Origin of the sequence: Variovorax paradoxus NBRC 15149, from assembly GCF_001591365.1 — a bacterium.
Lineage (GTDB): Bacteria > Pseudomonadota > Gammaproteobacteria > Burkholderiales > Burkholderiaceae_C > Variovorax > Variovorax paradoxus.
In genome coordinates this window covers 55,217-282,107 of sequence record NZ_BCUT01000002.1, presented here as the reverse complement: position 1 = coordinate 282,107, position 226,891 = coordinate 55,217, and the positions used below count along the sequence as shown (strand labels likewise).

Below are 226,891 nucleotides of genomic sequence, written 5' to 3'. Positions count from 1 at the left end.
AGCGCGGCCGGAAGCCGAAGCTCCAGGTTCAGGTTGCCGTCGTCGGAGCGCGCCACGCCCGAGGCCCGTCCGTGCTCCGCTTCGCCGCCGCTCACCGTGACGACGGTCGAATAGATCGGCTCGAATTCCTGCCCCTTGTACCTGTCGAGCAGCGTGACGGGAGGCGGTTGCAGCGGGCTGGATTGCGCGGCTTGTGCTGCAGAAACTGGGGTTGTATCTCTCGGCGTGGGCATTCCGGGCTTCTGTTCAATGGTGTTGCGCAAGAGCACGCTCAGGCGGCAGGGGCTTCGAGTTCGAAAGCCGCACTGATGATGAGACCCAGCTCGTCGCCGATCATCGGGAGCGCGGCGGTCACGCCGTAGTCGCTGCGGCGGATGCGGCCCCGGATGTCGAAGCCGACCGTGTAGACCTGCTTTGCCGGATTCATGCCGGCGCCGACGAAGCTCACGTCGAATGTGGCGTTGCGCGTCACGCCGTGCAGGGCGAGGGCGCCGGCCACCTGGAATGAATTCGCAGCCAGGGAAAGCGGCGCGGCAAAGTCGAAGGAGACCAACGGAAACCGCTCGGCGTCCAGCCAGTCTCGGCTTTTGAGTTCGCCATCCAGGATGGGGCTCGTGGTCCTCACGTTGGCGACGGGCACGGACACCGCGAGCCGCGTGTCGCTGCCGTGTGCCGACAGCGGAATGTCGAGCGTGCCGCAAGGGCCCGTGAATTCGCCGAAATAGGTCGAGATGCCGAAGTGCGACACCCTGAACAGCACCTGCGAATGTGCGGGATCGACGACGTAGCGTCCGCGGCTGATGTCGGCCAGGTTCGTCGAGGCGAGTGTGGAGAGTACGGAGCTGTCGGGCATGGCGTCATCAGGATGGGAGAGGAGGGCCGTGGGGCAGGAACCCCCGGCCGCATCCCGATGTGGCCGAAGGTGGTCTTTGTGTCAGCGTGCCGGCTTGGGCAGCGCGAACCAGGCTTCGAAGCCGAGCGCGCCGATGCGCGGGTTGGGGCCCGGCACTAGCGTTTCGTCCTTCAGCTCCGCACCGAAGTAGCGCGCGTGCACGTCCTGGACGACCTTGCGCGGATCGCTGGTCTTGGCGAGAAAGCGCTGCACCAGGTCGGACAGGCGAACGCGCTCGGGGCCGGCAATCTCGACCACGCCATTCACCGGCTTGCCCAGGGTGTAGTCGGCCACGGCAGTTGCGACGTCGTCCGATGCGATCGGCTGCACGAAGGCCGGCGAGAGGCGCACGGTGTCGCCGTCGGTGCCCGACTGCGCAATGCCGCCGAGGAATTCGAAGAACTGCGTCGAATGGACGATGGTGTAGGGAATCTTCGATTCGCGGATCAGCTTTTCCTGCGCGATCTTGCCGCGGAAGTAGCCGCTTTCGGAGAGGCGGTCGGTGCCGACCACCGACAGCGCGACGTGGTGCTTCACGCCGGCCACGGCTTCCGCGGCCAGGAGGTTGCGCCCCGAGGTCTCGAAGAATTCGAGCACGGCCTTGTCCTCGAACGAAGGCGAGTTGGCCACGTCCAGCACCACCTGCGCGCCCTTGAGGGCCTCGGCCAGGCCTTCGCCGGTGATGGTGTTGACGCCCGATGCGGGCGATGCGGCAACGACCTCATGGCCGGCTTCGCGCAGCTTGCTGACGACCTTGGAGCCGATGAGGCCCGAGCCGCCGATGACGACGATCTTCATGGTGATTTCCTTTGGCCCGCAAGGGGCTGGTTGGTTGGCGAAGGTGGTTCCCGGCGGCGCGGATCAGGCGAGCTTTGCCTTGTCCAGGCCGAAGACCTTGTCCGAGGCGCCGGGCACGCTCTTGAAGCCGATGTTCAGGCGGCTCCATGCGTTGGTGGACATGATGAGGAAAGTGAGGTCGGAGATTTCCTTCTCCGACAGCTGCGTGCGCACGCGCTCGTAGATGTCGTCGGGCACGCCTTGCTCGGGCAGCCTGGTCAGCACCTCGGTCCAGGCCAGCGCCGCACGTTCGCGCGGAATGAACAGCGTCGATTCGCGCCATGCGGCCAGGTGGTACAGGCGCAGCTCGCGCTCGCCCTGGATCCTGGCCTGCTTGACGTGCATGTCCAGGCAGAACGCGCAGCCGTTGAGTTGCGAGGTGCGGATCGACACCAGGTTGCGGATCGGCTCTTCGATGGCGCCTTCCTTGATCGCGTTGAGGAACTCGACGAACTTCTTGAAGAGTTCGGGCGATTGCTCGACATAGTTGACACGTTGGGTCACGACTAACTCCTGGAATGGGTGGCGGATGCCTGGACTCGGAACGGCTGAGTCATCCGTCTTGCGAAGACCGCGCAGACAGGAGGTAGCGTAGGTTGGAGAAGGTGCCGCCGGTAGCCATGTGCGGGGCTTCACGGTGTTGCCCAACGCGCAACAATCCGGCCAGGGACTCGGCATGTTTCCGAAATGGCACCAGCCGAAGGCGAAATCCGGCGCGGCTGCGTCCTAGAATTTTTTGGACGCTTGCGGCAATGCGGCGTCCTCCATTCACTTTCGGAAAGTCCATCAAATGATCAAGCACATCACCGTCATGACGGCCGCCTTCCTGGCCGCGGCGAGCGTCTTCGCGCAATCGGCGGAGAACCAGGCCGTCACCGACAGCAAGCCCCAGGTGCGGGCCCAGGCCAGGGTGGCGGCCAAGGCGCCAGGCAGGGCCGCCGTGGCCTCGGGCGACACGGTCAAGACCGCCGAAGGCGGCGCAATCGGAACCGACACGGCCGCCATTGCCGGCGAGAAGCGCCACCAGACGCGCGATACGCGCAAGCCGAATCGCCGCAAGCCCGTTCCCGGCGGCACGCCCGAGTGAAGCTGCGAATCGCCTGAGGCCCATCGCAGGAAGCCCGCCAGTCACTCACTGGCGGGCTTCGTCGCATGGGACCTTCAGGGGGCACTGGCTGCCGCAAGGGCGCGGCCGCGGACCATGTCTTCGATTGCGCGCAGCACATCGGCCGGCTCTGCGCGCTTCCGGATGTCCTCCTCGATGTGGGCGAAACGGATGCGGCCATCCTCATCGATCACATAGGTCGCCGGAACCGGCAACACCCACAGGCCGTTGCCGTTCAGGACGGGAATGTCGGTGCCCACCGAGCCGTAGAAGCTGACGAGCTCGGGCGGGAGCGTGAAGGCCAGCTCGAAGCCGCTGGCGGCTTCGAGGTTGGAATCGCTGAGCACGGTGAACGTGAACTGGTTGTCCTCGGCCGTACGCATCGAATGGTCGGGCGTCTGCGGCGAGATCGCCAGGAGCGTGGCGCCGAGCCGCGCCAGGTCGTCCGCCCGCTGGTGCCAGGCCCGCAGCTGGAGGCTGCAGTAGCCGCACCAGCCGCCGCGGTAGAACACCAGCACGAGCGGGCCCTTGCGCCATTCGTCCGACAGTCGGACCAGGCGGCCGGCACCGTCCGGCAGGGTCGCGTCGGGCGCAAGGTCGCCGGCGCGCTTGGCACGGGCGGCGATGCCCGTGGCGTCGAACACCGCATCGGCGGCGCTGTCAGACGAGCTTGTGGTCGACATAGCACCATCTCCAGGATTCGCCGGGCTCCGCGGACTGAATGACCGCATGGCCGGTTTCGTGGAAGTGGCCGGTCGCGTGCTTTCCCTGCGAGGAGTCGCAACATCCGACGTGGCCGCAACTGAGGCACATGCGCAGGTGGACCCAGCGGCCGCCGGAACGCAGGCATTCCTCGCAACCTGTGGTGGTTGGCGTGACCGGGCGGACCTGCTCCAGGTGGGGGCAGCCGGCGGTCATGCGCACACCTTTGCATGCAAGGGGGTGAGGGGGGCGGAATTTTTCATGGCGTTTGCAGGTTGTGTATCTACAGATCGAGCCGGATCGCGCCATTGCTGACATAGCGCGAGAAATTCTGGAAGGGAATGGCCGCCTGGCCGCGGTAGTTTTCGTCCTGCCAGCTGAAGACCGTGTCCATCCGCGAGACCTCGATCTCCACGAGGCCCCGGCGCACTTCGAGCTCGGCGCCGTCGCCTTCGCTGTACTCCACCAGCCCGACCACTTCGGCGTTCAGCGTGGTGGCCAGGTTGTCGCGGATCCGTTCGTTCAGGCGCATCAATTGATCGGGCGCGCTGTGCGCGCGCTCGGTGCGTGGCGCCAGGCCTTCCTCCATCACGAGGGCCGCATGCACGCCCTCGTCGGCATGCATCCGGCGAACGAAGGCCGTCAGGTTTTCGAAGCCGTGCAGCCCGACCTTCGTGCCGATGGCCCAGCGCAGCATCACGAAGTGGTACGCGTCGGCAATGGAGCGCCGGCCCGTGAGCCATTCGCGGCCTTCGAGCTGCGCGTCGAGCCGCCCAAGGTACTCGCGCACGTGGCCGCGCGCCGTGGCGGCCAGCTGCGCCGCCAGGCCGTCGTCCGGCAGATAGCGCTCGGGAAAGAAGATCGGCCTGAACGCCTTGTGCACATCGGAGTTCAGGAAGCCGAGCCAGCGCATGACCTCCGCCCGCGCGCGCGGCGAACCGTCGCCCGCCAGCTGCAGCTGCGGATGCAGGTCCGCGAGGTAGCCGAGGATGGCGACGTTCTCGCTCAGCGTGAAGTCGCCGTGCACGAGCAGCGGCACCACGCCGGCCGGGTTGAGCGCCAGGTACTCCGGCATCTTGATGCTGCGGCGGTCCATGCGCACCGCCTCGTAGGGCTGGCCGGACCACTCGAGCACGATGTGGTCGGCCAGTGCGCTGGCTCCGGGCATGTAGAAGAGTTTCATGGCAGAGGTCCTGTGTACTTGTGCCGGCCCCCTGTTGCAGGAAGCAAGGGATGCCTTCCACCCGCCGCGTCGCTGTGTTGCTGGTCGGATTTACGCGGGGACACCGCGCCGACGTGAGTCTGTCCCGTGCACGAACGGGTGGAAAGTGCACGCCTCATTACAGCCGCCTCGGCGATCTGACACCCGTCATCTTCGTTGCGGCGGGTGGAATGCAACCGGTGGGTTATTTCACTGGAATGAAGAACTCGGCACCCTTGTTCTTCACGAGCATGACGACGAACTTCGCAGGCTTGGTCTTGCTCGCGTTGCGGCCGACGGTGTGGATGTCGTCGGGGCCTTCGTAGAAGGTGTCGCCGGCCTTCAGCGTCACTTCCGTGCCGCCCTTCACGCCCATCACGATCGAGCCTTCGAGCACGTAGACGTAGCTGTGGGCGTCGTGGCGATGCACCGGATCGACGGCGCCCGGCGGATAGTCCACCGTGATCATCAGCACTTCCTTGCCGGGGATGTCCTTCATCTCCTGGGTCATCAGCGGCGTCACCTTGGCGTCCTTGGGCGTGCCGTGCGAAGCGGCGTTCTGGGCCGTTGCTGCGCCCGCGGCGAACAGCAGTGTCAGTCCGATGCTTCTTGCAATCTTGATCATGGTCTTGCCTTCTTTGATGCGATGGATGAATCGTAGGATCGGGTGGCACGGCGCGGTAGGCCTGTGCGATGGATCACGGTGTTGTCCGCAAGGCACCAATCGCGCCTTGGCTGTGCAGCCCGCGTTCAGGCCGGTGGCTCGCCTTCCACGGGCTCGAAGCGCGCTCCGCCTTCGAGGGTGCGGTGAACGGGGCATCGCTGCGCCATGTCGAGCAGCTGTGTGCGTTGCGCCTCGGTGATGGCGCCGTCGATCGACACCCGCCGGCTGAAGACGTCGGGCGGGGAGATTGCCTTGTCCTTGCAGTGGTTGACCGCGGTGCGGATGCGCGTGACCGGCCAGCCCTTGCTGTCGGCGTAGTGGCGCAGCGTCATGGTCGTGCAGGCGGCGAGCGCGGACGACAGCAGGTTGTAGGGCGTCGGGCCCGAACCGAGCCCGCCCACCGTCTCGGGTTCGTCCGCGAGCCAGCGCGAGCCGCCCGAGCGCAGCGCGAGCTGGAATTTTCCGAGGCCCGTTTCTTCTGCCTCAGCGTCCGCCGCAACCGGGCGGCCGGCGGGCGGTTCGGGCAGGTAGCGGTCCGCCCAGGTTGCGATGAGGCGCGCGACCTGCTCGGCGTCCTCGCGCTTCGACAGCAGGTGGTCCGCATCGTCGAGCGAGACGAAGCTCTTGGGATGCCTCGCTGCCAGAAAGATGCGCGTGGCGTTCTCGATGTCGACCGTGTGGTCCTGCGGCGCATGGAGCAGCAGCAGCGGCCGGTGCAGGGCCGCGATGCGCGCCCCCGGGTCATGCGTGCGCAGGTCGTCCACGAAGGCCTTGCCGACCGCCATCGGCCGTCCGATCACCTGGACCAGCGCCTGTCCCTCGGTCTGGAGGCGCGCAAGACCCGCGGGGTCCAGCAGGTGCAGCACCTGCGCCACATCGAACGGCGCGGCAATGGTCGCGATGGCGTGCGCGCCCGCAATGCGGTCCGCCGCAGCGAGCATGGCGGAGCCGCCGAGGCTGTGGCCGATGAGCAGGCGGGGCGGCATGCCGGCGGCCTCCATGGCGCTGGCGGCCGACACCAGGTCCTGCACGTTCAGCGAGAAGCTCGCGTCGGCGAAATTCCCCTCGCTGCCGCCCAGCCCGGTGAAGTCGAAGCGCAGCACCCCGATCCCCACGCTGGCCAGCGTCCGCGCGATGCGCACGGCCGCGAGGTTGTTCTTGCCGCAGGTGAAGCAGTGCGCGAACAGCGCCCAACCCCGCGGGATGCCCTCCGGCATTTCGAGGCTGCCCGACAGGCGGTGTCCGTTCCGGTTGAGGAATTCGAAGGGGCGGGTAGGCACGGAGCGTGTTCCTGGCGCTCAGGCTTCGAGCGCGGTCGAGTCGCGCCAGCACAGCGCCGAGAGCACGGCGCCTTCGCCGTCGATCTCGAACTCTTCGGGCAGCGGCCCGTCGATGCGTTCCAGTTGCACGGCGTCCGCCAGCCGCTCGCGCAGGTCGCGCGCCCACCGGCTGCCATGGGCCATCCAGGCGGGGCTGATCTCGTCGCCGTCTGGCGAGGGTTCCAGCAGCACGATGACGCGCAGCATGGGCTCGTCCGCCGCGCGGATCGCCCACAGGCGCCGCACGGCGGGCTGTTCTGCGTACCAGCGGGCAAGTGCGCTCGACGTGGCGCAGCCCGGTGGGGTGGCTTCGAGGGAAGAGGCCAGCGAGAGTCTCATGGCGTACCCCGGCTTACTGCGGCATGCTGCGCTCGGCGTCCAGCGCGGCTTGCACGCCGGCGTCGGCGTCCATCATCCGGGCGAAGCGCGCGAGGTTGTCCAGGCCCTGCATGTCGACCTTCTTGGCCGCCGACCAGCGCGAGAGCACGAACAGGTACGGGTCCGCGATGGACCGTTCGCCAGTCAGCCAGTCGCGCCCCTCGAGCTGGCCGTCCAGCCGCGCGAGGTATTCGCGCACATGGCCGCGCGCGTTGTCCGCAAGGAGGGGCGCCATCGCCGCGTCTTTGAGGAAGCGCTGCGGCGTGAAGATCGGCTTGAACGCCTTGTGCACGTCCGAGTTGAGAAAGCCCAGCCAGCGCATGACCTCGGCGCGCGCTCGCGGCGAGCCGTCGCCCAGCAGGCGCGCCTCGGGGTACAGGTCGGCCAGGTAGCCGAGGATGGCGACGTTCTCGGTGAGCGAGAGATCGCCGTGCGCCAGCAGCGGCACCGTGCCGCCCGGATTGATGGCAAGGTAGTCGGGCGACTTGATGCTGTCCAGGCTCATGCGAACCGGCTCGTGGTCGGCGCCGATCCACTGGAGAACGATCAGGTCGGCGAGGGAGCAGGCGCCGGGCATGTGATAGAGCTTCATGAGAGATTCCGTTAGATCGATGCGACGATGCTAGGCAGGCGTGCGCAGCAGCGGTAGGCATGCGCCGGGGCGCACCGTGTTGCCGCGGGCGCACCAATCGCGGGGCGGCGCGCCGATGCATTGGTGCGCGCAGGGCAACACCGCGGTCACGCCCCGGCACCTGGCGCCGCCGGCAGGGCGCTCCTACGATCCCCGGTGAACCCGACACCTGGAGCACGCATGCCATCGACCGAACACGGCGAGTCCGACGGCGACGCCGGCCTCCTGCGCCATTCACTGGCCGATGTGCACGGCCCGGCCCACCGACAGCCCCAGCACGCACATCGCCAGGCACAGCACCAGGCAGGCCGCGAGCGGCATCGTCCAGTTGCCCGCGGCTTCGTGCAGGAAGCCGACCAAGGTCGGGCCGACAGCCGCCAGCAGGTAGCCGATGCATTGCGACATGCCCGAGAGCGACGCGGCGAGCTGCTGGCTGCCCGCGCGCAGTCCGACGAAGGCCAGGCTCAGGATCAATGCCGATCCCATGCCCATGCCGAAGGCGAAGATCCACAGCGGCGTCAAGGCGGGCAGGGCCAGCAGGCCCGCCAGGCCGCAGGCACTGAGTGCGGGCGACGCGAAGGCGATCCAGCGCTGGTCGGGCATCCGGTGCAGCAGCGGCATCAGCAGCAGCGCAGGCACGGCCCCCGCCAGCTGCATCCACCCATGCAGCGTGCCGGCGCGGGCGCTCGAGAAGCCGACCTCCTGGAGGATCGAAGGCAGCCAGGCAATCGCCGCGAAGTAGATGAAGCAGGTGAGGCCCAGGTACCCCGCCACCTGCCAGGCCAGCGAGGCCTTCCACACCGACGGCCCCCGCGCACCCGTGGCAAGGCCGGGCGCCGACACCGTGCGAAAGCGCAGTTGCGGCAACCACAGCAACGCAGCGACGAGCGGCAGCACGGCCACGGTGCCCAGCGAGGCGGGCCACCCGGCACCCAGCGCATGGTCCAGCGGCACGGCCACGGCCGATGCGATGCCGGCGGCGGCGATCATTGCCAGTGCATAGCAGGCCGTGAGCTTCGCCACATGGCGAGGAAAGTCCCTTTTGAGCAAGCTGGGCAGCAGCACGTTGGCGACGGCAATCGCCCCCCCGATCACGCAGGTGCCCGCGAAAAGTGCCGACACCGTGCCGGCCGAGCGCACGCCGATGCCGGCGACCAGCAGGGCCAGCGACGCGAAGAGCACGCGCTCCAGGCCGAACCGGTGCGCCAGTGGCGCCGCCAGCGGCGACACCAGGGCGAACGCGAGCAGCGGCAGGGTGGTCAGCAGGCCGGCTTGCGAGGCGTTGAGCGCAAAGCTTTCGCGCACGGGTTCGAGCAGGGGCCCGAGCGTGGTGATCGGTGCCCTGAGGCTGGCTGCGATGAGCAGGATGCCGGCGATGAGGAGCGCGGCGCGGGGTGAGGAATCTGCCGTTTGTGAGGAATGCATGGAGGTCCGAAGTAATGCGCAATGCCACCGATGAATCTAGTGTCGATGCGCGGATTCGAATGCCTGCAGGCCGACTGAATATGCGCAAATCCGGTCAAGATGAACGCCTGAGCACGCATCGCCAAGGCGCCTGGACCTTCGAATTCGACAAGATGGAGGCGCGCGTTGCCGCCGTGCGGATTCGCACCGAGGCGCTCGCGGAGGGATTGCCGGCGCACCAGCATCCGCAGGGGCAGCTGGCGATGGTGTTGCGCGGCACCGTGGCCTGCGAAGTGCCGGGTGCGCTGTGGATGGCACCGCTGCACGGTGGCTTGTGGATCCCCGGGGGCGTGCCCCACAGCCTGCGCGTTTCGGCGGAGGGGAATGTCTGCTTTCTGTTCGTGGAAGATGCCGCCGCGGCCATGCCGAAGACCTGCTGCTCGTTGAGCGTCAGCCCCTTGCTGCGCGAGCTCATTCTTTACCTGGCCGCCTTGCCCGAGGGCGCGCAGCGCGAGCCGCAGGCGCTGCGGCTGCATGCCGTGCTGCTGGACCAGCTGGCGCGCATGCCGACCGAAGCCATGCACCTGCCGGTGTCGGAGGAGCCGCGCCTGCGCCGCCTGATCGATGCGCTCATGCGCGACCCGGCGGACCGCACCACCGCAGCGCAGTGGGCCTCGCGCCTGGCCATGAGCGAGCGGACCCTGACCCGCCTCGTGCAGCTTGAAACGGGCATGTCCTTCGGCCGCTGGAGCCAGCGCCTGCGGCTGATCGTGGCGCTGCAGTGGCTCACGTCGGGCCTTTCGGTGCAGCAGGTGGCCCATGGCCTGGGCTACGACTCGGTGAGCGCCTTCATCGCCATGTTCAGGAAGGCCATGGGCCAGCCGCCCGCGCGCTATCTTGCGCGGCGCCGCTAGAACCTGCGCGCGTACCGCAGCTGAATGAAGTTCTCGCCGGGGTTCGGGTGCTTGATGCCGGCGTTCGAGAAATGCTCGAGGCGCAACGCGATCTCGTGCTGCCGTTGCGCGCCGAAGCTGCGGCCGACCGCCAGGTGGGTGCTGAAGTTGAAGCTCGTCGAAAAGCTCTTCTGCCGGGTCCTGTAGACCGACGAGGTGGCGGTCACCCCCACCCCGGTTTCGAAGAACCACGGCGAAGCGCCATCCGCGGGGCGATAGCGCAGCACGGGAATCAACGCGAACTGCGACAGGTGCGAAAGCCCTGCCCGGTCCGTCGACTGGATCTGCCAGTACGCGTAGGAGGCTTCCAGATAGCTGCGGAGCTCGCCCGGGCCCAGCTGCCATCGGTAGGGGAGGTCCCAGGTCAGCCCCGCGGTCAGCGTGCGGGTCCCGTGCGCCGAGCCGAACTGGGTGAAGAGAGAGGAGGGTGGGTGCAACGGCGTGTCGGCGCGCGCCACCTGCGAAATGCAGGCGCCGATGCCGAGAAGGACCAGGGCCGCGCCATGTCGCTTGCGGCGCAGTTGCGGCAGCCGGAGGTTGAGGCGGAAAGTTCGATCGGACATTTGATTTGCGGATGCATCGAGCGGCAAGGGCCTCGCGGCGGCGTCGAATGCATGAAAGGCTCAGAGGTTCAGGGGCGATGCATGCCGGCCGATGGCGAGGCCCGGCCCACGGTGAATGCAAGCGCGGCATCGACAGGCGCAGCCGCCGGCGCATCTGCGGGCGTTTCGAAGCGCCCGCCAAGGCGATTGCCCGCCGGGTCTTCGAGGGTGCCGCGCGCGATGAGCCGGTATTCGCCTGCGCGCCATGGGGCATGCGGCGTGAACGTCCAGGTGCGCTCGCCGTCTTTCAGCCGGGCTTGGCCACTCACGCGCCGGCCCTGCGGGTCCGCGATTGCGATGTAGTCGGCGTCCCGGCCATCGATGGCGCCATCCAGCGTCACGACGAGCGCCTGCCTCGATGCGGCGCGCACGGACGACAGGCGCCATGCCGACACCGCCGGACCGCTCGTGTCCGCGGGCCCGACGCGCCAGTGCTGGATGGGACGGCCGTCCAGCGTCAAGCTCACATCGTCCCCGTCGACCAGGATCGGCCCCAGGACCTCACGCGCGTTCAGGCCCGTCTTGACGCGGCCTGGATGCATCAGCACGGTCAGGATCCGGCCGTCGGGCGACCAGAGTTCCTGCTCGAGAAACGGTTGCACGAGCGGCTTTCCGTCGGGGCGCAGCAGCGCGAGCCTTGGCAGCACCGGGCCTTCGATCCGCGCCGCGAACTCGATGGACAGGCGCAGCAGGTTCGCCGGCACCTGGCCGGCGGACGGCTGGACGCGCACCCTTTGCGCAGCCGCGGTGGATGGCGTGGGTGGCGCGGCGTGCGAGGCGCCCAGCGCCACGGCGAGCGCCGCGGCGCCGCACAGTCGGCAAAGACGCACGGCTTACTCCGACGCCTTGATCAGGTCCGGGAAGCCTTCGTCCTTCAGCAGCATGTCCTGCCGCGGCTTGATGTTCTGCAGCTGGAAGTTGTCGCCCTTGAAGCTGTACTCCGCGAAGGCGTATTCCGAGACATGGTCGGTCAGCCGGAAGCTCAGTTCCTTGCCGATGGACACGAGCTGCAGCGCGTCCTTCTCGAGCCGGCGGCGCACGACCACGAACGATTTGTCGTCCAGGTTGTCCAGCCGCAGCGTGCCGGCCAGCGGCGCCTGCATCACCTCGACGCCCGCGAGCTGCCCGAAGGGCACCTGCTTGTCCATGCCGGGCCGCGAACCCGTGGCCTCCAGCTGCGACACGGGAATGACGTTGGACACGCGGTCGAAATTGGCCAGCAGCAGGAAGTCTTCGGTCTTGCCCTGCTCGGTGCGCGAGTAGGAGACCATGTCGGCCGGCGTGTTGCCGTAGCCGAGTTCGGCGACGGTCTTGCCGCGGATATGCGCACCGTCCTTCAGGTCGTCCAGCGGGATCGTCACGAGCGGCGTGCAGGTGTAGGCGGCCACCAGGTAGCTCTTGCCGCCCCAGCTCGCGAAGCTCATCGCACGGATCGGGGCGCGGGTCTCGATCAGGTTGTGGCCCGCGTGGTAAATCTCCACCGAGGTGATCGACTGCTTCGCGTCGAAGGGGTACTTCACGCGGCGCAGCGTCGAGGCGAAGTCCTGGTTGGAGAGGCCGGCCACGAAGAGTTCGCCTTCGCGCCACTTCATGTCGGTGACGGTGAAGCTGCGCTCGGGCGTCTCTTTCCAGAAGCTGTAGTCCGAGGTGGGCGCGTCGCGCAGCGCGACCGACGTCGAGGCCGCCGCCTTCAGGTCGACGCGGCGCGCCTTCTTGTCGCTGGTGACCAGGATGAGCGCCGGCGTCTTCGCGGCGCCGTAGCTCACAGCCACGTACACCTGCGCGGTGCCGGGCCGCACGACCATGTCCTCGACCCTGACCTTGGCGCCGCCCACCTGGGCCGAGAGCAGGCTCTCCAGGTCGAGGATGTTGAACGCCGTGCCCGCCGGCTGCTGCTGCGCCGCCGGCAGCGAGATCGCGTGGACGCGGGCGGCTTTCCAGTCGGCAACGAACAATACGTTGCCGGGGCCCGCGGCAAGGCGCGAGATGGACTTCACATCCGCCGCGGCGGCGTTGAGGGAAGCGCCGAGGCCGCAGGCCAGGGCGATGGTGATGGTGCGCAGACGCATGGGGGTTCCTTGAAGGGTGGGATGGACCCCATCGATCCTAGGAACGGCCGGCCCTCGGCGGTAGGCATGCGCGAGGGATCACGGCGTTGTCTGCAAGGCACCAATGCGTTCTCGGCCAGGCGCTCTTCAAAGGCTCGGCAGGGGCTTACCAGAGGCTCTCGAGCAGCGCGTCGAGCTTGAGGCTCGCGTTGTTGCCCAGGTCGGCCACTTCGTTGGGATAGTTCTTCTTCAGCAGCCGGGCCACCTCCGGCAGCTTTGCCTTGTCGAGGTCGAAGGCGCCGATGCGGTCCGGCAGGCCGAGCGCGCTGACCACGCCCGCGATCCGGTCGGCCAGCTGCGTGGCGGCATCCGCCTGCGCCGTGCGTGCACCGAAGATCTCGAGCTTGTCGCCGTAAAAATCTGCACAGGCGCGGATGACGGGCGCCAGGGTGATGCAGGAGGTCGCGCTGTGCGGCAGGCCGAAGGTGCCGCCCAGGATGTGGCCGATGCGGTGGCTGAGGCCGTAGATGACCGAGGCCGGCGAGAAGTAGCACTGCCAGGCCGCCAGCTGCAGCTGCAGCAGGTCGTCGGGCGTCACCAGCGCCTTGTCCAGCGCCTCGCGCGTCGCCATGGCGGGCGGCCACTTCTGCAGCACCTTCAGGAATCGCTCCAGGCCGCTGGCCGCCATGATCGCGTGCGGGTGCTCCTTCGTCACCTTGCGCATGCCCTCCACCGCATGGTCCATGCCCTTGATGGCGGAGGACAGCAGCAGCGCGCGCGGCGTGCCGGACACGAGCACGGGGTCGATCACCACCACCTTGGGCACCGTCTCGCGCACCGCGTAGCTGCGCTTGAATTTCTCCGGACCGTCCGTCTCGGTGATGCCGAAGTAGTGGGAGAACTCGGAGCCCGACAGCGTTGTCGGCAAGGCCGCGATGGGCAGGTAGCGCCCGGTCTTCTCATGGTGCAGGTGCGACACCGCCTTGGCCGCGTCGAGCACCGATCCGCCCCCCAGCGCCACGATCGACTCGGCCCCTGCGTGAAGGCAGGCGTCCAGGCCGCCTTGCACCGCCACGTCGGGCACGTGCGCCGGCAATTCCATGAAGCTGCCCACCGACTGCTTCAGGTTGGGCCGCACGCAATCCTGGTAGAGCTTTGTCAGCGGCTCGACGGTGAACGTCATCGGCCGATGGATGCCGTGGTCGCCGAGCCGTGCCACGGCGCCTTGCAGGATGTGCTGGCCCCAGAAAATGCCGTCTTGCGGCAAGCAATTCAAGTGATTCATCTCGATCGGCCTTGTGGAAGTCAGGGCCGACAAGATAGGTCCTCCACCCGCCGCTCACAAGCCGCTCTTTGCCAGACACAGCGTCCATGTCCGTGGACGACGCCGCTGCGCCCGGCGCACGCTTCACTCGAAGCTGCGGGGATGGTCGAATGCCGTGACCACCGGCATTTCCACAGCGAGAAAATCGACCAGCGAACGCACCGCGGGCAGCAGGCCGGTGCGAAACGGAATCAGCGCCGAGATGCGCGCATCGGCCGCCGACCAGTCGGGCAGCAGTTGCTGCAGGGTCCCGTCCCGGAGCTCCGACCTGCAGATGTAGCCCGGAAGCGCAGCGATGCCCAGGCTGGCGCAGGCCGCCTCCTTCAGCGCGACCATGTTGTTGCTCTGGAAGCGCGGGTCGATGGGCATGGCGAGCTCTTCGCCGTGCGGCCCTTTCAGCTGCCACTGCAACGGACCATTGCGCACCATCGCAACGCTCGCGTGCTGGCCAAGGTCCGCGGGGCTCTCGGGCACACCGCTTTGCGCGAGGTACCCCGGGCTTGCGAACAGGTACCAGGGAACATCGGCCAGCGCGCGCTGCACCAGCGTGGAGTTCTGGAGCGATCCCGTGTGCCCGCGTATCGCCAGATCGAAGCCTTCGCCCACCATGTCCACGTAGCGGTCGGTCGCGATCTCGACGATGCGCACCTTGGGATACCGGTTCAGGAAGACGGGAAGAATCTCGCGCAGCGCGAACTGCGCAATCTCCACGGCCGTGGTCAGCCGAATCACGCCGCTGGGTTCGGCCAGGCGCTGGCGCACCGCCTCCTCGGCCACGTCGGAGCTGTGCAGCATCGCGACCGCATACTGGTAGAACTCCTTGCCGATGTCGGTCATGCCGAACTGGCGGGACGTTCGGTTGAGCAGGCGCACGCCCAGGTAACTCTCGAGCTCCTGGACGCGATGGCTCAGCGTCGACTTCGGCAGGCGAAGCGCCGACCCGGCGGCCGTGAAGCCTCCGCGGTCGACGACTTGGACGAAATAGAAGACATCCTTCAGGTCCAGCATCGCAATCCTGGTGAGAGAGCAGGGAGGCCGCCCGGCATACGCAGCGACAGCGCTGCCGCCGAGGATAGCGCTGCGGCTCCCCGTTCGCTATCCCGGTCTCAGGCGGCTTCCGGCACCGGCTGCGCCACGCGCAGCGACCGCGCCACCGTGGCGACGCGCCGGCCCTGGTAGGTCGCGACGGCCAGGTCCTCGGCGCCGGGCATCACCGAATCGCGGTTGGAGACGTGGGTCGCACCGTAGGGCGTGCCCGCCGCGAACATGGCCGGATCGGCATAGCCGAGCGGCACGATGATCAGGCCCAGGTGCGCCATCGGGCCGTAGAGCGACAGCAGCGTCGCCTCGTTGCCGCCGTGCCTGGAAGAGGTCGAGCCGAACACCGAGCCGGCCTTGCCGTTGAGCTTGCCCTGGAACCAGAGGCCGCCGAGCGAATCGATGTAGGCCTTGAGCTCGGCGGCAATGGAGCCGAAGCGCGTCGGCGTGCCGAAGACGATGGCGTCGGCCCAATCGGCGTCCGCCTCGGTCGGGGCTTCGTACTTGGCGTTCATCTCGCTGGCCCGCTCGGACCACTCGGGCACCTGGCGCATGACCTCGGGTGCGACGAACTCCCGCGCGCGGCGAAGGCGCACTTCCGCGCCTTCGGCCATGGCGCCTTGGGCGACGGCCTTGGCAAGAAGCTCGGTGGAGCTGTTGCGGGAATAGAAAGCGATGAGGACCTTGGGTTTGGACATGGGTTGGCCTGTGTTGGAGAAAAAAAGGTGGAAGGTGTCTTGCGTGCCGTCAGACGGCAATGGGCTCCAGGCGCGCAAGCAGTTCGTCCTTGCGCTCGCGCAGCCATGGCGGCAGCTGGAACTCGGCGCCGAAGTGGCCGGGTTCTTCGTCGATGGCAAAGCCGATGTCGGTGGTGGCCGCCTCGAACATCACGCCGCCCGGCATCTTGAAATACATCGAGCGGAAGTAGTTGCGGTTGACCGATTCGGAGGTGTCGATGTGGCCCATCGACATCAGCTTCTCCTTGATCTGCATCTGCTGCTCGACGTTGTCCACCGCGAAGGCCACATGGTGGATCGTGCCCTCACCGTAGATCGACGAGCCCTGCAGGCGGTCCGGCTCGTGCACGAACTCGACGATGGTGCCGGGCTTGCCGTCGGCGGCTTCGAAGCGGTGGTGCGGGCCGGACTGGCCGGCATAGTGGAAGTCCAGCGCCTCCTTCATGAAGATGATGGATTCATCGACCTCGCGCAGCGACAGCGTGATGCTGTGCACGCCCCGGATCGCGAACTCCGCCGGAATGTCGTGCGCAATGCAGGGCGGACGCGTGTCGTTGCCGGAGGCCACCAGATCGAATTCGATGCCGCAGGGGTGCTGGAAGCGTTGGCGCTGCTCGCCGAAGCGCTCGACCACGGCCTTGTCGAAGACCACGCCGCGGGCGCCGAAGCGTTCGCGCCAGAAATCCAGCGACCCCGTGGGAACCGAGTAGTTGATGACCTTGATCTGGCCCGAGCCGCGGCGCCCCTTCACGCCTTTCTGCTTGAAGGGGAACGAGGTGACCAGCGTGCCGGCATCGCCCTGCGCATTGCCGTAGTAGAGGTGGTAGACCGGCTCGTCGCCGTCCAGCAGAACGGTTTTCTTGACCAGGCTCTGGCCCAGCAGCTTCACGTAGAAATCCACGTCTTCCTGTGCGCCGCTGACGCACGCGGTCAGGTGGTGAAAGCCTTTGATGATCGACATGTGAGTACCCTTGTATGGATGTGGTTGGTGGTTATTGGGCGAACGACGCGAATTGCTCGACCGGCGTTTTCTCCAGGGCCATGCGGTTCTCCGGCATGCCGTTGTTGGCCCAGCCCATCGACATGCCGGCAATCACCATCTCGTCCTGGGGAATGCCGAGTTCCGCGCGCAGCAAGTGGTGCTGCAGCGACCAGATCTGCTGCGGGCAGGTGTCCAGGCCCCGGCCCTTGGCGGCCAGCATGACGTTCTGCAGGAAGCAGCCGTAGCAGAGAAAGCTGGCCCATTCGAGGCGGCGGTCCATCGTGAAGATGATCCCGACCGGCGCATCGAAGAACAGGAACTGGCGCTCCACGTCGCGCAGGCGGCCGGCCTTGTCGCTGCGGTGCACGCCTTGCGCATCGCCGAGCTGGCCGCGGAAGGTGTTGAAGCGCGTGCCGTACGGTTCGTGCAGCGGCTGGGGAAAGAAGGGGTATTCCGGCGCCAGCGTGGCATGGTTGGCGCGGAACTCCGCCACGGCAGCCCGGGTGACGCGGTCGCGCGTTTCGCCGGTCACCACATAGCAGCGCCAGGGCTGCGTGTTGCTCGAGCTGGGCGCATGGCTCGCGGTCGACAGGATGTCTTTCACCGTGTCGATGGGAACGGGGCGATCGAGAAAGCCGCGCTTGCTGCGTCGATCCCGGATGAGGTTATCGATGAAAGGTGCCGCATTCATTTCCAGAATCTCCATCAGTAGGTTGGCTGACACGGTTGTCTCTTGAAGTCTTGTTATTGGGTTCACGCGATCTCGTGAACGCTGGGGAAATCGTAGGGAGGCGGCTGGCGCCTGAGAAGCCGTTGCTTCTTGCACGCACGGTCCGGAAATCGCGAACGATCGGGTGTTTCATTTCCCCTGCCGGGCCATGTGCGGGCACGCGGGCGGCGGGTCACCGATGAAGGTGCGCGCCGACCAGAGCTCGGGAAAAGGAATCTCGTCCATCGTGGGCACGAGCCACGCAACGCCTTCGGTGCCGAAGTAGGCCGGCCGCGCACCGAAGGTTCGCCGCGTCGCCATCAGGTGGCGGAATTTCCAGTTGCAGAAGCCCTCGGCGATGTCGGCCAGGGTCTCGCCGAGCTGCTGGAGCTCGATGTTCGCGTTGGGGTCGGCGTAGATCTGGCGCCAGACCTCTTCGACCTCCTTGCGGGGCGTGTAGGGCGCGGCCAGGTCGCGCGCCAGCAATTCGGCCGGCACGCCCAGCCCCCGGCGCCGGAGGAAGGCGAGCACGTCGTCGTACAGGCTGGGTTCGGCCAGCGCCTTGTTGAGCTGTTCCCAGCGATGGGGCTGGGGCTCGAAATGCTGCAGGTGCTCGGCCTGCTTGATGCCCAGCAGATAGACCATCTGCCGGTAGGTCCAGCCTTGCAGCGCCGTGTCCTTGCCGTGCGTGGCGACCGCGCGTGAAAGGATCGCGAGCAGGTCGTTCGGCGTCATCCAGTCGATCGAGCGCCAGATGGCGTCCAGCGGCGCATGGTGCGCAACGACGCGTTGCAACGTGCGCCAGGCCTGCGGGAGGTCGTCGGCCCGCAGGAACGCCTGGGCCGACTGGATCTCCTTGATGATGAGCATCCAGTAGAGCTCGGACACCTGCACATGCACGATCCAGGCGTGCTCGCCCGGGTGGTCGCTGACGGTACGCTGCAGCGAGTGCAAGGTGTCGGTCTGCATCCATGCGCTGTAGGGTGTCTGGCCGGACGCGGGGCGTTCGATGGCCGCAAGGGTGGGGGTGTTGCTCATGGTGTGCTCCTGGTGGTAGGGGGATGCGTCGATGTGCCGGTGTGCATGAGGCCTTCGATCTGCTGTGCGATCTGCAGCAGGGCGCCGTCGCGGCCAGGCTTCGCCACGATCTGCAGCCCGGCGGGCAGGCGGCCGTCGCGGGCGGCAAGGGGAATCGAGATGGCCGGGAACCCCGCGACGTTGAAAGGCGCCGTGTAGGTCATCAGCGCCTCGCGCACGGTGCCCGACCAATGGCCGATATCGATCGATGCCTGATTCACCTGCGGCGCGGTGCAGGGGCAGGTCGGCAGCACGAGGTAGTCGAGCTGCGACATGGCGCGATGCAGCCGGGCGGTGAAGTCGCGCCGCGCCTGCTGCGCGCGCGCGTAGTCGCCCAGCGTGATGCTCTTGGCGCGCTCGAGCCGCTCGATGGTTTCGCGGCCGTAGTGGGTAGCGATGCGATCGGCGGCGTTGCGGCGGAAGTGCTCGACGCCGCCCTCGGTGAGGACGATGTGCGCAAAGGCTTCGAAGACGCCGTCGAACGGTCCGGGCGCATCGACGGTCGTGCACGCAAGGAATTCTCCGAGCTTCGCAACCGCGGTGTCGAACGCGGACGCGACTTCGGCGCTCGGCGGCACGGGCGCGATCTCGCGCACCACCCCGAGGCGCGCAGATGGAGAAGCGGCGTGCTGCGGCATTTCGATGTGGAATGCGCCCGCCAGCAGCGCGACGTCGTCGACCGTCGCGCCAAGAAAGCCCGGGTGGTCCAGCGTCGGTGCCAGTGCAAAGATGCCGCGCGTGGGCAGTGCGCCGAAGCTCGGCTTGAAGCCGACGACCCCGCACAGCGCCGCCGGGATCCGCACCGATCCGCCGGTGTCCGTGCCAAGGCCGGCCGCCACGGCGCCACAGGCAATCGCCGCGGCCGCGCCGCCGCTGGAGCCGCCGGGAATGCGCGTGCGGTCCAGCGGGTTCAAGGTATCGCCGAAGGTGGCGCTGGCCGTGGTCACGCCCCATGCGAACTCATGCGTGGCCGTCTTGCCGACGGGAATGGCGCCGCGCTCGATCAGCGCGCGCACCACGTCGGCGTCGGCGTCCGGAAGGTGCCCCAGGTAGGCGGCCGAGCCGTAGCTGGTTTCGATGCCTTGGGTGTCGATCAGGTCCTTGACGCCGATGGCCAGCCCTTCCAGCGGCCGTTGCCGGCCTTGCGCATAGCGCCTGTCGCTTTCTGCCGCGGCGGCCAGCGCGCCGTCCCGGTCGATCGCGGCGAAGGCGCGCAGGTCGCGCTTGCTGGCCTGTGCGGCCTCGAGTGCCTGCTCGATCAGGGCCACGGCCGTGATGCGCCGGGCGGCCAGGGCGTCGAGCGCGTGGCGCAGGCTGGATGCGGAAGGGACCACGGGAGATGGCGGGCGATCGGCGTTCAAGGTTTTTCTCCGGGCTCGGAAAGCCATGGGGCGGCCGCACCCGCCATCACGGCGTGGCGGGTGAGGAAACGAGAGTGGAAGGCGCAGCGGCTTCGCTGCGCCGCGCGGGACCTCAGGCCGGAACTTCGGACCGGCAGTCCGCCATGGCATCCATGTAGCGGGAATGCGGCATCGAATCGAGCGACGCCTGGATCGCTTCCTTGCACAGGGAAGGCCGCCTGGCCAGCACATCGGCATAGCGCGCGACATGGGGAAGCGCATCCCACATCGACCCCAGGCCGAGATAGTTCAGGCGCACCAGGTTGACGCCCCAGAACGCATCGGCCAGGGAGAAGGCGTTTCCGTTCAGGCAGGCGAACGAACCTGCGGCCAGGTCGCGCTCCAGGCCGATCAGCAGTTGCCTCGTCTGCTCGCGCGCGGCGCGTTGGAAGGCCGGATCGCGGCACACTTTCTTGCCGCCGCTTTCCTTCACGATCTTGGCGCGGTAGGCCGCCACCAGCTCGGGCTCGCCGGCGTTGTCGGCAATCAGGCGCTCCAGCGCCATGACCTTGTAGTCGTAGACCGTCTGCATCGAAGCCTTGAGCGCTTCGGGCCGCAGATCCGCATCCGGATGAAAGCCGTAGAGCAGCGCGCCGTTCGCAATCCTGTCGACGATGCCGACCTGGCGCATCACCTCGGCGCGCGCATCGGGTGCATCGGGAACGAGCTGGACCGGCTCGTGCGATACGCTGTCGAGGTAGATGCAGATGCGCTGCGAATCGGCGAGCACGCGGCCGGTGTCGTAGTCGACGAGCAATGGCACCACGCAGGGATCGAAGCCTTCCGTTTCGACCGATGTCCGTCCGCTGTAGCCGCTGACGTATTCGCTGTGGAGCTCGCGCGCGGCAACCAGGCGCAGGCGGATGTAGGCGGGGCTGTAGTGTTCGGCCGCCACCAATCCGTCGCTTTCCATGGTGCTCAGGATCCGCATGTCGTTGGAGCGGTACGAGAACGCCTTCTCGTGCAGCACCGTGCGCACCTTCTGCGAGCACAGCGAGCTTGCCGCATGGAAGAGCTCGAAGCGGGGTTCCGAACGGCCGCCCACGATGGTGGCGCGGGCGGGGTCCGCCAGGGTGGCACGCGCGGCGGCGGCCATTTGGATCAGGGAGGCACGACTCGTCATCACATTCCTCATCTGCCTGCGCGGCAGGCACACCAGCCAACAATCAATGAGCGGTTTTGCGTTCGATCCGGTTCAGGAAGAACGTAGGCAAATCGTAGGGAGGCGAGGGGTGGTTGAGAAGGCGTCGGACCTTGTACGCACGGTCCCGGAATGCCGAACGATAAAGGGAGCGGCTCAGCGGCGGGCGGCCTGGCCGTCTTCGGGAATCAGCGGCACCCAGCCGCGCTGGCCGTGCACGCGCACCAGCCACTCGCGGATGCCGGCAAAGCGCGCCATGTCGTAGCCGCCCTGGCCGGCCAGCGAAACGTAGGCCGAGAGTGCGAGGTCGGCCACGGTGTAGTGATCGCCGACGAGCCATGCATGGCCGAGCAGCCACTGCTCCAGCTTTTCGAGGCCTGCGTACCCCTCGGCCTGGAGCCGCTCGATGTCCTGCTGCCTTTCATGCGCAAGGCCGTGCAAGTGGAGCACGCGCGGGACGGCAATGGCCTTCTGGAGGTCGGCCTGCTCGAAGAAGAGCCAGCCCGTGACTTCCGCTCGCGGATACGGATCGTCGGGAAGGTAGGGCGTGCCTTGGGCAAGATGCAGCAGGATCGCGCCCGATTCGACGATGGGGCGCCCATCGTCGAGCACGAGCACCGGCACGCGTGAGAAACGGCTGATCTGGCGAAACGCGGATTCGCGCGTCTCGCCTTTCTGCAGGTCGAGCGTGACGCGGTCGTACGCCAGGCCCAGCTGGCTCAGCAGGATGCGGATCTTCCACGAGTTGCCCGACAGGCGGCTGTCATAGAGACGCAGCATGGTTGACTCCGTCAAGTGGTGGCCCGCGAAGGCCGTCCGCGGATTTTCGCTGGAGAAAGCCGTTGCCGCTACCGAGGCGCCGGAAAGTTCAGCGCGGCTGCAGATGAAGGGCCAGGAAGGCTGCGGTCCTGCCGTTGGCCAGGGCCGCCGCTTCGGCGTCGTAGGCGATGCCGCGGTGCCGTGCAAAGGCGTGGCCGCGATCCGGGTAGCTGTAGACCTGCACCTGCGGGCGCCCCTTCAAGGCAGCCGATATCTCCCGTTGTGCGTCGGCCGGGATGTATTCGTCTTTTTCCGCGAGGTGAACGCTCAGCGGGCTGGCGATCTGGTCCGCTTCCCGGAGGTACTTGTCGGCGTTGCCGGGGTAGTAGGCCACCACTGCGTCGGGGCCCACGCGTGCGGCCGTGAGGAAGGCCAGCAGGCCGCCGAGGCAGTAGCCGACCACGCCGACTTTGCTCGTGGCGTCCGGCATGGCACGGGCGACCTGCAGGGCGGCGGCGATGTCGTTCACACCGGCATCGAGATCGAAGGCGTTGTACAGCGCCAGGGCCCGCGCGCGTTCCGCTTCCGTGCGGTCGGTGAGGTCGACGCCCGGCGCGATTCGCCAGAACAGGTCGGGGCAGATGGCCAGATAGCCTTGCGCCGCGAGTTCGTCGCAGGACTGGCGCATGTCGGCATTGACTCCGAAGACTTCGTGAATGACGACGATGGCTGGCGCGGGAAGTTTCTGCGGACGGGCGACGTACGCGGTGAAGCTGCCGCGGGTGGTGGTGATTTGCAGCGGGTCGTGCATTGCTTTTCCTTGGATGCCTGCTCAGGCGCTGAGCCAGAGCGCGACGTTGCGCACGTACTGCTTCGTGGAGCGAAGCGCTTCGGAGAAGCGGATGATTCCATCGCCGGCCGGTTCCGCCACGAAGGAAGGACAACCGGCCGAAGGGTCCCAGTTGTAGTCGGCGAAATGATGAAAGGTCGACTGCGCGATGGCCCGACCACCGTGCTCGGAGCGCTCGAACGCGACCGCGATGTTGTAGCGCCTGCCGGACACCGAGCTCTGCCCTTCCATGACGACGCGGCAACTCGAATCGCCGGGCGGTACGCCGACCGTGCCTTCATGCGGATGCGCGGGCAGGTACTGGATCACACCCGTGGCCGAGCGCCTGTCGCGCATCACCGGGTGAATGCTGCCGACCGATCGGATGCGCTGGTAGTCGCCGTTCGCGCCCGAGTGGTAGTTGGGCCACGAGATGGCTCCCGAGAACGGGTTGTCGACGCATTGGCGATTCGTATCGGGCTCGCAGTTGCGGCTGTGGAAGTGATGCGCGGCGCCGACGCCGCTCAGGTTGCATATCGAACTGCCCAAGTCCATGTGGTCGCGCGTGACCATGAGGCCGCCGCCGCGACGGCGGAATCGGCTGATGCTTGCGCAATCTTCCGGTGTCAGGCCGTCGCCGGTGTCGACGGCAAAGAGCCAGAGCTGGTCGAAGTCCGATTCATCCAGCGTCGACAGCACGGGGTCGGGAGCCGCGCGCGGCGCGCGGTCGCGGGCGGTCACCCGGAAGGCGGGCCGACCGTCGTCGTCCTGCAGCTGCGAGAGAAACGAACTCAGGCGACTGAAGCGCGCAATGTTCCAGTCGTCCGGGTCTCCTTCGATGGTGGTTTGCAGCAATAGATTCAGCATGGTGCAAGTTCGAGGTCGGTCAGTCGTGTGCGTGGTTCAGCTCTTGAGGAAGGTGAGCAGGTCCGCATTGATCTTGTCCTGCATCGTGGCGGTGAGCCCGTGCGGCGCACCGGGGTAGTAGATCGCCCTGGCGCCCTTGATCAGCTGCACGGACTTCTTCGCCGAGTCGTGGATGGGCACGATCTGGTCGTCCTCGCCGTGCATGACCAGGGTGGGCACATCGATCTTCTTCAGGTCTTCGGTGAAGTCGGTTTCGGAGAAGGCCTTGATGCACTCGTAGGAGTTCTTCTGCCCGCATTGCATGCTCCAGAGCCAGAACTGGTCCAGGATGCCCTGCGACACCTTCGCGCCCGGGCGGTTGGCGCCGAAGAACGGGATGGCGAACTCCTTGTAGAACTGCGAGCGGTCGCCGGCGACCCCGGCGCGAAGGCCGTCGAACACTTCGATCGCCAGGCCTTCGGGATTCGCCGCGGACTTGAGCATGACCGGCGGCACTGCGCCGATGAGCACAGCCTTGACCACGCGCTTGCTGCCGTGGCGCCCGATGTAGCGCGCCACCTCGCCGCCGCCGGTGGAGTGGCCGACCATCGTGACCTTCTTCAGGTCGAGCGCCTCAAACAGAACCGCGAGGTCGTCGGCATAGCCGTTCATGTCGTTGCCCGACGAAGACTGGCTCGAGCGGCCGTGCCCGCGTCGGTCGTGCGCGATGACGCGAAAGCCGTTGCGCGCCAGGAAGAGCATCTGTCCGTCCCATGCGTCGGCGTTGAGCGGCCAGCCGTGGGAGAAGGTGACGACGGGACCTTCGCCCCAGTCCTTGTAGTAGATCTGCGTGCCGTCGGGGGTGGTGATGGTGCTGCCAGTCCTCGAGGGGCTCGGAGTTTGGGTCGGCCGGATGCGGGTTGCTGCGCCGGCTGCGTCCTGCATGCCGAAAGCGAGGGTGCCGGTGGCGACGGCAGCGCCAGTCGCAATCAGGTGTCGGCGCGAAGGATTCTGTGTGGTCTTCATGGTTTCCTGCGGTTGAAATTGAAACGTCGGACCACGGTGCGCGAGCGCTGCGTCAGAGCCCGTGGAACGATTGAAATGCTAGGTTCGTCGAAGGCGAGGGGGTAGGCCTGCGCAGGGACTCACGCTGTTGTCGCCTCGGCACCAATCCCGGCGTCGGCGTGCAGCTTCGGGCTGAGGTCGGTGAGGCAGTCCAGGTCGGCGGCCCGGATCTTCGAGGTCATGAAGTCGATGAACACGCGCATGCGCGAAGGCAGGTGCTGCCGGCTCAGGTAGCAGATGTAGTGACCGCTGTCGTCGGGTGCGTACTGTGTCAGGCACGGGACCAGCGCACCCATTCTCAGCGCCTCGCAGGCTAGGTAGCCCGGCAGCTGGGCGATGCCGTGGCCGTCGAGCACGGCCTGCAGCACCAGGTCCGCGTCGTTGTAGGTGAGCTTGGCCTGTGGCACGAGCTTGCGTGGATGGCCCCCGACCTTGAACTCCCACTCGAAGATGCGACCGGATGAAAAGCGGAAGTTGATGCACTCGTGCTGGGCCAGGGCTTCCATGCTGTCGGGCAGTCCGTGGGCCGCTTGGTAGGCGGGGGAGGCGCACAGCAGCAGCTGCATCGGGATGATCTGCTTGGCGATGATCTGGGCGTCTTCCATGCGGCCGTTGCGAAACGCGATGTCGACACGGTCGGAGGTGAAGTCGGTCGGCTTGTCGTTCAGCAACAGGTCGATGGTGACCTCTGGGTAGGTCGCGCGAAATTCGCCCAGCAGGGGTGCGACGACCCGGCGGCCGAACCCGACTGCGGCGTTGATGCGCAGATGCCCGCGGGGCGGGCCTTGCCGCAGGTCACGCATTTCTTCCACGGCCTGGACGATCCGGTCGACCCCGGTGTGGCAATTGGCGTAGAAGAGGTCGCCTTCGCGCGTGAGCGTGGTGCTTCGCGTGGTGCGCAGGAAGAGCCGGACGTTCAGCTGGTCTTCCAGCTTCTGGACGCTGCGGCTCACGGCCGAGCGACCGATGCCCAGCCGGTCGGCGGCCCGTGCGAAGCTGCCTTCCGTGACGACGGCGATGAAGGCGACCACCCCGGCATAGCTGGTGGCGAAGCTGGAGGCCAGCGGATCCGCGCGTGGCGCGAGGGGGATGGAAGAGGGCGAAGGGAGGGCAGAGGTTGTCATGAGTCGGCTTCTCGGTTCGAGGGATCGGGAGTCCCGGATCCCCCATGAAAGCGAAGTGGTCACTCTGCGCGCAAAGCGGTGCCGGGGCCAGTTAAGCCCTGTCAATGTTTGTTATGGCCGGCTATCCGGCGCCGTACGCATGCGACGGATGCGGCCGTGGAGTCTTTCAGTTCCGGGAGAGTGCGCTGCGCAGTGCGCGGGCTTGCGCAAGGCCGGGGTGCTCGCCCCGAGGTGCCGCGCGCGCGCAGACCTCGTCCAGCAGGTCGAGGGCGTCCTTCGCCTTGCCCCGGCGAACCCACAGCTGGGAGGCGCTGATCGCCGCACGAAATTCCCATCCCAGCGCGCCTTGCTGCCTGGCGGTGCCGATGGCACGCAGGTAGAACGCCTCGGCTTCATCGTCGAGGCCGCGCTGCTCGCAACGCCGGCCCGCAGCGCGCCAGGTCTCGGCCGCGCTCCATTGGCCGTGCCCGGCACCGGCGCGCGCGATCGTCTCGTCGTCGATCCAGTCGGCGCAGAAGGTCACCAGCATTTCCTTGCGTGGCGCGTCGAAATCGTCGAGTTGCTGCGCGACTCGGCGAACATGGCGGTCCCGGTCGTCCGCGGTGCGCGCCTGCAGGCCCAGCGCATAGCAGTGTGCCCACTGGTGCCAGTACGCCAGCCCTCTGCGCTGGGCCTCGTCCAGCAGCATGCGAACCCATTTGCGCGCCAGTTCCAGCTCGCCCGACCAGAGGGCGACGGGGCATGTGCCGAACAGCGCGAAGCACAGAGACAGCGCATTGCCCCCGGCCTCGGCGAGAGCCACCGCTCGGGTGGCGGTAGCCATGGCCTTCGCCGCATCGCCCTGGAGCCAGAGCGTGCGGGCCAGCAAGGCATTCGATGCGACGGCGGCATCGACCTGGAACAAGTTGACGGGCGTCTGGCGCACGGTGCTGCCCACAAGGATCGCCGCCTGGGCGCCGGCACTCGCCGCAGAAAAATCCCCGCAGAAGTGACTCGCCAGCGCGGTCATTCGGTGCGCCAGGTTGAGCGCGGCGGGGTCGGGCGTCGATTGCGCGAATTCGAACAGCACCTGCGAGTGGTGCAACGCGGCCGCATACTCGCCGCGGATCGCATGCAGCACGCAGATGCCCCAGCGGGCCTGAAGCTCCAGCACGACCGAGCTGGCCGACATGGCGACAGCAAGCGCCCGATCGTAGGCGGCGCCCATTTCCGGTACCGGTCCCCGTGTGTGCCACAGCGCATTGCCCAGTGCGATCTGCAGCCAGGCCTCTGTCTCCGTGCCCGTGCCCGGCTGTTGCGCGAGGCACGCGAGCGCGGCGATGACCCGGTCACGGTACTCCTCGACCTGCGAGACGTGAAACCACAGGGGCGCCGAAGCGATGGTGAGCGCGGCGCCGGTCTCCCAATCGTCCTGCTGCGCCAGGCAGTCGTCCAACGCACTGCGCACGTCGTCCAGCCGGTGCGCGTAGCGCGCGTTCCAGGCCTGCACGGTGAGTTCGCCCGAATCCGAGGTCGCGGCGCCCATCAGCTCGCGCATGAAGAGCGCATGGCGCCGCCGCATTGCCGGGCCTTCATCGGTTTGCGCGAGAAGCGCGGCGGCGTAGCTTCGCGTCGTGTCGAGCAGCCGGTAGGGCGCGATGGCGTCGCTGTTGTCGAACGACACCAGCGACTTGTTCGCCAGCGAGATCAATGCATCGAACGCCACTTCGGAGTCCATGTCCGCCCGGGTGACGCTCAGCGCCGACTCGACATCGAAGCGCCCCCGGAAGACCGAGAGCCGCCGGAAGAGCCGCAGTTCCGCATCGTCCAGCAGCGCGATGCTCCAGTCCAGCGCCGCCGCGAGCGTGCTGTGCCGGGGCAGGACGGCCCTGCTGCCCGCGGAATAGAGCCGCATGTGGTCATTCAGCCGGAACGCAAGATCGCCGATCGGCTGCACGCCCAGGCGTGCAGCCACCAGTTCGATGGCGAGCGGGATGCCGTCCACCTGCCGGGCGACTGCGGCGAGCAGCCGGCCATCGGAATCCTCGAACGCGCGGGCACCCACGGCCTTCGCACGCTCGACCAGCAGTTCGACCGCCGGCGACGCCATGGCTTCGGCCAGGTCGGCACACTGCGCGTCGGGCACCGCGAGCGGCGACAGCCGCTCGACGTGTTCTCCCTCGATGCGAATGGCCTCCCGGCTGGTTGCGAGGACGCGCAGGTCGGGCAGGGCGCCGAGCAGTTCGGCGATGAGCGGCGCCAGTGCGTCCAGCATGTGCTCGCAGTTGTCGATCAGCAGGAGCACATCGCGGTCCGCCAGCCTCTGGAGGATGGCCCGCGTCGTGTCGGGGGTGTCCGGCGGCGCGCCGAGCGACCGGGCCACCGTGCTCGCCAGATGGGCCTGCGAGACCAGCGGCGAGAGATCGATGAAGGCCAATTGCATGGCCGTGCGTTCAGCATGGCAATCGGCCGCATGGATGGCGACACGGGTCTTCCCGATGCCGCCGGCGCCGACGATGGTGACCAGCCGGCGCGTGGCGAGCGCCGCCAGCACGCGCGCCATGTCGGCGTCGCGGCCCACAAGCCGGGTGAGGCGCTCCGGCAGCTTCGCGAACGCCAGGGCCGCCGCCCCCGGCCGATCCTCGGTCGGCATGCCGACCTGTTCGCGAAAAACCGTTCCATTGAACCGGTAGCCGCGCAGGGGAATGTTCGAAATCCATTCCTTGCAGTTGTCCCCGTCTTGCGGCTCCCCCAAGGCCTTGCGGAGCGCGGAGATGTGGACCCGCACACTGGACTCCTCGACCACCACCCCGGCCCAGACGGTGGCGAGCAGCTCGTCCTTGCCCACGACTTCGCCCACGCGCCTGAGCAGTTGCAGCAGCAGTTCGAACGAGCGGGAGCCCAGGCGCACGCTCTGCCCGAGTCTTTCGAGCCGGCGCTGGGCCTCCCAGACGATGAACGCGCCAAAGCGCCAGCGGACCTCGCTCGGCCCCTGCGACGCGCCGGCATGCGCCTGCGATGACGTGGAGCGCGCCGCGATGCCGTACATGTCACCCACTCGTCAGCCCTCGCAACGCCCGCGCCGCGGGCAGGCCCGTGCGGCGTCGGACGGCGACGACCCGCTTGCTCGCGTTGGGAAATGCCTCGAGCGCAGATTTTTTCATTCGATGATCCAGTCAAGAAGATGAAGGCCGCAGCCATTCGGGCCGCACGAGATACAAGACGGCCGGACGCCGGGTTTTGTGACAGGGGCCGCGATCCGGGCCTTGCATGGGCAGCAATCGCCGCCGTCGGCGATGTCGGGCGATTGCATGCGATGAGGGGTTGTTCAGGAACCCGGTCCGGGTGAACGAAGCGTCCTGAGATCACGAACGATGTGCCGCGGCCGGCCCTGGCCGATTGGTGTTCCGCCGGCAACACGGTGCGCCACCGCAGCGCCCTTCTGCGAGGAGATGCGGCTGCCTACGATCGGTGCCATCGCGAAGAACCAGAGAACAACATCGTTCATCACCGAGGCCCCCTGCCGCGATGAATCCGGGGTGGCCGCATCAAGAAGCACGGATTCCTCGTGGAGCTTTATCACACCAGGGGCGCGCAAGCCGCCCTTCAGACCCCGCACGACGTTCGAGCCGCTACGAGCTTGCGCTGTACGACCCGGGACCGGGCGCTGGCCGTCATCTCGCACGAACTCAGGCAGCCCCTGAATGTCATTCAGATGAACGCCTGCCTGCTGCAGCGCCTGCCCGCATCCGCGGAGCCCTCGCAACTGCAGGGCATCGCCCAGGCGATGCAGCGCGCCATCGAAAGCCAGAAGCGGCTCATCGACGACCTGCTCGATTTCTCGCGCCTGCGAACCGGCAAGCTGGCGCTGCGCCGCGCGGAGGTCGACTTCGGCGCACTCGCGCTGGACCTTGTCGCCGCATTCGGTGCGCGCTGGCCTTCGGGACGCTTGCGCGCCCAGATGCAGGCGGCCGATCCGTTGATCTGCCATGCCGACCCGGTGCGGCTGGAGCAGGTCGTGGGCAACCTGCTGGACAACGCGATGAAGTTCTCGCCCGCCGGCGCAGAGGTTCAGGTGCGCCTGTCCTCCGAGGATGGCTTTGCCCGGCTTGCGGTGGCGGACACCGGCTGCGGCATCGCGCGCGAGTTCCTGCCGCATGTCTTCGGCATGTTCTGCCAGGCCGGCACCGGGGAGGGTGGCTCGCGAGGTGGGCTGGGCATCGGCCTCGCGCTGGTCCACAGCCTTGCAGTCGCTCATGGAGGTTTCGTGAAGGCGACCTCCGCGGGGCTGGGACGCGGCGCCGAGTTCAACGTGTGGCTTCCTCTTCATCGACGCGCCTGACGGCGTGCCGCACATTGATGCCCGGCATGCAACACGGCAGTACCTCTTGCATGCCTACCGCAACCGAGATGCGAAACCTAGCATTCGAACCGTGCCGCGATGTTCGCGAACCGGAGCCCAGCCGTCCTGAGGCCAGGGCCATGGCGCCCTCGAGGAGTCACCATGACGCAGCGCATTCATCCCCTTGCGCAACCGGGCGCATCGCGCCGCACCCTCAAGGCACGCGCGCAGGCCGTGCAGGCAGCCGCGGACGCCGCGCCGCGAGGCGCGATCGACCGGGTCTGGAGCGCCGCATACATGAGCATCTCGCTGCTGGCCATCGTGGCCGCCTGCGCAATTGCGGGCGGTGAGGCGGCGAACGCGGAGCTCCGTTTTGCCACCGTGGCCACGAGTGCGCCGCCGCTCGTGCGATGCATCCCGCATGGCGCGCGAAATTTTCAAATCAGGCCATCCATTCAACAAAGGAAATCAGCATGAAAAATCTCTCCAGTCTTGCACGCGCATTCACAGCCATCGGCATCCTGGCGCTGCACCTGTCGGCACCTGCAGGCGCGGCCACATCGGGCGCGCCGGCAAAGCCCACTGTCGTGCTGGTCCACGGCGCCTTCGCCGAATCGGCCAGCTGGAACGAGGTGGTGCGCGACCTTCGTGCGCGCAGCTTTCCCGTTGTCGCGGCCGCCAATCCGCTGCGCGGCGTGAAGTCCGACGCGGACTATGTGGCTGCCCTCGTGGGGTCGATCCCCGGGCCGGTCGTGCTGGTCGGGCATTCGTACGGCGGCTTGGTGATTTCCGCTGCGGCGATTGGAAAGCCCAATGTCCAGGCCCTGGTCTTCGTGGCTGCGTTCGCCCCCGAAGTGGGCGAATCGGCGGCCGACCTGTCGGGCAAGTTTCCCGGCAGCACGCTCGGCTCGGCGCTGGCGGCGCCGGTGCTCCTGCCGGACGGCGCCAAGGACCTCTACATCCTGCAGGACAAGTTCGGCAAGCAATTCGCCGAAGACGTGCCGCCGGCGCTCGCCCGGTTAATGGCCGTGTCGCAGCGCCCCATCACAGAGGGCGCCCTGGGCGAAGCGTCGCCTGCCGCCGCCTGGAAGAACCTGCCCTCCTGGTTCATCTACGGCGACCGCGACAAGAACATTCCGGCTGCCGCGCAGGCCTTCATGGCCGAGCGTGCCAAGTCGATGAAGACGGTCGTGGTCAAGGGCGCTTCCCACGTGGTCATGATCTCGCGGCCGAAGCTGGTGGCCCGGCTGATCGTCGAAGCCGCTGACGCGGTCGCGGTCGCGACGGCAATGCCCTGAATGACTTCGGCGCGTCGGTCCCCAGGGGTGCCGTGGTGTTGTCCTTGGTGCATCCGGATCCTTAACAAGGCTTGACACGGTTTAACTGGCGACGCGATCGCCAACTGCACAGACTTCCACCCATGACTTCCAGAAGGACTTGAAGCCCATGACCGCGCCGACCCAGGCCAGGCCGATCCATGTGGCGGTCGCGCACCGCGACCCCTACGTGGCCGCCGGCATCGCATCGCTGCTGCGCTCCCGTGCCGGCTTCGTCGTTCAATCAGGCCTCACCGACGTCGATGGCGGCGGTGCCGTCGATGTGCTCGTCACGGACTACGCAACCGGCGTTCACAAGACGGCGAATGTCCCGCCCGGCCCGGGCGGCTCCGCGCCGGGATCCTTCCTCGTGGTCACGGACCAGAGCACCGGGTGGCAGATACGCCGCGCCGTGGATGCGGGCGTGCGCGGCTACCTTCTGCACGATTGTTCGGCCGAGGAACTGTCGGAGGCGGTGCGCTGCGTTGCAGAGGGACGCAGGTACCTGTCTTGTCCCGTGGCCGACCAGTTGCTAGACAACCTCTCGTCTGCCGTGCCAACCGCGCGCGAACTCGAAGTGCTCCGGCTTATGGCGCAGGGCCTGGCGAACAAGGACATCGGCCGGCGACTCGGCATCGGCGAAGGCACCGTCAAGGCCCATGTGAAGGCGATCCTGCGCAAGCTCCGGAAGCCGACGCGGGTTGCCGCGATCGGCGAAGCCTTTCGCTGCGGACTGCTTCTGGAGGCATCGCCATGACCGGTTCCCTCGATCTGTACGTGCGCGTATGCCATGGCGACCCGCTCGCCATGGCCGGTCTCGTCTCGCTCATCGGCGAGGAACCGGGTTTTCAGGTGCAGGCGGAGAACGAGCCCGGCGAGGGCATGGCGGATGTGGTCGTGGCTGACCATGCCTGCGCGCTGAACCTGCTCGCTTCGGCTTCGGCAGTGGATCAGCCGGGGGTGGCAGGCGGCTTTCGCATGCCGCGCGTCATCGTCTTGACGCGGCGGGACAAGGAGGGGGAGGTCATGCGGGCGATCGCCAGCGGGGCGCACGGCTATGTGCGCCAGGACGCGGATCCGGCCGAGCTGATGGATGCCATTCGCCACGTGGCTCGGGGGGGCTCTCTCTATCTATGCAAGGGCACGAAGGCGCTCATCAGGCACGGCAAGCCGTGCGTGGGCTTCACCGCCCGGGAGGAGGACGTGCTGCGCTACCTGGTGAAAGGCGATTGCAACAAGGGAATCGCCCGCGAGCTGGACATTTCCGCCAATACCGTCAAGGCACACGTCGCCCGGATCTGCGAGAAGCTGCACGTGGGCTCGAGGGCGCAAGTCGCCGCCAAGGCGACGCAGCGCGGGCTGGTCCGTGTCTGAGATTCGCCGGTGGCGCTTCGGCGCCTTCGCGCTGTGGGAGGCCGAGCCAAGGCTCGAGCGCGACGGGCAGCCGGTGCGGCTTGGATCGCGCGCCATCGGCCTGCTGGTCGCACTCTTGGAGCGCGCCGGCGAAGTGATCAGCAAGGACGAGCTCCTCGCGGCGGTCTGGCCGGACACGGTGGTCGAAGAGGCGAGCGTTCGAGTCCATATGTCGATCCTGCGCAAGGCCCTGGGTCCACCCGGAGCTCAGGACGGGTGCCTGGAATGGATTGCCAACATCCCACTGCGCGGCTATCGCTTCCTGGGGCGGGTGCACTGCGAGTTCTTGCCGTCCGCCATCGCCGTGCAGGTGGCTCATGCGTCGCTGCGGGATGCTCCCGCAGCGTTGCCCGCTCGCCTCGCCAAGCTCGTGGGGCGCGAGGTGGAGGTCGAGCGCCTGCTCGGCATGCTTGCGGCGAGCAGGCTCGTCACGGTCGCGGGGCCCGGCGGCGTGGGCAAGACCAGCGTTGCCATCTGCGTCGCAGCACGCTACCGGGAACGGCAGCAAGCCCAGCTTGGTTTCGTCGATCTCGCACCCCTGACATCGCAGGACCACGTGCTGACGACGATGGCGCGCGCCATCGGCGTGCGAGGCGGCGTGCCGGACATCGAGGAAGCCATCGTCCAGCGCCTCGAAGGCCAGGCGATGCTGCTGCTCGTGGACAACTGCGAGCATGTCATCGAGAGGCTGTCGCCGCTCCTGGGCAGGTTCCTGGCGGCGTTGCCCGGGCTGCAGGTTCTTGCAACCAGCCGCGAGGTGCTGCGCGTGGGAGGCGAGCATGTCTTTCGCCTGGCGCCCCTGGCGGTCCACCAGTCCCAGCCCGGCTCCCTGGCGCTTGCGTTGCGCTCGCCGGCGGTGCAGTTGCTCGTCGAGAGAGCCCAGGCCGCGGGCGCCCGCGGATTCGACGACGCGAGCAGCGGTCCGCTGACCAGGATCTGCCAACAGGTGGACGGAATCCCGCTGGCGATCGAGCTGGTCGCGGCCCGCCTGGGGGCCCAGCCCGTGAGCGAGCTGGCATTCAGGCTCGACGATCACATGCGCCTGCATTCGACGGCCAGGCGGGCTGCGCTGGCAAGACAACGCACGCTGGCTGCGACGCTGGACTGGAGCATTGGCCTGCTGGGCGCCGCCGAGCTGCTTCTGTTTCGCAGGTTGTCGGTGTTCCGCGCCTACTTCGGCGTCGCAGCGGCGCTGAGCGTGGCAGCCAGTGCGCTGGACCCCGACGTGGCGTCCGACGCGTTGCTGAGCCTGGCCAGCAAGTCGCTCGTCGTGTACGACACCGACCAGGCCGCGGACTCGCCCTACCGCCTGCTCGACACCACCCGCAGCTATGCGCATGCTCTGCTCGTGCGGGCGGGCGAGCGAGACGCGGTATCGAAAAGCCATGCCCTTTTCATGCTGGACCTCATGGGCCTTGCCACCGCGGACCTCGCTTTGCTGGACGCCGATGCCTGGACCCAGCGCTACCGCGGCTGCCTGGACGACGTTCGTGCAGCTCTGGATGCCTGCATCGGCCACCACGACGACATGACGATCGCGGGCGCGCTCACCGTCGCATCGGCGCCGCTCTGGTTCCGCTTGTCCGAGGTCAGCGAATACCGGGATCGCGTTCGCGCGGCGCTGGACCATGTCGATGTGCTGAAGGTACCCGACCGCCTGACGGCCGGACGGCTGGAGATCGCGCTCTACAACGCCTTGTGGCACACCGGCGGCACGGTGCCGGAGATGACACAGGCGTGCGAGCGGGCGCTGGATTGCGCATTGGAACTGAAGGTGAAGACACTCGAATTCCAGGCTCGGTGGGGCCTTTGCGCGCTGAACATCACGCGCGGCGCGTACACACCGGCGTTGCGGCATGCCGAGATCCTGAGAGAGTTTGCGAGCCACTCGACCAACGCCGTGACGCGCAACCTGTCGCACCGGATGCTGGCGCTCGCCAATCACTTCTGCGGCGCGTTCGCCGAGGCCAGGGTGCAGGCCGAAGCAGCGGCGGACGTGGACGACGCGACCCGGCGCAACCATGCCAACGCGTTCCAGCCCGACGCGCGCACCACCGCAATGGCCATTCTTGCCAGGACGCTGTGGATCCAGGGCGAGAGCCGTCTTGCCATGGCCACCGCCATCCGGTGCATGGAGGAGGCTGAGGCGCTGGGACACACGCTGTCGCTATGCGTTGCCCTCTTCTGGATCTGTCCGATGGCCATATGGGCCCTCGAACAACGGGCGGCCCGCGCCTGGATCGACACGATGCTGCAGCAGACCCGGTCCAAGGGCTTCGCCTACTGGCATGACTGGGCGCTTTGCTACGACGACGCCATGAAGATCGGCGAGGTCGACGACGCCGGCGCGCACATCGACGCCGTCGCGGCAAAGGTCCTGGCCATGGACGAGCCCCGCAGGGAGATGATGGTCACGTTCTGCGACCAGTGGGTGGATGATGACCTGGTTGCTCGCGCGACGCGGGGCGAAGGGCAGTGGAGTGCCGCCGAGGTTTGCCGCGCTGCCGGGCGGCGCAAGGAGCTGCGGGGCGACGATGCCGAAGCCGAGGCGCTTTATCTGCAGGCCCACGCCCTTGCGCGCTCGCAAGGCGCACTCGCCTGGGAACTGCGTGCAGCGGGTGCGCTGGAGGAACTGCGCGCCGGGGCAGCTCAGCGATGAACCGGCCGTGCGCCGGGCCGGCGGACCCGTGCCAGTGCGGCGCGCTTTTCCCAGGCGACGGCGCCTTGTTGCCTCGCAGTTTCCGTTGCCCGGAGGTAGAAAGCGTCCGCCTCGTCGGGTGCAGCGTTCTGCTCCGCGCGCCAGCCGGCAGCGCGCCAGACCTCGGCGGCGACCCAAGGACTCTCTCCGCGCGAGACGCGCTCGATCATCTCGTCGTCGACCCAGTCGATGCAGAAGGTCGCGAGCATCTCCCTGTGGGGTGCGTCATAGGTCGCGAGCTGGCCGGCCACTTCACGCACGTAAAGATCCCGGTCCGGCGCGATGCCCAACTGCAGGCCCTGGGAGAACCACTCGGCATAGCGCAGCCAGCCCACCAGGCCCTTGCGCCGCGCTTCGTCCGTCATCAAGTGAATCCATTGGGCGGCAAGCTCGAGTTCGCCGGCCCACAGCGCGACCGGGCAGGCACCATACAGCGCGGAACACAGGGAGACGGATTTTCCGGCCGCTTGCGCTCGGTCCACCGCGTCGCTGGCTTCTTCCAGGGCCCGGGCCGTTTCCCCTTGCACCCAGAGGGTTCGGCTCAGCATGGCTTTCGCCGCAACGATGGCGTTGACCCCCACCATGTTGGCCCGGGCATGGCCGAGGCCGCCACCAACGCGCACGGAAGCTTCGCTGTGCATCCTCGCCACATCGAAGTGGCCGCAAAAGTGGTTGGCCATCGCCATCACGCGGTGCGCGAGATTGAGTGCGGCGGGGTCGGACCAGGATCGCGCTGCCGCCATCAGCGTGTGCGCCTGGTCCAGCGCCGCCGAATACTCGCCGCGGAACATGTCGTGCGTGCACCGCCCCCAACGGGCTTGCAGTTCCAGTACGGGGATCTTGACGGCAAGCGCGCCGGCCAGGGCCTGGTCTGCGGCGGCACCCAACTCGGGTGTGGACCTGCCGGTGTGGAGCAGGGCGCTGACCAGCGCGGTGTTCAGCCAGGTCGCCGTTTCCGTGTCGCGCGTGGGTTGACGATCAACCAGCGCCAGCGCCGCGGAGACCCGGTCGCGATATTCGACGACCTGGGCCAGGTGAAACCACAACGGCGCGGAAGCCGTCACCAGCGAGGCGGCCATCTTCGCGTCGGGCTGCTGCGTCAGGCAGACTTCGAGCGCAAAGCGCACGTCGTCCAGGCGGTGTGCATAACGGCCGGCCCAGGCCTGCTCGGTCAGGTCGGAGAGTTCCGCCGCCGCTGCCTTCATGAGATCGCGCATGAGGACCGCATGGCGCCGCAGCAATGCCGGCCGTTCATCGCTCTGGGCGAGAAGCGCAGCTGCATAGCTTCGCGTCGTGTCCAGAAGCTTGTAGGGCGCGACAGCGTCGTTGCTGTCGAAGAAGACAAGCGACTTGTTGACCAGCGAGATCAGTGCGTCGAATGCCACCTCGGCGTCCATGCCGCCGGCGCTCACGCCTAGCGCGGCTTCCACATCGAAGCGCCCCCGAAACACCGACAACCAGCGAAAGAGCCGCAGCTCTGTATCGCTCAGAAGCGCGATGCTCCAGTCGAGCGCCGCGGCGAGCGTTCGGTGCCGTGCGAGCGCGGCGCGGCTGAAGGCATAGAGGCGCATGTGGTCGTCCAGCCTGCGCGCCAGATCGACGACCGGCTGCACGCCCAGGCGCGCGGCCACCAGTTCGATGGCCAGAGGGATGCCGTCGACCTGCCTGGTGATCTGGGCCAGCAGGGGGCCATGCGATTCATCGAACGCACCCGCACCCGCGGCCTTGGCGCGCTCGACGAGCAATTCCACGGAGGGCCAGTGCAGCGCCTGCGTGAGCGAGATCTGCTCGGCGTCCGGAATTGCGAGCGCCGGCAGCCGAAAGACGTACTCGCCCGTCACGCGCAGCGCCTCGCGGCTCGTCGCCAGGATGCGCAGGCCGGGCAGCACGGAAAGCAAGCCGGCGATCGGCAGCGCCAGGGAGTCCACCACATGCTCGCAGTTGTCGATCAACAGGAGCACAGCGCGCGCCATCAGGCGTTGCGTGATGGCGCCGACGATGTCGGGCAGGTCGGCGGGCACCCCCACGGCGCGCGCCAGGGTGCCGAGCACGTGGTCCTGGGAGATCAGCGACGACAGATCGACAAAGGCGATCTCCGCGCCGTGCCTGTGCTGATGGCTCTCCGCGGCGTGGATCGCGAGACGGGTCTTGCCGATGCCACCCGTGCCCACGATCGTGACCAGCCGGTGGGTATCGAGCGCTTCGAGAACGCTCGCCACATCGGCTTCGCGGCCGACGAGTTCGGTCAGCCGAACCGGCAGTGGGGTGAAACCGGGGTCGGCCAGCGGGGCTGCGGGCCTGGCCGGGATGCCGGGCGCCTCGCGCCGAACACGTCCATTGAAGCGATAGCCGCGCAGCGGAACATTGGAGATCCACTCCTTGCATTCGTCGCTCTCGCCGGGCTCGCCCAGCGCCTTGCGAAGCGTGGACATATGGACGCGCACGCTGGCCTCTTCGACGACGACGCCACCCCAGACCGTCGCGAGCAGGTCATCCTTGCCCACGAATTCGCCGGCCCGCTTGATCAGCTGCAGCAGCAGATCGAAAGAGCGTGGCCCCAGCCGCACGGGCTCGCCGGAGCGCTCGAACCGGCGCTGCGCCTCCCAGACAACGAACACGCCGAAGTACCACCGGACTTCGGCCGACGCCAGGTCAGATGGCTCCTCCGACTGCGCTTGCATGATGAGTCTGCGTACCGGCCGTCTCACGTCGCCGGGAGCTGGGCACGGGCGGCGCAAGGTTGTTGACCGGGCAGGCGGATCGGGTGGACGGTTTCCATGCGTTGAGACTTGAGTTTCTGGCCGAGATCGTAGCTCGGCATTGCGCGGCATCGGGCGCTAGTCCCTGCAGTCCATAAGTCATCGGGGCACGCAGCCGCCCGAAGCCACCAGTGGCGACCCGTTATCGCAGCGTCTTCAGGTACTTGACGAGTTCCGCAACTTCACCAGGATCGGGAACCCCCGCGAAGGGCATCCTGTTGCCCGGCACGGCTTGCTGCGGATCGCTCAGGAAGGCCGCCAGCGATTTGTCGTCCCAGGTGAGCTGTGCGTTCTTCATGGCTCGGCTGTAGCCGAACCCCGGCGACGAGCCGGCCTTTCGGCCCACCACGCCCGCAAGCGGCGGCCCGATGGCGGCTGCGCCTTGCGCCGCGTGGCATGCCGCGCATGTCGTCCAGGTCTTGGGCGGTGGCACGGCCGATTGGCCATGCGCCATGTTCAAGAAAGCCGCGGCGCAAGCGGCAAGAAGGCGTGTTCGCATGTCGGGCCCTCTCAAAGCATGCGCGGTTGCCTGGCGTAGCGCACCAGGTCGTCGCCCAGGCGCAGCGCCAGTGCCGCGAGCGGACCGGTCGGGTTGTAGCCCGCGTTGTGCGCGTACACGGATGCGCCGACCACGAAGAGGTTCTGCGCGTCCCAGTGCTGCAGGTGGGGCGAGACCACGCTCGTCGACGGGTCCGCGCCCATGACGGTGCCGCCGGTGGTGTGCGTCGTCTGGTACTGCCGTGCGTCGAAGTCGCCGCGCCGGGGTTGCGCAGCGCCGACCGTCGTGGCACCCATGGCGCGCGCGATGCCGGCGGCCTTGTTCGTGACGTATTCGCTCATGCGATGGTCGTTCTCGTGGAAGTTGAAGGTCATGCGCAACAGCGGCGAGCCATAGGCGTCGCGGTACGTCGGGTCGAGATCGAGGTAGTTCCGGCTGTGCGGGTAGTTGCTGCCGTGCACCGCGACGTTGAAGGCGTGCGCGTACCAGTCGGCGTTGGCCTGCTTCCAGGCCGATCCCCAGCGCGGCGTTCCGGCCGGATGGAGCCGGGCATTGATGGGGCGCCCGTTCGTCACGTTCGAGTAGATGTAGCCACCGCCGAAGAAGCCGAGCCCGGCATGGTCGAAGTTGTCGCCGTTGAACTCGTCCACCACCATCTGCGAGGCGCCCGAGGCCATGAACGGATTGATGAAGCGGTCCTTGAAGAACACCGGCACCGACGACATCACTTGGTAGCAGAAGTTCTTGCCGACCACGCCCTCGCCCGTCTTCGGGTCGTAGGGGCGCCCGATGCCGCTCGTGAGCAGCAGCTTGGTGTTGGTCATGGTGAAGCCCGACAGCACGACGACATCGGCCGGCTGCTCGTACATTTGCGCGGTCTGCAGATCGATGAACTGCACGGCCGTCACGCGCCTGGCGTGCTTGTCGTAGACGAGGCCGGTCACCTGCGAATGGAGCCGGATCTCGAAATTGCGCTGTTTCCGCAGCAAGGGGTACAGCAACACCGCCGGACTGGCCTTGGCGTTGGCTTCGCAGAAAAAGCGCTCGCAGTGGCCGCAGTACTGGCATGGCGCAAGGCTTGCGCCATCGGGGTTGGTGTAGGCGCGCGGTGAGTTGGCCGCGGGCAGCGGGAACGGCTTGTAGCCAAGGCTTTGCGCGGCGGCCTTGAAGATGCGGCCCGACTCGAGGATCTCGAGCGGCGGCTGCGGAAAGTCGCGTTGCCGGGGCGCCTCGAAAGGGTTGCCGCCGTCGATCAGCCGTCCGCCCACATTGCCGGCCTGCCCCGCGATGCCGAAGAGCTGCTCGAACAGGTCGTGGTAGGGCTCCATCTCGGCGTAGCTGATGCCCCAGTCTTGCACCATCATCTCGCGCGGAATCGCGGCTTTGCCGTAGCGGGACTCGAGGCGGGTGCGCAGGGCCGGGTCGTACTCGGCCCAACGCCAGGTCTGGCCGTTCCAGTGGTTCGCCGCACCGCCCATGCCTTCGCCCGGGAGGAAGGCTTCCATGCGGCGCACGGGCAACGCGCTCTCGCTGGTGGCGTGGCGCAGGGTGTAGGTTTCGTTGGCCCAGTTCTGCACCAGGCCGTTGCGCACGCCCCAACGCAATTCGTCGCGCTGGTTGGGCAGTGTGGCGGCTGCGCTGCCCGCGAGATCGCCGCCGCGCTCGAGCACCAGCACGTCGATGCCGGAGTCCATCATCTGCCGCGCCGCCAGGCCCGCGGTGAGGCCTCCGCCGACGAAGACGACGGCGCGTTTGGGAAGTTTGTGAGTCATGGGTGTGGGGCCTTCAGCTGAAGTCCTCGATCGATTGCGGCTTGGCTGCGCCGGGGAAGGGCAGGCCGCGGAACTGGACCACGTTGCGTCCGTGAAAAGCGGGCAGGCCGGGGAAGCCCACGGCGCGCCAGAAAGTCTTGTCGCGGTTGCCTCCGTACATCGGGTCGGCAAAGCAGGCCTGGACGAACAGCGGATAGAAGAAGTCGTTGAACCATGCGCCGAGCGCAAAGCGCTCGTCGTCCATCTGGCCAGCTGCGACCTCCTGCAGCAGGGCGTCGAGCGGGCCGGCCTCGAGCTGCTCGACGGCCTTGCCCGTGCGTTGCCGGGCCTCGCGACGCAGCACCGCGAGGCCGGCCTTGAAGTGCTGCTCGGGGGTGAGGGGCGACTGGTAGCCGTGCTGCGGTTTGCCGGGGCGCCAGGGGCCCTGCCGATAGAGCTGGTCGCCACGCCCCCAGCCGCCAGCGAGCTGACGATCGATGTAGAGATGCAAGCCGCAGTCGACACCGTTCGGTGTCATCGCATCGGCTGGGCACATCACGTTGACGAGGGCCTCGACGCAGGCGGCTTCCTGTGGGCCCAGCGACAGGTAGCCCGAGGGGTGGGCGTCGTCGGTGGGGCGGGCTGCGCTGCCCTGCTGCGCCGAAGCGAGCGGGCTGGCGAGGCCACCGAGCAGTGCGGGCGCCGCGAGTGCGGCGACGCTGGATGCGCCGCCGATCTGGCGCAGGAAGAGCCGCCGTGCGGGCGGTTCTTGGTCATTCAAGGACATGGGGGTCTTTCTTCGGGGGGCAGGGTTCGTGCAGGCGCGCCGCTCAGAAGGGCTCGTACTTCGCGGCACCCACTGTTTCTGTCGGCGTGATCGGCGTGAGGTCCAGGGGCTCTTGTGGCGCCGGATACGAAATATCGAGTGAGTGGAACGGGCTTGCGACCGGGGCCTCGGTGGTTGCGGCGGGAAGCGCGACAGCAATGGCCGGCTGGATCGCATAGATCGAGATCGAGGTCGCGAGACTGGTCAGCAGTGCCGCAAGAATGATTCTTTTCGTCATCAACTACTCCTGATAATTTGAGGGAGCCATCGAGCGGAAAAACCGTTGAAGGCGGATGAACAGCCAGGGCGTGCGATGAGAAAAGATGGTTCGCGCGTTCTGCATCTGTCGCACTCAAATCTAGGTTCCGGCCGGCCGGTGCGGTAGGCCTGTCGAGAGAAACGCCGCAGTGAGCCAACGGCATCAATGGCGGCGCGGCGTCGCTTCAGTACGAGCGAAAGCGCGGCCTGCAAGCGTATGGCTGCGCCACCGCGGCATGGCGGGAAGCAACTCGAAGTGGGAAGGGAAGGGAGGGGAGGGACTGCGAGGCGCAGCCATCAATGGCGAGGAAAGGCTGAGCTCCCGGCAACCATCACGCAGAAGCAGCAGGCAAGCAAGCAGCCCGCGGCAGCGCCACAGGCGGTGCCGCGGGCTGCAAAGGCTCAGGAGAGGTTCGCCTTGTCCAAGCCGAAGGCCTTGTCGGACGAGCCGGGCACGGTCTGGAACGCGACGTTCACGCGGTTCCATGCGTTGATGGCCATGACGCTGAAGCTCAGGTCCGAAAGCTCCTTTTCCGACAGCTGCGTGCGCACGCGCTCGTAGATGTCGTCGGGCACGCCGTGTTCGGGCAGCCTGGTCAGCACTTCGGTCCAGGCCAGCGCCGCACGCTCGCGCGGAACGAACAGCGTCGATTCGCGCCATGCGGCCAGGTGGTGAATGCGCAGCTCGCGTTCGCCATGGATCCTGGCCTCCTTGATGTGCATGTCCAGGCAGAACGCGCAGCCGTTGATCTGCGACGCGCGGATCGCGACAAGGTCCCGGATCGATTGTTCGATGGTGCCGCTGTCCACGAGCGTGCTGAACTCGATCAGCTTCTTGAAGAGCTCGGGCGATTGCTTGATGTAGTTGAGACGGTTGGTCATGTGTGCTCCGGCCTCAGTGCGGCTGAGGTACCCGTTCGCGGAGGCCGCGAGAGAGGAGAGAGGGGAAAAAAAGATCCTGGGCACCGGCGATGCGGTGCGCGTTCAGAAGTCCCAGATGATCGGAACCCAGCGAAAGATGTCGCCTTCCGCCGCCACCCGGCCGATGGAGGGGAAGGGCAGGTGGGCGGCCACCAGCAGTCCGCGGCTTTGCACCAGTTCGCGGAACAGGGCGAGGCGAACGCGGGTCGCCTCCTCGGGGTCGTGTTCGAAGCCGTTCTGCCAGTCGGGGTGGTCGAATGCGACCGGGAACATGGCATCGCCCGCGAACATCAGGCGCTCGTTGCCCGACACCAGGTCGACCACGCTGTGCCCCGGGGTGTGGCCGCCGGTACGGCGGACCACCACACCCGGCGCCACCTCGCGCCGCTCCTCGAAGATCTGCAGCCGGTCGCGGTATTCCTTGTAGAAGCTCTTGGCGGTCGAACGCAGCACCTCGGGCACCGGATTCGGCATCACCGTGCGGGAGAAGTCGGGCGACATCCAGAAGTCGACTTCGGCCTTGGCCACGTGGATGCGCACATCCGGACGCAGGCGTTCCTTGATGCCGGGAACGAGCAGCCCGCCCACATGGTCCATGTGCATGTGGGTGATGATCACGTCGGTGATGGACTCGAGCTCGATGCCGGCCGCAGCCAGCCGCTGGGGAAACTGCCCGGCCCTCGGAAAGCCCGGGAACTGCCCACCCAGGCCCGCGTCGATGAGGATGGTCTGGTCGCCGCTGCGGGCCACCATCACGTTCAGCGGCCAGTCGTACTTGTCGGGCGGCATGAACATCTGGCCGAGCCAGTTGGCCAGGTCCGCCGGATCGGCGTTGGTGGCCATCGTCGTGGTGGGCAGCGGCAAGGGGCCGTCGCTGACCACCATCGCGTCGATGTCGCCGATGCGCAGCGCGTAACGGGAGGGCACCAGGTCTTTGGGCTTCTCGCTCGTGGGTTGCAAGGTGTCATCAGTGAGGAACATGGCGGAATCTCCAAGAATGCGGCCCGGTTGCGCGGGCCAAACCAGCCGGGCGACTGGCAGCAAGTTGCCGTTCAACACCGAAGGGTTGTCGGGCTCGGATCACGGCTGAGTGCCGTATGCCATTGATCGTAGGGAGGCGGGGCGCGAGCCGGTAGGCCTGCAAAAGGACTCACGGTGGTGCCCGATATGCACCAAACGCGCGGGAGATCGAGGGGCGAGCCTCGCGTCGCAGGTCGCGCCCACACACCTCAACGCGTATCAACCGCGAATGAGGTCGGCCGCCGTGCGATCCCTTCGATCGCGCGCCTGGAGTTTCTTGCGTAGCCGCTTGATTGGCACATCGACCAGGTGCAGGCAGATAGCGGCCAGCGGGAACGACACGAGGATCACCTCACCCAGAAGCACCCACGGGGGCAGCGAGCGTTCGAAGTCGATGATGTCGATGAACAAGAAGTGCCAGAGGTAGATGCCGTAGGACAGGCGGCCGATGTAGATCATCGGCCGCGACGCCAGGAACGGCGTGTCGCGGTGCTCCGCGAGGTGGCAGACGAGCACGAAGGCCGCGAGCTCCGCGAGGGTGATCCGCAAGGTCACCCCCTCCGTGATGCGGACGAAGGGCAAGGACGGAAGAGCGACGGTCAGCGCGAGGCCGATGCAGGCGATGACGACGGTCGGCCGCGACATCTTCAGGCGGGCCAGCGCCGCGATGGCGCCCAGCACAATGCCGGTCACATGCGTGTCGAAGCTGAAGTACGCCTGCTTCCATCCCCAGTTCAAGGCTACGAAGTAACGCCACGCGGTCAGCACGGCGAACGCTGCCAGCAGCCACGCGACCGGACGGCGCGCCCGCAGCAGCAGCGGCAGCAGCAAGGGCCACAGCAGGTAGAACTTCTCCTCGACGCCCAGCGACCAGACGTGCCCGATGGTCGACGGCGGATTCCAGAAGGCGAGCGCGTAGTCCATCAGGTAGGTGCCCGTGAGCCCGGCGACCAACCATCTGTCGTCCTTCGGCCAGAGCCAGGGAGCGAGTGCGAGATAGACCAGCACCAGCAGCAGCAGCGTCGGGTAGAGCCTCAGCGCGCGCCGCGCGTAGAACCTGCCGATGTCGATGCCGCCGTGGCGGTGCTCCGCCAGGAGCAGCGTCGTGATCAGGTAGCCGGAGAGAACGAAGAACACGTCCAGGCCGGCGAACCCGCCGCCGGCGCCGGGGATGAGGCAGTGAAAGCAGACGACCAGGAGGATCGAGACCGCCCGAAGGCCATCGAGCGCGGGGTTGTACGGCATCGGTGCGGCCTCCGCTCAGGGACCGGCCACCGGATCCGGCCGGCACGGCTGCAGCATCACCTTTCCGCATTCTGGATAAGCCGGCGGGCCCTTCACGTCATTCAATACACCGAGGCGAACCAGCGAGTCGTACTTTGCGTTGTGCAATACGTGAACTCGCTGCTTCTGCGTGAAGGTGTCGAACACCAGGCCACCGGTCTGCGACGGCGTGTCGATCCAGATGCGCAGCCGCGAACCCTTGCGGAAGTAGTGGCCCATCTTGTTGATCTCGACGCGGGCGAAGACCAGCTGTCCGGGCAGCAGCGGCATCAGCTGGTCGGCGCGCTCGAGGTGGATCGGCAGCAGCGGTGTCGAGCGCTCGGTGTCGAGGGTGCGGTTCGACAGGCGCAGCCAGCCGCGCTGCACGTAGGTCTCCTGTCCGTCGGGTCGCAGTTCGGTGACGGTGACCTGGATGTCCGCATCCCCGCCGGTGGCGGCGACCCACAGGTCCGCGCTGCCCGGTCCATAGACCATCGTGTCATTTGCCAGCGGCGCCGACGTGTAGGCCAGGCTGGTCGTCTTCCAGTTGTCGGGCAAGGGCCCCCAGAAGGAGTTGGCGACGATGTCATTGACGGCGACGCCGGCACCCGGGTAATCGAAGCCATCGGCCGGGCCGGAACCGGCCTTGTCGGCGAGCACGCCGCCGGTGCCGAGATGGAACTCCTTGAGCAGCAGGTCGCTGGCGCGGATCGATGGCTTCTGCAGCACCCAGCGCGCTTGCGGGGAAGCCAGCCGATCGAGCGGAGCACCGTCTGTGTCGAAGGTTTCCATCCACACGGTCGTGCGCGGCGTGTCGCGCTCGAATCCATTGTCCGTTCCCTTGACGAAACGGTCGAGGAAACGCAAGGCCAGGGTCTGGAAGGCCGAGGCCAGGTACAGGTCGTGCCGGCCGTTCGACTGGACCAGCCACAGCTTGGTGCGATCGAGCTTCGTCTGGTAGTGCCCGCTGCGAGGCGTGATGGCCTGGTCCTGGAAAGCTTCGAGCGACAGCACCGGCACATTGACGCGATCGGCATGGCGGGCCAGGTCGAAGGTGTCGAGGTAGTCGTCGCGCAGCGGATGCGACACGAAGAGGTTCATCACCGAGTTCGTGTCCTCGGCCGCGAGGTTCTTCTGGATCTGCTTCAGGCAGTTCTCGTCGCCTTCTTCCTTTGCGGTCTGCGTGACCAGCTGGCTCCAGTAGGTGCGGAAGATCACGCGGAACGGTGTGAGGAACCCTGGCGCCGGCACGCCGCCGGGGCTCATCGCGTCGCGGTAGTCCGTCAACACCATGCCAGGCACGATGGCGCGCAGATGCGGTGGCCGGTTCTGCGCGGTTGCCAGTTGAGAAGACCCGCTGTAGGACGCACCGACCATGCCTACCTTGCCGTCGGACCAGGCCTGTGCGGCCGCAAACTCGACGGCTTCGGCGCCGTGCCGGCCGAGCTGCGGCCGGGTGTATTCGAGGCGGCCTTCGGAGCAGCCGGTGCCCGCGGTGCTGACGCCCATCACCGCGTAGCCGGCCTCGATGAGCCGCTTGTCGAAGGCCACGGACATCGAGGTCTGGTTCTTCAGGTAGGCCGAGCCGCCGATCGAGCCGGCGTCATAACCGTTGAGGGTCAGGGCCACGGGGAATTTGCCCGTCGCCTTGGGCAGCAGCGCGGTGTAGCGCAGCTTGACGCCGTCGGAGGTGGTGATGTCGCCGCTGATGCGCTTGGCCCAGAAGGGCGCAAGCTGTCCATCCGCGGGGAAGGCGAACCCCGGTGATGCCAGCAGGCCGGTCTCGGGGTCGAATTTGGGCTCTTGACCCTGCGCCGCGGCGCAAGCAACTGCGAACGCGAGTGCCGCTGCGAATGCTTTTTTTCATTGTTCGATGTCCTCAGGCGAGATGACGATTTTTTTCCCTGAGGGTCGCGGCGCATGGCGCGCCGTGCTGTTTCCCACAGGCCATCAACCGGGCGACGGACTCAGCGGATGCCCTGGCCCGCGAGGCTTTCCGGCGTCCAGTTGCCATCGGGCTCCAGTGTAGTTGGGAAGCGGATGCCGGACGCGCCGGGCCAGAGGTTCACGTAGTACGCCCCTTCCGCCAGGTCGTAGTGCCCGGCAGTGATCGAGACCGGAGCGGCCGCGTCATAAGCTTGGGTCAGGTAGGCGAAACCAGCGCGCCAAAGTTGGCCCTTGCCGTCGTACTGGTCGCTGGCCAGGACGTGCCAGCTGTCCTCGTCCACGTAGAAAGTGCGGCGGGAGTACACATGCCTGGCGCCCGGCTTGCGCGTGGCCTCGACCAACCACACGCGGTGCAGCTCCCAACGCACGACTTGCGGGTTGATGAACTTCGGCAGGAACACCTCGTCGGGCTTCGTGTTGTAGATGAAGCGGTAGGCGTTGTATGGAACGTAAAGCTCCTTCTTGCCGACGAGCTTCCAATCGAAGCGATCCATCTTGCCGTTGAAGAGGTAAACGTCGTCCTGGGTCGAGATGCCTCCCGTGCCGCCGTTGGGCGTGTCGTAGGCCATTTCCGGCGCCTGGCGCACGCGGCGCTGGCCGGGCAGATAAAGCCAGTAGCGCCGCTCATCGAACGAATAGTCGGCAGGCTCGTGATGAACGATCGCGTTCCCCACCTGATTCGGCGGAAACGTGAAAGCGAGACGTGAGCGGTAGTAGAGAGGCGATGCGGGCACGCGGGTGTCGTCGTGGTATGGAAAATCCATCAACCACGAGGCCTTCACCAGCGGCTGCACCGTGCCACCCCGGTTGGCGAAGTAGGAACTGAACTCCGGCATCGCGAGCGAGGCACCAAGGTAGCGCAGCAAGTGGTTCAGCATCACCTCGTTGCCATTGGCAGGAATCGGGAAGGGCACGCCGCCGCGCGCGCCGGTCGCACCCAGGCCGTCGTCGGTGAGCTTGGCACGCGTCGCGTTCGCCAACGTGTTGTCGAGCATGGCCTTCGGGAAAGCCACGGTCCGATGGGTCGGATAGACCTCGAGGCGGAAGTCGGGATGCGCCTTGAGCAGTGCCTTCGCACCTTCGCTCAGCCGCTCGGCGTGTCGGTCCATGTTCCCGGCATCGATCGAGAACAGCGGCTTCTCTTCGGCGAAGGGATCGGGCCGCAGGTTGCTGCTCTTGTCAAAGCTGGCCGGCACCGCCGTCAGTCCGCCGGTGTAGGTCGGGATCGTGCCTTCCTTGTTTCCGGCCTTCTGGGCGCCGGTGCCGGTAAGCTCGTTGCCGAGGCGCTTTGCCTCTTCGGGCGATACGGCCGCATGGGCCGAGGCGAAGCACAGGCACAACGCGCCCGCAGTGATCAGGGACTTCAATGGAGAGTTCACGGCTTGTTGTCTTCGCGGCAATGCTTCATAGCGACGTTTTGAAAGTGAAGAAGACGGCACCGCGGTCCTTCAGCAGGGCCGTGCCGCCGTTGGCCACCGAGGCCGCCCCCGTGGCGTCGGTGACGTACCTGCCGAAGTAGCCGACGTACTTCAGCTCAAGGCTGTGCCGGCCGGAAAGGTCGAGCGCGAGGCCTGCCGACCAGCTGCCGGCACCCTGGTTGCCGCCGCCGGTCACCGCCGAGTTGCCCCGCAGGCCGCGCGAGTAGCTGAGCGGCATCGACAGGTTGGCACCGGGCAGCACCTGGTACCAGGTCGGCGTCAGGTTGATCGCAAAGCCGATGGCCGTCTTGTCGACGCGGTCGATCTCGGTGTAGCCGTCGCGGCCCTTGAAGAGGCTTGCACCCTGTGTCACCGATGCCCATCGGTTCCAGGTCAGTTCGGTCGACCAACCGAGGGAGTCGAACAGCGGAGTCGGTCCGGTGGAGCCCATCGCGTTGAGCACCGCATGCCAGGTGTTGCCGCGCGCGCCGGGCACCTGGCCGGGCGCCGGGTAGCCCGCCGACGAGGCAACGGTGGCAACGTCGCTCGACAGCGGCATGTTGCGCCGATAGTTGAGGTCGAAGCCGACGCTTGCGCCCCCTATGTCCTTGGCCAGGCTGAAACCGTACAGCTTGATGTCGCTGGCAAAGGCCAACAGGTATTCGTTCGTGCCCGTATTGAGGATCACCTGCGGCAGGCGATCGGAGAAGTTGCGCACATAGAAGCCCATGGTGCCGTCGAGCCACTGCGGGCTCCAGCGCGTCGCCAAGCCCCAGTCGCCGCGGCCGCGCGGGGTGATGTCGCGGCCGCGCAAGACGCGCGTGTTGCCGAGGATCAGCGATTCCCCGCCGAATTGCATGGCGTCGCTGGCGCCGAGGTAGGTGCCTGCCTCCGCTCCCCGCGACTGTTCCCATTTCAGGAAGTACTGCGCCGCGAACGACAGCTCGGGCGTGGCCTGCACCGACGTCGACAGCTGCGTCAGCGGACGGAAGAGTTCCTTGGCCTCGATGCCCGGGCTCGACAAAGCCTTCGCGCCGTCGAGGGGTGACTGCGCATAACCCACGCCGTGGGTCGCGCCGCCGCCAAGCAGCGCCTCCCCCCAGGTCACCACATGGCGACCGGCGCGCGCGCTGACCGGTACACCCCCGAGATCGAAAGTACCGAACACGAAGGCATCGAGAAATTCGCCCGACGGGCCCGCGTAGTAGCGCTTGGCATAAGGGCTGAGGCCCGTCGCCGGCGTACCGTTCTTGAGATGGTTCGAGGTGCCGACGCTGGTGTTGTCGAAACCACCGCGGTAAGCCTGGTCGTACCAGCCGGATGCGCTCACGCGTGCGCCGAAACGCTTGCGGTAGACGAAGTCCATCTCGGACAGCAGGTCGACGCGGTTGTTGACGGTGCTGTTGCGGCCGAAATTCCGGTCGCCGTCGTCGGCGTTCTGGTTGAGCAGGATCGCCGGGGCCTGGCGTTCGACACGGCGGCCGAGGTTGTAGCGTGTCGTCAGGTCGACACGCAGTTCGATCTCCTCGTTGCCGGTGGCGATGCTGCCGGCCATCACACCGGGTGCGAATCCCGCGAAGAGAGCCGCCAGCGTGGCTGGCCGCTTCGGTCCGCGAAGGGGCGCACGCGCCTTTACATCGGTTCTTGTCATTCTTGCCTTCGATACTGCTGCGGGTCGCTTCAAGAGAATCCAAGCTTCGCTTGCGGCGGGCGCGCGTGCGCCAGCGCGGCATTCTCTTCGTCGGCAGGCGCTTTCGCAACTGTCGCCGAGCAGCCTGGCACGCTCCTGATACCGACCTGGGCGACCTGGTGGCTCGCGCCGCGCGAGGTGAAGGGCAGTGGAGTGTGACGAGCATTGGCGCCGTTCACCCGAAGTGAACGGCTTAACGGCCGGGCGTCTTCTGCAGAGGGCAGGCCGTCCCCAAGATTCCGGGATTCACATCCCGAGAGACAAACAATGAAGCGCCTGTTCACGATCGCGATGGCGGCCCTCGCCGCACTTCCCGCGTTCGCCGAGTGCCCCGACAAGTCGATCACCATCGTGGTGCCACTCGCTGCCGGAGGGCCGACCGACAAGGTGGCGCACGACTTCGCCGAAGCGATCCGCAAGCCGCTGGGCAATGTCGATGCGGCCATGGCCGAGGAGCCTCTATGCCACACTTTGCATTCCACCAAGTGATCAAGCCCGTGACACGTCGAATTGATTCCTACAGCATCAGGTTGTTCGTGGCGGCGGCGCGCGCCGGCTCCATCGTGCGTGCCGCTGCCGCGGAGAACATCGCACCTTCGGCCTTGAGCCGCAGGATCGCGGATCTGGAGCATGCATTCGGGACGCCGCTGCTCGTGCGCTCGCCGCGCGGCATCGCGCTGACCGACGCAGGCCGGCTGGTGCTGGCGCGGGGCGAACGCCTCGACGACGAGCTTCAGGCCTTGTTGCGCGAGGTGCAGAGCGAAGGCGGCGAAGTGCGGGGCAGGGTGCGCCTACATGCCAACATGTCTTCCGTGATCGGGTTCCTGCCCGAGCGCCTGCACCGCTTCATGGAGGCATACCCGGGCGTGGAGGTCGCGCTGCACGAGGAAGACACGCGCGACGTGCTGCGCGCCTGTCTGGACGACCGGGCCGATGTCGGCGTGGGCGTCGATGTCGCGGTGCCGGCGGGCATGGATGCCTGGCGCTTCGCCTCCGACCCCTTGCTCGTGGTGCTTCCCTCGGGGCATGAACTGGCGGACCTGGAGGCCATCACGTTCGCGCGTGCGCTCGAATTTCCTTTGGTGGGCGTTCACCAGGGCGGCGCGATGGACCGGTCCCTGAACGAACGCGCCGCAGCATTGGGCGGGCGCTTCAACCCGAAGGTGACGGTCAGCAGCTTCGACGCCGTCTGCCGCATGGTGGAGGCAGGCCTGGGCATCGCGGTGGTGCCTCGAAGTGCCGTGACGGCGTATGCGGGAGTCGACCGCTTTGCCCGGCGCCCGCTCGCGGAAGAATGGGCCGACCGCGTCCTGAACATCTACGCCCTGCGCAAGACGCCGCAGCCTCGCGCAGTGGCGGCGCTCATCGAGAGCCTGCAAGGGTAATCACCGATCTCGCGGATGGCGAGATCCCCTGTGCCGAGCGAGCGCTTTATGGCGCTGCGATGGCCGGCCAACATCGGGCCATGCCAGCCTCCTCGCCAGCCGCCGCCAGTGCAGAAAGCCTCCGGTTCGACCCGCGCATCCTCTTCCTGAGCTGTTCCCCACGCATGGTCGAGCTGGGTTTGCAGGGAGAACCCCTCGAACTCGCCGACGCGTCGCCGTTGCGTGACGATGTGTCGACCGACGAGATCACGCCGCTGCCGATCCTCACGCACTACGACGACAAGCTGGGGCGCTATCCCTACACCGGCTTCAAGGCGGGCGAGGCATTCCCCATCGGCACCGATGCCATCCGCGCGTCGGGCATCGAGGTCGTGGTCGCGGGCAGGCGCTATGGCAAGGGCTCGTCGCGCGAGCACAGCCCGACCGCCGAGAAGGCGGCCGGCGTGCGGCTGGTCGTCGCCGAAAGCTTCGAGCGCCTGTACCGGCAGAACGCCGACAACATCGGCCTGTTCACCTCGACCGACTTCGGCCTGGTCGCGCGCATCCGGGCGGGCGAGGCGATTCCGGTCGAAGACCTGGTGGCCGGCCGCGACGCGCTGGCCGCGGCGATTCTCAAGAGCGGCGGGCTGCTGCGCTTCGGCCAGCAGTTCATGCGCGACATCACGGTGCCGCCCGATGCGCAAGACGCGCGCCCGCGCACGCTGTTCGAGAAAATCGTGGCGCGCCATGCGCTTGCCACCGAGCTGACGCAGGCGCATCCCGCGCCGGGCGACGGTGCCTTCGTGCGCGCGGACCTGCGCTTCATCCACGAGTACTACACCGGCATGGCCGCGCACATGCTGCACGCCACCTTCGGCCGTTCGCTGGTGCTGCACGACGCCGGTTCCATCGTCGTCTTCGAAGACCACACGTCCTATGTCGCGGAGAGCCCCGCGCACGTACGTGGCGGCCTGGTGCCGAATGTGCATCGCTTGGTCGAGGCGCAGCGCGAGTTCGCTGCCGCCTATGGCTTGCGCTCGCACCGCACGCTGACGGAAGAACAGGCTGCGAAGGACGACGGCACCAACGTGGCCGGCATTTCGCACGCCATGGTGGCGGAACACTATGCGCTGCCGGGCCAACTGGTGGTGGGCACGGATTCACACACGCCGCACAGCGGCGCGCTGGGGTGCGTGGCCTTCGGCGTGGGAACCACGGACATAGCGAACGCCTTCGTGACGGGAGCGGTGCGGCTGACGGTGCCGCAGTCCCTGAAGATCGTGCTCGATGGCTTGCTGGTCCCGGGCGTGACCGCGAAAGACGTCGTGCTGCATCTGCTGGCGCTGCCCTTCGTGCGCGATGGTGGCGGTGTCGGCAAGGTGTTCGAGTTCACGGGCGAGGTGGTGCGGCGCATGACGACTGACGAGCGCGCCACGCTCACCAACATGACGGCGGAACTCGGCGGCTTCACCGGCCTGGTCACTCCCGATGCGGAGACCGTGCGCTTCCTGCGCGAGCGCCGCGGCATCGACTTCGAAGTCGAGCCCTGGATGCGCAGCGACGACGGCGCGGCCTACGCCAGAACGCTCCACGTCGACTGCACGCAGATTCCCCCCATGGTCGCGGCACCGGGCGATCCGGGCAACGGCCTGCCGCTCATGGCGCTCGGCGAGCGGGTGCGCATCGACATCGCCTACGGCGGCTCGTGCACGGCCGGCAAGCGCGAGGATTTCGACCACTACCACGCGGTGCTCCGGTGGGCGGCGGACCGCGGGCTCAAAGTGGCGACCGGCGTGGAGCTGTATCTCCAGTTCGGAACCACCGCGGTGCGCGACCACTGCATTGCAGCGGGGTACATGGATGCGTTCGAACGCGTAGGCGCCCGCATGCTTCAGCCCTCCTGCGGCGCTTGCGGCAACTGCGGACCGGGTGGTTCGGTGCGCGCCGACCAGGTCACCGTGAGTGCCATCAACCGCAACTTCCCCGGCCGGGGCGGCCCCGGAAAGGTCTGGCTCGCCAGCCCGCCCACGGTGGCGGCCAGCGCGATTGCGGGCGAACTCGTTTCGTTCGCCGAGCTTCAGGCGCGCCATCCATGAATTCCAACAAAGCGAGAGAGACAAACCCATGCGTGCACATTCCCTCCGGGAAGCCATTTCCCTTTCTTTAGCGGCGGCGCTGCTTGCCACTTCATTGTTCGCCGCGGCGCAATCCTCGAATGCCGATCGGCCGATACGGATCGTCGTTCCGCTCGCCGCGGGGTCGACGGTCGATGCGGTCGCCCGCGCGGTCGCGCCGGCCTTCGGGCGCGCGACCGGCCATCCGGTCGTGGTGGAGAACGTCGTCGGCGCCGGCGGCATTCAGGGTACGGCCCAGATCGTGAAGGCACCCAAGGACGGGCTCACGCTCGGCATGGTGTCGTCCAACCATGTCATCAATCCAGGCATCTACAAGACGATTCCCTACGACAGCATGAAGGACATCACGCCCATCGCGGTACTGGCCACCGTGCCGGTCGTGCTGGTGGTGAACAACGCGCTTCCGGTGAAGAGCGTGAAGGAACTGCTGGCCTATGCGAAGGGCAATCCCGGCAAGCTCAACTACGGGTCCGCCGGCAACGGGAGCGTGCTCCACCTGGCGGGGGAACTGATGGTGAGCGAGACCGGCATCGACATGAAGCACGTGCCCTACCGCGGCACCGGACCGCTCATCACCGACCTGATGGGCGGCCAGGTGCAGCTCGCATTCGTTTCGATCTCGCAGGTCGCCCCGCAGATCAAGGCCGGGACGCTGCGCGCATTGGCGGTATCGACGCCGGCGCGTTCCGCGGCCTTGCCCGAGGTGCCGACGATGATGGAATCGGGCGTGCCCAGGTACAGCTTCGACGCGTGGATCGCGCTGATCGGTCCAGCCGGACTGCCCAAGCCGGTGGCCGACAGCTATGCCGCAGCGGTGCAAGAGGCCTTGGTGTCGCCCGAAGCAAGAAATGTCATTACCGGTCAAGGCCTCACGGTGCTGAACACCGGGCCTGACCTGGCGCCAGCCTTCTTGCAGTCCGAGTTGGTGAAGCACCAGAAGCTGGTGAAGCAGTCCGGCGCCACTCTGGACTGAGGTCGTGCCCGCATTCAGGATCGCGGCGCTGCCGGGCGAGGGCGTGGGCCAGCGCCTGCCTTGCGGCCGGAACGCGCATTGCTTGGCCTGCCGCAAGCGGCGCGAAGAGCGCGAGTTCTATCTGAAGCTCGTCGAGCAGCAGAAGTGGTCCAGCCGACAGCTCGAACGGCAATTCAAGCTTGCACTGTTCGAGCGGGCGATAGCGACGCCGCCAAAAGTCTCGGCAGCGCTGAGACAAACACACCCCGAAGCGAGCCGGCGGCCGATCTCGAATTCGACGTTGTGATCCTCGCGGGCGGCATCCATTCGCCCGCCAAGCGCGCCATCCAGTGGGCGGTGGAGCGCTTTCCAGGTAAGCCCGTGCTCTATGTGCCCGGCAACCACGAGTACTACGACGGCCGGCTGGACACGACCCTGGCCGAGGCACGCAGCGCGGCCGAAGGCAGCCACGTGTACCTCCTCGATGGCGACGAACGGGTGATCGACGGCGTGCGCTTCCTCGGCGCAACGCTGTGGACCGACTTCGCGCTCGCGATCGAGACACCCGAAGGTCCGGTCAGCGATGTGGCGTGGGCCATGAAGAAGGCGACCAACCTGCTGAACGACTACGCACTGATCCGGACGCTTGACGAGACGGCCGAACCCGGCACCTGGCGGGACAAGCAGGGCCGAAAGCTCCAGGCGGCGACACGCTGCGGATCCACCAGGCGCAGCGGGCATGGCTGCAAGCCAAGCTCGCTGAACCGTTCGCCGGGCCCACGGTGGTGGTGACGCACCATGCGCCGCACCGCGGCTCGCTTTCGCCGCGCTACGCCGACGACTGATGTCGGGCGCATTCGTGAACGAGCTTCCTGACACTTTCTTCGAGGTGGCCATGCTCTGGGTGCATGGCCACACGCATCAGAGCTTCGACTACCGAGTCCATGCGTGCCAAGTGGTCTGCAATCCGCGCGGGTACGTGAACTGGAGCGGCCGGATCGAGAACCAGGCGTTCGAGCCTGGCCTGATCATCGATGTGCCACCTCCTGAGGGCGACCAGCGACCATGAAGCTGCTCGCCCTGTCCACCCTCCATGCTGAGCAGCAGTGTGTCATGTGAGTTACCGTCCGGAGTTGTGCTCTGACGCGTCAGCTGAAACTTGGTAGTGGCCGGACCGTCAAATATATGATGCGGCGGCTCTCTGATTCGCCGGATGAGGTGCGCTGTCGGTGGGGCGCGATGTATTGCTATCCGACAGGTGTCCATGATTCCGGACATTCGAGACAACGCCATGTCCATGGAACTGGACACAGGTGCCGCATTCTTCGTATTCTCCAGACCCTGCTCGGAGGCACCGCTCTTGACTGTGTCATGGGAGTAGGCGTGGCACGGGCTTTGCACTTGGTAGCTTGCCTATTCCAATAACGCAGACAACATCGAACAATCGGCCAGCCCCGCATGCCCGCTGTTGGTCCATCCGCGCAGTGATTCAGCTGCTCTTAGGCAGCGAAGGCATTCTTTCCAAGCACGACAACGGAGACTTGCATGAGACCACTCTGCGCGCGCGAAGCTCGCTCGCCTAACGGCCGAGCTCGCCGCCGGTTTCGGAAGCAGCGATGGACCGACCGGCCATGCCATCGTATTGGGCGAATTGATCGCCAACTCGCTCTTCTGCTGTTGCCAGACCTTGTGAGCCCCGGCGCGGGACGGGTCTTTAACGCGGCACGAGTTCCGGAATGGCCATCAGCAACAGCGTCGTAAGTCGCTACCTCGCGATCTCGCTCGTGGCGGGAATCGTGCCGACGCTCGCAGTGGGCCTGCTGTACGACCGGTATGCGCAGGCGCTGATCGACGAGTTGGTCGGCGAGCGGCTGTCGGTCCAGCTCACGGCAATGTCGAAGCGCCTGGAGTCGTTTCTCGACGCACGTCGCTATCAGGTGGAAACCCTGGCCAGCCACCCCGCCATGACCGCCTTGCTGCGAGCCGAAATCAACAACGCCAGCGAGGAGGCGCATGGGCTGCTGCAGCTGGAGGCAGACCTGCCGGACCTTTACGGCATCCTGCTGCTGGAAGACGGCGGCCGCCTGCGCCATTTCGTGCCCGGGCAGGCTGCCGCCGGTCCGCCCTACTGGAGCGAGCAACCGTTCTCGATTGCCTCGCTGCCGGTCACACGCTTCGGCAGCAATGAGGTGGTCGGGCCGGCCGCCCCGGGCGATGGCCTCGCCGGCTGGTTCCTGGTGCGCCATCCCCTGCCAGCTGCTGAGGGGCGGCACCGGGTCGACATTGCGCTGCACGTACGCTTCTCGTCGCTGACTGAACTGATGGGGGGGCCTTCGGTGGCCGGCATCGTCCAGCCAGTCCTGAAAACGCCGGCCGGCTATTTCAACGCCGTCGGCGTGCGCGTCACCCCCGCCGAGCGCATGATCGCGGGCCCGGAGGTGTTGCCCGGCTGGCAACCGATGTTGCAGATCGAGCCCTCGGCGCTGCTCAGCCGTTTCGAGAATGCGCGGCGTGTGCTGCTGGTGGTTGTGCTCGGCACCGCCAGCGTCCTGGTGTTCCTTTTCTACCAGCTCGCGCGCAACCTGCAGGGCCGCGTGGCACGGCTTGTGAGCGGGGTCGAAGCCATCGCGTCGGGCCAACTGAACCACCGCATCCAGGAGCAGGGGCGCGATGAAATCTCGGCTGTTTCGCGCGCCTTCAACACGATGGCTGAGGGCCTTTCCAACACGTTCGCGCGATTGGCACGCGCGCAGCGGCTCGCTTCGCTTGGCGAATTTGCCACCGGCATTGCGCATGAGGTGCGCAACCCGTTGTCCGCCATCAAGACGACGGTGCAGGCGCTCGCTCGGCGTGAGGCCGATCCGCGTCGGCACCAGCTTCTGCAGGACGTGGAGACCGAGGTCACCCGGCTCACCCGCGTGGTGAGCGACCTCTCGGATTTCGGCAAGCCGCGCCCTCCGGAGCCGGCTGTGACGCCGGTGCGCGAGGTTTTCCGCCGCGTCGATGGTTTGGTGAAGGCCGAACTGAAGGTGCAGCGGCTGTCACTCGCGATCCAGGGCGACTCCGAGTTGCGCCTGTGGGTCGACGCCGACCATCTGATCCAGATCATGCTGAACCTGGTGCTCAACGCGATCCAGGCCACGCCGCCGGGAGGCCTGATCACACTGCGTGCGGCGCGCGCCGGCGACGGGTTCGGCGTGCTCGAGGTCCGCGATACGGGTCGCGGGGTGCCGCCCGAGGCGCTCGCGAAGCTGAGCGACCCGTTCTTCACGACGCGACCGAAGGGCATGGGCCTGGGCCTCAGCATTTCCCGGCAATTGGCGGAGTTGAATAACTGCACTCTCACGATCGAGAGTGAGGTGGGCGCGGGCACGGTGGTTACGCTGCGCGTGCCGATGCCGCAAGAGGAGACATAGGTTTTGAAACAGGTGCTCGTGATCGACGACGAACCCGGCGTGCTGAAGGCACTGGTGTTCGCGCTGGAAGAGGAGGGATTTGGCGTCGCGACCGCGGTGGACGGCGCCGGCGGATTGGATGCTGCCTGCCGAGGCGCGCCCGACATCGTGTTGCTCGACGTGAACCTGCCGGACATGAGCGGGTTGGACGTGCTCGCGCGGCTTGCCACGGATCGACCCGGGCTGCCTGTGATCATGATCTCCGCAACGAGCGACACGCGGCTGGCAGTGAAGGCCGTGAAGGCCGGTGCAGCGGACTATGTGACCAAGCCGTTCGAGCTCGATGAATTGCTGTACACGATCCGCGGCGCGCTGCAAAAGGCGCGCATGGCCAGTGAGATCGATTTCCGTCGGCAGGCATCGACCGCTCACGACGGCGTGATCGGTACCAGTACACAGGTTCGTGCGCTGGCGGCGACCATCAGCCGCATTGCGGCGAGCCAGGCCAAGCGCGTGCTGGTGCTGGGCGAGTCCGGCACCGGCAAGGCGCTGGTAGCGCGCGCCATCCACACGGCGAGCGCGCGCAGTGGAGGGCCCTTCGTCGAAGTGAACTGCGCCTCGCTGCCGGAGCAACTGATCGAGGCGGAGCTGTTCGGTGCGGAGAAGGGTTCCTACACTGGAGCGACGCAGCGGCGCGTGGGACTGGTCGCGCTGGCGGACGGCGGCACGCTGTTCCTGGACGAGATCGGTGAGCTGCCACTGGCGCTGCAGGCCAAGCTGCTGCACTTTCTGGAAGACGGTCAGTATCGCCCAGTGGGTGGCACCCGTGGCATGACCGCCGACGTCCGGGTAGTGGCCGCGACCAACCGCGACCTGGCCTCCGAGGCTTCGCGGGGCTGCTTCCGCGAAGACTTGTACTACCGCTTGAACGTACTGCCGATCGCGGTACCGGCCCTGCGGGAGCGCGACGACGACGTGCTGGTACTGGCAGATCATTTCGCCTCGCGCTATGCCAAGTCCGAACGCTGCGAGCCGATCCGTTTCTCGCCCGACGCGAGAGCCTGCCTGACAGCCTACACATGGCCCGGTAACGTGCGCGAACTGAAGAACCTCATCGAGCGTCTCACCATCCTCCATCCCGGCAGCGTGATCGAGCGCTCGCAACTGCCCACCGACCTGGATAGTGGGGAGGTCCGCTCGGCAGCCATCGAGCAGAAGCTGGCCGTGGAGGAGGAGAAGCTGCTGCGCGATGCCCTGGCCCGCGCGCAGGGCCATCGTGGCAGGACCGCGGAGCTGCTGGGGATTTCACGCCATGCGCTGCTGCGCCGGCTGCAGCGGCTCGGGATCGATGGGGAGGGCCGCCCGTGAGGATTCGCGATCTGCTTCGCTGCGCCGTCACGCTGGTCATGGCCTGCCTGGCTGCAGCCGGCGCCCACGCCCGCGTAGAACTGGGGGCACCTGCGGGGCAGGCCGACATCACCATTGGTTGCCTCTACCCGCTGGCGGGCCGGGCCGCGATCTACGGCCGCGACAGCATCGCGGCGATCAAGCTGGCGCTCGCCGAGCTGGATGCCGAGCCCATGCGCGACTGGCGCCCGCGCCTGCGAGTGATCGTGGAGGACGATCGCTCCAAAGCGGCCTATGGCGTTCGGCTGGCCAGCCAGTTCATCGATCACGACAAGGCGCAGTTCCTCTGCGGGGTGGTGAGCTCCGGTGTGGCGCAGGCGGTGAGCCGGCTGTCGCGGGCGCGCAAGGTGATCTTCGTCGGCACCGACCACGCCTCCTCGCGGCTCACGATCGAAGACTTTCACCGCTACTATTTTCGGGTTTCGAACGACACCTACACTTCGATGGCGGCGGGCGCGAAATACCTGGTCGAGCAGCAGCGCGAGCGTGGCTGGAAGCGGCTGGCATTCCTGGGACCGGATTACGACTATGGCCACGTCATGTGGGCCGACCTGCAACGCAGCCTGTCGGCCAGCGGCGCGAACTATGAGGTCGTTGCACAACTCTGGCCCAAGCTCTACGAGCCCGACTATTCGGCGTACCTGACGGCCCTGATGCGCTCGCGGCCGGACGTGATCGTCACTGGGCTTTGGGGAGGCGACTTCCTCGCTTTCCTTGCGCAGGCCCACTCCAGCGAACTGCTCGGCAAGATGCCCATGGCCAACTTTGATGCGGGCGGCAACTACGACGTGCTGATGGCGCTGGGTGACCAAGCGCCGCCCAATCTCGTGCTCTCGGCGCGCCATCACAACAACTGGCCCGACACGACGCGCAACCGGAAGTTCATGGCCGACTTTTTTGCGGCGGAGGGGCGCTATCCGACTTATGCGGCAGAGGGCGCTTACGCCGGGATCCTGGCCATTGCGCGCGCAGTAGGCAAGGCCGGCAAGCCATTCGATGTCGAGAAGGTGGTGGGAGCGCTGGAGGGGCTCTGCCTGGAATTGCCGGAGGATCCGCCCGGGTTTGCCTCATGCATCGACCGCGAAACGCACCAGATCGCGCAAGCACAGGCGATCGGAGAGGTTGTGGTCGACACCCGGTTTCCGCCGGCCCGGGTGATGTTGGGTCGGTGGCGGGTCTACCCTGCGGAGCAACTGCGGCCATCGCCGGAGTTGGTGCGTGAGCGCAGGCGGGCTGCCGGGGCACCGTAGACAACGCACCATCGCTTCCGCAAAGGCCGCGGGGCCGATCCGCATGTGCGGTTTCCGCGCGACCCGACCGCCGCAATGCGCGGAATCCGCGCAATACATCTCAGCGAATTAGGCCTAAGTCCTTGATCCGCAACGCTTTCGCGGTGTGGCACGCTCTTCGCAATATTCCTCGTGAGCAACACAACTCACAAGGAGACAACGTGACCCTGAAGTTCCCCCTCACGCACCTGGCTCGCAGCTTCGCGCTCGTCACCGCCGGCGCCGCCTTCGCGCTGCCGGCTGCCGCCGCCGACAACCGCAAGTTCCGCATCGGCGTGGCGACCTTCCTGTCGGGCGCCGCCGCGGGCCCTTTCGGAGTGCCCGCGGCCAATGCCGCCAAGCTCGTGGTCGACGCGCTGAACAAGGGGGCCCTGCCAGCGCCCTACAACACCAAAGGCATCAGTGGCGTCGAAGTCGAGATGGTGTTGATCGATGAGAACGGCGGCGCCACCAAGCAGGTGGAGGAATACCGCAACCTTGTGCAGCGCCAGAAGGTCGACGTGGTGATTGGCTACATCTCCTCGGGTGACTGCCTCGCGATTGCTCCGGTGGCCGAGGAGCTCAAGACCCCGACGGTTTTCTTCGACTGCGGGACCTCGCGCCTGTTCAGCGAGACGCTGAAGAACCCGAAATACGTGTTTCGCACCGGCCTTGACGCCGTGGTCGACAACGTGGCCGCTGCCCGTTACATCGTGGAGACGAAGCCGAACGTGAGATCGGTCGGCAGCATTCAGCAGAACTATGCCTGGGGCCAGGATGCCTGGGCTGACTTCAGCCTTGCTTTCAAGCAGCTCAAGCCGGACATCAAGTTCGTTTCCGAGCAGTGGCCGAAACTGGGGCAGGGCCAGTACGGCGCCGAGATTTCCGCGTTGTCCGTCAGCAACCCCGACCTGATCCACTCCAGCTTCTGGGGCGGCGACATGGAGGCGCTGGTGCTGCAAGGCGGCGCGCGGGGTCTGTTCGACAAGCGTGTGACGCTGCTGACGGCGGGCGAGACCGGCTTTGAGCATTTCAAGGACCAGGCGCCCAACGGCACGATCGTCGGCGGCCGCGGCCCGTTTGGCGCTTTCGCGCCGAAGAACGCGCTTTCCGACTGGCTGCGCACGACCTACAGCGCCGCGCACAAAGAGCAGCCGACCTACCCCGCCTTCAAGATGATGCAGGCGATCCTCGGCATGAAGGCGGCCGCGGAGAAGGTGGGCAAGCCCGGCACCATGCCGACGCAGGAGCAGGTGCTCGCGGGTCTCAAGGGCCTCACGTTCGAATCGCCCAGCGGCACGGTGCGTATGAGCCGCGCCGGTGGCCATCAGGCTGTACAGGGGGTGGCTTACGGCGAATACCACTATGACCCCAAGACCCGCAAGGCCAGCATCATCAATGTGAAGGACTATCCGGGCGACTGCCTGATGCCGCCCGATGGCACGAGCCCTGCCGACTGGATCAAGGCCGGCTTCCCCGGTGCCAAGTGCACACCGACACCGCCAAAGGAGCGCACGTCGTGAGCACCTTGCTGGCTATAGTTTTCGACGGCGCCATTTATGCCTCGTGGCTGTTCCTCGTGGCGGCCGGCCTGACGGTGATCTACGGGGTGATGCGCATCCTCAACATGGCACACGGCAGCTTCTACGCGATCGGCGCCTATTGCGCCGCCTCGCTCACGGGGTGGTACTTCTCCGGCGAGTCTGGGGCTAGTCCGTACTGGAGCTACCTGCTGCTGTTCGGATGTGCCATCGTCGGCGGCCTGGCTGTGGGCGTGCTGGTGGAGCAGGCGCTGCTGCGCCACCTGCGTGGCCGCGATGAGATCCTGATGGTGATCGTCACGTATGCGCTGCTGCTGATCCTGGAGGACGTGGTGAAGCTGGTGTGGGGCGTCAACCCATACCTGGCGTACCAGCCCTACCGTCTGCTCGGGCAGAGCTCGATCACGGATTCGCTGCGCTTCGCCAACTACGACCTCGCACTGGTGGCGATCTCGCTCGTGGTCGGCGCCGCTGCATGGTGGGCGCTCAACCGTACCGACAAGGGGCGCATGTTGCGAGCGGTGATCCACGACCGCGAGATCGCCACAGCAATGGGGGTGAACGTCAATCTGATGTTCGCCATCACCTTCGCGATCGGCTCCATGCTCGGTGCGCTTGCCGGGGCCCTCACTGCACCGGCCATTTCCGTCACACCGGGCATCGGTGTCGAGGTGATCGTGCTGGCGTTCGCCGTGGTGGTGGTGGGCGGCCTGGGCAGCATCGGCGGCGCCGCCGTCGGCGCAGTGCTGGTCGGTCTCGCCCGTTCCTTCGCTGTCCATCTGGCGCCGCAGATCGAGTTGTTCGTGATCTACGGCGTGATGTTCCTGGTACTCGCATTCCGGCCGCAGGGCCTCTTCGGCCAACTGCAGCCCCGAAAGATCTAAATGAAATTCAAGTCCGAACTTGGGCTGCCGCTGGCGGCCGGGTCGATTGCCGCCCTCGGCTGGGCGGGGCCCGACTGGTTGAGCTTCCTGCTCACCCTGGCCTTTGCCAAAGGCCTGGTGGTTCTCGGGGTGGTGCTGCAAATGCGCGCCGGCCTCGTCTCCTTCGGCCAGGCGCTGTACTACTGCATCGGCGGCTACGCTGCCGGCTTGGCCGCCAAGCACCTGGGCATCCAGGATGCCATCGTGCTGCTGGCGCTGGGCGTGGTGGCCTCGCTGATGATGGCCGCGCTGTGCGGCATCATGGTGGCGCGCTACCGCGACATCTTCTACGCCATGCTTTCGATGGCGTTGTCGATGATTGTCTACGGCATGCTGGTGAAGTCCAGCGCGCTCGGCTCCACCGACGGCTTCAACGTCGCGAACCCGAGCTACCTTGGCTTCCAGCCGGATCCGTCGCAGGCCAAACGCGTTGCCTTCCTGGTCACGTTGGCGATCGCGCTCGTTGCGGCCCTGGTCTGCCACCGCGTGTTGCGCTCGCGGTTTGGCAGGCTCTCGGAGGCAGTGCGCGAGAACGAGATCCGGGTTGACTTCCTCGGCATCTCGCCGTTCGGACTTGTCTACCTGAACTACTGCGGCGCGGCCGTGCTGTCGGCCCTCGGCGGCGGCCTGATTGCGATCGCCACGGGCCACGTGGATCCGGACATGGCGTTCTGGGCCACCTCTGGCGAGTTCGTCTTCATGGCCTTGCTCGGCGGAACGGCGCATGTGGCGGCGCCGTTCGTGGCAGCCATCGTGTTCTCCGCGGTGCGCACCTTCGCCATTCAGGAGGCGCCGCACCTGTGGCAGCTCACGCTGGGCAGTGTCCTGCTGGCGCTGATCCTTTTCTTGCCCAAAGGCTTGTGGAGCCTGGTGTCCCGTAGGCGTGCCGCAGTGCCTGCGGAGATTCCGTCCGTGACGAAAGAGGTGTCCCCATGAGTGTGCTCGAAACGCGCCAGCTCACCCGCACCTTCGGTGCCGTGGTCGCTGCCAATTCGCTGGATGTGACCATCCAGCGCGGCGAGATCGTCGGAGTCATCGGCTCCAACGGCGCCGGAAAGACCACGTTCATCAACATGGTGACCGGGTACCTGCCGGCCACCTCGGGCGACATCCTGTACGAGGGCCGCTCTGTGCTCGGGATGAAGCCGCGCCAGATCACCCGCCTCGGACTGGCCCGATCGTTCCAAGTCGCGCAGTTGTTCCCCCAGCTCACCGTGCTGGACAACGTGCTGATGGCGCTGGCGGCCGCCCACGAAGCGCAGCCTTCCATGCTGCGGCACTTCGAAACTGCGGAGGCGGTGCGCGAGGCCCGCCGCATCCTGCAGGCCTTCGGCGTGGCGCACTACGCCGACAGCGAGGCCAGTGCCGTGCCGCAGGGCGCGCGCAAGCTGGTCGACATCGCGATGGCCCTGGTCTCGAAGCCGCGCATGCTGCTGCTGGACGAGCCCACCAGTGGCGTGAGCGCCGACGAGAAATTCCCCTTGATGGATGCCGTGATGGCCGCCGTGAGGCAAAGCGGCGTGACGGTGCTGTTCGTAGAGCACGATATGGAAGTGGTGGAGCGCTACGTTTCGCGCATCCTGGCGTTCTACAGCGGCGAGATCATCGCCGACGGGCCGCCGGCTGCGGTACTTGGCAACCCACGCGTGCAGGAGTTGGTGGTAGGCAAGCGGGCTTCGGCACGCGAGGAGGCACTCGCATGACTGAGCTTGCCCTCGACATCCAGGGATTGGACGTGGCCATCGCCGGCACGCCCATCCTGCGCAAGGTCACGCTGCAGTTGCCGCAAGGCAGCATGGCCGGGCTGATCGGCCGCAACGGCGCCGGCAAGACAACGCTGATGCGCGCGGTGATGGGACTGCTGCCCTCACGTTCGGCAACGCTGGCGTGCGCCGGCGAGTCGATGGCGCAGCTGCCAGCGCACACCCGCGCCGAGCACGGCATCAGCTACTTGCCGGAGGACCGGCGGCTGATTCCGTCGCTCACCGTCGAAGAAAACATCTTGCTGCCGGCTTGGGCCAACGGCCTGGGCGACGCAAGACGACGCCTTGCATGGATCTACGAGCTGATTCCCGAACTGCTCGAGCACCGCGAGCGCAAGGCGCTGCAGCTCAGCGGCGGCCAGCAGAAGCTGGTGGCGTTGGCGCGCGCGCTGATGCCGGGACGCAAGCTGCTGCTGCTGGACGAACCCTTCGAGGGCGTCGCGCCGGTGCTATCGCGGCGCCTGACAGAGGTGATCGCGAAGCTGCGCACCGAGGGCCTGACGGTCCTGCTGAGCGAATCGGATGACAAGCACTCGGCCGACTTGGTTGATCGCATCTTCCGTATCGAGCGCGGCGTCGTCCGCGAGAGTTCTGCAACCCACTAGAGGAGACTGTAATGTCGATATCCGCAATGACACGCCTCGCTGCGGCGCTCGCCCTGGCGACGCTCGCTGCCGGTGCATCGGCGCACGAATGGTGCCGTTCGAAATACGGTCCGGCCGATGAGATCGGCGCGGCCAACCTGCTGAATCCTCAACTGGCGCTCGAGGCCGCTAAGCTGGTGAAGACGGGCAAGACCTACCGGCTGGGCGTCGAGACCAACTCCAAGACGCCAGCTTACGGCCCGCGCAGCTGGGCGCTGGCGATCAACCAGCCCGGGCAGGTCGGCGGCGTCGGCTTGGGCCCGACCAAGACCAACTACAACGACGACATCTACATGGGCTACGTCGGCACGGGCTCGCAGATCGATGGCCTCGGTCACATCGGCGTCGACAACGTCTACTACAACTGCCACAAGAACAGCGAGTTCGTACAGGCCAACGGCCTGAGCAAGCTGGGGGTCGAGAAGCTGCCGCCCTTCGTCACGCGCGGTGTCGTGCTGGACATGACGGCGTACTTCGGCCAGAACCCGGTTCCGGAGGGCACGACGTTCAACCGCAAAGAGATCGACGAGCAAGCGCGACGGCAGGGGGTCGAGATCCGAGAGGGCGACGTCGTGCTGTTCCACACCGGCTGGCTGCAGCTGGTGGGCAAGGACGACAAGCGCTTCATCTCCGTCGAACCGGGCCTGGGCAAAGACGGCGCCGAATACCTCGCAAGCAAGCAGGTGGTGGCGGTCGGCGCCGATACCTGGGGCCTGGAGGTGATCCCCGCCGAGAAGGGGGCAGGGGTGTTCGAGGTCCACCAGATCCTGATCCCAAAGCACGGCATCTACATCCTCGAGAACATCGACACCTCCGAACTGGTCAAGGACAAGGGCTGGGAGTTCATGTTCGTGCTCGGCGTGTCGCGCATGACCGGGGGCGTGCAGGGGATCATCAATCCAGTCGCCATCCGTTGAGCAGTCACTGGCACCATGCAACAAAAGTTGAGCGACAGCGGCCTGCTCAAGCAGCAGGCCTTCATCGGTGGCAGTGGATCGCAGCCGACGGCGGCATGCTGGAGGTGCGTAACCCGCCGGATGGCGGCGGGCCTGTATCACCGTTCCGCCCTGTTCGAGCCGCGACCCAGGCCAACGCGCCGACTGACTCAGATGGAGGCTGAACTGTGGCGCGACAGCCTGGCCGTACTGCTCAGCGAATCGGACGACAAGCATTCGCCAGACCTGCTGGGCCAAGTCTGGTGCACTGAACGCGGCGTGGCGCACGCTGCCTGACAAGAGAACCCATATGACCGGATTCAATTTCGAAACCACGCCGCGCATCGTCTGCGAGCAGGGTGGCTCTGGCCGCCTCGGCGAACTCGCCCGCGGGCTCGGCGTGCGCCATTTCTTCATCATCACCGACCAGCCCTTGCTGCAGGCTGGTCTGCTGGCACCCGCGCTGGAAAGCCTGAGGGCTGCGGGAATCGCCGCCACCGTTTATTCCGACGTGCTGCCCGATCCGCCCGAGGAGCGGGTACTCGCCGCCGTGCTGGCCGCCCGCGAAGCGGGCGCCGACGGCGTCGTGGGCTTCGGCGGCGGCAGTTCGATGGACACCGCCAAGCTCGTGGCCTTGCTGGCGCGGACGCCGGCGGCGCTGCATGACATCTACGGCATCGGCCTGGCGCAGGGGCCGCGCCTGCCGCTTGTGCAGGTGCCGACCACCGCCGGGACCGGCTCCGAAGTGACGCCAATCGCGATCGTCACCACCCCGACATCCGAGAAGAAGGGCGTGGTCTCTCCCATGCTCTACCCTGACTTCGCGCTGCTCGACAGCCACCTCACGTTGGGCCTGCCGCCCCGCCTGACGGCAATGACGGGAATCGATGCCATGGTGCACGCGATCGAGGCCTTCACCTCGCGCCACAAGAAGAACCCGGTGTCGGATGCGCTGGCACTCAAGGCTTTGGCGCTGCTGTATGCCAACCAGCGCAAGGTGCTCGAAGACCCGCGCAACGGCACGGCGCGCGAACACATGCTGCTTGGCTCGCTGCTGGCGGGTATGGCGTTCGCGAACGCGCCAGTGGCGGCGGTGCATGCGCTGGCGTATCCGCTGGGCGGCCATTTTCACGTGCCGCATGGCCTGTCGAACGCGCTGGTGCTGCGGCCGGTGCTGCGCTTCAACCTGGAGCATGCGGCGCCGCTCTACGCGCAGCTCGGCGAAGCCATCGGCACGGCGCGGCCCGGCCAAGGTCCCATCGAAGGCGCCCGGGCGTTCGTCGATGCCATGGCGGCGCTGGTGGCTGTGATGCCGTTCGAGCAGAACCTGCGCTCTGTCGGCGTAGACCGCAGCGACCTGCCGATGCTGGCGGAGGACGCACTCAAGGTCCAGCGCCTGCTGGTTAACAACCCGCGCGACGTGGCGCTTGCCGACGCGCTCGCGCTCTACGAAGAGGCTTTCTGATGGTGCAGTTGAAAGATACGGCGTTGCTGAAGCGCCTGGCGTTCATCGGCGGCGAGTGGGTCGCCGCGCGGGACGGGGCATCGCACGAGGTGCGCAACCCGGCGAACGGCGAAACGATCGCGGCCGTTCCCGACATGGACGCCGCTGACACCGAACGCGCGATCGCCGCGGCCCAGGCCGCGCTGCCCGCCTGGCGGGCGCGGCCAGCGAAGGAGCGCAGCGCCTTGCTGCGCCGCTGGCACGATCTCGTGCTTGTGGCGGAACAGGACCTCGCGCTGCTCATGACGCTGGAGCAGGGCAAGTCGCTCGCCGAAGCGCTGGGCGAGGTGCGGTACGGCGCCTCGTTCATCGAATGGTTCGCGGAAGAGGGCAAGCGCGCCTACGGCGACCTGATTCCGGCACCGACCGCTGACCGTCGTCTGATGGTGATGAAGCAGGGTGTGGGTGTCACCGCGGCCATCACACCGTGGAACTTCCCCATCGCGATGATCACGCGCAAGGTTGCGCCTGCACTGGCCGCTGGTTGCACCTCGGTCGTGAAACCGGCAGAGGCGACGCCGTTGTCGGCCCTCGCGCTGGCCGAACTGGCGCAGCGTGCCGGCATTCCGGCCGGCGTGCTCAACGTTGTCACCACCGCGAGGCCGGCGCTTGTCGGAGGAGCGCTCACGGCCAGCCCGGTCGTGCGCAAGCTTTCGTTCACCGGCTCCACGCCCGTCGGCAAGCTGCTGATGGCCAAATGTGCCACCACCGTCAAGCGCGTTTCGATGGAATTGGGCGGCAACGCGCCTTTCATCGTGTTCGACGACGCCGACCTGGACCTCGCCGTGCAGGGCGCGATCGCTTCCAAGTACCGCAACGCGGGCCAGACCTGTGTCTGCGCCAACCGGTTCCTGGTGCATGAGGCCGTGTTCGATGCCTTCGCCGAGCGGCTGGTTCGTGCGGTGGAGCAGTTGAAGGTCGGCGCCGGCGTCGAGCCGGGGGTGCAAATCGGGCCGCTGATCGATGGCCGCGCGCTGGCCAAAGTCAGTCGCCTGGTCGACGAGGCGCGAAGCCAGGGCGCACGCGTGCTCGCGGGCGGTGTTGTGCACGCCTTGGGGGGCAACTTCTACATGCCGACGGTCCTGGCTGACGTAACGAGCGAGATGGCCGTGGTGCGCGAGGAGATCTTCGGGCCGGTCGCACCGTTGATGCGGTTCGCGAGCGACGATGAGGCGGTGCAGCTCGCCAATGACACGCCCTTCGGTCTCGCGGCCTACTTCTACACGCGCGACGTGCGCCGAGCCTGGCGTGTCGCCGAGCGGCTGGAGTACGGCATGGTCGGCGTCAACGAGGGTCTGATCTCCAACGAGGTAGCACCGTTTGGCGGCATCAAGGAGTCGGGAGTCGGGCGCGAGGGTTCGAAGTACGGACTCGACGAGTACCTCGAAACCAAGTACGTCTGCCACGGTGGGGTCTGAGCCGCGGCAGGTTCTCTCGAAAGAGTGCGTCGATCAGTCACAGGCGACACGAATGACCCCCGTCCGGAGACGAGCATTCTGTGCCGCGGCAGCCGCGGCAGCCGCGGCAGCCGCGGCGCCGTGGATCGTGGCTGCACGCGGCAGCGAACCAGGCGTCTATGACAACAAGGTGGTGTTCGGTCAGACCATCGGCTTTGACAGTGTCTGGGGCAGCCTCTACCGAAACTATACCGACGGGCTGCTCGCTTGCTTCGCGCAAGTGAATGCGCAAGGCGGCATGCATGGCCGCCAGCTCTCGGTGGTGCGCCGGGAGGACAACTACGTCATCGACAGGGCACTCGCGAACGTCCGTGCGTTCGGGCAGGGTGCGGATGTATTCGGACTCGCTTGCATCGGCGGCAGCGGCATCACGCTGGCCGCGATGCCGCTGCTCGAGGAGTATCGGCTGCCGGCGGTGGGGGCACTGACTGGCGCCGACGGCGCTCGGGTGTACAACCGCTACCTCTTCCACACCCGCACGGCCTATTCCAATGAGGTCGAGAAGATGGTGGAGCATCTCTCGACGATCGGCATACGCCGCATGGCGGTGGTTTACCAGGACAACGCGTTCGGCATGAGCACTCTGGCCGCTGCACAGAAGGCGGCGCAGCGGTTCCAAGCGCAGTTGGTGGCGGACGTTCCGCACCCCGCGGAGAACTGGGAGGGCCGGGGCATGGCCGCGACGGTCGTGAAGGCTGCGCCCCAAGCCGTGCTGCTGTTCACGTCGCCGAGCACGGTGGCCGACTTGATGAAGCAGTACAGGGCGCAAGCACGGGCGGCGCTGCCTTCACCCTGGGTCCTCTCGGTCACATCGGTGCCCAAACTGTCCGAGCTGCTAGAGACCGACGTCCGCGGCATCGCGATCACGCAGGTGATGCCGCATCCACGCGGCCCGTCGCGCGCCGCGCGCAACTTCCGCTCTGTGATGGCCCGGCATGGCAGCGGGGACGCCCTGTCTTACGAAGCCCTGGAGGGCTTCATGACCGGCCGGGTGATTGTGGAAGGCTTACGGCGCGCCGGCCGCAATCTCACGCGCGAGGGCTACGTGCGTGCACTCGAAGGCTTCGAGCTCCAGAGCCTTGAAGAGCTCGACTACCGGTACACCGCCTCGAGCCACCTGGGCCCATCCTTTGTGGAAGTGACGCTGCTGGGCGCTGGCGGCACCGTGCTGCGCTAAGGGTGGGGCGAGGCGCTGACGAGATTGCGCCCGGCGATGCATTCGGTGCGGACGGGATTGTGCGAGATGCACATGCAGCGCTGCCTGTAGATCAGTCCGGCGGCCGTACAGACTGTGGCGAGTGCGGCGATTCGTTCACCGCTGCTGCCGTCCGCCTCTACCGACCAGATCGCGGGGGGCGGAACGATCAGCAACGTGTGTATGTCAGCAAGAAAACCCGAACCATGCCGGAACCCGGCGGCCGTGCTGGTGCAGGAAGCCACAACAGCGGCATCTTGCGCCCTTGCCGCGCGGCCCGATGGCACCCAGCCCCTTTGGGCTGAGCAGCCTACGGCAATCGCGCATCTCCGGCCAGGAAGCGTTCGACCAACGCAAACTGCTCCGGCGTGTTCAACGCAGGCGCGTGGCCGCATCCCTGGATCTCGACCACCACCGCGAGCGGTCCGCGCGTGCGCATCTGCTCCGCAGCATCCGGCAGCAAAAGGTCCGAGTGCGCGCCACGCAGGCAAAGCACGGGCAGATCGAGGCTGTCCCATGCTGGCCACAGCCCTTCCGGACTGCTTGACTGCAACTGCATCGAGATGGCCGGGTCGTAGTGCGGCGTGACGCGGCCGTCGGGCAACCGGCGCACCGAGGTTTCTGTGAGGCGTCGCCACTGCGCCTCAGAGAGGTGACCGTACGGCGCATAGACAGTGCGGAAGTACGCTTCGAGTTCGCTCACGTTGCCGAACGTCGGCGGTCGGCTGGCATAGGTGAGGATGCGCTGGACGGCCTCAGGAGCCGGACACGGGCCGATGTCGTTGATCACCATCCGGCGCAGCCGGCCTCTGAGCGACGTGGCGGCGGCCAGGATGCCGATCGCACCGCCCATCGAGGTGCCGAGCCAGTGGAAATGCGGCAGCCCAAGCTGGTCGACGAGCGAGGCGGCCAGCCGCACATAGAACGGCAACGTGTATTCATTCGCAGGGTCCGGGCTCCATTGCGACAGGCCGCGTCCGATCGTGTCGGGGCAGATCACACGGTAGCGTTGCGCCAGCTGCGCGGCGATGTCGTCCATGTCGCGGCCCGTACGAGCGAAGCCGTGCCAGGCGATCACCGCGTCGCTCGCAGCGTTCGGCCCGGCCCACTCGGTGTAATGCAGTTCGCGCCCTTCGCAGCGGAGGTAGTGCGATGTCGGCGTCATGGCTCGGATCTCCGCGACATGCGCAGCCGGCCAACGATGCCGCTCGGGAAATGGTACACGGACAGCACGAACAGGATCCCCAGCCACAGCAGCCAGCGGTCCGGTGATACGAACTGGGGCAGGAGCGGCAGCCCGCTCAGCACCGAACCGCCGAGCTTCAGTAAATCCTGCAGGTAGTTCTGCGCCAGCACGAACAGCGCCGCGCCCACCACCGCGCCGTACATCGTTCCCATGCCGCCGATCACGACGATGAGCAGCACGTCGAGCATGATCTCGAAGGACAGCGTGGTGTCCGGCCCGGTGTAGCGCAGCCACAGCGCGAGCAGCGCGCCGGCGAGCGTCGCGAACAACGCCGAGAGCACGTTTGACACGGTGCGGTACGCCACCGTGCGGAAGCCGAGCGCCTCCGCCCGGAAGTCGTTCTCTCGGATGGCCTGCAGCACGCGGCCGAAAGGCGAATTGACGATGCGCAGGAGGGCGAGGAAGCTCGCCGCGACCACGACGAGCAAGAGGTAATAGGTGAGCACGCGCCCGTCGACCGTCACGCCGAGCAGCGGCTGCTCGAAGAGTTCGAACGAGGGAGACAACCATTCGGGGGTGCGGAAGCTGACCCCGTCCTCACCGCCCGTGATGTGGCTCAGCTGCGAGGCCAGCGTCAGGAAGCCCGATGCAACCGCCAGCGTGATCATCGCGAAGAAGATCGCCTTCACCCGCAGGCTGAAGAGGCCAATGGCCAGTGACAGCAGCAGCGAGAGCAACAACGCCGCCCCGAGCCCGACGAGCATCGAACTCGCGCCGGCGCCGAGGCGGCTGCTGGCGATCGCCACGCCGTAGGCGCCAATGCCGAAGAACATGGTGTGCGCGAAACTCACCACACCGGTATAGCCGAGCAGCAAGTCGTAGCTCGCCACCAGCAGAATAAATACGAGCGCCTTGGCGGCGACGCCCAGCGCCTTGTGGCCGGGAAAGAGCAACGGCGCGAAAGTCAGCGCGAGGGCAATGAGCACCAGCGCGAGCGCAAGCAAGCGGCTGCGCGGCATGTCGTGGGAGAGCAGTCGGTTGATCATGGTGCTTGCGCTCAATGCTGCCCGACGGGATAGAGGCCGTTCGGCCGCCACAGCAGCACGGCCACCATCAGCGCGATGGTGGAGAAGAGGGCGAGCTTGGGCATCAGAAAGCCGGTGTAGTTGGCGACCAGGCCCACCATCAGGGCACCCACGAAGCAGCCGAACGTGGATCCGAGTCCACCGATGATGATGACGGTGAAGATCAGCACGTTCACCTGAGTGCCGATCTGCGGCACGACGCTCTGCTGGTACAGCGCCCAAAGCGCCCCACCCAGGCCCGCCAGTGCCGAACCGGCGGCGAATACGCCGATGAAGAGCCGCCGGATCCGGTAGCCCAGCGCCTCGACCATCTCGCGGTCCTGTACGCCGGCACGGACGAGCAGGCCCACCTTGGTGCGGGTCAGCACCCACAACATCGCCGCGAAGACGAGGCTGCCGACAGCGACCGCCAGCAGCCGGTACTTCTCGACCGACGCATCGCCGAACGAGAAAGAACCGCGCAGCGCCTGCGGCAGCGGCACGGCCAGCTGGTCGGGCCCCCAGAATACCTTGATCAGTTCCTCGCCGATGATCAGGCCGCCCATGGTGACCAGAATCTGCCTGAGCGGCATGCCGTAGACGGGGCGCACCAGCAGCCGCTCGAAGACGAGCCCGGAGACCGCCACGATTGCCGCGGCGGCGAGCATTGCGGCGAGCACTGCGGCAGCGTTCAGCCACAGCGATTCGCTGCCGACCCAGGCGCCCAGAGCCAGCATGGTAGTCATGGCGACATAAGCACCCAAGGCGATGAACACGCCGTGACCGAAGTTCAGGACATCCATCAGCCCGAACACCAGCGTGAGGCCGGACGCGACGAGGAAAATGATCATGCCCATCGCCAGGCCGGCGACGGTCAGCGTCACCCAGGTGCCGGGGTGGCCGACCGCAGGGAGCGCCAGGGCCGCCAGTGATGCAAGCAGGGCCAGAGGCCGCAGGTCGAAGCGCGCCTGCGGCACTGCGGCCGAAGGCGTGGGTAAAGTGGCGGTGGTCATTGGTGTACTCCTAAAGAAAGACCGAGCAGCCGCTGCTGCAGCGCTTCGTTGTCGGCCAGGTCGGACATCGCGCCCGTGTGCACGATGCGCCCGTTGTCCATCACGGCGACGTGGTCGCCAATGGCCTTAGCCATTGCGAAGTTCTGCTCCACGAGCAGCACCGTCGTGCGCTGCCGCTTCAGCTCGGCGAATGCAGCAATCAGGTTCTGAACCATCGCAGGCGCAAGCCCCTTGCTGGGCTCGTCGATCAGCAGCAGATCGCGCGGCTCGATGATCGCGCGCGCGATCGCGAGCATCTGCTTCTGGCCACCCGAGAGCTTTCCTGCCGGGTAAAGCCAGAACTTCTTCAGTGCGGCAAAGAGCGAAAGGACCCACTCCAGACGCGCTTTGTCCAACGCGTCGGCGGTGGCTGCCGCTCGCGCCGCGAGCAAGAGGTTCTCCTTGACCGTCAGGTCGGCGAAGATTCCCATGTTTTCCGGCACATAGGCAATGCCGAGCCGCGCGATCTCCGGTGTGGCCAGTGCCCCGATCGGCGCGCCGCGGAAGTGCAACGCGCCGCGCGAGGCACGCCAAAGTCCCAGGATCGTTCGCAGCGTGGTGGTCTTGCCGGCACCATTGCGGCCCAGGAGCATGGTGACTTCGCCCTCTTGCACCTCCAGGTTCACGCCGTGGAGGATGTGATAGGCACCGATGTGCGTGTGGACTTCCTTCAAATGCAGCAAGGCGGTCATGCGAGCTGCTCCTGTGGCACGACGCCGAGATAGGCTTGTTGAACGACGGCCGACGCCATCACGGCACTGGGCTCGCCTTGTGCCGCCAACTGTCCGTTGTGCAGGACGATGACGCGGTCGGCCAACTCGCGCACCACGTCCATCTTGTGTTCCACCAGCAGGACCGCGCAATCGCGTCGCTGCTTGAGCTGCCGCACGAGGTCCAGGATCACCGGTACTTCGTCCACGCTCATCCCCGCCGTCGGCTCGTCGAACATATAGACCTTGGGATCGAGGGCGATCAGGAGCGCGACCTCGAGCTTGCGCTGGTCGCCGTGGGCCAGCGTGCTGGCGAGCACGTTGGCCTTGTCGAGCAGACGCACCGTCTCAAGGAGGGACTGCGCCTCCTCGATCCAGGCACGCCTGTCCAGCCACACGCGCGCGAGGTCGAAGCCGCCGCCGTGGCGGCCCGACTCGCGCGCCTGCACTGCGAGTCGCACGTTCTCCTGCGCGGTGAGATGCGGGAACAGTTGTGTGAGTTGGAAAGCGCGGCCCAGCCCGCGCCGCGCGCGCAGCGGTGCGGGCAAGCGGCTCACGTCCTCGCCGTCCAGCCACACCTCGCCTTCGGTGGCCGGCAACTGGCCGGAGATCAGGTTGAAATAGGTCGTCTTGCCGGCGCCATTGGGGCCGACGATGGCGGTCAGCGTGCCCGGTGCGAAGCTGCAGGACACGGCGTTGACCGCCACGTGTCCGCCGAAGCGAATCGTTAGATTCTTGGTTTCAAGCATGGTTCTTCTATCAGGTCAGATCAAGGACAGGTACCGACCACGTAGTAGCCGGAACCGGTCCGCTTCAGCGTGGTGATGACCGTGCTGCTCCACAGGCCCAGGTTCTGCTGGGAACCGTAAGCAAAGGCATAGCCGTAGCTCGCATAGGCACGGGCGGCCATCGTGTGGGCAAAGTTGGAGGCCGTGTAGCAGCTGGCATCGCTGCGGGTGGTCGTCCCCGAAGCGGGTTCGGAGGCCGCGCCTTCGGCGCCGTTGGCATCGACGGCGCGCACAGTCCAGCTGTAGGTGGTGTCCGCAGACAGACCGCTGTCGTTGTAAGGGCTGGCTGCGACCGGCGAGGCGGTGACCAGGGCGCCGCCGCGGTAGACCCTGTAGCCGCTGGCGCCAGTGACCAGGGCCCAACCGATCGTCATGCTGCTGGCGCTTGCGTTCGAGGTGTTGACACCCACCGGCGCGGGCAGCGTGCCGCCGCCGCTTGCGCCTGCAGACACTTTGTCCACCATCGCCTTGATCGCGGACATCTGCGTGCCCGCCTTCTGCGCAAAGTTCGAACCGTACCAGCCGAGCCAGTCCCAGCAGCCGCCGGTGTTGGCGAGCCAGCCGCTGGCCGCCGTCGTGCGATAGGTGCCGTCGTTCTTGGTCTGCGGAAACAGCACGATGATGCTGTTGGTATCGGCCCAACGGGCATAGCCGGTGCTCTTGAGGTACTTGTCGCCGATAGTGGCGTAGTTCTGCGCGCAGCCATGCAGGACCACATGGAGCTTGCAGACGGCGCCTGCCCTGCAGTTGGCCGGTACATAGAGCCAGCCGTTGGCGGCCATGCCCGGATTGCTGTTGATGAATACGCTCTGGTCGAACTCGATATAGTTGCCCGCCGAGGGCGCATCGTTGCGCGCGTTCAGCGCGCCGTAGAACTTGCTAAGCGCCGCCTTGGCTCCGTCGAAGCCGCAGTTGCTGATGTAGGGTGAGGCCGAGTTGTTGCAAGCGCTGTTGCCCGTCGCATCGAAATCGGTTGGCATCACATGGGCGGTGTTGTCGCGCTTGATGTAGTCGAGGTTGGCCGCCGCCACGCCATTGTTCTGGTACAACGTTTTGACCGCGTTCATCTCGTTAGGGCCGACAGTCGTGTCACTGTTGCCTACCCACAGGAAAACCTTCTGGTTGGTGACATTGATCTTGTCGTCGATGCTCGTGCCGCTCCAGTTGTTGATGTCGGCCTGCATCGTGTTGATCATGCTGGCGCTGACCACGGCGTTGCTCATGCAGTTGCTGGCGGGATAGTGCCCACCGCAGCTGTACGGACCACCGGTGAACACGCCAACGCCCTTGAAGGTGGCCGAGAAGGCATAGCCCAGCTGGCTGGCCATGTAGCCACCCGAGGACATGCCGGAAACCGTGGTCTGGCTGGTGTCTACGTTGAAGGACGGGAGCGCGGCCACAACCGCTTGAGCCGGGGATGATGTAGCCAGGGCCGAGATGGCCATGGCCAAGCCAAGAAGCGCGTGAACTTTCATTGCAAGTCTCCTAACTATTTGTTTTTTGCCGATGCCGCATGCGCCTACGGGCCGGGCCCGTTCCTGCGAATGGGGTGGTTCAGAAGCGCCGGGGGCGCCTCTTGCAAAGCGCTTATCGCTGGTTGCGGATCGGGATGCTCATCTCTTCGGGCTTGATTTCCCGGATCAACTCCGGCACGCCCCAGGCGAACGCGGGGTCGTCCTTGATGCGCGTGTGGTACATCGGCTGCATTGCCTGGTGGTCTTCCTTGCGCAGCGAAATCGTGCCCTTGGGCGAATCGAAACTCATGCCCTCCATCGCGGCGATCAGCTTCCCGGTGCTGGTGTCGCCGTTGGTGCGCTTGAGTGCCTCGACCACCGCGACAGCGGCATTGAACCCGTCGGTCGTGAAGAAGTCCGGCGGAGCCTTGTAGCGGCTGTAGTGGTTGGACACCAACCAATCGTTGACCTTGTTCTTCGGCAGGCCGAAGTAGTAATAGCTTGCGCCTTCCATGCCAGCCAGCGGCTTGTAGGCCACCATTGCCTGGAGTGTGTTGCCGCCCGCCGCGATCTCGATGCCGTAGCGCTTGAGGTCCATGTCCGCGATCTTCAGGGGATTGCCCGCACCGGCCCAGTAGACGTAAATGATCTTGCGGCCGGGCTTGTCCTTGAGTGCCTGGATGATGCGCTGGGCGCCGGCAGTGAAGTCGGTGGTCGTCATCGGCAGGTATTCCTCTTGCACGATACGGGACTTCTTCAGCGCCTCCTTAAAGGCCTTGATGCCGTCGCGGCCGAATGCATAGTCTTGCGCCAGCGTGGCGATGTGGACGTTGTCTTTGTCCAGCGCAACGGCGTTGGCGATCGCGTCCTGCGAGCTGTTGCGCGCGGTGCGGAAGACGTATTTGTTCCAGCGCTCGCCGGTGATGGAGTCGGCAACCGCCGTCTCGACGAGGAAGACCTTCTTGAATTCTTCCGCCACCGGCAGCATGGCCAACGCGACGGCGGACGACGTGGCGCCGACCGCGATGTCGGCTTTGTCGTCGGAGTAGGCGGCGGCCAGCAAGTTCTTGCCCACGTCGGGCTTGCCTTGGTCGTCGCGCTCGATCACTACGAGCTTGCGGCCGGCCACGGCCATGGTGCCGCCAGTGGCGTATTCAAGGCCCAGTTGGAAGCCAGTCTGTGCCTGCTTGCCGTAGGCCTCCAGCGGCCCAGTGAGGCTGTGGATCTGCGCGATCCGGATTTCCTTTGGTGCCTGGGCGGAAGCTGGCGAAAAAAGGCTTGGCAGCAGCGCGGCGATGGCAACCGCGGCCACATGGCGGCGCGTGTTCGATGGCATGGAAGTCTCCTTGAGTTATGGTCAAACCGTTCGATGGATTGCAAGGCCTATGCCACCAGCTGAAAGTGCCGTGGCTGCGAGGGAGTGCATTCCAGCGCGACTCCAAGAGGCCGTCGTGCTGTCCTGAGCGGTTGACATACGGCCATGTCTGGGTGGTCGTGAAACCAGACAACTGTCTTGTTGGGCGGACGGTGGTGCGACTGTGTGGTCAACATGGCAAGCAGACGGCAGCCCGCGCTTACACTTGACGGACGCCATGACGCCCGATCTCGACTCCACTGACGCGCTCGACCCTGGCGGTGTGCTCCAGCTCGCCGCGCAGCGCATGTTTGCCACGTTTGCCGAAGCGGTGATGGGAATGATCGTGCTGGACCGAGAGCACCGCATCGTCTGGTTCAACGAGGGCTACCGACGCTTCATCGCGCTCGGGCCGTTCGCAGACTCCGGCGTCCTCGGCCGACGGATCGAGGAAGTCGTGCCCAACTCGCTCATGGGCAAGGTGATTGACACAGGCACACCTGTGGTCGTCGATCTGTTGACCAACCAGTATGGCGCCTTCCTCGTCAGCCGGCTGCCCCTGCGCAACGAGCAGGGCAACGTGATTGGCGGGGTGTCTCTGGTGCTCGCTGATCAGCCGGATGGGGCAATGCAGCCGCTGATCGGCAAGCTTGTCGATCTGCAGTGCGAACTCGAGGACACTCGGCGCCGACTGGCGGCCGAGCGGCGTCCGAAGTATTCCCTCGCAAGTTTCGTTGGCAGCAGTGCCGCGGTCGCAGAGGTGAAGCGCCAAGTGCGGCGCGTCGCTGTCACCGACACCACGGTGCTGCTTCTTGGCGAGACGGGCACGGGCAAGGAGCTTCTTGCGCATGCCGTGCACGCCGCGAGCCGGCGGTCCGCCGGTCGCTTCGTCAGTGTCAACATCGCCGCCATCCCAGACACGCTGCTAGAGGCCGAGTTCTTCGGCGTGGCGCCGGGGGCCTACACGGGTGCCGATCGCAAAGGGCGCGATGGCAAGTTCAAGTTGGCCGATGGCGGCACGCTGTTCCTCGACGAGATTGGCGACATGCCGATGGCACTGCAGAGCAAGCTGCTCCGGGTCTTGCAGGAGCAGGAGATCGAGCCTCTCGGCAGCAATCGCGTGGAGCGGGTCGATGTGCGCATCGTCTCCGCAACGAGCCGCGATCTCGAGGCGATGGTGGAGGACGGGCGTTTCCGCGCAGATCTCTACTACCGGCTCAACGTGATGCCGATCCGCCTGCCGCCGTTGCGCGAGCGGTTGGAAGACCTGCCGGACTTGGTGGACGCGTTGTCGGAAGACATCGCACGCCGGAGCGCGCTGGCACCGAGGGCGGTCGGACCCGATGCCATGGAGTTGTTGGCAAGCCGGCCGTGGCCGGGGAATGTGCGCGAGTTGCGCAACGTGCTGGAGCAGGCGTCGCTGATGACCGACGACCTCGTGCTCGAGGCAGCGCACTTCGTGCGGCTGCTTCAAGCGGCAGCCAAGCCGGGGCAGCCTGTGCCACGTGGACATGCTGGCGATGTCGTGCCGGGCAACGACTCCGCGCCTCCCGCCGTCTCCAGCGCATGCACTGGAGCAGCGGTCAAGCCGCTTCATCAGGCAATCGCGGAGGCGCAGGCTCAGAGCATTCATGTGGCCCTTGCCGCCACTAAGGGCAACAAGGCTGCCGCCGCGCGGCTGCTCGGCATCTCTCGTGCGGCGTTGTACGAGAAACTCGCGGCAGGGGGCGAGGCAGAAGGCACATGAACATTGCGCTGCAACTTTTCTTGCTCCTCGGTGGCCAATCTCGCCGGGTCTCGGTTGGCTCTTGGCTGGTAATTCGGGGCAGGCCATTGGCATTGGACGCGCCGAACTGATCCAACTCCGTGCTCGGGATTGCCAAGCACGTTTTCCCGTTTTGGACAGCGCCGCTTCCTCTTTCGAATATCGCCTGAGCCGACGCTTTTCCAGTATTTCCCTCAGACATTCGGTAAATGCTTCTGCCGGAGCTTATGCCGAGGTATATGGCCGCATGCATGGGCCAGTCGGAGCGGTGGCGCTGGTTCCGCACATGCTCGCCGCGTTCATTGCGCGGGATCGGGGGTTCAAGGCCTTCCGCAGCAGTGAACGTCGACGCGATACTTCGAGAGAGCGTCAGTTTCCTCCCGTCGAGACCGAAGCAACTTGAGTTTTGAATGCGAAGGACTACAGGTGTGGGAGGCGACCGCAATCTGTTTTGACGTGCCATGGCATGCAGGCCAGTTCCATTCACCCGGCGTGATCGAAAAAAGCCAGACGAAGGAACAGCTCAAAGACAAGGAGTGGGTGGATTGCATGCACGGCAAGATGCTGGCCCGTCGACAAGCCGGAGGAAATTTCCCATGTCGCACTGTTTCTCGCATCCGACGAAAGTTCATTCGTGACCAGCGTCGACATCAAGGTCGATGGTGTGACGTAATTCAGCCCATGATCTTCTGCACGCTGGAGCCCCGCAGCAACTCCGCGTCTCCACAACTCAGCGTGGCTTCCACGAAGACCAGAGTGGACGTCGCGCGTACAACGCGACCCCGTGCTTCAAGAAATTGCCCCTCGCGAGCCGCCGTGAGGAACTGTGTGTTGAGCTGAACCGTCACGCATGCGCGGCGGTCGACCGCTTCCCAGGCAACGGCGCTGACGACATGGTCGAAGAGGGCGCAGAGCACACCTCCATGAACAAATCCTCCTGGATTCAAATGGTCCGGGGTCGCCAGGATGCCGTACGCCCACCCTTCGGCTTCCTTCCGGGTCCACAGGGGCCCCATGCGCTCTGCGAAGCCGCGAAGCGCGCGCTGCCGCCAGCCTGCGTCCTGCAATGCGGCGATCACATCATCGCGATTGCCTGTGGGCTCGGCACCGGTCATGACAATGCCTTTGCCTCTCGCACCAGGTCGACGGTCAGCGACTTGGTGCGCTCGCTTGTCATCTGGTCCGCCACGCCGAGCGCGACCAGTGCGTGCGTCATGCGCTTCTGGGCGTCGAAGATCGGAACGGCAATCACCGTGATGCCGCTCATGTAATTGCCGCGGTCGATCGCGAATCCTTTGCGTTGCGCCGCACGCACTTCCTTCTTCCAGGTTTCAAGATCGGGAGGGTTCTCCCAGGCCAGGGTCTTGAAGCGGCGGGCCAACTCCGCATCCGACAGATCGGCGTAGGCAGAGACGAGCCGTCCCGTCGCGCTGGTGAGTGCGGGAAAGCGGCTGCCCACCTCCACATAGAGCCGAAAAGGACCGCGTGAGCGCGCTAGCGAAAGCACCACGAGGTCCTCGACTCCGGAGACCTTGACGCCGATCGTGGTGACGTTCCACGCCTCGGAGAGCCGATCGAGCGCGGCCTGGATGCGCGCCGGGAACGGATTGTTCTCGGCCACGCTGCGTGCCAGGGAAAGCACGCCGACGTCCAGGCTGTAGCGCTTCGTGCCCGGCTCGACCTTGACCATGCCTTCATCGACCAGGACACGCAGGATGTGCAGACACGTGCTCGTCACCAGGTCGAGGCCTTCCGAAATCGATTTGAGCGTCAACGGCTCGGGGGATCTGGCCAGCAACTGGAGGATGGCCAGGGCGCGAGAAACCGCGGGCACGGGGCGTACGCGAGGCCCTTTGTTGGCAGGGGGAGGGACTGGAACAGCAGCAGGCATACGGTAGGAGGTCACGAGTTTTGCAAAGCATACGACGCTTTGCGGGGTGCACATTCCGCCCGGATCGACATGGCCTTCGCGGGGAGCACTCGATCTGTGATTGTATATAGACAATTCATAGACGCTATTGACAATCAACAGGCAGACGCGCAAAGTCTCTCCATCAGCAAGCAAGACGAGAGACGGCAATGACGAACCTGACGCACTACACCTCCTACGCGGATGCGCAAGCCCACTGCAGCGCGGCGGGACTGTGGGAGCTTTTCGACGGCGATGCGCAGGTCATGAACATTGCGCACGAGTGCATCGATCGCCATGTCGATGCGGGCGAAGCCGTCGTGCTCGTCCGTGCGGCGGGCGACGACGAATCGATCAGCTTCCGGCAGATTTCCGAGGCCTCCTCGCGGTTCGCGCACTTTCTGGTCGAGGAGGGCGTCAAGGCGGGTGACCGCGTCGCCGTGATGCTCGAGCCGTCGCTGGCGTTCTACGTGGCGATCTTCGGCGCGATGAAGATGGGAGCCATTGCCGTCCCGATGTTCACGCTGTTCGGTCCGGATGGAATCCGCCTTCGGGTGCAGGACTGCAAGCCCCGCCTGGTCGTGACCAACGCCGAAAAGTCGGAAGTCGTTCCCGCCGGCGACGAGATGAAGGTGCTCGTGGCGGACGAGGCATTCCTCGATTCACTGGGCCGCTTCTCGCCCACCTTCGAGGTCCATACGCGAGCGGACGACCTCGCCATCTTTCAGTACACCTCCGGGACCACGAGGGAGTTGCCCGATGCGGTCAAGCACACGCACCGCGCGATCGTGACCCTGATGCTCGCGGCGCTGTACGGAACGGGCGTGAGGCCTGGTGACCGGTTCATGTGTCCGTCTTCGCCGGCGTGGGGTCACGGCCTCTGGCATGGGACTCTGGCGCCGCTCGCGATGGGGGTCACGATCGGCGCCTATGCCGGCAAGTTCAGTGGCGAGCGGCTGTTGCAGGCCCTGGAGGCGCATCGCTTCAACACCTTGTCGGCCGCAGCGACCCACTACCGGATGATGCGCAACTCGGGCGCGGCCTCGAAGCATCGCTACTTTCTCGAGAAGGTGTCCTTCACCGGCGAGCCGATCGACAGCGAAACCGCCGCATTCATCGAGGCGACCTTCGGCCACAAGGCCTGCAGCATGTACGGCACGACCGAGATCGGCGTGTGCCTTGTGTCCTACCCCGGCGCACCGGACTTTCCCGTCAAGGCGGGATCGCTCGGAAAGCCGATTCCGGGTCTTCGCGTCCAGGTGCAGGACGCTGACGGAAAGCCTTGCGCGCCCGGCGCGACCGGCGAACTGAAGCTCTGGCGCCGCGGCGAATGGGTGCCCACCAAGGACCTGGGCCGGGTCGACGAGGACGGCTACTTCTGGCACGGCGGCCGGGCCGACGACGTGATCATCTCGGCAGGCTGGACGATCGGCGCGGTCGAGGTCGAGGACGCCATCCTCAAGCACCCCGACGTCAAGGAGGCCGCAGCCATCGGCGTACCGGATGCGCTTCGCGGCTTGGTCGTCAAGGCGTTCGTCGTTTCCGACCGGCCCGCGGGAGAGAAATTCGTCGAGGAGATCCAGGACGCGGTGCGCACCCGCCTGAGCCAGCACGAATACCCGCGCCAGGTGAGCTTCGTCACGGAGCTGCCGAAGACGCCCGCCGGAAAGATCCACCGCAAAAAGCTGCGCGAGCAGGAAGCCGCCAGCGCCGCGACCAGTTCCTGACCCACCCCTTCATTCCTTTCAATCAACAGGAGACGGCATGTCCACCACCACCACCGAAAGAACCTTCCCCAAGATCACCGAGAACGGCCTGGACGAACTGCGCGAGCGCATCGGCCAGAAGATCGGCGCCACCGCCGAGCCGTGGTGCTATGAAGCGACGCGCGACAACATCCGGCACTACGCGCACGGCATCGGCGACGACAACCCGCTCTGGTGCGATCCCGACTACGCGGCCAAGTCGAAGTACGGCGGCATCATCGCGCTGCCGAGCTTCCTCTTCTCGACGAGCCGCATCGTCTCCGGTTATGTCGGCGGACTGCCGGGTGTGCATGCCATGTGGTCGGGCGCGGACTGGGAGTGGCACAAGCCCGTCCATCGCAACGACACGATCCGCACCGAGGCCTATCTCAAGGACCTGGTCGAGCACCAGACCAAGTTCGCCGGCCGCGCGGTCCAGCAGATCTACCACGTCGACTTCTTCAATCAGCATGGCGACAAGGTCGCCGAGGCGGACAGCTGGTGCTTCCGCACCGAGCGGGACCACGCCCGCGAGCAGGGAAGCAAGTACAAGGAGGTGCGTGCGAAAGCGCCGCGCCGCTACACGACTGAAGAAATCCAGGAGGCCTACAAGCTCTACGCCAAGGAGGAGGTGCGGGGCAGCAAGACGCGCTACTGGGAGGACGTGAAGGAGGGCGAGGCGCTGCCGACCATGTTCAAGGGACCGATGACCGTCACGGGCTTCATCGCGTATGCCCAGGGATGGGGCGGGCTGTACATCCGGGCGAACAAGCTCGCGTGGAAGCTGATCGATGCGCACCCGGGCGTGGGCATCACGAATCGCTTCGGCATTCCCGATGTGCCGGAGCGCGTGCACTGGGAAGAGGACTTCGCACTCGAAGTCGGCGCGCCCGGTGCCTACGACTACGGCCCTGAACGCACCTCATGGCTCACGCACCACCTGACCAACTGGGCGGGCGACGAAGGCTTCCTGCGCAAGGCGCACTGCAAGATCCGCCGCCACAACCCTGAAGGCGACATGCTGTTCATCAAGGGGCACGTCAAGCGCAAGTTCGTCGAGAACGGACGCCACCTGGTGGAGATTTCCCAGGAAGCCCACAACCAGGACGACGAGCTTTCCGTGCTCGGCTCCGGCGTGGTCGAGCTGCCCACGCGCGGCTGAGCCATCGCACCCCCGCACGGGGTGCCCATGATTAGCAACCGGGATCGCCCCGGCGGCTGGCTCACGCCAGTTCTCCGCGGCGGTGCCTCTCGAGATCGGCCATGCCAAATTCGTCCAAGCGAAGTGCCCGGGGGCACGGCGCGCTAGCCGGGCTGCGCGTCATCGACCTGTCGAGGGTCCTGGCTGGACCCTTGTGCACCCAGATCCTTTCGGACCACGGCGCCGAGGTGACCAAGATCGAACCGCCCTCGGGCGACGAGACCCGCACGCTCGGCCCGCCGTTCGACGAAGAGGGCGACGCGGCCTACTTCACGGCGGTGAACCGCGGCAAGCGCGGCATGGCCATGAACCTGGCCCATCCCGAAGGCCGCGAGACGCTGCTGCATCTCCTGAAGGATGCTGACGTGCTGGTGGAGAACTTCATCCCCGGCACGATGCAGCGCTGGGGGCTGGACTTCGAGGACGAACTGAAGCCGCGCTTTCCGGGCCTGATCTATTGCTCGATCTCGGGTTTCGGCGCAGACGGTCCGTTGGGCGGCCTGCCGGGCTACGACGCGGTGCTGCAGGCGATGTGCGGCATCATGAGCGTCAACGGCGACCCGTCGTCGGGCCCCACGCGCATGGGCATTCCCATCGTCGATCACCTGACGGGCTACAGCGCCCTCACGGGCATCCTGCTGGCGCTGCACCACCGCGATCGAACGGGCTGCGGCCAACGCGTGGAAGCTACGCTGTTCGACACCGCATTGAGCTTGCTGGTGCCGCACGCGGCGAACTGGATGTATTCCGACCAGGTTCCGGGCTTGCTGGGCAGCGCGCATCCGAACATTGCCCCCTACGACAAGTTCCAGTGCCAGGACGGACTGGTCTTTCTCGGAATTCTCAACGACCGCCAGTTCGCGAAGTTCTGCAGCGTCATGCAGCTGGACGAGCTGATCGACGATCCGCGCTTCGCAAGCAACTCCGCGAGGCTGCAGCACCGCGATGAACTGCGAAGCCGCATCGAGCTTGTACTTTCAGCGTGGCCGCGAGAGTCGGTGTGCAGCACGCTCATGCGAAGCGGCGTGCCGGTGGGGCCGGTGCACACGGTGCTCGAGGCCTTCTCGCAACCGCACGCGGTGCACCGCGGCATGCAGGTGAAGCTCGAGGGCTACCAGGGCATCGGTGTTCCGGTTCGCTTGTCGCAGACACCCGGCCGGCCGATCGGGCCTCCTCCGCGCTTCGGACAACACGCGCGAGAGGTCCTCGATGAAGCCGGATTCGATGAAGGACACATCAACCGCTTGCAGGAAACCGGCGTCTGCCCGTAAGCGGTGCCGCGAGACAGGGCGCACAGCCCGCACAACAATATCTGGAGACAATGTCATGAAGCGCATCACTGGAATCTTGCTGGCCCTGCTGGCGTTCTCGAGCCATTCCGCCATGGCTCAGACCTATCCCACGAAGCCGATACGCATCGTCGTTCCCTACCAGGCAGGGCAGGGCACGGACGTCGCGACGCGCTATCTGGCCGAGCATCTCGGCCGCGCGCTCGGGCAGCCCCTGGTGGTGGAGAACCGTGCGGGCGCGGGAGGCAACATCGGCGCCGCGGAAGCCGCGCGGGCCGCCCCCGATGGCTACACCCTGCTCATGGGGACGAATGGCACGCATGTGCTGAATCAATTCCTCTATCCCTCGATGCCCTTCGATCCGGTCAAGGACTTCGAGCCCGTGGCATTGGTCAGCACGTTTCCCATGGTGATCCTTGCGAACCCGAACGCGCCGTACAAGAACATGGCGGATCTGCTGGCCGACGCGAAGGCACGGCCCGATGCCGTCAACGTCGGACTCCCGAGCACGACGTCGCGCCTGGTGCAGGAACTCATCCAGAAGCAAAGTGGCGCGCTCATGCGGGCCGTGCCGTACAAAGGCTCCGGTACTTCGATGACCGATCTCATGGGCGGACAGGTGCTGGTGGCCATCGATACGGCGAGCGCGGCGCGGCCCTTTGTTGCCAGCGGCAAGCTGAAGGCATTGGCGGTGACCTCCCTCAAGGAGTCGGCGCTTCTGCCGGGTATCCAGCCCGCAACGGCCCAGGGGCTGGAGGGATTCCAGGTGGTCGCTTGGAACGGGCTCTATGCGCCTCGTGGGACGCCTGCCGCCATTGTTCAGAAGCTCAACGCAGAGATTGCAAAGATCCTGGCACTGCCCGAGGCGCGGCAGCGTCTCCTGGAACTCGGTCACGAAGCTGCGGGCGGCGCGCCCGACAGCCTGGACCGCTTCGCCCGCAGCGAGCGCGACAAGTGGGGTCCTCTGATCAAGAGCGCCGGGATGAAGCTCGAGTGAAGCTCGTGTTTGATTGACGAGGCAATGGGCCAGCTGATCACAAGGCACCCAAGCGGTGGATGACGATCGACAGGTATACCTTGCCGGTCGGATCCGGAACTCTGCTTTCAAACCAAAAGAAGCACTCGGGCAGAACTCGAGTCTTCCGGCCCTTTTGGTTGGTAGCGAGCGTCGTTTCTGGGTTGCGATTCGCCCTGCGCGATCCTCTTGCGTCCGGCGCTCTCGACGCCGCGTCCAGGGCTGGAGACAGCGGTGGCTGAGAGAGGTGCAAGCGCTCCGCGGCCGGCCCAGGTGCCGTTCCGCAGCAGCAACGAAGTAGGTCAAACGGCGCAGATCCATAGCGCACCTCGTCGCCGTCAAGAACATCGATATCCGCGCGCAGCAGTCCGATTCTTTGGCTGGCGCTCACGGAGGCCATAGGGCGGCCAACGCAGCCGCTGAAACTCTGTTCTTGAGAGACAAAAAGAAAACCGGTCTGCGCAAGCGGAGCGGCATGCCTCACGGGGGCATCGTTTCTACAGCAGTGCACGTTGGAGACGAGTCTTGCCGCATGATTTTCCCGACTCTCTTCGGCCTGGTAGCCGAGGATGGACTCGGCATCTGGGCAATGACCTTGTCCAAAGCATGGAGCTCGGCGTCGAACTGAATCCCGCGCGCCGCCAGATTCAACCGCTAAACCATCTCGCAGGACCTGTCACTAGCCATGGAAAGAACACCAGCACGAACATCACGATGAATTCCGCGAGCATGAAGGGGAGCACTCCTTTGGTGACTTCGTCCAGCTTCATCCGGCCGACTCCCGCCACCACATTCAGTACCGTACCCACCGGTGGCGTGATCAGGCCAATGGCATTGTTCATGATGAAGAGAACACCGAAGTAGATCGGGTCGATGCCAGCGGCCTTGATGACGGGCATCAGCACGGGCGTGAGAATGAGGACGGTAGGGATCATGTCCATCGCCGTTCCGACCAACATGACCAGCACCATGATGGCGATCAGCAGCATGGTCTGATTGCTCATGAAGGGCTTCAGCAGATCCACCGTCTGCGCCGGGATATCGGCGACGGTGATGAGCCAGGCCGACACCATGGCGGCCGCAGTCAGGAACATGATCACCGCCGTGGTTTTCGCGGCACTTGCGAACACCCCATACAGTTGCTTCAGCGAAAGTTCACGGTACACCAACGTCGACACCAGCAGCGCATATACGGCGGCAACGACAGCCGCCTCCGTCGGCGTGAAGACACCGAACTTCAAACCCACGATGACGATGATCGGCAGCACCAGCGCCCAGGTGGACTCCTTCAGCGCTTGAATGCGCTCTGGCCAGGTTGCCTTAGGCGGCGGAACAATGTCCTCCTTGCTGGCCACCAGATACCACGTGATGGCGATGCCCAGTCCCATCAGCAGTCCCGGCACGATGCCGGCCAGGAACAATTTGGAGATCGATACGTTGGCCGCAACGCCGAAGATCACAAAGCCAATGGATGGCGGAATGATCGGGGCGATGATGCCTGCGGATGCAATGAGCCCGCCTGCGCGGCCCTTGTCATGACCCGCCCGTACCATCATCGGGAGCAGCAGCGCAGCCAGCGCCGCGGTGTCTGCCACGGCCGAGCCCGACAGCGCCGCCATGATGCACGCGGCGACGATGGCCACGTAGCCAAGACCGCCGCGTCGATGACCGACGAGCTGGAGCGCCAGGTTGACGATGCGTCGGGAAAGACCCCCCACATTCATGATCTCGCCCGCAAGCATGAAGAAGGGAACGGCCAGCAGCGGGAACGAATCGGCGCCATTGATGACGTTCTGGGCCAGGATCTGCGCGTCGAAGATGCCCAGGTGCCACATCAGGGCCACGCCAGAGAGCAGCAGGGCGTAGGCGATCGGGACGCCCAGTGCCATCACGCCGAGCAGCGAGCCGATGAAGATGAAAATGGTCATGTCGTAGGTCTCCGCGCGGTCATTGCTTCTTGATGGTCTGATTCGGATCGAGGTGCAACGCTTCAAGCTGGGCCAGCTCTTCGCTTTCCTGGCTCATGCTCAGGTCAGCTTCAGTGGCGGTGCCCGAGACGATCAGCCAGAGCTGCATGAGCAGCAGGAGCGCGCTGCAGCCCGCGAAGACCAGACCGGATCCGTAGAAGAGTGCCATCGAGGCGCCCGACACGGGTGCCAGTACCTCGCGATTGATGACGACCTGGTCCCAACTGCCCGAGAACAACAGCCAGGTGGCATAAAGCATCATCACGTGCGCAACCACCGCGAACACCTTCTTCCCCACCAGCGGCAGGCGCGACACCAGCATGTCGGTTCCCAGATGCCCGTGCTCCTTCAGGGCAACGACAGCACCCAGGAAGACCATCCAGACGAACAGCCACCTCGAGACTTCTTCGCTCACTGCGATGCCCGAGTTCAGCGCGTATCGCAGCACGACATTGCCGAACACCAGGATCACCATCAGTGCAAGCAAGATGACCAACAGTGTTTCGAAGAGACGGCACAAAGTGTCGATGAGTCTGTTCACGATGGGGCTCCCGTCGATCACTTGCGCAGCTTGGCCAGTTCGGTGTGGGCTTCCTTGACCAGCGCTTCGCCCACCACACCGGCATACTTGTCGACGACCGGTTTGGCCTTCTCGCGCAGCTTGGCCCGTTCGGCCGGCGGCACGTCATTCACGACCATGCCGTTCTTGGCGAGCACCGCCAGTGCTTGGGAGGTGTACTCCGGAATCTTTTTTCGCTGGAACTCCTTCGCTTCCGTCGCGGCCTGGGTGATCAGCGCCCTTTCGTCGGCATTGAACCGATCCCAGCTCTTTCCGCTGACGAGCAGAACGATGTAGTTGTACATGTGCGCTGTCAGCGACATGTACTTCTGCACTTCGTACGCTTTCATGCTCGAGGCGATCAGCGCGGTATTGGTCATTCCGTCGATGGCCTTCTGCTCCATCGCGTTGTAAACCTCCGTGAAGGACATGGCCACCGGATTGGCGCCGAGTGCGCCCATCAGGTCGACGTACACAGGGCTTTGGATCACACGCAGCTTCAGCCCTTGGACGTCATCCGCCTTGTTGATGGGCCGTTTGCTGTTGTGGAGATGCCGGAACCCGAAGGCCGAGATCGGCATGCCGACCACGCCCTTGGCAGCGAGCTTGTCGAACATCTGCTTGCCCACGGGCCCATCGATGAGGCTCGACGCTTCCTTGTCGTTGTCGAGCAGGAACGGGAAATCGAGCAGGCCGAATTCCTTAACGACGCCGACGAGCGCATTGGTACCCATCACGCTCATGTCGATGGTGCCGCCCTGCAAGGAGGAGATCAACTGGACGTCACCTCCCAAGGTGCCGTTGGGGAACACCTTGATCTCGATCTTGCCGCCGCTCTTTTGCTTTACCAGTTCGACGAACTTGTCGACGCCGTTGAGGGCGCCCGTGTCGGGGGCCGTGACGAATGCAAGCTTGACCTTGTGCTCCCTGATCTGCGCTTGCGCATGGCTTGCTGCCAGAAGCAGGCCACAGGAAAGTGCGGCTGTGATCCCTCTGAGAATCGACCGCGTTGAACTTGTTTTTTGTGTACGAATGACCATCATTGTCTCCGGTGCGTTGAGTGCTTGGATTGATCTATGGATGCGGTGCGGCCGGCACGCGCGGTGCGCAGGCATGCGCCTGGAAGAAGTCTGTCGTGTGCTTGGCAGCCGACTTGGCGCGCTCAAGCGTTGAGAAACCGGCTTCGGTTGCAACGGGTGTTTCGATGACCAGCTGAAGGCCGGCCGGCAGCAGATCGAGCATTTGTTGCAGCGGTATCGCGCCTTCGCCAAGGTGCAGCCGGGAGCCGCGCGCTTCCGCGGCCAGCTTCTCCGGTGGCGGGGACGCTGCCACGCAATCGGACAACTGCGCGTAGGCGATTCTTTCCGCCGGTATCTGAAGCAGATCGAACGGCGCCGCACCGGCACGGAAGAAGTGCAGAACGTCCAGGATCAGGCCGGCATTCGCGCGTCCCGCCGCCTCGATCATCTGAAGGGCGTCGCGCCAGGTCTGAATGTCGCGGTACATCATGAATTCGACGCCGACGGTGAGTCCAAACTGGGCGGCTTCGTCGCACAGGCGTCCGAACAGGTCGGTGCGCTGTTCTCTCGACAGGAAGGTCGCGTTGCCCGCGAACTCCGTGCCGATTGAAGAGATGTGCGTCGCGCCGAGTTCGGCCCCGAGCTCCAGCGCAGGCCTGAAACGCTCCATATCGGTTTGCGGGGACAGAACGAAGGCCTCCACGTCGAAGACGCCAACACCTGTGTCCTTGGAAGCGGCCTTGATCTCCCGGATCACATCTGGCCGACCGATGACTTCATGCTGCAGCGGCTGTGCGGTCGCGGTCATGAGTAGCAAGCCGACCTTGCCGAAGCCCGCACCGGCTGCCGCGTGAATCAGTTCGACTGGCGGGGTGCGGCCGACCGTGAGATTGGCCAGAGAGATGTCGCTAAATTGGGCTTCTTTGATCATGGCTGATAGGAGCGTTGGGGGGACTGCGCGAGCCTGGCTCGTTCGGAGCGGAACCTGTGTATATCAATAGGTTGCTCGCCCGCCGGTCAGGTCGAAGGTGAAGCCGGTCGTGAAGCTGCAATCCGCGCTCGCGATCCACGCGACCATCGCCGCGAGCTCCTCGATCTCCATGAGCCGCCGCATCGGAATCTTCGCCTTGATCGATGCAATGAACTCGGGCGTCATCTGCTTGAGCAGGTCGGTCTCGGCCATCGTCGGCGCCACGCAGTTGACCAGCACACCGGATAGCGCGAGTTCCTTCGAGATCGATTTCGTATAAGCAATCACGCCGCCCTTGGCGGCGGCATAGGCGCTTCCGTTCGGATTGCCTTCCTTGCCGGCGACCGACGCGACGTTGACGATGCGGCCATAGCCGTTCGCGATCAAGTGCGGTATCGCCGTGCGACAGCAGTTGAAGACCCCGGTCAAGTCGATATCGAGCACGCGCTGCCACTGGTCGACGGGGTACTCCCACGTGGGGGCGATGGGGCCGTTGATGCCCGCGTTGTTGATCAGGATGTCGACGCGCCCGGCCGCCAACAGGGCCTCGTTGAACGCCTTCGCCACGGACGGCAGGTCGGCCACATTGACCTGCTGCATCAACAAAGGTTCGAAGCCGGCCTGGGATGTGGCGAAGTTCTCGAAATCCAGATCCCACAGGATGATCCTGCGTCCTTCCGAGGCCAATCGCTTGGCGATGCCGAGCCCGAGCCCGCGGGCGCCGCCGGTGACGATGGCGGTCTGAATTGGATGATTGGTCGTGCTCACTGGCTGTTCCTGATGCTGTGTTGCGAAGATTCGAAGCCCGCTGCGTGTCGGCCCGCGATGTATCCGAAGGTCATGGCTGGGCCAAGATTGATACCGCCGGACGGGTAGTGGCCGCCCATCACGCTGGCCATGTCCGTCCCGACTGCGTACAGGCCAGCGATCGGCCTGTCGCTTCGGTCGAGAACCTGGGCCGCGCCGTTCGTCTTGAGGCCGGCGAAGGTTCCGAAGCTGCCGGGAAGCACCTTCACCGCATAGAACGGCCCTTGCTCGATCGGTGCCACGCACGGGTTCGGCCCCGCGTGGTGCGGGTCGCCCTGCTTGCGGTTGTACGGCGTGGAGCCGCGGCCGAACTCCGGGTCGTCGCCGCGGCGTGCGTGGTGGTTGTAGCGCCCGACGGTTTCGACTAGGCCTGCGGCGTCGATGCCGCAGCGCTTGGCAAGGTCCTCGAGGGTGTCGGCTCGCTGAAGATAGCCGCTTCGGATGGAAGGACCCACGGGAATCGGAAATGGCCGCGCATGGCCGAGGCCATATCGCCTCTGGAAACGGTGATCGCATATCAGCCACGACACCACCTCCTTGCCTTCGGGCGCTTTCGCGACCATGGCGGCGGTGTAGTCGTAGTAGCCGTCGGCTTCGTTCACGAACCGCTTGCCATCGCACAGCACGCCGATCAGCCCGGGCTTGGCCCGATCAATGATGTGCGGAAAGTGCCCGACGCTGCCATCGCCGTGTCGAACCCGTGAGACCGGCGCCCAGGCCACGGGTGAAGCGAGATCCGTCACCAGGCACCCGCCTGCCGATTCGCCGAGGCTGATGCCGTCACCGGCGCACGCGACTGGCGGCAGCGCGAGATGCTCTTCGCCGGTCGGCGTGCGAGGGAACAGCGCCTTTCGGCGGCTCACGTCATGGGGGAATCCGCCTGTCGCCAGGACCACGCCTTTGGCCGCGCGAATTTCGATATCGCCTCGTGCCGAGGCCACGATGGCACCGCGCACTGCGCGGTTCTCCACGATCAAGCGCTTTGCAGGCACCAACTCGATGAGTGTCACGCCCAGTTTTTCGGCGGACTTCGCCAGCCGGCCGATGAGTGCGACGCCATTGACCAATTGCATCGCACGTCCATACAGCGCCAAGTCCATCAGGTGCCGGATAAAGCGCCTGCTCACGTGAAGCAGCGACTTCAGCGAACGTGTCATGCTCAGGAAGGCCGCGAGGTCGGCGCCCGCCATGATCGGCATGCCCATGAACGAGGTTTCGCGCATTGTCTTGCGCAGGCGCTGCACGAATGGACCGAGTTCGCGGCCGTCGTATGGCGCGGCGATGACTTGGTGGCCTTGTGTGCCGGCGCCTGCCACGTTCCCGTGGATATCGGGAATGGCGTTCCCATCGACGAACTGCAGGTCGGTGTGTTCCTCGAAAAAGGCGACCATGCGCGGGCAGTTGTCGAGGAACGCATCGATCCGCGCAGCGTCATATCGCGCGCCCAGTTCATTCCGGAGATAGGTTCGCGGCTGCTGCGGGTCTTCATGGATACCAGCACGCTGGGCGAGTGGATTGCCAGGAACCCACATCCAACCACCCGACCACGCCGTGGCACCGCCGAAGACGGCTTCCTTTTCCACCACCACCACCTTGAGGCCATGCCATGCGGCCGTCACGGCCGCCGCCAGGCCTGACGCACCGGAACCGACCACGAGCAGGTCGCTCTGCAGCAACGCGGCATCGCCGCGCGTCTCGCTTGCCCTGGGCTCCGACATCCATGTCTCCTGTTCTTGCAACGATCCACCGTCGTCGCGAGAGCAGAATTTAGTGATCCGGCAGCGAAATCTCGCCTATCCGCCACCTGCCGAAAGATAGGTTGGAAGCCCCGTCCCGGGTAAACACCTACAGGAGATTCGACTGGCGCGCCTTGGCGATCGCCTGGGCGCGATTGCGCACGCCGAGCTTCTCGAAGATCTGGCTGACATGCCACTTGGCCGTACCCAACGTGATCACGAGCCGTGTCGCGATCTGCTGATTGGCAAGGCCTTGACTGACCAGGCGCAGCACCTCGAGCTGGGTCCCGGTGAGTCCTGCCGTGTTGGCCTCGACGACGTCTTCGTTCGCCGGCTGGCGGAACTGTTCGAGCAGGCCGCCGACAAACGCTGGTGCCGCGCTGCTCACCTGGCGCAGCAGTCCGGCCAATGCACCATCTCCATCGAGGAAGGGGCGCACATAGCCCCCGGATGCGGCGAGCGAGACGGCCTTCTCGAGATGGCCGAGCGTTGCGCTTCGGCCGCCGTTGGCACGATGCCCCAGCGCCTGCAGCACATGGACCGTGACGAGCAGGCCGGCTTGCCCCTGGCTGCGGCATGACGCCTCGACCGCCGCAAGCATGCGAAGCGCGGCAAGCGCGTGGTTGCTCGCGAGCAGCAAGCGAGCAAGCAGGAGTTGTCCCTCGATAGATGACTCGACCGCGGCACGAATCTCTTCGAAGCTTTGTTTCGCCGCAGCGACGTTGCCCTCGCGCAGCTGCAGGTCCGCGACGGCCATGCGCACCATGCGCTGGCGTCGCGGGTTACGCGAGCGATCCGCCAGATCCTGGGCCGTTGCCAATGCATTCCACGCTTGCTCGCGCGCGCCGCGCGCATGGTGGACCTTGGCGAGGGCGCACTCTCCGGCCAGCGTGTGGTACAGGTTGCCCAACTGCCTGCACAGCGCCACGCCCGCCTCGAGCAGCTCGACCGCTTCATGCAGTTCGTTTCGTTCATATGCCAGCATGCCCATCGGTATCAGGATGAGGCCGCTGATGGGCGCCTGCGCTTCGTCGGAAGGTGAACAGCGCTCCAGCGACGCGCGGCAGAGCAGCTGCGCTTCGCGCAATTGGCCCTGCGCGCTCATCAGCGGTGCGAGATGGGCCAGCGCGTCGAGCGCGGTCATGCGATGCCCGAAGGCCCATCCGAGCTCGAGCGCCTGTCGCAGCATTTCGGTGGCCGGCTTCGGCAGGCCGGTGCGAAGCAGACCCAACCCCTGGTAGAAAAGAGCCCAGACCCGAAAGAACGAGGTGCTGCTTCCCAACTGATCCAGCGCCTGCCGCGACAGCTCGATTGCGCGGGCGGGATTGTCCGACGTGATCGCGAGAAAGGCCTGGAGCGCAAACAGGATGCCTTTGTGTTCCTGGGAGCTTTCCGCCACGTCTGGCGCGCCGGTCAAGGCGTAATACTCTTCGGCTTCCACGGTGCGGCCACTCATGAACAGAAGCCACGCCCGATAGCCCGCAAGGTCCTGATGCCGACGCACAAGGGACGCGGGCAGCATGTCGAGCCATGCCAGCAGCGTGGGAAGTTCGCCACGGGCGAGCATGTCTTCCACGAGGCTGCGAAAGAGCCGCACTGCATCCGCATCGCTGCGGGCCGCGAGTGCGTGCTTGATTGCGTCCTTTCCCATCCCCTCCGATTCGAACCACGCGCTGGCTCGACGATGCAGCTCGATCCTCTCCGGTTCGGCAAGGCCTTCGCGAAGAAAATCCGCCAGTAGCTGGTGATACCGGAACCAGCGGCCCTGGTCATCCAGCCGCCGCAAGAAAAGGTTGGCGCGCTCCACCTGGACCAGCATCTGCCGGCTGTCGGTGCGCTCGGTGACCGCATCGCAAAGATCGGCAGAGAAGCGATCGAGGATGCAGGTCTTCCGCAAGAAGTCCTGCAGCATCTGGGGTTGCTGGCGCATGACTTCGGCTGCCAGGTAGTCGATCAAGTGCCTGTGCTCACCACTGAATGCCGTGGCAACCTGTGCCAGGTTAGTCGCTCCCTCCAACTGCACATGCCGCTGCAAAGAGAGCGCAGCTATCTGGAGCCCCGCCACCCAGCCTTCGGTGCGGGCTGCAAGCGTCCGGGCCGATTCGGCGTCGAGTGCCAGCCCCATGCTCCGGACGAGGAATGCCATGGCCTCGTCCGGCGTGAATCGCAGCTGGTCGGTTCCAAGCTCGGCAACCCATTGCCGAGTACGCCATCGGGAAAGCGGCCACTGCGGATCTTTGCGGGTCGCGACGATCAGGCGCAGATGCTCTGGAAGGTGCTCGACGAGAAACGTCAGCGCCGCATCGAGCTCCGGGTTGTCGATCGCCTGGTAGTCGTCGAGCACCAGCACCACTGGATGGTCCAGTTCGGTAAGGTCGTCCAGCAACGATGCCATCCGGTCCTTCGGGCTGGGTGACCCCGCCCCGGAGAGCGGGGCCGTCGCCGATGATCCAACGCCGACATCGGCACCTTGCAAGGCAGCTCTCAGATAGTCGAAGAAGCGCACCGGGTCGCTGTCGTCCTCGTCCAACCCCAGCCATGCCACGGCAGGTCGATCCACGGCCTCGTTGACCCAGGCTGAGAGCAATGTCGTCTTGCCGAATCCCGCCGGAGCGCAGAGCAGTGTCAATGGCCGCTTCAGCGATCCGGACACCAAGTCCAGCAAGCGCGGACGCGACAAGCTCATCGGCTGGGCAGGCGGGAGTGCAAGCTTTGCCTTCAACAAGAGAGTTTGACCTGGGGTTCGCATTCCGATTCGCAGTCCGAGCTTGCGCAATGGACCCAGGCAACCGCAGCATTTGCACTTGGGCTACGCATTCTGGCTTTCAGCCGTTGTACTTGAGCTTACAGCACGACCGCTCACTGATGTCTTGGAAGGCCTGCAATCGGTCAATCCGAAGTGGGCTTGGTGCGGCTTCCCAAGTTCGCCGTGGTGAAGGAGGGCACGCGGGTGCCGGTGCGCTTGCCGGTGAGGGGGCGAACGCTTCGGGCGAGTGTGCACTGTGACCTCCATCCCTCGGCGCGGATCCGGGCTGTCGCTGAGCACCTGAAGCAGCTGTTCGACTGGAGGCGGAAATGTCCGAACGGCCTTGTGGATGTGGCGCGCCGCGCGGCAAGCGCGGTGAATTTACCGCTCCCGCGGCTGGCCAGGTTCGTCCAGATACGTTGCGATCAATGTCGCCGCTCAGGGTGCGGACGGCAGCACTCCGCACGGCTTTATTGTTCTGTTAGGCGGAATGCTTGCTGTAAATTTAGAACTGTCATAGACTCCGCGCCATCGACGCACGAGAGACATGGCATGAAGCGATACCAGCTGTTCATCAACAACGAATGGATCAACCCGGCCTCCGGTGCCTGGTTCGAATCGACCGAGCCCTACTCTGGAGAAGCCTGGGCCGAGGTCCCGAGGGGAGGGCTGGCGGATGTCGAACTCGCGGTACGCGCTGCGCATGACGCGCTTGAAGCACCCGCTTGGCGCGACCTGACGGCAACGCAGCGGGGCGCATTGCTGCGCAAGCTTGCCGACCTGGTGAGCCAGAACATCAACGTTCTTGCGGAAACCGAGCAGCGCGACAACGGCAAGCTCATCGCAGAGGTCAGCGGGCAGGTCCAGAACGTCGCGCAATGGTTCCACTACTACGCCGGCCTGGCCGACAAGGTCCAAGGCGCGGTGGTGCCGATCAACAAGACCGGCGTCTTCAATTACGTCAAGCACGAACCGCTGGGCGTGGTCGCGGCGATCACGCCGTGGAACTCTCCGCTCGCCCTGACGGTGTGGAAGATCGCACCGGCACTTGCAGCAGGCAACACCATGGTGATCAAGCCTTCGGAATACACGTCGAGCTCGTTGCTGGAACTGGCCGCCTTGGTGAAGTTGGCGGGCTTCCCGCCAGGTGTCTTCAACGTCATTACCGGTTTCGGCGCTGAAGTCGGAGAGCCGCTCGTGAGCCACCCCCTGGTGGCCAAGGTGGCCTTCACTGGCGGCGACGCCGCCGGCCAGAAGATCAATGAGATTGCCGCCAGGGACTTCAAGAAAGTCACGCTTGAACTCGGAGGCAAGTCCGCCAACATCGTGTTTGATGACGCGGACCTGGACCAGGCCGTGATGGGCGCGGTGGCTGGCATCTTCGGGGCGGCCGGGCAGACCTGCATGGCTGGCTCGCGGCTGCTGGTGCAGCGCGGCATTCACGACCGCTTCGTTGCGATGCTCATCGACGTCGCCAGCAAGGCCATCGTGGGCGACCCGGCAAAGATGAAAACCCAGGTCGGGCCCATCGCTACCAAGGCGCAGTTCCAGAAGATCCTGGACTACATCGAGATCGCCAAGGACGGCGGCGCCAAGTGCGTGCTCGGCGGCCATGCGCTCGCCGGCGAAGGCTACGGACAAGGCCAGTTCGTGGCGCCCACCATCTTCACCGGCGTCACCAACGACATGCGCATTGCGCAGGAAGAAGTCTTCGGGCCCGTGCTCTCGGTGATTCCTTTCGACGACGAGGCCGACGCGCTGCGCATCGCCAACGACACCGAGTTCGGCCTCGCGGCCGGCGTATGGACGCAGAGCCTGCATCGGGCGTTCCACATGTCGGACCGGTTGAAGGCCGGCACGGTGTGGGTCAACAACTACCGCGCCACCAGTTTCACCACGCCCTTCGGAGGCTACAAGCGCAGCGGCATCGGACGTGAGGGCGGCGTCGACGCGATCAAGGAATACCTGCAAAGCAAGAGCGTCTGGATCACCACGCAACCGTCGCGCACCAACGCCTTCGTGCTCGGCTGACCCCAACCCGGCGCCTGCGCGCCACCCCCGGAGACAACATGAATTCAACGATGGAAACCGACCTGCTGATCGTCGGCTGCGGCGTCGCGGGCCTCTCGGCCGCGGTCACTGCCCTGGAAGCGGGCCTCAAGGTCATCAACCTCGAGCGCTCGGAGGAAGAGCACTTCGGCGGCAACTCGCGCTGGACCGAAGCCTACATGCGCATGAAGAACGATTCGGAAATCTCCGACGACTTCGAAGAGCATTTCGCCCACAACGCGGGCTGGAACATCGATCCCAACGTGCTCAACGCATTGACGGACGACGCGGCGCTTCAGCCGGCCTTCGCCAAAGCGCATTCGCTGCCCGATCCGGAAGTGATCTCGGCCTTCGCACAGTCGGTGCCATCGACCCTGGCGTGGCTGAAGGAGCTCGGAATGAAGTTCGGCCCCCAGCCAATCTATCTGTTGACGCAGAACACCACGCGCATCGCGGCAATGGGCGGAGGATTGGCGCTGATAGAAACCCTGCGCGCGAAGGCACTCGCGCTGGGTGGCGAGATTCGCTATCGGACCACGGCGATCGACCTGGTGCGCGGGGAGGAGGGCGCAGTGAACGGCGTCGTCGCGATTCGTCCCGACGGCGCGCGCGAGGTGTTGCGCGCCAAGACGGTGCTGCTCGCCAGCGGCGGCTTCCAGGGCAACCCCGAGATGATGACCCGCTACGTAGGAGTTCGCAGCAAGCACATCCGCCCTGTGGCCATCGGCGGCTACTACAACAAGGGCGAAGGCATTCGCATGGCGCTGGATGCCGGCGCGGCGCCCGCCGGCGAGTACGGTTCGTACCACGCGGAGCCGGTGGACCCACGCTCGAAGATGGCCGAAGCGGTGGTCTTCATCTATCCCTACGGCATTCTGGTCGACAAGCATGGGCACCGTTTCACCGACGAGGCCCCTGGCACGGTCGACGCGCACTACGACAACATCTCACGCTGCATTGCCGATCAACCCGACGGCATCAGCTACGTGATTTTCGACGCAAAGGTCGAGGACATCCCGCGCTGGCGAACCAGCATCCGCTCCGACCAGCCCTCCATCAGCGCTCCCACGCTGGAGGCACTGGCCGCCCAGATCGGCATGCCCGCGGACAGCCTCGGGCGCACCGTCAACGAGTTCAACGCGGCCTGTCCGAAAGACCAGGGCGACTTCGATCCGCTGCACGTCGACCACCGCGCCACCACCGGCCTGGCGGTGCGCAAGAGCCACTGGGCACGGCCGATCGACAAGGGCCCGTTTCAGGCCTATCCAATCATTTCCACCAACTGCTTCACCTTCGGTGGCCTCAAGGTCAACAGCGACGCGCAGGTGCTCGACCAGGACGGCCGGGTCATCGCGGGGCTGTATGCCGCAGGCGAAACCATGGGCATCTATCACCAGGTCTACACAGGCTCGACCTCGGTGCTGCGAGGCCTGGTCTTCGGCCGCCGCGCGGGCCAGCATGCGGCGGCTACGCAACCGGCCTGAGCCGCGCAACCGCACGCGCATTCCCTTCAAAAAATACACCGGAGACAAACCATGGACCGTCGTTCCTTCCTCACCGTCGCTGGCAGCGCCGCGACCGGCTCGTTGATGCTGCCGCGCTTTGCCATCGCCCAGACCAGGCCTTTCAACTACTACAGCGTCAACGCCTTCTCAGGCAACTTCGCCACCAGCGGCAAATACAGCGATCTTGGCGTGCGCGCGGCTGTCACGGCCTTCGGCAACGGGCTGGGCCGGCCCATCGACTACCGCAAGATCGACAGCGAAGGCAACCCCGCCATCGCGGTGCGCAAGGTGCAGCAGGCCATCGACCAGGACAAGGCGCGCCACTTCGGCAGCGCCGCGCTGTCGAACGAGGCCCTGGCGATCATGAAGGAAATCGACAAGAACAAGGGCGTCTACATCACCTACGTCGGTGCCGACGAAGTCACCGGCAAGGACTGCAACCGCTCCACGTTCCGCTGGGGCCTGCCGACCTACGGCGCAGTCAACACGGTGATGCGGCCCTTGATCCAGCAGAACCCCAAGTGGAAGAAGGTCTACACCATCACCGGCCAATACGTGTTCGGCGAAGCGCTGCTGCGCAATGCGAAGGCGGTGATGCAGGAAACGAAGCTGGAACATGTGGGCAACAGCTACCACTCGCTGGCGGAGAAGGAGTTCTCGGGCTATCTCGGCAACGCGATGGGGTCTGGCGCCGACGTGCTGGTGGTACTGAACTTCGGTGCCAACACGCTCGACCTGCTGCGCCAGGCCGCGACCTTCGGCCTCAAGCAGCGCATGGCGGTGGTGGTCGTCTGGTTCTCGGGACTCGACACCTTCCAGGCCCTTGGCGCCGACGTGACCGACGGCATGTACTTCGGATTGCAGTACTGGCATACGCTGGACACCCCGGCTAACAAGGATTTTGTTCGCGTCTACAAGGGCGAGTTCAAGGAGAACCCGCGCTTCTACTCGGCCGCCGACTACCAGGTCGCCACGCTGATGTTCGACGCCGCCAAGCGAGCCGGCAGCGACGAGCCCGCCGCGATCGTGAAGGCGCTGGAAGGCTACAGCTACCAGGGTCTGACCGGCGATGAGCAGATCCGCCCCTTCGATCACCAGGTGTCCAAGAACTACCTGCTGGTGCGCGGCAAGAAGAAGGCGGCGATGAAAGACGCGGACGACTACGCTGACATCCTGTCCTCGTCGCGCGCGCTGGTTCCCCAGGCCGAATCGGATTGCAAGCTGGTGTGAGCGAGCCATGAACATCTACCTGTTTCAGGCGCTCAATGGGCTCGGGGTCGGCATGGTTTACTTCCTGCTGTCCGTGGGCCTGAGCATCATCTTCGGGCTGCTCGGCTTCGTGAACTTCGCGCATGGTGCGCTGTTCCTCATCGGGGCGTACACCGCGATGTTCGTCACTGCGCAGACCGGCAGCTTTCTGCTCGGCCTTGCGGCGTCGTTCGCGGCCGTGGCCTTCATCGGGGTGGTGGCGGAGCGCTGGCTGCTGCGGCACACCTATCGCATGCCGCACGAGTCGCAGATCCTCATCACGGTCGGCCTGACATTCATCCTGACCGAAGGCGTGGTGATGATCTTCGGGCCCGAGTCGCAGCAGGTCCCCATGCCCGACATGCTCGCCGGCGTGTTCATGTTCGGCGCCTATCCGGTGCCGGTCTACCGCATCTTCATCTTCGGTGTCTGCGCGGTGGTGGGGCTGGGGCTGTGGTTTCTCTTCGAACGTACGCTGTTCGGCGCGCGGGTGCGTGCGGGCAACGAATCGTCCGAGATGCTCAACCTGCTCGGCATCAAGGTCAGCAGGGTCTATGCCCTGACCTTTGCGCTGGGAACCGGCCTGGCGGGGCTGGCGGGCGGTCTCGCAGCACCGCTGCGCGGCGCCGATCCCTCGATGGGCGCGGAGGCGATCGTGATCGCTTTTGTCGTGGTGGTCCTCGGCGGCATCGGCAGCTTCAGCGGGCCACTGGTGGGTGGGCTGATCATCGGCGTCACGCAAAGCATGATGAGCGCGATCTGGCCCGAGGGCGCGCGTCTGGCCATTTTCATCGTCATGGCGGGCATCCTCCTCGTCATGCCCAAGGGGTTGTTCGGCCGTGCTTGAAAAGATCAAACATTCTTCCGGGCTGTTCTGCCTGGCGCTGGCCGGCTTTGCGCTGGCCATGCCGCTGGTGATGGGCTCGACGGCCACGGCCGGCGTGGTGCTGGTGTTCGCGATTGCGGCGGCCGCCTGCAACCTGTTGCTGGGCTACGCTGGCCTCTTGAGCTTCGCGCAGGGCAGCTTCTTCGGCGTGGGCTCCTATGCGGTCGGCATGGTGCTGAAGGCGGCACCGGGCGCGGGCATGGCGGCGCTGCTCGTGTGCATCGTGGCCGGCATGATCGTTGCCCTGGCGATCGGCATGCTGAGCATTCGCCAGCGTGGCATCTATTTCGTGATGATCACGCTCGCCATGGCGCAGCTCGCCTACTTTGCCGCGCTGTCGTTCCCCCAGCTCACCGGCGGCGAGAACGGATTGCTCGACATTCCGCGCCCCGCCACGGGCCTTGAGGGCATCGTCGGCGAAGGCGCTGGCCAGTACGCGTTGATCGCCGTGGTTTTCGTGCTTGCAATCGCGTTCTTGCGCCTCGTGGTGCGTTCGCCCTTCGGCCGCGCGCTCGACGCGGTGCGCGAAAACGAGGTGCGCGCGCAGACCGCCGGCTACGACGTCCAAAAGCTCAAGCTGCTGGCTTTCTGCCTTTCCGGGGGCATCACCGCGCTGGCCGGAGCGCTCTATGCGCTTCAGCTGCGCTCGGCGCCGCTGTTCAACATCGACCTCATGACGTCCGAGACCATTCTCATCATGGCGATCCTCGGCGGGCGCCGGTCGCTTCTTGGCGCAGCCTTCGGCGCGCTCGCCATGACCTTGATGGCCGAGCAGCTGTCGCAGTGGTGGCCGCGCTGGCAGATGATCGTCGGCTTGGTGCTGATTGCCGTGGTGCTGTTCGCGCCCCGCGGGCTCGGCGCTGCCTGGGCACATTGGCGGGACCGCCGCAGCGCGCCGGCAGGAGATCGCGCGTGACCACAGCAGGCAACCCCTTCCTCAGTGCCCGTGGGCTGGGGCTCGACTACGGCCGCTTCACCGCGGTCGGAAAAATCGATCTTGAGCTGGGCACGACCGGCCTGCACTCGCTGATCGGCCCGAACGGTGCGGGCAAGACCTCTTTCTTCAACATCGTGAGCGGCCGCCTGCCGGCCAGCCGCGGCAGTCTCGTGTTCGAGGGGCGCGACATCACGCGCTCTGGAGCGCATCGGCGAGCCCGGCTCGGTATGGCGCGCAGCTTTCAAGTGACAAGCCTGTTCGGCGAAAGCAGCGTGCTGCACAACCTGCAGATGGCGGCGATGGGCGTCGCCCCGTCGCGGTCCTACAGGTTCTGGAGTAACTGGACGCGTGAGACGCAGAGGCTCGACGTTGCCGCGGAGGTCTTGCGGGAGCTGGAACTGACGCGCCATGCGGCGACACCGGTCGCTTCACTTGCGCATGGCGTGCAGCGCGTGGTGGAGATCGGCATGTGCCTTGCCGCCCGACCGCGGCTGCTGCTGCTGGACGAGCCGTTGGCCGGACTCGGCCTTGCGGACGTGCCCCGCATCGCCGAATTGCTGCAGCGACTCAAGGCCCGCTACGCAGTACTGCTGGTCGAGCACAACATGCGCGTGGTCATGGGAATCAGCGATCGCATCACCGTCATGTTCCAGGGCAACGTGATTGCCGAAGGTGCACCGGCGGCCATCCGCGATAACGCCCAGGTGCGGCGGGTCTATCTGGGGAGCCAGTCATGAGCGAGGCCATCCTGGTGCTGGAGGATGTGAATGCGTCCTACGGCAAGAGCCATGTGCTGCATGGAGTTTCGATGCACGTGAACGCGGGCGAGATCGTGAGCGTTCTCGGGCGCAACGGCATGGGCAAGACGACGACGATGTGCACGATTGTCGGGCTGCTGCGTGCGCATGCCGGCTCGGTGCGGTTCGAAGGCGTCGACCTTGTCGGCATGGCGGTCGACGACATCGCGCGCCGCGGCATCTCGCTGGTGCCCGCACACCGCGGCATCTTCACCTTGCTGTCGGTGCAGGAGAATCTGCAGATCGCACAGAGAAAGCACGCGGCATGGACGTTGGAGCGCGTCTACGACGAGTTTCCGCGTCTGCGCGAGCGTCGTCGCAATCTCGGCGGCGCTCTCTCCGGCGGCGAACAGCAGATGCTTGCCATCGCGCGGGCGTTGGTGCAGGGCCCTAGGTTGCTGCTGCTCGACGAACCGACGGAAGGCCTAGCGCCCGTGATCGTGGACGAGCTCACTGAACTGATTCGCGGCGTGGGTGCATCGGGCATTCCGATCGTGCTGGTGGAACAGAGCTTCGCGGTCTGCCGCACGCTCGCCCGGCGGCACTACATCCTCGAGGAAGGTGTTGTCGTCTACGAAGGCCGCACGGAGGATTTCGATGCCGACGCCTCGGTGCTCGAGCGCTTCCTGGGCCTGAACGTGGAGGCGCATTGACAGTGGCCAAGGGGGGCGTGGTGTCCGGGAGGGCGCGCTAAACTCGATCGATCTTCTTCTGGGTGACATTCGATGGCTGATGATTCCGGGGTGAGCGCGGTGGAACGAGCGTTGAGCCTGCTCGACGCATTCAACGAGCTGGACTATGCGTTGACGCTCGCTGATCTCGCACGGCGCACGGGACTCTACAAGAGCACGATCCTGCGGCTGGCCGAATCCCTACAACGCATGGGCTATCTCAAGCGCCTGGCCGACGGCTCTTTTCAGTTGGGTGCCGCGCCACTGCGGCTCGGCGCGATCTACCAGCGGCAGTGCCGCACCTCGGAACACGTCCCCGAGGTACTGCGCGAAGTGGTCGAGGCCACTTACGAGTGCGCATCGTTCTATATCCGGGACGGTGAACACGCGGTGTGTCTCCATCGGGTCGACTCGGCCCGCATGATCCGGGATGCTATCCGTGAAGGCGACCGCTTGCCAATCGACAAGGGCGCCGCCCCGCAGGTGCTTTTGGCTTTTGGTGAGAAAAAGACCGGAAAGAAATTCGACCGCATCCGCGCCGAGATGTCTTGTGCCTCGTTCGGTGAGTACGACGCGGAGATCGCGGCCTTGTCGGTGCCGGTGCTGAGCGTAAATCGGCAGCTGGTGGGTGCGCTGACGATTTCCGGGCCGCGTTATCGCTTCGAGAACGTCGATCAGGCGCCGATGCTTCAGGCGCTTTTCGCCGGAGCACGCAAGCTGACCGACCTATTCGGTGGCGACGCCAAATGGTTCGATACCGCGTCCTAGCTGCGCCGTGATGCGGGTCTGCACCTGGCTGCGCGGGCTCCCGGCCGTGTCGCCAAGCGGCAGACACATGGGCTGCAAATTGATCTCCGCCAGCATGAAGGCGGATCGGGAATCGCCTTCCGGACGCCCTTTTTTGGGAGGAACTTCGAACAGCGCGGTATCACCCGCGCTCTGACGTGGCTCAAGGCGTCCTGCACGTTGGCAGCCACGTAGTCCGAAAGGTCGGAGCCCGCTCATACTGAAGCATTGACCATGTGGAGAGCAATGCAATGAATTCTCGGACCCGCGTTGCCAGCACGGGACATGTACACGACGCAAAAGGCCTACTCAGGCCGGATTCCCTCAAAGGCGTTCTGCAGCAGTCGCCTGATCTCGCCGCGTTGTGCCGGGCCTGTCGCTCGTGGGTTCCAGTAGGGGTTGTTCACGGCGAGATCCGCAGCGCGGTCGAGGTCAGCCTCCTTCATGCCGACGTCCCGCAGCGCCACCGGCGCTCCGTTGTCTCGTGCCAGGTCGAAAAGGCCGGCTGCCGCGCTGCGCGGCTCTGCCGACCCGAGTGCACGCTCGATGCGGGACATGGCCTCAGGCACCGCCGGCGCGTTGAAGGCGATGGCCTGAGGCAGCACCACCGTGTGCACCTCGGCGTGAGGCAGATTGAAGCTGCCGCCCAGCGTGTGGCACAGCTTGTGGTGCAGCGCCATGCCCACATTGCCAAGCACTGTGCCGCAGAGCCACGCACCATACAGCGCATCTGCGCGCGCATCGATGTCGTCGCTGCGCCGACGGATGGCCGGCAACCCCCTGGCCAGTGCGCGGATGCCTTCCTCGGCCATCAGGTCCATCACGGGATTGCCGTCGCGCGCATACAGACCTTCGGCCGCGTGTGCAATCGCATTCATGCCACTCGTAACACTCATGGCCACGGGCAGCGTTAGCGTCAGCTCCGGATCGTAGATCACGGTGCGAGGCAGCACGCGCGCATCCTTGCCGGTCTTCTTCAAGCCGCCCTCGGTGATGCCGTAGATCGGCGTCATCTCGCTCCCGGCATAAGTCGTGGGGATGGCAAGGATCGGCAGGCCGGATTCCAGCGCAATGGCCTTGCCCAGGCCGGTGGTCGAGCCACCCCCGATCGCGATGGCACAGTCCGCGCCCAGGCGGCGCGCCTCGTCGCGGGCCTCGCGTGCCGTCTCGATGGGCACATGCATGACGGCGCGCGCAAAAATGCCCGCCGCGCGGCCGCCAAGACGCCCGGCCACCAACTGCGCCTGGTCCTGCTGCTCGGGCGTGCACAGCACCAGCGCACGGTGCGCCCCGAGCAGTTCGATCTCGCGCTCCAGATGCACCAATGTCCCGGCGCCGAACACCACCCGGGATGGCTGGCCGATATAGGCGAATTCCTTCATCTGATCCTTAAAGCGTCGTGCTCAGTACCGGCTCATCGGACTGGACTTCGTAATCCACCTGATGCCTGGCGATGCGGACGCCAGCCAGCGCGTCGCGCACCCGCAGGTGTTCCGGATGCACGGCATACGCGGCCAGTGCTTCCCAGGATTCGAACTCGCTATACAACACGACGTCGCAGGCATAGTCGATCTTGCTGACATCCACACCGACCTCCAGGTGGAGCAATCCGGGAACCCGGCCACGCAGGCCGTGGAAGCAACTTCGCAGACGCTCGATGTTTTCCTGTTTCTCCTCGGCCGTGGTGCCGTTCACGTCCCACATGACGATGTGCCGAATCATTGCGCTCCTTTGCAGATTGCGGGTGAGGACGGACGCTCAGGCATCCGCGATGTCTTGCGTGGTGGGATTCAGAATGAAGTCATATTCAACGACGTAGGAGCCATCGGCTTGCTGCTTCCAATCGGCGATCAGCGACTGGCGCACGCCGAACACGGAATCCGAATCCAGGTAGCGATCGTCGCTGCGGAAAACGTGCGTGATCAGCTTCTCGTAGCCATCCGCCTCGATCAGGAAATGCAGGTGCGCGGGACGCCACGGATGCCGGCCGGTGGCCTTCAACAGATCGCCCACCGGGCCATCGTGCGGAATGGCGTAGGGAACGGCGAGGATCGAACGGAAGTGGTAGCGGCCCTCGCTGCCGGCGTGCACGATGCCGCGTGCCTGCGTATGGTCGATCTCCGGATGCTGCACGTCATACAGGCCGTCTTCGTCCGATTGCCACACGTCCATGCGGGCGTTGGCGACCGGCTTTCCGCCGATGCCGCGCACCGTGCCGCGTACCAGGCACGGGATGCCGTGCGCGCCGTTGGAGATGTCCGCACCGAGCTCGTAGTGAGGTGCCCCTTCCACGTGGAACGGGCCGAACACGGTCGCCTCGGTGCAGCCGGCAGGCTTGTCGTTGTTCTGCGCCACCGTCAGCATCGACAGGCCCAGCACGTCCGACAGCAGGATGAACTCCTGGCGCTTGTCGTCCGTGATGTGGCCGCAGCGGGTCAGGAATTCAATGCCCTTGAACCACTCTTCTTCGGTCAGTTCCACCTCGCGTGCAAAGGCATGCAGGTGCTGCACGAGACTGTCCATGATGCGCTTGAGCCGCGGGTCAGCCGCCTGCGCCTGCCGCGCAAGAACGGCGTCGGTGATGGTGTGATGGTCCAGATTGCGCATGATGGCTCTCCTTCAGTCCAGCTGCAGTTGGGTCCGCTGCGCGACCGTACCCCACTTGGCAAAGTCCTCCTGGCTGCGCCGTTGCGCGTCCTGCGTGCTGTAGCCCTCGACACGCAGGTCCATCTCAGCCAGCCTCGCCTTCACGGTCGGGGCCTGGAGCGCGGCACGCACGTCGCGCTGGATTTTCTCGACGGTAGCGACCGGCAGACTCGATGGCGCCATCAGGGTTTCGAAGAAGGTTGCGTCGAATCCGGGATTGCCGCTCTCGGCGATCGTCGGAACCTCGGGCAGCAGGCCCGATCGCTCCTTGCCGGACACGGCGATCGCGCGCAGCCGCCCGCTTTGGACATGCGGCAGGACGATGGAGGAGACGATGAAGCCACAGTCCACGTGGCCCCCCATCACGTCCTGCGCGGCAGGGCCGGGGCCTTTGTAGGGAACATGGATGAGCTTTGTTCCGGTTGTCGCCAGCAGCATCTCCATTGCCATGTGGCTTGGTGTCCCGGCACCCCCGGAGGCATACAGGCGGGTCGAGGGGAGCTGGACGAACTTGGCGAGCGATGTGATTCCGGCGGACGGGTTGCACGCCAGCGTCTGATTGAAGCTGGCGAAGTAGGTGACCGGTTTGAGCGAAGTCCGCAAATTGAAGCTCAGCTTCTTGTACAGGTGAGGATTGATAGTGAGGATCGTGTCGGGTCCCACGAGCAGGGTGTGTTCATCCTTGGTCTGCGCTACTTCTCCGGCGGCCAGGTTGCCTCCTGCACCCGTCTTGTTTTCGATGACGACCGGCTGATTCCATGCGGCCTGCAGCGCGGGCTGTATCAACCTGGCGATCACGTCGCCCGGCGTGCCCGGCGGAAATGCCGCCACCAGACGAACCGGCTTCGTAGGCCAGGCCTGCGCGAAGGCCGAGGGAGCGATTGCCAGGGCCATTGCAATGGCCGAAAGCCGAAGAAGCAGGGTGGTAGTGGGTTTCATGCAGGGGTTCCTCTTGTCAGATCGACGGGAGTTCTTGAAGGTGTTGGAGTGGCACTCGGCGCCGCGGCGGGTGACCTGGCCGTGACGCGGGACAGCACACTTGCTGCATCGTCCGCGGCTGCACCGCGCCACGCGACGATCTGGTCTGGACGAATCAGCGCAAGCGGTGCTTCATAGAGTTCGCGCAGGGACGGCTGCGCCAGCCGCACGACGCGCAGGTCCATTTCCAACTTCCGGGCCGCGGCTTCGAAGGCCTCGGTAGCGGGGGAATCAGGCCCCAGCGCGAGCAGGGTCCATTCGGTGTGGAAAAGGTCGAACAGCGAGCGTCCGTCGTCGAGCCACGCATGCGGCGGCCGGCCGCCAGGACTGGCGGTGGAGGTGTAGGCATTCGGCTCGTCGGGCGGCAGCGCGGCGCCATCACCAACGATGATCGGCGAGGCGTCGTATCGGCCGCCGAAGGTCACTCCCGGAATGTTGAACTCGAGCCGGGCATGCGCATCGAAGTGCAGGCCCGCAAGCTTGCGCTCGGCATCGCCCCGCTGGGAGGCCTCTTCCAGTTCGGGCTTTGCCGCGAAGAGTCCCACCGAGTCGGCGAACTTGCGCGCGTAGCCGGTGTTGCGTTCGGCCAGTGGCCTGCGCTCGGCTTCGTAGCTGTCGAGCAGCGCCAGCGGTGCCTGGCCGCGGATCACGCTCGCGAGCTTCCAGCCCAGGTTGACCGCGTCCTCGACGGCCGTGTTGTAGCCCAGACCGCCAGTGGGCGTGAACAGGTGGGCCGCATCGCCCGCAATGAAGACCCGGCCCTTCTGGAAGCGCTGGGCTACCAGCGCATGCCCGGCAAGCCAGGTGCCCATGGAGAGAATCTCGATCGGCACGTCGGCGCCCAGCGCCTCGGCGAAGACGCGGCGCGCATCGGCCTCGGTCCAGCCCTCGGCGTCTTCGCCGGGGCGCAGCGCCGCATGGAAGGCGTACTCGGACACGCCGTCCACCGAGGCCATGAAGGCACGCCTTTCGTGGTTGACGGCCACGTACATCCAGGCTTTGGAGTGGCGCAGCACGTCGAAGAACCGGGGCGCGCGCAGGTAGATGGCAAACATCTTGCCGCCCATGAACTCGCGCTGGATGCCGCTCACGCCGCCCCACTCGATGCCCAGCTGTTGCCGGACCAGACTGCGCGCGCCGTCGGCACCGATCAGGAACTTCGCGACCACGTCCTGCGCAGGACCTCCTTCGCTCGGCCGCACCGTGGCGCTCACCGATTCACCGTCGTCGCTGAAGCGCTCCAGCCGCCAGCCATAGCGCACATCGGCGGAAGGCCAGGCCTGTGCATGGCGACGCAGGGCTTGCTCGACGAATTTCTGCGACACGCGATGCGGCAGTTCGGCGGCGCTCCAGGACCCGGTCATCGTCTTGACCTTGACCGCGGCCTCTGCGGCCGTGGGCAAGCTGATGCGTGCCAGCTCATGGCCGGCGAAGCGCGTGAAGTACGCAATGTCCGTCGGATGATCGGCGGGCAGGCCCAGCGCACGGATCTCGTGCGCGAAGCCGAGCCGGCGGAAATGCTCCATCGTGCGGGCCTGCGTCGCATTGGCCTGCGGGTTGAAGGCCGTGCCCGGCTTGGCGTCGACGAGCAGGCAGCGGATGCCGCGGCGGCCGAGCTCGTTGGCAAGCATCAGGCCGCAAGGGCCGCCGCCGGCGATCAGCACGTCCGTAGCGATAAGGGGAGGGTGGCCGGCTGCAGGCCGGGGAGTGGCGGTCATCGGGTTCTTTCTTCTTCTTGCATCAGTCGGCGCGAATGCCGCGCTCCCGGATCACGGCGCCCAGCCGCTTGAAGTCGGCCGCGCCCTTGTCGCCGAAGGCCGCAGGCGTCAGCGGCTCCGGCACGTTGCCGAGGGTTTCGATGTGCGCCCTGACAGCCGGCAATGCCAGCGCACGGTTGACTTCGGCATTGATCCGCTGGATCACGGCCAGCCGTGTGCCGGCGGGGGCGTAGAGGCCGAACACCGCATCGGCGTCGAAACCCTTGAGGCCGAGTTCATCGAGCGTCGGCACCTCGGGCATCTGGGGCGCCCGCTTGAGGCTTGCCACCGCCAGCATGCGCAGCTTGCCGGTCTTGACGTGCTGGATGCTGATTCCCGGATCGAAGAGAAAGTCGATCTGGCCGCCCAGCAGGTCCGTCAGCGCGGGGGCCGCGCCGCGGTAGGGCACATGGATGGCCGTGGTGCCTGTCCGGCCCGTCATCATCTCCGCCGCGAGGTGAGGCGAGCTTCCGTTGCCGGGCGACCCGAACGACCGCTTGCCGGGGTTCGCCTTGAGATCGGCGACCAGGCTCTTGAAGTCCTTGACCGGGCTGTCGGCACGAACCACCAGGTAGAACGGCACGCGTGCGACGGATGCGACCGGGACGAGATCCTTCGCCGGATCGAAGGGCATCTTTGCGTAGATATGCGGGTTGATCGACACCATGCCGCCGGAACTCATCAGGAAGGTATAGCCATCGGACGGCGACTTGGCGACGAAATCGCCACCGAGGTTGCCACCGGCGCCGCCCCTGTTCTCGACGATCACCGGCTGCCCGAGCGTTTCCTGCAAGGGCGCGCTGATCACGCGGGCCAGTTGATCGGCCGCGCCGCCGGGCGCGAAGTTGGCGACGATCTTGATAGGCTGCCTGGGCCACTCCTGGGCTTGGGCGATGCCGCACGGGCCGAGCCCGAGCGCCAGCGACGCGGTTGCGAGCAGGGATTTCATGGGCTGTCTCCTGCGCTTCATCAGAACGGATAGTGGCGTTCGGTGGTCTGCACCGTGAGCCACCGCAGTTCGGTGAAGGCGTCGATGCCGGCCTTGCCGCCGAAGCGGCCGTAGCCCGAGTCCTTCACGCCGCCGAAGGGCATCTGCGCCTCGTCGTGCACGGTCGGGCCGTTCACATGACAAATGCCGGAGTCGATGCGATTGGCCACCTCCCAGGCACGGGCAATGTCGCGCCCGAACACTGCGGCGGACAGCCCGTAAGGGTTGTCGTTGGCCACACGCACCGCTTCGTCGACGCCGTCGACACGCACCACCGGCTTCACAGGACCGAAGCTCTCTTCATGGTAGATGCGCATCTGCGGCGTCACGTGGTCGAGCAGCGTGGCGGGCATCAGCGTGCTGTCGGCCTTGCCGCCGCACACGAGCTTCGCGCCCTTGGCGAGCGCATCGTCGATCAGCGCATTGCAACGCTCGACGGTGCTCGCATCGACCACCGAACCCAGCACCACCGGCCCCTTGCGCGGATCGCCCAGCGGCAGCTGCGTGGCCTTGGCGGCGAGCTTCGCGACGAAGGCGTCCGCGATCTTGCGGTCCACGATGATGCGCTCGGTGCTCATGCAGATCTGGCCGCTGTTGGCGAAGGCGCCGAAGGCCGCGCCGTTGACCGCGGCATCGAGGTCGGCATCGTCCAGCACGACGAGCGGGGCCTTGCCGCCAAGCTCGAGCACCGCCGGCTTCAAGTACTTCGCGCAGGTCTGCGCGATCAGCCTGCCGACGCGGGTGGAGCCGGTGAAGTTCACGCGGCGCAGCGCCGGATGGGCAATGATCGCTTCGACCACCTCGGCAGCATCGGCTGGCGCGTTGGTCACGAAGTTGACGACGCCCGGCGGGAAACCTGCATCCTTGAATGCTTCGACGATCAGGCCATGCGTGGCCGGGCTGAGTTCCGAGCCCTTGAACACCACCGTGTTGCCGCAAGCGAGCGGCGTGGCGATCGCTCGCACGCCGAGGATCACCGGCGCGTTCCACGGCGCAATGCCGAGCACCACGCCAGCCGGTCGGCGCAGGCCCAGGGCCAGGCTGCCGGGCACGTCGGAGGGAATGACCTCACCGCTGATCTGGGTCGTCATGCCGGCTGCCTCCTGCAGCATGCCGGCGGCCAGGTGCACGTTGAATCCGGCCCACGGGGCGCCGGCACCGGTCTCGGATGCCATGGCATCCGTCAGGGCCTGGGCCTTCGCCTCGATGGCCTGTGCCGCCTTCAGCAGCAGCGCCCTGCGTTCGCCCGGGCCGGTGCGGGACCAGGCCGGAAACGCGGCCGCGGCGGCTTCGACCGCTGCCACGGCGTCGGCCTTCGTAGCGGCCGGCGCGGTGGTCGCCACCGTGCCGTCGAGCGGATTGCGGCGCTCGAAAGTCGCACCGTCCTCGGCCTGGCGGTCCTCGCCATTGATCAACATCGATATCGTGCCCATCGTCTTGTCTCCTTGTAGATTTGGAAAAGCGAAAAACTCTCAGGCCACTTCGATCTCGACCAGCATTGGCGCGGTCGATTGAAGGGCTTGGTGCAAGGCGGGACGCAGCTGCTCCGCCGTTTCGACGCGCAGCCCCTTCATGCCTTGCGCGCCAGCCAGCGCAACAAAATCGAGATCGGGCAAGTCGGTGCCCGGCACATGCGCGTCAGGCCGATAGCCGAAGATGCGGGCGAACTCGTACAGCGCGGCGTAGCGGCGGTTCTTCAGAATCAGCACCGTGACCGGCAGCGCCAGTTGGGCTGCGCTCCACAGCGCCTGGATGGCATACATTGCCGAGCCATCGCCCACCAATGCAATGACCCGTGCGCCAGGCTTGCCCAGCGCCACCCCCACTGCGGCCGGAAGGCCGAAACCCAGGCCGCCGCTGCACATGGTGTAGAAGGTTTCTGTCTCGAAGATCGGCAGGTGGCCGTGCATCACGGGCCGCGCGCTGGGCGCTTCCTCGACCAGGATGCTGTCGCGCGCGCGCACGTCGGCCAGCGTCTGCAAGACCCACGCAACCGGCAGGCGCTCGGCGGGCTCGGGGTCTGCCACGCGCGGCGGCCGCGCGTGGGCAGGTGGTGCCGGACGATCGCGCGGCGTGCTGCACTCGAGCAGATCGAGCAACCCGAGGCGGATGCTGCCGACCACGGAAGTTCCTGTCGGCGCCCAGGCCGCGACCTGGGGATCGTCTGTCAGCTGCACCAGCTCGCATCCTTCGGGCAGGTGCGGCCCGTGGCCCGGCACATGGTAGGTGAACGCCGGCGCACCCAGCGCAAAAACCAGGTCGTGGCCAGCGAGCCGATCGACGATGCGTTCGCGCATTGGCGGCAGGAAGCCTGCCCACAGCGGATGGTCTTCCGGGAAGCTGCATCGGCCCGACATCGGCGCGACGTACACGCGGGCGTTGTGCCGCTCGGCCAATTCAACCGCTTCTTTCCACGCCTCGTCGCGATCGACTGCGGCACCGACTACAAACGCCGGTGAGCGGGCGCCATCGAGGGCCGCGGCAATGCGCGCGAGAAGGTCGGGATCCGCGCGCACGTGGCGGCTGACCTCGCGTGCATCGACCGGCAATGTCTGGACATCCCAGTCGTCCGACGGGATCGAGACCAGCACGGGGCCGCGCGGCGGCGTCATCGCGATGTAGTAGGCCCGCGCAATCGCCAGCGGAACGTCCTCGGCCCGCGCCGGCTCGACGCTCCACTTGACGTAAGGCCTCGGCAGCTCGGGCGCCTGCGTGGAGCCGAGGAAAGGTTCGAAAGGCAGGATCGATCGCGCCTGCTGGCCGGCCGTGATCACCAGCGGCGTGCGGTTGCGAAAGGCCGTGAAGATGTTGCCCATCGCATGGCCGACACCGGCGGCGGAGTGCAGGTTGACGAATGCCGCGTTGTGCGTAGCCTGCGCGTACCCGTCCGCCATGCCGACGACCACGGACTCCTGCAGCCCGAGCACGTAGCGGAAGTCTTCGGGGAAGTCGATGAACATCGGCAGTTCCGTCGAGCCGGGATTGCCGAACACGCTGGTCATGCCGAATGCGCGCAGCAGCCTGAAAACCGCGTCCCGCACGGTCAGGGTGCTGCCGGCCGAGAGGGGCGCTTGCGCGGGAAGTTCGACGTGTCGATCCATGAATGCTCCTAGATGAGGTCCGCAGTTTTGCGCCTGCCGCTCTATTCATCAATACAATGAAATGTCTAAAACAAAATAAGCTAAATGCATACTGAAAAGCTGGACATGAACCTGCTCCGCCTGTTCGAAGCGGTGTACCGCCTGGGCAGCGTCAGCCGCGCTGCAGATGCGCTGGGACTGTCACAGCCGGCCGCCAGCCAAGGTCTGACGCGACTGCGGCTCGCCTTGGGCGATGCGCTGTTCGTGCGCGCCAACGGGCGCATGCGCCCCACGCTGCGCGCGGAGCGGCTGGCAAGCGTCGTGCAGCCGGCCGTGGCTGCCATCGAGGATGTGCTGCGGGACGAAGATGCCTTCGACCCCTCGCGCTCGCAGATGACCGTTCGGCTGCACCTGAACGACATCGGCGAGGCGCGGCTGCTGCCGGAACTGATGGAAGCCTTGCACCGCCAGGCACCCGGCATTCGGGTGCACACGACTCCGCTGCCGCATGGGGAGATCACCGATGCCCTTGAAACCGGAGCCATCCATTTCGCACTCGGATTTCTGCCCTCGGTCAGCGGAACGGAGCGCGTCGAATTGCTGCGCGATCGCTACGCGGTGGTGGTACGGGCCGGGCATCCGATGGCCAAGGCCTCGAAGGCCTCGAATGTCCGCATGACCATCCAGGACCTGCGGCGCCTGGAGTACGTGGCCGTGCGCTCGCACTCAGAGACCTTCCGCATCCTGCAGCAGCTCGGCCTCGATGGACGGCTGGTGCTGAACTCGGCGCACTTCCTTGCGCTGCCGGCCATCATTGCGCGCACGGATTTCGCCGTCGTGATGCCGCAGGCGATCGCGCGCAGGTTCATCGAGCCGAAGCGCTATGTGGTGCTTCCGGCGGAGCTTCCTCGCAGCGCCTTCACCGTGTCGCTGCACTGGAGCCGCCGGTTCGAGTCGGATCCCGCGCACCATTGGATGCGGAATCTCTTCATTGGGCTTTTCAAGGACTAGGGACGCTGACAGCGGAGTGATACGTCCTAGCCTCGGCCAGCCGCAGTGCGTATGCGACTAGTCGATCCGGATGTCGAGTCGCTTGACCAGCGCGCCGTACACCTGGCGCTCTTCGCTCTGCAGCTTGCGCAATCCGTCGGCGGAGGTGGGATCAGGCTTGGCGCCTTGTACACGCAGCACGTCAACGAACGCCTTGTCGTGCATGGCCTTGTGTACGGCACTCGTCAGTTCGTTCACCTTCGCAGCAGATGTGCCGCCCGGCGCATACAGCGCCTGCCAGAGCCCCATCGAAAGGTCGACGCCCAGCTCCTTGAGCGTGGGGATCTGCGGCAGCAGGTCCAGGCGCGCGGCCGTTGCACTCGCCAGAATCCTGGCTCGGCCATCCTTGGATGCGGCGTCGGCGGCGCCCGCAGGGACGAACATCATGTCCACCTGTTTGCTTAGCACGGCTTGCACGGCGGGTGCCTGGCCCGAGAAAGGCACGTGGAGCAGTTCAAGGCCCGAGGCTGTTGCTAGCCGTTCCATGGCGAGATGGACGATGCTGCCCACGCCCCAACTGGCATAGCTGATCGCGCCGGGCCGGCTCTTGGCCAGCCGGGTCAAATCCGCGAGATTACGGGTCTGGTCCAGTGATTGGCCCACCATCAGCACGATGGGAATATGGGAGACCAAACTCACCGGCTGCAAATCGGTTTCGGGGTTGTAAGGCAGTCTGCGGTAGATGAACTGAATAATCGACTGTGTATCAACGATGCCCAACAGCAAGGTGTTGCCGTCAGGTGCCGACCGAGCGACATAACCGGCACCGATGCTGCCGCCCGCACCAGGCCGGTTCTCCACAATTACACTTTGGTGCATCAGGTCGCCCAGCGGTTTAGCCAAGGCTCGTGCCAGTACGTCATTAACCCCGCCCGCGTTAAAAGGCGAAACAATCTTGAGCGCTTGGTTGGCCCGCGCAAAGGTCCAAGGTGTGGCGCTCGTCCAGCCAATAGCCGATGCGCATGCCGTTTTGAGAGTGGTTCTCCGGGAGATGGACATAAAAATTCCTACAGAATAGAGGTTGATATTCACCTCGCTTCATGCGAAAAGCATGCAAGCCGGGACCCGTAAACTTGCACGGTAGCTTGCATAAAAGCCCAGTCCCCGGCGCGCGTCTGAACCAGCAAGAAGCGCTCGGCGGACCGCACCAACTTGGAGGACGCAGCTTCAACGTCACGTCAGGCATACGAGTCGGCGATGCGTCTTCCGCCGGACAGGATGCGGCACTTGACCGGATGCGGCACTTGACCGGATGCGCTAGCTGTTGAGTTGCAATAGGTTATTCCCGCCCAGGCGAGAAGCTGGAGGGCGATAGCTCGATGCCGAGTGCGGCCTCCTGGCGTTGTAGTAGTTCAGGAAGGACGGTAGGCAAGCGGCTCGCTCATGGCTGTTGGCCCAGACGCGGCCATTGGCCCACTCGCGCAGGCAGGGCTGGATGAATCGCTCGGCCTTGCCGTTGGTCTGTGGTCGATAGGGCTTGGTGAATGTGTGTTTGATGCCCAAGGCTTGGCAAGTCTTGGCGAATAGCCGCGAGCGGTAAGCCGGACCGTTGCCGGTGATCAGGCGCTTGGTGGCGCCCAAGGCCGCGTAGTGGGCCACGGCCGCCTGCAGGAACGCCACAGCTGAGCCCTTGCGCTCGTCGTCGTGCATCTGCACGAGCCCCGCACGCGAGTGTTCATCAATGGCCACGTGGGCGAACTCCCCAGCCCGCACCTCGCGTGGCATCGCGGCGATCGCCTGTTACACGGTGACTGGGCTGCACGATGCGGCCGAGCTTCTTGGTGTCGATATGCAGCAATTCCCCGGGTGCTTCTCGTTCGTAGCGGACCACAGGCGCGGTGGGGTCAAGCGCCTTCAGGCTGGACAGTCCGAGGCGTGCGAGCACGCGACTGACCGTCGACACGCTGCGCCCGACGATGGCGGCGATGCGGCGCATGGGCATGCGCGAGCGGCGCAACTGCTCGATGCGCTCGCTCAGTGCAGCATCCAGTGTTGTGCGCGTCTTCGTCGGGCGGGAACTGCGATCGAGCAGACCCTGCACGCCGCCTTCCTCGAAGCGCTTGAGTCACTTGCGCGCGGTTCGCGGGCTGATGCCTGCCGCCGAGGCGGCAGGCATCAGCCCCATTCCTGCGACGCGTTCGACAAGCAACTTGCGACCTTCCAATGTCAATCCGGCATGCTTATGGCTGTTCATCCGGCGGGATTCCCCTGCGATCCTGAAGCGTGGTAACTCCAGTTTCCCAGACCCGTTCGGGTGAACAACCTATTGAGACATCACAGCTAGCCACGCCTCACGGCACTCCTTTGGCGTGCCAAGACTTGCGCCTCAGACTGCCCAACCAGCGCTTGGTAGGCGGCAGGGGCAGTGGCACCCTCGGTACCGATCAGCAACACGCGCGCATCGGGCCCTAGGCCAACCCTGGCGGCTTGGTCCTCATGCTTTCTCAGCTCGACTAGGCCCGCTAGGCCGGCCGCGCCCGATTCGCCAGAGACGACAGGTAGATCCGACTCATTGCCGGTCGCCAGGAGCCGCATCGCAGCAATCGCATCGTCATCGGTGATGGTCATGAAGTAGTCAGCCCCGGACACAAGAAATCTCCATGCAAGTGGAGATGCTTCGCCGCAGGCCAGGCCCGCCATGACCGAGTCGACCGAGCCCGTTGCCTTGGACGCAACGCCGCGCAACGCACTTTGAAAAAGACAGTCAGCCTGTACCGGCTCGACGATTACCCCCGTGGGGCGACGCTCCCCGTAGCACTCCCAAAAGTAACTCAGGATTCCCGCCGCAAGGCCACCAACGCCGCCTTGCAGAAAGACATGGGTGAACGGCACTGCCTCGTCGCGACCGAACGCTTCCACAATTTCGGCAGCGACAGTCCCGTACCCTTGCATGACGTCCCGTGGGACCTCTTCGTAGCCGTCATATGAAGTGTCTGAAACAACATGCCAATCGTTGGCCTTGGCGAGACGAGCGGCTTCCTCGACAGAAGCGTCGTAGTTCCCCTGGACGCGCATCACCCTGGCGCCAAACTTGGCGATCGCCTTCTCTCGTTCTTCGCTGACATTCGCGTGGAGAACGATCACACAATGGCAGCCCATGCTCTGCGCTGCTGCCGCAAGGCCCTTTCCGTGATTGCCATCTGTGGCGCTGATCACCGTAAAGTTTTCTAGCAACGATTTATAGCCGCCGTTGAAAAGCACCTTGGGATCCAGCTTGCGATCAGGCCACAAGCGAAGAATCAGCCGAGCCAAAGCGATCGGCGCCCCAAGCGCCTTGAAACTCCCGAGTTCGGATCGGACGGACTCATCCTTCAGATAAAGCTTTCCGATTCCGAGGCTGCGAGCCAGGCCACTGAGCTCGTACAACGGCGTAGCGCCCGGGTTCAAACTGTCCCAGGACGATATCCAGTCGCGGCTCTCTTGGGCTTTGGCGACGGACATCACCGACTGGAGTTCACTGGGATACACACTGCGCGTGGCGCGCTCATTGGCAATCAGCATGCTTCGATCCGTTGGTTGTTTTCGCTTCGCTGGCTCAAACGCCAGGAGTCCCTGAATCCTACGAGCGCTTCTTGTGTTGCTTGGCGCGATCTGGACTTCAAAAACAGGAGAACGAACCAGAAACACGCGGAACAATGGAAGGCTGTTGCGTACGCGAGCTCCTCGCCTCGACCACCAACGGCGGATAATGGAAGGCATGCACCTCGATAACTACGACGTGAAGATCTTGGGTTTGCTCCAGAGGGACAGCAAGATCTCACAGCGCGAACTGTCGGAGGCCGTCAATCTGTCTCCGTCCGCGGTCAATCGTCGGATAGCAGCTCTCGAATCTGCGGGGGTGATCGCCGGCACCGTGTGTATCGTTGATCCGTCGTCCGTCGGGCATCCCATCACGATCGTTGTTGAAGTCAAGCTCGAGAGCGAGAGGCTTGACTTACTCGATGAGGTGAAGACACGTTTTGCCGACTGTCCGCAGGTACAGCAGGTTTACTACGTCACGGGGGAGTACGACTTCGTGCTCGTGATAGTCGTCAAGGACATGACGGAGTACGAGCAACTCACCCGCGACCTCTTCTTCAGTTCTGGGAACGTCAAGGGGTTCAGGACCTATGTCGCCATGCAGCGTGTCAAGGTCACACTGAACGTTCCCCTCGCCGAAAAGTGATCGGAAGAGGGCACTGAGCCGCTTCTAAATCGGGCATGCCGCTCCGGGGCGGTGCCAAGCACCATCCGTGCAAAAAGCCGTCTCACAACGCGTCGATCCTCCGCAACCACAAGGGGGATCGGTGATTTTCTTCGCCCTGTGCGCACCAGAATTCTCCTCACCGATGGCGGCGATGGGCGCAAAACCTACTTCATCACACCGGGGCCCACAAAGTTCAGCAGACTGACCATTTACAGGAGCAAGCTCATGAGCATCAATCGCCGCCAAGTTCTGAAGGGTGTGGCAGGAGCCGGGGGTGCAGCCATTGCACCGTCATTCCTCGCATTGCCGGCGCTGGCCCAGAGTCTCAAGGGCACCGGCGAGGTCGTCGTGTACGACGGCGGTGGATCTTGGGGAGAGGCCAAGCGAGTGGCGCTTTTCGACCCCTTCGAGAAGGAGACCGGGATCAAGGTCATTGCGCAGCCGCGTACTGACCTTGGCGCTGTTCGCGCAAGCGCATTGGCCGGTTCCCCGCGGTACGACGTAACCATCTTGACGGGCGGCAATACGACGGCCTTCGAGCGCGAGAACCTGCTGGTTCCGATCGACTACGGTTACTTCAACAAGGCCGATCTGGACGCCTTCAACCCCGTTGCTACAGGCAAGTTCACCGTCCCGCACATCATCTATTCCCTGCTGATCGCCTACGATCCCGCGAAGTTCGGCAGCAACTCAATCTCTTCTTGGGCCGATGTCTGGGACACGAAGAAGTTCCCCGGCGGTCGCACACTGTGTACAGGCACACGCGGGCCGGACGGCGCTGTCTTCGAGGCGGCACTCCTGGCAGACGGCGTGGACCCCGCCAAGATCTATCCGATCGATTGGGATCGCGCATTCAAGAGTCTTTCCCGCATCAAGCCCGAGATCGTGAAATGGTGGAACAGCGGTGCAGAAGGTCCACAGCTGCTGATCGACAAACAGGTGACCGCCGGCAGCGGATGGAATGGGCGAATCTACGCTGCAAACGAGAAGAGCCAGAAGATCGGCTTCACCTGGAACCAAGGCGTCCTGCAATACGACAGCTGGGTGGTACTCAAGGGTTCCAAGAACGTCGACAACGCGAACAAGCTGCTCGCTTTCATGTCGCGCGCAGAGGTGCAGGCGAACTTCTCCAAGCACATTCTGTACGCGCCGCCGAACTCGCGCGCCTACGACTTCATTCCTGCGGAACGCGCAAAGATGCTGCCGACGTACGCCGAATTCAAAAAGCAGCAGATCGTTCAGGACTACGCCTTCTGGAACGCGCTGGGCAAGAACGGTCGCCCGAACAACCTCACCGCGGTGGCGGAATGGGAGCGGTGGCTGGTCGGCGCGCGCTGAACGGCCCATCTGGCACATCGAATCGTCGGTTGCACACGGCTCTAGAGCCACTTGGAAGGTCTCATGAAGCTTGGTTGGAAAAGCGCACGTAGTAGCCGTGCGCCAATGATCCTGCTCTTGGTCGTGCCGGCATTGGCGATATTCGCGGCGGGATATCTCTTCCCAGTCGCCCAACTGGTACTCAAGAGCTTTCGCAACGAGAGCACTTGGTCGCTGCTGCACTACCAGGAGATCGCCAGTTCAGGGGTTTTCGCCTGGGTACTGTTTCAGACGCTGCTGCTAGCGGTCGTGGTGACGCTGGCCTGCCTGATCTTGGCCTATCCGCTCGCATATTCGATCTCTCGGTGCCCTCCATGGCTGGCAAGCCTCCTGTTGGTGCTGGTCACTCTCCCGTACCTGACCAGCATCTTGATCCGGACATACGCGTGGACCGTCCTGCTGAGTCCGGCAGGCCTGATCAACCAGCTGCTGCTGTACCTTGGGATCGTTTCGGAACCGCTGCGACTGGTCTTCAACAAGATCGGCGTTTATATCGGAATGATCCAGGTGCAACTGCCACTTATGGTGTTTCCGCTGTATGCCGCACTCGCTCGTTTCGACCGGAAGCTGAGCGTCGCCGCACAAAGCTTGGGAAGTTCGCCGGCAGATGCCTTCCTGCGCATCACGCTCCCCAGTTCCATGCCCGGTATTGTCAGCGGCTGCACCCTCGTGTTTCTCTCCTGCCTGGGCTTTTACATCACGCCCGCACTTCTTGGCGGTCCGAACGATTACATGATTGCGCAGGGCATCACCATCCGAGTCCTGACCCTCGGTGAGTTCGAGGCTGCCGCCGCCCAGGCGACAGTCTTGCTCGCCATGGTTGCAACGGTCTTCGTGATCTTCCGCACGAAGGTTGCGACAGAGCTGGAGGACGAATCCCAGTCCAGCCAATCGGCGAAAAAGGCTCGGGATCTTTCCGCAACTGCGCGTATGCCTGCGCCTCTCGAAAAAGGCCTTCAGCGCGCGCTTGAGGTGATCTCTTCGGTTCGTTCACCGCTGCTCGTACTGCTGTCGGCATTCACGCTCACCCTGCTTGTCCTTCCGTTTGTGGTGGTGATCCCGCTTGCGTTCAGCGACGCCGCCTACTTGAGCTTTCCACCGCCCGGTTACTCGCTGCGATGGTTCACCAAGTTCTTCAGCAACTCGCAATGGCTGAGCGCGCTTTCGTTCAGCGGCCGTACGGCGCTCCTGGCCTCGCTTCTGGCCATCACGATCGGCGTACCCATCGCATTTGCGCTCGTGCGGTTTCGCTTCGTTGGCCGGGTTCCGCTCTATCTTCTGCTGATTTCTCCGATGATCGTTCCTCACGTGGTCATGGCGGTGGCCTTCTTCTTCAGCTTTGCACAGACCCCGCTCATCGGCACAGCGACTGCATTCGTGCTTGCGTACACCATCATCGCAACGCCGTACGTGGTCGTCATCCTGATCGCAGGCCTCAAGAAGTTCGATCGGAGCCTGGAACAGGCAGCAATCAGCCTCGGCGGGCATCCGCTCACCGCGTTGCGTACCGTGACACTCCCGCTGCTGCTTCCCTCGCTGGCCAGTGCGCTCGTATTCGCGTTCATCACGGGATTCGACGACGTGGTCTACGGCCTGTTTGTGAGCGGTCCATCCTCAACGCCCCTGCCGATCCGCATGTGGGATGACATCCGCCTCGAAATCAGTCCGCAGATCGCCGTCGTAGCCGTGCTCTTTCTGGCGAGCCTGGCGGCGCTCGTCGCGGTCAAGACGTTTGTGTCAGCGGCTCTCCACCATCGCTCGCATCGGAAGGACATCTGAACATGAGCAGCATTGGACTCTTTGCTTTCTCCGTCGAGGAGTACCGTCGGCGCCTCTGCATGGTGCAAGACGTGATGCGCGCTCGTCATCTCGACTGGGCGATCCTGGACGAGCCCGAGACCATGGGCTGGCTCTCCGGCTACGCCGTCGGAGAGAACCTGTGGCGCGCGTGCCTCGTTCCGGTGGTCGGTGACCCCTTTCTCCTGATCCGAAAACTCGACAGGGCGCCAGCACGTGCGAAGAGCTGGCTGCAAGACTTCGTCGCTTTCTCTGACTGGGAGGAGCCTGTCTCGGTTTTGGCCGCCGCGCTGAGGTCCCGGGGGGCACACGCGCGAATCGGTGTCGACTTCCAGTCCCACTCCTTCACCCGTCAGCGGCAAGACCTCCTCGCGCACGCCCTTCCAGAGTCTATTTTTTGCGACCTGGAACGGGCAGTGTGGGACGCGCGCCGATGCAAGTCGAACGAAGAGGTCGAACACCTTCGTGTGGCTGCGAACTTGCTGGATCGCGCAGTCTTGAAAGTGGCCGATGCCATTCGGCCAGACGCCTCGCAGCGAGACGTTGCCGCCGTTGCCGCCGCCGAGTATTACCGGCTTGGTTTCGACGATGGTTTCGTTGGCTACGTGACGGCTGGTTCGGACTGGGATTGTCTGCACAGCTCAATGAGTGACGAGCCGATCGGAGACGGGGCGCTGGTTCACGTCGAGCTTCTGCCGAAACTCAAGGGCTACTCGGTGCGGATCATGCGCACCGTGGCCGTGGGGCGGGCTACCGACGACCAGAAGTCAACCTTCGCGGCCCTCTGTGCGCTTCAGGATGAGCAGTTCAGAGCCATGCGCCCTGGCGCAGTAGCAGCCGATGTCGACGCCATCGTGCGGCAGGGCGTCCTGTCGGCGGGCCTGAGACCCGACTATGAAAACATCACGGGCTATACCTTGGGATTTTCGGCACCCTCGTCTCAGCGTGTGAGCGATCTCTACAGGTCTTTCGTGCCGACCGCCACTTGGCTGCTCGAGAATGGCATGGTGTTCCACATGTACACCTCCGCTCGCGGCCTGGCCGTCAGCGAGACGGTCCTGGTGACCGAATCCGGCGCCGAGCGATTGACTCGCACGCCCCGCAAGATTTTTGAAACTGGGGTGAAAGCATGATGACTGGCCGCATGGAATCGGTTCGCGACATTCCCGAGGCCCAAGCGGGGAGGCGAAGCGCGGGGGTCAGCGTTGCGAATGTCTCGAAGTCATATGGAGCGTTCAAGGCGCTCGACGACGTCTCGCTCACTGTCGAACCAGGGGAGTTCGTCGCGCTTCTGGGGCCCAGTGGTTCCGGCAAGTCGACCTTGCTCATGATGATCGCGGGTTTCGAAACACCGAGCTCGGGCGACCTTCTGGTGAAAGGTGTACGCGTCAACGACCAGCCTGCATACAAACGCGGCTTCGGAGTGGTGTTCCAGCGCTATGCACTGTTTCCACACATGACGGTCGCTGAAAATGTGGCGTACCCACTCTTCCGCCGCGGATTGAGGGGCAAGGAGGTTGAGGCAGAGGTGGCCAAGGCACTGGACCTGGTGGCGCTCGGGGCCTTGAGGAGCAGGCTGCCAGCCCAACTGTCCGGCGGACAGCAGCAGCGGGTGGCTCTCGCGCGCGCCCTGGTATTCAAGCCGCCGCTCTTGCTCATGGACGAGCCACTGGGGGCGCTGGATCGCAAGCTGCGCCAGCAATTGCAGCTGGAGATCAAGCAGATCCACCGGCAGATCGGGAGCACGATCATCTTCGTGACCCATGACCAGGAAGAAGCGCTGTCGATGGCAGACCGGGTCGCGGTTCTCGAAGGAGGCCGCTTGCAGCAATTTGGATCTCCCCGCGATCTCTATGAGAGCCCGGCGAGCGCATTCGTGGCGGACTTCATCGGGGAAACCAGCTTCCTGCCCGTGATGTTGTCGCCGGCTGGGACGGACGTCAACGCAGAGATCGCCTCGCTGCGAATTCGCAGGTCGATACCCGTTGAACGGGTCCTCACCCGTTCAACCTCTGGCCGCCTTGCAATTCGCCCAGAGAACGTGCAACTGCGACTGTCGGAGGATGGTCCTGCTCGCGTTGTTGAATCCGCGTACGCCGGGACGACCCAGGTGGTGCTTGTCGAGGTCGGTGACGTTCGGCTTCTTTCTCGCTCGCAGATGACGCCGGACAGGCAGTTGTTTCATGCTGGCCAGCGCGTTGAAGTCGATCTCGACACGGCGCACGCGATGGTCTATCCGATCGAATAGGGGCCGACCTGAAATGCATCATCCCAACCACTCCACTCGAGAATCGGCGATTTCAGCGGCGCTGGAAACGTTCGACTCGGGCCGATTCCTCGCCGACTTGAATCGCCGTGTCTCGTACCGCACCGAAAGCCAGGTCGAAAGCAGCGCCTCGCAACTTCACGCGTATTTGCGGGACGAGATCGCCCCGACCCTGGGTCGCCTTGGCTTCACATCCCGGATCGTCGCCAACCCGGCGGGTGTCGACGCTCCAATTCTTCTTGCAGAACGGATCGAGGGGGAGGGCCTCCCGACAGTCGTCACCTACGCGCACGGAGACGTTGTCCGTGGCTATGACGATCAATGGCGACAGGGTCTCGAGCCATGGAAGGTGGTCGTCGAAGGAGATCGCTGGTATGGACGCGGCACCGCTGACAACAAGGGGCAGCATTCGATCAACATCGCCGCGCTTGAATCGGTGATCGCGGCCCGAAATGGAAGGGTCGGCTTCAACATCAAACTGGTGTTCGAAACCGGCGAGGAGATCGACTCGCCCGGGCTTGGTGACCTTTGCGCAGCCGAGAAGGACTTTCTGGCAGGGGATCTCTTTTTTGCGTCCGACGGGCCCCGCGTTGCCGCGGACAGGCCGACCATTTTTCTCGGCTCGCGCGGCGAGCTCAACTTCCAGCTCGAGGTCGATCTTCGGGACGGCGCCCATCACTCCGGCAACTGGGGAGGCGCGCTACGCAACCCCGCCGTCGTTCTGTCGCATGCGATTGCGACGCTCATCGACAAGGATGGCCGCATTCTTGTGAAAGGGCTCCTTCCTCCGCCTCTCTCTCCCGCTGTACGCGTCGCAATTTCGGATCTCGTGCTCGGAGGCGACGAGCACGCCCCCGCGGTAGACCCATCTTGGGGCGAGCCTGGGTTGACCCCCGCCGAAAGGGTCTGGGCATGGAACGCGCTGGAGGTGATCGCGTTCAAGGCGGGCAACCCTGACGCACCCGTCGGTGCGATCCCACCAACGGCACGGGCGCACTGCCAATTGAGATACGTCGTCGGCACTGACTGGGAAAACGCGCACCGGTACCTCGAAGAGCACTTCGCCGCCAATGGGATCTCGTCCGTGAAGGTAACAGTGCAGCCCGCCGGAACCGCGACTCGCCTGGATCTGAATGATCCCTGGGTCGAATGGACACTTCGCTCCATCGAAGCGACCACGGGGAAGAAGCCTGCACTGCTGCCGAATATTGGCGGCACCGTTCCCAATGCGATCTTCGCTGAAACCCTTGGCCTGCCTACTGTATGGGTTCCCCATTCCTATGCCGCGTGCTCCCAGCACGCGCCGAATGAACACCTATTGGGCTCGGTGGCGCGTGAGGCCTTGGCCGTGATGGCCGGAATTTGGTGGGATCTTGGAGACGATGGGGCCGACGTCGCCGCATCGCGCAAATGCCGATCCGCAGCCTAGGTTCCAGTGTCTGCTGTTTTAGGGCCCGATAGCAGCCGGTTAATCTGGACCGAATGGGCCGTGTTTCGTGTCCCGCTCAATGGCTGAATAGAACCATCGGCGTCACGGGCTCTTGCGACGATGCTCATCGGGCCGGGCGTTCGCGGCAGCGCAAGCGTCGCCGCGAACTGCTGCCATTCGAATTCTCGGCGGGGCCGGACTTCGGCCTCTTGCCACGTTGCCCCGCCATCAGCGCTGAGCGCCACGCCACCGATGCCGTTGTTGCTCCAGGCCCAGCCCTTGACTTCCACATCATCTGTGGAGATGGTGTCGTCGGGGGCCGGATGGGTGATCATCGAATTGGGTTCGACGGCCCACACCGGCTCTTGAATGACTTTGCCTTCGTGCTCGCTGTCGCGGTTGTACCAATCGGTCGTGAAGGGGGAGTTCGCACGCCTGTCTTGGATCGACAGCCGGCAGAGCCATTTCGTCATGTTGGTGCCGAACCAGCCAGGCACCACGAGACGAGCAGGGCCGCCCCGCTCGCGCGTCAGGGGTGCGCCATTCATCTCGTAAGCCACGAGCACCTCGTGAGACAGCGCTTTCGAAATCGGCAGATCCTTGCGATATCGATTCATCCTGCGGCCGCCGAACTCGCCACTGTCCAAGCCGTCCGACCACACATGGGTGGCACCCGCCTCGAGTTGCGCTTGCTCGAGCAGCACAGCCAGCGGCACACCGGTCCAGCGGACGTTGCCTACGCGCCAGAGGTTGCCTTCGGCCGGCACCAAGGGGCTGCCAAAGCACTCGTGGAAGGCGGTGACGGAGATTGAAGGCAGCCGCCTGAGATCATCCAGTCCGATCGAAAAAGGCCTGCGGACGAGCCCGTCCACCTGCAGTCGCCAGCGCTTGGCGTCGACTTCGACGGAACCCATGTGAATGGTTTCGAAGAGCTGCGCATCGGATGTGATGAATTCGCGCAGCCCCGCAGGGGCGGGTGGAGGCTTCAGATGGAATCCCGGAGATCGGCCAATGACGACCGATCGCTCCGCGCCTTCGGGCAGCGGCGGCAGGAACGCGGCGCTATTCATCCAGCACCCCGGCAGTCATCTCATCGTCGAGCAGCCGAGGAAACTGCGGATCGGCCTGCCCCGACCACGCGACCGGCTCGTGGCGGCGGCGTTCGACACCGAGCGAGAAGACGTCGAATCGGTTGTAGTAGCCCACCACATCATGGAACTGCTTCGGCTCGATGCACTTGTTCAGGTCGAACTCGGCATAGGCGATCCCTTCTTCGTTCTGGAGCGTGTCGCCGATCTGCGTGCCGGTGGGGTCCACGAACATCGATGCGGCGCGCGGCGTGCCGTCGACCACTTCTGCCACGGTGGGATCGCGATCCACCAGGAAGTCGCGCATCGCCTTGTCCATGAAGCTCGCGCAGACGATTCCGAACGCCTTGGCTTCGAACGAATGGGCGGACGCCCGAATGCGGTTTGCCGCAACATTGTCGAAGTTCCCACCTCCCGTTGGCTTGCGCGTGGGCCACATCGGCGGCCAGCTGGAGATATGAATCTGCTCCGCCTGCGCCATGAGCGAGAAGCGTGCGAGCGGGTTGGTGTTCTCGCCGCAGATCAAGCCGCCGATGCGCCCGAAGCGGGTCTCGGCGACGCGAAGCCCCTGTCCGTCTCCCGCCGCCCAGACCAGTTTCTCGTAGAAGGTCGGCACCAGCTTGCGATGGTGGTTGAGCAGTTCGCCTGTCTCGCCGATCAGGATGTTCGAGTTCCAGATGCAGCCGGCGCTGACAGTGCTGCGTTCACTGATGCCCATCGACACGCACACCCCAAAGCGCTTGGCGGCCGCGGCAATCAAGGCCACCTCGGGCCCCGGCACGTAGACGCTGTTCTCGACCATCGCCTCGAACAGATCGTGGTTGTAGATGGGCGCCCACAGGGCCGCCCAGACTGGGAACGCCGGGATATACGTTTCCGGGAATGCGATCACCTGCGCGCCATTGAGAGCGGCCTCCTTGATGATCGAAACCGCCTTTTCGGTCGTGGCGGTCTTGTCGAGCAGCACCGGCGCTGCGTGGGCGGCGGCAACCTTCACCCGGGGCAATGAACTCATGTCAGGTACTCGCTGTGCGTTGCTGAGGCCCACAGGATAGTTGCCGGCAAGGCCACATAGATGCTCGAAAAACGCAACCAGAGGTGCGTTTTTACAGGCGCTGCGGATCCTTGCAGGATCTGCGCACAGCCGGTTGTGAATTTACCGGCGGCCATTTGCACGGAACATGCTCACCATTGCCATGTCGCGGACCTGATCCGTTCAACCCACCTGGAGGGCCCATGGACCCATCACATGAGTATGTTCGCCTTTCCCGCACCGGCCTCTGCGCCTGTGGCAGTACCCACGGTGACGATGAGGAGTGCCTCGCGGAGAAGCCTGCGAACGCTGACGATGCGCTGGCCGGCGCCATGGCCCAGGGCATGCTGCACGGCCTCTTTCCCGAGCGCGGACTGCGGCGGGCATTCGTCAAGACGCTGGGGAGGGCAGGGGCGCTGGCCGCTCTCACGGCGCTCACGCCGCTGACCCAGCTTGCCGCCGTCGCGCAGGAGCGCAGCAAGGGCGCTCCAGAGAAGAAGCGACTCGCCGTCGGCTTCCTACCCATCACCTGCGCGACGCCTCTGATCTATGCGGAGCAGCTCGGACTCTTCCCGCGCGAGGGGCTCGAACTGAGCCTGCAGAAGATCGCCGGAATCGCGCTGATCCGCGACAAGATGGTCAACGGCGAACTGGACATCTCCCAGCAGGTGATGCCCGTTGCGCTGGCCATGTCCGCCGGCATCGGCGGCGCTCCCATTCCGACCCGTGTGATGACGGTGCTCAACCAGAATGGCAATTCGCTGGTCCTTGCGATGAAGCACAAGGACAACCGCGACCCGAAGAACTGGAAGGGCTTCAGGTTCGCCGTGCCGTTCGAGCAATCCCACCAGATGCTCCAGCTGCGCCACTACCTGGCATCGGCAGGGCTGGACGCGGAGCGGGACGTGTCCTACCGCGTCGTTCCTCCTTCCGAATATGTCTCCAACCTTCGCGTGGGCAACATCGACGGGTTCTTCGGCGGCGAGCCGGGCGGCCAACGGGCCGTGTACGAAGGTGCGGGTTTCATTCACCTGGTCTCGAGCGAGATCTGGCCGGAACATCCTTGCTGCTCGGTCACAGCGACCGAGGCCTGGATCAAGGCCCATCCGAACAGCTTCATGGCCGCCTACCGCGCGATCATCGCGGCGAGTCTGCATGTGTCCGAGCCTTCCAATCGCGCGGGAATGGCCAAGATCCTTGCCCAGCCGCAGTATTTGAATCAACCTGAAACGGTCGTGGACCAGGTCCTGACCGGCAGGTATGCCGATGGACTCGGCAACGTGAAGACGCTGCCGCGCCGCATCGACTTCCAGCCCTTTCCTCACTACTCGAGCGCGGTCTGGCTGCTGACCCAGATGCGCCGATGGAACATGATCAAGGAGGATCTTGACTACAAGGGACTCGCCCGGCAGGTCATGCTGGCCACCGATGCAAAGCGTCTCATCGAGGAGCGCGGCGGCAGGGCGCCGGAGGTCGGATTCCGCAAGGAAACCATCCTGGGTAAGAGCTTCGACTCCGATCGTCCCGCCGAATACCTGAAGTCGCTGGGCAGGGCCTGACCATGCAGGGCGCGATCTCGACTTCACGTTCCTGGCTGGCCACCTTGGCGATCGGCCTGCTCTTGCTGGCCGTCTGGCAGGCACTCGCCTCCACCGGTGGCGGCAGCGCGCCGGTGGAGCTTTCCGACTACGACAAGCTGATGGGCAAGAGCCCCGGTGCGTCCGTGGAGCGCTCGGCCATCCCTACGCCCGTGGACGTGTTCAAGCGCGCCGGCGAACTGTTTGCGGATCCATTCCGCCGCAACGGCGAGAACGACCTGGGCATTGCCTGGCACTTGCTCGACTCGCTCAGGCGCGTGTTCAGCGGCTACGCCCTGGCCGTGCTGGTCGGCGTTCCCCTGGGCTTCTTGCTGGGGCTGGTTCCATGGCTGGGCCAGGCGCTGAATCCTTTCATCCAGCTGCTGCGGCCCGTCTCGCCCATGGCCTGGATGCCGCTCGCGCTCTACACGCTGAAGGACAGCGGCGCCTCGGCGATCTTCATCATCTTCATCTGTTCGATCTGGCCCATCCTGATCAACACCCTGTACAGCACCGCGAGCGTGCGCCAGGACTGGACCAACGTCGGCCGCGTGATCGGACTCACGCCGCTGGAGCGCGCGCGCAAGATTGTCTTTCCGGCGGCGGTTCCCATGATCCTGACGGGCATGCGCATCTCGATCGGCATCGCCTGGCTGGTGATCGTGGCCGCGGAAATGGTGGTGGGCCAGAGCGGCATCGGTTTCTTCGTCTGGAACGAATGGAACAACCTGCAGATCTCCAGCATCATCGTCGCCATCGTGATGATCGGCATGGTCGGCCTGGTGCTCGACCAGTTGCTCGGCGCTTTGATGAAGCAGCTGAGCTTCCGCGAATGAAAGGGCAGACCATGTTGCGGCCAACTTTTCCGACTGTTTCGACTGTTTCGACTGTTTCGACTGTTTCGACTGTTTCGACTGTTTCGACTGCCTCGACCGCAACGCCCGGGTTCCTGCGCGTGTGCAATGTGCGGCAGACCTTCAGCACGCCCAAGGGCGAATTTCCCGCGCTCAGCGAGATCAACCTGGAAATCCGCAGAGGCGAGTTCGTTGCACTGATCGGCCACTCCGGTTGCGGCAAATCGACGCTGCTCAATCTTCTGGCCGGGCTGGCATCGCCGACCGCGGGAACCGTCTCGTGCGACGGGGAGGTGATCCGTGGGCCTGGACCTCGGCGCGCGATGGTTTTCCAGAATCACTCTCTCTTGCCGTGGCTCAGCTGCTTTGACAACGTGCGCATGGCTGTGCGCAGCGTGTTTCGCGCCGAATCTGCTTCCTCGGTTGATCGCCGTACCCAGGCGGCCCTCGAAATGGTCGGCCTGGCGCATGCCGCGCACAAGAAGCCCAGCGAAATCTCAGGCGGCATGAAGCAGCGCGTCGGCATCGCCAGGGCGCTGTCGATGGAACCTCAGGTCCTGCTGATGGACGAGCCCTTCGGCGCGCTCGACGCGCTCACGCGCGCCAAGTTGCAAGACGAGCTGCTCGGCATCGTCGAGAAAACCGAAAGCACCGTCGTCATGGTCACGCACGACGTGGACGAGGCAGTGCTCCTTGCGGACCGCATCGTCATGATGACAAATGGTCCCGCGGCCCGGATCGGGGAGATCCTGGACGTGCCGATTGGGCGTCCGCGCGATCGCGTCAGCCTGGCGACCGATTCGACCTATGCGGAGTGCAGGCGCGCACTGATGGACTTCCTGTACCGGCGCCAGGCGCATGTCGAGCAGCCCACGGGCTGAGTTCACCTTGGCGATCTTTCACGCCACTCTGCCCGGACTGGGAAGCGGCCATGTTCGGCTGTGCTTTCCCTTGTATTGCGCATCTCGATGTGAAATGCTATCCAAAAACCGTCGGCCGGCCGGGCCGATGGAGCAGGACTGCATACGACAACGCACGAGAAGGCCGCATGACGACCAAGAAGGTACCCCTCGCCAACCTCGATTGGGACGATGTGCGCCTGTTCCTGCATATCAACCGCACCGGAAGTCTTTCCCAGGCGGCCAGGCAGCTTCACATCGATCATTCGACGGTCAGCCGCAGGCTCTCGCAGTTGGAGCTGTGCCTGGGCGGCCCGCTTTTCGAACGTCACCGCACCGGACTCAAACCCACCGAACTGGCGCATGTTCTCGCGCTGCAGGCCGAGAACATGGAGCGGGCCGTGTTGTCGCTGCAGGAGGAGCTCGGCGGAACCGACCGGGAGCCGTCGGGCAGCGTGCGTATTGCCATGATGGAAGGGATCGGCACCACCTTCGTGGCGCGCCATCTCGAGCCGCTGCTGCGCAAGCATCCCAAGCTGCGGGTGGAGCTGGTGACTTCTTCTTCCATCGTCAACGTGAGCCGCAGGGAAGCCGACGTTTTCGTCAGCTTTTTCAAACCGATCGGGCAGGGCCTGGCGTGCGAGACGGCGGGCTCGTTCGCGCTGTATCTGTATGGCGCGCCGAGTTACCTTGAGAACCACGGCGTGCCCGCGAGTCTGGCTGATCTGCCCAAGCACCAGTTCGTGGGATACCTGGACGACCTGATCCAGCTCGACGCGGTCCGCTGGCTCGATGAGCTGGTCGCAAGGCCCTCGATGAGCTTTCAGTCCAACAGCATGCTGGCGCAGATGGCCGCCGCAGCATCCGGGCTCGGCCTGGTGCTGCTTCCCAAGTTCTCCGTGGTGAAGGAGGACACCCTGGTGCCGGTGCTTGCCGACACGGCGAGGGTGGCGCGAACGCTCTGGGTGAGCGTGCACCATGACCTCCAATACTCGGCCCGCATCCGCGCTGTCACCGAATACCTTCATCGGCTCTTCGAGTCGAAGCAGGAATGGCTCAACGGCCCCGCGGATGCGCAGCCGCGCGGCTAGCCGGCATGCATACGTGAGGACGCCTTGCCGCATCGGCGCAACCCGATGTGCGGATTTGCCCAGGGGGGCGGCACAGGCGGCACCTCATGTTCCGATACATTGAAGCTCCTGATCCTGCAGAAGAGCTCTTGCCATGTCTCAAGACATCAGCACCCAACTGATTCACCACGCCTACGTTCCGCCGGCCGGCTACGAGGCGGTTCCCCCGGGGGTGTTCAAGGGGTCGACGGTGTTGTTCCCCAACGCGGCAACGGTGCGCGAACGTGCCAAGGCGTTCGGCCACCGCGACGGGTACAGCTACGGCCTCTACGGCACGCCGACGACGTACACGCTCGAACAGCGCCTGTGTACGCTCGAAGGCGGTCGGCACTGCCTGCTCTGCCCGAGCGGGCAGGCGGCCATCGCCACGGTCAACATCGGATTGCTGTCGAGCGGTGACGAGGTGCTTCTGCCCACCAACGTCTATGGGCCCTCGCTGCGCCACGCACGCACGACGCTCTCGCAACTGGGCATCACCTATCAGTGCTACGACCCCATGGACGTCGCCGATCTGCAGGCCAAGCTCAGCGGGCGTACCAAGCTGGTCTGGGTCGAAGCGCCGGGATCGATCACGATGGAATTTCCGGACCTTCGCACACTGGTGGCAACGGCCAAGAGCGCGGGCGCGATCGTGGCGCTCGACAACACCTGGGGGGCGGGCATTGCATTCGCGCCGTTCGAGATGAGCGTGGACATCAGCGTTCACGCGCTGACAAAGTACCCTTCAGGCGGTGCCGATGTCCTGATGGGCTCGATCATCACCAACGACGACAAGCTGCATGACAAGTTCCGCGTCGCCTACCTGGACCTCGGCATGGGCGTGGGCGCGAATGATGCGGAACTGGTGCTGCGGGGCTTGGCATCCATCAAGGCCCGCTACGACCTGCACGACGCCACGGCCCGAGCGCTCGCCTCTTGGCTGGCCGGACAGGACGGCATCAGCAGGGTCCTGCACCCCGCTCTGGAATCCTGTCCTGGGCACGAGCACTGGGCAACGCACTGCAGCGCCGCCGCCGGACTCTTCTCGGTGCTCATCGACGAATCCCGCACCCACGCGCAGGTCGATGCCTTCTGCGACCGTCTTCAATTGTTCGGAATCGGTCTCTCCTGGGGCGGTCCCATGAGTCTGGTCATGCCCTACGACATGCAAAGCATCCGCGGCGGCAAGCAGAGCTATGGCGGGCATCTGCTGCGGTTCTCGATCGGCTTGGAGAGCGTTGAGGATCTGCGAGAAGATCTGGCACAAGCGTTGTCCGAGGCGTTGGCTGCTGCATAGGCAGATTCCCAAAGCCCAGCGGTGAAAGATCGTGGTTGCCCCATGCACAATGCCTGAGTGCAGAACATCCTGGACCCCAAATGGCAACTGTTCGTGAAAGTTGCGGATGCCGGCAGCGTCTCCGGCGCGGCGCTTGCGCTCGACATGCAGCAGTCGGTGGTAAGCCGGCACATCACGCGCTTGGAGCAGGAGTCCGGGACGCGCCTGTTCCGCCGGACGGGCCGCGGCGTCGTTCTGACTGAATTCGGGCAACAGGTCTACCCGCGGGTGATGGCGTTGATCCGCGATGCGGAGCAGCTGGCCGATGACATGCGTACGAACAGCGGAACGCCGGTGGGCGACGTGCGCTTCGGCCTGCTGCCGTCTACGGTGGCGGTGCTGGCCGGCCCCTTGTTCTCGGCCGTCCGCAAGTCCTGGCCTCAGGTCCGATTGCATCTCACCGAAGGATCGAGCGCTCAACTCGAGGAATGGCTGACCCAGGGCCGCCTCGACCTTGCCTTGCTGCTGCGGGAAGAAGACACCGCCGCGCCGGAGGAAACCGTGCTCACGCGTCTGCCGCTGTATCTGGTGGTGCCGGCCAAGGATGCGTTGGCCGCTCGAAGAACGATCGACTTCGACGATGTCGCGGGCTTGCCGCTGGTGCTGCCGAGCGAGCCGCACCCGCTGCGCGCACGCCTCGCGATGCTCGCGCGGCAGAAGGGGCTGACGCTCACGCAGGTGCTGGAGGCCGATTCGATCCGGCTGCAGCATGAGATCACGGCCAGTGGCGGCGGATACGCGATCACGGCCGGCACGCTGACGGCCAACGAGGCGCGCCGGCTCGCGGCCGTCCGCATCGTCCGTCCAGCGCTGTCGCGCGCGGTCGTGCTCGGTGTCACCCAACACCGTGCCCACACCAAGGCAACCTGGGAAGTCATGCGCCTGCTGAAGTCCATGGCGCCAGCCATGCTCAAGTCGGCAAGGCAGAGCTAGCGAGCTATCCCGAATCGGGAAAGCTGCTTTGGCCTCCGATGGGTCGCCAGGGGGAGGGACGCTGCCTACGATCGTGCCCATTACAGGAGACATCGCCTTGGGCACCCTCAATTCCGCGGCCGCCATAGCGTTGCCGCCGACCCTTTTTCTCACAGACGCGGACGTGGCCCGGCTGACGGACTGGCAGGCCGCCTTCGACGCCCTGCGCAGCGCCTACGCCAGCCCGATCGCCGCCGCCATGGTGCCGCCGCGTTCCATGGCCCGCGGTGACGGCACCTGGCTGCGCGGGCTCACGGCCGTGTCCCCGAGCGGCAGGCACATGGGCTGCAAGCTGATCTCCGCCAGCATGAAAGCGCGCCGTGCCAGCTACCTCGTCTCACTTTTCGAACAGGAGACGATGGGCCTGGCCGCGCTGATCGACGGCAACCGCATCACGGGCATCCGCACCGCAGCCACCGCAGCGGTCGCGGTAGACGCTGCAGCGCCGCGCAAACCGTTGAGCGTGGCCGTGATCGGCTCCGGCTTCGAGGCGAAGGGGCTCCTCGCGGCCCTGGCCGCCGTACGGGACATTGCGCGCGTTCGCATCTTCAGCCCGACGCCGGCGAACCGGGAGAAGTTTGCGTCGACGGTCTGCGAAGAGCACGGCCTCGACATCGAGGCCGCTGCATCGGCGTCCGGAGCGATCGAGGGCACGGATGTCGTGCTCTGCGCCGCGCGCAGCCGCGACGAGTCGCCTGTGATCCGCGGTGAATGGCTGACCCCCGGCATGACCGTGGTGTCGATCGGCTCCACGCTGCCCGAACAGCGCGAGGTCGATGAAGAAACCATCGTCCGTGCGTCCCTGATCGTTGCCGACATGCCCGAAGAGGTCGCCCATGACACGGGTGACATGCTGGCGGCGACCCGAGCCGGTGTCGACTTCGCCGGCAAGCTGGTGTCGCTCGCCGACTTCGTTGGAGACGGGATCGCACGCAAGCCAGAAGACATCGTTCTCTACAAGTCCGTCGGCTCCGCGCTGCAGGACGTCATCACCGCCGAGATGCTGCTGGCCCGCGCCCGGGCCCTGGGGATCGGTACCGAGATGGCCCACAGCATCGTGCCGGTCGCCAAGTAAGCCAACCAATCAACCCAAGGAATACCATGCCTACCTATCAACGCAAGGACGCTCGCGCCTGGGCGCGCGAACACCTCGTCGGCTGCTCCGCCGTCACCATTCCCAGCTACTCCGCGGACCTGAGCAAGCTGAACGAAAAGGGCATCCGCCACGACATCGCGCTCGCCAAGGAATTGGGCTACAGCTACACGCTTCTTTGCGCCGAAGTGGCAATCACGCCCGAAGAGAATGCGCAGTTCACGGCATGGGCGCGCGACACGGCAGGCAGCGACATGGGTCTCTTTTTCCATGCGGCTTTCGGCACCCTCGCGGAAAACATCCAGGCCGTGAAACTCGCGGAGAAGGCCGGCGCGGACATCGTGCTGCTGTCCTATCCCCCGCAGTTCTGGCCCACGACCGAGCAGGAGATCTACGACTACACCAAGCAGTTCTGCGATGCGACGCAGCTGGCCGTGATGCTGTTCCCGATCCCGCTGTGGGGCTTCGAGCGCGTCCATCCGGCGGGCATGTCGGTCGAACTGGTGCGCCGCCTGCTGAAGGACTGTCCCAACATCGTGGCGATCAAGTCGGAGCAGGGATTCCCGCTGCCCGCGGGCCTGTGCGAGATGTACCACCATTTCCGGGAAGACGTGGTGATCAGCTGCCCCATTGAAGGCGATGCCATCCCGCTCATGAGCGTGATGAAGCTGCAGTTCTCCGGCACCAGCAACACGCAATGGATGAGCACCTACTACCCGCGCGCCTTCGATCTGGCGAGAAGCGGCGAGTGGGAGGCCGCGATGGAACTGTACTGGAAGGTCAACCCTGCGCGCAGCGCCAACGGCGCCGCCGCACAGAGCTACGCCGGCGGCACCGGCGTGTTGAACCGGACGATGTGGAAGTACCAGGACTGGCTGGCAGGCTTCAACGGTGGCCCTCTGCGTGCGCCGGCGATGCGTGTGCCGGACCGCCTCATGAAGATGCTGCGCCAGGGGTTGGTGGCATCCGGCCTGCCGGTCACCAAGGACCCGGACAGCGCCTACATGGTCGGCCGCAACCCGTGCTGAAAGAAGGCAGCATGCGACACCTTCTCGAGGACCCGGAACTCTTCCGCAGCGCCGCCCATGTGGGCGGCGAGTGGATCGGCGCCACACCGCACGGCACCTACACGCTGCGCAATCCGGCGGACAACGCAGTCCTGGCCGAGCTTCCCCGCTTCAGGGAGGCGGAGACCGCCAACGCAATCGAAGTTGCCCACGCGGCTTTCCTGTCCTGGCGCAAGACCACGGCCAGGCACCGTTCGGAAGTGCTGCGCCGCTGGTACGAGCTGATGATCCGGCACCGCGACGATCTTGCAACACTGATTACCCTGGAAGAGGGCAAGCCGCTCGCCGAGGCGAAGGTGGAGATCGACTACGCGGCCTCCTTCCTGCAGTGGTTCTCCGAGGAAGCCAAGCGGGTGCGCGGAGATGTGATCCCGGCACCGAAGGACGCCCAGCGCATCGTGGTGCTGAAGGAACCCATCGGGGTCTGCGCGGCCATCACGCCCTGGAATTTCCCTGCGGCGATGATCACGCGCAAGGCCGGCCCGGCGCTGGCCGCGGGCTGCAGCATGGTCGTGAAGCCCGCCAGCCAGACGCCGCTCACGGCGCTGGCGCTCGCCGACCTGGCGCAGCGCGCCGGCGTGCCGCCGGGCGTGTTCAATGTGGTCACGGGCAATGACACGCGTGCCATCGGTCACACGCTCACCAGCCATCCGCTCGTGCGCAAGATCACCTTCACAGGCTCGACGGAAGTCGGCCGCCTGCTGCTCGCGCAGGCCGCGGCAACGGTCAAGAAGTGCTCCATGGAGCTCGGCGGCAATGCGCCGTTCATCGTCTTCGACGACGCGGATCTCGATGCGGCTGCCGACGGCGTCGTGGCCGCAAAATTCCGCAACACCGGCCAGGCCTGCATCAGCGCTAACCGGGTGCTGGTCCAGGCGGGCGTGTACGACGCCTTCGCTGCCAAGCTCGCGGAGCGCGTGGCCAAGCTCCGTGTGGGAAACGGCCTGGAAGCGGGCGTGCAGCTGGGACCGCTGATCGACGACGCGGCCGTGGCCAAGGTCGAGGAGCACATCGCCGACGCGATTGCCAATGGCGCCACCGTCCTGCACGGCGGCAAGCGCCACGCGCTGGGCGGCCGCTTCCATGAGCCGACGATCATCGTGGGAGCGAGGTCAGGGATGGCCGTGGCTCGCGAGGAAACCTTCGGGCCCGTTGCACCGCTGTTCCGCTTCGAGAATGACGAAGAGGCTTTCGACCTCGCGAATGCCACCGAATTCGGCCTGGCCGCCTATTTGTACAGCCGCGACGCGGCCCGCATCTGGCGCGCCTCTTCTGCCATCGAATCGGGAATGATCGGCATCAACTGCGGCCTGATCTCCAACGAGGTGGCCCCCTTCGGCGGCGTGAAGCAGAGCGGCCTCGGCCGCGAAGGCTCGCACCTTGGCATCGAGGAATTCCTCGAGATCAAGTACCTTTGCTGGGACGGGCTGGCGCCCGCCTTCGGTTGACGCCTTCCATAAAAACCAGGAGACAGAAATGAAGCAACAGCGTCGCCCCGCGTGGCTTTCCTTGCTTTTGGCCGCGATCGCCATCGTAGCCACGACCGGGGCGGCCCACGCACAGCCGAACGTGACCAAGATGGTCGTGCCCTTTCCGCCGGGCGGTGTCACGGACCAGGTGGCCCGCATCATGGCGGAGCACATGGGCCGGCAGCTCGGCCAGGTCATCATCATCGACAACAGGCCGGGCGCCGGCAGCCGGCTGGGCGTCGAAGCCGTCATGAAGGCGCCCGCGGACGGCAACACGCTGCTGTTCACGAACTCGAGCTACAGCATCCTCCCGGTGATCGATCCGAAGATTTCCTTCGATCCCGCGAAGGCGCTGGCGCCGGTCAGCATGACAGCCACCTACGGCCTGCAGATCGTCGCGAAGAAGGACATCCCCGCGAGCACGCTGTCCGAATTCATCGCGTATGCGAAAAAGAATCCCGGAAAGCTCAGTTACGGCAGCGCCGGCATGGGCAGCGGCGCGCATTTTGCCGGCGAGTACTTCAAGTCGCTGACCGGAACTTTCCTCGTGCACATCCCCTATCGCTCCACGGCAGGCGCACTGAACGACGTCGCGGGCGGCCAACTGGACGTAGCGTTCGATGCCTCGGCGAAGCCGCTGGTCGATGCGGGGCACGTCAAGCTGCTGGCGGTCACCAGCAGGCAGCGAGATCCGCGCTTCCCCGGCACACAGACGGCCGCAGAGGCTGGCGTGAAGGCCTTCGTACTCGAATCCTGGGTCGGCGTGCTGGCCCCGGCAACGACGCCGCAGCCCTTGCTCGAGAAGCTGAACAAGGCAGCGGGCGCGGCTTTGGCCGACCCTGCGGTGCAAAAACGGTTCGCGGAACTCGGGCTGCGGCCCGAGGGCGGAACCTCCGCCCGCCTTGCCGATGCGATACGCGACGACCTCGTGCTCTATCGCGGCATCGCCAAAGAGTCCAAGCTCCAATTCGAATAGGAGGAACATCATGAACTTTCCAGCCATCCATCGCGTGGTCACCGGCCACGACGCGCAAGGCAATGCCGTGATCACCAGCAATGGACCGCTGCCGGTCGTGGCGGAGCTCAAGGCCATCCCGGGCACCGTCTTCCACGAGGTGTGGGCGACCACGGGCGCGCCGGTGTGCGTCGACAACGGCCCGGACCCGACCACCGGGCCGCTGACGCTGCCACCGCCGTCGCATGGCACGCGCTTCCGGTTCGTGGACATTCCGCCGGACAGCGACGAATTGTTCAACCGGAGCGCCGAGCAGTTGCGCGCGGGTTTCAGCGAGATCGGGGACATGGCAGCTTCCACCGCGGACCGGGGCGCGCCGCACCCGCTGATGCACCGCACGGAGAGCGTCGACTACGGTGTCGTGATGGAGGGCGAGATCACGCTGGTGCTGGACCAGGGCGAGGTGCAACTGCGCGCCGGCAGCGTCGTCGTGCAGCGCGGCACCAACCATGCGTGGGCCAACCGCTCCGGTAAGCCGTGCCGGATGCTCTTCGTCCTGATCGACGGCACGTACGATCCCGCCATCGGCCAGGCGCTGGCCGCGCGGGGCTGAGGCGATGAAACTCGCATCCCTGAAGGGCGGCAAGGACGGCGGCCTCGTCGTGGTGTCGCGCGACCTGCAGCGATCAGTGAGCGCACAGGCGATCGCGCCGACCCTGCTCGACGCACTGGAACGCTGGGCCGAGTGCGAGCCGCGGCTTCAGCAACTCTATGCCCGGCTCGATGCAGGGCAGGTGGAGGGCGCATCCGCATTCGATCCGCGCCAGGCGGCCGCGCCGCTGCCGAGGGCGCCTCAATGGTGCGACGGCTCCGCCTTCCTGAACCACGGCCGCCTGATGGAGACGGCGTTCAACCTCGCGCCGATCCCCGACATGGAGACGATCCCGTTGATCTACCAGGGCGGATCCGACGACTTCCTGGGACCCACCGACGACGTTTCGCTGCCGGACGAGGCGCATGGCATCGATTTCGAGGGCGAGTACGGCGTGATGCTGCGCGAGGTGCCGCTCGGCGCTTCGCCGCAACTAGCACGGGGGTGCATCGCACTGCTGGTGCAGATCAACGACGTGAGCCTGCGTGCCTTCGGCCCCCGCGAGATGAAGACCGGCTTCGGCTTCTTCCAGGCGAAGCCGTCCTCCAGCTTCGCTCCGGTGGCGGTGACGCCGGACGAGATTGGGGAGCACTGGCGGAATGCGCGCGTGCACCTGGACCTCCACGTCGAATGCAACGGCGCGTGGTTCGGCAACCCGAACGGCGGTGCGATGAACTTCGGCTTCGACGAGCTGATCGCGCACGCGGCCGCGACGCGCCGCCTGTCCGCGGGCACGATCATCGGCAGCGGGACGGTCTCCAACGCGGGAGGGCAGAAGGGCTCGGCCTGCATCGCGGAGCGCCGTGCCATCGAGGCCATCGAACACGGCGCGCCCCGGACGCCTTTCATGCACTTCGGCGACCGCGTGCGCATGGAGGCGCGCCAGGACGGCGGACCGGTTTTCGGCGCCATCGACCAGCGCATCGTTCGCGCGCCCACGCCGCCGCAGGCGTGAGCGGAACCATGCGAGTCCTTATCACCGGCGGTGGCGGCTTCATCGGGGCCCACCTCGCCGACCTGCTGCGTGAGCGCGGCGAACTCGGCGGCCGGCGCATCGAAGCACTGGCGCTCGCCGACCAGGCCTTGCCGGAGACGGCAGGGGAGACCGCCATCCGCGGTGATCTCACGCAGCCTGCCGTGATGGCAAAGGTCGCAACGTTCCGGCCCGACGTGATCTTTCACCTCGCGGCAGTCCCTGGAGGTGCGTCCGAAGCCGACTACGCGCTCGGCCGACGGGTCAACCTCGACGCATCGCTTTCGTTGTTCGAGGCCCTGGCTGCGAGCGGCACCCGGCCCACGGTCGTGTATGCGAGCAGCATCGCGGTGTACGGCACCGACCTGCCGGACCTTGTCACGCCGAGGACGCCATTGCGACCTCCGCTCACCTACGGCGCACACAAGCAGGTGTGCGAGATCCTGCTGGCGGACTTCACGCGTCGCGGTCTTCTGGACGGCCGATCGGTCCGGCTCCCCGGCATCGTCGCCCGCGCGAAGACCAGCGCGGGGCTTTCCTCCGCATTCATGAGCGACATCCTGCACGCGCTCAAGGCCGGCGAAACCTTCACCTGCCCCGTAGGCCCCGAGGCCACGGCGTGGTGGATGTCGGCGCAGCGCTGCGCCGAGAACCTGGTCCATGCGGCAGTCATGGATGCCTCGCGCGCCGACCCGGGGGGGGCTTGGCCGCTGCCCGTGCTGCGTCTCTCGATCGGGGACATCATCGATACGTGCTCGGCACGCTACGGCGAATCCCGTCGCGGTTTGGTGTCATTCCAGCCTCGCCCTGAGGTGGAGGCGGTGTTCGGCCGCTATCCGCGCCTCGACGATGCATCGGCCCGCGCACTAGGATTGCGAGACGATGGCTCGGCGGATGACTTGGTGCGCCGCGCACTTGGTGAGATCAACTGATCCGAAGCGCCGCTCCAACGCGGGCCGAAAAGTCCGGCCCGGTTCGGATGACCTATGAGCCCAGCAGATTTCTCCGCACGTGCAATAGGTGATCCCGGACACATGCCGTCGCGCGCACCAGGTCTCGGTCGGTCAGGGCGCCCACGATTTGCCGGTGCTCAATTTGATAGGACAGGCGTCGCTCGGTGGAAAGGCTGTGGCGCTTCAGCGCCCCCCAATCGTCCTGTGCCCGTGCCTGGTTGATCAACTGGAAGATGTTGGTGACGAGGGAGTTGTGTGCGGCGAGGGCGATCGTTGCGTGAAGCTGGCCATCCCAGATCTCGAATTCCTCCATGCTGGCGGCAGCCTCCGCCTTGTCGCAGCACTTCGCCATCTTCGCGAAGTCGTTCTGCGAGGCATTGCGGATGATCATTTCGACAATGCTCGGTTCGATCGCGAGTCTGGCCTCCATGAGTTCCGCCGGGCTGACCGATCCCGAGATGCTTGCCAAGCCCGATGGCATTCCTTCTCCGAGGGTCGCAGGATCGAAGGCTTCGCTCACATAGGTTCCGCTTCCAACGGTTTGCGTGATGACACCTGCGACCTTGAGTTGCGCCAGGACGCGCCGAACCGTCGAGCGACCGATCCCGAAGGACTCGCTGAGTTGGCGCTCGGTGGCGATCCTGTGGCCTTGGCGCCATTCGCCGCTCTTGAGCTTGCCGAGGATTGCGTCCCTCAATACCGCCGCGTGGTCCATCGTCGTTCCTTGAATGCCCGAAATCATAGCAAAGCGTTGTCCGAGTCGGCTCAAGTTCAACCAATCAGGCCCAATCTTGAATTCGCATATCAGCGGCTAATGCCTTGAAAATGACTGGGACAAAGGAGAGTCTTCTCGCATCCAATTGGTTCTAGAATGGGATGATAGGGCCAAATTGGTTTGGCTCTAGAACCAATTGGAGCGATATGAAAATCGGACGTGTTTCTCATCAGGGTCGGGTGCGCATGGTCTTGGTCGACGAGGCGGGCAGCAAGGTCACATTCGTCGGCGGCGTTTTTTCGAATCATCTGAACCCGGTGCAGGCCGTGATCGAGCGCCGGATCACAGCAGCGGAACTCGAGGCACTCAGGGATGGCGAGGCCAACTTCGTCGACGTCACCTTCCTCTCGCCGATTCCCGTTCCTGTGCGGAACATCTTCGCGGTAGGCAAGAACTACATCGAGCACGCCACCGAGTTCGACAAGAGCGGATTCAATGCCACCAGCGGCGCTGCCGCAGTCCCGGCCTTTCCGCAGATCTTCACCAAGGCCACGACCTCGCTCGCCGGTCCCACCGACGACATCCGTTTCGACCCGGCCCACACCTCGTCGGTCGACTACGAAGGCGAAATCGGCGTGGTGATCGGAGCAGAGTGCCGCAACGTCGCCCCGGCCGATGCGCTCGGCAAGGTCTTTGGTTTCATCGCGCTCAACGACGTGACGGCACGTGACCTGCAGAAGAACCACGCGCAATGGTTCCTGGGCAAGTCGCTCGACACCTTTTGTCCCGTGGGTCCATGGATTGCGACATCGGACGAGTCGCCCGCCGCTTCGCTCAAGGTCCAGACATGGGTGAATGGCGAACTGCGCCAGAACGGCGTGCTGACGGACCTCATCTTTGACGTTCCGACCTTGATCGCCACGCTGTCGAAGGCAATGACATTGCTGCCAGGCGACATCATCGCGACCGGCACGCCCGTCGGTGTCGGTATCGGCCATACGCCCCCCAAGTTCCTGCAGGACGGCGACCTCGTTCGCGTCGCGGTGACGGGGCTCGGCGAACTGAACAACCGCGTTCGCACCAGGTGACTGCGGCGCAGCCCTGCGCGTCCGACAAATAGACCAACAACGGAGACAACTCGATGATCGATTCAAAGAACCCTTGGGGCTTGGCAGCCCTGGCCGCAGCTGCACTGCTTGCCGGTGCGCCGGTCGCAGCTCAGGAGGCCTATCCCTCGAAGCCGATCACGATGGTCGTGCCCTTTCCGCCTGGCGGTGTGGCCGACATCGCTGCCCGGCCAGTGGCGGAAGCCATGGGGCGCTACCTGAAACAGCCCATCGTGATCGAGAACAAGGCCGGTGCGGGCGGCGGAGTGGGCATGTCGCAGGTCGCCAAGGCAAAGCCCGATGGGTACACGGTACTGATGGCGCTTGCCTCCATCGTGGTTTTGCCCGAGGCGGACACCGTTCTTCAGCGCAAGCCCATGTTCGAACTCAAACAGCTGAAGCCCGTTGCGCGCTTCACCGCGGATCCCGTTGTTCTCGTCGTCCAGGCCGACAGTCCCTGGAAGGACTTCAAGCAGTTCACGGCAGCGCTGCGGCAGAAGCCGGGTGGCTATACCTTCGGCTCTTCCGGGAACTATGGAACGATGCATGTGCCGCTCGAGCAGCTGAAAGCTGCCACGAACACGTCCATGCTGCACATTCCCTATACCGGTGCAGGCCCGGCGGTGGTAGCACTTCTCGGCGGCCAGGTGGATGCCGTCGCGACGGGACCATCGACCGTTGCAGGGCAGATCCAGGCAGGCAAGTTGCGTGCACTCGCGCAATGGGGCGATGGCCGCATTCCAACGCTTCCCGACGTGCCGAGCCTGAAGGAGCTGGGCGTGCCCGTCACCTATTCGCAATGGACCGGCGTATTCGTCCCCGCATCGACGCCAGACGCCGTCATCAACAAATTGCGCGAAGCCGCAAAGTTCGCTGCGAACGACGCGCGCGCGGTCCAGTCGTTGCAAGCCGCCGGAACCTACGTCCAGTATCTCGATGCGCCCGAGTTCGAGAAATTCGTTGCGAAGGACGCTGAGTCGATGGCGAAGGTGGTCCAGCGGATCGGCAAGGTCGAGTAACTTCGCGGAGCCCGGTATTGCGCGTGGGAGTACCGCAGGAACGGCCTGTCAGGCTGCGGCTCCAGTGCTCGCCTGGAGCCGTAGAGGCAGCCAGCATCAGCGCACAGGTAGTTGCTCTGCTCCCGCGGAATTCCGGTTACTGCCGCCGGCGAAGGTTCGCGTGCGGCTCGCTTGAAGATCGACGGCGAGACGCCGGTGTGCTCTTTGAAGAAGCGCGAGAAGTTTCCCGGGGCGGAGAAGCCGAGGTCCAGCGCGACATCTGTCAATGCGCTGCTGTATGGACCGGGGACCTGGGTAACAGGTGTGCGGGGACATAGGAAACACTTTTGAGGTCGAGACGTCCGAGGAAGTGGCCCATGCCCTGGCAACCGAGAGACCTGATGGACACCAAACGCGAATTCCTGGAACTGGCCTTGCAAGAAGGAGCCAACCGCCGCGAACTGTGCCGGCGCTTTGGCATCAGCCCCAAGACTGGCTACGCGCTGCTGCGCCGCCATGCACTCCAAGGCATGGGCGATGCGTGCACGCCGCGCAGCACCCGCCCGCACCACAGTCCTGCGCGCAGCAGCGCTGTGATCGAGCAAGCCGTTGTCGAACTGCGCCGCCAGCACCCTCGCTGGGGCGGACGCAAGATCGCCCAGCGCCTGAGCGATCTGGGCTTCAGCGGCGTGCCCGCACCCAGCACCATCACCGGCATCCTGCATCGCCACGGACTGATCACCCCTGAAGCCAGCCAGGCGGCCGAGCATTGGCAACGCTTCGAGCACGAGCTCCCCAACGCCCTGTGGCAGATCGACTTCAAGGGCTACTTCGAGACGGGCGCGGGGCGCTGCCATCCGCTGACGGTGATTGACGATCACTCGCGCTTCAACCTGACGATCGCCGCGTGCTCCCAGACGAACACCACTCGCGTACAGGATCATCTGCAGCAGGTGTTCCTGCGCTACGGCTTGCCCGTACGCATCAACGCCGACAACGGCGCGCCCTGGGGCAGTCCCGCCAAGGCCGAACATGGGCTGTCGGCACTCAGCGTGTGGCTCATTCGCTTGGGCGTTCGCATCAGCCACAGCGCGCCCTACCACCCGCAGACCAACGGCTAATTGGAGCGCTTCCACCGTTCGCTCAAGGCCGAGGTGATCAATGGGCGCAGCTTCGTGAACCTGGCCCAGGCCCAGGATGCCTTCGAGCACTGGCGCAGCGTGTACAGCCACGAGCGCCCGCACGAGGCGCTGGGCATGCAAACGCCAGCAACGCGCTATCAGGTGAGCCCTCGGGCCCTGCCTGCCGTGCTGGCACCGATCGAATATGGACCCGATGACCAGGTGCTCACGGTGGGCTGGAACGGCTGGGTGCACTTCGAGGGTCGCAAGCTGCGCCTGTCCAGTGCCTTGCACAGGCTGCCCGTGGCGATGCGGCCGGACCCCAAGGTTGACGGCTGCTTCGACGCCTTCTTCTGCCATCATCGCTTCATGCGGCTGGATCTGCGCAACCCCACCACCACAACCTGAGCATCCAAGGTGTTTCCTATGTCCCCGCACACCTGTTACCCAGGTCCCCGGTCCATACACGCTGCCTTCGGCCACACGTCGCATGGCTTCTTCGACCCGTACGCCACTCCAGAAAACCTGCGGCGTCATGTTGAGCTGCTCGCGAAAACAAGGCGAAGAAGTGGCCGCGAGACAGACCCACCTTCGCTGCTTGCCAGTCGGAGTTCAGGTTTCTTGCCGTGGACTCTGTGGAAGTACGGCAAGGTATTGTTGTTGTCAGATCAACCAGCCCAAGGGCGAGCGGCCTACTCAGGCCGGGTGCGGCGGACGAATTGGTGCGCCGGGCACTGGGCGAAATCCACTGATTCCAGCGAGCGGCGGCTTCAGCTCGCTCCGTTCACTGCAGGCAACTCGACCGTGAACTCCGCACCGCCTTCCGGGTGATTGCGAACGCGCAACGTTCCGCCATGCTGCTCGATGATCCCGTAGCTGATGGACAGCCCGAGCCCGGTGCCCTTGCCGACCGGCTTGGTGGTGAAGAACGGATCGAAGATTCGGGACAGCAATTCCGGTGCGATCCCCGGTCCGTTGTCGCGCACGGACAGCAGGTTGTTCGTGGCGCCGGCACGGGCATGGATCCACAGATGCGGCGCACGCGGAGGCTGGGCCGTGCTGGCCGCATCCACGGCGTTCTGGATCAGGTTCATCACGACCTGCTGCAATTGTCCGAGGCTGCCTTCGACGAGGCATGGCGAAGCCGGCTGCCAATCGACCTTCAGCGGCTGCGACGTGCCTTTGGACACCCAGAGAATGGCACGTTCGGCCACGTCGTTGAGGTCCACGCGTTTCCGTTCTTCCGGATCCATGGCCGAGAACCTCTTCAAGCCGTTCACGATGGCCGCGGTGCGCTGCGCGCCCTCCAGCGTGCCCTCGATGAGCGACGGCAGGTCATCCAGAAGATGCTCGATGCGAAGCCGGGTGCGCAGTTCGAGCAGGGCCTGCGGGTCCTTGTCCTCGTGAACGGCCGCCATGTAGGTGCGCAGCTTGTCGCTGTAGCGACTCAGCGCATGCACGTTGCCGAGCACGAAGCTGATCGGGTTGTTGAGTTCGTGCGCCACGCCCGCCACCAGCCGGCCCAGCGACGCCATCTTTTCCGAATGCAGTAGCTGCTGCTGGGTCTGCTTGAGCGCCTCGTGCGCCGAGCGCAGCTCCTGGTAGGCGCGGCGCAGTTCGGCCGTCGGCCGCGCGACGAACACCGTGCCGACACGGCGGCCCGAAGGCGTGGCGCGCGGGGTGCAGTTGGCGTCGACCGGCACGCTGCTTCCGTCGGCGGCGAACAGGTTCAGCTCGATCGTCTCGCCGCGCCGGGTGGGGCTGGCGTTCATGAGCACCGCATGCGCCCGCGCGATGCTGCCGGCGTCCGCCAGCAGGGCGAGGAGGGAGGTGCCGCGCAGGTCGGCGTCGCTGCGGCCGACCAGTTCGCACAAGGCCGCGTTCGTCTCCTCGATCTCGCCCTTTTCGGTGCAGACCAGCAGCACGTCCGACATGGCGGACAGGATGCTGAAGATGAACTGCTGCGATTGCTCGAGTTCCTCGTTCTTCTTCTCGAGCTCGACCTCGTCCTGAACCAGCTGCGAATAGACCTCGTCCATCTTCTGGATCACGTCCAGCCAGGTGGCGTCATCCACGCCATGCGGCGCTGCCCTCGGGCGTTCGGTGCGGCGCGGCGGCATCAGTGGACGGTGCAGACCATGCACGGATCGAAGGAACGCACGATGTGCTGCACCGAGACGGGCGTCGTCTCGCCCTCGTGCACCGGCGCGCCCTCGAGCGCGCTTTCCAGGGCGCCCGGCGTGCCGGCCGCGTCTCGCGGAGAGAAGTTCCAGGTGGTCGGCGCAACGATCTGGTAGTTCTCGATCTGGCCGCGCCGCACCGAGATCCAGTGCCCCAGGCTGCCGCGTGCCGCTTCGCTCAGGCCGACGCCGGTGCCCTCGTCGGGCAACGCGCCACTGGCGCAGTACGGCTCGCCGGGCTCCAGTGCGAGCATCCATTGCTCCATCAGCGGCACCACCTGCGCAAGCTCCAGCAGGCGTGCCAGCACGCGCGTGAAGACGGTGCCGCCATGGCGCCCCACCATGTTGCGCACGAGCGGATGGCCAGCGGCGAGCTGCCGCGCGATGGCACCGGTTTCGACCACCTCTCCGGCAAGGCGGGGCGCCTTGTTCCAGGTGTAAGCGCCCGGCTTGTCGCCGGCGGGCACCGTCAGGCCTTCGCGTGGATGCCGCGGACCGCCGTCGTCCGCAAGCCATGCGTGTGTCGCGTCTTCGAGGATGCCGCGCTCGTCGAGGGGGCCGAGGCTGTCGCCGTCGGCGCGCCAGACGCCGCGCGGGAACACGAACTCGGCGCCGGGCTGCGGGTAGGCGCCATAGCTCAGGTACCGGCCCGGCCCGTTGCCCAGGTCCATCAGGCCCGCGTCGCGTGCAATGGCCAGGAACATCCTGAAATCTCCTCTGAGGGGCGCGCGGGCATCCCAGTCCCACAGGTCGTCGGCGCTTGCGAGCGAGAGCACCTGCTCCAGCGGCGCGGCAAACAGCTGCTGCTCCAGAAAGCGCCGGAACTCGCGCATGCGTGCCAGCAGGCGCGTGCGCTCGGCGCCGTCCACAGCCCGCGTCGAACCGCCAGGTTCGATGCTCTGGGTGTGCGGCCATTTGCCGGCCAGGAGGCCGAGCATGGTGAACCAGCGCTGCCGCGCCGCGATGGCCTGGCGCGCCTGCTCGCCGGTGGCCGGGTCGAAGCGGCGCAGGGCTTCGGCGTGCCATGGCCGTCCGGCGTAGACGGCCCGCGTGAAGTCGGGCATGAAGAACAGGTAGAAATGCGTCAGGTGGTCGGCCATGTTCTCGGTGGCCAGGATCACATTGGTCACGTGCTGGCCGTTGGGCGGCATGCACAGGCCGCCCATGTCGGCGAGCGCGCGCGCCGAGGCGACCGACTGCGACACCGAGCAGATGCCGCAGATGCGCGGTACGTAGACCAGCGCATCGTGCGGCCGCTTGCCCTGCAGGATCTGCTCGAAGCCCCGGTACATCGGCGAGTTCACGCGGGCGGACGACACGCGTCCATCCTCGATGTCGAGCGTGACTTCCAGGTCGCCCTCGACGCGGTTGAAAGGTCCGACCAGCAGGCGTGTCATGGCGGCAGGCTAGCGCAGGCGGGTCTTGCGCACCGCGGGCGCGACCTTGAGGTGGTCCGCCGTGGCGTTGGCTTTCACGCGCTTGGGCGTGGCCGACTTCGACAGCGACGCCAGCGCGACGAACCAGGCCTTGGGCATGTCGGTCGGCAGGCCGATGGGAATGCCGGCGATCTTGGGCGTCTCGTGGAACGGGTGCCCCGGCTCCTGGAAGCCCGGCTCGGTGCAGGCGATGCAGGCGTAGCCGCCGCGGGTGCAGGAGCCTTCTCCGTTCCACAGCCGCGTGTTGCAGTCGGCATGCACCTGCGTGCCCTTGCAGCCCATGTGCTCCATCATGCAGCCCAGGTCCGAGGGCTTCTCGGCGCTGGCCTTGAACTCGTAATACTCGTTGCGGGTGCAGCCGTGGTGCACCAGCTGGTCGGCATAGAACCGCGGCCGGTTCAACGGGTCCAGGTCGGCGGCGGAGAACTGGCCGGCCGCCAGCGCCATGAGGCTGTCAATCACCCACCCAGGATGCGTTGGGCAGCCCGCCACGTTGATGACCGGCAGGCCGCTGCCGCAGCGGAATTCCGCGCCGAGCAGGCCGCCCGGGCGGTCGTCCTCGTACTGGAGGCCGCAGGCATCGGTCGGGTTGCTCCCTCCCGCGGCGATGCCGCCCCACGCCGCGCAGCTGCCGATCGCCACGACCTGCCGCGCCGTCGCGGCCAGCCGGCGGACCCAGTCGATCATCGGGATGCCTGTGCCGGCCAGGACATGGAAGCGGCCGGTGTTGTTCGGCCCGCGCAGCAGCGAGCCTTCGATGCACAGCGCATCGACGCGCAGGCGGCCATCGGCGGCGCGCTCGAGCAGTTCGATGAGCTCGCAGCCGCTTTCGAGCGATAGCGACGGATGCCACAGCAGGTTGATGCCGGCGTCGCGCAGCTGGCCGTGGAAGTCCGCCGTGTCGGCGCAAAGAAGCGACATGCTGCAGCCGCCGCAGCCGCCCGACTGCAGCCACAGGACGTTGAAGTTCGGCATCGTGGTGTCCATCGATTCAGCCTTCCAGCCCGAAGCGGGCCATCTTGCCGCGCAGGCCGACCCGGGACAGTCCCAGTTCCTTGGCCACGCGGGTCTTGTTCCAGCGGTTGCGCAGCAGCGTCTCGCGCAGCAGCATGGCCTCGATCGCATCGAGGCGCTCGGCCAGCGTGCCGCTGGCCGGCAGCGACGGCGATTGCGCGGTGGCGGTGCGTCCCGCCTGGCCCTGCAGGACGCGCGTCGAGAAGGCGGTGCCGTCGATCAGGTCCTCGGCGCTGAGCGCCACTGCGCGCGAGATCTCGTTGCGCAGCTCGCGTATGTTGCCGGGCCAGGGGTAGGTCATGAGGCAGGCCATCGCCTCGTCCGAGAGCGCCGCGCCCGGCCGCCCCAGCGCCTCGCCCACCTCGCTCACGAGCCGACGCGCGATCGGCCCGATGTCTCCGCCGCGCTCGCGCAGCGGTGGCACCGTGAGCGTCACGCAGGCGATGCGGTAGAACAGATCCTCGCGGAAATGTCCCTCATGCACCCGCTGCTCGAGGTTGCGATGCGTGGCCGCGATGACGCGCACATCGACCGGCACGGTGCGCGGCGAGCCGACGGGCCGCACCTCGCCCTCCTGGAGCACCCGCAGCAGGCGCAGCTGGAACGCGGCCGAGGTTTCGCCGATCTCGTCGAGGAAGACGGTGCCGCCATTGGCGCGCTGGAACAATCCGACATGGTCTTCGAACGCACCGGTGAACGCGCCGCGCTTGTGGCCGAAAAGCTCCGACTCGAGCAGCGTGTCGGGAATGGCGGCGCAGTTCTCGACCACGAAGGGCCCGCTGGCGCGGGGGCTCGCGTAATGCACCGCGCGTGCCAGAAGCTCCTTGCCGGAGCCCGACTCTCCGAGTACCAGCAGGCTGAGGTCGTAGCGCGCGACGCGCGCCGCCAGCTCGCACACCGCGTCGAGCGGGCTGCCGTCGGCGCGCTCGATGCGATCGAAATCGAAGGCAGTGCGCGCCCGCTCCAGCTTGTTGGCGGCTCGGCGCCGCAGCACCGGCGTGCTGGTGCGCAGCTCGAGGTCGAGCCGGTTCATGTCGCGCTGGAGCATCTGGGCTTCGGCCGCATCGCGCACCGTGCGCAGCAGGTGGTCGGGGACCCACGGCTTGAGCAGGTACTGGTAGATGCCGGCGTCGTTGATGCCCGCGATGATGTCCTCGGAGTCGGTGTAGCCCGAGATCACGATGCGCACCGTGTCGGGCCAGCGCTCGCGCACCTCCTTCAGGAAGGTGACGCCGGTCTCGCCGGGCATGCGCTGGTCGCACAGGATCACGCTGACCGGTTGGCGCTCGAGCTGGCGGCGGGCCTCGTCCGCATCGCTGGCCGTCAGCACGGCGAACTCCTCGTCGAGCGTGCGGCGGATCGCGTCCTGCGAGCGCACCTCGTCGTCGATGACGAGGACAGTCGGTACCGGCGCGGCCGGCATCATCGGGCGCTCGCGGCGTTCATGCCGTCGCGGTGCCGGGCCAGGTGACGAGGCGTCCATGCCATGGGCAGCTTGTGGACGAAGTGATACCGCGCGACATGAAAGCTCGGGTCGAAGCCGTAGAAGTTGCGATGCATGCGTGAAAGCTCGTGAAGGCGGTAGTCGGCGAGGGGGCGCGCGGTCTCGTCGGCGCCGCGCCGACTCGCCTTTGCGGCAATTCTTTGCTCGACATTGTGCGCCGCGGCCAGCGCCGTCGCATGGGTGATTGCCAGTGTCTCGAACCCCGCTGCCGCCACATCCATGCACCGGTCGATGAGCCCGATCGACAGCGCCTGCGGCGCGCCCAGCGGAAGGCGGCCCGCCATCAGGGCGGCCGCGCCCTCGTCGCCGAGGCGGCGCGGCAGCAGGTAGGTCCAGTACTCCGAGCCGTACAGGTTCCCCATGTTCTTGTAGTGCGGGTTCAGCACCACGCCTTGGTGCGCCCAGACCTCGTCGGCGGCAAGCGCGAGAAAGGCCCCGCCGGCGCCGGCATTGCCGCGCAGCAGTGCGATGGTCAGCCGGTCGGTGGTGTGGATGACCGCCTCGGCCAGGTCGTCCATCGCCTCGATGTTGCGCATCGACTCGTCGGCGGCGCTGTCGTCCTCGCGGTACGAGGCCGCCTCGATGCAGTTCAGGTGGATGCCGTTGCTGAAGAAGTCGGCGCCGCCGGCGATGAGCAGCACGCGCGTGTCGCGGGCCGTGGCCTCGCGCCACGCGGCCAGAAGGCGTCGGCATTGCGCCGTCGACATCGCGCCGTTGTAGAACTCGAACGACAGGCAGCCGACGCGGGCGCCCGGGGCGCCGAACTCCTGGTAGCGGATCTCCCCCCACTCGCCGCTCGCGCGCTCCAGCGGCACGTTCATCGCGGGGAGCGCCTCGAAGGCCGCGCCGAAGGCAAGATCGCATGGCAGCTTGAAGGCCTTGCCGCCGCAGGGGCCGGCAAGGCTGGCGTGGCCGATCCAGACCGCGCCGTCGACCGTGCGGCGCAGCACGGCCCCGTCGCGGCGGCCGATCAGCGCGCCGGGTGGCGAGGCGTCGGGTGCATCCGGCGTGGCGGCGTGCGCGTCGAACACGCGGCATGGCTGGCCGAAGAGCTCGTCCTGCACGCCGGGATGGCCGTCGGCGCTGCGGATCTTCGCGAGCACGGTGGCCGTCTTGTCCTTCGACCAGTCGATGCAGCGCTCGGCTTGGGGCAGCGGGCCGCGCCAGGTGGAAGCCGCGGGCCGGGCCGGGCTCTCGCCGTCGGGGCCGCCGGCCTCGAAGTTCGCCACGGCACGCAGCACCGCATCGACGGCCGCCTCCGTCACTTCCCGCCGGTACAGGCTGCCTTTGGCGGCCGCCCGCATCGCGAAGCCGGCGTGCGCCCACACCGGGCCCGCATCGAAGGCCTCGTTGGCCTGCAGCACGGTCACGCCCCAGCCGGCCTCGCTTTCGCGCACGGCCCAGTCGAGCGCCGCAGGGCCGCGGTCACCGACCGGCCCGGGGTGCACGATGAGGCACGGCTGACGCTGCCACACAGAAGGCTGGATCAGCCGCTTCAGGAACGGTGCGATCACCAGGGCGGGGCGGAACAGCTCGACCGCCTCTTCGGTGACGCGGTCGGCGATGTCGAGCTCGACCGAGACCTCGTGGCCCCGCGCGCGCAGCTCGCAGAACAGGCGCTGGCTCAGACTGTTGAAGCTGTGACACAGCAGCAGGATGCGCAGCGGGGCGGGCGTCATCTCAGCCCCGCAGTCCGGCCAGCACCTGCGCGGCGCCGGCCTTGCCCAGGTACAGCGCCAGCCGCGCCTCGATCGTGCCGAGCGCGGCGTTGTAGGCCGCAGTTTGGGTGGCGGCCACGAGGGCTGCCGCGATGATCGGCGCATCGGGTCCGAAGTGCGGCCCCAGCCGGGCGATCGCCTCGCGCTTCAGTGGCTCGAGCCGATCGGACTCGTCCAACGGCGGGACGGGCGGCGCCTGTACCGGCCGGGGCGCCGGGGCCTGGATCGCCGGCCGCCGGAGCGCGACCAGGCCGCGCCGGTGCAGCTCCTGGATCAGGACGTCGGCGTCCGGCCCGAGCGTCGCGCGCAGCGCCTGCACGCTGTCCTGGCCGTTGACGAGGATCAGCGCCGTTCGCGCCCGCCCGGCCGAAGAACGTTCGGCCAGTGCCGCACGGCCGGCTTCTGTCTTGGCGAAGATGCGTTTGGAGGCCTGGTCGTCCATCTCGGTCCGCGCCAAGGCGGCCTTTCAGCAGATGCGCGGCAACTGCTCGCCGCTCAGCCAATCGACGACGCGCCGGCCGCCGAAGCTGGTCTCCATCTGCACGAAGCGGTGGGGGTCCTCGGTGACGCTGCCGATGCGCACGGCATTCGCGCCGAGCGGATGCGCGCGCATGGCCGCCAATACCGCTTCCGCGGCGTCGGGCGCGCAGATCGCGACCAGCTTGCCTTCGTTGGCGACATAGAGCGGATCGAGGCCGAGCAGCTCGCACGCCGCCTCGACCTGCGGCAGCACCGGAATGGCCGCCTCCTCGAGCAGCATGCCCACGTTCGACTGGCGCGCGATCTCGTTCAGCGTGGTCGCGAGGCCGCCGCGCGTCGGATCGCGCAGCACACGCACACCGTCCGAGGCCGCGAGCATCGCTGCCACCAGCCCATGCAGCGCCACACTGTCGGAGGCGACGGTGGTTTCGAAATCCAGCGATTCCCGTTTCGACAGCACCGCCACGCCATGCTCGCCGATCGTGCCCGAGAGCAGCACCGCGTCGCCCGGGCGCGCGTTGGCGCCCGAAATGTGGACCCCGGCGGCGACGACGCCGACGCCGGTGGTGCTGATGAACACGCCGTCGCCCTTGCCCTTCTCGACGACCTTCGTGTCGCCGGTGACCACCGGCACGCCGGCCGCGCGCGAGGCCGCGGCCATCGAGTCGACGATGCGTTTCAGGTCGGCGAGCGGAAAGCCTTCCTCGAGGATGAAGCTCGCCGCAAGGTAGAGCGGCACCGCGCCGCACATCGCAACGTCGTTGATCGTGCCGTGCACCGAGAGCGAGCCGACGTCGCCACCGGCAAAGAACAGGGGCGAGACGACGTGGCCGTCGGTGGCCATCACGAGCCTGGCGCCCACCGGGATCGCCAGCGCCGCGCCGTCGTCGCCCTGGCGAAGGTACTCGTTGTCGAACGCGGCAAGGAACAGCTCCTCGATCAGCTGCGCCGCCGCCCGCCCGCCGGCCCCATGGCCCATGTCGACGCGTCCGTGGCGGATGTCGAGCGGGCGGATGTAGTCCTTCTTCATGCGGCCACCTCGACCCTGACCGCAATGTCCTTGAAGCGCCCGTACGAGTAGTGCGCGGCGCATGCGCCCTCCGACGACACCATGCAGGAGCCGACCGGGTTCTCCGGCGTGCAGACCGTACCGAAGATCTTGCAGTCGGTAGGCTTCTTGACCCCGCGCAGGATCGCGCCGCACTCGCAGGCCTTGTTGTCCGGCACCGGCTGGTAGCCCAGGCCGAAGCGGCGCTCGGCGTCGAATTCCGCGAACGCCGAGCGAATCTTCAGCGCGCTGTACGGCACTTCGCCCAGGCCGCGCCACTCGAAGCTGCTGCGCAGTTCGAACACCTGCGAGACCAGCGCCTGCGCATGCAGGTTGCCGTCGCGGTTCACCGCGCGGGTGAATTCGTTCTCGACCTCTGCGCGGCCTTCGTTGACCTGGCGCACCAACATCAGCACGGCCTGCATCACGTCGAGCGGCTCGAAGCCGGCAATCACGACCGGCTTGCGATATTCCTCGGCGAAATGTTCGTAAGGCGCCGAGCCGATCACGATGCTGACGTGGGCCGGCCCGACAAAGCCGTCGATCGGCACGGTGCCGAACTCGCGGACCTCAGGCGATTCGAGAATGTGCGTGATCGCGGAAGGGGTCAGCACATGGCAGCACAGCACGCTGAAGTTCTTCAATCCTTCCTGCTGTGCGGTGCGGATCGTCAGCGCCGTCGGCGGCGTGGTGGTCTCGAAGCCGATGGCGAAGAACACCACTTCGCGGCCGGGCTCGCGGCGCGCGATCTCGAGCGCATCGGCGCCGGAATACACCATGCGGATGTCGCCGCCGCGGGCCTTCGCGCGCACCAGCGAGAGCCCGCCGGAGGCCGGAACGCGCATCGTGTCGCCGTAGGTGCAGACGATGGCCCCGCGCTCGAGCGCGAGCTGGATCGCCAGGTCGATGCGCCCGATCGGCAGCACGCACACCGGGCATCCCGGACCATGGATCATGCGCACGTTGTGCGGCAGCAGCTCGCCGATGCCATAGCGCGAGATCGCGTGCGTGTGGCCGCCGCAGAACTCCATGAAGCTGTACAGCCGGCCGGGCTGCGCCTCCGCGTGCAGACGGGCCTGGATCTTCTTCGCGATGGCTCCGTCGCGGAATTCGTCGATGTACTTCATGGCAGGGCCGCCTCATGGGTTGCGGCGAGCTGCGCCAGCGTGCCGAACATGGCCAGCGTGCGCTGGGCCTCCTCGGGGTCGATCCGCCCGATGGCGTGGCCGACGTGCACGATCACATAGTCGCCGACCACGGCGTCAGGCACCAGTGCGACCGAGATTTCCTTGCGGATGCCGCCGAGTTCGACCAGCCCCAGCGCACCAGGGCGCAGTTCGATCAGTTGGGTGGGAATGGCTAGGCACATGGCATGGCTTCTCGTGAAATGGGGGAGGGTGCGTTGCGCAGGCCATGGGCGGCGACCCAGGCCTGGCCCAGCGCCAGGGCCGCGTCGCCGCAACCGATGGCCTCGGCCGACACGGCGCGAAGGCCATGCGCCTGGAGCGCCTGCGTCACGCGGCTGCGCAGGATCGCGTTGAAAAAGCAGCCGCCGCCGAGGCAGACGATGCGGCAGCCGGTCTGGCGCGCCGCGGCGGCGGCCCAGCCCGCCAGGCCTTGGGCCAGCAGGATGTGGAACCAGGCGGCGGCCTCGTCGCCGTTGCGCTGCGGCTCGGGCCAGGCGAACAGCTGCGCGAGCAGCGGGCGAAGATCGAGATGCCGCAGGTCGTGGGTGTCGGGCCAGATCGCCGTCTCGACGATGGCGTGCCTGGCCAGCCAGCGTGCGGCCGCCGCTTCGAGGGCCACCGCGGCCTCGGCCTCGTGGGCCTGCCGAATGCAGAGGCCCAGCGCACCGGCCGCCGCATCGAACCAGCGGCCGGCGCTGCTTGTGGTCGGGCAATTCAATCCGGTCGCGAGCATGCGCTGCACGCCGGCCGCCAGGCCAGACCCGACGTCCGGCGAAAAGCGCGCGGCAATCCGGTCGCCGGCACCGAGCGCGTGCAGGGCGGAGGCGGCCATGCGCCAAGGCTCGCGTGCCGCGGCATCGCCGCCGGGCAGCCCCAGCGGCCACAGGCTTCCCAGGCGCTCCCAGCCGTGGCCGCTGACGCGCAGCAGTTCGCCGCCCCAGGCGGTGCCGTCGGTGCCGAGTCCGACACCGTCGAGCGCCAGGCCGATGACGGGTTCGTCCAGGCCGTGTTCGGCCATCACGGCCGCGATGTGCGCATGGTGGTGCTGCACCGCGATGGCCGGCACGCCCCATTCGTCCGCGAGCGCGACGGCGATGCGCGTGCTGTAGAAGTCGGGATGCAGGTCATGCGCCACGGCCGCCACCGGCGCCCGCGCCGCGCGTGCGAGTGCGCGCAGCGAAGCCTCCAGCTGGCGGCAGGCCGCGGGGTCCTGCAGGTCCCCATGCAATGCAGACCAGCGCGCCTGCCCATGGTCGAGCAGGCATGCGGTGTTCTTGAGCCAGGCCCCGCTGGCCAGCACGGCGGGAAGCGGCTGTTTCATGGGCTTCAGTGCGCGAGGCGGCGGGTGCCGCCATCCGCATCGGCGAGCCAGTCGAGCCAGGCGGCCATGCCTTCGCCGCTGGTGGCCGACAACTGGATGACCCCGATGGCCGGGTTCACGCGGCGCGCGCCTTCGATGCAGCGTGCGACGTCGAAGCGCAGGTGCGGCAGCAGGTCGGTCTTGGTGAGCACCATCAGCTGGGCGGCCGCGAACATGTCCGGATACTTGAGCGGCTTGTCCTCGCCCTCGGTGACCGACAGCAGCACCACCTTGGCGGCCTCGCCGAGGTCCCAGAGGGCCGGACAGACGAGATTGCCCACGTTCTCGATGAACAGCAGGCTGCGCTCGTCCACATGTGAAGGACCGTGTGCATGGTGGTGCAGCTGCGCGAAGGCCTGTTCGATCATCGGGGCGTCCAGATGGCAGCCCTTGCCGGTGTTCACCTGGATGGCCGGCACGCCGGTCGCTCGGATGCGCTCGGCGTCGAAGCTCGTCTGCTGGTCGCCTTCGATGACCGAGATGGCCAGGGCGGGATGGCGCGCCCGCAGTGCGTCGATGGTGGCGCACAGCAGGGTGGTCTTGCCCGATCCGGGGCTGGACAGCAGGTTGAGCGCATTCACGCCGTGCGCCGCGAAGTGGCCGCGGTTGCGCGCGGCAACGCGGTTGTTCTCTCCGAGAATGTCGGCCTCGAGCCGGATGGTGCGCTCCTGGCTCAGCCCGGGCACCGACACGCGCGCCGCGCCGGTACCGAAGTGCAGGTCGCCTCGAGGAGGATGAACGTGGCCGTGGCCGTGGTCATGGTCATGGTCATGGCTGTGTTCATGCTCATGTTCGATCTCGGCGCATCCGCAAACGACACACATGATGGGTCTCCTTATGAATCTTCGACTTGCAGTTCGAGCACGCGCAGCTCGGTGCCGCCCGTGGCCTGAAGCTGATGGCTGCGGCAGCGCGGGCAGGCGTCGCCGCGCCGCGTGATCTCGACGCTGGCGCCGCAGGGCATGCACCACGCGGTGCCGGGGGGCTCGAGGATGTCGATCGACGCGCCCTCCAGACAGGTGCGGGGTGCGATCGCCTCGAGCGCGAAGCGCAGGGCGCGCGTCTCCACGCCACAGAGCTGCCCCGCCTCCAGCCGCAGGGCGGTCACGCGATGGAATCCCTCGCGGCGTGCCGCGTCTTCGACGAGCTTCAGGATTCCGCCGGCCAGGCTGGCTTCATGCATGGGGCAACTCCGCGGTGGCTGTGCGCGACTCGACCGCGAAGCGCACGCACGGATCGTACGCGGCCATCAGGATGCACAGCAATGGCCCCGCTTCGCGGCCCTCGGCCGGCATGCGCTCGAGCGCATGCACCACGGCGCCGAGGGGATGAAAGTTCCAGTCGGTCGGCGCCACGACGTCGTAGCCGGCCACGCGCCGGTCGGCGGGCGGGCCTTCGATGCGCGCGCGATGAATCAGCAGGCCGCGTGCCGTTTCGACCCATGCCAGGCCTTCACCGGTGCCCGTCTGCAATGCGCCGGTCGCGAGCCATCCGGTGCCGGCGCGTCCGGGCGTGTCGGGCAGCGACAGGCGCGCCAGGTCGGCGATGCGGGCGCCCAGCCGTTCCCATGCGCTCGCCGGCGCATCGGCACGCAGGTCGTGCAGGCGGGTCCAGGTTCCGGTCTCGGCGCATCGGCCGCGCCAGGTGGGCGCGGCGGCATCGAAGGCGGTGCCCAGTCCGTCGGCGAGCGCGCGCAGGTCCGCCGGACTGCCGTGGGGGCGCAGCGGTGCCGCTGGCTGCAAGGGGCGACTCCCGAGTGCCGCAGAGGCGTGCAGCAGCGCAGGGAGCCAACCGCGCCCGCGCTCGCTCCATTGCGCGAGCCATTCCGCGGGCTCGCGTTCCCACAGCGCCAGCCAGTCGGCGGGCGAAGCGCCCAGCAGATCCGCGAGCCAGGCAATGCCTTCCGCGTCACCCTTCGATCGCGCGCCATCGGCCAGCCACGGACATCCCAGCAACGAGGTGCGGCTGCTGTCGGCCCATGCGGGCATGGCCCCCGGCACGTGCAACTCGACCGGCCAGTCCAGGCCGATGCGCAGCGCGTGGTCGCGCGCGGTCTCCCGGCGCAGTGCGCGCCGCTGCGCGGCCGATCCGAAGGCTTCCTGTCCTTGGGCCGCTGCCAGCGCCAACGTGGCGCACAGGAAATGGGCGTGGCCGCACAAGGTGAACAAGTTGGCCAGCAGGTGCGGCGCTTCGGCCGCGGACCGGCCCGCCAGCAGCAGGCCGGCGAGCGCACGGCGGTCGCTCGCCAGGTTGTGCGGGCGGCGCAGGCCCGGCCGCACCCGCAGCGTGCCGGCAAGGGTCTGGAGCGTGGTCACGGGGCCTGCCTCTGCGTGGCGCCGCGGCCGAGCAGGAAGCTGCGCCGCGCCGGCGCCGCGGCCACGGGCTCCCCGCTGGCGATGACGGGCCGGCGCAGCTGCGCCAGCAGCGCCGAGGCGGTGGCGATCGCATCGGCCTGGGTGCCGAACTCGAACATGGGCGAGAACATCGAGCAGGCCTCGAACGATCCGAAGCCGTCTTCGTGCGCGCCGGTGAAGGTGAATTGCTCGTGGCCGACCTGGCGCAACCGGCTCGTGCCGACCCGTGCCGGCATGTCGCGGCGCACGAGCGGGAATCGCACGAGGTTCATGAACCAGGGCGTCACCAGCACGCCGGCCGCATTGCCGGATTCCGAAGCGGCCTGCACCTCGCTGCGCCCGCCCAAGGGCTCGAGGCCGAAGTCGACCGCCTCCACGCGCAATGCGGTGTTCATGAAGGGCAGGCCGGCCATGCGGGAATGCGCGATGCCGTCGAACAGGGCTTCCAGCGCGCGCGTGCGCAGCGTCAGCTCTGCGTGTCCGGCGCCGTGGGTGAGGGTCATGGGCCGCCCGCCTTGTCGAGCACCATGAACTGGTCCGCGTCGCCGTCGCATTGGGGGCAGCGCCAGTAGTCGGGCAGGGCGGTGAAGGCCGTGCCCGGGGCGATCTGCCAGGTCTCGTCGCCCTCCGCCGGGTCGTACACCCACCAGCAGATCTTGCATTCGAGCCGCGTCGACGCGCCCAGCTTCGCGCGGTCGCCGAGATAGCTCCCCTCGAAGCGCATGGGACCGGCCGTGGTCACGCGCTCTCGATCCATTGCAGCACCTCGGCCAGCCGCTCATGGGAATCCTCCAGGTCCTCGCGTGCGGCCTGCGCGACTTCCGGCAGGTCGCCCACCTCGACCGTGTTCAGGATCACCACGTCCTGCGAGTTGTAGTAGACGACCCGCCAGCAGTTCGGCATGCGGGTGTTCGAAATGCGGCAGTTGCCATAGCCGCGCGACAGGATGAGCACGCGGCCGGTGCCCAGGTGGTGGTCGAGAAAGCCGATGTCCTCCACCGACATCGGCAGCAGCGTGAGGTTGATGACCTGCGCCGGGCAGCCCGGCACCCAGGCGCGCCAATGGTCCTCGATCTCGGCCAGCAGGGCGGGCGCGTTCTGCACGTTGGGCGGCAGCGGGCCAGACCACCTCGGCACCTCGGGCGCGACGTCCTCGCGCGCGACGGCCTTGAGTGCATCGGGGATGGCGCCAAGCTCGATGCTGTCGCTCGCGACAACGCCGTCGAGCGACCCGATGACGCGCCAGACGCCCGCGAAGACGGACTCCTGCACCCGCAGCTCGCGCGGCGGCGTGCCCTCGTGCCGCACCAGGGCACTGACTTCGCCCTCGCCGAGCACCTGGTTGACGAGGGCGAGGTCGCCCGCCGCGAGGCCGTCCAGCGCGATGCGGCGGTTGCCGCCTTCACGGCAGACGATCGCCAGCTGCGCGAGCGCATCGCGCAGGGCCGCGCGTGCCGGCTGGTGGGCCGCGAGTTCCTCGGGCTCCGGCAGTGCGGGCGCGCGGAAGGTTTCCATGCCCTGCGGCATGGCCATGTAGGCAAGCTCCTCTTCCTCGGGCTGCGAGCCGGGGCCGATGGTGCGCACGGGAATGGGGAAGTCTTTCATGGATGCGATCCTCAGTGACAGGCATTGGCGGCGCCGGTGGCGCTCACGACCGGGATGCCGATCGTCGGCGCGCGGCCCACCGGGCTCGCCAGGGCGGCTTCGACCCGCTGCAGGAACACGTCCCAGTCGTGCATGCCCGGCACGGTGCCGACGTAGCCGCCGTCGCGCAGGAACAGCAGCGTGGGCCAGCGCTGCGAACCGAAGCGGCGCGCGACCTTGTCCTCCAGGTCGCGCGGCACGACGGCCACGGCAAAGCGGCCTGGGAAGCTGCGCATCAGTTCAGGCAGCACGGCGGCCACGTCCTGGCCTTCGGGAAAGCGCACCGGATCGCCCGCGAACAGCACGACGCGGTCGCCGCCCTGCGCGGACCAGGCGTCGATGCTCTGGTCGTCGACCCAGGTCGCGCCGAAGTCATCGACCAGGCGCGCGATGAGCGCGGAGCCCTCGCGGCGCGTTTCGGGCTGCTGGACCGGGAGGCGCACGAGCGTCTCGGTGCCGGTGGTTTCGAGTGTCATGAAGGGCTTTCGGTGGTTTCGTCGGCAAGGCGCAACGGCGGCTGGCCGCACAGCGCGAGAAGTTCCTGCGTGCTCGCGGCGGAGGGAAGCGCGAACGCAGCCGCGGTGCCTCCTGGGGCGCCGGCCTGCGCCGCCGCGAGCAGGTCGAGCGTGGCGTCGATCTCGGCAGCGCGCCGCGCATCGATGCGCTCGCGGACGCTGTCGAGGAAGACCAGCACCCAGTCGCCAACGGCGGGCTCGGCCACCAGCAAGGTCCGGACGCGGCGCTGCTCGCCCCGCCCGGTGCAGATGGCATGACCCGGCTCGATGGAGAGGATCTGCATGGGAATGCCGATGCACATGATTGGCTCAGGCCGGCTGCCGGGCAGGCGCCGGCAGGAAGCGTTCGTCGCCATGCCGGCAGGCTGCGTCCTCGGCGGGCCGTCCGGCCTCGTAGCGATCGAGGTCGAGCTGTTGGAAGGTCACGGCGTCGGGCCCCGGCAGCGGGTGCCTGCGCGGACGCGGCATGGCGCCCCAGCGGCGCAGTGCGTCGATGCCGAGCGCGAGCGCGTCCTCCATCGCAAGCTTCACGGCCGGGCGCAGGCTGCCGCCGTAGTCGTCGAGTTCTTCCGGCTGGCAACCGACGAGCAGCACGCGCTGCGGATAGCGCTCGGTGAGCTGCGCCAGCATGAGGACCTCCTGGAAGCCGGTCTGGTGCAGGCTCATCTTCTTGGCTCCCATGAAGCGCGGCACCTCGTCGTCCTCGATCAGCTTGAGCGTGCCGGCAGGCAGGCCGTAGTCGATCGCGTCGAAGATCAGCAGCCGGGTGGCCTGCTGCACATGCTGGATCAGGTAAAGCCCCTGCGTGCCGCCATCGATCAGCCCCACATGCGGCGCGAACTCGTAGCGCCGCTGCAGTGCTTCGACGCAGCGCACGCCAAAGCCCTCGTCGGCCCACAGCACGTTGCCGATGCCGAGCACGCAGATCGATTCATCGCGCGGCATGCGTCAATCCTTGAACGTGCGGTGGCCGGAGATCATCGTGCTGACCACGCTGGAGCGGCCCATGATGTCTTCCCGGATGGCGGCATACACATGCACGATCACGAAGACGATCAGCCCCCACATGCCGAGGTGGTGCCAGGTGTGCACGTCCTGCGACTGCCCGAACAGCGGGATGACCCAGCCGAACAGATGGTCTTGCCAGGAGCCGCGCTGGGCGCCTTCCGCGTACAGGGCGAAGCCTGTGACGATCATGAAGACACACAGCAGCAGGAACCCGAAGAACATCGCGAAGCGCGCCAGCGGGTTGTGGCCCACATAGCGCCCGGGACGCGCGCTGACGAAGGCGTACCACTTCGCCATGCCCCAGATCTCCTGCCAGTAGATGCGCTGGAAGATCGGAACCCAGAACAGCTCGCGCGCATGGTGATTGCCGACGACCGCCCAGTAGATGCGGCCGAGCAGGCCGACGGCGAGCACGTAGCCCGCCGCGAAATGCGCGAACCGGATGTAGCCCATCAGGAAATGCGCGCTGGCCTCGCCGGGCTGGGTCGGCAGCGGCGAGCCGATGAAATACCCGGTGAGGGCCAGCACGGTGATCGCGAGCGCATTGATCCAGTGCCAGATCCTGACCGGGGCTTCGTACACATAGACCGATTTGATCGACTGGCCGTGCGCGACGCTGCTGTCGTCGGCACTGCGCGCCGTTACCGGGCGGGATGATGTCGTGTTCATGGCGTGTTCCTGCGGTGCTGCGCTGGCCTCAGACGCGCGCAGCGAGCATGAAAAGCCCGCTGCCGCCAATCAGCGCGGAGGCGGCGCGCCAGGCCCAGCCCGGCAGCCGCTGCAGCGACGCGCCGGCACACAGGCCCACGATGTGCAGCAGCGTCGAGGCGGCCATGAAGCCGGCCGCGTAGGCCATGAACGAGTGGCCCCCGGCCAGCTCGGCGCCATGGGCTTGCCCGTGGAGCACACCAGCCATCGCGACGAGGGCGAAGCCGGTGACCGGTGCGATGCGCCTGGCGTTCAGCATCAAGGCAGCGAGGGCGGTGACGCTGAGCGCGATGCCGGCCTCGACCCACGGCAGGCCGATGCCGCCCGCGGCCAATGCGGCGCCGGGCAGCAGCGCCGCAAGGAAAACCGCCGGGCCGGCGGTGCGCCACGCCTTGGGCAGAGCGACCACCGACCACATCCCTACGGCCACCATGGCAAGCAGGTGGTCGAGGCCGCCGAAGGGGTGGGCGAGGCCGGCCGCGAAGCTTTCGGCGCCGTGGCCCGGATGGGCCTGGGCCGACGAGGCCACCGCGAGCGCAGCCACGGCGGCCAGGCCCTTGGCGACCGACGTTCGAACGCGAGCGGTCGATGTGGTTTGGATCTGCATGTGCTTGTCTCCGTTGTTTTGGGGTCGATTCATCGCACCGTGACGCTGGTGAGTTCCTGGCCGTCCGGGCTCATCACGTGCGTCGAACACGCGAGGCACGGGTCGAACGAATGCAGCGTGCGCAGGATCTCGACGGGCTGCTCCGGATCGGCCATGGGCGTGTTCATCAGGCTGGCCTCGAACGCGCCGATCTGCCCCTTGGTGTCGCGCGGGCTGCCGTTCCAGGTCGTCGGCACCACGCACTGGTAGTTCTCGATGCGGCCATCCTTGATGCGGATCCAGTGGCCGAGCGCGCCGCGCGGCGCGGCGACCGTGCCGACGCCCTTGGCTTCCTTGGGCCAGGTGGCCGGGTCCCACTTCTCGACGTTGGCGGTGCTGGTGTCGCCGGCCTTGATGTTGGCCACCAGTTCCTGGAAATCGTCCAGCATCATCTCGGCGCAGTACTGCGCTTCGAGGGCGCGCGCGAGCGTCCGGCCGATGGTCGTGGGCAGCAGCTGCTTCACCGTGTACTGGGTCTCGGGCATGCCCAGCGCCTTCGGGAACACCTTGTTGATGATCGCGGCGGACAGGTCAACCTGCTCCTTCACGCGCTGGCAGTGCGGATTGCCTTTTGCCGCGTGCGCGTAGCCGAGGATGTAGCGTGACAGCGGCCCCACCTCCATGGCATGGCCGCGCCAGCGCGGGGACTTGATCCACGAGTACTTGGCGCTTTCGTCCAGCCGCTCGATGTTGGTTCGCGTGCCCTTGGTCTTCGCGCCGAGTTCGTAGTTGGGCTCGGTCACGCCGTCCCAGGGATGCAGGCCCTTCGATTCGTCGGCGTACTTGTACCAGCTGTGGTTGACGAACTCCTGCACCTGCTCAGGGTCGCGCGGATCGACCGGCAGGATTTCGTTCCAGTTGCCGCCCAGGATCGCACCGCCGGGCAGCTGCTGGGTCTTGCGGTCGCCCATCACCTTTTCGTAGGTGCCGTAGTCCATCACGTTGGTGGCCGAGAGGCCGCCGCCGTAGAGCCATCCGGCTTGCTTGTAGATGGTGCCGATGGCGAGCACGTCGGGGATGTACACGTTGTTGTTGAACTCGATCATTTCGCGGATGCGCGCCTCGATGAAGTTCAGCCGCTCCATGTTGACCGGTGCGCCCGCCGCGCCGTCCTTGTCGATGTTGATGGCGCAGGGCACGCCGCCCACCAGGTAGTTCGGATGCGGGTTCTTTCCGCCGAAGATGGTGTGGACCTTGACCCACTCCTTCTGCAGGTCGAGTGCCTCGAGGTAGTGCGTCACCGCCATGAGGTTGGCCTCCGGCGGCAGCACGTAGGCCTTGTTGCCCCAGTAGCCGTTCATGAAGGGGCCGAGCTGCCCGCTCTCGACGAACTTCTTGAGCCGATTCTGGATGTCGCGGAAGTAGCCCGGCGACGACATCGGATGCGAAGGCGACACGGTCTGCTGCAGCTCCGACGTCTTCTTCGGGTCGGCCTTGAGCGCGGACACTACGTCGACCCAGTCGAGCGCATGCAGGTGATAGAAGTGCACGGCATGGTCATGCTCCTGCAGCGTCTTGGCCATGATTTCGCGGATCAGGTAGGCGTTCTTCGGGATGGTGATGCCGAGCGCATCCTCCACCGCGCGCACCGAGGCCAGCGCATGGCAGCCCGTGCAAACGCCGCAGATTCGCTCCACAAAGGCCCATGCGTCGCGCGGGTCGCGGCCCTTGAGGATCACTTCGAGGCCGCGCCACATCGTGCCGGTGGACACGGCGTTGCGGATCACGTTGTTGCTGTCGACGTTGACTTCGCAGCGCATGTGGCCCTCGATGCGCGTCACCGGGTCTACCACGATGCGGCGGCCCGTGTCGTCCATCCTGAAGCCTTGTGTCTCGTATGCACTCATTTGTTTTTTTCCTTGCCGTGGGAGCGTGGGGGAGTCAGCGCCCGGTGTCGGCCGGTGCCTGGGTGTCGTTCTTTTTCTGCGCGGCGCGCTTGATCGCGGATGCAGCGGCGTGCGCGACGGCGGCCGCTCCGACCACGCCGGCAGCGGTCGCGCCGACCTGGTCCGCGTTGGCCTCGACACCGAACTGGTGGATGTCGGTCAGGCGGTTGTAGAACGAGCCCTTGTCCCAGAAGCCGTCCTCCGAGCAGCCGATGCAGCCGTGGCCCGCCTTGATCGGAAAGCTGGTGCCTTCGTTCCACTGCACGGTCGAGCAGGCGTTGTAGGTGGTCGGGCCCTTGCAGCCGACCTTGTAGAGGCAGTAGCCCTTGCGCGCGGATTCGTCGTCCCAGGCCTCGACGAACTGCCCGGCGTCGAAGTGCGGCCGTCGGTAGCACTTGTCGTGGATGCGCTGGCTGTAGAACATCTTCGGGCGGCCCTGGCGGTCGAGCTCGGGAATCCGGTCGAAGGTCAGCATGTAGGTGATGACGCCGGTCATGACCTCGGCGATCGGCGGACAGCCCGGTACCTTGATGATCGGCTTGTCGAAGATCACCTTGTGGATGGGGGTGGCCTGCGTCGGGTTCGGCTTGGCGGCCTGCACGCAGCCCCAGGAGGCGCACGAACCCCACGAGATGATCGCCTTCGCGTCTTTCGCGACGTGCTTGAGCTGGTCGATGAAGGGCTTGCCGCCGATGATGCAGCTCATGCCGTCCTGGTTGAGCGGCGGGTTGCCCTCCACGGCCAGGATGTAGTTGCCCTTGTACTTCTTCATGATCTCTTCGAGGATCGCCTCGGCCTGGTGTCCGGCGGCAGCCATCAGCGTGTCGTCGTAGTCGAGCGAGATCATCGACAGCACCACGTCCTTGGCCAGCGGATGCGCCGAGCGGATGAACGACTCCGAGCAGCAGGTGCATTCGAGGCCGTGAAGCCAGAGTACCGGCGTGCGCGGCTTGGTTTCCATCGCGTGGGCGATCTGCGGCACGAAGGCCGGCCCGAGCCCCAGGGATGTGGCGGTCAGCGAGCAGTACTTGAGCAGGCTGCGGCGCGAGATGCCCTGGCGGCGCATCACTTCGTAGAACGTTTCCATCGTGTGCTGTCTCCTTGCCTTTGCGGCGATGTCGTGGACAGCGGGCCTGCGAGGGGCCGGCGGCCCCAGGCGATGCCTGCTGCCCCCTCTTCATCGCAACTTGCGGACCAGTGCGAAAGCCCCCGAGGGAATACCCTGCGGGGGCGCGGCAACTGCTTGATTTGATTGGGCAAATGCGAGCGACACGGCAAGCGCGAGTCAGCGTCCGGGCGGCATGCCGACGCAGCGCTTCCAGTCCGGCCGCCAAAGTGCAAGCACTGCTTCCACCAGCGTCCGCGGTCCGGGTGGCAGCCCGGACAGATGCGGTGTGGCCTAGCTGTCCGCCGACTGGTGCAGATGCCGGCGCAGCCGGCGCATGTTGAGCAGCACGAGCAGCGCGATCGCCGGCACGGCCACCAGCGTCACCGCGGTTTCGGGCCAGCCCATGGCCTTGGCCAAGGGCTTGAGCAGGTAGTTGGCGAGGCCGACGCCGTAGTAGGTCATGGCGATCACCGACAGGCCCTCGACCGTCTCCTGCAGCCGCAGCTGCAGGCCCTGGCGCCGGTCGAGCGAGCTGAGCAGCGCCTGGTTCTGGCGTTCGCGCTCGACCTCGGAGCGCGTCTGCAGCAGCTGCGCGGCCCGCGCGATCCGCTCGGACAATTGCACCTGCCGCCCGGCCGTGGCCGCGCAGCTGTCCATGGCCGGACGAAACCGGCGCTCCATGAATTCGGACAGCGGCTGCAGGCCCGGCACCACCGCCTCGCGCAGATCGACCAGCCGCTGGTTCACGATGCCGCTGTAGGCGCGGGTGGCCGCGAACCGCGCGCTGTTCTCGGCCATCGCGTGCTCGACCTGGGCCGCCAGCGTGACGAGCTCGTGCAGCAGGACCTCGTCGCGGTCCGCCGCATCGTGGAAGCGGGCCATCAGCGAGGCCAGCTGCGTTTCTTCGGCCGCGAGCTGGCCCATGCGGCGGGTGGCCAGGGGCAGGCTGAGCAGGGCCATCATGCGGTAGGTGTCAACCTCGATCAGGCGCTGGACGGTGCGGCCCGCGCGCCGCCGGTTCATGGCATGGTCGAACATCAGGAAGCGCGTCACCCCGGCTTTGGCGCGAAGGTCCGACACCACGGTGGCCGCACCTTCGGCGACCCGGTTGCCCACCAGCAGATCGCTGCCGAAGAGCGGCGCCACCACGCGCGCATGGGGTGGATCGCCGGGACAAGGGAGCACGGCCAGCTGCGTCGCAGAGATCATGCGGCCGGGCAGCGTGGCCAGCCAGTCGTGCGGCAGGGCAGCGAGCCAGCCGGTGTCGAAAGCCCCGTCCATCGCGAGCTCGCCAAGATCGGCGAACACGGTGAAGGTGTGGAACTCCGTGTGGCGCTCCCAGCGCACGCGCAGCGCGCCGCAGCGCACCTGGCACTGCGTCGCGGTGCCCGCTCCGGAGGCGTCGCCGTCCAGCCGCGCCAGATGCGCGATGCAACGCGCATCGTCGTCCGGGCCTTCGCGCAGCGTGGCAATGGCCAACGCGGCACCTGGCGTGGAAAGCGGCTCGAAGGGGCGCGCGTGGATTTCGTCGGCCAGCTGCTGGCGTCCTTCGACTTCTGTCGGCAGTTTCATTTCGGGTTCCGGCAAGTGCAACGCTTATTGGATGCGTCCGAGCTCGCGCCCAGTTGCGCGAGGATCGGGATTGGGCCACATGGACCTGGAATTGCGTGAAGGGCGTGAAGGCAGCTCCGCGCGCGGGGCTGCCAGCTCGGGAAATTGACGCGATTGATCATGAACAAGACCAGAATTTCCATGGCCGATGACTCCAGTCTTTCCTTGCGAGCAAGGAGAGTACCCGCGGCCGCCGTCGCGCCATTGTGGCTCGCGAGACCGACGCGATGACGTTCCAGGCGATCGCCTTCGACCTGGATGGGACGCTGGTCGACAATGCCGGCGGCGTCGCGCTGGCACTCAACACGGCGCTGCACGAAGCCGATCTGCCTTGCTTCGATCTGCAGCGTGTGCGCGGTTGGATCGGCGACGGGCCCGACGCGCTCATCGAGCGTGCCTTGCGGGCAATCGACTTGCAGGACGTCGACACAGCGTGGCTGTCGACGCGCGTTCGCCGGAATTTCGACGCGATGGTGCTGGGCTTGCCATTTGCCGAATGCTCGATCTACGCCGGTATCGAAAAGCTGCTGGAGCAACTCGGGCGCAAGAACGTGCCGCTGGCCGTGATCACCAACACGCCGACCGTGCTCGCCCGGGCGGTGCTGGAGGAAGCCGGGCTGCTCGGCTGTTTCACCACGGTGCGCGGTGCCGACACAGCGGCGCTTCGCATGCCATCGCCGCTCTTGATCGAACAGGCTGCGAGGGCGCTCGGAACTCGCCCGGAGCGCATGCTGATGATCGGGGGCTCGGCCAGTGCTCGCCAGGCGGCTTGTGCTGCCGGATGCCGTGCGGCCTGGGCCGGCTGGGGCTATGGCCTGCTCGGCAGCGAACAGGGCGACACCGTCTGGCGCCTCGACACGCCCGCGGACCTGCTGGTTCGCATGGCGCTGCCGCAGACTCGTCGCCGTGGGCGGCCGGCAGCCTGAACGCGTCGGTGACGAACGAACCGGTGCGGGAGCGACACGCCGCTGCCGCGCCAGCCAGTGGTGCGGTCACACGGCTGGCATCATGCCGCCAGAAGCGGAAGGACGCTGTCCATTCCGGTCCGCGGCAACGGGACTGGATCGCGCGCCGGCTCGTCGCCGGTGTGCGGGTCCGGCTTGCACCGCTTCATGAGAGGCCTGCGCCGAAGCCCCGAAGGGAAATTTGCAGGCATCTTCTCTCTTCAGGAAGTCGTATCCGGCGACTTCGCAGCCACGGGAGTGCCCGTGGCCTCGTTCCATCCGCCCCCCAACGTCTTGTAGAACGTCACCAGGTTGGTCAGGCGCGACAGCCGGGTGCCGATGAGGTTCTGCTGGGCGGTGTAGAGCGAGCGCTGCGAATCGAGCACGCTCAGGTAGCTGTCCACGCCGCGCTGGAAGCGCGCCTGCGACAAACGGTAGCTGTCCGCCGTTGCATTCACCAGCGACTCCTGCGCGTCGAGCTGGCGCCCGAGCGTACCGCGCTGCGCGAGAGCATCCGAGACTTCGCGGAATGCGGTCTGGATCGCTTTCTCGTACTGCGCCACCGAGATGTCGCGGCTTACCGTGGCGATCTTGAGGTTGGCGCGGTTGGCGCCGCCGTCGAAGATCGGCAGCGTGACCTGCGGCGCGAAGCTCCAGCTGCCCGAGCCGCCCTTGAACAGGCCCGAGAGCTCGCTGCTCGACGTGCCGGCCGATGCGGTGAGGCTGATGCGAGGATAGAAGGCCGCACGCGCGGCGCCGATGTAGGCATTGGCCGCCTTGAGGTCGCGCTCGGCCTGCAGGATGTCGGGGCGGCGCTGCAGCAGCTCCGAGGGCAGGCCCGGCGGAATGGTGGCCAGCGGGCTTGCGGCCAACGCCGCCGCGTCGGACAGGGCCTGTGGCAGCAGTGCGTCCGGCACCTCCGCGCCGACGAGCAGCGCCAACGCATTGCGGTCCTGCGCCACCTGCGCGGTGTAGCGCTCGACGTCCACGCGCGCGGCGTCGACGCTGGTCTGCGCCTGGCGGAGCGTGAGCGCCGAGGCTGCGCCCAGCTCGAAGCTGCGCTGGTTGAGGCGGTACGAATCGCCCTGGCTCTGGAGCGTGTCGCGCGCGAGCTTCAGCCGGTCCTGGTCGGCGGCCAGCGTGAGGTAGCTGGTCGCCACCTCGGCCACCAGGCTGATCTGCGTGCTGCGGCGCGCCTCGGCCGTGGAGAGGAACTGCTGCAGCGCCTGTGCGCTCAGGCTGCGCACGCGGCCGAACAGGTCGATCTCGTACGAACTGAATCCGAGCGATGCGCTGTACTGGCGCGCCGTGAGCGCCTCGCCCGTAGACGACAGGTCGGCCGGGGTGCGGCTGCCGCTGCCGCCGGCGCTGGCGTTCACGGTGGGGAAGAGCGCCGCATCCTGCACCCGGTACTGGGCCCGGGCCTTCTCGATGTTCAGCACCGCGACGCGCAGGTCGCGGTTGTTGGCCAGGCTCATCTCGATCACGCGCTGCAGCGAGGGATCGGTGAAGACATCGCGCCAGCCGAGCTCAGCGATTGGCGTGGCGGGCGCCGGGTCGGCGCCCGCGTCGCCGGCGAACCGACCGGGCACCGGTGCCACGGGCTGCTGGTAGGCGGGCATCAGGCTGCAGCCGGCCATCAGGGCGGCGAGCGCAAGCGGGGTGAAGCGAAGGAGTTTCATGGCGAAGACCTCAGGATGCGGCCGCAGCCGGGTGTGAATGTGAGGCCGGCTCGGCGAAATCGCCTTGGTCCTTGCCCTTGAACAGGCCGCGCACCAGCACGAAGAAAAGAGGCACGAAGAAGATCGCGAGGACAGTGCCCGACAGCATGCCGCCGATCACGGCCGTGCCCAGCGCATGCTGCGCGCCGGCCCCGGCGCCGCTTCCCAATACCAGCGGCAGCACGCCGAGGATGAAGGCCAGCGAGGTCATGAGGATGGGGCGCAGGCGAAGCCGCGCGGCTTCCAGCGCCGACTCGACCAGTCCCTTGCCCTGTGCGTGCAGGTCCTTCGCGAACTCGACAATCAGGATGGCGTTCTTCGATGCGAGGCCGATCGTGGTGAGCAGGCCCACCTGAAAGTACACGTCGTTCATCTTCCACGTGAGGATCGCACCGACCAGCGCGCCCAGCACGCCGAGCGGCACCACCATGATCACCGAGAACGGAATGGCCCAGCTCTCGTAGAGCGCCGCCAGGCAGAGGAACACGATCAGGATCGACAGCGCGTACAAGAGGCCGGTCTGGCCGCTCGAGGCCTTCTCCTGGCGCGACAGGCCGGTCCATTCGTAGCCGATGCCCGCGGGCAGCTTGGCCACCGCCTCCTCGACGATGGCCAGCGCCTCGCCGCTGGAAGCGCTGCCCGGCATGGCCATGCCCAGGATCTCGATGGAGGGAACCCCGTTGTAGCGCTCCAGGCGCGGCGAACCCGAGCTCCAACCCGCCTTGGCGAATGAAGTGAAAGGCACCATGGTTCCGGCGCTGTTGCGCACGTACCAGCGGTCGATGTCCTCGGGCAGCATGCGGTACTGCGCATCGGCCTGCAGCATCACCTTCTTCACGCGGCCCTTGTCGATGAAGTCGTTGACGTAGCTGCTGCCCCAGGCGGCCGAGAAGGTGTCGTTGATGTCGGCCATCGAAAGGCCCAGGGCCTGCGCCTTGTGCGGATCGATCTCGAGCCTGAACTCGGGCGTGTCCTCCATCCCGTTGGGACGCACGGCCACCAGGCGCTTGTCGTTGCCGAGCGTGGCGAGCAGCTGGTTGCGCGCCTGCATCAGGGCTTCGTGCCCGAGGTTGGCGCGGTCCTGCAGCATCAGGTCGAAGCCGGTCGCGTTGCCGAGCTCTGCCACGGCCGGTGGTGCGAAGGCAAACACCTTGGCGTCGCGGATGGTGTTGAAGAAAGCGCCGGCCTTCGCTGCCACGCCCGTCACGCTCAACGCTTCGCCCTTGCGCTCGTCCCAGGGCTTGAGCTTGATGAAGGCGAAACCGGTGTTCTGCCCGCTGCCCGCAAAACTGAAGCCCGCCACCGTGAAGATGCCAGAGACCGCATCCTTCTGGTCGACCAGGAAGTGCTGCTCCACCTGGCGGATCACTTCTTCCGTGCGTGCATTGGTCGCGCCCGGCGGCAACTGCACCAGCCCGAACATCGTGCCCTGGTCCTCGTCCGGCAGAAAACCCACCGGCAGCTTCATGAAGCCGAACACCACCGCCGCCAGCAGGACCGCGTACAGCACCATGTAGCGCCAACCCTTGCCCATCATGTGCCGCACGATGCCCTGGTAGCGGCCGTTGCCGCGGTCGAAGCTGCGGTTGAACCAGCCGAAGAAGCCGGTGCTCGCCATCGCATGGCCCTTGGGCACCGGCTTGAGCAGCGTGGCGCACAGCGCCGGCGTGAGCACCAGCGCCACCAGCACCGACAGCGTCATCGCCGAGACGATGGTGATCGAGAACTGCCGGTAGATCACGCCCGTGGAGCCGCCGAAGAAGGCCATCGGCACGAACACCGCCGCCAGCACCAGGGCCACGCCGACCAGCGCGCCGGTGATCTGGCCCATCGACTTGCGCGTGGCCTCCTTCGGCGAGAGGCCTTCCTCGGTCATCACGCGCTCGACGTTCTCCACCACCACGATGGCATCGTCCACCAGCAGGCCGATGGCCAGCACCATCGCGAACATGGTGAGCGTATTGATGGTGAAGCCGAAGGCCGCGAGCACGCCGAAGGTGCCGAGCAGCACCACGGGCACCGCGATGGTCGGGATCAGCGTGGCGCGGAAGTTCTGCAGGAAGAGATACATCACCAGGAACACGAGCACGATCGCCTCGACCAGCGTCTTGACGACTTCCTCGATCGAGATGCGCACGAACGGCGTGGTGTCGTAGGGCTTCTGCACCTTCATGCCCTGCGGAAAGAACTTCTCGAGCTCTGCGACGCGGGCGTCGACCGCCTTGACCGTGTCGAGCGCGTTCGCGCCAGCCGCCAGCTTGATGGCCAGGCCGGCGGCCGGCTTGCCGTTGTAGCGGCCGACCGTGTTGTACGACTCGCTGCCCAGCTCGATGCGCGCCACGTCGCGCAGACGCACCTGCGCGCCGTTGGTCTGCGTGCGCAGCAGGATGTCCTCGAACTCCTGCGCGGTCTTCAGGCGCGTCTGCGAGGTGATGGTCGCGTTGAGCTGCTGGCTGCCCGCGGCCGGCATGCCGCCGAGCTGGCCGGCCGACACCTGCGCGTTCTGCGCCTGGATCGCGCTCTTCACGTCCAGCGGCGTGAGGCTGAAGTTGGCGAGCTTGTTCGGGTCGAGCCATACGCGCATGGCGTACTGCGAACCGAAGAGGGTGGTGTCGCCCACGCCCTCGACGCGGCTGATGGCGTCCTGCACGTTGGCGGCCACGTAGTCCGACAGGTCGGAGCCGTTCATGCTGCCGTCTTCCGAGGTGAAGGCCAGCACGTTCAGGAAGTTGGTGGCCGACTTCGTGACGGTGGCGCCTTGCTGCTGCACTTCCTGCGGCAGCAGCGGCGTGGCCAGCGAGAGCTTGTTCTGCACCTGCACCTGCGCGGTGTCGGGGTCGGTGCCGTTCTCGAAGGTGAGCGTGATGGTGACCGAGCCCGAGGACTCGCTGGTCGAGGCCATGTAGCTCAGCCGGTCCAGCCCCTTCATCTTCTGCTCGATGACCTGGGTGACGGTGTCTTCCAGCGTCTTGGCCGAAGCGCCGGGGTAGTTTGCCGTGATCGCGACGGCAGGCGGCGCGATGCTCGGGTACTGCGCGATCGGCAGCGTGGCGATGGACATGACGCCGCCCAGCATCACCATGATGGCGAGGACCCACGCGAAGATGGGGCGGTCGATGAAGAAACGTGCCATGGCGGTCTCTCGATCAGTTCGCCGCGCCAGCGGATGCCGGCGGGGCGGCCTTGGCCGTTTGGGTGCCCGGCTTGGAGCTGGGGCTCCACTGCACCGTCTTCACCTCGACCCCCGGCGCCGCGCGCTGCTGGCCGTCCACCACCAGCTTGTCGCCGGCCGCGAGGCCGCTCTTCACCAGCCACTGGTCGCCGACGGCGCGCTCGGTCTCGAGCGCGCGCCGCTGCAGCTTGTGCTGGGCGTCCACCACGTAGGCCATCGGCTTGCCGGAGCCGTCGCGCGACACCGCCTGCTGCGGCACCATGAGCGCCTGCTCCTTCACGCCTTCCTGCAGCACCGCGCGCACGTACATGCCGGGCAGCAGGTCGGCATCAGGGTTGGGAAACACCGCGCGCAGCGTGATGGCGCCGGTGTTCTGGTCCACCGTGACATCCGAGAACTCGAGCTTGCCTTCGATGGAATACGCACTGCCGTCTTCCAGCAGCAGCCGCACCCGGGCGGCGTTGGCGCCGCTCTTTTGCAGGTCGCCGCGCGCCATTGCCTGCTTGAGTTGGAGCACTGCGGCGCTGGGCTGCGTCAGGTCCACGTAGATCGGATCGAGCTGCTGGATGGTCGCCAGCGCGGTCGACTGGCTGGCCGTGACCAGCGCGCCGGGCGTGACCGTTGACTTGCCGATGCGTCCCGAGATCGGAGCATCGATGCGCGCATAGGCGAGATTGATGCGGCTCGTCTCCGCGTTGGCCCTGGCCGCGGCAACGTCGGCCTCGCCTTGCTGCAGTGACGCGGCCGCGTCGTCGTAGTCCTGCTGGCTCACGGCCTTGATGGCGACCAGTTCCTTGTAGCGCTCGGCCTTGAGCCGCGTGGTCCTCAGGCTGGCCTCTGCCTTGGCAAGCGCGGCGACGTTGCTGTCGTAGCTCGCCTTGTACGTGGCGGGGTCGATCTGGTAGAGCGCCTCGCCGGCCTTCACGTAGCTGCCCTCGCGGAACTTGCGGGACTTCACGATGCCGCCGACCTGCGGGCGCACGTCGGCGATGAGGAAAGGCACGGTGCGCCCCGGCAGTTCGGTGGAGATGGCCACGCGCTGCGGCTGCACCGTGACGATGCCGACCTCGGGCGTGCCCGGCGCCGGCGGCGGACCGCCGGGCGGCTTGCCGCAGGCGACCAGCAGGAAGGTGGACACGATGGCCGCGGCAAAGGTCAGGCCATAGGTGAGAGGGGGACGCATCGCGATTCTCCTGGGGAAGGGGCCGGGCGGTGGGGCCGGCCATGGGTTAATTAGACAGTGCTGTACTGAAATGTATTTTGACTTCCAGCGAGTTGTCAATCAATAATGAGCACCTGTGTACAGAAATAAAGAGAAACGAGATGCGAGTCAAGACCGAAGCCAAGCGCGATGCCATCGTCCAGGTGGCGTCGGAAGTCTTCAGGGAACTGGGGTTCGAGGGCGCCTCGATGGTGGAAATTGCCGCACGCGTCGGCGGCTCGCGGGCAACGCTCTACGGCTACTTCAAATCCAAGGAGGAACTGTTCGTTGCCGTGATCCACGCCTCGGCGAAGATCCACTTCGAGCCGATCTTCACGGCGCTGGCAGAGGAGGGCGATGAAGATCTCGCGCGCGTGCTGCAGCGGTTCGGCGAGAAGGTCCTGGCCGTGGTGTGTTCGCAAGAGGTCATCCAGGCGCACAGGGCCGTGATCGCCGAATCGGGCCGCAGCGACATCGGGCGGCTTTTCTTCGAGGGAGGGCCCAAGAAGGGCCTCGCCGAGGTGGCGGGTTTCCTGGAGCGGCAGATGCGCAAGGGCCGCCTGCGAAGCGCCGATCCCACCACGGCGGCACACCACCTGATGGCGCTGCTGGACTCGGAAACCGTCAGGCCGAGTCTCCTGGGCATCCAGGGGCCGCTGACCCGCAGGGAACTGCGGGAGGCGACGCGCCGTGCCGTGCAGGTGTTCCTGGGTGGCTACGCCTCGGCCATCCAACCCGCGGGATGACGGCGGCCGGGACGCCTCCATGCACGCGGTCCGATCGGCAAGCCTCTCGCTCTCATGAAATTCGGCATCCGGGCAAAGCTCTTCCTGTTCGTTCTGCTGGCCTGCGCTGCCGTGGTCGTGGTGCAGGCCATTGCCATGCGGCTCGTGATGGAGCGCGGCTTCCTGGGCTATCTCAACCAGCAGAGCCGCACGCGGCTGGAAGAGATCGTTCCACGCCTCGCGCAAGCCTATGCCGTTCGTGGCAGCTGGGACTTCCTGCGCTCCGACTCCCGGGAGTGGGTGAATCTGGTGTTGCCTTTTCTCCAGGAAGCGAAGGGTGATCCTGCGCTCCAGGAGGCGGCTTCCAGCCAGACCGGCGCACTTACGCGCGTGGGCCTGCTGGACGCGCAGATGCGCCGTGTGGTCGGCAATCCGGGCATCGACACCCATTCGATCCGCGTGCCCGTCGTGGTCGAGGGACGGACAGTAGGCTGGATCGCGACGGTGCCGTTCGAGGCGGTGCTTCCGAAGAACGACAAGCGCTTTCTCGAACACCAGTTCACCGCCTTGACGATGGTCGGACTCGGATCGCTTCTCGTGGCGGCCTTGCTCACTCTCATCCTTGCGCGCACGCTGCTGCGGCGGGTTCGGGATATGGCCCGGGCCACGCACCGCCTGGCCGCAGGAGACTTCGCGTCGCGCATTGCCGATGGCGCCCATGACGAACTCGGGGCGCTGGCACGTGACTTCAACCACATGGCCCGGACGCTGGAGCATGCCGATCGCGCGCGGCGGGGCTTCATGGCGGATATCTCCCATGAACTGCGAACGCCGCTCGCGGTGCTGCGCGCGCAACTCGAGGCAATCCAGGATGGCATCCGTTCATCCACGATCCAGTCGACCAACGCCATGCACATGGAGGTCGAGCGGCTCGGCAAGCTGGTCAACGATCTGCATGACTTGTCGCTGAGCGACGTCGGCGCCATGGCGTACCGGCGGGTTCCCGTCGATGTGGGCACGGTGCTCCAGGCGGCGGCCGAGAGCATGCGGCAGCGGCTCGACGCGGCGTCGCTGCAACTGGTACTGCAGATTGCAGAGGTGCCGCTGATCGTCAGTGGCGACGAGGTGCGCCTGCATCAGCTGTTCGGCAACCTGCTCGAGAATTCGCGCCGCTATACGGATGGCGCCGGCATGGTCCGCGTGGGCTGCGCCCGGCACGGCGCCGCCGCGCTCATCCTCATCGAGGACAGCGCGCCCGGCGTGCCCGACGACAAACTGGAGAAGCTGTTCGAGCGCTTCTACCGCGTCGAACAGTCGCGCAATCGCGCGACCGGCGGCAGCGGCCTCGGACTGGCCATCTGCCGCAACATCGTGCAGGCCCATGAAGGGCGCATCACGGCCTCGGCGTCGCAGTGGGGCGGACTTCGCATTGCGATCGAGCTGCCGCTGATCCGGTGATGCGTCTACGTTGCGGGGATCGGAGTTCCGATTCGCGTCAGCAATGCCAAAGAAGAAAGACGGATTTGCGTATGCGGATTCCGTGCTTCGCTTTTCGCACCAATGGCTGAAGAATCGCCTGTCTTGCCTTCGGGGTGAGTGTCTCCTCGTCGTACCCAAAGCGACGTTTCGCGGGCCCCCTGGGTCCGTTTTTTTTGCACGCACATGCGTGCTTCACGACGACAGGCACTGCAAATGAGTTCCTCTTCCTCCTCCAGCAATCCCGACCACGCCGCGCAGGAAGCGCTGCGCCTGCTCGGCCCCGCGCCCGCCAACTGGGTGCCCGCGCATGCCGGCATCGACCACAACGTGGTCGTCGTCGGCGGGGGCCAGACCGGCAGCGCCTTCGCTTTCGCGCTGCAGCGCGCGGGCGTCGGCGGCGTCAGCGTGATCGATGCGGCGGCCGATGCATCGCAGGCCGGCGTATGGCGCGCGCGGGCGCGCATGCACAAGCTGCGCACGCTCAAGAACCTCGTCGGCCCCGAAGGCCCGGTCACCGCCCTGGGGTTCCAGGCCTGGTACGAATCGCGGCACGGGCAGGCGGCCTATGCCGCCATCGACCGCATCGCGCGCACCGCCTGGGCCGACTACCTGGACTGGTTCCGCGGCATCACCGGCACGGCGGTGCGCTACGGCACGCGCCTGATCCGCTTCGAGCCGGCGGAGGGCGGGGCGGTGCCGCACTTGCGGCTGCACCTCGAAGTGAACGGCGAGCCGCGCACCGAGACCGCGCGCAAGCTGATCTTCGCGAACGGCGTGGCCGGCAGCGGCGCGCCTTTCATTCCCGACCTGCTGGCGATGGCGGTGAGTCACGGCCTTGCGGCCCACACCGGCCACGCGATCGATTTCGCGGCGCTCGCCGGCAAGACCGTGGCCGTGATCGGCGCGGCCGCATCAGCCTTCGACGCGGCCGCCGTGGCGCTCGAAAGCGGCGCCGCAGCGGTGCACCTGTTCGCACGCCGCAATCGGCTCGCGGCCACACCGGTCGCGCGCGTGCGCAGTTATCCGGGCTTCTACGACAACTATCTTGCGCTGCCCGATGCCACGCGCTGGCACCATGCGGCACGCTACCGCCGGCTTGGCACCACGCCGCCGCTGGATTCGGTGGAGCGCGTGCTGAAGTTTCCGAACTTCCATCTGCACCTGGCCGCGCCCTGGCAGGGCGCAGAGGTGCAGGGCGGCAAGATCGTCGCCTTGGTGCACGACGAGCGCTTCCACTTCGATTTTGCGATCGCCGCAACCGGCTACACCCACGAACTCTCGCAGCACCCCGAGCTGGCCGGCATTGCCGATCTGGTGCTGCGCTGGCGCGACCGCTTCGAGCAGCCCGCGCACGAGCGCGACGACGAACTCGGCGCCGCACCCTACCTGGGCGCAGGACTTGAGTACCTCGAGAAGACGCCCGGTACCGCGCCCTGGCTGCGCGACATCCACACCTACAACCCCGGCGGATTCGCCAGCACCGGACTGCCGCTGGGCGACGTGCCCAGCATCCGCGGCTACGTGCCCGCGGTGGTGCGCCGCATCAGCGAGGACCTGCTGTTGACCGACCTCGCGCTGCACGAGGAGCGCACGCGCGCCGAGGTGCCACCCGACTTCGACGAATCGCTCTATGCCGGTGCCATCTGGCAGGCCGATGCGCGGCGGCTCGCGGCCTGAACGGGGCCGAGTGGGCACCGGATCGGAAGGTCTGCGGAGCATCGCGGCGCCGCCATGGACCGGCGCACGCAGCACGGGCATCGGCTGGACCCTGGCCGCAACGAGCTTCGGGTTCGTCGTGGTTCAGCTCGACGTGACCATCGTGAACGTCGCGATGCCGCAGATCGGCAAGGACCTCGGCGCCGGCGCAACCGGCCTGCAATGGATCGTCGACGCCTACACGCTGGCCTTCGCCGCGCTCTTGCTCACGGCGGGCTCCTTTGCCGACCGCTTCGGAAGCCGGCGCGTCTTCAGCCTCGGGCTGGTGCTGTTCGGGCTGGCCTCGCTGTCCTGCGCGCTCGCGCCTTCCATCGGCGTGCTGATCGTGGCGCGCGCGGCACAAGGCATCGGCGCCGCGTTGATCCTGCCTACTTCGCTCTCGCTGCTCTCGCATGCCTGTGCCGGCGACGCGGCGGCCAGGACACACGCCATCGGATGGTGGAGCGCCATCGGCGGCGTGGTGAGTGCCGCGGGGCCGGTGGTCGGCGGCGCGCTCACGAGCGGCCTCGGGTGGCGCTCGATCTTCTTCGTGAACCTGCCGATCTGCGCCCTCGGTCTCTGGGCCACGCGCCGCTACGTTGCCGAAACCGTGCGCGTGGCCACGCAGCGGCTGGACATCACCGGGCAGGTGCTGGCCATCCTCGCGCTCTTCTTCCTCACGCATTCGGTGATCGAGGCCGGCGTGCATGGCTGGGCCGCGGCGTCCGTGCTGTCGGGTTTTGCCGTTGCGGCGGTGGTCATCGCGGCGTTCGTGTTCACCGAATCGCGTGTGGCGGAACCGATGATTCCGCTCGGGCTGTTCCGCAACAAGGCCTTCTCGGCCTCGATCATGCTGGGCGTTGTCATGAACCTCACCTTCTACGGGATGATCTTCGTGCTGAGCCTGTACTTCCAGAACGCCAAGGGCTACACGCCGACCCAGACCGGCTTCGCCTTGCTGCCGTTCGTGGTGATCATGCTGGCAAACCTCGCGAGCGGCCACCTGGCGCGGCGCTACTCGCCCCGGGTACCTGTGGTCGCGGGCTTGCTGCTCCTTGCGCTGAGCTCGGGGTTGCTGCACGGCATCGACGAGACCACGCCCTACCTGCGCATCCTGCCCAGCCTGCTGCTGATGGCCATCGGCGCCGGCATTGCCACGCCGGCGCTGATCTCGCGCACGCTCGCGAGCGTGGAGCCCACACGCTCGGCGACCGCCTCCGCCATCCTCGGTGCTGCGCGCCAGGTCGGCAGCGCCATCGGCATCGCGCTGTTCGGCGCACTGGTGTGGGGGCTGCCGGCGCAGCTGGCCGCGGGGGCCTCGGTTTCGTTCGACCTGTCGACGCTGTTCAGGCTCGCGGGCGTGCTGCTCGCTGTGGTGTGCCTGTGAGATCTTTTTTCGGCCAGAGCCTTCAGGCGGCCATGTAGCCAACGAAGCAAACCGCATATCCGTAGAAGAAAAACTTCCTTCGCGGCACGGGCCAGGCCCGCATACGCTGCAAGCCCATCGACCGCTTTTCACCAGGACTGCACCAACTCCCATGAACCTGCGCAGCGCAAGCCGCACGCTGGCACGCACGGCCTGGCAGGCCGTGCCGACCGTCGTCGGCGTGATCCTTCTCAATTTCGTGCTGATGCAGTGGATCCCGGGCGACGCCGCCGACGTGGTGGCCGCCGAATCCGGCTCCGCCACGGCCGAGAGCATGGCGCAGTTGCGCAGCCATTTCGGGCTCGACCTGCCCGTGCTGCACCAGCTTGGCGCCTACCTTGACAACCTCGCGCATTTCAGCCTCGGAACTTCGCCGCGCTACAACATGCCGGTGGCGTCGCTGATCGGCGCGCGGCTGGGCAACACGCTGCTGCTGATGGTCACGGCCCTGGCGTTCGCCCTGGCCATCGGCATTGCGCTGGGCACCATCATGGCCACCCGCGTGGGCCGCTGGCAGGACCGCACGCTCTCGGTGCTGGCGCTGCTGCTGTACTCCACGCCGGGCTTCTGGCTCGGCCTGATGGCCATCGTGCTGTTCTCGGTGCACCTGGGCTGGCTGCCCACCGGCGGCAGCGAGAGCATCGGCGCGGGCTACACCGGCTGGACGCACGTGTTCGACGTGGCGCGCCACCTGGTGCTGCCCGCGCTGGCCATGTCGGGTTTCTACATCGCGATCTTCTCGCGCCTCACGCGCGCCGCGATGCTCGAGGTGGCGCGGCAGGACTTCGTGCGCACCGCCGAAGCCAAGGGGCTGCACCCGTGGACCGTCAACCTGCGCCATGTGCTGCGCAACGCGCTGATTCCCGTCACCACCGTCGCAGGCATGCATTTCGGCACGCTGCTGGGCGGCGCGGTGGTGGTCGAGACGGTGTTCAGTTGGCCCGGCCTGGGGCGGCTGGCCTTCGATTCGGTAGCGGGCCGCGACTACACCGTGCTGTTGGGTGTGCTGTTGATGTCCTCGCTGCTGGTCATCCTGGCCAACATGCTGGTCGACCTGCTGCATGCCTGGCTCGATCCCCGTATTCAGGTGCGCTGAGTTCCCTCTCCAGATTTCTGACTGCGATTTCCAATGTCCACACCATTTACCCTTGATGCAGCCATTGGGCAACCGGCAGCGCCGACTCCGGTCGCCGCACGCCGTGCGCCGGCAGTGGCCGCGAAGTCCGCCGTCGACGCGAAGCCGCTGTCCAGCCGCCACGCTGCGCTGCGCGCCTTCCTGCGCAACCCGGCCGCCGTGGCGGGCATGGTGCTGCTGGCCTTCATGCTCGTGCTGGCGCTCGCCGCGCCACTGCTGTACCCCGGCGACCCCCTCGACATGGTGGCGCCGCCGCTGCTTTGGCCGGGGCAGGACGCCGCCTATCCGCTCGGCAGCGATTCGCTCGGCCGCGACGTGATTGCCGGCATCGCGCACGGCGCACGCATCTCGCTCGCGGTGGGGGTGGTGGCGGCCACGCTGAGCCTGTTGATCGGCGTGCTCGTGGGGGCCTCGGCCGGCTACTTCGGCGGCCGTGTCGACGACGTGCTGGTGCGCATCACCGAGCTGTTCCAGACCATGCCTTCGTTCCTGTTCGTGATCGTGGTGGTCGCGATCGGCCAGCCTTCGGTGCCGGTGATCGTGTTCGCCATCGGGCTCGCGTCGTGGCCGGTGATCGCCCGGCTGGTGCGCGCCGAGTTCCGCACGCTGCGCGAGACCGAGTTCGTGCTGGCCGCGCGCAGCCAGGGCTTCGGCCACGCGCGCATCATCTTCCAGGAGATATTGCCCAATGCGCTGCCCCCCGTGATCGTGACCACCTCGGTGCTGGTGGCGAGCGCCATCCTCATCGAGTCGGCGCTGTCCTTCCTTGGCATGGGCGACCCCAACGCCGTGTCGTGGGGCAGCATGATCGGGCAGGGGCGCGAACTGCTGCGCACCGCCTGGTATCTCACCGCATTGCCGGGCGCGGCCATCGTGCTCACGGTGCTGGCGCTCAACCTCGTGGGGGACGGGCTCAACGACGCGTTCAACCCACGGCTGAGGGGGCGTTGAGATGACGCTCGAACAAGTGCAGGCCACGCCGCCGCTGCTCGATGTGCGCGGCCTCGATGTCTTCTTCCACGGCTCGAACGGCCCGATCCAGGCTGTGCGCGGGCTGGACCTGGCCATGCAGCGCGGCGAAACGCTGGCGCTCGTGGGCGAATCGGGCTGCGGCAAGTCGACCACCGCGCTGGCACTGCTGCGGCTGCTGACGCCCGGCGCGGTGCTGCGCGGCAGCGTCCACTTCGATGGACGCGACATCCTCGCGCTGCCGCAGGCCCAATTGCGCGAAGTGCGCGGCCGCGAGATCGCGATGATCTTCCAGGAGCCGATGACTTCGCTGAACCCGGTGCATACCATCGGCGCGCAGATCGAGGAAACGCTTTGCCGCCACGAAAAGCTCTCCGCCGTCGCCGCGCGCAAGCGGGCCATCGAGCTGCTCGACTTCGTGCGCATTCCCGAGCCGCACCGGCGCATCGACGACCATCCGCACAACCTCTCGGGCGGCCAGCGCCAGCGCGTGATGATCGCAATGGCCGTGGCCTGCAAGCCGCGCCTGCTGGTGGCGGACGAGCCCACCACCGCGCTGGACGTCACCATCCAGGCCCAGATCCTCGCGCTGCTCGACGGCCTGCGCCGCGAACTCGACATGGCCTTGCTGCTGATCACGCACGACCTCGGCCTGGTTGCCCAGTGGGCCGATCGCGTTGCCGTGATGTATGGCGGACAGAAGGTCGAGGAGGCGCCCACCTCCAGACTCTTTGCCGCGCCATCGCACGCCTACACCCAGGGCTTGCTCGGCGCGTCGCTCCATGCCGGCAGTTCGCTGCACTACGCCGATGCGCGGCTGCCCGAAATACAGACCCGGCTGGACCCCGCGACCGGCGTGCGCGACTTCACGCTCCATGTGCCCCGACCCGCGTCGAAAGTGCGGGCCTTGCGTGTGCGCGGCCCGGCCGCCGAGCCGCTGCTGTCGGTGCAGGACCTGCGCACCGACTACCCCCAGCGCGGCGGTGGCGTGCTGCATGCGGTCGACGGCGTGTCGTTCGATATTCGCGCGGGCGAAACCATGGGCCTGGTGGGTGAGTCGGGCTGCGGCAAGTCGACGCTGTCGCGCACGCTGCTGCGGCTGGCGAACCCGGCTTCCGGCCGCATCGTGTTCGACGGCACCGACATCGCGCCGCTGCCGGAAAGAGCGCTGAAGCCCTGGCGGCGGCGCGTGCAGATGGTGTTCCAGGACCCGTACGCGTCGCTGAATCCGCGCCGCAGCGTGTTCGACATCATTGAATCGGTGCTCAAGGTGCATGGCGTGTCGGATCGCGCGGAACGGCGCAACCGGATCGCCGCCATCCTGGAGCGCGTGGGCCTGCCCGCCGATGCGGGGCGGCGCTTTCCCAACGAGTTCTCGGGCGGTCAGCGCCAGCGCATCGGCATTGCGCGCGCACTCGTGCTGCGGCCTTCGCTGGTGGTGCTCGACGAACCTGTGTCGGCGCTCGACGTCTCGGTGCAGGCGCAGATCCTGAACCTGCTGGTGGAACTGAAAGAGGATTTCGGGCTCTCGTACCTGTTCATCTCGCACGACCTTTCGGTGGTGCGCTACATCGCCGACCGCGTGATGGTGATGAACAAGGGAAAGATCGTCGAGACCGGCAGCCATCGGGACATCTGGGACCGGCCGCAGCATCCGTATACGCGCAGTTTGATTGCGGCTGTGCCAGGAATGGAGCGGCGCAAGGCGGCTTGAGGCCCCCGGTGCTCAGTGACCCGTTGGTGCGCGAAGCCAGTTGTCGAGCACGAGGCCGGGCACGCGTGCGAAGTGTCGCGTGTTGTCGGTGACGACCACGGCGCCGACTGCCAATGCGTGCGCCGCAATCATTTCGTCGAAATCGCCGATGGGCGTGCCGCTCGCCTTCAAGTGGGCGCGCAGATCGCCGTGCTTCGTTGCCGCTTGCGCGTCCCAGGGCAGGATGGGCGAGATGCGCAGGAACTCCTGCACGATCCGGTGCAGCCGCACAGCTTCGGGACGTCTCGCAATGCCGAATCGAAGTTCGGAGCAGGTCACTGCGGAAATGCACCATTGGCCCGGAGCCATGGCTTGCAAGCGGGCGTCGAAGGCCGGATTGCCACGGATCGCCTCGCTTGCCGCATTGGTGTCGAGCATGTACAGCGTCATTCCTTCCAGCCTTCGAACGGATCGCGCTGTTGTTCGCCTTGTTCGCGCGCGGGCATGAAGTCGGCAGGAATGGTGCCCAGTTGCTTGCGCAACTGCATGAACGCGTGCCAGTCCGCTGGCGCGCGGGTGGACAGGATGACGTCGCCTGTAGCCTCATCGCGTCGGATGTAGACCTCGGTGGTGTCGTCGAACCGAAATTCGGCAGGCAGGCGCACGGCTTGGCTGCCGCCGGTCGCAAAGAGCTTCGCGATGGATTGCGACATGAATGGACTCCCAGAGGGTGCAGTGTAGATATTATTGTATATACATTGACCAATGCAGTCAAGAAACACCAGCTGCGCCCGGGCGACTCCGAACCAGCGCTGCCAACGCGCGACCAGCAGTTCCGGGACCAACTTTGCGGGCGCGAAGAAAGGGCGATCAGGGCCTATTTCTTCGCCGCGTCCACCCAGACATCCGCCAGGTTCGACTCGACCCCATCGGCCGTCAGCGAGTGGTCGTGCACGCGCTGGTTGGCGATGGTGATGAACACCGGCTGGTAGAGGTTCAGGTCGGGCACGTCGCGCGCCACGGTGTCCTGGAAATCCTTGAAGAGCTTCAGGCGCCTGGACGGGTCGTTCTCGATGGCGGCGTCTTCGAGCAGCTTGTCCACCGCCGGGCTCTGGTAATGGGTGCCGTTGGAGAAGGGCACGCCCTTGATGAAGTTCTTCGACCAGTACAGGCGCTGCACGCCGACGGTCGGGTCGAACAGGTTGCTCGCGCCGTTCGTCGTGAGGGCGAAATCGCGGTCGGTGTAGATGCGCTTGATGAAGGCGCTCGGGTCCTGGGCGCGCACTGTCGCCGCGATGCCGATCCGGGCCAGTGCGGAGCGCAGGTAGTCCGCCAGGCGCGGACCGTCGGAGCCGATGGGATTGAAGTCCAGCGGCACGCTGAAGCGCACGCCGCCGGCCTTCTTCGGAAAGCCCGCCTCGTCGAGCAGCGCGTTCGCCTTCTTCAGGTCGAAGGCGTAGGGGGAGGGCGCGGGGTCGTGGAAGGCCTTCAGGCCCGGCGCGATCGGCGAGTAGCTCACCTGGCCGTAGCCGTAGTTCACCACCTTCACGATTACGCTGCGGTCGACCGCGCGGGCCACGGCCTGGCGCACCTTCTCGTTCCTGAAGTACTCGTTGTCGAGGTTGAACTCCAGCCGCGTCACGTTCGACGAGTAGCTGTTGCCCTTGGTCTCGAAGCGCAGCGCCGGCACTTTCTTCAGGCGCTCCAGGTCGGCCAGCGGGACCGGTGTGCGGTAGCCCAGGTCGACAGTGCCGGTCTCGAAAGCCACGGCGGCGGCGGCCGGGTCGGTCACGAAGCGCACGATCAGCTGGTCGACGAAAGGCTTGGGCTTGTCCCAGTACTCGGGATTGCGTTCGTACACGATGTGGCTGCCACGCACCCACTCCTTGAACCTGAACGGGCCGGTGCCGACCGGGGCGTTGTTGTTCGGATTGCTGGCGGGGTCGGTGCCTTCGTAGGCGTGTTTGGGCACGATCGGCGTCTCGGTGGCCACCAGCGCGCGGATCAGGTAGGGCGCGGGCTTCGACAGGCGCAGCACGGCCGTGTATTTGTCGGGGGTGTCGACGGCTGTGAGATTGGCGAAGGTGTTGCGCCCGCGCGGGTGGATCTTCTTGAGCAGTTCGATGGAATACGCCACGTCGGCCGAGGTGAAGTCCTTGCCGTCGTGCCACTTCACGCCCTGGCGCAGGGTGAAGGTGTAGGTCAGGCCATCGGGGCTGATCGCCCACTTGGTGGCCAGCTGCGGCTGCGGGTTGACGTCGTGGTCGTACTTGAGCAGGCCTTCGGTGACCTTGGCGCTCACGCTCAGGATGGGCGTGGCGACGTTGCCGATGGTGACGAGCGCCGTGGGCTCGCTGGTCAGGAGCAGGGTGAGCGTGCCGCTATGCGCGGGCGGAGCCGCATGAGCGGCAAGGTGTGCTGCAAGCAGGGTGGCGGCGACGGCGCTGCGAAGCCGCAGCGTCTGGATCAGGAGATGCATGGTGGGGAGAGACTGGCGACGTGAAAGAAAAAGAAGAAGGTCAGGCATCGGCCGGCTCGGCACTTTCGGCGGCCCCGTTCGCTTCGGCCGAGACCAGGCCTTCGCGCAGGTCGCGCGCCACCGCCGCCGGGTCCCGCCTGGACGGTGGGCCCAGGCCGCCGCCGCCGGGCGTCTCGACGATGAGCCGGTCGCCCGCAGGAATCAGCTGCCGCCCCTTGGCGCGCAGCCCGGCGCCCGAAGCCAGCCGCAGCCGGCCCGGTGCGCCGTCGAACCCGCCAAGCGCACCGCGCGCAGGATGGTCGACCCGGTCGAACGCGGCGGCGATCAGCATGGCCGCGTCTACGCGCGCATGCCGCACCTCGATGACCTGGCCCAGCCCGCCGCGCATGGTTCCGGCGCCGCCGGAGTCGGTGCGGAATTCCTTGCGCTCGAAGACGATCGGCGCCTGGGTTTCGAGAATCTCGAGCGACACGTTGCGCACGCCGCTCGGGTAGGCCGTCACCGACAGTCCGTCCTTGCCCGGGCGCGCGCCGGTGCCGCCGGTGGAGAAGCTGATCGCGTTGAAGCGCGGGCCGCGCCGGACCGCCTCGGCGTTGGCCGCGGAGGTGCCGGCCAGCACCTCGCCGCCGACGAGTTGCAGGTTCCACAGCGAGGAGGCCCCCTCGGCCGGCACGCGGTCCGGCCTCGCCTGGCGCAGCGCGCCGAACACCACATCGGGCAGCAGCTGGCCGACCACATGGCGCGCGGTCACCGCGGCCGGATGCAGCGCATTCAGGATGCAGCCGGCCGGCGCCTCGACGCGGATCGGTGCCAGCGAGCCGGCGTTGTTGGGCACGTCGGCACCCACCAGGCAGCGGATGCCGAAGGAGGTGTAGGCGTCGGTGTAGGCCTTGGGCACGTTGATGCCGCGCGCCACCGTGCCCGAGGTGCCGCCGAAGTCGACCACGATGCCGTCGTCGGCGATGGTGACCGACACCTGCAGCGTGATGGGCGCGTCGTAGCCGTCCGCCACCAGCGTGTTGTGCCAGGTGCCGCGCGGCCAGTCGCGCAGCGCCTCGCGCATGGCCTGGGCCGAGCGTGCGATGACGAATTCGCCCAGCGCCTGGAGATCGTCGAACCCGAACTCGCGCAGCAGCGTGCGCAGGCGCCGGCCGCCCACCTCGTTGCAGGCGACCAGCGCGTACAGGTCGCCCTCGACCTGCTCCGGGTCGCGCACGTTGGCGCGGATGATCGCGCGCACGGCCGGATCGACGGTGCCTTTGCGCACGAAGCGCAGGATCGGCAGGAACAGGCCTTCGTGGTAGATCTCCAGGCCGTCGGGGCTGGAACCGATGCCGCCGATGTCGACCACGTGCAGCGTGGAGGCAAACAGCGCCACCGCGCGCCGTGCATCGCCTTCGCCATGGAAGACAGGCGTGACCATCGTCATGTCGAACAGGTGGCCGGTGCCCTTCCACGGATCGTTGGTGAGGAACACGTCGCCGTCTTCCATCGTCTCGATGGGAAAGCGCTGCAGGAAGTGCTTGACCGACTCGGCCATCGAGTTGACGTGGCCGGGCGTGCCGGTTACGGCCTGCGCGATCATGCGGCCGTCGGGCAGAAACACGCCGGCCGAGAGGTCGCCGGCCTCGCGCGTGGAGGTGCCGAAGGCGGTGTGGATCAGCACCTGGGCCTGTTCCTCGACCACGGAGAGAAGGCGGTTCCAGGCGAGCTGGTTGCGGATGAGCTGGCGGCTGGCCAGCGCCTTGGGCGTGTTGCTCATGCGGCGGTCCCTGTGGATTCGACAAGAGGCGCGGGGGCGGCGGCTCCGACGAGCCCGGCCTTCAGGTCGCGCGCAGCCAGCGCGGGGTCGCGCCTTGCCGGGTCGCCCAGGCCCGCGCCACCGGGCGTCTCGACCACGAGCACCTCACCGGCGGGAATGACCTGGCGGCCCTTGCCGCGCAGCGCGGTGCCCGAATGCTTGAGCCGCGCGGCACCCGGCGCACCGTCGCCGCCACCGAGCGCGCCGCGCGCCGGAAAGCGCACGCGGTCCCAGGTGGCCGAGAGCACCATCGGGTCGCCGTCGGCGTTCTCGATCTCGATGACCTGGCCAAGTCCGCCGCGCGAAGCGCCGGCGCCACCCGAGCCGGGCCGGTATTCCTTGCGGCGGAACAGCAGCGGCGCCTGGGTCTCCAGGATCTCGAGCGACACGTTGCGCACGCCGCTCGGATAGGCGGTGGCCGAGAGCCCGTCCTTGCCCGGCCGCGCGCCGGTGCCACCGGTGCTGAAGCTCACGATGTTGAAGCGCCGCGCGCGCCGCAGCGCCTCGTTGGGCCCGCCCTCGATCGGCTGACCGCCGGACAGCCGGATGTTCCACAGCGACGAGGCGCCCTCGGCCGGCACGCGGTCCGGCCGTGCCTGGCGCAGCGCCCCGAACACGAGGTCGGGCAGCATCTGGCCGATGGCCGCGCGGGCTGCCACCGCGGCAGGCGGCAGCGCGTGGACGATGGAGCCTTCGGGTGCCACCACGCGGATCGGTGCCAGCGAGCCCGCGTTGTTGGGTACGTCGGCACCCACCAGGCAGCGGATGCCGAAGGAGGTGTAGGCGTCGGTGTAGGCCTTGGGCACGTTGATGCCGCGCGCGATGGCGCGCGAGGTGCCCTCGAAATCGACCAGGATGCCGCCGTCCGAGATGGTGACGGCCGCATGCAGTTCGACCGGCGTGTCGTAGCCGTCGACCGTCATCTGGTTGCGCCAGGTGCCCTTGGGCCATTCGCGCAGTGCCTCGCGCATCGCGAGCCGAGAGCGTTCGATGATGTAGTCGCCTTGCGCCTCGAGGTCGGCCAGGCCGAACTCGCGCAGCAGGCGCTGGAGTCTGGCGGCGCCGACGGCATTGCAGGCCACCAGTGCGTGGAAGTCGCCCTCGACCTGGCCGGGCTCGCGCACGTTGGCACGCACGATGTCCAGCACGGCCTCCTCGAAGACGCCTTCGCTCACGAAGCGCAGCGGCGGCAGGAACAGGCCTTCGTGGAAGATTTCCAGCGCATCGGGCCCGGCGTTGACGCCGCCGATGTCCACCACGTGCACAGTGGACGCGAACAGCGCCACGAGCTTGCCGCCGTGGAACACCGGCGTGACCATGACCACGTCGAACAGGTGGCCCGTGCCTTTCCATGGATCGTTGGTGACGAACACGTCGCCGTCGCGCATGGTGTCGGCCGGAAAGGCGCGCAAGAAATGCAGCACCGAATCGGCCATCGAGTTGACGTGGCCCGGCGTGCCGGTCACGGCCTGCGCGACCATCCGGCCGTCGGGCAGGAACACGCCGGCCGAGAGGTCGCCGGCCTCGCGCGTCGGTGTACCGAAGGCGGTGCGGATGAGCGCCTGCGCCTGTTCCTCGACCACCGCGAGCAGCCGGCTCCACACCAGTTGCTGGCGCAGCGCCTGACGGCCTGTAGCGCTCATGCAGGGACCGCTTCGGCGGCCTCGGCGTGGTCGAGCTGGACGGCGGTCGTGTCGTTGAGCACCAGCGCGCCCAGCTTGCTGATACGCGCCTCGAAGCCGGCGATGACGTGCGTGGTCGTCTCGTCTTCGACGATCAGCGCCGGGCCTTCGATCCACTCGCCCACGCCGAGCGCGGTGCGTTCATAGACCGGCACCTCGGCCCACCGGCCGGCGTCGGCGTCGTACAGGCGGCGCGTGCCCGAAGGTGCGGCGCGGCCCGTGTCGGCCGCCACCTCGTCAGGCTCCGGCGCCGCGCGGCCCCCGGCCTCCACCGCGACGGACCAGCTCACCGCCTCGGCCGCGATGTGCGGCAGGCTGCGGCCGTAGAGCGCGGCATAGCGTTCCTCGAAGCGTCGATGCAAAGCCTTGCTCGCGGTCGCATCGAACGGGCCTTCGGGCAACTCGACCGGAATCTCGTGGCCCTGGCCGGCGTAGCGCATGAAGGCCTGGCGATGGCGCACCAGCGCGGCCCCGGGCGCGGCGCGCAGCACCACGTCGTCGGCCGTGGCCGTGAGCTCGATCAACAGCTTGTCCACCGCGGCATGGTCGATGCGGTCGAGCCGCTGCGCGAGGCTGCGCACGGTCTGGTAGGCCACCGGCGCCCACAGAAAACCCAGCGCCGAGCCGACGCCGGCCGAGTTGGGAATCACGAGCCGTGCGATGCCCAGCTTGCGCGCCAGCAGGGCGGCATGCAGCGGCGCCGCACCGCCGAAGGCGATCAGCGTGCTTTCTTCCGCCGCCTTGCCGAGTTCGGAGGCATGCACGCGCGCGGCATTGGCCATGTTCTCGGTGACGATCTCGACCACGGCCTGCGCAGCAGTTTCCACATCGAGGCCGGTCTGCGCCGTGAGGCCCTGCAGCAGCGTGTCGCGTGCGCGCTGCGGGTCGAGCCGCACCTTGCCGACCGCGAAGCGCGCCGGGTCGATGGTACCGAGCGCGACGTGCGCGTCGGTCACGGTGGGTTGTTCGCCGCCCAGGCCGTAGGCGGCCGGACCGGGCGCGGAGCCTGCGCTGTCGGGACCGACCTGCACCACACCCAGGTGGTTGACGCGGGCGATGGAGCCGCCGCCCGCGCCGATCTCCACCATCTCGATCACCGGAATGCGGATCGGCAGGCCCGAGCCCTTCAGGTGCCGGTGCACCCGGCCGAACTCGAAGCTGCGGCTGATCTGCGGCTGGTAGTCGTCGATGAAGCAGATCTTGGCGGTGGTGCCGCCCATGTCGAACGAGAGTGCGCGCGTGGCGCCGATCTGCTCGGCCACCTGGCGCGCCAGCACCGCACCGCCCGCGGGGCCCGACTCGACCAGCCGCACGGGCTCGTCGATGCCGGCCTGCAGCGTGGTGATGGCGCCGCCCGATGTCATGAGGAAGGGCTCGGCACGCAGGCCGCGTGCGCTCGCGCCTTCCTGCAGGCGGCGCAGATAGCCCGCCACCTGCGGCTGCACATAGGCGTTGGCGCTGATGGTCGACAGGCGCTCGTACTCGCGGATCTCGGGGCACACGTCGGACGCCAGCGACACCCACAGGCCGGGCGCGTGCTGGCCCAACAGCTCGCGCACGCGGCGCTCGTGCGCGGGATTGGCATAGCCGTGCAGGAAGCACACGGCCACGCTCTCGATGCCGTCGGCCAGCAGTTGCTTCGCGAGCACGGCCACCTGCGCTTCGTCCAGTGGCGTGATCACGCGGCCGGCCGCATCCACGCGCTCGACCACCCCGTGGCGCCAGTGGCGCGGCACCAGCGGTGCAGGCTTGTCGAGGAACACGTCGTACTGCGCGAAGCGGTCTTCGAGACCGATCTCCACCAGGTCGCGAAAGCCGTGCGTGGTGAGCAGCGCCGTGGACGCGCCCTTGCGCTCGATCAGCGCGTTGGTGGCCAGCGTGGTGCCGAGGATCAGCAGGTCGACATCGGCCCAGCCGATGCCCGCCTGCTGCAGCACCTCTTGCACCCCGCCAAGCACGGCCTGCTCGGGGGCGGCCGGCGTGGTGAGCACCTTCAGTGTGTGCTTCTCGGCGCCGCGCAGCAGCACCACGTCGGTGAAGGTGCCGCCGACGTCGACGGCCACGCGGACGCGCGGATCGGGTGCCACGGAAAAGGAATTGGATTTCGAGGACATGGAGAAGAGATATTCGCTGGCTGGAGTCAGAGTGCCGGCACAGCGGGCGGCGGGGGCTTGCGCCAAGTGGGCGATCGGGTCCTGCGGATCCTCGAGTCCGACATGCAGCCGCAGCACGGGCGCATCGCCGGTCCATTGCCGGTGTGCCATGGCGGAATTCGAAGGAAACCCAGCAGGCGGCGATCTTGCGAGGCCGTGCTTGCCGCTGCAACGAACGCCTTCAACTATCGATATGCGGTTTTTGGTGCGCACTTTCGTGCGCAGCGGCTGGCAGGCGGAAGCTGGCCAGTTCATCGGGTGCGCATTGGGCGATCAGGCCCAGCTCCCAGTCGAGGTAGCGGCGCGCCGCGTCGAGGTTGCCGTCATGGCGGTCATGGACGAACAGCAGGTAGTCGATGGCCTCGGCGTCCGGCGGCGACGCGGGCGTGGCCTGCTGGGCCCAGCCCGCGGACTCGACCGCCTCGGCGCGGGCCCATGAGAGCTGCTGCCATCCGGCCTCGCGCAGGTCTTGTGCGGCCAGGCGAGCGATGGTTTCGTCGGCTGCGATCAGCAGCACCGGGTGCTGCAGGTTGCCGCCGGTCGCGGCCAGGGCATCGGCGGCCACGCGGGGACGGATCGACCAGGTGGCGCCGCGCGCATGGCGTGCCCTGTAGGTTCGCGAAGGGCGCAGATCCACCACGGCGGGTGGGTCGGCGCCGTCTTCGCGCAACGTGGCCAGTTCGGCGGCGTCCAGTTCCGCCACCGCCGGCGGAAGCCTCGCCGGCGCGCGAACCGGAACGCGCAGCTCGCCGGCCAGGCCGTCCTCGACCAGCGCCGCATCGAAGCCGAGCCGGCGCAGCCACAGCGCCACCACCGGGGCGCGCACGCCGTCGTCGTCGAGCACCAGGACGCGCGCGTGGCGCACGCCGATCTGCAGGTCGGTGGCCTGGAGCAACTGGCCGCCCGGCGCGTGGCGTGTGCCCTGCAGGCCGCCGGCGGCAAATTCTTCCGCCGTGCGGACGTCGAACACGAAGGTGGTGCGGGTGCCGTCGTCGAGCCATGCCTGCGCCTCGGCGGCGCTGAGCACGGGCACGCCCGCGCGCTGTGCCGCCGCAGCGGCATCGTCGCGTGCGGCCCGGCGCTGCGCGGCATTGGGTGCCGGCGGGAGCGTCCGGGCGCTGCCGCGCTCGAGTTCGAGGCCCGCGAGTGCCCAGCCCTGTGTGCCGTTCTCCAGCGCAAGCACGGGGTTCGGCACGCCAAGGTCGCGCAGGATCTGCGCGCCGACGATGCTGCGCGTGCGCCCCGCGCAGTGCACCACGATCGGCGTGGCCGGGTCCGGCACCAGCGTGCGCCAGCGCAACGCCAGTTCGCCGTTGGGCACGGGAATGGCGCCGGGCAGCGTCATCCTGCGATGCTCTTCCAGCGTGCGGCCGTCGAGCAGCACCAGCGGTTCGCCCGCGCGCTGCCGGGCAGCCAGGGTGTGCGCGTCGATGTGCGGCACTTCGAAGGCATGTTCGGCGAGTTCGCCGAAGGTCTTGGACGGCAGGTTCACGCCCTTGAACAGCGTGTGGCCGGCGCGCGACCAGGCCGGTGCGCCGCCTGCGAGCACCGACACGTCGTCATAGCCGAGTGCGACAAGGCGTCCTGCGGCCTTGCGGGCCAGGGCCGAGTCCGTGTCGCCGCCGTCGAACAGCACCGTGCGGGTGGCGCGGCAGGGCACGAGGCGGGCAACCTCGGTTTCGAGGCGGCTGTAGGCGGCATGCACCGCGAAGAAGGGATGGCCTTCGCCGTACTGGCCGTGCTCGCGAACGTCGAGCAGGGCGAGTTCGCGGCCGTCCAGCAGCCATTGGTGCAGGGTGGCCGCGGAGATGGCGGGTGCGAATGCCGATGGGGCCGCGCGGGCGGGAATGGGGATTTCGGCAGTGAGGGACATGGGTGCGCTGAAGAAGAAAGAGGTCGGCGGCACCATAGCTCCGCGGCGGATGCGCCGCTACGAAGACTTCCGCATAAGCAAACGCGGTGGATCAGGTGCCGATCCACGCACCGGCCAGGTTGCCGGCAATGCCGTCCGCGCTCACCGTGTGGCCGCGCACGCGGCGGTCGGCGATGGTGTAGCTGTCGATGGCCAGCAGCGTGATGTCGGGCAGGTCGCGCACGATGTGGTGCTGGAACTCGGTAAGAGCCTGGCGCCTGCGGCCCTCGTCCACCTCGACGGCCGCGGCTTCGAGCAGCCGGTCCACTTCGGGATTGCTGTAGCCCGATCCGTTGGAGAACGGCAGGCCCTTCTTGAAGTTCTTCGACCAGTACAGGCGCTGGATGCCGACGGTCGGGTCGAAGGTGTTGCTCATCACGCTCACGTGCAGGTCGAACGCGCGGTCGGCATAGATGCGGCGCACGTAGGTCGCGAAGTCCTGCGAGTTGATGGTGACCTCGACGCCGATGCGGGCGAGGCTCTGCTTCAGGTACTCGGCCGTGCGCTGGCCGCCTTCATTGGGGATCGGCACCAGGGCCAGTTTCAGCCGCAGGCTGGCGCCGGCCCTGCCGCGCGCGAGGCCTGCCGCGTCGAGCAGCGCCTCGGCCTGCTTCAGGTCGTAGGGCAGCACCGGAAGGTCGGGCACGTAGAACTTCTTGAGCGCCGGATGCACCGGCCCCGGAATGAGCGTGCCCTGGCCGTACCACACGGTCTTGCGCACCACCTGGCGGTTGATGGCGTGTGCGATGGCCTGGCGCACGCGCAGGTCCTGCAGGGCCGGGTTCTCGAGGTTGAACTCCACGCGCGAGACGCTGTTGATGTATTGGTAGCCGTTCGGCTCGAACACCAGGTTTGGCCTGGCGCGCAGCCGCTCGACGTCGCCCAGCGGCACCGGCGTGCCGGGGCTCAGGTGCACTTCGCCCTTCTCGATGGCGGCCGCGCGCGCCGCCGCATCGGGGATGAAGCGCACGATGAGCCGGTCGACGTAAGGGCGCGGCGCATCCCAGTAGTTCGGGTTGCGCTCGTAGGTCACGTGGCTGCCGCGCACCCATTCCTTGAAGATGAACGGGCCGGTGCCGATGGGGGCGTTGTTCGCCGGGTTGGCATCGGCCCTGCCGCTTTCGTACAGGTGCCGGGGCACGATCGGCGATTCGGAGGCCGAGAGCGCGGTGATCAGGTAGGGCACCGGCTTGGTCAGCACCAGCACGGCGGTGAATTCGTCCGGCGTGCGCACCTCGGCCACGCTGGAAAAAGTGGCGCGGCCGCGCGGGTGATATTGCTTGAGCAGCCCGATGGAATGCGCAACATCGGCCGAGGTGAAAGGCCGGCCATCGTGCCACTTCACGCCGCGGCGCAGCGTGAAGGTGTACTGCAGGCCGTCGTTGCTCACGGCCCAGGCGGTGGCCAGCTGCGGCTGTGGCGCCAAGTCGAAGTCATAGCTCAGCAGGCCTTCGGTGACCTTGGCCGAGACCAGCACCGACGAGCCCGCCGAATGCGCAATGGTGGTGAGCGTGGGCGGCTCGGGGTCGATCAGCACGGTGAGCGTGCCGCCGCGCACGGGGGCGGCCGCGGCCGCGGCGGCGGGCTGGCCCTGTGCCCACGCAGGTGCAAGGCCTGCGAGGCCGAGGCTCGCGCCGCCCTGCAGGAAGGCGCGGCGATCGATGGTGCTCCGGGTCATGGCCGCGATGCCCCGGTGGCCGGGCCTGCGCTGAATCCGGGCGGTGCGATGAAGCCCCCATAGACCTCTTCGAGCAGTTGCGCAAAGGCGATGGTCGTGCGGTCTTCGAGGTACGGGCCCACGGCTTGCGCGCTCACCGGCAGCCCGTTGTCGTCGAGCCCGACCGGAAAGCTCGTCGCCGGCAGGCCCGGCAGCACCGGCAGGCCCGCCCAATGGAAAAGATCGAAAAACGGCACCTCCCGCGTGCCATCCTCGAACTCGACGGGATAGGTGCGCGCATCCTTCGGCTCGCTGTGGTCGTGGCGGAAGGCCGGCAGCGGCGCGACCGGCGTCACCACCACGTCGAAGGTCTCGAAGAGGCGCTCCCATCGGTGGCGCAGCGCGACGCGCCGCTCGTTGTCCTGGAGCCAGTCGCTGTGGCGCAGCGTGGGCGCGCGCAGCCATGCGGCATCGGCGCTGTCGTCGTCGGCCGCCAGCGCTTCGAGCCGTTTCTGCGCCGCCTTGCTCAGCGCGGGCGGCGAGGCGAGCGACGAGCCGAGCAGGCTGCGGTAGACGCGGTGCGACGCCGTGAGATCGGGCAGCAGGCCGGACGGCAGTTCCGAAGGCCGGCTCACCTTCGCGCCCTGCGTGCGCAGCCGCTCCACCACGCGCTCGACCACCAGCGCCTCGTGCAGGCTGCGGGCGCTGCCGGGCCATTCGTCGATCACCAGCACGCGAAAGTCCTTGAGCTGCACGTGCCGCGCCGGCGGCAGCGTGGCCTTCCAGGCCTTGGCGGCCAGCGGCTCGAGGTTGACGAGCAGGTCCAGCGCGAGCTCGAGGTCGGACGCGGTGCGCGCCAGCGGACCCGCCACGCTCAGGTCGCGGTCGGCCAGCCGCCCCGAGGGCACGCCGGTGCCTCGCATGGCCACCAGCCCCGCCGTGGGCTTGTGGCCGTACACGCCGTTGAAGTGCGCAGGAATGCGGATGGAGCCGCCGATGTCGGTGCCCAGTTCGAGCGCCACATAGCCTGCCGCGAGTGCCGCGGCCGAGCCGCCCGAGGAGCCGCCCGGCGTGCGCGTGGCATCCCATGGGTTGTTGCTCACGCCGTAGATGGCGTTGTAGCTCTGCAGGTCGGCCAGCGCGAGCGGCACGTTGCTCTTGCCGACGATCACCGCGCCGGCCGCGCGCAGCGCGGCGACGGCCAGCGAGTCCTGTTCGGCCACGTTGTTCGCATGGTCGGGGTTGCCGCTCGTCGTGACGAAACCGGCGACGTCGAATGATTCCTTCACCGTGATCGGCACGCCGAGCAGCGGCCCGCGTTCGCCGCGCGCCAGGGCCGCGTCGGCTTCGCGGGCGGCCGCACGGGCGCCTTCGTCGTTGCGCACCACCACGGCGTTGAGGTCGTTGTCGAATTGGCTGATTCGCGCCAGCGCATGTTCCAGCAGGTCGACGGCCGAAACGCGGCCCGCGGCCAGCGCCTCGGCCTGCGTGCGGGCGCTCGCGAAGGTCAGCGAATCCAGAAGGGAGGAATGGAGGTCCTGGGTGGTCATGGTTGCTCTCGTGTGGTCACTTCCTGGGGTCGATCCATGCGTCGGACAGGTCGCCGGACATCAGGTCGATGCTGTTGTGGAAGTCGTGCAGGCGCGCGCTGTGCACCACGATCGAGGGCACGGTGACGATGGGCAGCACCGGCAACTCGCGCCCGACGATCTGCTGGATCTGTTTGAACTGCGCGGCGCGCCTGCCCTCGTCGACCTCCACGGCCGCCTGCCGAAACAGTTCGTCCACCTGCGGGTTGTCGTAGTGGGCCGCGTTGACCCAGATCAGCGGATTGCGCACGCCGTCGCCCCAGTAGATGCGCTGCACGCCCACCGTCGGGTCGAACAGGCGGCCGAGGCCGTTGATGTTGAGGTCGAAATCGCGCGTGCTGTAGACGCGCTTGAGGAAGGTGGGCAGGTCGCCGTCGACGATCTCTACCTTGATGCCTACCCGCGCGAGCGCGGAGCGCAGGTAGTCGGCCGTGCGCTTGAACTCCGCGCCGGGGATGTAGCTCAGCCGCAGCGAGAAGCGTTGGCCGCCGGCCCTCTTCGGCTGGCCCGCCTCGTCCAGCAGCTTGTTGGCTGCAGCCACGTCGAAGGTGTCGCGGAAGGTGCTGTCCTCGTAGTAGTCGGACAGCACGCGCGGGATCGGCGAGTTCACCACCTCCGCGCGCCTGTAGTAGATGGTGTTTCGGATGAAGTTGCGGTCGATGGCTTGCGCAATGGCATGGCGCACCTTCGCGTTCGCGAGGACCGGGTTTTCCACGTTGAACTCGAGGAAAGACGCGTTGTTGAGGAAGCCGTCGTAGCCGTCGTCCACCTTGAGCTTCGGGTTCGCCGACAGGCGTTCGAGGTCGGCCAGGCTCACGCCTTGCGCGACATCCACCTCGCCGGTCTCGACGGCGGTGGAGATCGCGGCCGGGTCGCGCACGAACTTCACGATCACGCGGTCGATGCGCGGATGGCCCTGGCGCCAGTAGCCGGGGTTCTTGCGCAGCACCAGGTGGCTGCCGCGCACCCATTGCTCGAAGACGAAGGGGCCGGTGCCCACCGGCGCGGCATTGTTCGCGCTGCCCAGCGGGTCGCCGTCGGCGTAGCGGTGCGCGGGCACGATCGGCAGCTCCGCCGACGACAGCGCCTTGATCAGGAACGGCGCCGGCTTGGCCAGCACGATCACGGCGGTGAGCGGATCGGGCGCGTCGACGCGCTCCACGTTCGCCAGCGTGATGCGCCCGCGCGGGCCTTGCTTCTTCTGGGTCAGCACCGAGTAGCGCACGTCCTCGGCGGTGAAATCGCGGCCGTCGTGGAACTTCACGCCCGCGCGCAGCTTGAAGGTGTACTTCAGGCCGTCGGCGCTCACCTGCCACGAGGTCGCCAGCAGCGGCTGGGGGTTGAACTTCGCGTCGTAGCGAAGCAGGCCCTCGGTGACCTTGGCGCTGATGTTGCGGTTGTCGGTCTTCGTGTCGAGGAAGGACACGAGCGAGGTGGGCTCCTGCGACACCGCATAGGTCAGCGTGCCGCCGTCCACCGGCACGGGCGCCTTGGCCTGCGCGAGCGCCGTGAAGGACAGCGAGGCCAGCGCCAGCTGAAGCAGCCGTTGGTCTGACCAGAGTTTCCGGAGGAGGGAAGAGAGAGCCATGGAGGAGGTCACCGTGTCCAAGATGGGTGCAAAAGGGCAGACGATGGTCCCGGAAAACGGCGCCGACACTTAGCATTTTTTCGATCTTGGAAATGCGCTGCCTGCCTGCGGGCAGTTGCGTTGCGCCACGCACGAAAACCGAGTTTTCTTATGCGAGAACCGATGAGGAAGGGCGCCTATATTCGCGGCTCTCCATCGCTTCCGGGAAACGCAATGAATGCCATCGATCGCGCCCTGTCGGGCGTGCCACTCCAGACGCTGATCGATCGATTGCCGGCCTTGTGCGCGGCCATCGCCGAAGGCGCCTCGCAGCGCGAACGCGAAGGTACGCTGCCTTTCGAGGCGTTCGCGCTGTTCCGCGCATCGGGCTTGGGCGCACTGCGCATTCCGGTCGAGCGCGGCGGCCCTGGCGGTTCGATCGAAGACCTCGTGCAGGTTGTCGCCACGCTTGCGGCGGCCGACTCCAACGTGGCGCACGCCTTGCGCACGCACTACAACGCCGTCGAGCTGTGGACCACGGCCCCGCCTCATCCGGATGCCGACCGGCAGCTCGCCCGCGTGCGCGAAGGCGCGCTGTTCGGCGGCGCCTTCACCGAGCTTGGCACGCCGCGTTCGGGCACGGTGACCACCACGCTCGAACGGCAGGGCGACCGTCGGGTGCTCAACGGCAGCAAGTACTACGCGACCGGCACCGCGTTCTCCGATTTCGCGAGCATCGCGGTGCGCGACGAGGAAGGCCGCGATGCAACGGTGATCGTGCCCACCGACCGCGCTGGCCTGCATGTGAAGGACGACTGGGACGGCATGGGCCAGCGCCTCACGGCCAGCGGCAGCCTGGAATTCGACGGACTGGAGGTGCAGCCCGACGAGATCGTTTTCACATCGCCGCGCAGCCTGCAGCGGCGTCATGCGGCGGCGCTGCGCCAGCTCTACCTGGTGGCGGTGGCCGCGGGCATCGTGCGCAATGTGTTCAGCGATGCCGTGCACTACGTGCGCCACCACGCACGGCCCGCGGCGCACAGCCCCGCATCGTCGGCGGTGGAGGACCACTTCACGCAATGGGTGGTGGGCGACCTGGCGACCGGCACCCACGCGGTGGACGCGCTCATCGCCCACAACGCGCGGCAGCTCGACCGCTCGGCCGCGGCCTTGAGGCGCGGCTCAGCGAACGGCGAGGTGGAGGAAGAGGGCTTGCAGCAGTTGGTGCTAGCCGGCGCACTCGCCACCGCGAAGACGCAGCTGGCCGTCAGCAAGATCGCGCTGCAGGCGGCCGAGCGCCTGTTCGAAGCGGGCGGCGCATCCGCCACTTCGCGGAAGCACAACTTCGACCGCCACTGGCGCAACCTGCGCACCATCTTCAACCACAACCCGCTGCTGCAGAAGGCGCGGGTGATCGGCGACTACCACCTCAACGGCACGACGAAGCATCTGGAGGAAGGCAAGGTTTTCTGAGTTTCGATATGCGAATTCCGGCCGTGCCAATTGCGCAGCTGCTGGTCAGAATTCGGGCTCTGGAAGGTAATCCAACAATGTCCCTGACCCACCAGCCCGGCGCCATCGCCGGTTTGGAGCGCTTCGCCGCACCGACCGAGTTCAGCGAGAGCCCGCTCTCCCAGGCCTTCAGGCAGCCCGTTCTGCTCGGGCTGTTCCTGCCGATCCAGGCGGGCGGCTGGAGCGCCTCGACCTTGCCGCGCAGCACCGACTGGCGCTTCGACTACAACAGGGATCTCGTGCTGCACGCCGAGCACCTCGCATTCGACCTCGTGTTCGCGCTCTCGCAGTGGCTGCCCAAGGGCGGCTACGGCGGCGTCTTCGACGGCAACGCGCTCGACTCGTTCATGACCACGGCCGCGCTCACCGCAGTCACCAGCCGGATCATGCTGATCTCGACCATCCACGTGCTCTACGGTCCGCTGCATCCGCTGCACCTGGCCAAGTACGCTGCCACGCTGGACCACATCTCGGGCGGGCGCTGGGGCATCAACGTGGTCACGGGCCATCGCGCGGTAGAGCACGAGATGTTCGGCTCGCAGCGCATCGAACACGACCGGCGCTACGAACTCGCAGCGGAGTTCCTGGAAGTGGTGCAGCGCCTGTGGGCCGATACCGAAAACTGGTCGTTCAAGGGCGAGTCGCCCTGGAAGCTCGACGGCGCGTTCGTTTCGCCGAAGCCGCGCTTCGGCCGTCCGGTGCTGGTGAACGCCACCGGCTCCGATGCGGGTATCGAGTTCGCGGCACGCTACTCCGACATCGTCTTCATCACCAGCCCGAGCGGCTCCAGCTTCGCAAGCGCCATCGAGGCGCTGCCCGCACACGCCGCGCGCGTGAAGCAGGCGGCCCGGCGCGTGGGGCGCGAGGTGCGCACGCTGCTCAACCCGATGGTCATCAGCCGAGAAACCGAACGCGAAACCTGGGACTACCACGACGCCATCGTCGACCACCTCGATGCCGACCCCCACGCCAGCTACAACCGCTTCGACAGCGACGCGCATGCCTGGCGCGGCCGCGTCGGCCACGACGCACCCAAGCGCCGCGCCATTGGCGGAAACATCGAGGTCATCGGCACGCCCGAGCAGGTGGTCGAGCAGTTCGTGCAGCTCAAGCGCGCGGGCATCGATGGCCTGCAACTGAGCTTCTTCGACTTCAAGCCCGACCTCAAATTCTTCGGCGACCGGATCCTGCCGCTGATGAAGCAGGCCGGGCTTCGTCTCTGACGCCTTTTCTTTCGCCAGACAGATACACAGGGAGCCTCTTTTCAATGAGCAGCATCGACTACCGTCCCCTCGGCCGCAGCGGCATCCTCGTGTCGCCGATCGCCCTCGGCACCATGATGTTCGGCGGCCAGGCCGACCGCGCCACCGCGCAGCGCATTGCCGAGCGCGCCTTCGAGCAGGGCATCAACTTCATCGACACCGCCAATGCCTACAACAAGGGCGAGTCCGAGAAGGTCGTGGGAGAGCTCGTGGCACCCAACCGCAACCGCTGGGTGCTCGCGACCAAGTTCGCCAACCCCGATCCGGACATCGCCGGTCCCAACAACAGGAGCACGGGGCGGCACGGCATCGTGCAATCGGTGGAGGCGAGCCTGAAGCGCCTGGGCACCGATCACATCGACCTCCTGTACCTGCACCGCGAGGACCGGGCCACGCCCGTGGCCGAGACCGTGCGCGCACTGGGCGACCTGATCCGCGCGGGCAAGCTGCGCAGCTACGGCCTGTCGAACCATCCTGCCTGGAAGATCGCGGAATTCGCCCGCACGGCCGATGCATTGAACGTGGACCGCCCCGCGGCCACGCAGCCGCTCTACAACCTGGCGAACCGGCAGATCGAGGCCGAGCACCTGCCCGCGGCCGAGTACTACGGCGTGGGCGTGGTGTCTTACAGCCCGCTCGCTCGCGGCGTGCTCACCGCCAAGTACCAACCCGGCAAGGCACCGCCTGCGGGCACGCGCGCGGGCCGCGACGACAAGCGCATCCTGCAGACCGAATGGCGTGCCGAATCGCTGGAGATCGCGCAGCGCGTGAAGGAGCACGTCGAGGGACGCGGCATCACGCCGGGCCAGTTCGCGCTGGCCTGGGTGCTGAACAACCGCCTCGTCACCTCGGCCATCGCCGGCCCGCGCACGCTGGAGCAGTGGGAAGACTACCTGCCCGCGCTGCAATACCGCTTCACCGATGAAGACGAAGCCCTGGTCGATGCGCTCGTGACCACCGGACATTCGTCGCTGCCGGGCTTCAACGATCCGAGCCATCCGTTCTTCGGGCGGTTGCCGCGGCATCACTCGGCGGCATGAATGCCGTGCCTGCGGGGCAATATCTGAAAGGAAAAGCCGTCCTGCGTAGCCAGCTCGGCGGGCGGAACACACTGCCGAAGTAGCTCGCGAGGCGATGGAACTGCGCATCGTCGTCGCATGCGCCCATTGCGCATGTGCTTATGCACAAATCTCGCTTGGATCTCGGTTGGCCGGCGCCACAGAATCCCGGTGCGTCTCTCCTTGTTCAATCTTTCCATAGGCCTCTTGTCATGACCATTGCCAATACAGACCGTCTGGTTCCGCCCGCTCTCTCGGTGCTGCGCATCGTCTCGGCCTATCTGCTGATCCAGCACGGCTCGGCGAAGCTGTTCGGTGTTCCGCACGTGGCGTTCTTCGACAACCTTCAACTGGTCTCGCTGCTCGGCGCGGCAGGCGTGCTGGAGTTCTTCGGCGGCATCCTGCTGCTGATCGGGTGGTTCACGCGGCCGGTGGCGTTCGTGCTGTCGGGTCTGCTGGCGTTCGCGTATTTCATCGGCCATGCGCCCAAGGGGTTCGTGCTTGCTCCTTCGCTCAACCAGGGAGAGGCGGCAGTGCTGTTCTCGTTCGTCTTCCTGTTCATCGCGGCAGCCGGTGCCGGCCCGTGGAGCATCGATGCCTGGCGGCACCGTGTACCCACGACAGGCGGCGGCGCTGCCGCGGCATAAGCTCAGGTCGAATCGATCGCCTCGGGCCCGCAACGGGTGCGCGACATCGCGGGCGAGCAGGCCGACGCGTTACTTGCTGGACGTGTCGCCATCATTGATGTGTGGCGTCCCGCTGCCCAACCCGCGCGCGACTGGCCGCTGGCCCTGGGCGATGCAAGCACCACCGACCTGACGACCTGATCGCCTCCGGCCTGATCTTCCCCATCGCGCGGGAAAGACCTACGGCGTGGCCTTCAACCCGGCGCGGCGCTGGCTCTACATTCCCGATCTGCAGCCCCGACGAAGCGCCGCTGATCAAGTGCTGGGATTCCGATGCGTCGGTGGCCCGATTTGCGCCGCACACCGGCTTCGAGGAAAGACGATGAAGTCGTCTTGACCGCCATGGAACCGACCACACGCTGCGCTACGAGCGCTCCTCGGCCGTCTGTTTGTACCAGTTCTTGCCGCCGCCATGGCGCGTAGCGAAACGGCTGCCCAGTGCGTTGACCAGCTTGCTGCGGCCGTACTGCGCCACGTAGTCCTCGAGCACGGGAGCGCAGTCGTTGACGTGAACATCTGTGTCGATCACGAGATGGTTGAGGCCGGCCTTCATGGCGGCGGAGCGCGATGCGTGCACGCGGTTCAAACGATTGCTCATCTGCGGGTTCCTTGGAGGGAAAAGGAACCGCAGGCTACGCGCGGCCCCTTCGCCCCAGCGCATGCAAAAAACAGATATGCAAGCGCCTATCCGTTGTTTGGGCCCGGGAATGTCGCGGCTAACCTGCGACACCCAAGCTTTCCCATCCTGAGGAAAGCATTCCGAAAAAATCACTTCTTGAGGGAGTCCCGAACATGTTGCTTTCATTCCGACGCGCCCATTTCATCGTGGCACTCGCCATCACCAGCCTCGGCGCCGCCGCGCAGGCGCAAGAGGCGCTGCGTGTGGCTGCGTCGCCCGTGCCGCACGCGGAGATCCTGGAGTTCGTCCGGCCGCAGCTGAAGGCGCAGGGTGTCGACCTGCAGGTGAAGGTGTTCAACGACTATGTGCAGCCGAACCTTGCCGTGAGCGACAAGCAGCTGGATGCCAACTTCTTCCAGAACCGCCCCTACCTCGAATCGTTCACCAAGGACCGGAAGTCGGACATCGTCGAGGTTCCGAACAGCGACGTGCACATCGAGCCCTTCGGTGCCTACTCGCAGAAGATCCGCAAGACCTCCGAGCTGCGCGAGGGCGCGGTCGTGGCGATCCCGAGCGACCCCTCCAACTCGGGCCGCGCGCTGGCGCTGCTGGCGAAGCAGGGACTGATCAAGCTGAAAGATCCGTCCAACATCAAGTCGACGGCGCGTGACATCGTTGCCAATCCGAAGAAGCTGGTGATCCGCGAACTCGAATCGGCCCAGCTGCCGCGCGCGCTGCCAGATGTCGATCTCGCGCTGATCAACACCAACTATGCGCTCGAGGCCAAGCTCGATCCGGCCAAGGATGCGCTCTTCATCGAGGACGGCCGCAAGTCGCCCTATGCCAATTTCATTGCGTCGCGCAGCGACAACGTGAGTTCGCCGGCCATCGCCAAGCTGGTGGCTGCGCTCCATACGGCCGAGGTCCGCAAGTTCATCCAGGACAAGTACAAGGGCGCCGTGATTCCGGCCTTCTGAGCGAAAAGACATGAAACGTTGGACCTACACGCGGGCCATGCCGCACTTTTTCGCGGCATGGGCCGTGGCTGCCGCTTTTGCCTTTGCCACATTGCCGGCGACTTCCCAGCCGCGCCCAGGTGGCACATTGACCTGGCTGATCAACCCCGTTCCTTCCTCGATCGTGCCGCTCACGACCACGGCCGGCGGAAACGCCGAGATCGGTCCGAAGATCGTCGAAGGCCTGCTGACCTATGACTACGACCTCAAGCCCAAGCCGCTGCTCGCCACCGCGTGGTCGCTGAGCAGGGACGGCCTGCAGTACACGTTCGAGCTGCGCAAAGGCGTGAAATGGCATGACGGTCGGGACTTCACCTCGGCAGACGTGGCCTTCTCGATCCTCACGCTCAAGCAGGTGCATCCGCGCGGGCGCGGCACCTTTGCCAATGTGGTGGACGTGAAGACGCCCGATGCGCACACCGCGATCATCGTGCTGAGCAAGCCGTCGCCGTTCCTGCTCACGGCGCTGGCCTCGACCGAGTCACCGATCGTGCCGAAGCACCTTTACGAAGGCACCGATATCGCGTCGAGCAAGTACAACAGCGCGCCGGTGGGCACCGGCCCCTTCGTGTTCAAGGAGTGGGTGCAGGGCAGCCACATCATCCTCGAGCGCAACCCGAACTACTGGGACAAGCCCAAGCCGTACCTCGACCGGGTGGTGGTGCGTTTTGTGCTCGATGCCGCGTCGCGTGCGGCGGCGCTGGAGTCGGGCACGGCCGACCTGGCGAACGGAACGGGCGGCATCCCGCTGTCGGACGTCGAGCGGTTCAAGAAGCTGGCGGGCATCGAGATCGACACGCGCATCTCGCCCTACCTCGGCAGCCATCAGCAGATCTACTTCAACCTGGACACGCCTGCGCTGCAAAAGCGCGAAGTGCGAAAGGCGATTGCTCAGGCCATCGATGTCAATGCGTTTGCCAAGACGGTGTGGTACGGCTACGGAACGCCCTCGGCATCGCCGATAGGGAAGGGCATCTCGCGCTATCACGACGCGAGCATCCAGCCGTATCCGTTCAACCCGAAGGAAGCCGAAGCGGCACTGGAGGCGGCCGGATTCAAGCGCGGCGCCGGCGGTACGCGCCTGAAGCTGCGGGTGCTCTACAACCCCTTCCAGGAGCGGCGCGCCGCGGACTTCGTGCGCCAGTCGCTGGGACGCATCGGCATCGATGCCGCGGTCGAGAGCTACGACTTTGCAACCTACGTCAATAAGACCTATACCGAACGGGCCTTCGACATCACGCTGGAAAGCCTCACGAACCTGTTCGATCCCACGGTGGGCGTGCAGCGCGTGTTCTGGTCGAAGAACTTCAAGGTCGGGCTGCCGTTCTCCAATGCGCCGCACTACGTGAATCCGGAGGTCGACCGCCTGCTGGAAGCCGCGGCAGTCGAGACCGACGAAGCCAAGCGCCGGCAGCTGTTCACCGAGTTCCAGCAGATCGTGCATCGCGACATTCCCTCCATCGAGTTGGGGGCCAATCCTGCGATCACCGTACTGGCGAAGAAGGTGCGCAACTATGCCCCTACCGGGGAGCACATCCGGGGAAGCTTCGCGGACCTGTACCTTCAGCCGTGATCGGCGGCCGTCAGCGCCTGGGCGAGGTTTTTTTCCAACAGCTCTCTCAGGAAGCGCCAGGGGAAGATGCCCCGGTCGTGGCCGTCGCCGAACACGAACTGCACGCCGTACGCGCCCACCGGCCGAATGTCCGTAAGCCGCAGGTCTGCAGCTGACGGCAACAATCTCGCTTGACCATCGTGCTGGGCCGCGCGCTGGGCCTTGCAATCGGCGCAAGGGCAACTCGATCTCAGCAACTGGTATGGCGCCAGATGCTGTGTGCCATCCGCCCAACGGAACTCCAGCGCAGCGCGCGCGCGATGGTCGACGATGGATTCAGGTGCCATGTTCCGTCGCACCGATCTGCGCGATTGCCAGCCGGGCTGATTTGCGCACTTCCGGGTCCGCGTCGGCGGCGGCGATTTCGAGCGCGGGCAGCGCGGCCGCATTGCCGATCTCGCCCAGTGCAAGCGCCGCTTCCTTGCGCAGGTTGCTGATGCTGTGGCCCAGCGTCACGAGCAGCGCCGCGACGCTTCCGGTGCTGCGCAGCCGGCCCAGGCTGCGGGCCGCGCGCAGGCGTACCTGCCAATAGGCGTCGTCCAGGGCCACCAGCAGCGCTTCGGATGCGGCCGGCTGCTGCAGCTTGCCGAGCGATGTCGCGGCTTCTTCCCGCACCTGCCAGCTCGCGTCGCGCAGCGCGGTTTCCAGTGCGGCGCGCGCGTCGGCGTTGCCGATGGCAAACGCCAGCGCGCCCACCGCGGCCCGGCGCACTTCATCGACGGGGTCGGACATGGCGATGCCGGTCAGTGCAGGGAGGGCTGGGGCGTGCTTCAGGTACCCGAGCACGCCAATGGCTTCCCGGCGCAGCGCGATGGCCTCGACGCTGTCCTGCGCAGACCGCGGCTCCTGCAGGACCGCCAGGGCAGGGCCAGCGCTGGCCGGTACCCGCAGCTCGCGCAGCGCGCGCAGCACGGCGGCGCGCACCCGCGTTGCTGCAGCGCTTGCATACGGCAGCAGCCAGGCGGCTGACGCAGGCTCCTTCAGTTCGGCAAGGCTGTGGGCGGCGGCCTCGCGCACCTGGGCATCGGCGTCATCGAGCACTTGCGCAAGCCCTTCGACAGCCGCCTGGTTCTCCATGGTTTCGAGCGCCAGCGCCGCAGCGGCGCGCACGGCGGGCGCATCGTCGCGCAGCGCGGCGACCAAGAGCGGCGTGTGCGCCTCGTCGGCCAGGTCGCCAAGGTCCATCACGGCGATGCGGCGTACTTCGGCGTCGGGTGAGTCCAGCCGCGTGGCAATGGCCTGCAGTTCGGGATCGTCGAGGAGGGCGGGGTTCATTTTTCTTTCAGATGGCAAAGCGCAGCTGCGCCGCGGCGGGCGCGCCGAGCGGCGTGAGGCGATCCAGCGGTGCGCCTGCGCCCGCATGCGGATGCAGCAGTTGCAGGCAGCGGCGCTTGAGCGCGGTGAATTCGGACGACGTGACCAGCGAGGGATCGCGTGGCCGCTCGAAACCAAGCTCGAACTCGGCCACGATCCGGCCCGGCCGCGGACCCATCACGAGCACCCGGTCGCCCAGGAACAGCGCCTCGTCGATGTCGTGGGTGATGAAGACGATGGTGGTGCGCACGCGCGCCCAGGCGTCGAGCAGCTGGCGCTGCATCATGAGGCGGGTCTGGGCGTCGAGCGCACCGAAGGGTTCGTCCATCAGCATCACGCGTGGATGGTTGATGAGCACCCGCGCAATTTCCGCGCGCTGCTGCATGCCACCCGAGAGCTGCGACGGATAGAAACCGGCAAAGTCGTCCAGGCCGACGAGGCGCAGCATTTCACGCGCACGCGCGTGCCGTTCGCGGCGGCCCACGCCCTGCATCTTCAGTCCGAAAGCAACGTTGTCGAGCACCTTCTTCCACGGAAAGAGCGTGTGGTGCTGGAAGACCAGGCCTCGGTCCGGATGCGGCCCGCGCACAGGCTCGCCGTCCACGCTGATGGTGCCGCCTGCCGGTGCAAGATGGCCGGCAAGCGCACCCAGCAGCGTCGACTTGCCGCAGCCCGAAGGGCCGAGCAGGCAGACGAACTCGCCGGGCTTCACATGCAGGGTGATGTCCTGCACCGCATCGAAGGCCTGGGCACCATGGCCAAGGCGCACGCGCACGCCGTCGAGGGCGATCCGCCCAGTCTGCACGTCGGCCTTCATTTTCTTTTCTCCTGCACGGCGCGCCACGGCATCAGCGCCTGCCCGGCCCGCCGAACGAGCGCGCTGCTGCCCATGCCGAGCACGCCGATGAAGAGCATGCCCACGACGATGTCGGCGTAGTTCTGGATCGTGTACGACATCCAGGTGTAGTAGCCGATGCCGAACTGGCCCGAGATCATCTCGGCCGTGACGAGGCAGAACCATGCAGTGCCCATGCCGATGGCCAGCCCTGTGACCACGCTCGGCAGCGCGCCGGGCAGGATCACCTCGCGGAACACCGCGAGACGGCCCGCGCCCAGGCTGCGCGCCGAAGCGACGAGGCGTGCATCGACAGCCTCGACGCCGTGCACGGTGTTGAGCAGCACCGGAAACAGCGCACCGACGAAGGTGATGAACACCATCGACGCCTCCGAGGACGGAAACATCAGGATGGCCAGCGGTATCCACGCCACCGCCGGGATCGGGCGCAGCACTTCGAGCGGCGGCAGCAGCGTGTCTTCGGCCCAGCGGGCGCGGCCGATCGCAAGGCCGAGCGCCACGCCGGCAATGGCCGCCAGCCCGAAGCCGATGAACACGCGGCGCAGGCTCGCCCCCAGGTGCTGCAGCACCAGCGGCGATTGCAGGAGCGACCAGGCCGACTCAGCCACTTCACCCGGCGGAGGCACATTCTGGAAAGTGACGACGCCCAGGTTGATGCGTTCGCGCGTGGCGAGGTGCCACGCAACCACGCACAGCACCAGTGCCGCAATGCGCCAGGCCGTGCGTCGCAGGTTGCCGTTGAAGAAGCTGCCCATCGTGATGCTCGCGAACAAGAACGGCCTTAGCCGGCCAGCGCGGCACGCACGCCCGCAAAGTCGGCCACCTTGCCGCCGTGCTTTGCGGCCCAGCCTTCGGCCTGGTCCTTGAGCAGGAAGGCATCGACCTCGCCCTTGGCGCCGAGCACGAACCACGCGTCGGCCGCCAGCAGCTTGTTGCCGCTGTCGCGGTCCTGCGCATAGACCACGCGCGCCTTCTTGCCCGACTTCTCGAGCTTCTGCAGGTCGCCGAAGGCGTTCTCGGGCGAGGCGTAGTGCCGCACGAGCGGCTCGCCGGCCACCCAGACCTGGGCCACGCGGCTCACATCGGTGATCGGCTTGCCCGTGGCGGCGTCCTTGGCCACCAGCGGGGAACGGGCATAGTTTTTCAGCTGCCTGTCGTAGTCCAGGCCGGCCTCCTTGAAGGCGGCGCGAATGAAGCCGTCCTGCACGAAGGCATTGGCATCGATGTCGTTGTCGGTGCGTTTCAGCAGGCGCAGCGTGTCGAGCGATGTCTTCACGGCCTGGCGGTACTCGGGCTTCCAGCTCAGGTCGCGGGTCTGCAGGCCGAGCGGGCCATGGAACAGGTAGTTGACCTCCGCCTCGATGCCGGTGACCTTGGCGATCAGCTCGCTGTACTTTTCAGGCTCCGCAGCCACCAGGCGGTCGGCCTCCAGCGCGGCGCGCAGATAGGCGGCCACGACTTCGGGGTATTTCTTCGCATAGTCTTCGTCGACCAGGCTGCCATGGAAGGTGGGGACGTTGGCCTGCGAGCCGTCGTAGATCTTGCGCGCGAAGCCGCGGTAGGGAAACAGTTCGGCAAAGGGCACGAAGTCCGCGTGCGCCTCGACCTTGCCCGCCTGCAGCGCGGGGCCGGCCACCTCGGGCGCCTGCGTGGTGATGTTCACGTCTTTCAGCGGGTCCCAGCCCTGCGCCTGGATGGCGCGCAGCAGCATGCCGTGCGAGGTCGAAGCAAAGGGCACGGAGATGGTCCTGCCCTTGAGCTCGGCGAGCGACTGCACCTTCGAATCCTTCGGCACGACGATGCCGTTGCCGCTGCCGGTGGTGCTGCCGGAAAGCACGGTGATGAAGATGCTCTTGCGCCCCGCCTTCTGGAAGGCCGCGCCGTTGAAGCTGCCGGGAAAGTCGGCCATCGATCCGAGGTCGAGCTTGCCCGCGACCATTTCGTTCGTCAGCGGCGCGCCGGAGGTGAAGTTCTTCCATTCGATCTGGTATTGCGCGTCCTTGTACTTGCCGGTGCGCGGCAGGTATTTTTCAAGCAGCTTCAACTCGCGGATCAGCAGGCCGCCTGTGGCGCAGTTGATGGTGGTGTCTTGCGTGCCGATGGCGACGCGAATGGTTTCAGCCTGGGCAGCGGGCAATGCCAGCAACAGGCCGAAGGTAGCGCCCCACAAAGACAGGGTGCGACTCAGGATTCTCTGGGTCTTCATCGTGATGCTCCGGTTTGAATGCAGTGGCTGCGGCTCAGCGCAGCAGATAAGGAATGTCGACGGTGACCGCGCCGGTGGGGCAGTCTTTCTCGCAAGGCATGCAGTACCAGCATTCGTCGAACTTCATGTAGGCCTTGCCCTTGCTGAGGTCGATGGCGAGCACGTCGAGAGGGCAGACGTCCACGCAGACGGTGCAGCCCTTGTGGGCAATGCACTTGTCCTCGTCCACGCGCACGGGCACGCTGGTGGGGTTGAAGGCGAGGGGCATGTGGGACTCTCTTCTTGTCGGGATTGGGGGTGTCACGCCGCGACCGGCTCGCGTGCCTCGGCGGGTACGCGCAGATGCTGGTAGGCCGACATCTCATGGGCTTCGAGCGGCACGATGTAGGGGTCCACCGGGCGCTTGAAGCTCACCATCGCGTCGCCCTGCTTTTGCAGCTGTGTGTGGCAGAACCAGTCGCGGTCATTGCGCTCGGGAAAATCCACACGGTGGTGGTACAGGCCCCAGCGGCTTTCGGTCCGGTAGAGCGACGCGCGTGCGGCCATCTCGGCGCAATCGCGAATGGCGTGCACTTCCATCGCGCGCATGAGTTCGTGCGGGCCGGGGGCGGCAAGCTGTTCGAGGTCTTCGTGGATCTGCTCGAAGCGCGAAAGGCCGATCTCCATCTTGCGCGTGACCTTGGGCGGCTGCAGGTAGTCGTTGACCATGCGGCGCAGCTTGTATTCGATCTGCGCCGGCGGCAGGCCCCCGGTGCGCAGGAGCGGCGCGCTGACGCGGGCATGCTCGCGCGCGACCTGTTCCTCGTCGAGCGCAGGCAGCTCGACTTCCGCGCAATGCCGCGCCGCGCTTTCGCCCGCGAGCCGGCCATAGACGAAGGCGCCGAGCATGTAGTTGTGCGGCACGCAGGCCAGGTCGCCTGCGGCATGCAGGCCCGGCACCGTCGTGCGCGCGTGCTCGTCCACCCACACACCCGACGCCGAATGGCCGCTGCAAAGGCCGATCTCCGAGATGTGCATCTCCACCATCTGGTCGCGGTAATCGGTGCCGCGCCCGGCGTGGAAGCGGCCGCGGCTGGGGCGTTCGTTGGTGTGCAGGATCTGCTCGATGGTAGCGATGGTCTCCTCGGCCAGGTGGTTGAGCTTGAGGAAGACGGGGCCGTTGCCGCCCTGGAGCTCGTTGTAGAACTCCATCATCATCTGGCCGCTCCAGTAGTCGCACTCGATGAAGCGCTCGCCCTTGTTGTTGGTGGTGTGGCCACCGAAGGGGCCCGTCACGTAGGCGCAGGCGGGGCCGTTGTAATCCTTGATCAGTGGGTTGATCTGGAAGCACTCGATGCCTGAGAGCTCCGCGCCCGCGTGGTAGGCCATGCTGTAGCCATCGCCCGCATTGGTGGGATTTTCGTAGGTGCCGAAGAGATAGCCGGAGGAGGGTAGGCCCAGGCGCCCGGCCGCGCCGGTGGCCAGCACCACGGCCTTGGCACGGATCACGTGGAACTCGGCCGTGCGGCAGTCGAACGCCATGGCGCCCGCGATGCTGCCGTCGGCCGCGGTGAGAAGGCGCGTCACCACCAGGCGCTGCGACATCTCCACGCGCGTGCGCTTCAGGCGCCGGTACAGCACGTTCTTGATGTTGTGGCCCTCTGGCATCGGCAGCACGTAAGTGCCCATGTGGTGCACCTTGCGCATCGCGTACTCGCCGGTCTCGTCCTTCTCGAACTTGACACCCCACCGGTCGAGCTCCTCGATCATCGAATAGCTGTTGCGCGCATAGGCCATCACCGTCTTCTGGTTGACGATGCCGTCGTTGGCGGTGGTGATCTCCTTCACATACTGCTCGGGCGTGGCAAAGCCGGGCACCACTGCGTTGTTCAGGCCGTCCATCCCCATCGAGATGGCGCCGCTGCGCTTGACGTTGGCCTTCTCCAGCAACAGGACTTCGAGCTTCGGATTCGCTTCCTTCGCCTTGACGGCCGCCATCGGTCCGGCCGTGCCGCCGCCGATGACCAGCACGTCGACGGTGCGGGTAATGATGTTCATGGATGGGCCTTCGTCGTCGGGTTGGCGCGTGCGATGCGAAGCCGGTGCTGGAACGCATCGCCGCGGAAATAGAGGTCTTCGAAATCCAGGGGCGCGCCGTCTGCCGTGTGGGTGAGGCGCTCCACGCGCAGCACGGCCGTTCCCTCGGGCACGCTCAGCGCGCGCGAAAGCACCTCGTCCGCGAGCATTGCGTCGATCTGCAGATCGGCGTGGCCAAGGGCGATGCCGTAGTCGTTTTCCAGGATCAAGAAGATGTCGCGCCCGGCCAGGTCCGCCTGGCGAAGCCGCTCCCCGATGGCGTGGGGCAGGTAGGTCACTTCGTAGGACACCGGCGCGCGGTTCAGATGCCGCACGCGCTTGATCTGCGCCACCGGCGTGCCCTCCGCCAGACCCAGTTGCTGCGCAACGCGAGGGGAGGCGGGCACGGTCTTGTGGCTCGTCACCTGGTTGCGGATCTCGTAGCCCATGCGCACCATCGCTTCGGCAAACCCTTCGAGCTGCCCGAGGTGCTGGAACGCCTTGGGCTTTGCAACGAAGGTGCCCTTGCCTGGGATCTTGAAGATCAGGTTCTCGCGCTGCAGGTCGCTCAGCGCCTGGCGCACCGTGATGCGACTGACCTTGAACAGCGCAACCATTTCGCTTTCGGAAGGCAGTTGTGCATGCGGGGCGTAGGTGCCGTCGAGGATGCGCTCGCGCAGCACTTCGCGCACCTGGGTGTAGAGCGGGACGGGAGAAAAGGCTATCGGCTCGAGAGCCCTGGCGACTTGCATGCGGCTGACCTGTTATGACCGGTTGGATGAGGTCGAATGCTAGTCAGCGAGGTCCCTGCCGTTAAATAACGAAAACGTGCTTCGATATTCGGAAAATGATTGAACTGCTGTTCGAGGGCAACCGAAGCTCGAAGCTGTTGGCCCGCGCCATCTTGTTGTGGGCCACTCTCGGTCTATTTGGTGGCCTTGCTAAACGCTGGCATCGCGTGAGCGGAGTCTGGCAGCAGGTTCGACTGGCGGTAATGGGGTGTTTGCGTGCCAATGGTTCTCGTGGGTTGATCTCCTGCCCGTGAGGGCGTGTTCCCATATTCGAATGGTGCGGTGGCGTAAGCGACCACCAGTACATCCTCGCAACGCAATTGGAAGATGGCTCCGTTGCCTTCGTGCAGCTTGGTCGGAAAGACTTTGGCGCCTTGCCGCACATCCGGCTCACCGCCTCGGGTGCCTCGCATCTTCCATTGAGATAACTCTTCTTATCACAATAGCAAGTTCATGCGGCTAAACTGGCCTACATGAAAGTACGCACCGCCAGCAGGGCAGAGGCCGGAAATGGCGATTTCCCCAGCGCTTCGCAACTGGCGGCGCTGCGCGCTTGGTACGCGGGCCTGCCGGCGCGCGCTGCCGTCGAGCAGTACCTCGGGGAGAGCAAGGCCACGGGACAGTCCTCTCGCGCCATGCTGGGCGATATCCGGCGCCAATTGGCAAGCTACGCACGGGCGCGGCACCGAGACGACCTGGCCTCGCTGATCGCGCACCCGGCGGCCGAGCGCGAGCAACGCGCCCGAGCGGTCAGGGATGCCATCGAGAAGCTGCCGCAGCTGCCCCTGCCTGCGCCGCTCGTGACGGACACCGTCGATGGGTGGCTGCCGACGCGCGCCGCGCGAGCCCTGCAAAACGCCGGCATCCAGACGCTGGCCGATCTGACGGTGCGGGTGCCACGCCGGCGCCGATGGTGGGCCGCCGTGTCCGGTCTCGGCGCACGCAGCGCGCGCCAGATCGAGGAATTCTTTGCCGCTCACCCGGCCCTGACAGAACGGGCGAGGGCGCTGGTGGTCGTTCCGAGGACCGAGACCGCGCCGTGGGAGCACCTGGTCGTGCCGCAGGCGGTCGATGGCTCGCGGGGCACCTTTCGGGCGCCGCAGGCTACCTGCACGCTGTCCGCCAGCAACGACTACGAGGCCGTCCAGGCCTGGTTGGGCCTGCAGGACGCGGCGGCGACCCAGCGCGCCTACCGCAAGGAAGCCGAACGGCTCATGCTGTGGGCGATCCTCGAGCGGGGCAAGGCCCTGTCGTCGCTGACGACCGAGGATGCCGTCGCCTACCGCGCCTTCTTGCGGCGCCCATCGCCGCGGGAGCGCTGGGTCGGCCCCGCGCGGCCGCGCACGTCCGCGGAATGGCGCCCCTTCCAGGGACCGCTGGCGCCGCGCTCCGTGGCGTATGCACTGTCCGTGATCGGTGCCCTGTATCGCTGGTTGATCGAGCAGCGCTATGTGCTGGCCAACCCCTTTGCCGGCGTGAAGGTCAAGGGAACGAGCCGTGGCGGCGCTCTGGATGCATCCCGGGTGTTCACGGAGCACGAATGGACGCTCATACGCTCCACCGCCGATGGCATCGAGTGGATCGGTGGCTGGAGCGAGGAGGGCGCCCAGCGCCTGCGCTTCGTGCTGGATTTCTGGTACGCGACGGGCCTGCGGCCCAGCGAGATGGTCGAGGCCCGGCTGGGCAGCATCGAGCACGATGCGCAAAGCGACGACTGGCTGAACGTGGTCGGCAAGGGCAGCAAGCACGGCAAGGTCGCCTTGCCATTGCTGGCGCGGGGCGCGCTCGACCAGTATCTGGCGCAACGGGGTCTGCCCGTGACGCGGTCGCGCTGGAATCCGAAGACCGCGCTGGTTCCGGGTCTGGCAGAAGACGGGACCGGGATCAGCGCGTCGCGCCTGTGGTCGGTCATGCGCCGTTTCTTCCTCCATGCCGCGCAGGCCTTGGAAAGCGTGAGTCCGTCCACCGCGGACAAGCTCAAGCGTGCCACGCCGCACTGGATGCGGCACACCCATGCCACCCATGCGCTCGCGCGCGGGGTGGAGCTGACGACCGTGCGGGACAACCTGCGGCATGCCTCCGTGGCGACCACCTCGGTCTATCTCCATACCGACGAGGTCAGGCGGGCCAGGCAGATCGGGGAGGCCTTTCCGGCGCGGTCGTCGACGAGAGCGACCTAATCTGAGGCGCTCGGCTGCGCGAGTACAGGGGAGGGGCGAAGGGCCTTTCGCAATGCAGACATCAACGACAGCCGCCGCGCGCAAGCAGGGCTCGGGTGAACCCATGGCGTCCCGTGTCATTGGCCCAACGTTCAACTTGCGCGGAAATCGCCCCTCCCTCACAATCCGCCCCACCATGAAATTCACTCAAGCTATCGAGGCGTTCATCGCCACCTGACATCGCCCTCGATCGCGTTCGGAAGGCGTTGCGCCTTCCGGTTTCAAGAACCCCGGCAGGCTCGTCCCTCCGGGGTTTTGTTTTTTCGTCGTTTCATTCCCTCTTCACACCATGCGTACCTACGACAAGCTGATCGCCACGATTCCCGCTCGCCGGAGCGTGGACACCGTGCGCCCGGGCTCCGGCCGCAGCACCCCTTTGCACGACACCGTTCGTCGCTAGCCCTCAGGCGGATCTTTGCCTGGGGCCAGCGGCAGCCCCAAGCATTCAAGAAGAAAGATTCGTCATGAACCCGAACCCCAGGAACATCCGCAACATCGGCATCATTGCCCACGTCGACGCGGGCAAGACCACCACCACCGAACGCATCCTGTTCTATGCCGGCGAGAGCCACCGCATGGGCGACGTCAGCGCGGGCACGACCCGCATGGACTTCGATCCGCAGGAACGCGCACGCGGCATCACCATCAGCAGCGCAGCCATCACGGTCCACTGGAACGGCACGCAGATCAACCTGATCGACACGCCCGGCCACATCGACTTCAATATCGAAGTGAACCGCTCCTTGCGCGTGCTCGACGGTGCCGTGGTCGTGTTCGACGGCGTGGCCGGCGTGGAACCGCAGACGGAAACCAATTGGCGCCTGGCGGACAAGTACCGCGTGCCGCGCATCGCCTTCGTCAACAAGCTCGATCGGCTGGGCGCCGACTTCCTGCGCGTGGCCGCGATGATGGAAGAGCGTCTCGGCGTGAAGGCCGTGGTGGTGCAATTGCCCATCGGTACGGAAGGCGGTTTCCGCGGCGTGGTCGACCTCGTCGGCATGCGCGCGCTCGTCTGGAACAAGGACGATGCGAGTGAGCCATACCGTGAGTGCGAAGTGCCGATTGGCATGCGCGAAGCCGCGCAGCAACATCGCGCGCGCCTCGTGGCGCTGGCGGTGGAGCACGATGAAGCCGCGACCGACGCCTATCTGGATGGCGAAGAGATCGGCGTCGACGTGCTGCACGCATGCATCCGCAAGGGCGTGCTGGCCAATGCTTTCGTGCCTGTGCTGGCCGGGTCAGCGTACAGGAATCGCGGCGTGGAGCCTCTGCTCGATGCCGTCGTGAACTGGCTGCCTAAACCGGGCGACGCGGTGAACTGCGATGCGCAGGCGCCGTTCGCAGCGCTCGCGTTCAAGGTGGCCAGCGACGATCACGGCGCGATGGTGTTCGTGCGTGTCTACAGCGGTCGGCTGCGACGCGGCGATGCCGTGCTGAACGCCACGACGGGGCGCATGGAGCGTGCGTCGCGGCTGTACGAAGTCCATGCGGACGATCGCATCGAGCGCGATGAACTCGTGGCGGGCGACATTGCCGCCATCGTCGGGCTGAAGGACACGCTGACCGGTCACACGCTGTGCGACCGTGAGCATCCGGTGCAGCTGGAGCAGATCAGCGTGCCCGAGCCTGTCATTCACGTGGCGATCGAGGCCAAGGCACGCAACGACCAGCAGGCGCTGGCGAAGGCGCTGCACGCGATGTTGCGCGAGGATCCGAGCTTGCAGCTTCGGCAGGATGCCGAGTCGGGCCAGACCATCCTTTCGGGCATGGGCGAGCTGCAGCTCGATGTCTCCATCGAGAAGTTGCGCGCGAAGTACGGCGTCGAAGTTTCGGTGGGGCGGCCGCAGGTCGCCTACCGAGAGACGATTTCAAGAGAAGTGGGGGTGAACCATGTTCACAAGAAGCAGACCGGCGGGCCCGGTCAGTTCGCAGCGCTGACGCTGCGACTCGCGCCGCTGGCGCGCGGGGAGGGCATCGTCTTCGAAAGCCAGGTGGTGGGCGGCGCGATTCCGCGGGAGTTCATTCCTGCAGTCGAAGCCGGCGTTCGCCGTGCGGCGCAAGCGGGCGTGGTGGCAGGCTATCCCTGTGTGGACTTCGTGGCCACGTTGCTGGATGGCAGCTATCACGAGAGCGATTCGTCGCCGATGGTCTTCGAACTGGCCGCAGCCGCGGCGTTTCGCGATGCAGTGGCCAAGGCTGCGCCGCAGGTGCTCGAGCCGGTGATGGCCGTGGAGGTCGTCACGCCGGCCGACTACCTCGGCGATTGCATCGGTGACCTGCACCGCCGGCGCGGCATGGTGCGCGGACAGACGATGCGCGGCAACGCGATCGCGGTCGAAGCGCATGTGCCGCTGAAGGAGATGTTTGGCTACATCGGCAGCCTGCGTGCGCTGTCGTCGGGCCGGGCACATTACGCGATGCAGTTCGACCACTACGAAGTGGCGTCCGCTCGTGAAATGGCGACGCTCTTGCAGAGCTAGTCTTGAAGGGCGCGGTCCGCGGGGATCGCGCCCTCATTTTTTTGGAGTCCGCTTTGCAGCGGTGGCTCTCGGCGGCGACCGGACGTTGAACTCACGCTCTTTGCCCCTTAATGATCATAGCGGTGCCGCGACGTCGGCGGCTCCCTTTGTACGGCGGCTTCCGCTGGCAAAGCAGGCGAGGACGAGCGAGAAAATCTCGGCACTGCTGAGATAAGTCCCTGGCATAGAGCCGTCAGTGGGCAGCAAGGGCGACTCCCTATGACAGCGCCCTGGCCGAGACGATCAACGGCCTCCGCAAGGCCGAGTTGATCCATCGCCGTGCGCCGTGGAAGACCAAGGAGGCGTGGAGTTCCAATTGCACATCTTCGATGCAGATACGGGCGAGATCCAATGGCGCCAGATCAAACGCGCGAGACTCACCGAATTCTTCGTCAAGTGCGTTCCAAGCCTGGTCGCAATGGAAGCGTGTGGCGCCTCCTGCTGGGGTAGAAAAATCGGCAACTGGGTCACAAGGTCACGAGGTCACGAGGTCACGAGGTCATCTGGGCAGCAGGATCACTGCAACATCAGCCAGAATGAAGGTCGCACGCCTTCCTGAATCTCGCAGTGCAAAAAGCCTGTTGCTCTTCTCGGGCGGACCACGTAGACGTTTCAGCTCGGCTTCCGGGTTAACTCCCTCATTCAGGGCTGCTTGTCCCTAAATGAAGTATGACTGCCCCTCGCAAAGGGATTAAAGTCCCTTAAAGCAGTAGTACACTCCTCGTTTAAGGGCCTTGGCGGGAACTTTATCCCTGAATGAGGGACATATCAGTATGAGTTCTGCCGACTTTTTATTCACTCCGACAGTTCAGCGCGTTCTGGCGGCCACCCTGGCCAACCCAGACCGGTCATTCCTGCTGAGTGAGCTCCTGGACCTGGCAGCAGGCGGCAGAGGCGGCGCTCAGCAGCAGATTGAGCGGCTTTTGCAAGCTGGAGTCCTCACTGAGGAGCCTCGGCGGGGGCGTCAGCGCAGCATCCGAGCTAACAAGGACTTCTTCCTGTTTGACGAGCTAAGAAGCATTGCGCGCAAGTCCTTCGGGGTCAAGGAGCCCCTGATGCGAGCTCTTGAACCGTTTGGCGATAGCATACGGGAGGCGTTCGTCTTTGGCTCTGTGGCCAAAGGCTCTGACAACGGCCGAAGCGACATCGACCTGGCCGTCATCGGGCGTGTGGCTTTACGTGAGGTGACCAATGCCCTTCTGGACCTCGAGCAGGAGCTCGGAAGGCCCATTCATCTGAGCTTGTATGACCCAGAGGAGTGGGAAGAACTGATTTCAAGTGACCAAGTCATGGCTCAGATTGCAAAAGGGCCAAAGTTGGAGCTGATTCGCAATGATGAGACCGTCTGAATACGACAACCTCATTAGGACTCGCGCGCTCGAAGAGGTCCCACAGACTCCTGGAGCCATCGAGGGCTTCCTGAAGGATGCGGCAGAGAGCCTCGAAGTGGCTCGGACCGTGGATGTGAAGCGGCCGAAACAGCGCTTCATCCTCGCTTACGAAGGCTTTTACTCGCTAGTCCAGGCAGTGCTCGAGTTCTATAGCGTCCGAACCAAGGAATCTGGCCGCAACCTGGCCATTCTTCGAGCCGCAGCGGACTTGAACCTCGACGCGGACGAAATTAAGCTGGTGAGCGTCGCTCATGGCCGGCGCAACGACACCACGTATCGTTCGCCTTTCCCGCCAATCTCGCGAGCGGAAGCGCAGGCGATGATTGACATCCTTGGCAAGACTCTCCCGGTTGCCCACACGCTCACCGGTGTTCCGGCTCCGGCGGCTGGCCAAGCCTGACTGCGAATGCGTCCGCGAAGGTGAGGGCTGGGCTCGAAGTCAACGGGCGCGTCGCTAACGTCTGGGAGGTGCTCTCGTATATGCCCCGATTTATTTAACATAAGATACATTGTATTTGCTATAACTGTGGGAGCAAAGTTGTAATGTCGCGTTTGGCCCGAATAGAAATGTCGCATCGCTGGCACCCGCCCAAGTCTCATCGCGACATGAAAGGCAGCCGAAGCTTGAGCAATTCGACGAAGGCGCCAATCGCCTCCGAATCCTTCGTGCCCCGCTTCGTGATGCTGTAGAACGCGAGCTCGACCTTGGGTGAGCTCAGCAGGTCTGCGTTGACCTGATGGCGCTTGCATGCAGCCATGGCGAACGTGGGCATCACGGCCGTGCCGAAGCCTGCTTCCACCATCGAAATCAAGGTGCCGAAGAAGCTCACCGACTGGCCTTCCGGGTTCACGATGTTCAGCTTGCCGAGCTGCGCGTCGATGACCTTCTGGATGGGATTGCCGGCGGGCAAGCCGATCAGCTGCGCCGACTTCAAGGCCGACCACGGCACCCGTCCCACGGCCCTTCGCGTACCTTCGGCGGCGGTCACCCGCATGAGCTGAAAGCTGGCGACTTCGGTGCGCACCAGCCCCGGCGCGGCCTTGAAGAAGAAGCCGAGCCCCAGGTCGGCCTCGTCCGCCAGCACCGCCCTTTCCACGTCCTCCAGCGCGGCATCGAGCAAGTGCACCTGAACGTGGGGCTGCGCCTGCCTGAACATCGCCAGCAATTGCGGCAGCAGCTGGGATGAAACCAGCGGCGTGGCGGCAATACGCAGGTTCTGGCGCGCCGCATCGCCCAGGATGCCGATCTCCTGGGTCACGCTGTCGAGCTCCGCGAGCACGCGTTCGACCACCGGGGCCAGCCGCCGCCCGGCCGCCGTCAGCTGGACCGCGCGCGTCGTGCGGTCGAACAGCCGGGCACCGAGCTGCCGCTCCACCTCGCGGATGAGGATGCTCAGCCCGGCCTGGGTCATGTGCGTCAGCTCCGCCGCGCGGGTGAAGCTGCCGGTGCGAGCCACCTGCCGGAATGCCCGCATCTGCCGCGTCGTCAGGTTCATATCAAGTCCTTATGAATGCATGTCAGATCTAAATTTCCAATATTTTTGCAGATTGCGCCTAATCACGGACTCGGCATCCGCGGGCGCCACGCCGCGGGCACTTCAAGAGAATCGAACATGAGCAGCACCCACCAAGACGTCATCATCCTGGGCGCCGGCATCGGCGGCCTCACCCTGGCCCTGAGCCTGCACCAGGCCGGGATTCCCTGCCGTGTGTACGAAGCGGTCCCCGAGCTCAAGCCGATGGGCGTGGGCATCAACCTGCTGCCGCACGCGGTGCGCGAGCTCGGCGAACTGGGCCTGCTGCCCGCGCTGGATGCGATGGCAGTGCGCACCAAGGAGGCCGTCTTCTTCACCGAGCACGGCCAGCTGGTCTTCACGGAGCCGGCCGGCACCGCGGCCGGCTACGACTGGCCCCAGTTCTCGATCCACCGTGGCGACCTGCAGGCCGTGCTGCTGGCCGCGGTGCGCGAGCGGCTGGGCGATGGCAGCGTGCTGTGCGGCCACCGGTGCGTCGATGTCGACCAGGACGAGGCGGGTGTCACCGCCCATTTCGCGGATGCCTCGGGCGAGGCCGTTGCCAGCGTACGCGGCGCGGTCGCGATCGGCTGCGACGGCATCCATTCGGTGCTGCGCAAGAAGTTCTATCCGGACGAAGGCGCTCCACGCTATTCGGGCGTCAACATGTGGCGCGGCACCACGCGCTGGAAGCCGATCCTGTCGGGCGCAAGCATGATCCGGGCAGGCTGGCTTGCCGTGGGCAAGATGGTGATCTACCCGATCCGCGACGCCATCGACGCCGATGACAACCAGCTCGTGAACTGGGTCGCCGAGATCGAAGCCGAGCAGCCGGCCGTGCGCGACTGGAGCCGCGAAGGCCGCCTGGAGGATTTCCTCCCCGCGTTCGAGAACTGGCACTTCGACTGGCTGGACGTGCCGGCGCTGATACGCGGCGCCGATTCGATCCTTGAATACCCGATGGTCGACCAGGACCCTTTGCCGCGCTGGACGCATGGCCGCATCACGCTGCTTGGCGATGCCGCGCACCCGATGGTGCCGCGCGGCTCGAACGGTGCCGGCCAGGCCATCCTCGACGCGCGCTGCCTCGCCGGCCGCCTGAAGAAGGAAGGCGTGGGCCCCGCGGCCCTGGAAAGCTACGATCAGGAACGGGTTCCGGCCACGGCCAATGTCGTGCTCACGAACCGGCGCACGCCGCCCGATGCGATCCTGCGCGAGGTCTACGAACGCTCCGGCGGCAAGCCGTTCGCCCGGATCGACGACGTGGTGCCCCGGGCCGAACTCCAGGCGATTTCCGATGCCTACAAGCGCGTGGCCGGCTACGACCCTGCACAGCTCAAGAATCGCCCTTCCTTCGTCTGAACCCGATCCAGAAGCAACCCCGAAAACTATTGAAGGAGACCTCCCATGTTCGCCAGATGGATCAAGCCACTGCTGTCCGCAACAGCGCTGTGCATCGCCGCGTCGGCAGCGTCGGCCGCATGGCAGCCGACACAGCCGGTCACGCTCGTCGTGCCCTACACCCCCGGCACGGGCATCGACCTGATCGCGCGCCAGCTCTCGGCGCACCTGCCAAGCGCGCTCGGACAGCCCGTGATCGTGGAGAACGTGGCGGGCGCCAGCGGCAACATCGGGAGCGAACGGGTGGCACGGGCCAAGCCCGATGGCCACACGCTGCTGGTGCAGGTCAACACCCTTGTCATGAACAAGAGCCTGTACAAGGCCTTGTCGTATGACCCCGTCGGCGACTTCACTCCCGTTGCCCAGACCTCCTGGGGAACCCTGCTCCTGGTGGCCAACCCGAACGTGCAGAAAACCGCGACCGTGAGCGAAGTCGTGAACGCCGCGAAGGCGAAGCCCGGGCAGCTGACCTACGCCACGCCAGGCGTCGGCACGCCCCATCACCTGTCGATGGCGCTGTTTCTCCAGCGCAGCGGTGCCGAGATGCTGCATGTCCCCTACAAAGGGACGGCAGGGGCCGTCACCGACCTGCTCGGCGGGCGGATCGACTACATGTTCCTGCCGGTGCACGTCGCGCTGCAGCACATCCAGGCCGGCAAGCTGAAGGCCATTGCAACCGGCAGCGCCAAGCGGCTGCCGCAGCTTCCCGATGTACCGACGCTCGCGGAGGCCGGCGTCACCCCGGACAACATCGACATGTGGTACGGGGTGCTGGCACCGAAGGGAACACCCGCGGACGTGGTGGAGCGCCTGAATCTGGAGATCGGCAAGGTCCTCAGGCAGCCCGATGTCGCGAAGTCCTTCGAATCGCAGGGCATGGTGCCGGCGGTCTCCACGCCGGCTGCCTTCGGGGCGCTGGTTGCCAAGGACGCGCAGCGCTGGGCGGAGGTGGTGAAGAAAGGCAACATCACCGCGGATTGAGGCAGAGGACGCCGCGGGCGCTACGCAGCGCCGAACCAATCGCGCGCAGATCGACCCTGGTCCGGGCCGAGCATCGAAAAGCCGCCGTCCACCGGAATGTCGGCGCCGGTGACGAAGCGCGCCGCGTCCGAGCACAGGAACAGCACCACCTGCGCCACGTCGTCGCCGTCGCCCACGCGGCCCAGCGGGTGCATCGGCGCGCCGACGCGGTCGGCCCTTGCACGGTCGCCGTCCGCCATGCGCGACAGCGCGTCCGACCAGGTCCAGCCCGGCGACACCGAGTTCACCCGCACGCCCCGCGGCGCCAGCGTGGCGGCCTGGTTGCGCGTGAGTTGCAGGATGGCGGCCTTGGCCGCGGGGTACAGCGCGCGGCCCGCCGCGCC

201 protein-coding genes and 6 pseudogenes (2 of these 207 cut by a window edge) are annotated in these 226,891 nt (G+C 66.4%); 89 read left to right on the top strand and 118 right to left on the bottom strand.

Translation table 11 applies throughout. The features are described 5' to 3' along the window. The 4 genes from VPA02S_RS16175 to VPA02S_RS16160 form a co-directional block, all read right to left on the bottom strand. Nucleotides 1-233 carry the 5' portion of an Ohr family peroxiredoxin gene (locus tag VPA02S_RS16175; RefSeq protein ID WP_062364786.1) on the bottom strand. The gene continues 313 nt to the left of window position 1, outside the view, so only the first 233 of its 546 coding nucleotides appear in the window; the start codon lies at nucleotides 231-233; its stop codon lies beyond the left edge, outside the window. 38 nt (nucleotides 234-271) lie between these two features. After that, nucleotides 272-853, bottom strand: coding sequence for a YceI family protein (locus VPA02S_RS16170; RefSeq protein ID WP_015865494.1), 582 nt, complete (start codon nucleotides 851-853; stop codon nucleotides 272-274). 81 nt (nucleotides 854-934) lie between these two features. Then, complete coding sequence (locus VPA02S_RS16165; protein ID WP_018904426.1) at nucleotides 935-1,690, bottom strand: SDR family oxidoreductase; 756 nt, start codon at nucleotides 1,688-1,690, stop codon at nucleotides 935-937. A 63-nt stretch (nucleotides 1,691-1,753) separates the two neighbouring features. After that, nucleotides 1,754-2,233 (bottom strand): carboxymuconolactone decarboxylase family protein, encoded by a 480-nt coding sequence (locus VPA02S_RS16160; protein WP_062364785.1) that lies wholly within the window; start codon nucleotides 2,231-2,233, stop codon nucleotides 1,754-1,756. A 286-nt stretch (nucleotides 2,234-2,519) separates the two neighbouring features. Between VPA02S_RS16160 and VPA02S_RS16155 the strand changes: the two genes are divergently transcribed. Continuing rightward, entirely contained in the window at nucleotides 2,520-2,816 is a 297-nt protein-coding gene (locus VPA02S_RS16155) for a hypothetical protein (protein WP_062364784.1), read from the top strand. A gap of 74 nt (nucleotides 2,817-2,890) precedes the next feature. Here the strand turns inward: VPA02S_RS16155 and VPA02S_RS16150 are convergent, their stop codons facing one another. The 8 genes from VPA02S_RS16150 to VPA02S_RS16120 all read right to left on the bottom strand — a co-directional run bounded on the left by VPA02S_RS16150 (nucleotide 2,891) and on the right by VPA02S_RS16120 (nucleotide 9,154). Further along, nucleotides 2,891-3,517 (bottom strand): peroxiredoxin-like family protein, encoded by a 627-nt coding sequence (locus tag VPA02S_RS16150; RefSeq protein ID WP_015865490.1) that lies wholly within the window; start codon nucleotides 3,515-3,517, stop codon nucleotides 2,891-2,893. Next, the gene (locus tag VPA02S_RS31400; RefSeq protein WP_015865489.1) at nucleotides 3,495-3,752 is read right to left on the bottom strand and encodes a UBP-type zinc finger domain-containing protein; all 258 of its coding nucleotides are present in this window, start codon (nucleotides 3,750-3,752) and stop codon (nucleotides 3,495-3,497) included. The genes VPA02S_RS16150 and VPA02S_RS31400 overlap by 23 nt, the downstream gene beginning before the upstream one ends. A 67-nt stretch (nucleotides 3,753-3,819) precedes the next feature. Then, nucleotides 3,820-4,719: a glutathione S-transferase family protein gene (locus VPA02S_RS16145; protein ID WP_062364783.1), complete on the bottom strand. Its 900-nt coding sequence runs from the start codon at nucleotides 4,717-4,719 to the stop codon at nucleotides 3,820-3,822. A 223-nt stretch (nucleotides 4,720-4,942) separates the two neighbouring features. Then, entirely contained in the window at nucleotides 4,943-5,362 is a 420-nt protein-coding gene (locus VPA02S_RS16140) for a cupin domain-containing protein (protein WP_062364782.1), read from the bottom strand. 125 nt (nucleotides 5,363-5,487) lie between these two features. Beyond that, nucleotides 5,488-6,681, bottom strand: a complete 1,194-nt coding sequence (locus tag VPA02S_RS16135) for a bifunctional alpha/beta hydrolase/OsmC family protein (RefSeq protein WP_062364781.1) — start codon at nucleotides 6,679-6,681, stop codon at nucleotides 5,488-5,490. A gap of 18 nt (nucleotides 6,682-6,699) precedes the next feature. After that, nucleotides 6,700-7,059 (bottom strand): hypothetical protein, encoded by a 360-nt coding sequence (locus VPA02S_RS16130; RefSeq protein WP_062364780.1) that lies wholly within the window; start codon nucleotides 7,057-7,059, stop codon nucleotides 6,700-6,702. Between the two features lie 13 nt (nucleotides 7,060-7,072). After that, entirely contained in the window at nucleotides 7,073-7,690 is a 618-nt protein-coding gene (locus VPA02S_RS16125) for a glutathione S-transferase family protein (RefSeq protein ID WP_062364779.1), read from the bottom strand. Between the two features lie 273 nt (nucleotides 7,691-7,963). Continuing rightward, the gene (locus tag VPA02S_RS16120; protein ID WP_062364778.1) at nucleotides 7,964-9,154 is read right to left on the bottom strand and encodes an MFS transporter; all 1,191 of its coding nucleotides are present in this window, start codon (nucleotides 9,152-9,154) and stop codon (nucleotides 7,964-7,966) included. Nucleotides 9,155-9,234: 80 nt separating this feature from the next. Here VPA02S_RS16120 and VPA02S_RS16115 point away from each other — a divergent pair, with 80 nt between their 5' ends. Next, nucleotides 9,235-10,047, top strand: coding sequence for an AraC family transcriptional regulator (locus tag VPA02S_RS16115; RefSeq protein ID WP_062364777.1), 813 nt, complete (start codon nucleotides 9,235-9,237; stop codon nucleotides 10,045-10,047). Here the strand turns inward: VPA02S_RS16115 and VPA02S_RS16110 are convergent. The 17 genes from VPA02S_RS16110 to VPA02S_RS16030 all read right to left on the bottom strand — a co-directional run bounded on the left by VPA02S_RS16110 (nucleotide 10,044) and on the right by VPA02S_RS16030 (nucleotide 28,795). Continuing rightward, on the bottom strand, nucleotides 10,044-10,649 hold the full coding sequence (locus VPA02S_RS16110; RefSeq protein WP_062364776.1) for an acyloxyacyl hydrolase: 606 nt from the start codon (nucleotides 10,647-10,649) through the stop codon (nucleotides 10,044-10,046). The genes VPA02S_RS16115 and VPA02S_RS16110 overlap by 4 nt on opposite strands. Nucleotides 10,650-10,717: 68 nt before the next feature. Continuing rightward, nucleotides 10,718-11,518: an Ig-like domain-containing protein gene (locus tag VPA02S_RS16105; RefSeq protein ID WP_062364775.1), complete on the bottom strand. Its 801-nt coding sequence runs from the start codon at nucleotides 11,516-11,518 to the stop codon at nucleotides 10,718-10,720. A gap of 3 nt (nucleotides 11,519-11,521) precedes the next feature. Then, the gene (locus VPA02S_RS16100) at nucleotides 11,522-12,757 is read right to left on the bottom strand and encodes a hypothetical protein (RefSeq protein WP_062364774.1); all 1,236 of its coding nucleotides are present in this window, start codon (nucleotides 12,755-12,757) and stop codon (nucleotides 11,522-11,524) included. Between the two features lie 145 nt (nucleotides 12,758-12,902). Further along, the gene (locus tag VPA02S_RS16095) at nucleotides 12,903-14,021 is read right to left on the bottom strand and encodes an iron-containing alcohol dehydrogenase (protein WP_062364773.1); all 1,119 of its coding nucleotides are present in this window, start codon (nucleotides 14,019-14,021) and stop codon (nucleotides 12,903-12,905) included. 123 nt (nucleotides 14,022-14,144) lie between these two features. Beyond that, the gene (locus tag VPA02S_RS16090) at nucleotides 14,145-15,068 is read right to left on the bottom strand and encodes a LysR substrate-binding domain-containing protein (RefSeq protein WP_015865477.1); all 924 of its coding nucleotides are present in this window, start codon (nucleotides 15,066-15,068) and stop codon (nucleotides 14,145-14,147) included. Between the two features lie 98 nt (nucleotides 15,069-15,166). Continuing rightward, nucleotides 15,167-15,796: an NAD(P)H:quinone oxidoreductase gene (wrbA, locus tag VPA02S_RS16085; RefSeq protein WP_015865476.1), complete on the bottom strand. Its 630-nt coding sequence runs from the start codon at nucleotides 15,794-15,796 to the stop codon at nucleotides 15,167-15,169. Nucleotides 15,797-15,845: 49 nt separating this feature from the next. Continuing rightward, entirely contained in the window at nucleotides 15,846-16,796 is a 951-nt protein-coding gene (locus tag VPA02S_RS16080; RefSeq protein WP_062364772.1) for a ring-cleaving dioxygenase, read from the bottom strand. 31 nt (nucleotides 16,797-16,827) lie between these two features. After that, nucleotides 16,828-17,508, bottom strand: coding sequence for a nitroreductase (locus VPA02S_RS16075; protein WP_062365376.1), 681 nt, complete (start codon nucleotides 17,506-17,508; stop codon nucleotides 16,828-16,830). A gap of 168 nt (nucleotides 17,509-17,676) precedes the next feature. Continuing rightward, nucleotides 17,677-18,564, bottom strand: coding sequence for a tryptophan 2,3-dioxygenase (locus VPA02S_RS16070; RefSeq protein WP_015865473.1), 888 nt, complete (start codon nucleotides 18,562-18,564; stop codon nucleotides 17,677-17,679). After that, complete coding sequence (locus tag VPA02S_RS16065) at nucleotides 18,561-19,964, bottom strand: amidase (RefSeq protein WP_062364771.1); 1,404 nt, start codon at nucleotides 19,962-19,964, stop codon at nucleotides 18,561-18,563. Before VPA02S_RS16065 ends, VPA02S_RS16070 begins: the two co-directional genes overlap by 4 nt. Nucleotides 19,965-20,076: 112 nt before the next feature. After that, nucleotides 20,077-21,099: a glutathione S-transferase family protein gene (locus VPA02S_RS16060; RefSeq protein WP_018904414.1), complete on the bottom strand. Its 1,023-nt coding sequence runs from the start codon at nucleotides 21,097-21,099 to the stop codon at nucleotides 20,077-20,079. A gap of 201 nt (nucleotides 21,100-21,300) precedes the next feature. Next, nucleotides 21,301-21,924 carry a glutathione S-transferase family protein gene (locus VPA02S_RS16055; RefSeq protein ID WP_015865470.1) on the bottom strand — a complete coding sequence of 208 codons (624 nt, stop codon included), beginning with the start codon at nucleotides 21,922-21,924 and terminating at the stop codon, nucleotides 21,301-21,303. 88 nt (nucleotides 21,925-22,012) lie between these two features. Beyond that, nucleotides 22,013-22,714 (bottom strand): dienelactone hydrolase family protein, encoded by a 702-nt coding sequence (locus VPA02S_RS16050; RefSeq protein WP_062364770.1) that lies wholly within the window; start codon nucleotides 22,712-22,714, stop codon nucleotides 22,013-22,015. Nucleotides 22,715-22,735: 21 nt separating this feature from the next. Next, on the bottom strand, nucleotides 22,736-23,599 hold the full coding sequence (locus VPA02S_RS16045) for a hypothetical protein (protein WP_015865468.1): 864 nt from the start codon (nucleotides 23,597-23,599) through the stop codon (nucleotides 22,736-22,738). Between the two features lie 36 nt (nucleotides 23,600-23,635). After that, entirely contained in the window at nucleotides 23,636-24,604 is a 969-nt protein-coding gene (locus VPA02S_RS16040; protein ID WP_015865467.1) for an alpha/beta fold hydrolase, read from the bottom strand. Nucleotides 24,605-24,723: 119 nt separating this feature from the next. Then, nucleotides 24,724-25,767: a LysR family transcriptional regulator gene (locus tag VPA02S_RS16035; protein WP_062364769.1), complete on the bottom strand. Its 1,044-nt coding sequence runs from the start codon at nucleotides 25,765-25,767 to the stop codon at nucleotides 24,724-24,726. A gap of 166 nt (nucleotides 25,768-25,933) precedes the next feature. Further along, on the bottom strand, nucleotides 25,934-28,795 hold the full coding sequence (locus VPA02S_RS16030; protein ID WP_062364768.1) for an ATP-binding protein: 2,862 nt from the start codon (nucleotides 28,793-28,795) through the stop codon (nucleotides 25,934-25,936). A gap of 519 nt (nucleotides 28,796-29,314) precedes the next feature. Between VPA02S_RS16030 and VPA02S_RS16025 the strand changes: the two genes are divergently transcribed. The 6 genes from VPA02S_RS16025 to VPA02S_RS16000 all read left to right on the top strand — a co-directional run bounded on the left by VPA02S_RS16025 (nucleotide 29,315) and on the right by VPA02S_RS16000 (nucleotide 35,476). Further along, complete coding sequence (locus VPA02S_RS16025; protein WP_081247557.1) at nucleotides 29,315-30,088, top strand: sensor histidine kinase; 774 nt, start codon at nucleotides 29,315-29,317, stop codon at nucleotides 30,086-30,088. Between the two features lie 162 nt (nucleotides 30,089-30,250). Next, nucleotides 30,251-30,565 (top strand): hypothetical protein, encoded by a 315-nt coding sequence (locus tag VPA02S_RS16020; protein WP_015865464.1) that lies wholly within the window; start codon nucleotides 30,251-30,253, stop codon nucleotides 30,563-30,565. Further along, entirely contained in the window at nucleotides 30,562-31,386 is an 825-nt protein-coding gene (locus tag VPA02S_RS16015) for an alpha/beta fold hydrolase (RefSeq protein WP_015865463.1), read from the top strand. The genes VPA02S_RS16020 and VPA02S_RS16015 overlap by 4 nt, the downstream gene beginning before the upstream one ends. Nucleotides 31,387-31,534: 148 nt before the next feature. Beyond that, entirely contained in the window at nucleotides 31,535-32,161 is a 627-nt protein-coding gene (locus tag VPA02S_RS16010; RefSeq protein WP_015865462.1) for a response regulator transcription factor, read from the top strand. Next, a complete protein-coding gene (locus VPA02S_RS16005) occupies nucleotides 32,158-32,778 on the top strand; it encodes a LuxR C-terminal-related transcriptional regulator (protein WP_018904407.1) in 621 nt (206 codons plus the stop codon). The genes VPA02S_RS16010 and VPA02S_RS16005 overlap by 4 nt, the downstream gene beginning before the upstream one ends. Beyond that, the gene (locus VPA02S_RS16000) at nucleotides 32,771-35,476 is read left to right on the top strand and encodes an ATP-binding protein (RefSeq protein ID WP_018904406.1); all 2,706 of its coding nucleotides are present in this window, start codon (nucleotides 32,771-32,773) and stop codon (nucleotides 35,474-35,476) included. The genes VPA02S_RS16005 and VPA02S_RS16000 overlap by 8 nt, the downstream gene beginning before the upstream one ends. Here the strand turns inward: VPA02S_RS16000 and VPA02S_RS15995 are convergent. The 11 genes from VPA02S_RS15995 to VPA02S_RS15945 form a co-directional block, all read right to left on the bottom strand. Beyond that, on the bottom strand, nucleotides 35,467-38,196 hold the full coding sequence (locus tag VPA02S_RS15995) for an ATP-binding protein (RefSeq protein WP_062364766.1): 2,730 nt from the start codon (nucleotides 38,194-38,196) through the stop codon (nucleotides 35,467-35,469). The two genes, VPA02S_RS16000 and VPA02S_RS15995, sit on opposite strands and share 10 nt — an antisense overlap. A 220-nt stretch (nucleotides 38,197-38,416) precedes the next feature. After that, the gene (locus tag VPA02S_RS15990) at nucleotides 38,417-38,773 is read right to left on the bottom strand and encodes a c-type cytochrome (RefSeq protein WP_026283980.1); all 357 of its coding nucleotides are present in this window, start codon (nucleotides 38,771-38,773) and stop codon (nucleotides 38,417-38,419) included. Between the two features lie 11 nt (nucleotides 38,774-38,784). After that, the gene (locus tag VPA02S_RS15985) at nucleotides 38,785-40,101 is read right to left on the bottom strand and encodes a GMC family oxidoreductase (RefSeq protein WP_370880697.1); all 1,317 of its coding nucleotides are present in this window, start codon (nucleotides 40,099-40,101) and stop codon (nucleotides 38,785-38,787) included. A 457-nt stretch (nucleotides 40,102-40,558) separates the two neighbouring features. Continuing rightward, entirely contained in the window at nucleotides 40,559-41,311 is a 753-nt protein-coding gene (locus VPA02S_RS15980; RefSeq protein WP_015865457.1) for a gluconate 2-dehydrogenase subunit 3 family protein, read from the bottom strand. A gap of 43 nt (nucleotides 41,312-41,354) precedes the next feature. Beyond that, nucleotides 41,355-41,588, bottom strand: a complete 234-nt coding sequence (locus VPA02S_RS15975; protein WP_015865456.1) for a hypothetical protein — start codon at nucleotides 41,586-41,588, stop codon at nucleotides 41,355-41,357. 422 nt (nucleotides 41,589-42,010) lie between these two features. Then, on the bottom strand, nucleotides 42,011-42,490 hold the full coding sequence (locus tag VPA02S_RS15970; protein WP_015865455.1) for a carboxymuconolactone decarboxylase family protein: 480 nt from the start codon (nucleotides 42,488-42,490) through the stop codon (nucleotides 42,011-42,013). A gap of 102 nt (nucleotides 42,491-42,592) precedes the next feature. After that, complete coding sequence (locus tag VPA02S_RS15965) at nucleotides 42,593-43,510, bottom strand: MBL fold metallo-hydrolase (protein ID WP_062364765.1); 918 nt, start codon at nucleotides 43,508-43,510, stop codon at nucleotides 42,593-42,595. Nucleotides 43,511-43,768: 258 nt separating this feature from the next. Continuing rightward, on the bottom strand, nucleotides 43,769-44,794 hold the full coding sequence (locus VPA02S_RS15960; protein ID WP_062364764.1) for an acyltransferase family protein: 1,026 nt from the start codon (nucleotides 44,792-44,794) through the stop codon (nucleotides 43,769-43,771). Nucleotides 44,795-44,809: 15 nt separating this feature from the next. Next, nucleotides 44,810-46,510 carry a CocE/NonD family hydrolase gene (locus VPA02S_RS15955; RefSeq protein WP_259347620.1) on the bottom strand — a complete coding sequence of 567 codons (1,701 nt, stop codon included), beginning with the start codon at nucleotides 46,508-46,510 and terminating at the stop codon, nucleotides 44,810-44,812. A gap of 269 nt (nucleotides 46,511-46,779) precedes the next feature. Next, nucleotides 46,780-48,138, bottom strand: coding sequence for a DUF1329 domain-containing protein (locus VPA02S_RS15950; protein WP_244883536.1), 1,359 nt, complete (start codon nucleotides 48,136-48,138; stop codon nucleotides 46,780-46,782). A 25-nt stretch (nucleotides 48,139-48,163) separates the two neighbouring features. Continuing rightward, nucleotides 48,164-49,828: a DUF1302 domain-containing protein gene (locus VPA02S_RS15945; RefSeq protein WP_310649290.1), complete on the bottom strand. Its 1,665-nt coding sequence runs from the start codon at nucleotides 49,826-49,828 to the stop codon at nucleotides 48,164-48,166. 306 nt (nucleotides 49,829-50,134) lie between these two features. Here VPA02S_RS15945 and VPA02S_RS15940 point away from each other — a divergent pair. The 20 genes and pseudogenes from VPA02S_RS15940 to VPA02S_RS15855 form a co-directional block, all read left to right on the top strand. Then, nucleotides 50,135-50,296, top strand: a pseudogene (locus VPA02S_RS15940) (tripartite tricarboxylate transporter substrate binding protein BugD); the annotation flags it as partial. A gap of 32 nt (nucleotides 50,297-50,328) precedes the next feature. Then, the gene (locus VPA02S_RS15935) at nucleotides 50,329-51,252 is read left to right on the top strand and encodes a LysR substrate-binding domain-containing protein (RefSeq protein ID WP_049808440.1); all 924 of its coding nucleotides are present in this window, start codon (nucleotides 50,329-50,331) and stop codon (nucleotides 51,250-51,252) included. An 80-nt stretch (nucleotides 51,253-51,332) separates the two neighbouring features. After that, a complete protein-coding gene (locus VPA02S_RS15930) occupies nucleotides 51,333-53,327 on the top strand; it encodes an aconitase family protein (RefSeq protein ID WP_062365375.1) in 1,995 nt (664 codons plus the stop codon). Nucleotides 53,328-53,355: 28 nt separating this feature from the next. After that, on the top strand, nucleotides 53,356-54,339 hold the full coding sequence (locus tag VPA02S_RS15925) for a Bug family tripartite tricarboxylate transporter substrate binding protein (RefSeq protein ID WP_026283978.1): 984 nt from the start codon (nucleotides 53,356-53,358) through the stop codon (nucleotides 54,337-54,339). Between the two features lie 4 nt (nucleotides 54,340-54,343). Next, complete coding sequence (locus VPA02S_RS31735; RefSeq protein ID WP_155247827.1) at nucleotides 54,344-54,625, top strand: DUF1016 family protein; 282 nt, start codon at nucleotides 54,344-54,346, stop codon at nucleotides 54,623-54,625. Continuing rightward, nucleotides 54,622-55,110 carry a metallophosphoesterase family protein gene (locus VPA02S_RS32215; protein ID WP_230537777.1) on the top strand — a complete coding sequence of 163 codons (489 nt, stop codon included), beginning with the start codon at nucleotides 54,622-54,624 and terminating at the stop codon, nucleotides 55,108-55,110. Before VPA02S_RS31735 ends, VPA02S_RS32215 begins: the two co-directional genes overlap by 4 nt. Nucleotides 55,111-55,162: 52 nt before the next feature. After that, nucleotides 55,163-55,387, top strand: a complete 225-nt coding sequence (locus VPA02S_RS32210) for a hypothetical protein (RefSeq protein ID WP_230537776.1) — start codon at nucleotides 55,163-55,165, stop codon at nucleotides 55,385-55,387. Between the two features lie 667 nt (nucleotides 55,388-56,054). Then, complete coding sequence (locus VPA02S_RS15915) at nucleotides 56,055-57,734, top strand: ATP-binding protein (protein ID WP_062364762.1); 1,680 nt, start codon at nucleotides 56,055-56,057, stop codon at nucleotides 57,732-57,734. Between the two features lie 12 nt (nucleotides 57,735-57,746). Further along, nucleotides 57,747-59,081, top strand: a complete 1,335-nt coding sequence (locus VPA02S_RS15910; RefSeq protein ID WP_244883666.1) for a sigma-54-dependent transcriptional regulator — start codon at nucleotides 57,747-57,749, stop codon at nucleotides 59,079-59,081. Continuing rightward, nucleotides 59,078-60,370 (top strand): ABC transporter substrate-binding protein, encoded by a 1,293-nt coding sequence (locus tag VPA02S_RS15905; RefSeq protein ID WP_244883534.1) that lies wholly within the window; start codon nucleotides 59,078-59,080, stop codon nucleotides 60,368-60,370. The genes VPA02S_RS15910 and VPA02S_RS15905 overlap by 4 nt, the downstream gene beginning before the upstream one ends. Before the next feature lie 200 nt (nucleotides 60,371-60,570). Next, nucleotides 60,571-61,911 (top strand): ABC transporter substrate-binding protein, encoded by a 1,341-nt coding sequence (locus VPA02S_RS15900; protein ID WP_081247554.1) that lies wholly within the window; start codon nucleotides 60,571-60,573, stop codon nucleotides 61,909-61,911. Beyond that, nucleotides 61,908-62,813 carry a branched-chain amino acid ABC transporter permease gene (locus VPA02S_RS15895; RefSeq protein ID WP_062364760.1) on the top strand — a complete coding sequence of 302 codons (906 nt, stop codon included), beginning with the start codon at nucleotides 61,908-61,910 and terminating at the stop codon, nucleotides 62,811-62,813. Before VPA02S_RS15900 ends, VPA02S_RS15895 begins: the two co-directional genes overlap by 4 nt. Then, on the top strand, nucleotides 62,814-63,788 hold the full coding sequence (locus VPA02S_RS15890) for a branched-chain amino acid ABC transporter permease (RefSeq protein WP_062364759.1): 975 nt from the start codon (nucleotides 62,814-62,816) through the stop codon (nucleotides 63,786-63,788). Continuing rightward, the gene (locus tag VPA02S_RS15885) at nucleotides 63,785-64,555 is read left to right on the top strand and encodes an ABC transporter ATP-binding protein (RefSeq protein ID WP_062364758.1); all 771 of its coding nucleotides are present in this window, start codon (nucleotides 63,785-63,787) and stop codon (nucleotides 64,553-64,555) included. The genes VPA02S_RS15890 and VPA02S_RS15885 overlap by 4 nt, the downstream gene beginning before the upstream one ends. Beyond that, nucleotides 64,552-65,220 (top strand): ATP-binding cassette domain-containing protein, encoded by a 669-nt coding sequence (locus VPA02S_RS15880; protein ID WP_062364757.1) that lies wholly within the window; start codon nucleotides 64,552-64,554, stop codon nucleotides 65,218-65,220. The genes VPA02S_RS15885 and VPA02S_RS15880 overlap by 4 nt, the downstream gene beginning before the upstream one ends. Before the next feature lie 11 nt (nucleotides 65,221-65,231). Continuing rightward, nucleotides 65,232-66,176, top strand: a complete 945-nt coding sequence (locus VPA02S_RS15875) for a cyclase family protein (RefSeq protein ID WP_062364756.1) — start codon at nucleotides 65,232-65,234, stop codon at nucleotides 66,174-66,176. Between the two features lie 15 nt (nucleotides 66,177-66,191). Continuing rightward, complete coding sequence (locus VPA02S_RS15870; protein ID WP_062364755.1) at nucleotides 66,192-66,491, top strand: hypothetical protein; 300 nt, start codon at nucleotides 66,192-66,194, stop codon at nucleotides 66,489-66,491. Nucleotides 66,492-66,504: 13 nt separating this feature from the next. Continuing rightward, entirely contained in the window at nucleotides 66,505-67,659 is a 1,155-nt protein-coding gene (locus VPA02S_RS15865; RefSeq protein WP_062364754.1) for an iron-containing alcohol dehydrogenase, read from the top strand. Then, complete coding sequence (locus VPA02S_RS15860) at nucleotides 67,659-69,116, top strand: NAD-dependent succinate-semialdehyde dehydrogenase (RefSeq protein WP_169804839.1); 1,458 nt, start codon at nucleotides 67,659-67,661, stop codon at nucleotides 69,114-69,116. The genes VPA02S_RS15865 and VPA02S_RS15860 overlap by 1 nt, the downstream gene beginning before the upstream one ends. Before the next feature lie 52 nt (nucleotides 69,117-69,168). Further along, entirely contained in the window at nucleotides 69,169-70,332 is a 1,164-nt protein-coding gene (locus VPA02S_RS15855) for an ABC transporter substrate-binding protein (RefSeq protein ID WP_081247552.1), read from the top strand. A 328-nt stretch (nucleotides 70,333-70,660) separates the two neighbouring features. Here the strand turns inward: VPA02S_RS15855 and VPA02S_RS15850 are convergent, their stop codons facing one another. The 7 genes from VPA02S_RS15850 to VPA02S_RS15820 form a co-directional block, all read right to left on the bottom strand. Further along, nucleotides 70,661-71,515 (bottom strand): alpha/beta fold hydrolase, encoded by an 855-nt coding sequence (locus VPA02S_RS15850; protein ID WP_062364752.1) that lies wholly within the window; start codon nucleotides 71,513-71,515, stop codon nucleotides 70,661-70,663. Then, on the bottom strand, nucleotides 71,512-72,582 hold the full coding sequence (locus VPA02S_RS15845) for a branched-chain amino acid ABC transporter permease (RefSeq protein WP_062364751.1): 1,071 nt from the start codon (nucleotides 72,580-72,582) through the stop codon (nucleotides 71,512-71,514). The genes VPA02S_RS15850 and VPA02S_RS15845 overlap by 4 nt, the downstream gene beginning before the upstream one ends. An 11-nt stretch (nucleotides 72,583-72,593) precedes the next feature. Beyond that, nucleotides 72,594-73,613 carry a branched-chain amino acid ABC transporter permease gene (locus VPA02S_RS15840; RefSeq protein ID WP_062364750.1) on the bottom strand — a complete coding sequence of 340 codons (1,020 nt, stop codon included), beginning with the start codon at nucleotides 73,611-73,613 and terminating at the stop codon, nucleotides 72,594-72,596. Continuing rightward, the gene (locus VPA02S_RS15835) at nucleotides 73,610-74,344 is read right to left on the bottom strand and encodes an ABC transporter ATP-binding protein (protein WP_062364749.1); all 735 of its coding nucleotides are present in this window, start codon (nucleotides 74,342-74,344) and stop codon (nucleotides 73,610-73,612) included. Before VPA02S_RS15835 ends, VPA02S_RS15840 begins: the two co-directional genes overlap by 4 nt. Then, on the bottom strand, nucleotides 74,341-75,111 hold the full coding sequence (locus VPA02S_RS15830) for an ABC transporter ATP-binding protein (protein ID WP_062364748.1): 771 nt from the start codon (nucleotides 75,109-75,111) through the stop codon (nucleotides 74,341-74,343). The genes VPA02S_RS15835 and VPA02S_RS15830 overlap by 4 nt, the downstream gene beginning before the upstream one ends. A 20-nt stretch (nucleotides 75,112-75,131) precedes the next feature. After that, nucleotides 75,132-76,625: an extracellular catalytic domain type 2 short-chain-length polyhydroxyalkanoate depolymerase gene (locus tag VPA02S_RS15825; protein WP_062364747.1), complete on the bottom strand. Its 1,494-nt coding sequence runs from the start codon at nucleotides 76,623-76,625 to the stop codon at nucleotides 75,132-75,134. 112 nt (nucleotides 76,626-76,737) lie between these two features. Continuing rightward, nucleotides 76,738-77,940 (bottom strand): substrate-binding domain-containing protein, encoded by a 1,203-nt coding sequence (locus VPA02S_RS15820; protein ID WP_062364746.1) that lies wholly within the window; start codon nucleotides 77,938-77,940, stop codon nucleotides 76,738-76,740. 256 nt (nucleotides 77,941-78,196) lie between these two features. Here VPA02S_RS15820 and VPA02S_RS15815 point away from each other — a divergent pair, with 256 nt between their 5' ends. The 3 genes and pseudogenes from VPA02S_RS15815 to VPA02S_RS31730 form a co-directional block, all read left to right on the top strand. Continuing rightward, nucleotides 78,197-79,705, top strand: coding sequence for a sigma-54 interaction domain-containing protein (locus VPA02S_RS15815; RefSeq protein ID WP_062365371.1), 1,509 nt, complete (start codon nucleotides 78,197-78,199; stop codon nucleotides 79,703-79,705). Then, on the top strand, nucleotides 79,590-80,126 hold the full coding sequence (locus tag VPA02S_RS32070; protein WP_081247550.1) for a DUF2274 domain-containing protein: 537 nt from the start codon (nucleotides 79,590-79,592) through the stop codon (nucleotides 80,124-80,126). Before VPA02S_RS15815 ends, VPA02S_RS32070 begins: the two co-directional genes overlap by 116 nt. A gap of 132 nt (nucleotides 80,127-80,258) precedes the next feature. Next, a pseudogene (locus VPA02S_RS31730) lies at nucleotides 80,259-80,396 on the top strand (SDR family oxidoreductase); the annotation flags it as partial. A 1-nt stretch (nucleotide 80,397) separates the two neighbouring features. Here the strand turns inward: VPA02S_RS31730 and VPA02S_RS15810 are convergent. Together VPA02S_RS15810 and VPA02S_RS15805 are read right to left on the bottom strand one after the other, a co-directional pair. Further along, nucleotides 80,398-80,838, bottom strand: a complete 441-nt coding sequence (locus VPA02S_RS15810; protein WP_062364745.1) for a PaaI family thioesterase — start codon at nucleotides 80,836-80,838, stop codon at nucleotides 80,398-80,400. Continuing rightward, entirely contained in the window at nucleotides 80,835-81,614 is a 780-nt protein-coding gene (locus VPA02S_RS15805; RefSeq protein ID WP_062364744.1) for an IclR family transcriptional regulator, read from the bottom strand. The genes VPA02S_RS15810 and VPA02S_RS15805 overlap by 4 nt, the downstream gene beginning before the upstream one ends. A gap of 188 nt (nucleotides 81,615-81,802) precedes the next feature. Between VPA02S_RS15805 and VPA02S_RS15800 the strand changes: the two genes are divergently transcribed. The 4 genes from VPA02S_RS15800 (at nucleotide 81,803) to VPA02S_RS15785 (ending at nucleotide 86,864) form a co-directional block, all read left to right on the top strand. After that, complete coding sequence (locus VPA02S_RS15800) at nucleotides 81,803-83,359, top strand: acetate--CoA ligase (protein WP_062364743.1); 1,557 nt, start codon at nucleotides 81,803-81,805, stop codon at nucleotides 83,357-83,359. Between the two features lie 37 nt (nucleotides 83,360-83,396). Continuing rightward, entirely contained in the window at nucleotides 83,397-84,539 is a 1,143-nt protein-coding gene (locus tag VPA02S_RS15795) for an FAS1-like dehydratase domain-containing protein (RefSeq protein ID WP_062364741.1), read from the top strand. Nucleotides 84,540-84,640: 101 nt separating this feature from the next. Further along, nucleotides 84,641-85,849 carry a CaiB/BaiF CoA transferase family protein gene (locus tag VPA02S_RS15790; protein WP_062364739.1) on the top strand — a complete coding sequence of 403 codons (1,209 nt, stop codon included), beginning with the start codon at nucleotides 84,641-84,643 and terminating at the stop codon, nucleotides 85,847-85,849. 55 nt (nucleotides 85,850-85,904) lie between these two features. Continuing rightward, nucleotides 85,905-86,864, top strand: a complete 960-nt coding sequence (locus VPA02S_RS15785) for a Bug family tripartite tricarboxylate transporter substrate binding protein (RefSeq protein WP_062364737.1) — start codon at nucleotides 85,905-85,907, stop codon at nucleotides 86,862-86,864. A gap of 665 nt (nucleotides 86,865-87,529) precedes the next feature. Here the strand turns inward: VPA02S_RS15785 and VPA02S_RS15780 are convergent. From VPA02S_RS15780 to VPA02S_RS15750, 7 genes are all read right to left on the bottom strand, one after another. Continuing rightward, complete coding sequence (locus tag VPA02S_RS15780; RefSeq protein WP_062364735.1) at nucleotides 87,530-88,810, bottom strand: TRAP transporter large permease subunit; 1,281 nt, start codon at nucleotides 88,808-88,810, stop codon at nucleotides 87,530-87,532. Nucleotides 88,811-88,829: 19 nt separating this feature from the next. Then, a complete protein-coding gene (locus VPA02S_RS15775) occupies nucleotides 88,830-89,390 on the bottom strand; it encodes a TRAP transporter small permease (protein WP_062365370.1) in 561 nt (186 codons plus the stop codon). Between the two features lie 17 nt (nucleotides 89,391-89,407). Further along, nucleotides 89,408-90,448 (bottom strand): DctP family TRAP transporter solute-binding subunit, encoded by a 1,041-nt coding sequence (locus VPA02S_RS15770; RefSeq protein WP_244883530.1) that lies wholly within the window; start codon nucleotides 90,446-90,448, stop codon nucleotides 89,408-89,410. A 34-nt stretch (nucleotides 90,449-90,482) separates the two neighbouring features. After that, nucleotides 90,483-91,358, bottom strand: coding sequence for a sugar phosphate isomerase/epimerase family protein (locus tag VPA02S_RS15765; protein ID WP_062364733.1), 876 nt, complete (start codon nucleotides 91,356-91,358; stop codon nucleotides 90,483-90,485). Nucleotides 91,359-91,421: 63 nt separating this feature from the next. Next, nucleotides 91,422-92,165, bottom strand: a complete 744-nt coding sequence (locus VPA02S_RS15760) for an SDR family NAD(P)-dependent oxidoreductase (protein ID WP_062364731.1) — start codon at nucleotides 92,163-92,165, stop codon at nucleotides 91,422-91,424. Beyond that, complete coding sequence (locus VPA02S_RS15755) at nucleotides 92,162-93,922, bottom strand: FAD-dependent oxidoreductase (protein ID WP_062364729.1); 1,761 nt, start codon at nucleotides 93,920-93,922, stop codon at nucleotides 92,162-92,164. Before VPA02S_RS15755 ends, VPA02S_RS15760 begins: the two co-directional genes overlap by 4 nt. A 127-nt stretch (nucleotides 93,923-94,049) precedes the next feature. Further along, the gene (locus VPA02S_RS15750) at nucleotides 94,050-96,665 is read right to left on the bottom strand and encodes a winged helix-turn-helix domain-containing protein (RefSeq protein ID WP_162269816.1); all 2,616 of its coding nucleotides are present in this window, start codon (nucleotides 96,663-96,665) and stop codon (nucleotides 94,050-94,052) included. A gap of 573 nt (nucleotides 96,666-97,238) precedes the next feature. On the opposite strand from VPA02S_RS15750, the gene VPA02S_RS15745 reads away from it, so the two are divergent. From VPA02S_RS15745 to VPA02S_RS15710, 8 genes are all read left to right on the top strand, one after another. Continuing rightward, nucleotides 97,239-98,717, top strand: a complete 1,479-nt coding sequence (locus VPA02S_RS15745) for an aldehyde dehydrogenase (protein WP_062364725.1) — start codon at nucleotides 97,239-97,241, stop codon at nucleotides 98,715-98,717. 38 nt (nucleotides 98,718-98,755) lie between these two features. Next, nucleotides 98,756-100,219 carry an FAD-dependent oxidoreductase gene (locus VPA02S_RS15740; RefSeq protein WP_062364723.1) on the top strand — a complete coding sequence of 488 codons (1,464 nt, stop codon included), beginning with the start codon at nucleotides 98,756-98,758 and terminating at the stop codon, nucleotides 100,217-100,219. 51 nt (nucleotides 100,220-100,270) lie between these two features. Beyond that, complete coding sequence (locus VPA02S_RS15735) at nucleotides 100,271-101,470, top strand: ABC transporter substrate-binding protein (RefSeq protein ID WP_062364721.1); 1,200 nt, start codon at nucleotides 100,271-100,273, stop codon at nucleotides 101,468-101,470. Between the two features lie 7 nt (nucleotides 101,471-101,477). Further along, the gene (locus tag VPA02S_RS15730) at nucleotides 101,478-102,335 is read left to right on the top strand and encodes a branched-chain amino acid ABC transporter permease (RefSeq protein ID WP_062364719.1); all 858 of its coding nucleotides are present in this window, start codon (nucleotides 101,478-101,480) and stop codon (nucleotides 102,333-102,335) included. Then, nucleotides 102,328-103,290, top strand: a complete 963-nt coding sequence (locus VPA02S_RS15725; protein ID WP_062364717.1) for a branched-chain amino acid ABC transporter permease — start codon at nucleotides 102,328-102,330, stop codon at nucleotides 103,288-103,290. Before VPA02S_RS15730 ends, VPA02S_RS15725 begins: the two co-directional genes overlap by 8 nt. Continuing rightward, the gene (locus tag VPA02S_RS15720) at nucleotides 103,287-104,048 is read left to right on the top strand and encodes an ABC transporter ATP-binding protein (RefSeq protein ID WP_062364715.1); all 762 of its coding nucleotides are present in this window, start codon (nucleotides 103,287-103,289) and stop codon (nucleotides 104,046-104,048) included. The genes VPA02S_RS15725 and VPA02S_RS15720 overlap by 4 nt, the downstream gene beginning before the upstream one ends. Next, a complete protein-coding gene (locus VPA02S_RS15715) occupies nucleotides 104,045-104,761 on the top strand; it encodes an ABC transporter ATP-binding protein (RefSeq protein WP_062364713.1) in 717 nt (238 codons plus the stop codon). The genes VPA02S_RS15720 and VPA02S_RS15715 overlap by 4 nt, the downstream gene beginning before the upstream one ends. Before the next feature lie 72 nt (nucleotides 104,762-104,833). After that, nucleotides 104,834-105,547 (top strand): IclR family transcriptional regulator, encoded by a 714-nt coding sequence (locus VPA02S_RS15710; protein WP_062364711.1) that lies wholly within the window; start codon nucleotides 104,834-104,836, stop codon nucleotides 105,545-105,547. Between the two features lie 323 nt (nucleotides 105,548-105,870). On the opposite strand, the gene VPA02S_RS15705 is transcribed toward VPA02S_RS15710, so the two are convergent. The 8 genes from VPA02S_RS15705 to mdlC are packed head-to-tail and all read right to left on the bottom strand — an operon-like array spanning nucleotide 105,871 to nucleotide 115,035. Beyond that, entirely contained in the window at nucleotides 105,871-106,947 is a 1,077-nt protein-coding gene (locus VPA02S_RS15705; RefSeq protein WP_062364709.1) for a maleylacetate reductase, read from the bottom strand. A 7-nt stretch (nucleotides 106,948-106,954) separates the two neighbouring features. After that, complete coding sequence (locus tag VPA02S_RS15700; protein ID WP_062364707.1) at nucleotides 106,955-107,287, bottom strand: Dabb family protein; 333 nt, start codon at nucleotides 107,285-107,287, stop codon at nucleotides 106,955-106,957. A 36-nt stretch (nucleotides 107,288-107,323) separates the two neighbouring features. Beyond that, nucleotides 107,324-108,172 carry an intradiol ring-cleavage dioxygenase gene (locus VPA02S_RS15695; RefSeq protein WP_062364705.1) on the bottom strand — a complete coding sequence of 283 codons (849 nt, stop codon included), beginning with the start codon at nucleotides 108,170-108,172 and terminating at the stop codon, nucleotides 107,324-107,326. A gap of 12 nt (nucleotides 108,173-108,184) precedes the next feature. Then, nucleotides 108,185-109,150 carry a Bug family tripartite tricarboxylate transporter substrate binding protein gene (locus tag VPA02S_RS15690; RefSeq protein ID WP_062364703.1) on the bottom strand — a complete coding sequence of 322 codons (966 nt, stop codon included), beginning with the start codon at nucleotides 109,148-109,150 and terminating at the stop codon, nucleotides 108,185-108,187. Beyond that, nucleotides 109,147-110,907 (bottom strand): FAD-dependent oxidoreductase, encoded by a 1,761-nt coding sequence (locus VPA02S_RS15685; protein WP_062364702.1) that lies wholly within the window; start codon nucleotides 110,905-110,907, stop codon nucleotides 109,147-109,149. The genes VPA02S_RS15690 and VPA02S_RS15685 overlap by 4 nt, the downstream gene beginning before the upstream one ends. A gap of 22 nt (nucleotides 110,908-110,929) precedes the next feature. Beyond that, on the bottom strand, nucleotides 110,930-111,895 hold the full coding sequence (locus tag VPA02S_RS15680) for a Bug family tripartite tricarboxylate transporter substrate binding protein (protein WP_062364700.1): 966 nt from the start codon (nucleotides 111,893-111,895) through the stop codon (nucleotides 110,930-110,932). A 20-nt stretch (nucleotides 111,896-111,915) separates the two neighbouring features. Continuing rightward, entirely contained in the window at nucleotides 111,916-113,367 is a 1,452-nt protein-coding gene (locus VPA02S_RS15675) for an aldehyde dehydrogenase (RefSeq protein ID WP_062364698.1), read from the bottom strand. A gap of 39 nt (nucleotides 113,368-113,406) precedes the next feature. Further along, on the bottom strand, nucleotides 113,407-115,035 hold the full coding sequence (mdlC, locus tag VPA02S_RS15670) for a benzoylformate decarboxylase (RefSeq protein ID WP_062364696.1): 1,629 nt from the start codon (nucleotides 115,033-115,035) through the stop codon (nucleotides 113,407-113,409). Between the two features lie 84 nt (nucleotides 115,036-115,119). On the opposite strand from mdlC, the gene VPA02S_RS15665 reads away from it, so the two are divergent. Beyond that, nucleotides 115,120-116,025, top strand: coding sequence for a LysR family transcriptional regulator (locus tag VPA02S_RS15665; protein WP_062364695.1), 906 nt, complete (start codon nucleotides 115,120-115,122; stop codon nucleotides 116,023-116,025). A 57-nt stretch (nucleotides 116,026-116,082) separates the two neighbouring features. On the opposite strand, the gene VPA02S_RS15660 is transcribed toward VPA02S_RS15665, so the two are convergent. The 3 genes and pseudogenes from VPA02S_RS15660 to VPA02S_RS15650 all read right to left on the bottom strand — a co-directional run bounded on the left by VPA02S_RS15660 (nucleotide 116,083) and on the right by VPA02S_RS15650 (nucleotide 119,565). Further along, on the bottom strand, nucleotides 116,083-117,096 hold the full coding sequence (locus VPA02S_RS15660) for a Bug family tripartite tricarboxylate transporter substrate binding protein (protein WP_155736582.1): 1,014 nt from the start codon (nucleotides 117,094-117,096) through the stop codon (nucleotides 116,083-116,085). A gap of 225 nt (nucleotides 117,097-117,321) precedes the next feature. After that, nucleotides 117,322-118,258, bottom strand: a pseudogene (locus tag VPA02S_RS15655) (IS481 family transposase). An 86-nt stretch (nucleotides 118,259-118,344) separates the two neighbouring features. After that, on the bottom strand, nucleotides 118,345-119,565 hold the full coding sequence (locus VPA02S_RS15650) for a diaminopropionate ammonia-lyase (RefSeq protein WP_062364691.1): 1,221 nt from the start codon (nucleotides 119,563-119,565) through the stop codon (nucleotides 118,345-118,347). Nucleotides 119,566-119,761: 196 nt separating this feature from the next. On the opposite strand from VPA02S_RS15650, the gene VPA02S_RS15645 reads away from it, so the two are divergent. The 6 genes from VPA02S_RS15645 (at nucleotide 119,762) to VPA02S_RS15620 (ending at nucleotide 127,119) form a co-directional block, all read left to right on the top strand. Next, entirely contained in the window at nucleotides 119,762-120,229 is a 468-nt protein-coding gene (locus tag VPA02S_RS15645; protein ID WP_062364689.1) for an Lrp/AsnC family transcriptional regulator, read from the top strand. A 246-nt stretch (nucleotides 120,230-120,475) separates the two neighbouring features. Beyond that, nucleotides 120,476-121,588, top strand: coding sequence for an ABC transporter substrate-binding protein (locus VPA02S_RS15640; RefSeq protein ID WP_081247547.1), 1,113 nt, complete (start codon nucleotides 120,476-120,478; stop codon nucleotides 121,586-121,588). Nucleotides 121,589-121,693: 105 nt separating this feature from the next. After that, complete coding sequence (locus VPA02S_RS15635) at nucleotides 121,694-123,406, top strand: ABC transporter permease subunit (protein WP_062364686.1); 1,713 nt, start codon at nucleotides 121,694-121,696, stop codon at nucleotides 123,404-123,406. A 2-nt stretch (nucleotides 123,407-123,408) separates the two neighbouring features. Continuing rightward, a complete protein-coding gene (locus VPA02S_RS15630; protein ID WP_062364679.1) occupies nucleotides 123,409-124,557 on the top strand; it encodes a M24 family metallopeptidase in 1,149 nt (382 codons plus the stop codon). 11 nt (nucleotides 124,558-124,568) lie between these two features. Next, entirely contained in the window at nucleotides 124,569-125,672 is a 1,104-nt protein-coding gene (locus VPA02S_RS15625; RefSeq protein ID WP_081247600.1) for an ABC transporter ATP-binding protein, read from the top strand. 13 nt (nucleotides 125,673-125,685) lie between these two features. After that, nucleotides 125,686-127,119: a M20 family metallopeptidase gene (locus VPA02S_RS15620; protein WP_062364674.1), complete on the top strand. Its 1,434-nt coding sequence runs from the start codon at nucleotides 125,686-125,688 to the stop codon at nucleotides 127,117-127,119. Here VPA02S_RS15620 and VPA02S_RS15615 read toward each other — a convergent pair. Both VPA02S_RS15615 and VPA02S_RS15610 read right to left on the bottom strand, forming a co-directional pair. Continuing rightward, nucleotides 127,116-128,189 carry a molybdopterin-dependent oxidoreductase gene (locus VPA02S_RS15615; protein WP_062364672.1) on the bottom strand — a complete coding sequence of 358 codons (1,074 nt, stop codon included), beginning with the start codon at nucleotides 128,187-128,189 and terminating at the stop codon, nucleotides 127,116-127,118. The genes VPA02S_RS15620 and VPA02S_RS15615 overlap by 4 nt on opposite strands. Next, nucleotides 128,182-129,222 (bottom strand): carbon-nitrogen hydrolase family protein, encoded by a 1,041-nt coding sequence (locus VPA02S_RS15610; RefSeq protein ID WP_062364670.1) that lies wholly within the window; start codon nucleotides 129,220-129,222, stop codon nucleotides 128,182-128,184. The genes VPA02S_RS15615 and VPA02S_RS15610 overlap by 8 nt, the downstream gene beginning before the upstream one ends. A 221-nt stretch (nucleotides 129,223-129,443) precedes the next feature. Between VPA02S_RS15610 and VPA02S_RS15605 the strand changes: the two genes are divergently transcribed. The 13 genes from VPA02S_RS15605 (at nucleotide 129,444) to VPA02S_RS15545 (ending at nucleotide 143,128) form a co-directional block, all read left to right on the top strand. Continuing rightward, complete coding sequence (locus VPA02S_RS15605; RefSeq protein WP_081247545.1) at nucleotides 129,444-130,799, top strand: CmpA/NrtA family ABC transporter substrate-binding protein; 1,356 nt, start codon at nucleotides 129,444-129,446, stop codon at nucleotides 130,797-130,799. A gap of 2 nt (nucleotides 130,800-130,801) precedes the next feature. Then, complete coding sequence (ntrB, locus tag VPA02S_RS15600; protein ID WP_062364669.1) at nucleotides 130,802-131,653, top strand: nitrate ABC transporter permease; 852 nt, start codon at nucleotides 130,802-130,804, stop codon at nucleotides 131,651-131,653. Further along, complete coding sequence (locus VPA02S_RS15595) at nucleotides 131,650-132,552, top strand: ABC transporter ATP-binding protein (RefSeq protein WP_244883528.1); 903 nt, start codon at nucleotides 131,650-131,652, stop codon at nucleotides 132,550-132,552. The genes ntrB and VPA02S_RS15595 overlap by 4 nt, the downstream gene beginning before the upstream one ends. Nucleotides 132,553-132,719: 167 nt before the next feature. Then, nucleotides 132,720-133,661 carry a LysR family transcriptional regulator gene (locus tag VPA02S_RS15590; RefSeq protein WP_062364667.1) on the top strand — a complete coding sequence of 314 codons (942 nt, stop codon included), beginning with the start codon at nucleotides 132,720-132,722 and terminating at the stop codon, nucleotides 133,659-133,661. Nucleotides 133,662-133,794: 133 nt separating this feature from the next. Beyond that, nucleotides 133,795-134,976: a PLP-dependent transferase gene (locus tag VPA02S_RS15585; protein WP_062364665.1), complete on the top strand. Its 1,182-nt coding sequence runs from the start codon at nucleotides 133,795-133,797 to the stop codon at nucleotides 134,974-134,976. A gap of 57 nt (nucleotides 134,977-135,033) precedes the next feature. Then, the gene (locus VPA02S_RS15580; RefSeq protein ID WP_062364663.1) at nucleotides 135,034-135,948 is read left to right on the top strand and encodes a LysR family transcriptional regulator; all 915 of its coding nucleotides are present in this window, start codon (nucleotides 135,034-135,036) and stop codon (nucleotides 135,946-135,948) included. A gap of 97 nt (nucleotides 135,949-136,045) precedes the next feature. Then, the gene (locus tag VPA02S_RS15575; RefSeq protein ID WP_081247542.1) at nucleotides 136,046-137,062 is read left to right on the top strand and encodes an ornithine cyclodeaminase family protein; all 1,017 of its coding nucleotides are present in this window, start codon (nucleotides 136,046-136,048) and stop codon (nucleotides 137,060-137,062) included. 26 nt (nucleotides 137,063-137,088) lie between these two features. After that, a complete protein-coding gene (locus VPA02S_RS15570) occupies nucleotides 137,089-138,108 on the top strand; it encodes a dihydrodipicolinate synthase family protein (RefSeq protein WP_062364662.1) in 1,020 nt (339 codons plus the stop codon). Between the two features lie 11 nt (nucleotides 138,109-138,119). Next, nucleotides 138,120-139,595 carry an NAD-dependent succinate-semialdehyde dehydrogenase gene (locus VPA02S_RS15565; RefSeq protein ID WP_062364660.1) on the top strand — a complete coding sequence of 492 codons (1,476 nt, stop codon included), beginning with the start codon at nucleotides 138,120-138,122 and terminating at the stop codon, nucleotides 139,593-139,595. Nucleotides 139,596-139,623: 28 nt separating this feature from the next. Continuing rightward, nucleotides 139,624-140,592 carry a Bug family tripartite tricarboxylate transporter substrate binding protein gene (locus VPA02S_RS15560; RefSeq protein ID WP_081247541.1) on the top strand — a complete coding sequence of 323 codons (969 nt, stop codon included), beginning with the start codon at nucleotides 139,624-139,626 and terminating at the stop codon, nucleotides 140,590-140,592. Between the two features lie 10 nt (nucleotides 140,593-140,602). After that, nucleotides 140,603-141,184: a cupin domain-containing protein gene (locus VPA02S_RS15555; RefSeq protein WP_062364657.1), complete on the top strand. Its 582-nt coding sequence runs from the start codon at nucleotides 140,603-140,605 to the stop codon at nucleotides 141,182-141,184. 4 nt (nucleotides 141,185-141,188) lie between these two features. Then, complete coding sequence (locus VPA02S_RS15550; RefSeq protein ID WP_062364655.1) at nucleotides 141,189-142,178, top strand: fumarylacetoacetate hydrolase family protein; 990 nt, start codon at nucleotides 141,189-141,191, stop codon at nucleotides 142,176-142,178. A gap of 8 nt (nucleotides 142,179-142,186) precedes the next feature. Next, nucleotides 142,187-143,128, top strand: a complete 942-nt coding sequence (locus VPA02S_RS15545) for an NAD-dependent epimerase/dehydratase family protein (protein WP_062364653.1) — start codon at nucleotides 142,187-142,189, stop codon at nucleotides 143,126-143,128. A 52-nt stretch (nucleotides 143,129-143,180) separates the two neighbouring features. On the opposite strand, the gene VPA02S_RS15540 is transcribed toward VPA02S_RS15545, so the two are convergent. After that, nucleotides 143,181-143,864, bottom strand: coding sequence for a FadR/GntR family transcriptional regulator (locus VPA02S_RS15540; RefSeq protein ID WP_062364651.1), 684 nt, complete (start codon nucleotides 143,862-143,864; stop codon nucleotides 143,181-143,183). A gap of 206 nt (nucleotides 143,865-144,070) precedes the next feature. Between VPA02S_RS15540 and VPA02S_RS15535 the strand changes: the two genes are divergently transcribed. The 3 genes and pseudogenes from VPA02S_RS15535 to VPA02S_RS15525 all read left to right on the top strand — a co-directional run bounded on the left by VPA02S_RS15535 (nucleotide 144,071) and on the right by VPA02S_RS15525 (nucleotide 147,497). Further along, nucleotides 144,071-144,952 (top strand): fumarylacetoacetate hydrolase family protein, encoded by an 882-nt coding sequence (locus VPA02S_RS15535; RefSeq protein WP_244883526.1) that lies wholly within the window; start codon nucleotides 144,071-144,073, stop codon nucleotides 144,950-144,952. Between the two features lie 53 nt (nucleotides 144,953-145,005). Beyond that, nucleotides 145,006-145,989, top strand: a complete 984-nt coding sequence (locus tag VPA02S_RS15530) for a tripartite tricarboxylate transporter substrate binding protein (RefSeq protein WP_062364648.1) — start codon at nucleotides 145,006-145,008, stop codon at nucleotides 145,987-145,989. 356 nt (nucleotides 145,990-146,345) lie between these two features. Next, nucleotides 146,346-147,497, top strand: a pseudogene (locus tag VPA02S_RS15525) (IS481 family transposase). 362 nt (nucleotides 147,498-147,859) lie between these two features. Here VPA02S_RS15525 and VPA02S_RS15520 read toward each other — a convergent pair. From VPA02S_RS15520 to VPA02S_RS15405, 24 genes are all read right to left on the bottom strand, one after another. Further along, a complete protein-coding gene (locus VPA02S_RS15520; protein ID WP_062364646.1) occupies nucleotides 147,860-149,209 on the bottom strand; it encodes a PAS domain-containing sensor histidine kinase in 1,350 nt (449 codons plus the stop codon). Beyond that, nucleotides 149,209-150,666 carry a nickel-dependent hydrogenase large subunit gene (locus tag VPA02S_RS15515; RefSeq protein WP_062364643.1) on the bottom strand — a complete coding sequence of 486 codons (1,458 nt, stop codon included), beginning with the start codon at nucleotides 150,664-150,666 and terminating at the stop codon, nucleotides 149,209-149,211. The genes VPA02S_RS15520 and VPA02S_RS15515 overlap by 1 nt, the downstream gene beginning before the upstream one ends. Before the next feature lie 9 nt (nucleotides 150,667-150,675). Beyond that, nucleotides 150,676-151,692 carry an NADH-quinone oxidoreductase subunit B family protein gene (locus VPA02S_RS15510; protein ID WP_062364641.1) on the bottom strand — a complete coding sequence of 339 codons (1,017 nt, stop codon included), beginning with the start codon at nucleotides 151,690-151,692 and terminating at the stop codon, nucleotides 150,676-150,678. Nucleotides 151,693-151,696: 4 nt separating this feature from the next. Continuing rightward, nucleotides 151,697-153,145, bottom strand: a complete 1,449-nt coding sequence (locus tag VPA02S_RS15505) for a sigma-54-dependent transcriptional regulator (RefSeq protein ID WP_062364639.1) — start codon at nucleotides 153,143-153,145, stop codon at nucleotides 151,697-151,699. Next, nucleotides 153,142-154,902: an enoyl-CoA hydratase-related protein gene (locus tag VPA02S_RS15500; RefSeq protein WP_062364637.1), complete on the bottom strand. Its 1,761-nt coding sequence runs from the start codon at nucleotides 154,900-154,902 to the stop codon at nucleotides 153,142-153,144. The genes VPA02S_RS15505 and VPA02S_RS15500 overlap by 4 nt, the downstream gene beginning before the upstream one ends. Nucleotide 154,903: 1 nt before the next feature. Next, nucleotides 154,904-155,383, bottom strand: coding sequence for a hypothetical protein (locus VPA02S_RS15495; RefSeq protein ID WP_062364635.1), 480 nt, complete (start codon nucleotides 155,381-155,383; stop codon nucleotides 154,904-154,906). 24 nt (nucleotides 155,384-155,407) lie between these two features. After that, nucleotides 155,408-156,451: a hydrogenase expression/formation protein HypE gene (hypE, locus tag VPA02S_RS15490; RefSeq protein ID WP_081247539.1), complete on the bottom strand. Its 1,044-nt coding sequence runs from the start codon at nucleotides 156,449-156,451 to the stop codon at nucleotides 155,408-155,410. Continuing rightward, entirely contained in the window at nucleotides 156,448-157,596 is a 1,149-nt protein-coding gene (hypD, locus tag VPA02S_RS15485; RefSeq protein ID WP_062364631.1) for a hydrogenase formation protein HypD, read from the bottom strand. Before hypD ends, hypE begins: the two co-directional genes overlap by 4 nt. Then, nucleotides 157,593-157,838, bottom strand: a complete 246-nt coding sequence (locus VPA02S_RS15480; protein WP_062364629.1) for a HypC/HybG/HupF family hydrogenase formation chaperone — start codon at nucleotides 157,836-157,838, stop codon at nucleotides 157,593-157,595. The genes hypD and VPA02S_RS15480 overlap by 4 nt, the downstream gene beginning before the upstream one ends. Continuing rightward, nucleotides 157,829-158,977: a Kae1-like domain-containing protein gene (locus VPA02S_RS15475; RefSeq protein ID WP_062364627.1), complete on the bottom strand. Its 1,149-nt coding sequence runs from the start codon at nucleotides 158,975-158,977 to the stop codon at nucleotides 157,829-157,831. Before VPA02S_RS15475 ends, VPA02S_RS15480 begins: the two co-directional genes overlap by 10 nt. Nucleotides 158,978-158,982: 5 nt before the next feature. Continuing rightward, complete coding sequence (hypB, locus tag VPA02S_RS15470) at nucleotides 158,983-159,840, bottom strand: hydrogenase nickel incorporation protein HypB (RefSeq protein WP_062364625.1); 858 nt, start codon at nucleotides 159,838-159,840, stop codon at nucleotides 158,983-158,985. Nucleotides 159,841-159,851: 11 nt separating this feature from the next. Continuing rightward, nucleotides 159,852-160,199 (bottom strand): hydrogenase maturation nickel metallochaperone HypA, encoded by a 348-nt coding sequence (gene hypA, locus VPA02S_RS15465; RefSeq protein ID WP_018904274.1) that lies wholly within the window; start codon nucleotides 160,197-160,199, stop codon nucleotides 159,852-159,854. Continuing rightward, nucleotides 160,192-161,331, bottom strand: coding sequence for a hypothetical protein (locus VPA02S_RS15460; protein ID WP_062364624.1), 1,140 nt, complete (start codon nucleotides 161,329-161,331; stop codon nucleotides 160,192-160,194). Before VPA02S_RS15460 ends, hypA begins: the two co-directional genes overlap by 8 nt. Beyond that, complete coding sequence (gene hybE, locus VPA02S_RS15455; protein ID WP_062364622.1) at nucleotides 161,328-161,873, bottom strand: [NiFe]-hydrogenase assembly chaperone HybE; 546 nt, start codon at nucleotides 161,871-161,873, stop codon at nucleotides 161,328-161,330. Before hybE ends, VPA02S_RS15460 begins: the two co-directional genes overlap by 4 nt. After that, on the bottom strand, nucleotides 161,870-162,127 hold the full coding sequence (locus VPA02S_RS15450) for a rubredoxin (protein WP_062364620.1): 258 nt from the start codon (nucleotides 162,125-162,127) through the stop codon (nucleotides 161,870-161,872). Before VPA02S_RS15450 ends, hybE begins: the two co-directional genes overlap by 4 nt. Beyond that, nucleotides 162,109-162,975 (bottom strand): hydrogenase expression/formation protein, encoded by an 867-nt coding sequence (locus tag VPA02S_RS15445; protein ID WP_062364618.1) that lies wholly within the window; start codon nucleotides 162,973-162,975, stop codon nucleotides 162,109-162,111. The genes VPA02S_RS15450 and VPA02S_RS15445 overlap by 19 nt, the downstream gene beginning before the upstream one ends. A gap of 11 nt (nucleotides 162,976-162,986) precedes the next feature. Next, nucleotides 162,987-163,490 carry a thioredoxin domain-containing protein gene (locus VPA02S_RS15440; RefSeq protein WP_062364616.1) on the bottom strand — a complete coding sequence of 168 codons (504 nt, stop codon included), beginning with the start codon at nucleotides 163,488-163,490 and terminating at the stop codon, nucleotides 162,987-162,989. Further along, on the bottom strand, nucleotides 163,487-163,831 hold the full coding sequence (locus tag VPA02S_RS15435; protein ID WP_062364615.1) for a HypC/HybG/HupF family hydrogenase formation chaperone: 345 nt from the start codon (nucleotides 163,829-163,831) through the stop codon (nucleotides 163,487-163,489). The genes VPA02S_RS15440 and VPA02S_RS15435 overlap by 4 nt, the downstream gene beginning before the upstream one ends. A gap of 7 nt (nucleotides 163,832-163,838) precedes the next feature. Beyond that, the gene (locus tag VPA02S_RS15430) at nucleotides 163,839-164,474 is read right to left on the bottom strand and encodes a HyaD/HybD family hydrogenase maturation endopeptidase (RefSeq protein ID WP_062364612.1); all 636 of its coding nucleotides are present in this window, start codon (nucleotides 164,472-164,474) and stop codon (nucleotides 163,839-163,841) included. Nucleotides 164,475-164,477: 3 nt separating this feature from the next. Then, nucleotides 164,478-165,206 carry a Ni/Fe-hydrogenase, b-type cytochrome subunit gene (gene cybH / locus VPA02S_RS15425; protein WP_062364610.1) on the bottom strand — a complete coding sequence of 243 codons (729 nt, stop codon included), beginning with the start codon at nucleotides 165,204-165,206 and terminating at the stop codon, nucleotides 164,478-164,480. A gap of 28 nt (nucleotides 165,207-165,234) precedes the next feature. Continuing rightward, nucleotides 165,235-165,852: a HupE/UreJ family protein gene (locus VPA02S_RS15420; protein WP_062364608.1), complete on the bottom strand. Its 618-nt coding sequence runs from the start codon at nucleotides 165,850-165,852 to the stop codon at nucleotides 165,235-165,237. A gap of 29 nt (nucleotides 165,853-165,881) precedes the next feature. Then, on the bottom strand, nucleotides 165,882-167,738 hold the full coding sequence (locus VPA02S_RS15415) for a nickel-dependent hydrogenase large subunit (RefSeq protein ID WP_062364606.1): 1,857 nt from the start codon (nucleotides 167,736-167,738) through the stop codon (nucleotides 165,882-165,884). Nucleotides 167,739-167,772: 34 nt separating this feature from the next. Beyond that, complete coding sequence (locus VPA02S_RS15410; protein WP_062364605.1) at nucleotides 167,773-168,864, bottom strand: hydrogenase small subunit; 1,092 nt, start codon at nucleotides 168,862-168,864, stop codon at nucleotides 167,773-167,775. Nucleotides 168,865-169,176: 312 nt separating this feature from the next. Beyond that, nucleotides 169,177-170,457 carry a DUF3422 family protein gene (locus VPA02S_RS15405; RefSeq protein ID WP_018904262.1) on the bottom strand — a complete coding sequence of 427 codons (1,281 nt, stop codon included), beginning with the start codon at nucleotides 170,455-170,457 and terminating at the stop codon, nucleotides 169,177-169,179. Between the two features lie 266 nt (nucleotides 170,458-170,723). Here VPA02S_RS15405 and VPA02S_RS15400 point away from each other — a divergent pair, with 266 nt between their 5' ends. Next, nucleotides 170,724-171,422 (top strand): HAD family hydrolase, encoded by a 699-nt coding sequence (locus VPA02S_RS15400; protein WP_051128008.1) that lies wholly within the window; start codon nucleotides 170,724-170,726, stop codon nucleotides 171,420-171,422. Nucleotides 171,423-171,661: 239 nt separating this feature from the next. On the opposite strand, the gene adeC is transcribed toward VPA02S_RS15400, so the two are convergent. Genes adeC through VPA02S_RS15385 form a run of 3 tightly spaced genes read right to left on the bottom strand, consistent with a single transcriptional unit; the run spans nucleotide 171,662 to nucleotide 177,516 of the window. Then, nucleotides 171,662-173,122, bottom strand: coding sequence for an AdeC/AdeK/OprM family multidrug efflux complex outer membrane factor (gene adeC, locus VPA02S_RS15395; RefSeq protein ID WP_018904260.1), 1,461 nt, complete (start codon nucleotides 173,120-173,122; stop codon nucleotides 171,662-171,664). Nucleotides 173,123-173,132: 10 nt separating this feature from the next. Beyond that, complete coding sequence (locus VPA02S_RS15390) at nucleotides 173,133-176,294, bottom strand: efflux RND transporter permease subunit (protein WP_062364603.1); 3,162 nt, start codon at nucleotides 176,292-176,294, stop codon at nucleotides 173,133-173,135. A 13-nt stretch (nucleotides 176,295-176,307) separates the two neighbouring features. Continuing rightward, a complete protein-coding gene (locus tag VPA02S_RS15385; protein ID WP_018904258.1) occupies nucleotides 176,308-177,516 on the bottom strand; it encodes an efflux RND transporter periplasmic adaptor subunit in 1,209 nt (402 codons plus the stop codon). Nucleotides 177,517-177,656: 140 nt separating this feature from the next. Between VPA02S_RS15385 and VPA02S_RS15380 the strand changes: the two genes are divergently transcribed. The 7 genes from VPA02S_RS15380 to VPA02S_RS15350 all read left to right on the top strand — a co-directional run bounded on the left by VPA02S_RS15380 (nucleotide 177,657) and on the right by VPA02S_RS15350 (nucleotide 186,677). Beyond that, nucleotides 177,657-178,280 carry a TetR/AcrR family transcriptional regulator gene (locus tag VPA02S_RS15380; RefSeq protein WP_018904257.1) on the top strand — a complete coding sequence of 208 codons (624 nt, stop codon included), beginning with the start codon at nucleotides 177,657-177,659 and terminating at the stop codon, nucleotides 178,278-178,280. Between the two features lie 54 nt (nucleotides 178,281-178,334). Continuing rightward, a complete protein-coding gene (gene baeS, locus VPA02S_RS15375) occupies nucleotides 178,335-179,717 on the top strand; it encodes a sensor histidine kinase efflux regulator BaeS (RefSeq protein WP_062364601.1) in 1,383 nt (460 codons plus the stop codon). 234 nt (nucleotides 179,718-179,951) lie between these two features. Then, complete coding sequence (locus tag VPA02S_RS15370; RefSeq protein WP_062364598.1) at nucleotides 179,952-181,415, top strand: SidA/IucD/PvdA family monooxygenase; 1,464 nt, start codon at nucleotides 179,952-179,954, stop codon at nucleotides 181,413-181,415. A gap of 10 nt (nucleotides 181,416-181,425) precedes the next feature. Continuing rightward, the gene (locus tag VPA02S_RS15365) at nucleotides 181,426-182,820 is read left to right on the top strand and encodes an MFS transporter (RefSeq protein ID WP_018904254.1); all 1,395 of its coding nucleotides are present in this window, start codon (nucleotides 181,426-181,428) and stop codon (nucleotides 182,818-182,820) included. A gap of 151 nt (nucleotides 182,821-182,971) precedes the next feature. Continuing rightward, nucleotides 182,972-183,955 carry an ABC transporter permease gene (locus VPA02S_RS15360; protein WP_018904253.1) on the top strand — a complete coding sequence of 328 codons (984 nt, stop codon included), beginning with the start codon at nucleotides 182,972-182,974 and terminating at the stop codon, nucleotides 183,953-183,955. A gap of 114 nt (nucleotides 183,956-184,069) precedes the next feature. Further along, complete coding sequence (locus tag VPA02S_RS15355) at nucleotides 184,070-184,945, top strand: ABC transporter permease (RefSeq protein WP_018904252.1); 876 nt, start codon at nucleotides 184,070-184,072, stop codon at nucleotides 184,943-184,945. Nucleotide 184,946: 1 nt separating this feature from the next. Beyond that, nucleotides 184,947-186,677, top strand: a complete 1,731-nt coding sequence (locus VPA02S_RS15350) for an ABC transporter ATP-binding protein (RefSeq protein ID WP_062364596.1) — start codon at nucleotides 184,947-184,949, stop codon at nucleotides 186,675-186,677. 12 nt (nucleotides 186,678-186,689) lie between these two features. Here VPA02S_RS15350 and VPA02S_RS15345 read toward each other — a convergent pair whose 3' ends face one another. From VPA02S_RS15345 to VPA02S_RS15300, 10 genes are all read right to left on the bottom strand, one after another. Then, complete coding sequence (locus tag VPA02S_RS15345; protein WP_230537771.1) at nucleotides 186,690-187,094, bottom strand: type II toxin-antitoxin system VapC family toxin; 405 nt, start codon at nucleotides 187,092-187,094, stop codon at nucleotides 186,690-186,692. Between the two features lie 8 nt (nucleotides 187,095-187,102). Then, complete coding sequence (locus VPA02S_RS15340; RefSeq protein WP_018904249.1) at nucleotides 187,103-187,369, bottom strand: antitoxin; 267 nt, start codon at nucleotides 187,367-187,369, stop codon at nucleotides 187,103-187,105. A 164-nt stretch (nucleotides 187,370-187,533) separates the two neighbouring features. Beyond that, complete coding sequence (locus VPA02S_RS15335; protein WP_018904248.1) at nucleotides 187,534-189,135, bottom strand: ABC transporter substrate-binding protein; 1,602 nt, start codon at nucleotides 189,133-189,135, stop codon at nucleotides 187,534-187,536. Between the two features lie 40 nt (nucleotides 189,136-189,175). Further along, complete coding sequence (locus VPA02S_RS15330) at nucleotides 189,176-190,897, bottom strand: hydantoinase B/oxoprolinase family protein (protein WP_018904247.1); 1,722 nt, start codon at nucleotides 190,895-190,897, stop codon at nucleotides 189,176-189,178. Continuing rightward, the gene (locus VPA02S_RS15325) at nucleotides 190,894-192,579 is read right to left on the bottom strand and encodes a hydantoinase B/oxoprolinase family protein (RefSeq protein WP_038106983.1); all 1,686 of its coding nucleotides are present in this window, start codon (nucleotides 192,577-192,579) and stop codon (nucleotides 190,894-190,896) included. The genes VPA02S_RS15330 and VPA02S_RS15325 overlap by 4 nt, the downstream gene beginning before the upstream one ends. Then, nucleotides 192,576-194,732 (bottom strand): hydantoinase/oxoprolinase family protein, encoded by a 2,157-nt coding sequence (locus VPA02S_RS15320; protein WP_051128007.1) that lies wholly within the window; start codon nucleotides 194,730-194,732, stop codon nucleotides 192,576-192,578. Before VPA02S_RS15320 ends, VPA02S_RS15325 begins: the two co-directional genes overlap by 4 nt. 220 nt (nucleotides 194,733-194,952) lie before the next feature. Next, nucleotides 194,953-196,644, bottom strand: a complete 1,692-nt coding sequence (locus VPA02S_RS15315) for a rhodanese-like domain-containing protein (protein ID WP_062365366.1) — start codon at nucleotides 196,642-196,644, stop codon at nucleotides 194,953-194,955. Between the two features lie 91 nt (nucleotides 196,645-196,735). Continuing rightward, nucleotides 196,736-198,361: an ABC transporter substrate-binding protein gene (locus VPA02S_RS15310; protein ID WP_062364595.1), complete on the bottom strand. Its 1,626-nt coding sequence runs from the start codon at nucleotides 198,359-198,361 to the stop codon at nucleotides 196,736-196,738. After that, entirely contained in the window at nucleotides 198,358-199,890 is a 1,533-nt protein-coding gene (locus VPA02S_RS15305; protein WP_018904242.1) for an amidase, read from the bottom strand. The genes VPA02S_RS15310 and VPA02S_RS15305 overlap by 4 nt, the downstream gene beginning before the upstream one ends. A gap of 16 nt (nucleotides 199,891-199,906) precedes the next feature. Continuing rightward, nucleotides 199,907-201,517, bottom strand: a complete 1,611-nt coding sequence (locus VPA02S_RS15300; protein ID WP_062365365.1) for an ABC transporter substrate-binding protein — start codon at nucleotides 201,515-201,517, stop codon at nucleotides 199,907-199,909. Between the two features lie 213 nt (nucleotides 201,518-201,730). Here VPA02S_RS15300 and VPA02S_RS15295 point away from each other — a divergent pair, with 213 nt between their 5' ends. The 5 genes from VPA02S_RS15295 to VPA02S_RS32395 all read left to right on the top strand — a co-directional run bounded on the left by VPA02S_RS15295 (nucleotide 201,731) and on the right by VPA02S_RS32395 (nucleotide 206,155). After that, the gene (locus VPA02S_RS15295; RefSeq protein WP_018904240.1) at nucleotides 201,731-202,969 is read left to right on the top strand and encodes an acyl-CoA dehydrogenase family protein; all 1,239 of its coding nucleotides are present in this window, start codon (nucleotides 201,731-201,733) and stop codon (nucleotides 202,967-202,969) included. Between the two features lie 77 nt (nucleotides 202,970-203,046). After that, on the top strand, nucleotides 203,047-204,231 hold the full coding sequence (locus VPA02S_RS15290) for an LLM class flavin-dependent oxidoreductase (protein ID WP_018904239.1): 1,185 nt from the start codon (nucleotides 203,047-203,049) through the stop codon (nucleotides 204,229-204,231). A gap of 53 nt (nucleotides 204,232-204,284) precedes the next feature. Further along, nucleotides 204,285-205,310: an aldo/keto reductase gene (locus tag VPA02S_RS15285; protein WP_062365364.1), complete on the top strand. Its 1,026-nt coding sequence runs from the start codon at nucleotides 204,285-204,287 to the stop codon at nucleotides 205,308-205,310. A gap of 230 nt (nucleotides 205,311-205,540) precedes the next feature. After that, nucleotides 205,541-205,975, top strand: coding sequence for a DoxX family protein (locus VPA02S_RS15280; RefSeq protein WP_049809866.1), 435 nt, complete (start codon nucleotides 205,541-205,543; stop codon nucleotides 205,973-205,975). 15 nt (nucleotides 205,976-205,990) lie between these two features. Then, nucleotides 205,991-206,155 carry a hypothetical protein gene (locus VPA02S_RS32395; RefSeq protein ID WP_498076496.1) on the top strand — a complete coding sequence of 55 codons (165 nt, stop codon included), beginning with the start codon at nucleotides 205,991-205,993 and terminating at the stop codon, nucleotides 206,153-206,155. A 229-nt stretch (nucleotides 206,156-206,384) separates the two neighbouring features. Here VPA02S_RS32395 and VPA02S_RS15275 read toward each other — a convergent pair. Next, nucleotides 206,385-206,612 (bottom strand): annotated as a pseudogene (locus tag VPA02S_RS15275) (amidohydrolase family protein); the annotation flags it as partial. Between the two features lie 194 nt (nucleotides 206,613-206,806). Here VPA02S_RS15275 and VPA02S_RS15270 point away from each other — a divergent pair. Both VPA02S_RS15270 and VPA02S_RS15265 read left to right on the top strand, forming a co-directional pair. Next, entirely contained in the window at nucleotides 206,807-207,610 is an 804-nt protein-coding gene (locus tag VPA02S_RS15270) for a MetQ/NlpA family ABC transporter substrate-binding protein (protein WP_018904235.1), read from the top strand. Between the two features lie 10 nt (nucleotides 207,611-207,620). Next, entirely contained in the window at nucleotides 207,621-209,222 is a 1,602-nt protein-coding gene (locus VPA02S_RS15265) for an ABC transporter substrate-binding protein (RefSeq protein WP_310649288.1), read from the top strand. Here VPA02S_RS15265 and VPA02S_RS15260 read toward each other — a convergent pair. From VPA02S_RS15260 to VPA02S_RS15225, 8 genes are read right to left on the bottom strand one after another with little or no spacing between them, the layout of a single operon-like run. Next, nucleotides 209,213-209,548: a gamma-butyrobetaine hydroxylase-like domain-containing protein gene (locus VPA02S_RS15260; protein ID WP_018904233.1), complete on the bottom strand. Its 336-nt coding sequence runs from the start codon at nucleotides 209,546-209,548 to the stop codon at nucleotides 209,213-209,215. The two genes, VPA02S_RS15265 and VPA02S_RS15260, sit on opposite strands and share 10 nt — an antisense overlap. Next, complete coding sequence (locus tag VPA02S_RS15255; protein ID WP_018904232.1) at nucleotides 209,538-210,536, bottom strand: HEAT repeat domain-containing protein; 999 nt, start codon at nucleotides 210,534-210,536, stop codon at nucleotides 209,538-209,540. The genes VPA02S_RS15260 and VPA02S_RS15255 overlap by 11 nt, the downstream gene beginning before the upstream one ends. Nucleotides 210,537-210,543: 7 nt before the next feature. Further along, nucleotides 210,544-211,392, bottom strand: a complete 849-nt coding sequence (locus tag VPA02S_RS15250) for an ABC transporter ATP-binding protein (RefSeq protein WP_018904231.1) — start codon at nucleotides 211,390-211,392, stop codon at nucleotides 210,544-210,546. Continuing rightward, nucleotides 211,389-212,186: an ABC transporter permease gene (locus tag VPA02S_RS15245; RefSeq protein ID WP_062365363.1), complete on the bottom strand. Its 798-nt coding sequence runs from the start codon at nucleotides 212,184-212,186 to the stop codon at nucleotides 211,389-211,391. Before VPA02S_RS15245 ends, VPA02S_RS15250 begins: the two co-directional genes overlap by 4 nt. A 26-nt stretch (nucleotides 212,187-212,212) precedes the next feature. After that, nucleotides 212,213-213,637 carry an ABC transporter substrate-binding protein gene (locus VPA02S_RS15240; protein WP_062364594.1) on the bottom strand — a complete coding sequence of 475 codons (1,425 nt, stop codon included), beginning with the start codon at nucleotides 213,635-213,637 and terminating at the stop codon, nucleotides 212,213-212,215. A 34-nt stretch (nucleotides 213,638-213,671) separates the two neighbouring features. Then, nucleotides 213,672-213,905: a 4Fe-4S dicluster domain-containing protein gene (locus tag VPA02S_RS15235; protein ID WP_018904228.1), complete on the bottom strand. Its 234-nt coding sequence runs from the start codon at nucleotides 213,903-213,905 to the stop codon at nucleotides 213,672-213,674. A 32-nt stretch (nucleotides 213,906-213,937) separates the two neighbouring features. Beyond that, on the bottom strand, nucleotides 213,938-215,674 hold the full coding sequence (locus tag VPA02S_RS15230) for a fumarate reductase/succinate dehydrogenase flavoprotein subunit (protein WP_062364593.1): 1,737 nt from the start codon (nucleotides 215,672-215,674) through the stop codon (nucleotides 213,938-213,940). Beyond that, nucleotides 215,671-216,444 (bottom strand): GntR family transcriptional regulator, encoded by a 774-nt coding sequence (locus VPA02S_RS15225; protein WP_062364592.1) that lies wholly within the window; start codon nucleotides 216,442-216,444, stop codon nucleotides 215,671-215,673. Before VPA02S_RS15225 ends, VPA02S_RS15230 begins: the two co-directional genes overlap by 4 nt. 95 nt (nucleotides 216,445-216,539) lie before the next feature. On the opposite strand from VPA02S_RS15225, the gene VPA02S_RS31720 reads away from it, so the two are divergent. The 6 genes and pseudogenes from VPA02S_RS31720 to VPA02S_RS15205 all read left to right on the top strand — a co-directional run bounded on the left by VPA02S_RS31720 (nucleotide 216,540) and on the right by VPA02S_RS15205 (nucleotide 223,012). Next, nucleotides 216,540-216,737: a hypothetical protein gene (locus VPA02S_RS31720; RefSeq protein ID WP_155247818.1), complete on the top strand. Its 198-nt coding sequence runs from the start codon at nucleotides 216,540-216,542 to the stop codon at nucleotides 216,735-216,737. 219 nt (nucleotides 216,738-216,956) lie between these two features. Continuing rightward, nucleotides 216,957-218,663 carry a site-specific integrase gene (locus VPA02S_RS15220; protein ID WP_018904225.1) on the top strand — a complete coding sequence of 569 codons (1,707 nt, stop codon included), beginning with the start codon at nucleotides 216,957-216,959 and terminating at the stop codon, nucleotides 218,661-218,663. Between the two features lie 503 nt (nucleotides 218,664-219,166). Then, complete coding sequence (fusA, locus tag VPA02S_RS15215) at nucleotides 219,167-221,182, top strand: elongation factor G (protein ID WP_018904224.1); 2,016 nt, start codon at nucleotides 219,167-219,169, stop codon at nucleotides 221,180-221,182. A gap of 220 nt (nucleotides 221,183-221,402) precedes the next feature. Continuing rightward, nucleotides 221,403-221,526: pseudogene (locus VPA02S_RS31715) on the top strand (IS3 family transposase); the annotation flags it as partial. 468 nt (nucleotides 221,527-221,994) lie between these two features. After that, the gene (locus VPA02S_RS15210; RefSeq protein WP_018904223.1) at nucleotides 221,995-222,570 is read left to right on the top strand and encodes a nucleotidyltransferase domain-containing protein; all 576 of its coding nucleotides are present in this window, start codon (nucleotides 221,995-221,997) and stop codon (nucleotides 222,568-222,570) included. Continuing rightward, nucleotides 222,554-223,012, top strand: coding sequence for a hypothetical protein (locus tag VPA02S_RS15205; RefSeq protein WP_018904222.1), 459 nt, complete (start codon nucleotides 222,554-222,556; stop codon nucleotides 223,010-223,012). The genes VPA02S_RS15210 and VPA02S_RS15205 overlap by 17 nt, the downstream gene beginning before the upstream one ends. 196 nt (nucleotides 223,013-223,208) lie before the next feature. Here the strand turns inward: VPA02S_RS15205 and VPA02S_RS15200 are convergent, their stop codons facing one another. Then, nucleotides 223,209-224,108, bottom strand: a complete 900-nt coding sequence (locus VPA02S_RS15200; RefSeq protein WP_062364590.1) for a LysR family transcriptional regulator — start codon at nucleotides 224,106-224,108, stop codon at nucleotides 223,209-223,211. A 117-nt stretch (nucleotides 224,109-224,225) separates the two neighbouring features. On the opposite strand from VPA02S_RS15200, the gene VPA02S_RS15195 reads away from it, so the two are divergent. After that, the gene (locus VPA02S_RS15195; RefSeq protein WP_062364587.1) at nucleotides 224,226-225,488 is read left to right on the top strand and encodes a flavin-dependent oxidoreductase; all 1,263 of its coding nucleotides are present in this window, start codon (nucleotides 224,226-224,228) and stop codon (nucleotides 225,486-225,488) included. A 45-nt stretch (nucleotides 225,489-225,533) separates the two neighbouring features. Then, complete coding sequence (locus VPA02S_RS15190; RefSeq protein WP_062364585.1) at nucleotides 225,534-226,508, top strand: Bug family tripartite tricarboxylate transporter substrate binding protein; 975 nt, start codon at nucleotides 225,534-225,536, stop codon at nucleotides 226,506-226,508. Nucleotides 226,509-226,528: 20 nt separating this feature from the next. On the opposite strand, the gene VPA02S_RS15185 is transcribed toward VPA02S_RS15190, so the two are convergent. Then, nucleotides 226,529-226,891 carry the 3' end of an SDR family oxidoreductase gene (locus tag VPA02S_RS15185; RefSeq protein ID WP_062364583.1) on the bottom strand. 426 nt of this gene lie beyond the right edge of the window, so only the last 363 of its 789 coding nucleotides appear in the window; the start codon falls outside the window, past its right edge; it ends in the stop codon at nucleotides 226,529-226,531.

Coding starts and splice junctions, on each gene's coding strand:
- VPA02S_RS16170 (WP_015865494.1), bottom strand. CDS start 853: ATGCCCGACAGCTCCGTACTCTCCACACTCGCCTCGACGAACCTGGCC.
- VPA02S_RS16165 (WP_018904426.1), bottom strand. CDS start 1,690: ATGAAGATCGTCGTCATCGGCGGCTCGGGCCTCATCGGCTCCAAGGTC.
- VPA02S_RS16155 (WP_062364784.1), top strand. CDS start 2,520: ATGATCAAGCACATCACCGTCATGACGGCCGCCTTCCTGGCCGCGGCG.
- VPA02S_RS16150 (WP_015865490.1), bottom strand. CDS start 3,517: ATGTCGACCACAAGCTCGTCTGACAGCGCCGCCGATGCGGTGTTCGAC.
- VPA02S_RS31400 (WP_015865489.1), bottom strand. CDS start 3,752: ATGACCGCCGGCTGCCCCCACCTGGAGCAGGTCCGCCCGGTCACGCCA.
- VPA02S_RS16145 (WP_062364783.1), bottom strand. CDS start 4,719: ATGAAACTCTTCTACATGCCCGGAGCCAGCGCACTGGCCGACCACATC.
- VPA02S_RS16140 (WP_062364782.1), bottom strand. CDS start 5,362: ATGATCAAGATTGCAAGAAGCATCGGACTGACACTGCTGTTCGCCGCG.
- VPA02S_RS16130 (WP_062364780.1), bottom strand. CDS start 7,059: ATGAGACTCTCGCTGGCCTCTTCCCTCGAAGCCACCCCACCGGGCTGC.
- VPA02S_RS16125 (WP_062364779.1), bottom strand. CDS start 7,690: ATGAAGCTCTATCACATGCCCGGCGCCTGCTCCCTCGCCGACCTGATC.
- VPA02S_RS16120 (WP_062364778.1), bottom strand. CDS start 9,154: ATGCATTCCTCACAAACGGCAGATTCCTCACCCCGCGCCGCGCTCCTC.
- VPA02S_RS16115 (WP_062364777.1), top strand. CDS start 9,235: ATGCGCAAATCCGGTCAAGATGAACGCCTGAGCACGCATCGCCAAGGC.
- VPA02S_RS16110 (WP_062364776.1), bottom strand. CDS start 10,649: ATGTCCGATCGAACTTTCCGCCTCAACCTCCGGCTGCCGCAACTGCGC.
- VPA02S_RS16100 (WP_062364774.1), bottom strand. CDS start 12,757: ATGCGTCTGCGCACCATCACCATCGCCCTGGCCTGCGGCCTCGGCGCT.
- VPA02S_RS16095 (WP_062364773.1), bottom strand. CDS start 14,021: ATGAATCACTTGAATTGCTTGCCGCAAGACGGCATTTTCTGGGGCCAG.
- VPA02S_RS16090 (WP_015865477.1), bottom strand. CDS start 15,068: ATGCTGGACCTGAAGGATGTCTTCTATTTCGTCCAAGTCGTCGACCGC.
- wrbA (WP_015865476.1), bottom strand. CDS start 15,796: ATGTCCAAACCCAAGGTCCTCATCGCTTTCTATTCCCGCAACAGCTCC.
- VPA02S_RS16080 (WP_062364772.1), bottom strand. CDS start 16,796: ATGTCGATCATCAAAGGCTTTCACCACCTGACCGCGTGCGTCAGCGGC.
- VPA02S_RS16075 (WP_062365376.1), bottom strand. CDS start 17,508: ATGAATGCGGCACCTTTCATCGATAACCTCATCCGGGATCGACGCAGC.
- VPA02S_RS16070 (WP_015865473.1), bottom strand. CDS start 18,564: ATGAGCAACACCCCCACCCTTGCGGCCATCGAACGCCCCGCGTCCGGC.
- VPA02S_RS16060 (WP_018904414.1), bottom strand. CDS start 21,099: ATGGCCGCCGCCGCGCGTGCCACCCTGGCGGACCCCGCCCGCGCCACC.
- VPA02S_RS16055 (WP_015865470.1), bottom strand. CDS start 21,924: ATGCTGCGTCTCTATGACAGCCGCCTGTCGGGCAACTCGTGGAAGATC.
- VPA02S_RS16050 (WP_062364770.1), bottom strand. CDS start 22,714: ATGCACGACCCGCTGCAAATCACCACCACCCGCGGCAGCTTCACCGCG.
- VPA02S_RS16045 (WP_015865468.1), bottom strand. CDS start 23,599: ATGCTGAATCTATTGCTGCAAACCACCATCGAAGGAGACCCGGACGAC.
- VPA02S_RS16040 (WP_015865467.1), bottom strand. CDS start 24,604: ATGAAGACCACACAGAATCCTTCGCGCCGACACCTGATTGCGACTGGC.
- VPA02S_RS16035 (WP_062364769.1), bottom strand. CDS start 25,767: ATGACAACCTCTGCCCTCCCTTCGCCCTCTTCCATCCCCCTCGCGCCA.
- VPA02S_RS16030 (WP_062364768.1), bottom strand. CDS start 28,795: ATGTACGGCATCGCGGCGCGCTCCACGTCATCGCAGGCGCATGCCGGC.
- VPA02S_RS16020 (WP_015865464.1), top strand. CDS start 30,251: ATGACGCAGCGCATTCATCCCCTTGCGCAACCGGGCGCATCGCGCCGC.
- VPA02S_RS16015 (WP_015865463.1), top strand. CDS start 30,562: ATGAAAAATCTCTCCAGTCTTGCACGCGCATTCACAGCCATCGGCATC.
- VPA02S_RS16010 (WP_015865462.1), top strand. CDS start 31,535: ATGACCGCGCCGACCCAGGCCAGGCCGATCCATGTGGCGGTCGCGCAC.
- VPA02S_RS16005 (WP_018904407.1), top strand. CDS start 32,158: ATGACCGGTTCCCTCGATCTGTACGTGCGCGTATGCCATGGCGACCCG.
- VPA02S_RS15995 (WP_062364766.1), bottom strand. CDS start 38,196: ATGCAAGCGCAGTCGGAGGAGCCATCTGACCTGGCGTCGGCCGAAGTC.
- VPA02S_RS15990 (WP_026283980.1), bottom strand. CDS start 38,773: ATGCGAACACGCCTTCTTGCCGCTTGCGCCGCGGCTTTCTTGAACATG.
- VPA02S_RS15985 (WP_370880697.1), bottom strand. CDS start 40,101: ATGGAGCCCTACCACGACCTGTTCGAGCAGCTCTTCGGCATCGCGGGG.
- VPA02S_RS15980 (WP_015865457.1), bottom strand. CDS start 41,311: ATGTCCTTGAATGACCAAGAACCGCCCGCACGGCGGCTCTTCCTGCGC.
- VPA02S_RS15975 (WP_015865456.1), bottom strand. CDS start 41,588: ATGACGAAAAGAATCATTCTTGCGGCACTGCTGACCAGTCTCGCGACC.
- VPA02S_RS15970 (WP_015865455.1), bottom strand. CDS start 42,490: ATGACCAACCGTCTCAACTACATCAAGCAATCGCCCGAGCTCTTCAAG.
- VPA02S_RS15965 (WP_062364765.1), bottom strand. CDS start 43,510: ATGTTCCTCACTGATGACACCTTGCAACCCACGAGCGAGAAGCCCAAA.
- VPA02S_RS15960 (WP_062364764.1), bottom strand. CDS start 44,794: ATGCCGTACAACCCCGCGCTCGATGGCCTTCGGGCGGTCTCGATCCTC.
- VPA02S_RS15945 (WP_310649290.1), bottom strand. CDS start 49,828: ATGACAAGAACCGATGTAAAGGCGCGTGCGCCCCTTCGCGGACCGAAG.
- VPA02S_RS15935 (WP_049808440.1), top strand. CDS start 50,329: ATGCCACACTTTGCATTCCACCAAGTGATCAAGCCCGTGACACGTCGA.
- VPA02S_RS15930 (WP_062365375.1), top strand. CDS start 51,333: ATGCCAGCCTCCTCGCCAGCCGCCGCCAGTGCAGAAAGCCTCCGGTTC.
- VPA02S_RS15925 (WP_026283978.1), top strand. CDS start 53,356: ATGCGTGCACATTCCCTCCGGGAAGCCATTTCCCTTTCTTTAGCGGCG.
- VPA02S_RS32210 (WP_230537776.1), top strand. CDS start 55,163: ATGTCGGGCGCATTCGTGAACGAGCTTCCTGACACTTTCTTCGAGGTG.
- VPA02S_RS15915 (WP_062364762.1), top strand. CDS start 56,055: ATGGCCATCAGCAACAGCGTCGTAAGTCGCTACCTCGCGATCTCGCTC.
- VPA02S_RS15890 (WP_062364759.1), top strand. CDS start 62,814: ATGAAATTCAAGTCCGAACTTGGGCTGCCGCTGGCGGCCGGGTCGATT.
- VPA02S_RS15885 (WP_062364758.1), top strand. CDS start 63,785: ATGAGTGTGCTCGAAACGCGCCAGCTCACCCGCACCTTCGGTGCCGTG.
- VPA02S_RS15880 (WP_062364757.1), top strand. CDS start 64,552: ATGACTGAGCTTGCCCTCGACATCCAGGGATTGGACGTGGCCATCGCC.
- VPA02S_RS15875 (WP_062364756.1), top strand. CDS start 65,232: ATGTCGATATCCGCAATGACACGCCTCGCTGCGGCGCTCGCCCTGGCG.
- VPA02S_RS15870 (WP_062364755.1), top strand. CDS start 66,192: ATGCAACAAAAGTTGAGCGACAGCGGCCTGCTCAAGCAGCAGGCCTTC.
- VPA02S_RS15865 (WP_062364754.1), top strand. CDS start 66,505: ATGACCGGATTCAATTTCGAAACCACGCCGCGCATCGTCTGCGAGCAG.
- VPA02S_RS15860 (WP_169804839.1), top strand. CDS start 67,659: ATGGTGCAGTTGAAAGATACGGCGTTGCTGAAGCGCCTGGCGTTCATC.
- VPA02S_RS15855 (WP_081247552.1), top strand. CDS start 69,169: ATGACCCCCGTCCGGAGACGAGCATTCTGTGCCGCGGCAGCCGCGGCA.
- VPA02S_RS15850 (WP_062364752.1), bottom strand. CDS start 71,515: ATGACGCCGACATCGCACTACCTCCGCTGCGAAGGGCGCGAACTGCAT.
- VPA02S_RS15845 (WP_062364751.1), bottom strand. CDS start 72,582: ATGATCAACCGACTGCTCTCCCACGACATGCCGCGCAGCCGCTTGCTT.
- VPA02S_RS15840 (WP_062364750.1), bottom strand. CDS start 73,613: ATGACCACCGCCACTTTACCCACGCCTTCGGCCGCAGTGCCGCAGGCG.
- VPA02S_RS15835 (WP_062364749.1), bottom strand. CDS start 74,344: ATGACCGCCTTGCTGCATTTGAAGGAAGTCCACACGCACATCGGTGCC.
- VPA02S_RS15830 (WP_062364748.1), bottom strand. CDS start 75,111: ATGCTTGAAACCAAGAATCTAACGATTCGCTTCGGCGGACACGTGGCG.
- VPA02S_RS15825 (WP_062364747.1), bottom strand. CDS start 76,625: ATGAAAGTTCACGCGCTTCTTGGCTTGGCCATGGCCATCTCGGCCCTG.
- VPA02S_RS15820 (WP_062364746.1), bottom strand. CDS start 77,940: ATGCCATCGAACACGCGCCGCCATGTGGCCGCGGTTGCCATCGCCGCG.
- VPA02S_RS15815 (WP_062365371.1), top strand. CDS start 78,197: ATGACGCCCGATCTCGACTCCACTGACGCGCTCGACCCTGGCGGTGTG.
- VPA02S_RS32070 (WP_081247550.1), top strand. CDS start 79,590: ATGTGGCCCTTGCCGCCACTAAGGGCAACAAGGCTGCCGCCGCGCGGC.
- VPA02S_RS15810 (WP_062364745.1), bottom strand. CDS start 80,838: ATGACCGGTGCCGAGCCCACAGGCAATCGCGATGATGTGATCGCCGCA.
- VPA02S_RS15805 (WP_062364744.1), bottom strand. CDS start 81,614: ATGCCTGCTGCTGTTCCAGTCCCTCCCCCTGCCAACAAAGGGCCTCGC.
- VPA02S_RS15800 (WP_062364743.1), top strand. CDS start 81,803: ATGACGAACCTGACGCACTACACCTCCTACGCGGATGCGCAAGCCCAC.
- VPA02S_RS15795 (WP_062364741.1), top strand. CDS start 83,397: ATGTCCACCACCACCACCGAAAGAACCTTCCCCAAGATCACCGAGAAC.
- VPA02S_RS15790 (WP_062364739.1), top strand. CDS start 84,641: ATGCCAAATTCGTCCAAGCGAAGTGCCCGGGGGCACGGCGCGCTAGCC.
- VPA02S_RS15785 (WP_062364737.1), top strand. CDS start 85,905: ATGAAGCGCATCACTGGAATCTTGCTGGCCCTGCTGGCGTTCTCGAGC.
- VPA02S_RS15780 (WP_062364735.1), bottom strand. CDS start 88,810: ATGACCATTTTCATCTTCATCGGCTCGCTGCTCGGCGTGATGGCACTG.
- VPA02S_RS15770 (WP_244883530.1), bottom strand. CDS start 90,448: ATGGTCATTCGTACACAAAAAACAAGTTCAACGCGGTCGATTCTCAGA.
- VPA02S_RS15765 (WP_062364733.1), bottom strand. CDS start 91,358: ATGATCAAAGAAGCCCAATTTAGCGACATCTCTCTGGCCAATCTCACG.
- VPA02S_RS15755 (WP_062364729.1), bottom strand. CDS start 93,922: ATGTCGGAGCCCAGGGCAAGCGAGACGCGCGGCGATGCCGCGTTGCTG.
- VPA02S_RS15745 (WP_062364725.1), top strand. CDS start 97,239: ATGAAGCGATACCAGCTGTTCATCAACAACGAATGGATCAACCCGGCC.
- VPA02S_RS15740 (WP_062364723.1), top strand. CDS start 98,756: ATGAATTCAACGATGGAAACCGACCTGCTGATCGTCGGCTGCGGCGTC.
- VPA02S_RS15735 (WP_062364721.1), top strand. CDS start 100,271: ATGGACCGTCGTTCCTTCCTCACCGTCGCTGGCAGCGCCGCGACCGGC.
- VPA02S_RS15730 (WP_062364719.1), top strand. CDS start 101,478: ATGAACATCTACCTGTTTCAGGCGCTCAATGGGCTCGGGGTCGGCATG.
- VPA02S_RS15715 (WP_062364713.1), top strand. CDS start 104,045: ATGAGCGAGGCCATCCTGGTGCTGGAGGATGTGAATGCGTCCTACGGC.
- VPA02S_RS15710 (WP_062364711.1), top strand. CDS start 104,834: ATGGCTGATGATTCCGGGGTGAGCGCGGTGGAACGAGCGTTGAGCCTG.
- VPA02S_RS15705 (WP_062364709.1), bottom strand. CDS start 106,947: ATGAAGGAATTCGCCTATATCGGCCAGCCATCCCGGGTGGTGTTCGGC.
- VPA02S_RS15700 (WP_062364707.1), bottom strand. CDS start 107,287: ATGATTCGGCACATCGTCATGTGGGACGTGAACGGCACCACGGCCGAG.
- VPA02S_RS15695 (WP_062364705.1), bottom strand. CDS start 108,172: ATGCGCAATCTGGACCATCACACCATCACCGACGCCGTTCTTGCGCGG.
- VPA02S_RS15690 (WP_062364703.1), bottom strand. CDS start 109,150: ATGAAACCCACTACCACCCTGCTTCTTCGGCTTTCGGCCATTGCAATG.
- VPA02S_RS15685 (WP_062364702.1), bottom strand. CDS start 110,907: ATGACCGCCACTCCCCGGCCTGCAGCCGGCCACCCTCCCCTTATCGCT.
- VPA02S_RS15680 (WP_062364700.1), bottom strand. CDS start 111,895: ATGAAATCCCTGCTCGCAACCGCGTCGCTGGCGCTCGGGCTCGGCCCG.
- VPA02S_RS15675 (WP_062364698.1), bottom strand. CDS start 113,367: ATGGGCACGATATCGATGTTGATCAATGGCGAGGACCGCCAGGCCGAG.
- mdlC (WP_062364696.1), bottom strand. CDS start 115,035: ATGGATCGACACGTCGAACTTCCCGCGCAAGCGCCCCTCTCGGCCGGC.
- VPA02S_RS15665 (WP_062364695.1), top strand. CDS start 115,120: ATGCATACTGAAAAGCTGGACATGAACCTGCTCCGCCTGTTCGAAGCG.
- VPA02S_RS15650 (WP_062364691.1), bottom strand. CDS start 119,565: ATGCTGATTGCCAATGAGCGCGCCACGCGCAGTGTGTATCCCAGTGAA.
- VPA02S_RS15645 (WP_062364689.1), top strand. CDS start 119,762: ATGCACCTCGATAACTACGACGTGAAGATCTTGGGTTTGCTCCAGAGG.
- VPA02S_RS15640 (WP_081247547.1), top strand. CDS start 120,476: ATGAGCATCAATCGCCGCCAAGTTCTGAAGGGTGTGGCAGGAGCCGGG.
- VPA02S_RS15635 (WP_062364686.1), top strand. CDS start 121,694: ATGATCCTGCTCTTGGTCGTGCCGGCATTGGCGATATTCGCGGCGGGA.
- VPA02S_RS15630 (WP_062364679.1), top strand. CDS start 123,409: ATGAGCAGCATTGGACTCTTTGCTTTCTCCGTCGAGGAGTACCGTCGG.
- VPA02S_RS15625 (WP_081247600.1), top strand. CDS start 124,569: ATGGAATCGGTTCGCGACATTCCCGAGGCCCAAGCGGGGAGGCGAAGC.
- VPA02S_RS15620 (WP_062364674.1), top strand. CDS start 125,686: ATGCATCATCCCAACCACTCCACTCGAGAATCGGCGATTTCAGCGGCG.
- VPA02S_RS15615 (WP_062364672.1), bottom strand. CDS start 128,189: ATGAATAGCGCCGCGTTCCTGCCGCCGCTGCCCGAAGGCGCGGAGCGA.
- VPA02S_RS15610 (WP_062364670.1), bottom strand. CDS start 129,222: ATGAGTTCATTGCCCCGGGTGAAGGTTGCCGCCGCCCACGCAGCGCCG.
- VPA02S_RS15605 (WP_081247545.1), top strand. CDS start 129,444: ATGGACCCATCACATGAGTATGTTCGCCTTTCCCGCACCGGCCTCTGC.
- ntrB (WP_062364669.1), top strand. CDS start 130,802: ATGCAGGGCGCGATCTCGACTTCACGTTCCTGGCTGGCCACCTTGGCG.
- VPA02S_RS15595 (WP_244883528.1), top strand. CDS start 131,650: ATGAAAGGGCAGACCATGTTGCGGCCAACTTTTCCGACTGTTTCGACT.
- VPA02S_RS15590 (WP_062364667.1), top strand. CDS start 132,720: ATGACGACCAAGAAGGTACCCCTCGCCAACCTCGATTGGGACGATGTG.
- VPA02S_RS15585 (WP_062364665.1), top strand. CDS start 133,795: ATGTCTCAAGACATCAGCACCCAACTGATTCACCACGCCTACGTTCCG.
- VPA02S_RS15570 (WP_062364662.1), top strand. CDS start 137,089: ATGCCTACCTATCAACGCAAGGACGCTCGCGCCTGGGCGCGCGAACAC.
- VPA02S_RS15565 (WP_062364660.1), top strand. CDS start 138,120: ATGCGACACCTTCTCGAGGACCCGGAACTCTTCCGCAGCGCCGCCCAT.
- VPA02S_RS15560 (WP_081247541.1), top strand. CDS start 139,624: ATGAAGCAACAGCGTCGCCCCGCGTGGCTTTCCTTGCTTTTGGCCGCG.
- VPA02S_RS15555 (WP_062364657.1), top strand. CDS start 140,603: ATGAACTTTCCAGCCATCCATCGCGTGGTCACCGGCCACGACGCGCAA.
- VPA02S_RS15550 (WP_062364655.1), top strand. CDS start 141,189: ATGAAACTCGCATCCCTGAAGGGCGGCAAGGACGGCGGCCTCGTCGTG.
- VPA02S_RS15545 (WP_062364653.1), top strand. CDS start 142,187: ATGCGAGTCCTTATCACCGGCGGTGGCGGCTTCATCGGGGCCCACCTC.
- VPA02S_RS15540 (WP_062364651.1), bottom strand. CDS start 143,864: ATGGACCACGCGGCGGTATTGAGGGACGCAATCCTCGGCAAGCTCAAG.
- VPA02S_RS15535 (WP_244883526.1), top strand. CDS start 144,071: ATGAAAATCGGACGTGTTTCTCATCAGGGTCGGGTGCGCATGGTCTTG.
- VPA02S_RS15530 (WP_062364648.1), top strand. CDS start 145,006: ATGATCGATTCAAAGAACCCTTGGGGCTTGGCAGCCCTGGCCGCAGCT.
- VPA02S_RS15520 (WP_062364646.1), bottom strand. CDS start 149,209: ATGCCGCCGCGCCGCACCGAACGCCCGAGGGCAGCGCCGCATGGCGTG.
- VPA02S_RS15515 (WP_062364643.1), bottom strand. CDS start 150,666: ATGACACGCCTGCTGGTCGGACCTTTCAACCGCGTCGAGGGCGACCTG.
- VPA02S_RS15510 (WP_062364641.1), bottom strand. CDS start 151,692: ATGGACACCACGATGCCGAACTTCAACGTCCTGTGGCTGCAGTCGGGC.
- VPA02S_RS15505 (WP_062364639.1), bottom strand. CDS start 153,145: ATGATGCCGGCCGCGCCGGTACCGACTGTCCTCGTCATCGACGACGAG.
- VPA02S_RS15500 (WP_062364637.1), bottom strand. CDS start 154,902: ATGACGCCCGCCCCGCTGCGCATCCTGCTGCTGTGTCACAGCTTCAAC.
- VPA02S_RS15495 (WP_062364635.1), bottom strand. CDS start 155,383: ATGGACGACCAGGCCTCCAAACGCATCTTCGCCAAGACAGAAGCCGGC.
- hypE (WP_081247539.1), bottom strand. CDS start 156,451: ATGAAGAAGGACTACATCCGCCCGCTCGACATCCGCCACGGACGCGTC.
- hypD (WP_062364631.1), bottom strand. CDS start 157,596: ATGAAGTACATCGACGAATTCCGCGACGGAGCCATCGCGAAGAAGATC.
- VPA02S_RS15480 (WP_062364629.1), bottom strand. CDS start 157,838: ATGTGCCTAGCCATTCCCACCCAACTGATCGAACTGCGCCCTGGTGCG.
- VPA02S_RS15475 (WP_062364627.1), bottom strand. CDS start 158,977: ATGAAACAGCCGCTTCCCGCCGTGCTGGCCAGCGGGGCCTGGCTCAAG.
- hypB (WP_062364625.1), bottom strand. CDS start 159,840: ATGTGTGTCGTTTGCGGATGCGCCGAGATCGAACATGAGCATGAACAC.
- hypA (WP_018904274.1), bottom strand. CDS start 160,199: ATGCATGAAGCCAGCCTGGCCGGCGGAATCCTGAAGCTCGTCGAAGAC.
- hybE (WP_062364622.1), bottom strand. CDS start 161,873: ATGACCCTCACCCACGGCGCCGGACACGCAGAGCTGACGCTGCGCACG.
- VPA02S_RS15450 (WP_062364620.1), bottom strand. CDS start 162,127: ATGGATCGAGAGCGCGTGACCACGGCCGGTCCCATGCGCTTCGAGGGG.
- VPA02S_RS15445 (WP_062364618.1), bottom strand. CDS start 162,975: ATGAAAGACTTCCCCATTCCCGTGCGCACCATCGGCCCCGGCTCGCAG.
- VPA02S_RS15440 (WP_062364616.1), bottom strand. CDS start 163,490: ATGACACTCGAAACCACCGGCACCGAGACGCTCGTGCGCCTCCCGGTC.
- VPA02S_RS15435 (WP_062364615.1), bottom strand. CDS start 163,831: ATGTGCATCGGCATTCCCATGCAGATCCTCTCCATCGAGCCGGGTCAT.
- VPA02S_RS15430 (WP_062364612.1), bottom strand. CDS start 164,474: ATGCCGCGCGATGAATCGATCTGCGTGCTCGGCATCGGCAACGTGCTG.
- cybH (WP_062364610.1), bottom strand. CDS start 165,206: ATGAACACGACATCATCCCGCCCGGTAACGGCGCGCAGTGCCGACGAC.
- VPA02S_RS15420 (WP_062364608.1), bottom strand. CDS start 165,852: ATGCAGATCCAAACCACATCGACCGCTCGCGTTCGAACGTCGGTCGCC.
- VPA02S_RS15415 (WP_062364606.1), bottom strand. CDS start 167,738: ATGAGTGCATACGAGACACAAGGCTTCAGGATGGACGACACGGGCCGC.
- VPA02S_RS15410 (WP_062364605.1), bottom strand. CDS start 168,864: ATGGAAACGTTCTACGAAGTGATGCGCCGCCAGGGCATCTCGCGCCGC.
- VPA02S_RS15405 (WP_018904262.1), bottom strand. CDS start 170,457: ATGAAACTGCCGACAGAAGTCGAAGGACGCCAGCAGCTGGCCGACGAA.
- VPA02S_RS15400 (WP_051128008.1), top strand. CDS start 170,724: ATGACGTTCCAGGCGATCGCCTTCGACCTGGATGGGACGCTGGTCGAC.
- adeC (WP_018904260.1), bottom strand. CDS start 173,122: ATGAAACTCCTTCGCTTCACCCCGCTTGCGCTCGCCGCCCTGATGGCC.
- VPA02S_RS15390 (WP_062364603.1), bottom strand. CDS start 176,294: ATGGCACGTTTCTTCATCGACCGCCCCATCTTCGCGTGGGTCCTCGCC.
- VPA02S_RS15385 (WP_018904258.1), bottom strand. CDS start 177,516: ATGCGTCCCCCTCTCACCTATGGCCTGACCTTTGCCGCGGCCATCGTG.
- VPA02S_RS15380 (WP_018904257.1), top strand. CDS start 177,657: ATGCGAGTCAAGACCGAAGCCAAGCGCGATGCCATCGTCCAGGTGGCG.
- baeS (WP_062364601.1), top strand. CDS start 178,335: ATGAAATTCGGCATCCGGGCAAAGCTCTTCCTGTTCGTTCTGCTGGCC.
- VPA02S_RS15370 (WP_062364598.1), top strand. CDS start 179,952: ATGAGTTCCTCTTCCTCCTCCAGCAATCCCGACCACGCCGCGCAGGAA.
- VPA02S_RS15360 (WP_018904253.1), top strand. CDS start 182,972: ATGAACCTGCGCAGCGCAAGCCGCACGCTGGCACGCACGGCCTGGCAG.
- VPA02S_RS15350 (WP_062364596.1), top strand. CDS start 184,947: ATGACGCTCGAACAAGTGCAGGCCACGCCGCCGCTGCTCGATGTGCGC.
- VPA02S_RS15345 (WP_230537771.1), bottom strand. CDS start 187,094: ATGCTCGACACCAATGCGGCAAGCGAGGCGATCCGTGGCAATCCGGCC.
- VPA02S_RS15340 (WP_018904249.1), bottom strand. CDS start 187,369: ATGTCGCAATCCATCGCGAAGCTCTTTGCGACCGGCGGCAGCCAAGCC.
- VPA02S_RS15335 (WP_018904248.1), bottom strand. CDS start 189,135: ATGCATCTCCTGATCCAGACGCTGCGGCTTCGCAGCGCCGTCGCCGCC.
- VPA02S_RS15330 (WP_018904247.1), bottom strand. CDS start 190,897: ATGAGCAACACGCCCAAGGCGCTGGCCAGCCGCCAGCTCATCCGCAAC.
- VPA02S_RS15325 (WP_038106983.1), bottom strand. CDS start 192,579: ATGAGCGCTACAGGCCGTCAGGCGCTGCGCCAGCAACTGGTGTGGAGC.
- VPA02S_RS15320 (WP_051128007.1), bottom strand. CDS start 194,732: ATGTCCTCGAAATCCAATTCCTTTTCCGTGGCACCCGATCCGCGCGTC.
- VPA02S_RS15315 (WP_062365366.1), bottom strand. CDS start 196,644: ATGTCCCTCACTGCCGAAATCCCCATTCCCGCCCGCGCGGCCCCATCG.
- VPA02S_RS15310 (WP_062364595.1), bottom strand. CDS start 198,361: ATGACCCGGAGCACCATCGATCGCCGCGCCTTCCTGCAGGGCGGCGCG.
- VPA02S_RS15305 (WP_018904242.1), bottom strand. CDS start 199,890: ATGACCACCCAGGACCTCCATTCCTCCCTTCTGGATTCGCTGACCTTC.
- VPA02S_RS15300 (WP_062365365.1), bottom strand. CDS start 201,517: ATGGCTCTCTCTTCCCTCCTCCGGAAACTCTGGTCAGACCAACGGCTG.
- VPA02S_RS15295 (WP_018904240.1), top strand. CDS start 201,731: ATGAATGCCATCGATCGCGCCCTGTCGGGCGTGCCACTCCAGACGCTG.
- VPA02S_RS15290 (WP_018904239.1), top strand. CDS start 203,047: ATGTCCCTGACCCACCAGCCCGGCGCCATCGCCGGTTTGGAGCGCTTC.
- VPA02S_RS15280 (WP_049809866.1), top strand. CDS start 205,541: ATGACCATTGCCAATACAGACCGTCTGGTTCCGCCCGCTCTCTCGGTG.
- VPA02S_RS15270 (WP_018904235.1), top strand. CDS start 206,807: ATGTTGCTTTCATTCCGACGCGCCCATTTCATCGTGGCACTCGCCATC.
- VPA02S_RS15265 (WP_310649288.1), top strand. CDS start 207,621: ATGAAACGTTGGACCTACACGCGGGCCATGCCGCACTTTTTCGCGGCA.
- VPA02S_RS15260 (WP_018904233.1), bottom strand. CDS start 209,548: ATGGCACCTGAATCCATCGTCGACCATCGCGCGCGCGCTGCGCTGGAG.
- VPA02S_RS15255 (WP_018904232.1), bottom strand. CDS start 210,536: ATGAACCCCGCCCTCCTCGACGATCCCGAACTGCAGGCCATTGCCACG.
- VPA02S_RS15250 (WP_018904231.1), bottom strand. CDS start 211,392: ATGAAGGCCGACGTGCAGACTGGGCGGATCGCCCTCGACGGCGTGCGC.
- VPA02S_RS15245 (WP_062365363.1), bottom strand. CDS start 212,186: ATGGGCAGCTTCTTCAACGGCAACCTGCGACGCACGGCCTGGCGCATT.
- VPA02S_RS15240 (WP_062364594.1), bottom strand. CDS start 213,637: ATGAAGACCCAGAGAATCCTGAGTCGCACCCTGTCTTTGTGGGGCGCT.
- VPA02S_RS15235 (WP_018904228.1), bottom strand. CDS start 213,905: ATGCCCCTCGCCTTCAACCCCACCAGCGTGCCCGTGCGCGTGGACGAG.
- VPA02S_RS15230 (WP_062364593.1), bottom strand. CDS start 215,674: ATGAACATCATTACCCGCACCGTCGACGTGCTGGTCATCGGCGGCGGC.
- VPA02S_RS15225 (WP_062364592.1), bottom strand. CDS start 216,444: ATGCAAGTCGCCAGGGCTCTCGAGCCGATAGCCTTTTCTCCCGTCCCG.
- VPA02S_RS31720 (WP_155247818.1), top strand. CDS start 216,540: ATGATTGAACTGCTGTTCGAGGGCAACCGAAGCTCGAAGCTGTTGGCC.
- VPA02S_RS15220 (WP_018904225.1), top strand. CDS start 216,957: ATGAAAGTACGCACCGCCAGCAGGGCAGAGGCCGGAAATGGCGATTTC.
- fusA (WP_018904224.1), top strand. CDS start 219,167: ATGAACCCGAACCCCAGGAACATCCGCAACATCGGCATCATTGCCCAC.
- VPA02S_RS15210 (WP_018904223.1), top strand. CDS start 221,995: ATGAGTTCTGCCGACTTTTTATTCACTCCGACAGTTCAGCGCGTTCTG.
- VPA02S_RS15205 (WP_018904222.1), top strand. CDS start 222,554: ATGATGAGACCGTCTGAATACGACAACCTCATTAGGACTCGCGCGCTC.
- VPA02S_RS15200 (WP_062364590.1), bottom strand. CDS start 224,108: ATGAACCTGACGACGCGGCAGATGCGGGCATTCCGGCAGGTGGCTCGC.
- VPA02S_RS15195 (WP_062364587.1), top strand. CDS start 224,226: ATGAGCAGCACCCACCAAGACGTCATCATCCTGGGCGCCGGCATCGGC.
- VPA02S_RS15190 (WP_062364585.1), top strand. CDS start 225,534: ATGTTCGCCAGATGGATCAAGCCACTGCTGTCCGCAACAGCGCTGTGC.